The organism is Paenibacillus sp. MT86 (assembly GCF_058792535.1).
The window spans coordinates 1,336,763-1,567,448 of sequence record NZ_CM179499.1 but is presented as its reverse complement, the minus strand read 5'-3'; the positions used below and the strand labels follow the sequence as shown (position 1 = coordinate 1,567,448).

Annotated in this window: 182 protein-coding genes, 3 pseudogenes and 1 riboswitch (2 of these 186 cut by a window edge); of the genes and pseudogenes, 48 read left to right on the top strand and 137 right to left on the bottom strand. The window is 53.0% G+C overall.

Going from position 1 to position 230,686, the window contains the following annotated elements; genetic code table 11:
* Positions 1-318: the beginning of a LysR family transcriptional regulator gene (locus tag AC3RCL_RS06675; protein ID WP_213580479.1), read on the bottom strand. The gene continues 594 nt to the left of window position 1, outside the view; 318 of the gene's 912 nt are visible here — the first part of the coding sequence; its start codon is at positions 316-318; the stop codon falls past the left edge of the window.
* Positions 319-437: 119 nt separating this feature from the next.
* On the opposite strand from AC3RCL_RS06675, the gene AC3RCL_RS06670 reads away from it, so the two are divergent.
* Entirely contained in the window at positions 438-1,832 is a 1,395-nt protein-coding gene (locus AC3RCL_RS06670; protein WP_492534992.1) for an MFS transporter, read from the top strand.
* A gap of 309 nt (positions 1,833-2,141) precedes the next feature.
* Here the strand turns inward: AC3RCL_RS06670 and AC3RCL_RS06665 are convergent, their stop codons facing one another.
* From AC3RCL_RS06665 to AC3RCL_RS06630, 8 genes are all read right to left on the bottom strand, one after another.
* A complete protein-coding gene (locus AC3RCL_RS06665) occupies positions 2,142-4,004 on the bottom strand; it encodes an ABC transporter ATP-binding protein (RefSeq protein WP_096775256.1) in 1,863 nt (620 codons plus the stop codon).
* Complete coding sequence (locus AC3RCL_RS06660) at positions 3,985-5,727, bottom strand: ABC transporter ATP-binding protein (RefSeq protein WP_492534990.1); 1,743 nt, start codon at positions 5,725-5,727, stop codon at positions 3,985-3,987. The genes AC3RCL_RS06665 and AC3RCL_RS06660 overlap by 20 nt, the downstream gene beginning before the upstream one ends.
* Positions 5,728-6,011: 284 nt before the next feature.
* Entirely contained in the window at positions 6,012-9,326 is a 3,315-nt protein-coding gene (locus tag AC3RCL_RS06655) for an FtsX-like permease family protein (protein WP_492534989.1), read from the bottom strand.
* A 10-nt stretch (positions 9,327-9,336) separates the two neighbouring features.
* Positions 9,337-10,038 (bottom strand): ABC transporter ATP-binding protein, encoded by a 702-nt coding sequence (locus AC3RCL_RS06650; RefSeq protein ID WP_009591627.1) that lies wholly within the window; start codon positions 10,036-10,038, stop codon positions 9,337-9,339.
* A gap of 359 nt (positions 10,039-10,397) precedes the next feature.
* Positions 10,398-10,988, bottom strand: coding sequence for a hypothetical protein (locus tag AC3RCL_RS06645; protein ID WP_249732874.1), 591 nt, complete (start codon positions 10,986-10,988; stop codon positions 10,398-10,400).
* Positions 10,981-12,012 carry a C45 family autoproteolytic acyltransferase/hydrolase gene (locus tag AC3RCL_RS06640; RefSeq protein WP_213580585.1) on the bottom strand — a complete coding sequence of 344 codons (1,032 nt, stop codon included), beginning with the start codon at positions 12,010-12,012 and terminating at the stop codon, positions 10,981-10,983. Before AC3RCL_RS06640 ends, AC3RCL_RS06645 begins: the two co-directional genes overlap by 8 nt.
* 130 nt (positions 12,013-12,142) lie before the next feature.
* Entirely contained in the window at positions 12,143-12,625 is a 483-nt protein-coding gene (locus tag AC3RCL_RS06635) for an SRPBCC family protein (protein WP_492534987.1), read from the bottom strand.
* A 66-nt stretch (positions 12,626-12,691) separates the two neighbouring features.
* Positions 12,692-13,009, bottom strand: a complete 318-nt coding sequence (locus AC3RCL_RS06630; RefSeq protein WP_015733844.1) for an ArsR/SmtB family transcription factor — start codon at positions 13,007-13,009, stop codon at positions 12,692-12,694.
* Between the two features lie 160 nt (positions 13,010-13,169).
* On the opposite strand from AC3RCL_RS06630, the gene AC3RCL_RS06625 reads away from it, so the two are divergent.
* The 4 genes from AC3RCL_RS06625 (at position 13,170) to AC3RCL_RS06610 (ending at position 20,748) form a co-directional block, all read left to right on the top strand.
* On the top strand, positions 13,170-13,988 hold the full coding sequence (locus tag AC3RCL_RS06625; protein WP_096775250.1) for an AraC family transcriptional regulator: 819 nt from the start codon (positions 13,170-13,172) through the stop codon (positions 13,986-13,988).
* An 81-nt stretch (positions 13,989-14,069) separates the two neighbouring features.
* Entirely contained in the window at positions 14,070-15,035 is a 966-nt protein-coding gene (locus AC3RCL_RS06620; protein ID WP_096775249.1) for a proline dehydrogenase family protein, read from the top strand.
* Positions 15,036-15,208: 173 nt separating this feature from the next.
* Entirely contained in the window at positions 15,209-18,691 is a 3,483-nt protein-coding gene (locus AC3RCL_RS06615) for a stalk domain-containing protein (protein WP_492534984.1), read from the top strand.
* Between the two features lie 344 nt (positions 18,692-19,035).
* Positions 19,036-20,748: a cellulase family glycosylhydrolase gene (locus AC3RCL_RS06610; RefSeq protein WP_492534983.1), complete on the top strand. Its 1,713-nt coding sequence runs from the start codon at positions 19,036-19,038 to the stop codon at positions 20,746-20,748.
* Between the two features lie 57 nt (positions 20,749-20,805).
* Here the strand turns inward: AC3RCL_RS06610 and AC3RCL_RS06605 are convergent, their stop codons facing one another.
* From AC3RCL_RS06605 to erm, 6 genes are all read right to left on the bottom strand, one after another.
* On the bottom strand, positions 20,806-22,734 hold the full coding sequence (locus AC3RCL_RS06605; RefSeq protein ID WP_492534981.1) for a PAS domain S-box protein: 1,929 nt from the start codon (positions 22,732-22,734) through the stop codon (positions 20,806-20,808).
* 149 nt (positions 22,735-22,883) lie between these two features.
* A complete protein-coding gene (locus AC3RCL_RS06600; RefSeq protein ID WP_492534980.1) occupies positions 22,884-23,009 on the bottom strand; it encodes a hypothetical protein in 126 nt (41 codons plus the stop codon).
* A gap of 39 nt (positions 23,010-23,048) precedes the next feature.
* Positions 23,049-23,726, bottom strand: coding sequence for a CPBP family intramembrane glutamic endopeptidase (locus AC3RCL_RS06595; RefSeq protein ID WP_492534979.1), 678 nt, complete (start codon positions 23,724-23,726; stop codon positions 23,049-23,051).
* 141 nt (positions 23,727-23,867) lie between these two features.
* Entirely contained in the window at positions 23,868-24,188 is a 321-nt protein-coding gene (locus AC3RCL_RS06590; protein ID WP_009595391.1) for a thioredoxin family protein, read from the bottom strand.
* Positions 24,185-24,562 carry a MerR family transcriptional regulator gene (locus AC3RCL_RS06585; RefSeq protein ID WP_015733837.1) on the bottom strand — a complete coding sequence of 126 codons (378 nt, stop codon included), beginning with the start codon at positions 24,560-24,562 and terminating at the stop codon, positions 24,185-24,187. Before AC3RCL_RS06585 ends, AC3RCL_RS06590 begins: the two co-directional genes overlap by 4 nt.
* 120 nt (positions 24,563-24,682) lie before the next feature.
* On the bottom strand, positions 24,683-25,555 hold the full coding sequence (gene erm, locus AC3RCL_RS06580) for a 23S ribosomal RNA methyltransferase Erm (protein WP_492534978.1): 873 nt from the start codon (positions 25,553-25,555) through the stop codon (positions 24,683-24,685).
* A 349-nt stretch (positions 25,556-25,904) separates the two neighbouring features.
* On the opposite strand from erm, the pseudogene AC3RCL_RS06575 reads away from it, so the two are divergent.
* Positions 25,905-26,333: pseudogene (locus tag AC3RCL_RS06575) on the top strand (GNAT family N-acetyltransferase).
* 46 nt (positions 26,334-26,379) lie between these two features.
* Here the strand turns inward: AC3RCL_RS06575 and AC3RCL_RS06570 are convergent.
* The 4 genes from AC3RCL_RS06570 to rlmD form a co-directional block, all read right to left on the bottom strand.
* Positions 26,380-26,769: an iron chaperone gene (locus tag AC3RCL_RS06570; RefSeq protein WP_492534977.1), complete on the bottom strand. Its 390-nt coding sequence runs from the start codon at positions 26,767-26,769 to the stop codon at positions 26,380-26,382.
* Between the two features lie 24 nt (positions 26,770-26,793).
* The gene (locus AC3RCL_RS06565; protein WP_492534975.1) at positions 26,794-27,891 is read right to left on the bottom strand and encodes a leucine-rich repeat domain-containing protein; all 1,098 of its coding nucleotides are present in this window, start codon (positions 27,889-27,891) and stop codon (positions 26,794-26,796) included.
* Between the two features lie 254 nt (positions 27,892-28,145).
* Positions 28,146-28,721 carry a 50S ribosomal protein L25 gene (locus tag AC3RCL_RS06560; protein WP_277748215.1) on the bottom strand — a complete coding sequence of 192 codons (576 nt, stop codon included), beginning with the start codon at positions 28,719-28,721 and terminating at the stop codon, positions 28,146-28,148.
* Between the two features lie 276 nt (positions 28,722-28,997).
* The gene (rlmD, locus tag AC3RCL_RS06555) at positions 28,998-30,596 is read right to left on the bottom strand and encodes a 23S rRNA (uracil(1939)-C(5))-methyltransferase RlmD (protein ID WP_492534973.1); all 1,599 of its coding nucleotides are present in this window, start codon (positions 30,594-30,596) and stop codon (positions 28,998-29,000) included.
* A gap of 234 nt (positions 30,597-30,830) precedes the next feature.
* Here rlmD and AC3RCL_RS06550 point away from each other — a divergent pair, with 234 nt between their 5' ends.
* Positions 30,831-31,604 carry a sporulation protein gene (locus AC3RCL_RS06550; RefSeq protein ID WP_015733829.1) on the top strand — a complete coding sequence of 258 codons (774 nt, stop codon included), beginning with the start codon at positions 30,831-30,833 and terminating at the stop codon, positions 31,602-31,604.
* An 88-nt stretch (positions 31,605-31,692) separates the two neighbouring features.
* Here AC3RCL_RS06550 and AC3RCL_RS06545 read toward each other — a convergent pair whose 3' ends face one another.
* The 8 genes from AC3RCL_RS06545 to AC3RCL_RS06510 form a co-directional block, all read right to left on the bottom strand.
* Positions 31,693-32,367 (bottom strand): GntR family transcriptional regulator, encoded by a 675-nt coding sequence (locus AC3RCL_RS06545; protein ID WP_015733828.1) that lies wholly within the window; start codon positions 32,365-32,367, stop codon positions 31,693-31,695.
* 61 nt (positions 32,368-32,428) lie between these two features.
* Positions 32,429-33,229 carry a Nif3-like dinuclear metal center hexameric protein gene (locus tag AC3RCL_RS06540; protein ID WP_492534970.1) on the bottom strand — a complete coding sequence of 267 codons (801 nt, stop codon included), beginning with the start codon at positions 33,227-33,229 and terminating at the stop codon, positions 32,429-32,431.
* A 93-nt stretch (positions 33,230-33,322) separates the two neighbouring features.
* The gene (locus AC3RCL_RS06535) at positions 33,323-34,120 is read right to left on the bottom strand and encodes a type 2 periplasmic-binding domain-containing protein (RefSeq protein WP_492534969.1); all 798 of its coding nucleotides are present in this window, start codon (positions 34,118-34,120) and stop codon (positions 33,323-33,325) included.
* A gap of 348 nt (positions 34,121-34,468) precedes the next feature.
* Positions 34,469-35,470 carry a hypothetical protein gene (locus AC3RCL_RS06530; protein WP_492536280.1) on the bottom strand — a complete coding sequence of 334 codons (1,002 nt, stop codon included), beginning with the start codon at positions 35,468-35,470 and terminating at the stop codon, positions 34,469-34,471.
* Between the two features lie 61 nt (positions 35,471-35,531).
* The gene (locus AC3RCL_RS06525; protein WP_009595393.1) at positions 35,532-36,074 is read right to left on the bottom strand and encodes an RNA polymerase sigma factor; all 543 of its coding nucleotides are present in this window, start codon (positions 36,072-36,074) and stop codon (positions 35,532-35,534) included.
* Between the two features lie 213 nt (positions 36,075-36,287).
* Complete coding sequence (locus AC3RCL_RS06520) at positions 36,288-37,268, bottom strand: DMT family transporter (RefSeq protein WP_090910621.1); 981 nt, start codon at positions 37,266-37,268, stop codon at positions 36,288-36,290.
* A 134-nt stretch (positions 37,269-37,402) separates the two neighbouring features.
* A riboswitch (FMN riboswitch) is annotated at positions 37,403-37,568 on the bottom strand.
* A 629-nt stretch (positions 37,569-38,197) separates the two neighbouring features.
* On the bottom strand, positions 38,198-43,309 hold the full coding sequence (locus tag AC3RCL_RS06515) for a choice-of-anchor I family protein (protein ID WP_492534967.1): 5,112 nt from the start codon (positions 43,307-43,309) through the stop codon (positions 38,198-38,200).
* A gap of 233 nt (positions 43,310-43,542) precedes the next feature.
* Positions 43,543-43,752 (bottom strand): hypothetical protein, encoded by a 210-nt coding sequence (locus tag AC3RCL_RS06510; RefSeq protein WP_036662393.1) that lies wholly within the window; start codon positions 43,750-43,752, stop codon positions 43,543-43,545.
* 303 nt (positions 43,753-44,055) lie between these two features.
* Between AC3RCL_RS06510 and AC3RCL_RS06505 the strand changes: the two genes are divergently transcribed.
* From AC3RCL_RS06505 to AC3RCL_RS06480, 6 genes are all read left to right on the top strand, one after another.
* A complete protein-coding gene (locus AC3RCL_RS06505) occupies positions 44,056-46,287 on the top strand; it encodes a helix-turn-helix domain-containing protein (protein ID WP_492534966.1) in 2,232 nt (743 codons plus the stop codon).
* A 357-nt stretch (positions 46,288-46,644) separates the two neighbouring features.
* The gene (locus tag AC3RCL_RS06500; RefSeq protein ID WP_081746291.1) at positions 46,645-48,012 is read left to right on the top strand and encodes an ABC transporter substrate-binding protein; all 1,368 of its coding nucleotides are present in this window, start codon (positions 46,645-46,647) and stop codon (positions 48,010-48,012) included.
* Between the two features lie 80 nt (positions 48,013-48,092).
* On the top strand, positions 48,093-49,070 hold the full coding sequence (locus tag AC3RCL_RS06495; protein WP_176502481.1) for a carbohydrate ABC transporter permease: 978 nt from the start codon (positions 48,093-48,095) through the stop codon (positions 49,068-49,070).
* Complete coding sequence (locus tag AC3RCL_RS06490) at positions 49,067-49,906, top strand: carbohydrate ABC transporter permease (protein ID WP_096775230.1); 840 nt, start codon at positions 49,067-49,069, stop codon at positions 49,904-49,906. The genes AC3RCL_RS06495 and AC3RCL_RS06490 overlap by 4 nt, the downstream gene beginning before the upstream one ends.
* Before the next feature lie 26 nt (positions 49,907-49,932).
* Positions 49,933-50,937, top strand: a complete 1,005-nt coding sequence (locus AC3RCL_RS06485; RefSeq protein ID WP_492534963.1) for a Gfo/Idh/MocA family protein — start codon at positions 49,933-49,935, stop codon at positions 50,935-50,937.
* A gap of 79 nt (positions 50,938-51,016) precedes the next feature.
* Positions 51,017-51,925, top strand: a complete 909-nt coding sequence (locus AC3RCL_RS06480) for an aldose 1-epimerase (RefSeq protein WP_492534961.1) — start codon at positions 51,017-51,019, stop codon at positions 51,923-51,925.
* A gap of 188 nt (positions 51,926-52,113) precedes the next feature.
* Here the strand turns inward: AC3RCL_RS06480 and AC3RCL_RS06475 are convergent, their stop codons facing one another.
* Genes AC3RCL_RS06475 through AC3RCL_RS06465 form a run of 3 tightly spaced genes read right to left on the bottom strand, consistent with a single transcriptional unit; the run spans position 52,114 to position 55,555 of the window.
* The gene (locus tag AC3RCL_RS06475; protein WP_041621937.1) at positions 52,114-53,733 is read right to left on the bottom strand and encodes an extracellular solute-binding protein; all 1,620 of its coding nucleotides are present in this window, start codon (positions 53,731-53,733) and stop codon (positions 52,114-52,116) included.
* Between the two features lie 33 nt (positions 53,734-53,766).
* Entirely contained in the window at positions 53,767-54,648 is an 882-nt protein-coding gene (locus AC3RCL_RS06470) for a carbohydrate ABC transporter permease (protein WP_009595368.1), read from the bottom strand.
* A 16-nt stretch (positions 54,649-54,664) separates the two neighbouring features.
* Positions 54,665-55,555: an ABC transporter permease gene (locus AC3RCL_RS06465; protein ID WP_254778116.1), complete on the bottom strand. Its 891-nt coding sequence runs from the start codon at positions 55,553-55,555 to the stop codon at positions 54,665-54,667.
* Positions 55,556-55,919: 364 nt separating this feature from the next.
* Between AC3RCL_RS06465 and AC3RCL_RS06460 the strand changes: the two genes are divergently transcribed.
* Complete coding sequence (locus AC3RCL_RS06460; RefSeq protein WP_492534958.1) at positions 55,920-58,187, top strand: helix-turn-helix domain-containing protein; 2,268 nt, start codon at positions 55,920-55,922, stop codon at positions 58,185-58,187.
* Between the two features lie 133 nt (positions 58,188-58,320).
* On the opposite strand, the gene AC3RCL_RS06455 is transcribed toward AC3RCL_RS06460, so the two are convergent.
* Entirely contained in the window at positions 58,321-59,514 is a 1,194-nt protein-coding gene (locus AC3RCL_RS06455) for an acyltransferase family protein (RefSeq protein ID WP_492536278.1), read from the bottom strand.
* A 180-nt stretch (positions 59,515-59,694) separates the two neighbouring features.
* Between AC3RCL_RS06455 and AC3RCL_RS06450 the strand changes: the two genes are divergently transcribed.
* The 5 genes from AC3RCL_RS06450 to AC3RCL_RS06430 all read left to right on the top strand — a co-directional run bounded on the left by AC3RCL_RS06450 (position 59,695) and on the right by AC3RCL_RS06430 (position 64,681).
* Positions 59,695-60,627, top strand: a complete 933-nt coding sequence (locus AC3RCL_RS06450) for an AraC family transcriptional regulator (protein ID WP_340964462.1) — start codon at positions 59,695-59,697, stop codon at positions 60,625-60,627.
* 204 nt (positions 60,628-60,831) lie between these two features.
* Positions 60,832-62,139 (top strand): ABC transporter substrate-binding protein, encoded by a 1,308-nt coding sequence (locus AC3RCL_RS06445; protein ID WP_492534956.1) that lies wholly within the window; start codon positions 60,832-60,834, stop codon positions 62,137-62,139.
* An 86-nt stretch (positions 62,140-62,225) separates the two neighbouring features.
* The gene (locus AC3RCL_RS06440; protein WP_492534954.1) at positions 62,226-63,176 is read left to right on the top strand and encodes a carbohydrate ABC transporter permease; all 951 of its coding nucleotides are present in this window, start codon (positions 62,226-62,228) and stop codon (positions 63,174-63,176) included.
* A 1-nt stretch (position 63,177) separates the two neighbouring features.
* Complete coding sequence (locus AC3RCL_RS06435) at positions 63,178-64,002, top strand: carbohydrate ABC transporter permease (protein WP_090910644.1); 825 nt, start codon at positions 63,178-63,180, stop codon at positions 64,000-64,002.
* A gap of 139 nt (positions 64,003-64,141) precedes the next feature.
* A complete protein-coding gene (locus AC3RCL_RS06430) occupies positions 64,142-64,681 on the top strand; it encodes a GNAT family N-acetyltransferase (protein ID WP_492534952.1) in 540 nt (179 codons plus the stop codon).
* A 170-nt stretch (positions 64,682-64,851) separates the two neighbouring features.
* On the opposite strand, the pseudogene AC3RCL_RS06425 reads toward AC3RCL_RS06430, so the two are convergent.
* Positions 64,852-65,229 (bottom strand): annotated as a pseudogene (locus AC3RCL_RS06425) (GyrI-like domain-containing protein); the annotation flags it as partial.
* Positions 65,230-65,342: 113 nt separating this feature from the next.
* Positions 65,343-66,293 (bottom strand): helix-turn-helix transcriptional regulator, encoded by a 951-nt coding sequence (locus AC3RCL_RS06420; protein ID WP_492534950.1) that lies wholly within the window; start codon positions 66,291-66,293, stop codon positions 65,343-65,345.
* Positions 66,294-66,531: 238 nt separating this feature from the next.
* On the opposite strand from AC3RCL_RS06420, the gene AC3RCL_RS06415 reads away from it, so the two are divergent.
* Together AC3RCL_RS06415 and AC3RCL_RS06410 are read left to right on the top strand one after the other, a co-directional pair.
* The gene (locus AC3RCL_RS06415; RefSeq protein ID WP_009595380.1) at positions 66,532-67,014 is read left to right on the top strand and encodes a PH domain-containing protein; all 483 of its coding nucleotides are present in this window, start codon (positions 66,532-66,534) and stop codon (positions 67,012-67,014) included.
* A complete protein-coding gene (locus AC3RCL_RS06410) occupies positions 67,007-68,686 on the top strand; it encodes a PH domain-containing protein (RefSeq protein WP_492536276.1) in 1,680 nt (559 codons plus the stop codon). The genes AC3RCL_RS06415 and AC3RCL_RS06410 overlap by 8 nt, the downstream gene beginning before the upstream one ends.
* Here AC3RCL_RS06410 and AC3RCL_RS06405 read toward each other — a convergent pair.
* The 6 genes from AC3RCL_RS06405 to AC3RCL_RS06380 all read right to left on the bottom strand — a co-directional run bounded on the left by AC3RCL_RS06405 (position 68,681) and on the right by AC3RCL_RS06380 (position 82,464).
* A complete protein-coding gene (locus AC3RCL_RS06405) occupies positions 68,681-69,319 on the bottom strand; it encodes a TVP38/TMEM64 family protein (RefSeq protein WP_492534947.1) in 639 nt (212 codons plus the stop codon). The genes AC3RCL_RS06410 and AC3RCL_RS06405 overlap by 6 nt on opposite strands.
* Positions 69,320-69,435: 116 nt before the next feature.
* Entirely contained in the window at positions 69,436-73,014 is a 3,579-nt protein-coding gene (locus AC3RCL_RS06400) for a family 10 glycosylhydrolase (RefSeq protein WP_492534945.1), read from the bottom strand.
* Between the two features lie 332 nt (positions 73,015-73,346).
* Positions 73,347-74,342 (bottom strand): Gfo/Idh/MocA family protein, encoded by a 996-nt coding sequence (locus AC3RCL_RS06395; RefSeq protein ID WP_492534943.1) that lies wholly within the window; start codon positions 74,340-74,342, stop codon positions 73,347-73,349.
* 37 nt (positions 74,343-74,379) lie between these two features.
* Entirely contained in the window at positions 74,380-74,706 is a 327-nt protein-coding gene (locus tag AC3RCL_RS06390; RefSeq protein ID WP_096775216.1) for an antibiotic biosynthesis monooxygenase family protein, read from the bottom strand.
* Between the two features lie 163 nt (positions 74,707-74,869).
* The gene (locus tag AC3RCL_RS06385; RefSeq protein ID WP_492534941.1) at positions 74,870-80,944 is read right to left on the bottom strand and encodes a phosphodiester glycosidase family protein; all 6,075 of its coding nucleotides are present in this window, start codon (positions 80,942-80,944) and stop codon (positions 74,870-74,872) included.
* A gap of 479 nt (positions 80,945-81,423) precedes the next feature.
* Positions 81,424-82,464, bottom strand: a complete 1,041-nt coding sequence (locus AC3RCL_RS06380) for a CapA family protein (protein WP_213580452.1) — start codon at positions 82,462-82,464, stop codon at positions 81,424-81,426.
* Positions 82,465-82,966: 502 nt separating this feature from the next.
* Here AC3RCL_RS06380 and chrS point away from each other — a divergent pair.
* From chrS to chrA, 3 genes are read left to right on the top strand one after another with little or no spacing between them, the layout of a single operon-like run.
* Positions 82,967-83,449, top strand: coding sequence for a chromate efflux transcriptional regulator ChrS (chrS, locus tag AC3RCL_RS06375; protein WP_213580451.1), 483 nt, complete (start codon positions 82,967-82,969; stop codon positions 83,447-83,449).
* Positions 83,450-83,501: 52 nt separating this feature from the next.
* Positions 83,502-84,071, top strand: a complete 570-nt coding sequence (gene chrB, locus AC3RCL_RS06370; protein WP_277749007.1) for a chromate efflux transporter ChrB — start codon at positions 83,502-83,504, stop codon at positions 84,069-84,071.
* Positions 84,071-84,613, top strand: a complete 543-nt coding sequence (gene chrA, locus AC3RCL_RS06365) for a chromate efflux transporter ChrA (protein WP_492534938.1) — start codon at positions 84,071-84,073, stop codon at positions 84,611-84,613. Before chrB ends, chrA begins: the two co-directional genes overlap by 1 nt.
* Positions 84,614-85,154: 541 nt before the next feature.
* Here chrA and AC3RCL_RS06360 read toward each other — a convergent pair.
* The 13 genes from AC3RCL_RS06360 to AC3RCL_RS06300 form a co-directional block, all read right to left on the bottom strand.
* Positions 85,155-85,514 (bottom strand): Rieske (2Fe-2S) protein, encoded by a 360-nt coding sequence (locus tag AC3RCL_RS06360; RefSeq protein WP_492534936.1) that lies wholly within the window; start codon positions 85,512-85,514, stop codon positions 85,155-85,157.
* A gap of 326 nt (positions 85,515-85,840) precedes the next feature.
* Positions 85,841-86,896, bottom strand: a complete 1,056-nt coding sequence (locus tag AC3RCL_RS06355) for an amidohydrolase family protein (protein WP_036662337.1) — start codon at positions 86,894-86,896, stop codon at positions 85,841-85,843.
* A gap of 29 nt (positions 86,897-86,925) precedes the next feature.
* The gene (locus AC3RCL_RS06350) at positions 86,926-88,476 is read right to left on the bottom strand and encodes an ABC transporter substrate-binding protein (protein WP_492534934.1); all 1,551 of its coding nucleotides are present in this window, start codon (positions 88,474-88,476) and stop codon (positions 86,926-86,928) included.
* Between the two features lie 61 nt (positions 88,477-88,537).
* Positions 88,538-89,398 (bottom strand): carbohydrate ABC transporter permease, encoded by an 861-nt coding sequence (locus AC3RCL_RS06345; protein WP_036662331.1) that lies wholly within the window; start codon positions 89,396-89,398, stop codon positions 88,538-88,540.
* Positions 89,399-89,410: 12 nt separating this feature from the next.
* Positions 89,411-90,331 (bottom strand): ABC transporter permease, encoded by a 921-nt coding sequence (locus tag AC3RCL_RS06340; RefSeq protein ID WP_090910674.1) that lies wholly within the window; start codon positions 90,329-90,331, stop codon positions 89,411-89,413.
* Between the two features lie 190 nt (positions 90,332-90,521).
* On the bottom strand, positions 90,522-92,834 hold the full coding sequence (locus AC3RCL_RS06335; RefSeq protein WP_492534931.1) for a helix-turn-helix domain-containing protein: 2,313 nt from the start codon (positions 92,832-92,834) through the stop codon (positions 90,522-90,524).
* A 224-nt stretch (positions 92,835-93,058) separates the two neighbouring features.
* The gene (locus AC3RCL_RS06330; protein ID WP_492534929.1) at positions 93,059-95,017 is read right to left on the bottom strand and encodes a copper amine oxidase N-terminal domain-containing protein; all 1,959 of its coding nucleotides are present in this window, start codon (positions 95,015-95,017) and stop codon (positions 93,059-93,061) included.
* A gap of 179 nt (positions 95,018-95,196) precedes the next feature.
* Positions 95,197-95,538 (bottom strand): hypothetical protein, encoded by a 342-nt coding sequence (locus tag AC3RCL_RS06325; protein ID WP_213580445.1) that lies wholly within the window; start codon positions 95,536-95,538, stop codon positions 95,197-95,199.
* 56 nt (positions 95,539-95,594) lie between these two features.
* On the bottom strand, positions 95,595-97,853 hold the full coding sequence (locus AC3RCL_RS06320) for an outer membrane protein assembly factor BamB family protein (protein WP_492534926.1): 2,259 nt from the start codon (positions 97,851-97,853) through the stop codon (positions 95,595-95,597).
* Between the two features lie 186 nt (positions 97,854-98,039).
* On the bottom strand, positions 98,040-98,360 hold the full coding sequence (locus tag AC3RCL_RS06315; protein ID WP_096775203.1) for a hypothetical protein: 321 nt from the start codon (positions 98,358-98,360) through the stop codon (positions 98,040-98,042).
* A 242-nt stretch (positions 98,361-98,602) separates the two neighbouring features.
* A complete protein-coding gene (locus AC3RCL_RS06310) occupies positions 98,603-99,820 on the bottom strand; it encodes a sensor histidine kinase (RefSeq protein WP_192569482.1) in 1,218 nt (405 codons plus the stop codon).
* 21 nt (positions 99,821-99,841) lie between these two features.
* Positions 99,842-100,534, bottom strand: a complete 693-nt coding sequence (locus tag AC3RCL_RS06305) for a response regulator transcription factor (RefSeq protein ID WP_012819373.1) — start codon at positions 100,532-100,534, stop codon at positions 99,842-99,844.
* Positions 100,535-100,686: 152 nt separating this feature from the next.
* Positions 100,687-101,871: an acyltransferase gene (locus tag AC3RCL_RS06300; RefSeq protein ID WP_192569483.1), complete on the bottom strand. Its 1,185-nt coding sequence runs from the start codon at positions 101,869-101,871 to the stop codon at positions 100,687-100,689.
* 471 nt (positions 101,872-102,342) lie between these two features.
* Here AC3RCL_RS06300 and AC3RCL_RS06295 point away from each other — a divergent pair, with 471 nt between their 5' ends.
* Positions 102,343-103,089 (top strand): class I SAM-dependent methyltransferase, encoded by a 747-nt coding sequence (locus AC3RCL_RS06295; protein ID WP_492534923.1) that lies wholly within the window; start codon positions 102,343-102,345, stop codon positions 103,087-103,089.
* A gap of 106 nt (positions 103,090-103,195) precedes the next feature.
* Here AC3RCL_RS06295 and AC3RCL_RS06290 read toward each other — a convergent pair whose 3' ends face one another.
* From AC3RCL_RS06290 to AC3RCL_RS06230, 13 genes are all read right to left on the bottom strand, one after another.
* Positions 103,196-103,945: an SDR family NAD(P)-dependent oxidoreductase gene (locus AC3RCL_RS06290; RefSeq protein ID WP_213580440.1), complete on the bottom strand. Its 750-nt coding sequence runs from the start codon at positions 103,943-103,945 to the stop codon at positions 103,196-103,198.
* A gap of 177 nt (positions 103,946-104,122) precedes the next feature.
* Positions 104,123-104,611 (bottom strand): cation:proton antiporter regulatory subunit, encoded by a 489-nt coding sequence (locus AC3RCL_RS06285; protein WP_009589718.1) that lies wholly within the window; start codon positions 104,609-104,611, stop codon positions 104,123-104,125.
* A gap of 82 nt (positions 104,612-104,693) precedes the next feature.
* Positions 104,694-105,914, bottom strand: a complete 1,221-nt coding sequence (locus tag AC3RCL_RS06280) for a cation:proton antiporter (protein ID WP_009589754.1) — start codon at positions 105,912-105,914, stop codon at positions 104,694-104,696.
* Positions 105,915-106,280: 366 nt separating this feature from the next.
* Complete coding sequence (locus tag AC3RCL_RS06275; protein ID WP_012819369.1) at positions 106,281-106,883, bottom strand: response regulator transcription factor; 603 nt, start codon at positions 106,881-106,883, stop codon at positions 106,281-106,283.
* Entirely contained in the window at positions 106,880-108,013 is a 1,134-nt protein-coding gene (locus AC3RCL_RS06270) for a sensor histidine kinase (RefSeq protein ID WP_192569486.1), read from the bottom strand. The genes AC3RCL_RS06275 and AC3RCL_RS06270 overlap by 4 nt, the downstream gene beginning before the upstream one ends.
* A gap of 87 nt (positions 108,014-108,100) precedes the next feature.
* Positions 108,101-109,177, bottom strand: coding sequence for a Delta(5) desaturase DesA (gene desA / locus AC3RCL_RS06265; protein ID WP_492534919.1), 1,077 nt, complete (start codon positions 109,175-109,177; stop codon positions 108,101-108,103).
* Positions 109,178-109,305: 128 nt separating this feature from the next.
* Positions 109,306-110,304, bottom strand: a complete 999-nt coding sequence (locus AC3RCL_RS06260; RefSeq protein ID WP_192569488.1) for a Gfo/Idh/MocA family protein — start codon at positions 110,302-110,304, stop codon at positions 109,306-109,308.
* A 50-nt stretch (positions 110,305-110,354) separates the two neighbouring features.
* Complete coding sequence (locus tag AC3RCL_RS06255; protein WP_036662299.1) at positions 110,355-110,810, bottom strand: acyl-CoA thioesterase; 456 nt, start codon at positions 110,808-110,810, stop codon at positions 110,355-110,357.
* Positions 110,811-111,097: 287 nt separating this feature from the next.
* Positions 111,098-112,093: an ABC transporter permease gene (locus AC3RCL_RS06250; RefSeq protein WP_492534916.1), complete on the bottom strand. Its 996-nt coding sequence runs from the start codon at positions 112,091-112,093 to the stop codon at positions 111,098-111,100.
* The gene (locus AC3RCL_RS06245; RefSeq protein ID WP_492536273.1) at positions 112,090-113,580 is read right to left on the bottom strand and encodes a sugar ABC transporter ATP-binding protein; all 1,491 of its coding nucleotides are present in this window, start codon (positions 113,578-113,580) and stop codon (positions 112,090-112,092) included. Before AC3RCL_RS06245 ends, AC3RCL_RS06250 begins: the two co-directional genes overlap by 4 nt.
* A 144-nt stretch (positions 113,581-113,724) precedes the next feature.
* Positions 113,725-114,846: a sugar ABC transporter substrate-binding protein gene (locus AC3RCL_RS06240; protein ID WP_492534914.1), complete on the bottom strand. Its 1,122-nt coding sequence runs from the start codon at positions 114,844-114,846 to the stop codon at positions 113,725-113,727.
* 321 nt (positions 114,847-115,167) lie between these two features.
* Positions 115,168-115,803 (bottom strand): SGNH/GDSL hydrolase family protein, encoded by a 636-nt coding sequence (locus tag AC3RCL_RS06235; RefSeq protein ID WP_009589707.1) that lies wholly within the window; start codon positions 115,801-115,803, stop codon positions 115,168-115,170.
* Positions 115,804-116,013: 210 nt separating this feature from the next.
* Positions 116,014-117,756, bottom strand: coding sequence for an ABC transporter ATP-binding protein (locus AC3RCL_RS06230; protein ID WP_096775194.1), 1,743 nt, complete (start codon positions 117,754-117,756; stop codon positions 116,014-116,016).
* A 145-nt stretch (positions 117,757-117,901) separates the two neighbouring features.
* Between AC3RCL_RS06230 and AC3RCL_RS06225 the strand changes: the two genes are divergently transcribed.
* The 3 genes from AC3RCL_RS06225 to AC3RCL_RS06215 all read left to right on the top strand — a co-directional run bounded on the left by AC3RCL_RS06225 (position 117,902) and on the right by AC3RCL_RS06215 (position 122,765).
* Complete coding sequence (locus AC3RCL_RS06225) at positions 117,902-119,344, top strand: ABC transporter permease (RefSeq protein WP_492534911.1); 1,443 nt, start codon at positions 117,902-117,904, stop codon at positions 119,342-119,344.
* 13 nt (positions 119,345-119,357) lie between these two features.
* Positions 119,358-120,866: an ABC transporter permease gene (locus tag AC3RCL_RS06220; RefSeq protein WP_492534909.1), complete on the top strand. Its 1,509-nt coding sequence runs from the start codon at positions 119,358-119,360 to the stop codon at positions 120,864-120,866.
* Between the two features lie 78 nt (positions 120,867-120,944).
* Positions 120,945-122,765, top strand: a complete 1,821-nt coding sequence (locus tag AC3RCL_RS06215) for an ABC transporter substrate-binding protein (protein ID WP_492534907.1) — start codon at positions 120,945-120,947, stop codon at positions 122,763-122,765.
* Positions 122,766-123,140: 375 nt separating this feature from the next.
* Here AC3RCL_RS06215 and AC3RCL_RS06210 read toward each other — a convergent pair whose 3' ends face one another.
* The 14 genes from AC3RCL_RS06210 to AC3RCL_RS06145 form a co-directional block, all read right to left on the bottom strand.
* On the bottom strand, positions 123,141-123,683 hold the full coding sequence (locus AC3RCL_RS06210) for an RBBP9/YdeN family alpha/beta hydrolase (protein ID WP_492534905.1): 543 nt from the start codon (positions 123,681-123,683) through the stop codon (positions 123,141-123,143).
* Positions 123,684-124,029: 346 nt separating this feature from the next.
* Positions 124,030-126,588: a glycoside hydrolase family 2 protein gene (locus tag AC3RCL_RS06205; protein WP_492534903.1), complete on the bottom strand. Its 2,559-nt coding sequence runs from the start codon at positions 126,586-126,588 to the stop codon at positions 124,030-124,032.
* A gap of 160 nt (positions 126,589-126,748) precedes the next feature.
* Positions 126,749-127,762 carry a glycosyl hydrolase gene (locus AC3RCL_RS06200; RefSeq protein WP_375120729.1) on the bottom strand — a complete coding sequence of 338 codons (1,014 nt, stop codon included), beginning with the start codon at positions 127,760-127,762 and terminating at the stop codon, positions 126,749-126,751.
* A gap of 176 nt (positions 127,763-127,938) precedes the next feature.
* Positions 127,939-128,934, bottom strand: a complete 996-nt coding sequence (locus AC3RCL_RS06195) for a carbohydrate ABC transporter permease (protein ID WP_096775188.1) — start codon at positions 128,932-128,934, stop codon at positions 127,939-127,941.
* A gap of 49 nt (positions 128,935-128,983) precedes the next feature.
* On the bottom strand, positions 128,984-129,883 hold the full coding sequence (locus AC3RCL_RS06190; protein WP_009589745.1) for a carbohydrate ABC transporter permease: 900 nt from the start codon (positions 129,881-129,883) through the stop codon (positions 128,984-128,986).
* Positions 129,880-132,456 (bottom strand): DUF5696 domain-containing protein, encoded by a 2,577-nt coding sequence (locus tag AC3RCL_RS06185; protein WP_492534900.1) that lies wholly within the window; start codon positions 132,454-132,456, stop codon positions 129,880-129,882. Before AC3RCL_RS06185 ends, AC3RCL_RS06190 begins: the two co-directional genes overlap by 4 nt.
* 14 nt (positions 132,457-132,470) lie before the next feature.
* A complete protein-coding gene (locus tag AC3RCL_RS06180; protein WP_492534898.1) occupies positions 132,471-133,091 on the bottom strand; it encodes a YIP1 family protein in 621 nt (206 codons plus the stop codon).
* The gene (locus AC3RCL_RS06175; RefSeq protein ID WP_192569499.1) at positions 133,072-134,535 is read right to left on the bottom strand and encodes a gluconolactonase; all 1,464 of its coding nucleotides are present in this window, start codon (positions 134,533-134,535) and stop codon (positions 133,072-133,074) included. Before AC3RCL_RS06175 ends, AC3RCL_RS06180 begins: the two co-directional genes overlap by 20 nt.
* Before the next feature lie 12 nt (positions 134,536-134,547).
* On the bottom strand, positions 134,548-135,459 hold the full coding sequence (locus tag AC3RCL_RS06170) for a carbohydrate ABC transporter permease (protein WP_492534896.1): 912 nt from the start codon (positions 135,457-135,459) through the stop codon (positions 134,548-134,550).
* 4 nt (positions 135,460-135,463) lie between these two features.
* Positions 135,464-136,432, bottom strand: coding sequence for a carbohydrate ABC transporter permease (locus AC3RCL_RS06165; protein WP_096775183.1), 969 nt, complete (start codon positions 136,430-136,432; stop codon positions 135,464-135,466).
* A gap of 12 nt (positions 136,433-136,444) precedes the next feature.
* Complete coding sequence (locus AC3RCL_RS06160; RefSeq protein ID WP_492534894.1) at positions 136,445-139,402, bottom strand: extracellular solute-binding protein; 2,958 nt, start codon at positions 139,400-139,402, stop codon at positions 136,445-136,447.
* Between the two features lie 61 nt (positions 139,403-139,463).
* Entirely contained in the window at positions 139,464-140,831 is a 1,368-nt protein-coding gene (locus AC3RCL_RS06155; RefSeq protein ID WP_492534892.1) for an ABC transporter substrate-binding protein, read from the bottom strand.
* Between the two features lie 420 nt (positions 140,832-141,251).
* Positions 141,252-142,295, bottom strand: a complete 1,044-nt coding sequence (locus AC3RCL_RS06150; RefSeq protein WP_036662263.1) for a LacI family DNA-binding transcriptional regulator — start codon at positions 142,293-142,295, stop codon at positions 141,252-141,254.
* A 222-nt stretch (positions 142,296-142,517) separates the two neighbouring features.
* Positions 142,518-143,432, bottom strand: coding sequence for a coiled-coil domain-containing protein (locus AC3RCL_RS06145; protein ID WP_492534889.1), 915 nt, complete (start codon positions 143,430-143,432; stop codon positions 142,518-142,520).
* Positions 143,433-143,812: 380 nt separating this feature from the next.
* Here AC3RCL_RS06145 and AC3RCL_RS06140 point away from each other — a divergent pair, with 380 nt between their 5' ends.
* On the top strand, positions 143,813-144,862 hold the full coding sequence (locus AC3RCL_RS06140) for an S-layer homology domain-containing protein (protein ID WP_492534887.1): 1,050 nt from the start codon (positions 143,813-143,815) through the stop codon (positions 144,860-144,862).
* 85 nt (positions 144,863-144,947) lie between these two features.
* On the opposite strand, the gene AC3RCL_RS06135 is transcribed toward AC3RCL_RS06140, so the two are convergent.
* Together AC3RCL_RS06135 and AC3RCL_RS06130 are read right to left on the bottom strand one after the other, a co-directional pair.
* Positions 144,948-145,373, bottom strand: a complete 426-nt coding sequence (locus AC3RCL_RS06135; protein ID WP_213580429.1) for a VOC family protein — start codon at positions 145,371-145,373, stop codon at positions 144,948-144,950.
* A 108-nt stretch (positions 145,374-145,481) separates the two neighbouring features.
* Positions 145,482-146,375, bottom strand: a complete 894-nt coding sequence (locus tag AC3RCL_RS06130) for a putative RNA methyltransferase (RefSeq protein ID WP_492534885.1) — start codon at positions 146,373-146,375, stop codon at positions 145,482-145,484.
* A 438-nt stretch (positions 146,376-146,813) separates the two neighbouring features.
* Between AC3RCL_RS06130 and AC3RCL_RS06125 the strand changes: the two genes are divergently transcribed.
* From AC3RCL_RS06125 to AC3RCL_RS06115, 3 genes are all read left to right on the top strand, one after another.
* A complete protein-coding gene (locus tag AC3RCL_RS06125) occupies positions 146,814-147,329 on the top strand; it encodes a DUF6773 family protein (protein ID WP_096775176.1) in 516 nt (171 codons plus the stop codon).
* 25 nt (positions 147,330-147,354) lie between these two features.
* On the top strand, positions 147,355-147,552 hold the full coding sequence (locus AC3RCL_RS06120; protein WP_009594955.1) for a helix-turn-helix transcriptional regulator: 198 nt from the start codon (positions 147,355-147,357) through the stop codon (positions 147,550-147,552).
* Between the two features lie 128 nt (positions 147,553-147,680).
* A complete protein-coding gene (locus AC3RCL_RS06115) occupies positions 147,681-149,132 on the top strand; it encodes an erythromycin esterase family protein (RefSeq protein WP_192569505.1) in 1,452 nt (483 codons plus the stop codon).
* Positions 149,133-149,283: 151 nt separating this feature from the next.
* On the opposite strand, the gene AC3RCL_RS06110 is transcribed toward AC3RCL_RS06115, so the two are convergent.
* From AC3RCL_RS06110 to AC3RCL_RS06100, 3 genes are all read right to left on the bottom strand, one after another.
* Complete coding sequence (locus AC3RCL_RS06110; protein ID WP_492534881.1) at positions 149,284-149,955, bottom strand: DUF4097 family beta strand repeat-containing protein; 672 nt, start codon at positions 149,953-149,955, stop codon at positions 149,284-149,286.
* Between the two features lie 146 nt (positions 149,956-150,101).
* The gene (locus tag AC3RCL_RS06105; protein ID WP_492534879.1) at positions 150,102-150,590 is read right to left on the bottom strand and encodes a helix-hairpin-helix domain-containing protein; all 489 of its coding nucleotides are present in this window, start codon (positions 150,588-150,590) and stop codon (positions 150,102-150,104) included.
* A gap of 39 nt (positions 150,591-150,629) precedes the next feature.
* Positions 150,630-151,118, bottom strand: coding sequence for a DinB family protein (locus tag AC3RCL_RS06100; RefSeq protein ID WP_492534878.1), 489 nt, complete (start codon positions 151,116-151,118; stop codon positions 150,630-150,632).
* A 111-nt stretch (positions 151,119-151,229) separates the two neighbouring features.
* On the opposite strand from AC3RCL_RS06100, the gene AC3RCL_RS06095 reads away from it, so the two are divergent.
* Together AC3RCL_RS06095 and AC3RCL_RS06090 are read left to right on the top strand one after the other, a co-directional pair.
* Complete coding sequence (locus AC3RCL_RS06095) at positions 151,230-152,177, top strand: helix-turn-helix transcriptional regulator (protein WP_096775171.1); 948 nt, start codon at positions 151,230-151,232, stop codon at positions 152,175-152,177.
* Between the two features lie 219 nt (positions 152,178-152,396).
* On the top strand, positions 152,397-153,059 hold the full coding sequence (locus AC3RCL_RS06090) for a CatB-related O-acetyltransferase (protein ID WP_096775170.1): 663 nt from the start codon (positions 152,397-152,399) through the stop codon (positions 153,057-153,059).
* A 118-nt stretch (positions 153,060-153,177) separates the two neighbouring features.
* On the opposite strand, the gene AC3RCL_RS06085 is transcribed toward AC3RCL_RS06090, so the two are convergent.
* From AC3RCL_RS06085 to AC3RCL_RS06050, 8 genes are all read right to left on the bottom strand, one after another.
* Positions 153,178-154,353 carry an N-acetylglucosamine-6-phosphate deacetylase gene (locus AC3RCL_RS06085; protein ID WP_492534876.1) on the bottom strand — a complete coding sequence of 392 codons (1,176 nt, stop codon included), beginning with the start codon at positions 154,351-154,353 and terminating at the stop codon, positions 153,178-153,180.
* The gene (locus tag AC3RCL_RS06080) at positions 154,346-155,137 is read right to left on the bottom strand and encodes a glucosamine-6-phosphate deaminase (protein ID WP_492534874.1); all 792 of its coding nucleotides are present in this window, start codon (positions 155,135-155,137) and stop codon (positions 154,346-154,348) included. The genes AC3RCL_RS06085 and AC3RCL_RS06080 overlap by 8 nt, the downstream gene beginning before the upstream one ends.
* A 17-nt stretch (positions 155,138-155,154) precedes the next feature.
* Complete coding sequence (locus AC3RCL_RS06075) at positions 155,155-156,183, bottom strand: Gfo/Idh/MocA family protein (protein WP_492534872.1); 1,029 nt, start codon at positions 156,181-156,183, stop codon at positions 155,155-155,157.
* Between the two features lie 53 nt (positions 156,184-156,236).
* The gene (locus AC3RCL_RS06070; RefSeq protein WP_192569511.1) at positions 156,237-157,247 is read right to left on the bottom strand and encodes a Gfo/Idh/MocA family protein; all 1,011 of its coding nucleotides are present in this window, start codon (positions 157,245-157,247) and stop codon (positions 156,237-156,239) included.
* On the bottom strand, positions 157,244-158,110 hold the full coding sequence (locus AC3RCL_RS06065; RefSeq protein ID WP_096775165.1) for a sugar phosphate isomerase/epimerase family protein: 867 nt from the start codon (positions 158,108-158,110) through the stop codon (positions 157,244-157,246). Before AC3RCL_RS06065 ends, AC3RCL_RS06070 begins: the two co-directional genes overlap by 4 nt.
* A gap of 55 nt (positions 158,111-158,165) precedes the next feature.
* On the bottom strand, positions 158,166-158,990 hold the full coding sequence (locus tag AC3RCL_RS06060) for a carbohydrate ABC transporter permease (RefSeq protein WP_492534869.1): 825 nt from the start codon (positions 158,988-158,990) through the stop codon (positions 158,166-158,168).
* A gap of 63 nt (positions 158,991-159,053) precedes the next feature.
* Positions 159,054-160,019, bottom strand: coding sequence for a carbohydrate ABC transporter permease (locus AC3RCL_RS06055; protein ID WP_492534867.1), 966 nt, complete (start codon positions 160,017-160,019; stop codon positions 159,054-159,056).
* 29 nt (positions 160,020-160,048) lie between these two features.
* Positions 160,049-161,413 carry an ABC transporter substrate-binding protein gene (locus AC3RCL_RS06050; RefSeq protein WP_492534865.1) on the bottom strand — a complete coding sequence of 455 codons (1,365 nt, stop codon included), beginning with the start codon at positions 161,411-161,413 and terminating at the stop codon, positions 160,049-160,051.
* 194 nt (positions 161,414-161,607) lie between these two features.
* On the opposite strand from AC3RCL_RS06050, the gene AC3RCL_RS06045 reads away from it, so the two are divergent.
* Complete coding sequence (locus AC3RCL_RS06045) at positions 161,608-162,408, top strand: cache domain-containing protein (RefSeq protein ID WP_492534862.1); 801 nt, start codon at positions 161,608-161,610, stop codon at positions 162,406-162,408.
* 57 nt (positions 162,409-162,465) lie between these two features.
* Here the strand turns inward: AC3RCL_RS06045 and AC3RCL_RS06040 are convergent, their stop codons facing one another.
* The 15 genes from AC3RCL_RS06040 to AC3RCL_RS05970 form a co-directional block, all read right to left on the bottom strand.
* A complete protein-coding gene (locus tag AC3RCL_RS06040; protein WP_492534860.1) occupies positions 162,466-162,657 on the bottom strand; it encodes a hypothetical protein in 192 nt (63 codons plus the stop codon).
* Between the two features lie 54 nt (positions 162,658-162,711).
* The gene (locus tag AC3RCL_RS06035) at positions 162,712-165,810 is read right to left on the bottom strand and encodes a glycoside hydrolase family 2 TIM barrel-domain containing protein (RefSeq protein WP_492536271.1); all 3,099 of its coding nucleotides are present in this window, start codon (positions 165,808-165,810) and stop codon (positions 162,712-162,714) included.
* 150 nt (positions 165,811-165,960) lie between these two features.
* The gene (locus AC3RCL_RS06030; protein ID WP_012819319.1) at positions 165,961-166,773 is read right to left on the bottom strand and encodes a carbohydrate ABC transporter permease; all 813 of its coding nucleotides are present in this window, start codon (positions 166,771-166,773) and stop codon (positions 165,961-165,963) included.
* Entirely contained in the window at positions 166,770-167,783 is a 1,014-nt protein-coding gene (locus AC3RCL_RS06025) for a carbohydrate ABC transporter permease (RefSeq protein ID WP_452517483.1), read from the bottom strand. The genes AC3RCL_RS06030 and AC3RCL_RS06025 overlap by 4 nt, the downstream gene beginning before the upstream one ends.
* 23 nt (positions 167,784-167,806) lie before the next feature.
* Complete coding sequence (locus AC3RCL_RS06020; RefSeq protein WP_492534857.1) at positions 167,807-169,084, bottom strand: ABC transporter substrate-binding protein; 1,278 nt, start codon at positions 169,082-169,084, stop codon at positions 167,807-167,809.
* 141 nt (positions 169,085-169,225) lie between these two features.
* On the bottom strand, positions 169,226-170,401 hold the full coding sequence (locus tag AC3RCL_RS06015) for a response regulator transcription factor (protein WP_176502478.1): 1,176 nt from the start codon (positions 170,399-170,401) through the stop codon (positions 169,226-169,228).
* Positions 170,379-172,124: a cache domain-containing sensor histidine kinase gene (locus AC3RCL_RS06010; RefSeq protein ID WP_492534854.1), complete on the bottom strand. Its 1,746-nt coding sequence runs from the start codon at positions 172,122-172,124 to the stop codon at positions 170,379-170,381. The genes AC3RCL_RS06015 and AC3RCL_RS06010 overlap by 23 nt, the downstream gene beginning before the upstream one ends.
* A 217-nt stretch (positions 172,125-172,341) precedes the next feature.
* Positions 172,342-174,048: an amylo-alpha-1,6-glucosidase gene (locus AC3RCL_RS06005; protein WP_492534852.1), complete on the bottom strand. Its 1,707-nt coding sequence runs from the start codon at positions 174,046-174,048 to the stop codon at positions 172,342-172,344.
* Between the two features lie 273 nt (positions 174,049-174,321).
* Complete coding sequence (locus AC3RCL_RS06000) at positions 174,322-175,020, bottom strand: YqeB family protein (protein WP_492534850.1); 699 nt, start codon at positions 175,018-175,020, stop codon at positions 174,322-174,324.
* Entirely contained in the window at positions 175,007-175,606 is a 600-nt protein-coding gene (locus tag AC3RCL_RS05995; protein WP_492534848.1) for a TetR/AcrR family transcriptional regulator, read from the bottom strand. Before AC3RCL_RS05995 ends, AC3RCL_RS06000 begins: the two co-directional genes overlap by 14 nt.
* Positions 175,607-175,777: 171 nt before the next feature.
* Positions 175,778-175,975, bottom strand: a complete 198-nt coding sequence (locus AC3RCL_RS05990) for a hypothetical protein (protein ID WP_009594397.1) — start codon at positions 175,973-175,975, stop codon at positions 175,778-175,780.
* 20 nt (positions 175,976-175,995) lie between these two features.
* Positions 175,996-177,204, bottom strand: a complete 1,209-nt coding sequence (locus AC3RCL_RS05985) for a hypothetical protein (protein ID WP_492534846.1) — start codon at positions 177,202-177,204, stop codon at positions 175,996-175,998.
* Positions 177,201-177,668: an RNA polymerase sigma factor gene (locus tag AC3RCL_RS05980; protein ID WP_096775145.1), complete on the bottom strand. Its 468-nt coding sequence runs from the start codon at positions 177,666-177,668 to the stop codon at positions 177,201-177,203. The genes AC3RCL_RS05985 and AC3RCL_RS05980 overlap by 4 nt, the downstream gene beginning before the upstream one ends.
* A 511-nt stretch (positions 177,669-178,179) precedes the next feature.
* Positions 178,180-179,136 carry an NAD-dependent epimerase/dehydratase family protein gene (locus tag AC3RCL_RS05975; RefSeq protein ID WP_492536269.1) on the bottom strand — a complete coding sequence of 319 codons (957 nt, stop codon included), beginning with the start codon at positions 179,134-179,136 and terminating at the stop codon, positions 178,180-178,182.
* A 122-nt stretch (positions 179,137-179,258) separates the two neighbouring features.
* A complete protein-coding gene (locus AC3RCL_RS05970) occupies positions 179,259-179,777 on the bottom strand; it encodes a TetR/AcrR family transcriptional regulator (protein ID WP_096775143.1) in 519 nt (172 codons plus the stop codon).
* A gap of 246 nt (positions 179,778-180,023) precedes the next feature.
* Here AC3RCL_RS05970 and AC3RCL_RS05965 point away from each other — a divergent pair, with 246 nt between their 5' ends.
* On the top strand, positions 180,024-180,494 hold the full coding sequence (locus AC3RCL_RS05965) for a DinB family protein (RefSeq protein WP_096775142.1): 471 nt from the start codon (positions 180,024-180,026) through the stop codon (positions 180,492-180,494).
* A 121-nt stretch (positions 180,495-180,615) separates the two neighbouring features.
* Here the strand turns inward: AC3RCL_RS05965 and AC3RCL_RS05960 are convergent, their stop codons facing one another.
* The 6 genes from AC3RCL_RS05960 to AC3RCL_RS05935 form a co-directional block, all read right to left on the bottom strand.
* A complete protein-coding gene (locus AC3RCL_RS05960) occupies positions 180,616-181,347 on the bottom strand; it encodes a nucleoside phosphorylase (protein WP_492534843.1) in 732 nt (243 codons plus the stop codon).
* A gap of 1 nt (position 181,348) precedes the next feature.
* A complete protein-coding gene (locus AC3RCL_RS05955; protein WP_492536267.1) occupies positions 181,349-182,023 on the bottom strand; it encodes a sulfite oxidase-like oxidoreductase in 675 nt (224 codons plus the stop codon).
* A gap of 91 nt (positions 182,024-182,114) precedes the next feature.
* The gene (locus tag AC3RCL_RS05950; RefSeq protein ID WP_012819304.1) at positions 182,115-183,038 is read right to left on the bottom strand and encodes an ABC transporter permease; all 924 of its coding nucleotides are present in this window, start codon (positions 183,036-183,038) and stop codon (positions 182,115-182,117) included.
* Complete coding sequence (locus AC3RCL_RS05945; protein ID WP_492534840.1) at positions 183,022-184,089, bottom strand: ABC transporter permease; 1,068 nt, start codon at positions 184,087-184,089, stop codon at positions 183,022-183,024. The genes AC3RCL_RS05950 and AC3RCL_RS05945 overlap by 17 nt, the downstream gene beginning before the upstream one ends.
* On the bottom strand, positions 184,089-185,582 hold the full coding sequence (locus AC3RCL_RS05940; protein ID WP_012819302.1) for an ABC transporter ATP-binding protein: 1,494 nt from the start codon (positions 185,580-185,582) through the stop codon (positions 184,089-184,091). Before AC3RCL_RS05940 ends, AC3RCL_RS05945 begins: the two co-directional genes overlap by 1 nt.
* Before the next feature lie 69 nt (positions 185,583-185,651).
* The gene (locus tag AC3RCL_RS05935; protein WP_009594391.1) at positions 185,652-186,689 is read right to left on the bottom strand and encodes a BMP family protein; all 1,038 of its coding nucleotides are present in this window, start codon (positions 186,687-186,689) and stop codon (positions 185,652-185,654) included.
* Positions 186,690-187,104: 415 nt separating this feature from the next.
* Here AC3RCL_RS05935 and AC3RCL_RS05930 point away from each other — a divergent pair, with 415 nt between their 5' ends.
* Positions 187,105-188,298 (top strand): transposase, encoded by a 1,194-nt coding sequence (locus AC3RCL_RS05930; protein ID WP_487717185.1) that lies wholly within the window; start codon positions 187,105-187,107, stop codon positions 188,296-188,298.
* Between the two features lie 228 nt (positions 188,299-188,526).
* Here the strand turns inward: AC3RCL_RS05930 and AC3RCL_RS05925 are convergent, their stop codons facing one another.
* Positions 188,527-190,995: an S-layer homology domain-containing protein gene (locus AC3RCL_RS05925; RefSeq protein ID WP_492534837.1), complete on the bottom strand. Its 2,469-nt coding sequence runs from the start codon at positions 190,993-190,995 to the stop codon at positions 188,527-188,529.
* Positions 190,986-192,359, bottom strand: a complete 1,374-nt coding sequence (locus AC3RCL_RS05920) for an RCC1 domain-containing protein (protein WP_492534835.1) — start codon at positions 192,357-192,359, stop codon at positions 190,986-190,988. Before AC3RCL_RS05920 ends, AC3RCL_RS05925 begins: the two co-directional genes overlap by 10 nt.
* 192 nt (positions 192,360-192,551) lie before the next feature.
* On the opposite strand from AC3RCL_RS05920, the gene AC3RCL_RS05915 reads away from it, so the two are divergent.
* A complete protein-coding gene (locus tag AC3RCL_RS05915; protein ID WP_492534833.1) occupies positions 192,552-195,173 on the top strand; it encodes a winged helix-turn-helix domain-containing protein in 2,622 nt (873 codons plus the stop codon).
* A gap of 90 nt (positions 195,174-195,263) precedes the next feature.
* On the opposite strand, the gene AC3RCL_RS05910 is transcribed toward AC3RCL_RS05915, so the two are convergent.
* Positions 195,264-196,616 carry an MATE family efflux transporter gene (locus AC3RCL_RS05910; RefSeq protein ID WP_012819299.1) on the bottom strand — a complete coding sequence of 451 codons (1,353 nt, stop codon included), beginning with the start codon at positions 196,614-196,616 and terminating at the stop codon, positions 195,264-195,266.
* A gap of 397 nt (positions 196,617-197,013) precedes the next feature.
* Here AC3RCL_RS05910 and AC3RCL_RS05905 point away from each other — a divergent pair, with 397 nt between their 5' ends.
* Positions 197,014-198,288 (top strand): chitinase, encoded by a 1,275-nt coding sequence (locus AC3RCL_RS05905; RefSeq protein ID WP_492534831.1) that lies wholly within the window; start codon positions 197,014-197,016, stop codon positions 198,286-198,288.
* A 121-nt stretch (positions 198,289-198,409) separates the two neighbouring features.
* Here AC3RCL_RS05905 and AC3RCL_RS05900 read toward each other — a convergent pair whose 3' ends face one another.
* Positions 198,410-198,775, bottom strand: a complete 366-nt coding sequence (locus tag AC3RCL_RS05900) for an MmcQ/YjbR family DNA-binding protein (RefSeq protein WP_145038895.1) — start codon at positions 198,773-198,775, stop codon at positions 198,410-198,412.
* A 147-nt stretch (positions 198,776-198,922) separates the two neighbouring features.
* Between AC3RCL_RS05900 and AC3RCL_RS05895 the strand changes: the two genes are divergently transcribed.
* Positions 198,923-199,315 (top strand): hypothetical protein, encoded by a 393-nt coding sequence (locus AC3RCL_RS05895; RefSeq protein WP_012819296.1) that lies wholly within the window; start codon positions 198,923-198,925, stop codon positions 199,313-199,315.
* An 81-nt stretch (positions 199,316-199,396) separates the two neighbouring features.
* Entirely contained in the window at positions 199,397-200,152 is a 756-nt protein-coding gene (locus AC3RCL_RS05890) for a YheC/YheD family protein (protein ID WP_012819295.1), read from the top strand.
* Between the two features lie 113 nt (positions 200,153-200,265).
* On the opposite strand, the gene AC3RCL_RS05885 is transcribed toward AC3RCL_RS05890, so the two are convergent.
* The 7 genes from AC3RCL_RS05885 to AC3RCL_RS05855 form a co-directional block, all read right to left on the bottom strand.
* Positions 200,266-200,652 (bottom strand): RidA family protein, encoded by a 387-nt coding sequence (locus AC3RCL_RS05885; RefSeq protein WP_492534827.1) that lies wholly within the window; start codon positions 200,650-200,652, stop codon positions 200,266-200,268.
* Between the two features lie 82 nt (positions 200,653-200,734).
* Positions 200,735-202,249, bottom strand: a complete 1,515-nt coding sequence (gene nhaC, locus AC3RCL_RS05880) for a Na+/H+ antiporter NhaC (RefSeq protein ID WP_492534825.1) — start codon at positions 202,247-202,249, stop codon at positions 200,735-200,737.
* A gap of 149 nt (positions 202,250-202,398) precedes the next feature.
* Positions 202,399-203,571 (bottom strand): MalY/PatB family protein, encoded by a 1,173-nt coding sequence (locus AC3RCL_RS05875; protein ID WP_492534823.1) that lies wholly within the window; start codon positions 203,569-203,571, stop codon positions 202,399-202,401.
* 57 nt (positions 203,572-203,628) lie between these two features.
* Positions 203,629-204,300 (bottom strand): helix-turn-helix transcriptional regulator, encoded by a 672-nt coding sequence (locus AC3RCL_RS05870; protein WP_096775132.1) that lies wholly within the window; start codon positions 204,298-204,300, stop codon positions 203,629-203,631.
* Positions 204,301-204,642: 342 nt separating this feature from the next.
* On the bottom strand, positions 204,643-205,152 hold the full coding sequence (locus AC3RCL_RS05865; protein ID WP_213580401.1) for a CYTH domain-containing protein: 510 nt from the start codon (positions 205,150-205,152) through the stop codon (positions 204,643-204,645).
* Between the two features lie 129 nt (positions 205,153-205,281).
* The gene (locus AC3RCL_RS05860) at positions 205,282-205,746 is read right to left on the bottom strand and encodes a DinB family protein (protein WP_452517513.1); all 465 of its coding nucleotides are present in this window, start codon (positions 205,744-205,746) and stop codon (positions 205,282-205,284) included.
* Between the two features lie 199 nt (positions 205,747-205,945).
* On the bottom strand, positions 205,946-206,260 hold the full coding sequence (locus AC3RCL_RS05855) for a hypothetical protein (RefSeq protein WP_096775129.1): 315 nt from the start codon (positions 206,258-206,260) through the stop codon (positions 205,946-205,948).
* Between the two features lie 272 nt (positions 206,261-206,532).
* Here AC3RCL_RS05855 and AC3RCL_RS05850 point away from each other — a divergent pair, with 272 nt between their 5' ends.
* Complete coding sequence (locus AC3RCL_RS05850; RefSeq protein ID WP_486050532.1) at positions 206,533-207,507, top strand: aldo/keto reductase; 975 nt, start codon at positions 206,533-206,535, stop codon at positions 207,505-207,507.
* A gap of 85 nt (positions 207,508-207,592) precedes the next feature.
* On the opposite strand, the gene AC3RCL_RS05845 is transcribed toward AC3RCL_RS05850, so the two are convergent.
* The 3 genes from AC3RCL_RS05845 to AC3RCL_RS05835 all read right to left on the bottom strand — a co-directional run bounded on the left by AC3RCL_RS05845 (position 207,593) and on the right by AC3RCL_RS05835 (position 212,501).
* Complete coding sequence (locus AC3RCL_RS05845) at positions 207,593-209,140, bottom strand: S-layer homology domain-containing protein (RefSeq protein WP_492534819.1); 1,548 nt, start codon at positions 209,138-209,140, stop codon at positions 207,593-207,595.
* Positions 209,124-211,259 (bottom strand): tail fiber protein, encoded by a 2,136-nt coding sequence (locus AC3RCL_RS05840; RefSeq protein WP_492534817.1) that lies wholly within the window; start codon positions 211,257-211,259, stop codon positions 209,124-209,126. The genes AC3RCL_RS05845 and AC3RCL_RS05840 overlap by 17 nt, the downstream gene beginning before the upstream one ends.
* Positions 211,260-211,562: 303 nt before the next feature.
* Entirely contained in the window at positions 211,563-212,501 is a 939-nt protein-coding gene (locus AC3RCL_RS05835) for an aldo/keto reductase family protein (protein ID WP_096775126.1), read from the bottom strand.
* 160 nt (positions 212,502-212,661) lie between these two features.
* On the opposite strand from AC3RCL_RS05835, the gene AC3RCL_RS05830 reads away from it, so the two are divergent.
* Positions 212,662-213,000, top strand: coding sequence for a winged helix-turn-helix transcriptional regulator (locus AC3RCL_RS05830; protein ID WP_009594357.1), 339 nt, complete (start codon positions 212,662-212,664; stop codon positions 212,998-213,000).
* A gap of 140 nt (positions 213,001-213,140) precedes the next feature.
* Here AC3RCL_RS05830 and AC3RCL_RS05825 read toward each other — a convergent pair.
* Both AC3RCL_RS05825 and AC3RCL_RS05820 read right to left on the bottom strand, forming a co-directional pair.
* Positions 213,141-213,347 (bottom strand): annotated as a pseudogene (locus tag AC3RCL_RS05825) (KGG domain-containing protein); the annotation flags it as partial.
* Positions 213,348-213,688: 341 nt separating this feature from the next.
* A complete protein-coding gene (locus AC3RCL_RS05820; RefSeq protein WP_492534814.1) occupies positions 213,689-214,438 on the bottom strand; it encodes a MerR family transcriptional regulator in 750 nt (249 codons plus the stop codon).
* Between the two features lie 184 nt (positions 214,439-214,622).
* Here AC3RCL_RS05820 and AC3RCL_RS05815 point away from each other — a divergent pair, with 184 nt between their 5' ends.
* Entirely contained in the window at positions 214,623-215,579 is a 957-nt protein-coding gene (locus AC3RCL_RS05815; RefSeq protein WP_090910793.1) for an LCP family protein, read from the top strand.
* Positions 215,580-215,625: 46 nt separating this feature from the next.
* Here AC3RCL_RS05815 and AC3RCL_RS05810 read toward each other — a convergent pair whose 3' ends face one another.
* Positions 215,626-216,405, bottom strand: coding sequence for a helix-turn-helix transcriptional regulator (locus tag AC3RCL_RS05810; RefSeq protein ID WP_492534811.1), 780 nt, complete (start codon positions 216,403-216,405; stop codon positions 215,626-215,628).
* 175 nt (positions 216,406-216,580) lie between these two features.
* Here AC3RCL_RS05810 and pyk point away from each other — a divergent pair, with 175 nt between their 5' ends.
* The gene (gene pyk, locus AC3RCL_RS05805) at positions 216,581-217,996 is read left to right on the top strand and encodes a pyruvate kinase (RefSeq protein ID WP_492534809.1); all 1,416 of its coding nucleotides are present in this window, start codon (positions 216,581-216,583) and stop codon (positions 217,994-217,996) included.
* A gap of 145 nt (positions 217,997-218,141) precedes the next feature.
* Complete coding sequence (locus tag AC3RCL_RS05800; protein WP_492534807.1) at positions 218,142-219,356, top strand: L-dopachrome tautomerase-related protein; 1,215 nt, start codon at positions 218,142-218,144, stop codon at positions 219,354-219,356.
* 62 nt (positions 219,357-219,418) lie between these two features.
* Here AC3RCL_RS05800 and AC3RCL_RS05795 read toward each other — a convergent pair whose 3' ends face one another.
* The 5 genes from AC3RCL_RS05795 to msrA all read right to left on the bottom strand — a co-directional run bounded on the left by AC3RCL_RS05795 (position 219,419) and on the right by msrA (position 224,630).
* Entirely contained in the window at positions 219,419-221,299 is a 1,881-nt protein-coding gene (locus AC3RCL_RS05795; RefSeq protein WP_492534805.1) for a cyclic nucleotide-binding domain-containing protein, read from the bottom strand.
* A 72-nt stretch (positions 221,300-221,371) separates the two neighbouring features.
* Positions 221,372-221,986 (bottom strand): hypothetical protein, encoded by a 615-nt coding sequence (locus AC3RCL_RS05790; RefSeq protein ID WP_096775120.1) that lies wholly within the window; start codon positions 221,984-221,986, stop codon positions 221,372-221,374.
* A gap of 306 nt (positions 221,987-222,292) precedes the next feature.
* Positions 222,293-223,255, bottom strand: coding sequence for a phosphotransferase enzyme family protein (locus tag AC3RCL_RS05785; protein ID WP_492534803.1), 963 nt, complete (start codon positions 223,253-223,255; stop codon positions 222,293-222,295).
* Positions 223,256-223,475: 220 nt separating this feature from the next.
* Positions 223,476-223,643: a hypothetical protein gene (locus tag AC3RCL_RS05780; RefSeq protein ID WP_213580391.1), complete on the bottom strand. Its 168-nt coding sequence runs from the start codon at positions 223,641-223,643 to the stop codon at positions 223,476-223,478.
* Positions 223,644-223,664: 21 nt separating this feature from the next.
* Positions 223,665-224,630 (bottom strand): peptide-methionine (S)-S-oxide reductase MsrA, encoded by a 966-nt coding sequence (gene msrA, locus AC3RCL_RS05775; protein ID WP_492534800.1) that lies wholly within the window; start codon positions 224,628-224,630, stop codon positions 223,665-223,667.
* 316 nt (positions 224,631-224,946) lie between these two features.
* Here msrA and AC3RCL_RS05770 point away from each other — a divergent pair, with 316 nt between their 5' ends.
* Together AC3RCL_RS05770 and AC3RCL_RS05765 are read left to right on the top strand one after the other, a co-directional pair.
* The gene (locus tag AC3RCL_RS05770; RefSeq protein ID WP_096775107.1) at positions 224,947-225,519 is read left to right on the top strand and encodes a PadR family transcriptional regulator; all 573 of its coding nucleotides are present in this window, start codon (positions 224,947-224,949) and stop codon (positions 225,517-225,519) included.
* A complete protein-coding gene (locus AC3RCL_RS05765) occupies positions 225,503-226,483 on the top strand; it encodes a BtrH N-terminal domain-containing protein (protein ID WP_492534798.1) in 981 nt (326 codons plus the stop codon). The genes AC3RCL_RS05770 and AC3RCL_RS05765 overlap by 17 nt, the downstream gene beginning before the upstream one ends.
* A 131-nt stretch (positions 226,484-226,614) precedes the next feature.
* Here the strand turns inward: AC3RCL_RS05765 and AC3RCL_RS05760 are convergent, their stop codons facing one another.
* Both AC3RCL_RS05760 and AC3RCL_RS05755 read right to left on the bottom strand, forming a co-directional pair.
* Positions 226,615-228,633, bottom strand: a complete 2,019-nt coding sequence (locus AC3RCL_RS05760) for a fructose-specific PTS transporter subunit EIIC (RefSeq protein ID WP_492534796.1) — start codon at positions 228,631-228,633, stop codon at positions 226,615-226,617.
* 618 nt (positions 228,634-229,251) lie between these two features.
* Positions 229,252-230,686, bottom strand: the 3' portion of a protein-coding gene (locus AC3RCL_RS05755) for a BglG family transcription antiterminator (protein WP_492534794.1). The gene runs 518 nt beyond the window's last position; only the last 1,435 of its 1,953 coding nucleotides appear in the window; its start codon lies beyond the right edge, outside the window — the gene reads right to left on this strand; the stop codon is at positions 229,252-229,254.

Below are 230,686 nucleotides of genomic sequence, written 5' to 3'. Positions count from 1 at the left end.
GGCTTTGGACAGCCGGGGCAATGCCGTCGTTGCTATGCGGATGCTCCCCCGCTCCATGCCTGCCAAATCGGACACTTCCCTCCTGCCTTCCTCTAGGGCCGATAACGCCGTATCGACGCTTTTCAGAAAAGCCTTCCCGAATGAATTGAGCTTAATTTGCCGGCTCTGCCGATCAAACAGAGGCACCCCCAAATCTTCCTCCAAGCGGGCAATCGTCTTGCTGAGCGCAGGCTGGGCAATGCGAAGTTCCTTCGCGGCCTTGGTCATATGCTCCATTCGGGCCACCGTCTGAAAATAATGCAGCTGAAGCAGTTCCATGGGGTTCTTCCTCCTTTATTGATATCCTTGAGTATATGAATGCATGTCATAATATATATTTTAATTTATTAACTATCGATTGTAGAATAAATCGTAACCAAAGGAAAGGGGGAAATCACATGAACGAACATCAACAACCGCAACAGCCGCCGGCTGAAAAATTAATACGCATTCTGGCGTTTACGATGATTCTCTCGTCGATGAGCGCAACCATGTTTAATATCGTGCTTCCGGAAATCAGCCAGGAATTCCGACTTTCCTTCGCCCAGGTCAGCTGGGTATCGTCGATTTACATGCTCATCTATGCCATAGGCTCCGTCCTGTACGGAAAATTGGCCGACACCTATAAACTCAAAAATCTGGTCACCTTCGGATTGCTTCTCTTCTTTGTCGGTTCCATCACGGGCTTGGCCGCACAGGCCTACTGGATGGTGCTGCTGGGACGGATCCTTCAGGCAGCGGGGGCAGCCGTCATTCCGGCAATCGCCATGATCATTTCGGTCCGTTACTTCCCTGCGGAAAACCGGGGCCGCGCACTCGGCATAACGGCGACCGGGCTCGCTATCGGCAACGCGGTCGGGCCAGTGGTTTCCGCATTGGTCGTTAGCACGTTCCATTGGAGATGGCTCTTTTTCATTCCGCTGCTCATCCTGGTCACCCTCCCTCTCTATCGCAAATATCTGGGCAATGAACAGGGCGAGGGCGCACGGATCGATTGGCTCGGCGGCGGCCTTCTGGCCGGAACGGTCGCGCTGCTGCTCCTCTCGGTGACCCAAGGCGGCTGGATATTCGGTTTAGGCAGCCTGATCCTGTTCCTTGCGTTCCTTCTGCGCATTCGTTCGGCTAAAGCGCCTTTCGTCCAGCCCCGTTTATTCCGCAACCCAAGCTATACGGTCGGACTTATCCTCGGCATGTTCATCATGAGCGTCGGGTATGCGCTGCCCTTTCTTACTCCGCAGCTGCTGTCGGATTTGAACGGTCTGGCTCCGGGATGGATCGGATTTGTCATGGTGCCCGGTGCCGTCGTCACGGCCATGCTGGGCGGAAGAGGCGGCAAGCTCGCGGATACCAAGGGAACCCGCTATTTATTCTATGCGGCTTCCACCCTGCTGCTGCTGTGCTTTGCCCTGTTGTCCACCTTTGCTGGCGTATCGCCGCTCCTGATTGCACTGTTCCTGATCTTCGGCAATGTCGGTATCATGTTTATGCAAATCTCGCTCTCCAAGACGATCTCCTTATCGCTGCCCAAAGAGCAAACCGGCGTCGGCATGGGACTGTTCTCCCTGCTTAACTTCCTGTCCGGCGCGATTGCCACCGGGGTTTACGGCAAAGCCGTCGACCTTGGCGCCGCCACCCGCTGGAACCCGCTGAACATGGTACAGGGAGCTTCGACCTACAGCAACATCTATATCGTCTTGGTGGCGTTGCAAGCAGGAATCCTTCTGCTGTTTATGCTGCAATTTGGCAGGACTGCACAGCATAAGCTGCAGGTTCAAACCACCGGATCCAAATAAGGAACGGCAGCCAATGCGGGGGCGTTTGATGAAAACATGCGTGCCCATCCGACTATGATCGGGGCTATTCGCATACAGGCTGCGCAGATCTGAATCCGCGCATGCCGACAAAAAAACCACCGGAGCAACGCTTGGCTGTAAGCCGCTCCGGTGGTTTTGATGATGTCCTGATGCTTTTAATTTGTTAAATGCGATGGCGATGCTGTGGATACTATGGTGCCTGCCCATACCTGGTAACCCTTATACGTCCAAACGCGGCTGCGGGCAGAGAAGAACATGCGCTTCTTCCTCTTGGTGCCGACTCTAAGGTTACATGGCGGCGCGCTTCAGCTGTCCATGATATAAGTCGCTGTAGAACCCTCCCTGCTTCAGCAGCTCATCATGGGAGCCCTGCTCCAGCAGGCGTCCGTCTTTCAGCACCAGGATGCGGTCGGCGGAGCGGATGGTATTCAGACGATGGGCTATCACGAAGCTCGTCCTGCCTTTCATCAATCGCTGCAGCCCTTCCTGGATCTTGATCTCCGTTACGGTATCGATGCTGCTTGTCGCTTCATCCAGCACCAGCATGGAGGGGTTGGCCAGAATCGCCCTTGCGATCGCAAGCAGCTGCTTCTGCCCTTGGCTGATGCCGCTGCCGTCAGGCTTGAGCATTTTGTCGTAACCGTCCTTCATGCGCACGATGAACGAGTGGGCGTTAGCCAATTTTGCGGCTTCCTCCACTTCTTCGTCGGTCGCATCCAGCCGGCCGAAACGGATATTCTCACGGATGGTGCCCTGAAACAGGAACGAATCCTGAAGCACGAAAGCCATCTGCGAACGCAGGCTTTCCCTGCGGATCGAAGAAATGTCCCGGCCGTCCAGGGTAATGCTTCCGCTGTCCGGATCGTAGAACCTGGAGAGAAGCTGGATCAAGGTGGTTTTTCCCGCACCGGTCGGACCGACCAGCGCAATCATCTCGCCGGGCTTTGCTTCAAAGCTGATGCCTTCCAGGGTGTCCCCGTCTTTATCGTAAGAGAACGAGACTTTGTCGAACTTGACCGCCCCCTCCACGCTCTTCAGCGTGACGGCCGCTCCTTCATCCTTCGCTTCCACCTCTTCGTCCAGCACTTCGAATACGCGTTCCGCACCTGCAATGGCGGAGAGCAGCGTATTCCATTGGTTCGCCAGATCGTTCAGCGGTCTCGTAAACTGCCGCGCGTAACTTTCGAATATAATGATGACGCCGATCGTAATATGGCCCTGAATCGCCAGAATGCCGCCAATGCCTGCTACGATCGCAAAGCTCAAGTTGTTGAGCCCGTTCATCAGCTTCGGAATGAAGCCCGATATGCTCTGCGCCCAGAAGCCCGATAGACGAATCCGTTGATTGCGCTCATCGAATTCGCGGACCACCCGTTCCTCCTGGGAAAAAGCCTTGATGATTCGCTGCCCGGACAGCGTTTCTTCAATGTAACCGTTCAGATCCCCCAGATTGCGCTGACGCTCTTTAAACAGCGGGCCGGTTCGGCGGGTAATCCAGCGCATCCCCATCATCATCAGGGGCACGACCAGGAACGTCAGCAGCGTAAGCAGCGGGCTAAGCCATAACATGACGGTTAACGTGCCGATTAAGGTCAGCACGCTCGAGAAGATTTGAATGGCCGAGCTGTTGAGCGTCGAGCTCACGTTCTCGATGTCATTCGTCAGACGGCTCATGATTTCTCCCTGCTGGCGCTTCCCGTAGAACGGAATCGGCAGCCGGTGCAGGTGCGTGAACAGATCCATTCGCATCCGGTACACGGTCTCTTGGGCGATGCCGATCATCCAGACGTTGTGCAGCCAGGTGGTTAAGGCCTGAAGGACATATACGACGGCTAGTCCAACCAGAAAGTACAGCCAGGCGGAATCGATGGAACTGTCGGGATTTCTTACATCATCCAGAAATTTGTCCACCCCGACGCCGAGCAGATAGGGACCCAGCAGCGCCAGGCCCGAGCTGAACATCACCATCAGCAGCACGAGCGCGAGTTTCCCTTTGCGCCGGGCAAGATAGGTCCATATCCTGGAGAGGGTGCCCGACCAGTTTTTCGCCTTGGCTTTCGGCTTGCCGCCACGGCTGCCGCCATCCTTGTTCTTGTCAAGATCCAGCTTCGGTTTCGGGTGACGAAACGGTTCAGTGAATGCCTTGAGCATGATGCTGCGCCTCCTCTCCATACTGGGATTCATAGATGCGTCGATACAGAGCGGAGCTTTTCATCAAAGCGTCATGATTCCCTTTTCCGATCAAACGCCCGTCATCCAGCAGCAAAATCAAATCCGCCGAAGTGGTCGAGCTGATCTTCTGCGTAATCAAAAACGTCGTGCAGGATAAATCCTTGAGGGCATCCAGCAGGGCGCCTTCCGTTCGGACGTCAAGAGCACTGGTGCTGTCGTCCAGAATGAGGATGGCGGGCTTTCGCACGAGCGCCCGCGCAATCGACAGGCGCTGCTTCTGTCCGCCGGACAAATTGACCCCGCGCTGGCCCAGCATCGTGTCATACCCGTTAGGCAGATGCTCAATGGTCTCATGAATCTGAGCTCGGCGAGCCGCCTCCTGAATTTCTTCCATCGTTGCATCCTCGCGTCCCCAAGCAATATTCTCCCGCACCGTCCCGGAGAAGAGCAGCACTTCCTGAGGCACATAGCCGATGCTGCTGCGCAGGTTCACCTCATCGATCGACGCGGCGTCCACGCCGTCTACGAGCACAGTCCCCTTCTCTTCCTCGTAAAGCCGCGGAATCAGCTGGACCAGCGAGGATTTGCCGGAACCCGTGGCTCCCATGATGGCGATGCGCTCACCGGGCTTCGCTTCAAAGGAAATATCCGTCAGGACGTCGATGTCGCTGCCCGGATAACTGAAGCTCACTTGCTCGAATTTGACGCCCCCCTGAATATCCACTTTTCCGGTTATGTCCTTGTTTGCGCCTGCCGCCGTATCCTCCGTGCCCAGCACCTCCTGCGCACGCTGGGCGGAAGCCCGTCCGCGGGAAAAGGCAACGACAACCCAAGACAGGGCTGACATGGCGCCGATGCAGCGCAGGGAATAGTTGACGACGGCGACCACCTCGCCGACGCTGGCACTGCCGGACGCAATATCTTTGCGGCCGAACCACAGGACCGCCATGATCCCGGCGTTCATGACGAGGAGAATAAACGGCATCGTTGTCTCCGTTAATCGCAAGGTCGAGACGGTGGTGCTCATCAGCTTGCCGGAGGTACGGGCAAAGCGCTCAATTTCATGGCCCATGCGCACGAATACGCGGATCAAGCGAATCCCGGTGAGATTCTCCTGGATGACGCCGTTCACCGCATCCAGCCGCTGCTGGACGCTGCGGAACGCATCGGCAGCCCGCTTCATGATCCAAGCGATGAAAATAAACAATACGGGCACGGTCAGCACAAGCAGCAAGCCCAGCTTCACATTCACGACCAGTGCCATGATAATGCTGCCGAGCACCACCAGCGGAACGCGCGTCATGAACCGCAAGCCCATGAACACCGTGTCCTGAATCTGGGTGACGTCGCCCGTAAGCCTGGTAATCAACGATGAAGTGGCGAACCGGTTAAATATCGAATAAGAGAAAGACTGCACCTTGTCATACAATTGATCGCGAAGATCATAACCGAGCCCCTGACTCGTATGCGCCGCAAAAAAAGAGCTGGATATCCCGGCGATGAAGGCTATAATAGCGCTTCCAGTCAAAACGGCTCCCCACATCCATACGACGGACATGTCCTGCTTCTGTATGCCGTCGTCGATGATTTTGGAGATAAGCAGCGGCTGAATCAGCTCGACGGTGAGCTCGATCAGCATCATGGCAAGTGCCGCAATCGCTGCAACGCGGTACTTTTTCAAGATCGAGAAGACAATTCCCATATGCATTCCTCCGAGTGTCGAAGACCCTTATCCTATTTCTTACATCATTTACCCACAGGTCTTCATGTAGTAGCAATATTAGTTCGTACAATGGCTGGATATGTCTATTATAATATATTTTCTCCTAGATCTTGCCGGCGGATGAAAATTATCACCGGAAATCGCATTCCATTACCTCTTCACGCATGGCGCAACATAAAAACCAGGATGAACAGGCAGCGAAAAAGAGAGCCCGTTCACAAGGATCGTCTCCCGCGAAAATGGCTCTCTTGCCGAACTATAGGTTATTCCACGGACTTCAGCGCTTCGATCATGTCGATCCGCTTCAGCTTGTAATGCATGGAAGCCATGACGATGGCCGAGAACAGCAGCGTCAGCAGCGCCGCGTAGCCATAACTGATTTCATGGATGGTGGGACTGAACATCATCGCGTCCACTTCTGCGGTCAGTAGCACGAAGCGGTGCAGGAATATGCCTGCCAGATTGCCCGCTATGATCCCGAGCACGGTCAGGATCATGTTTTCGCGATAAATGTACATGGTTACTTCCTTGTCGTAGAAGCCAAGCACCTTAATCGTCGACAGCTCGCGTATCCGTTCGGATACGTTGATATTCGTCAGATTGTACAGCACGACAAACGCTAGGGCCGCAGCGGACACAATGAGGACGACCACCACGACGTTCATGCTGCCCATCGTATCGCTGAAGGCGTCGCTCACGCCGCTCGTGAAACTCACCATGGCGACCCGTTCGCTTGCGGTTAGCGATTCCCCAAGCCGATCCTCCCACCCCGGATCCTTACGGTCATAAGTCAGCAGCTGGCTGTTCGCTTCGGGCGCTGCGTCAAAAATGTCTTCGTAGTATTTCGGCGTCATGTACACGTAGTGCAAGGCATAGTTCTCCGTAATCCCCGCCACGCGCATTTCAAAGGGTTCATTATCGCTGTTCTGAACCGTGAATGTGCTGCCAATGCCGAGATCGAACAGCTTGGCCAGCTTCTCGGTAATGATCGCGCCGTCATCCGTCAGCGACAGCGTCTGCTCCTGTTCGCGGGGCTTCAGCACGATAAACGAATCGATCTTCTCCGGCGATTGCGGCACGAACAAATTCACATCCTGGCCGTTCACGCCGGGGGCCGCCGCGGTCATCGCCTCCTGGGTCACGTTCAGGATTCCCGTAATCTCCGGAACTCCCGCTAGGCGCTTGTTATAGTCCTCCAGCCCGCCGCTCTCGCCGTTATCTTCTTGGAATACCACGGTCGCCTGGTGCTGCATGATTTTGCCGTATTGCATCGGCGCGATATCCCCGATGGAGTCCTTAAGACCGAAACCGGTCAGAATGAGGGCCGTGCACCCGGCCACGCCGCAGACCGTCATGAACATCCGCTGCTTGTAGCGGAAGAGATTTCGCGCGGTTACTTTTCCAATAAAGCCGAGCCGGTTCCACACCCATGGCACTCGCTCCAGCCATATGCGGGATCCGTTTTTGGGCGCCCTTGGACGCATCAGGACCGAGGCGTTGCTTCGAAGCTCCACCCGCACGGCCACATAAGCCGTCATCGTGGTACAGAGCACAGCCACGACAACCGAGACGATGCTATAGCTGAGATAGAAGCTGGTTCTTACATCGGGCAGATTATACAAAGCGCCGTAAGCATCATAGATGATGGCGGGAAACAGGGTAAAGCCGACGGCCAGTCCGGCAGCCGATGCGGCAACGCTCGCCAGCGTCGAATAGACCAGAAACTTTTTCATCACGTCCCGGTTGCTGTAACCGAGGGCTTTCAGGGTTCCGATCTGCAGCCGCTGCTCCTCAACCATCCGGGTCATCGTCGTCAGACTGACGAGGGCCGCGATCAGGAAAAAGAAAACCGGGAACGCGGTCGCAATGGAAGATAAGCGGTCCGCGTTATCGCTGTACTCGGTATATCCCGGGTTGACGCTGCGGTCCATGACATAGACCTTGGGAAGCTCAAGCTGATCCAGCTCCTTCCGGCCCTCGGCCACTTCCTTCTCGCCGTCGGCGATCTCCCGCATAGCCTTTGCTTTTTCCTCTTTGAATTTCTCCTGACCTTCCCGGTAGTCCGCCTGTCCTTGGGCAAGCTCCGCTTTCGCATTCGCGAGCTTGGCTTCCCCCTCCCGTCTGGCGGCTGCAAGCTCTTCGGTTCCTTGCTTCAACGAAGCCTCGCCCTGCGCGAGCTGACGCTCGGCTTCCCGAAGCTTAGCCTGCCCGTCCTTCAGCTCTGCTTCGCTTGCATCCAGCTTCTGCTCAGCCTGATCCAGCTGCAGCGAAGCCTCGCCCAGGCCACGCTGGAACGCGGAAGCCGCCTGTCGCAAAGCAGCTCCGTCCAATGCGCCGTCCATGAAGCCGGCGACGGCGACCGCTAGTTTCGGATCGGCTGACTGAGCTGCCGAGAGCAGCTCTTGCCTCTGCTCGTCAGGAATGACCTCCGAGTCCAAGCCGGAGATTTGCTGCAGCGCCTTCGCCAATTGCTGTCCTTGTGCCAGCTTCGGCGCAAGCTCCGCCTTTTGCTGATCCAATTGGCTCTGACCCGTCTTGAGCTGATTCCGGCCCTGTTCCAGCTTCTGCTGATTGCGTTTCAGTTCCGCTCTGCCTTGCGAAAGTTCTTGTTCCGCCGCATCGAGTTTAGCCTGCCCTTGGGCCAGCTCGGCCTGAAGCTTGTTCACCCCATCGCGGTACGCTTGCTCGCCTTCATTCAGCTTGAGCCTCGCATCCGTTAACTCCTGCTCCGCATCGGCAAGCTGCCTCTTGGCATCCTCGATTTTGTGCGTCGCCTCGTCCAGCTTCTTCTGACCTTCTGCACGGATTTCCGCCAGCCGCTCCTGCGGCATGGCCTCCAGCGCCAGTTCAACCGCTTCTTTGTGCCGGCTGATTTTCTCGTCATACTCGGCTGTATAAGGAGCAGGTTCCGCCGTGTCATGAAAGGTCAAGTAGACTTCCGTATAAACAGGCAGTTTAAAATCCTTCTCCGGAATAACGGCAAATACATCCGCCGTTCCTTTGCCGATACCGCTCGTTCCCCGGCTCATGCTGCTTATGAACAGCGGGCTTTTCGCTCTTCCAACGACTGTATACGTCAGATGATCAAACGTTTCCCCCAAATCCACTTCCTGATCCGGATTGGTAAAGGTGACCTGATCCCCTATTTTAAATTCGTTTCCTCTCTCTCCTGCATCGATGACGATTTCGCCTGCTGCCTCTGGCATTCGCCCCTCTGTAAGCACATATTGATTCAGATTATTTCCTGGGTCATAGGAGAGCACCTTCGCGATCCGCCCGCTGTCGCCGAGAAATACGTCCGCGCCGTAGCCCGGTTGAACCGCATCCACGCCGGCAACCCGTTTCAGCTTTTCAATATCGCTTGGTTCGAGACCCAAGGTCGATTGAACCTTAAGGTCCATCAGTTTTAAATCCTTATAGTAGTGATCCGCCGTATCCAGCATATCAGGCCCGGTGGCCTTGATCCCCGCGAAAAAGCCAACGCCGAGCATAATAATCGCAAAAATGGACAGAAACCGTGCCTTTGTCCGCGATATTTCCCGGAAAATATCAGTCCATAACGCTTTCTTCTTCATCATCGATGTCTCCCTACCACTCAATGCTGTCTACGGAAACGGGATTCGGATTCACCACCGTCTTCCGAACCTTGGCATTGTTGATCTCGATGATTCGATCGGCCATCGGTGCCAGGGCAGAATTATGCGTAATGACGATAACGGTCGTTCCCGTGTGGCGGCAGGTATCCTGGAGCAGCTTGAGCACCTGCTTCCCGGTATGGTAATCAAGCGCACCCGTGGGTTCATCGCAGAGAAGCAGCTTCGGCTGCTTGGCAAGCGCCCTGGCAATCGCCACCCGCTGCTGTTCGCCGCCGGACAGCTGTGCCGGAAAATTGTTCAGGCGCTGCTCCAGGCCGACATCCCGCAGCACTTGCTCGGCATCCAGAGCTCGGGGCGAAATCTGCGAGGCTAATTCCACGTTTTCTTTTGTCGTCAGATTGGGAACCAGGTTGTAAAATTGGAACACAAATCCGACGTCATTGCGCCGATATCCCGTCAGCTCCTTGCTGTTGAACTTGGCTATGTCCGTTCCATCCACCAGCACTTGCCCCTCATCGGCGGTGTCCATGCCGCCCAATATGTTCAGCACCGTGGATTTTCCTGCCCCGCTGGGACCGACGATAATCGCGAACTCGCCCTTTTCGATCTCCAGGTTGATTCCGTCGTTGGCTACAATGGTGGTCTCGCCCATCCGATAGCGCTTATATCCATCCTTAATGCTCACAAAAGCCATGTCACTCCACTCCCAACTCATCGTTGCCTTTTCGGCCTGGAACGTTATGTAGAAAATTAGGTAACCCAAGCGGTCTATAAGCGCGTCAGCTGCAGGATGGTCAATCGGCGTTTGCCTAAACCTGTGCAGCGGACTATTCTATTTGCGTGTTCTTCGTTGTTAGATTCACTTGTTTGGCTTGTCCTGATCCGTGAATCCATCTTTAAAACCAGTGTAGCATAAACAAATCCGCCAATGAAAACGCTGAACCGCCCCAGACGGCTAAGTCACAGAATGTTCCAAATTCGGCATGCACGAACGGCACAAAAAACGCTCCTTCACCCGGAAGAAGCGCTCATAATAAAGCCATGATAAACATCCTATGATTTCCAGAAGATCGCCCGGTCCTCCGCACGAAGCTTCGTTACGAAACCGGAAGGGTCCTGAGCCGTGTACTCGATCGAATCCACGATCCATCTGCCCCCTGCGTGCTTGTATTGAATCGTGGCCAATCCGGTATCTCGGAGACGATGCTCGCTGGTTCCCGTCTCATGGCTCGCGTCGGTCATGAGCTTAAAATAGGGATCGATCCGTTTGACTTCTTGAGCAAGGGCTTCTCCTGGAACCAAAACATCAAACTCGCTCCGCTCCGGGAGGCGGCTAAGCCGCCATTGATCCGTGAGATGTCCACCTCTGGGATAAAAGAACGAAACCAGCTTGCTGCCATCCGCCATTTCGTGAATTTCATACGTATAGTCCCGTTCTTTTCTTACGATATCCGGTTTGCCGTATTGGCTTTCTACTGTATATGAATCCGGGGCATACGACATTAGCAATCGATATAAAAAAGGAATGTTGATCTCGTTCTGAAGCGTAATATCCTCATCGGCTTTTCCGGCACAAAGCAGCAGGAGGACTAACAATGCCGCGATTGCACCCAAGCGCAATCCTGCTGCCCGAGCTTTAAACACGCTGTCCGTCCTCATATCCATCGATATGTCCCGTCAACGCCGCTTCGGGGATATCTTGGCCCCGGATCCACTCCCTGAACGAAAAATCAAGCACGCCGCCCTGAGCAAGCGAGGTCATGACCCTTCCATCTTCGAAGGCGTACGAAAAGGTATGCAGCGTTCCGAACAAATCGTCGTAATCCGTAAAAAACAACGGGGACTTTGGATCCTTAAACAAACCGAAAGCCTCGGTTTGGGTTAACCGTTCCGCATCCAGGCTGTCGAGGTAACGTTTACGCCGCAGGGAATGCTCGATGGCAGGCCTGTTTTTGCCCGTCAACGCCTCATAATGGTTAACGCAGGCAATTGCCGCCTCCCCGCCCGCACGGGGAATCACTTGGTCCGGGCTTGCCTCGACAACGGCCATGTTGCCCCGTGCATCTCCTATTGAAAAGTTATAACAAGCCGCATGGGGAATATGGCGCAGCATATAAGACGCTTCTTCTGCCGTACTGCACGATTCCAGTATCATCCGAACGCCGACCCAAGGCGACAGTCCCGTCCGGTATCCGTCAAAGCTGACAAAATGCAGCCCGGCGGCAAGCCCTTGCTCATTCACCCCGTCATGCCTGCCTATGGCCTGCAAATTATAGCCCGCGGTTGCCAGGCCTTGATCGGCTTGAGCCACAGTAAAATAACCATCGTAAAACGCAGGCGTAAAATCGTAATTTCTTACGTAATACGAGGCCGTGATCATCGCCGAGCAGCCCATGGCCGCGATTTTCGGGACGTCGTATCCGCCCAAAAGCGCCGCGGCTTTGGGAAAGGACATTTCCAAACCTTCCGCCAGTCCTTCAAGCTCCGTTAGCAGCTGCGGGGCAAACTCGTTATAGATGCTCTTCAACTGTTCCGTGTCGATCTCCGGTTTGGTGGCCGCTTCGAAAGCTTTCAATATGGGCTGATTTCGCAGGCTGCGGCCCAGCTTAAGCCCGTTATGATAGTTATCTTCTCTAAGCTGCAAGATGTTTACCTTGTAATCCGGCATTTTGATCCCTCCACCCAGACGGTATTACATATGGGAATATATCCCTCACCCGATTATAGATGGAATTCACCCTCCTTCCAATAAAAAAAGCTCCAACCCCGCATGTTTGCATGCTGGGAAGGAGCAAAATTTATGCTCGGGGCAATTGTTCAAATACGTGAACGTATTGCTCGTATTTTTCGGACCAGGCGTCTTTGCGCGATTCAAGCGTCCTGCCATCCAGCAGTGCCTCAATGACGTCCAGGCATACGTCCCAACCGGCAATATCCTTCGGCGTATGATCCGTGATGTTCGTTATCGTCTCGATCAACACCAGACGGCAGCCTTCGGCCTCGAGATGCAGCTCAAAACGCACCCGGTCCTCTCCCCACGTATACTCCAGTACCGATAACTCCCGATAGTCCGTAATCTCAAACTCCTCGAACGTTCCGTCCTGCATGTCAAAGGTAATTCTTCCGCCTTGGCGCAAATCCTCCACCTTCAGCTCCGAAAACCACTGCTTCAGCTTGTCATTATCCGTTAAATAGGACCACACCTTCTCAACCGAATGCTTCAGGCGGCGTTCAAATCGGACGGTCGTTCCGAACTCGTCTTGCCGTACAACAGCCAGCATCACTCATCCTCCTCATGGAATGTTTGATTCAAAAATGGTTCTTCCAATCCGGCGGCCTTAGGATGATTACGGAGCTTCATCCTCATCCAGCAGCCTCTCCAGATCATCCAGCTTGTTCGTCCAGAACTGCCGATAGGGCTCCAGCCAGTCGTGGATCTCCTCCAGAGGCTTGGCATTCAGGCTGTACACATGCCTCTGTGCTTCTTTCCGCAGCGAGACAAGGCCAGCATCCCGCAAAATGCGCAGATGTTTGGACACGCCGGGTTGGCTGAGCTGCATGAGATCTACAATCTCCCCCACCGTACACTCTTTCACGCGCAGGTAGTCCAATATCGTCCTGCGGTTCGGCTCTGCCAATACTTCAAAAAGGTTGTCGTTCAACATGTTTATTATATTACTACACAGTTATATTTCCGTAAAGTTATATAATAGACTCACGCCGTCTTTGAACAAACATAACGCCTTCTTTATAATGTAGCTATTGATGTCCGGTTTTAACACGGTAATACGGGATTGCCCCAGTCAAGAAGGAGGAGTGACGAAAATGCCCGATATTATATTTTTGCGCGACCCTGCTCTGCCGTTTTTGGAAATCAAACAATGCGATGCTTTGGATCATCTGGCCTACAAAAAGCATTTTCACGAAGAAATCTCCATTGGTCTCATTGAGCAAGGGGCTACCCGCATATGGTCTGCCGGGAAACGGTATGAGGCTGCTCAGGGACATATTGTGCATTTCCCGCCGCTGCTCCCTCATGCTTGCCATCCCCAGAATCCCGCCGACTGGAAATATACGATGGTTTTTATCCATCCCCGGTGGCTCGACCCTGCGCCTGCCCGCTATCATCCCTCCCAATCCGATATGCCCATCCTGCTGCCGAAATATCAAAACGATCGCTGCCGAAATCTGGTTCATTCCTGCAGAATTGGGCTTCAGCAAAAAGCCACTCCATTGGAGATTGAATCCATGCTGATGGCATTAATGCGGGAAACGGGCCTGCTTCAGGAGGAAAGCGCCTCGGTGCCTGGCGGCAATGTGCCTGAATCCCCGGCTATGCTTCGAGCGAAGAAGTATTTGGATCATCATTACAAAGACCGCATTACACTCGATACCCTGCAGGACATATCCGGGATCAGCAAATTCCACCTCATTCGGATGTTTACGGAAACCTATCATCTTGCTCCGCATGCCTACCAAAATTTATTGCGCATCAATTATGCGAAAGAGCAGCTGTTACAGGGGAAGACCATCGCCGACGTTGCTGCCGAGTCCGGGTTTTACGATCAGAGCCATTTCACGAGAGCTTTTGCCGGGTGCGTGGGGACAACGCCTCTTCGGTATGCGAAAGCAGCGTCATCTTAAACTAACCGCAATTTTATACAATACCGCCTCGCGCAGACGCTGATAGAATCATGAAGATCCCAATGTTGCGAGGTGTTTAACTTGAACGATTCTTTATCTGAACAGGCTTTTGCCGACGCTCTGAAGTCAGTTGCCCGTAACCTGCAGCTCAAACAATACGTCCGGCAATCCGCCGAATGGTATCCGATCCTGCTGCGTGCAGCGGAGCGTTTTGTCGCGGGAGACGTGCTGGAGCGAGGTTTGTTCTGCCGAGATGCACTGGATGCACGAGGTTATCGGACTTCGCTGGAATATATCGGGGAGAACACCCTGACCGAAGCCGAATGTACACAGGCTTTCCTGGAGTTCTCCCGGTTAATCGAAGCCTGTTCGAAAGGCCGGCCAGGCACCCGTATTTCGCTCGACCTGTCCCATATCGGATTATCGGTAGACGGGGATTTGGCTTACCGGCATCTTGAAGGGCTTGCCAGCCAAGCGGAGGAAGCCGGTTTGGAGCTGGTCATCAGCATGGAGGAGTCCGCCAAAACGGATGCCATCCTTGCGCTGCATCGCAAAATATCGGCCCGATTCGCGAATGTCGGCATCACGCTGCAAGCCCAGCTCCCCCGAACCCTGGAAGATCTCGAACAAGTCCTTACCTACGGTTCCGGCACGATCCGCATCGTAAAAGGCGCCTATCAGGAACAAGAGGGACGCTATATTCCTCGTTCCGAGACGCTTAGCTCTAGGTATATTCAAATGGTGGATTTATGCGTTCAGGCAGGCAGGCCGGTATCGGTCGCCACTCATGATGAACCTATCCTGCGGCATATGACCCGCAACGAAGTGTATCGCGGCGCAGCCGTCGAAATTGAAATGCTGTATGGCATACGAACGGATTTTGCCAAGCAACTGAAGGAGGAAGGCTTCCCCGTCCGAATCTACCTGACATACGGCGAGGAGTGGTTCCTGTACTTGTGCCACCGAATCGCCGAGCACCCGCCGAATATCTATGATGCGGTAACCCGGTCGATCGCAGGCGGCACCGAACCCATTACCCAATATTGATCAACAATAACGAGGGAAGAAACGGCGAATATGCACCGTTTCTTCCCTTATTTATGATCTGGTACTAAAAAATATTTTCGGAATGCCGATGTAATAGTTGAAACTTTATTCTGAACGAATGCGTCATATTGTAGAGGAAAATAATAACAAAGCGAATTCAGGAGGTTGAGTGTGTGAAAAGAATATGGACTGCCTTGCTAGCAGCTATACTGTTAATCCCCATGACATTCCAATCGCAGGCCCAGGCGGCAGTGAACATCAGCGTATTGATTGACGGCGTCAAGCTGTATACGCCTCAAGCGCCTGTCATGATCCAGGGGCGCGTCATGCTTCCGATGCGATCCATCTTCGAAGCCTTGGATGCATCGGTCAAGTGGAATCAAAAAACGAAAACCGTCACGGCGGTCAAGGATGGCACAACCGTCATCCTAAAAATCAACTCCAAGACAGCCACCATCAATAGCAAGACGGTGGCGCTGGATGTACCGGCGAAGAACTTAAAAGGCAACACCATGGTGCCGGTCCGCTTCGTAAGCGAAGCCCTCGGCCAAAAAATCGGCTGGAATTCCAAAACGAAAACCGTTACCGTCACCACGACGAACAATTCCGGCAGCGGTGGAAATACTACCGGCATCGTGCCGGTGAATTACGTAACCCTTCGGGATATCGGCAATGCCGGCGACGGCCGTGATTTGCAGGTCAGCTTCTCCAAATCGTCGACCGAACCTTTAATCTCGCATTACCGCGTCATGATTGTGAAGCAGTCCAAGACGTTAAACCAAACCGAGGCACAGCGCGTATCCTCCGCTGCTTACGCCACGGTATATCCGTCCGGCTCGGATCCTACGCTGACCCTTACATCCGGCTCAAAGGATGTGGACGGTGACCTTATCCGCGATAATCAAGCTTATAAAGCTTATGTATTGGCAGTCAGCAAAACTGGCGGCACGTATGCCCTTTCCTCGGCTTCCCCGTCGTTGACGCTGACCAACACCAATTCGGTGAACGGAGCAACCAACGTAAAAGCGAGCGATGTGAGCGACTACGGCGATGGCCGTGATCTTCAGGTCAACTTCACGCGCGCTCAGAGCGAGAGCAATGTAAGCAACTACCGCGTGTTTGTCGTAAAAACGAAGGATGCAGCTAACTTCAACCTGGCCGCAGCCAAGTCTGTATCCAGCCAAAATTACTCAACGGTAAGCAAAACTAGCACGACGAACACAACGCTGACCACGACGCTGAGCTCTTCCGCCCGCGATACTTCAGGCGAGCTCATTCGCAGCGGAGTCGCTTACACCGTATTCGTTCAGTCTGTCAGCAGCAACGAGAGCGTGCTTGCAAGCAACCTCTCGTCCGGTTCGGCCAGCATCACCCTCAGCACGGGGAATACAACGGTTCCTTTCATCACGCAGGTAACGGATATCGGCGATGCCGGTGATGGCCGCGATCTTCGCGTAAGCTTCAACAAGGTATCCAACGAATCCAGTATTCATTCTTATCGCGTGTTTGTCGTAAAGGACAGCAATTATAGCAGCTTTAACCTAAGCAGAGCCAACACGGCTTCCAGCTACAACTACTATACCCATGTCAACAAAACCGGCAATAACATCACGAACCTGACGCTGTCATCGGGCGCCAGAGACGTCGATGGAGCAACGATTCGCAACGGCGTGTACTATCGCGTATTCGTCATGGCGGTGGACAACAATAACGCCAATAACAACGTGCTGTCCGCTCCATCGAGCTCCATCATCTTGAGTTCCAGCTACAATGTGGGCGCGGTTACCAGCCTGTCCGTCACCGACGTGAACAACTACAATGACGGTCGCGACCTGCAGGTGTCATTCTATCGCCCGTCCGATCAATCGAATATTAGCCATTACCAGGTCTTCGTTGTCAAATCATCGAATAGTTATTTTGATCTGTACAGGGCAAACAATTTAAGCAGCTATTATTATACGCAAATCAGCAAGAACAACAGCAGCAGCAACTACATGTCGCAAGTACTGAATTCAGGCAGCCGCGATATTGACGGAGATCTGATTCGCAATGGCGTCAGCTATCGCGTTTATGTCCTGTCCGTAGGATATTCGACCAGTAACAATGCATTATCTGACTATGCTTCCATTACGCTTGGGAACGCCAATCAGAACGTTAACCCTGTTTCCACGCCGTCCCTGACGCTAAACGGCAATAACGGAAACGGAAGCGACCTGAGAGTCACCTTCAGTCCTGCTTATGGCGAAAGCTACATCGACCATTACCGGGTTATCGTCGTGAAGTCAAACAAAAGCCTGAACGTGTCGCAAGCTTACAGCAACGGGTATTACACGTTGGTTAACAAAACCGGCGGTACCATCACTCGGGATTTGGCTAACACGACCAAGGATAGCGATGGAGACCTCATTCAAAGAGGTTCAAGCTACCGCGTGTATGTCTTGTCTGTAGGCAACAGCTATTCGAATTACAGCAACGCGCTTTCGGCGGTCTCTAATGCGGTTACGATTCAAGGCGTGACCCAGGTAGCTGCAGCAACGAACGTTACAGCAGCTGATAATGGCGACAACAATAACGCAAGCGACCTGAAAGTATCATTCGCCAAAGCCGCAAATGAAGCCAATATCAAAGAGTACCGAATCATGGTCGTAAAACAAACCAACGCTGGCAGCTTTACTGTAGCTCAAGCTAACCAAGTAGGTTCTGGTAAATTCGATCCTGTACCGGTCGGCTACAATTTTGATAATGTTCTGAGACCTGCCACAAACGATGTTGACGGTCAGCCGATTCGCAATTCGGTGGATTATCAAGTATTCGTACTGTCCGTAAGCAATAATGGTTCCATAAGCAATGCCCTGTCTGCACCATCGGCGCCTATCAAGCTTACGGGTACGGCCGTCACGGTTCCTTCGGACGTGTATGCCGGGATTGAAAGCACCAACGGGAATGCCAGTGATATTGTTGTTAAGTTCTCGTCCGCAACAGGAAGCGTTGAAGAATACCGGATCATGGTGGTACCAGAAACCAAAAAATTTGGTGATTATGAAGCAGATAAAGTACTTCCCGGAAACTACACTGTAGTCGATGTCGATACAAGACTGAATCAATATGTGAAAAACTTGGAGGCTACAGCAAAAGACGTCAATGGTGCAGCCATTGCCTCTGGTCATAAGTACAGAGTCTACATTCTGGTAGTTGCCGACGGCACAACCTCTACCACCAACGCACTGTCCGATTCATCTGGTTTGTTTACGATTCCGAACCCGCTCCAAACCACGGCCGTCACAGCCAAGCTGGATGCAAGCGGGAAGCTTCAAGTCGATTTCAAGAGGGCGATCGATGAGCGAGGTATTACGGCTTACCGCCTGTTGTTTGTAGAGGAAGACAACATCAAGACCTTCAATCTTAAAGCAGCAACGGACGCCGCTGCCAAAGAAGATAAGAATGCAACAATAAAACCGGATGGCAAAGATGTCTCGACCCTCATCGATATCCCTGCCAAGGATGCCCTGGGTAAAGACATTAAAGACAATGCGAAGTACGCCGTTTATGTCCTGTCCGTGCAATCCCAGGATAAGAAACTTGCTTCGAGCGCACAATCCGCAACGCCTTTATCCGAAGCGTCCAAAACGCTTGTTGTATTAAAGAAAACGCCTTAATCCAAGGCGCATCAAAATAAGCTTTAATATAGGGAGCCGTACCTCATCACTAAGACGATGAGGTACGGCTCTTTTTTATCCGCTTCTTCCATCAACCCCCCATTTTCAGAACTCCTTGCATCTCATAACTAATTTCCACATGATTTTAAGATGAATTATCCGGGTACTTCCCCATGGAAAAATATGATAATTTATTATCAGAAAGCGCTTTCAAAAATATCGTTTGGAGGTGAAGCCTGACCTTAATAGCCAATGTTGCAGCTAGGTCCTCAACAACGGATAACGGTTATTGAATGAATCTAGTGAAAATACCGCTTCACAACTTCATGACAAAGGAGATGCTAATGATAAACCTCAATAAGAAATCCATCTGTTCCTTGGCTCTCATCGTTTCTCTGGTCATCTCATTGTTCCCTGCTTACGCATCCGCAGCGAAACACGAACACCCGAAGCATCCAAAGAAAAATCCCCAAGCCTACGTCAATGATATGCAGCCCGGCTGGAACCTGGGCAATTCGCTGGATGCCGTGGGAGCTGACGAGACGGCATGGGGAAATCCGCGCATCACCAAAGCGCTGATCGACCAAATCGCGGCACAGGGATATAAGAGCATCCGCATTCCGGTAACCTGGAGCCATCACATCGGCAGTGCACCGAGTTATGCCATCGACGGCTCTTACATGGACCGGGTCGAGGAGGTTGTCGATTGGGCGCTGGACGCCGATCTGTACGTCATGATCAATGTCCATCACGATTCGTGGCTGTGGATCAGCCATATGGAGAACAACCGCAACGAGGTCGTTGCCAAGTACAACGCCGTATGGACTCAAGTTGCCCAACGCTTCCGTACCCATTCGAACAAGCTGATGTTTGAAAGCGTCAATGAACCCCGCTTCTCGGATGGTGGGACCACCGACGAGTCCAAAGCCTTTCAGATGCTGGATGAGCTTCAAACGTCGTTCCATCGGATCGTCCGCGGATCTGGAGCACGCAACGCAACCCGGCCGCTTGTGCTCTCTACCCTTGAGGCATCCCCGACTCAAGCTAGAATGAAAGAGCTGTACAACACCATGACCAAGCTGAATGATGCCAATCTCATCGCCACCGTCCATTATTATGGATTTTGGCCGTTCAGCGTGAACATCGCGGGGTATACCCGTTTTGAGACGGATACCCGAAACGATATCGATCAGACGTTCAACCATGTATATGACACTTTTATCGCCAGAGGGATTCCCGTTATCCTTGGCGAATACGGGCTGCTTGGCTTCGATCAAAGCACAGGGGTCATTGAGCAGGGCGAGAAACTGAAATTCTTCGAATACCTAACCTATTATCTCAAACAGAAGAACATTACCCATATGTTATGGGACAACGGCCAGCACTTTAAGCGAACCGCCTTCACCTGGTCCGATCCGGAGCTGTACAACATCATGAAGGCAGGTTGGAGCGGACGTTCTTCCACGGCTGATACCGATCTGATTTTTGTGAAAAAAGGAGCGGCTGTCCAGGATCAAAGCATCCCATTGAACTTGAACGGCAACGCACTGACCGAAATCCGCTCAAACGGACAACGGTTAGTCGCCGGGCAGGATTATACGCTGAACGGAAATACGATTACGTTTACATCCAGCCTGCTGTCCAGGCTGACCTCATCCGGACAATTCGGAGTGAATGCCGTACTGACGGCCAAGTTCAATCGAGGCGCGGACTGGAACTTCAGGGTTGTCTATCATGATACGCCTGTGCTGCGCAGCACGCAGGGAACCACCGACTCGTTCAGCATTCCCGCGACGTTCAATGGGGATCAGCTGGCCACGATGGAGGCTGTTTACGCATCGGGAGGCAATGCAGGGCCGCAGGACTGGACCTCCTTTAAGGAGTTTGAATACACGTTTTCCCCATCCTACGCGAGCCATGAAATCAAGCTTAAACCTGTCTTTTTTAACGAAGTCAGAGACGGAGAAGTCATCCTCAAGTTTCATTTCTGGAGCGGCGAGGTCATTACCTACAACCTAACGAAGAACGGCAGCAGCGTGACCGGCAGCACCTCCTAGGTTATGCTGCATGGGAATAACAAAAGCTCAAGTGAAATCACTTGAGCTTTTGTGTATTTAGGCCTGCGCAATATTTCGTTCAGCCAGAAACTGATCGATAATGGCCGAGATGACATTCAAGCTGACAGGCTTGCTGACATACTCATCCATGCCCATTCCTAAATATTTCTCCCGATCCCCCTTGATCGCATGGGCCGTCACGGCCACGATATAAGGTTGATGATCGGGCGGGGCCGATTCCTTAATGAGCTGGACCGCTTCCATGCCATCCATGAAAGGCATCTGTATATCCATGAACACCATGTCATACGGATATCGCATAAAGGCCTCGACCGCCTCGAGCCCATTAAGAACGGTAGTCGAATTGTACCCCAGCTTCTCAATCATCTTCTTGAGGACTAATTGGTTGACCTCATTATCCTCAGCAATCAAAATTTTCAGATCGCTGCCGTTGGAGTGATTCTCGTGAACCGTCCCGGCCTCCGGCATGTTGCCCGCGTTTGCACTAAACGAAAAATCGACCGTAAACGTAAAGACGGACCCCTGCTGATTCGGATTTCGCTCATACCAGATATCCCCGCCCATCAACTGAACGAGTTTTTTGCATATAGCCAGTCCGAGTCCCGTCCCTTCCACCTGCCGTGTCATATAATGATCCACCTGATAGAAGGGTTCGAACAGCTGCGCAATTTTCTCGCTTGGCACCCCTATTCCCGTATCCGTAACGGAGAATTGTATGAGCTCCGAGTTAGCTTGGTCCCTGACACACTGAACGGAGATCGAAACGGAACCGTTCGGCGTAAATTTAATGGCATTGCTGAGCAGGTTCATTAATACCTGCCGCAGCTTCGTCACATCCCCATAGACTTGATTCGGCACGTCGGACGCTACAGAGGTGGTCACCTCAATATTTTTGTCCAGCGCCTTCGGAAGAATCATATTCAATGTCTCGGACAGGGCCGTTCTTAGGCTGAATGTTTCCTCCACCAGCTCCGTTCTGCCCGATTCGATCTTCGAGAAATCCAAAATATCATTTATGATGTTCAGCAGGGTTGTCCCGCTCTTCTTGATGATCTGCACGTACTCCCGCTGCTCCTCATCCAGCTCGGTTTCCAGTATCAAATCCGTCATTCCGATTACGCCGTTCATCGGCGTACGGATCTCATGGCTCATCATCGCCAGAAACTCGCTTTTGGCTTTATTCGTCTTCTCGGCTGCTTCCTTCTCGATGATTAGCCTTTTCTGCTCCGTCATATCCTTGGCTATAATGTAGAAGCCCACATTTTTGCCATGAATGACAATGGGAGCAAGCGTCGCGAGCACTTCAACCTGATGCCCGTCCTTGTGATGGATCCAGTTAATCCCCTTCTCGGCGGCAACATAATCGGCCGCAGAAGAGAGCACTCGGGCGAGATTGCGTTCGCCGATCAAATTCGAGATTTTGGTTCCGATTAACTCCGGAATCTTAAAACCCGTCAGCTGCTCCGCCATCTGGTTCCCGTTAATAATCCTGCCCTCCAGATTGAAGGAAATAATCGCATCATGGTTATACTTCTTCAGCGAGGTGTATCGCTCAATACTCTCCTGGAGCTTCTGCTCGGCTACCTTGCTGTCGGTAATATCAACAATTTGCGAAATGAAGAACAAGGGAGTTTGATCCTGATCGTCGCGAACGAGAGAAACATGTATCGACGCCCAGATGACATTGCCATCTCTATGTACGAATTGTTTCTCCACCGAAATGGTTGAGGACGCTTCATCCAGAGATTGTAACAGCTTGTCTTTATTGTTAATACATTCAGAGTAAATATAATCGGTTGCCGGCTGTGCCATCAATTCTTCGTCCGTGTAGCCAAACATCTTGCACGCCGCAGGATTTACGCTGATCCAGCTTCCTTCTATCGTAACCAGGGCAATGCCAATTGGAGCACTTTTGTAGACATGTTCAAACAGAGCCTGATGGCCGAAAATGTTGATATCACTCATACTCTGCACCTCCTGATACCGCTTATTATACATCAGCGTCTTCAAAATAGGAGTTTTTTCAGAGTAATTTTATATTGCTAATCATTAGTAGAGTCATCGGTATACCATAAGATAGATTTAATCCCTTGTTAGCTGAATTATGTTCCGCATTACCAAGCGATCCGTTGCCGTTCACGAAAAAAACTCCCGCTGGGTCCATCATCCTCCAACGTCGCCAGCCATACCGCCGTATCGGCCCCTTCGGCAACGGTTAACGGAGCGTCTGCTCCTCCCATATCGGTCTGAACCCGGCCCGGGAGCCCGACGCCCTACACTCAAATCATCCCGAATAGCATCAAACCGATCGCATTGATCGCAAAATTGGCAAACATATGCACCATCCAGGACGCGTAAATATTGCCGTTTCGCTCATTCAGCCAGTTAAACAGCAGTCCCGCCACAACCAGTCCCGCGATTAACAAGAGGAACAGTCCTGCCGAGAACCAGCTGGACATCATCGCAACATGATACATGGCAAAAGCCCCGGCACTGAATACATATGCAAACCTGCGCCCGACCTGCTCCTTCAGCGTGAAAAAAGCAAATCCGCGGAAAAAGAACTCTTCCAGCAATGAATTCACGATGGATATGTAAAGGGCGACCAATACGAAATTGCCTGCATTGACACCCATATTATCCTCCAGTGCCCCTGTCACCTGAGTAAAGTCGAATAAAGGCCCCAGCCCAAAATAGGCGCCGAGTATGAAGGCGAATACGCCGAGTCCCAGCAGCAGGGAGGTTAGGAGCCCCCTTCTCTCGAACGCGAACAGCCTGCGAAACGGAACCCCGCCCGCGAAGATGGCGTAGCCAATCGGCAATGTCAGAAAGAGGATGATTTTGATGGCGGATTTGACGGCGTAATCCGGACGGATCACCGCGTCGACCAAGCTCATGGCTAGACAGCTAAACATGATGATGGCCATAAGAGAAACGATTTTCCTTCTTGATCTCATTTAAAGTATCTCCTTTAAACAGGTTACATCCCTTCATCTTCCATATATTAGAGTTCGATACGCCGGGCGTAATGCCCTCTACTCCAAAAGAAAACGCCCCTGACATCATGACATCAGAGGCGTTTTCGCTATTCATTCATTTTATGATACATAACGGCCCAGCGCCGCTTGGTATACACTCTTCGGCCGGAGCCCTATCAGTTTATCTGCCGGTTCTCCGTTATGAAACACAATCACCGTCGGCATGGACATGATGCCGAATTGGGCGGCAAGCTCGGGGGATTCGTCACAATCCACCTGATAGATGTCCAGGCGACCCGCCTCCTCCCGGCTCAGCTCTTCCAGAATGGGAAGCAGCACTTTGCAGGGCGGACACCATGCCGCTCCGAATTCAACAAGCGTGACCCCGTTCTGGTTGATCGAGCTTTGAAAGCTCCCTGCGTCTAATCGTGGTAAACTCATTTGCATTCCTCCGCTTCCTCCGATTCCCGTTCATCCAGAATCGATTGCATGCGTTCCTCCAGATTCATCTTGATATGATTCAGCTGGTGAATCTGCGCTTCGATCTCTGCGATTTTTTGACGAAAAATCGGGAACACCTCCGCACAAAACGCCTCTTTGTTTTTCAGGACGCAATGCAGGAAACCGGCGATCTGCTCGGTGGTCAATCCAAGGTTTAGATATAACTGGATGGTACGCACCTGCTCTTCCGCAAGCATCGAATATTCCCGATAACCGTTCTCGTTTCGGACCGGCGTCAGCAATCCTTGCTGCTCGTAGTACCGCAGCGAACGAATGCTGACGCCGGTACGGGCCGCGAGTTCTCCGATTTTCATGCTTTCACACCTCCTGGACGAACGATTCGATTTCATTGTAAACCCTGACACTAGTGTCAGGGTCAAGAGGATTTCGCGATTTTTTTCAAAAAGCGAGAATTCGAAGTGTTGGCTAACGCTTCAAAGTCGCTTTCTTTTCTTGGACTTGCTGCCGGCGCCCTTGCGAAGCTTCGGCCAGCGATTCGCCGGCACATGCTGGAGCATCGCATGAAAAACGGTCCCCCACTGCTCTTCGTTCAGCCGACCGATGGGGAGCTCTCGGTCCACTCTAAGCACTTTAACGAGCTTCGCCATCTGGGGAGGCGTAAACACGCCGGATAGAGCCGCAAATAACGGCAGCCAGGCATCCCGCAGCCCATAGGCGGCCAGCGCCGTAAGCTTGGGCTGATGCGATGCGGCAATGAGCGGCTTCTTCCTCCGATGAATGGTCAGAATGGCTGAATCCACTTGGGGAGGCGGCGCAAAATGACGGGGCGAAACGGTCCGCACGAGCCGAATGTCGTACTGCATCCTCCAGCTGAGAATTCGCGGATCTTGAATAGGAACGGCCGTAAAACGTTTGGCTGCCCCCATCTCCACAAGCAGTACGGCCCGCTGCAGAGGGAGGCCGGGGCACTCCAAAAGCTTCCCCATGATCGGCGTGGTGATCGAATACGGAATATTGGCCACGACGGCAAATGGATTTCTCGGCAGCGGGATTTCCAGAAAATCCGACTGCTTGACGAGAATGTTGCTGCTATCCTTCATCTTGCCCAGCAGTTTAGCCACAAATGCCGGATCCGTCTCGATTGCGAGCACGCGTGCCGCTTTCTCTGCAAGCGGAAAGGTTAACGCCCCTGTACCCGCGCCGATATCAAGAACGGTGTCGGTGGAGCGAATCCGGGCCAAGTCGATCATATCATGAATCAGCCTTTTGCTGATTAATAGATGCTGCGCGGAAAAGTTGGATGGTTTCTTCAGCTTTTCACGATGGGTTTTATGATATTTGGACACAAAAAAGCACCTCATTCATTCGTATAGTAATGAAAAAGGCACAGCACAAATAATCCTTCGCATTTTTACATGAAAATGGATGGATGTAGATGTTCTGTACCCTCATTAACGAATACGTATGAATGCGATGCAGCACATGTCAGGACAATCCTCCTTAGATGAAACGGATAAAATAACACTGACAGTATAACATAGCTCCCCCGCGGGCTCACGGGTACATTCTGTTAAAAGGATTTTTTACCGCCGGTACATGCAACACATATGGTATGTTGAGGAGGAGAGCTAGCATAACCCGTATCCGAATCCGGCAAACACCTCGCATCCGGCATACCAGAAGGAGTAAAACGATATGAATATCTATTTCACGAATGAATCAAACGAAACCGATAGCGTGGACAAACATTACGTAAGAAACCAAATGATTGCGTATAATCTGAAGCATTTCCCTGACGATTTAAAAGGCCGTTACCAGGAAATCAACTTGTTGCTAAGGAAGGAGGACGGTCAGATTTTGGGCGGAGTCGTTGGGGAAATATGCTGGAACTGGCTGGAGATCCACTATTAGTTCGTGGATGAACCCTTCCGTCAATCGGGGTACGGCGCCAAACTGTTAAACAAGGCCGAAGACATCGCGAAGGAGAAGCAATGCGAGTTCGTTAAATTGGATACGCTGAGCTTTCAAGCCTTGGATTTTTACCTTAAGCAGGGTTACGAAGTGTATGGCAAAATCGAGAACGCCGGGCGGCATACCCACTACTATATGAAGAAAACTCTATAAGATAAAAGAAGGCAGCAAGGCTGCCTTCCCCTCCCGAGCACTTCGCCTACCTCTTCTTTTTCGCTTTGCTTTCTGCCTTCTCCAGGTTTTGCTGAACCCGATATTGGACGATTCGGCGTATCAGGTCATAAGGCAGCGGCTGATCGATCGGAAATTGCAAGGTTCCCTTGGACGCATGATATACCTTCAGCTCATCTTGGAACGCCTCGATCCCGCTGGGCGCGGGGTAAAAGCCGATATGTTTCTTGAATGCCGCAAAATGCACGAGGTTCCCGTGGAGGTCGAAGGTTGGCATCTGGTAGCTGATTTTTTCCTTGGCTTCCGGGGCTGTTTCCTGAATCACATGCCTTAATGTCTGCAGGATATCCTGGACCTCCGGAGCAAAGCCGGAAATGTAATCGTCGATCGACCCGTATACGATTTTATCGTCTTTCATCAGATATAACAGCCCTTTCGCAGGTTAATACGTTTCATAAACGAGATCCCCGTTCATTTCAAGCTTGTCGTTAAACAGGACGTATATGTATAGTTGTCCGGCCGGCGTATCGCCTGCATCATACCCTAGCCGAAACGTGCCGTCCTTGTCGAAGGCAAGCTCGGATAGAACCAACTCGTTCACGTCTTCGTCGGGGTGCATCCCGGCAATCAGATCCAGCGCCCGATCGTTCAGCTCCCCAAAATTCGCCCAGGCATTCCGGATGACCGGGGACAGCCGGTTCATATCCGCTTCGGCAGAGGCCTCCGTGCTGACGGAGAGCTCCGTCTCCTTCCATTGAAGCCTGGCCCCGTAGAAAGACAGCGAGACATCGTATTCGAAGGTCCCAACGTCCTTAACGGTATGGTCCGGCTCCATGATGAGATTGTTGGAATGGTTCAGCCGCTCCAGCTTGGGATTACGATGCGTATCCAGTTTGGAGATTTTGTTCTCCGAGCAATAGAGCTCCGTTAATAGCACATTGCGAGTGAGATCCAATTCGGTGATGTGATTATTGAAGCATCTCAAGCTTTGCAGCGAAGGATTTCCGGTTACGTCCAGCTTCGTCAGATGATTGTGGTTGCAGCGGATTTCGATCAAGTCCGGACAGTCCTCCAGGTGTAAGCTCATTAAATAATTGTTTGCGCAATGGAGATAGGTTATCCGGGGGTTCTGATGCAGCTCCAAAGCAAACAGGGAGTTGTAGCTGCAATCCAGCTCCGTTAAATCCACGTTCTGCTCGAGCCGCAGCTCGGATAGAATATTCCAGTAACAGACCAGCTTCGTCAGCTTGGCGTTGTGACTGACTTCCAAATTTCGAATTCGGTTAAATCCGCAATTCAGCGTTTTCAAGTTGCTATTCTTGCTGAGATCAAGCTCCGTCAAGCTATTGGACGAGCAATCCAGCTCTTCCAGCGACGCGAAATGCTCGATCCCATTCAGGCTTGAGTATCCATGATTTGAAAGCTGCAGCGATATAATATGTTCTACATCGCCCGCTTGAATCCGTTCACGGTTCCCGCAATAGGTTTCGAGCACATAAGCTTTGAAACATTCATCTATGAAATCCTGGGTTATATCCATCGCGTCCTCCTTAGGGCAAGCTCCTGATCGATTCATGCTTAACCGGGATTCCGATGTCCGACTTCCCGCAATTCCATTATAGGGTTCCGCCTTGAAAAGGTCAGGGGTCTTTCTACCTACTTCCCAGGGGAATTATGGAAGAAATCGATGGGTAAAGAGCTTTCCTCTGCCAGCGCGGATTCCTATCAAGGGCTTTAACGAAAAAAACGGCAATTGCTTCCCGATATTCGGGAAGCAATTGCCGGCAGCAGAAGCTACATAGCCTCCGGTTGTTCCGACTGGACTTTCGGCGTTACCACCGATACAAGCAGCTCGTTGGCCGAAGAAATCGGCACGACGCCGTCGGGCAGCTTGAGATCCCCGACATGCAGCGAATTCCCGATCTCTAGTCTGCTGATTTCAACGGGAATCGTGGCAGGAATTTGGTCCGGGAGGGACTCGATCTCGATGAACGTGCTTTGGATTTGGACGACTCCTCCCAATTTGGCTCCTTTTGCGGTGCCGATGTAATCGAGATTCACTCTCGTCCGCACAACTTCATTTATATTGATACGTAAAAAGTCGACATGAATGTATTCACGAGTTACCGGATCACGCTGAACGGACTCCAGCAAAACCGGAATCGGCTCCCGATCTTCAAAATGAAGCTCAAGGATCCCTCCTTTACCGTTCCGTGCCCATTTGCCGAACTCTTTGGCGGACAGTTGAATCATCATATTGTTTTCCCCTGTGCCAAATACAACCGCCGGAATTCGTCCCGAAAGACGAAGCTGCTTCAGTCCGGTTTTGTTCATCGCAGCGCGCGTTTCTGCTCGTAAATTTACTCTCATCTCAACAACACTCCTCAGATTATCGTTATTTGGGTGCACTCTCCATCGATCGTCCGTTATGAACTACGGATTTCTCCCCCCGTAGCGGGGAAATCAGGAGCACCATTGCATCACCTCCAGATAGACATTTAATGTAAAAACCTTTTATATATGCGAGAAGGCACCTCGTTCCATGGGAACGAAATGCCTAATTACTTGCTACCATATCATAGAAAGGGGGCGTTGTCGACCAAAGCGAAAATGGAAACTCGCTTACATGAAGCCATCATATGGCTTCTATGATTTCAGCTTCATCAATAGGACTGCCTCCACATGGCTGGTTTGCGGGAACATATCGACCGGCTGCGCCCATTCAAGCTCGTAGCCGCCGTCCAGAAGCACCTTGCAATCTTTGGCTAAGGTCGAAGGGTTGCAGGATACGTATACAAACCGCTTCGGCTTGGTGCGGAGCACCGTTTCCAGGAAGCGCGGGTCCAGGCCGGTGCGCGGCGGGTCGGCAATGATGACGTCCGGCTTCATGCCTTCCTTGACCCAGCGCGGCAGCAGCTCTTCGGCTTGGCCGACGTGGAAGCTGGCGTTAGCCCTTCCGTACCGCTGTGCATTCGCCTTGGCGTCCTCGACGGCTTCGGGAATCGTCTCGATTCCGCGCACCTCCTTGGCATACGGCGCAAGCCACAAGCCGATCGTGCCGGTGCCGCAGTAGGCGTCGATGACGGTTTCCTTCCCGGTCAGCCCCGCTGCCGCCCGGACCGACTCGTACAGCTTGACGGTCTGCTGCGGATTCAGCTGGAAGAACGCTCTCGGCGACAGCGAGAACTGCAGGTCGCTCAGCGATTCCTGCATGCTCTCGGTGCCCCATAGCGAGATTGTCCGGTCTCCGAAGATGAGCGAGGTTTTCTTCGGATTGATATTGAGTGAAATTCCGCTTACCTCCGGAATGGTAAGGCGCAGCATACGAACGAGATCGTCCTGCCTTGGCAGCTTGCTTCCAGCCGTGATCAGCGTCACCTGCAATTCCCCGGATTGGAAGCCGTGACGGACTACGATCGTCCGTACGCCATCCTTGGCACCATTCTCCTTATAAAGCGGTATCCGCAATTCCTCGAGTACGGATTTGACCTTCTCCACCGCTTCATTGACCTTCGGATGCTGAATCGGGCAGCCGCTGATATCCACAATCGTATGGCTGTCCGCTTCATAGAGCCCTGCGATCACTTCATGGCCCTTCCGTTTCAGCTGCAGCTGCGCTTTGTTCCGGTAGTCCCATGGATGCTCCATCCCGAGAATCGGCTTAAACTTGACATCGTCCAATCCTGCATAGCGGCTGAACGCTTCGCGCACGATATCCGTCTTCGCCTGCAGCTGTCCCTCATAGGAAATATGCTGAATTTGGCATCCGCCGCAGATGCCGAATACCGGGCAAGGGGGCTCTATCCGGTGAGGCGAACGCTTCTCCACTTCCAGCAGCTGCGCCTTGATAAATCTAGGCTGAACCTCCCTCACCTCGGCTTTGACCACCTCATTCGTGATCGCTCCATCGATAAACACCGCCTTGCGGCGGTAGTAACCCACTCCCTCGCCGTTAATGCCGAGGCGTTTGATCGTAACGACAATCACGTCCCCGGCCTGCAGCTCATCCGCATGCTCGCGCCCGGATGACGGCTTCGGTCCGCGTACCCCTTGCTTATATTGATCCGCTCGTCTCCCCTTCGCATGCGGGGATGCCGACGACGAATTGCTGTTCTTCATACGGTCACGTTGAAAAATCGGCTTTGCCCCTGCTTTGTTCGCTGCAGTCCGCTCACCAGGCTTCTTCCCGTATGCCGCTGATTTGCTGTTGTTGGTTCCTTGTCCGGAACGCCGTTGTTCACTCATGCCTTGATTGCTCCATCCTTAATGGTATCGTGTCCAATATACCATGCCGGACCCGCGAATGCGAACGAGCCATGTACTTTTTCCCGGTGTCGTACGGGGATTCTTTCGCTTCATTGACGCCAACATCTTGGCTCCGCAAAAAACCGCAAAAAATATTTTTTCGATATGGAAACCAGAGACGATCCTCCAGCGTATAATTCCATTATCATACATTCTCTTATGGAGGTATCTTTTATGTCGTTTTTTAACAAAATGCTAGCCAGTGTAGGAATTGGAGCCGCCCAGATCGATACGCACCTCGAAAAATCCTCCTATTATCCGGGTGAAGAAGTACGCGGAATCATTCACATTAAGGGAGGCAACGTAGAGCAGACGGTCGACCGCATCTATTTGAAATTGATGACGGAATATACCAGGGAAAGCGACGACAAGAAATACATAGAATCCTATACCATTGCAAAAGTCAACGTCTCAAGCCGCCTCACGTTGAAGCCTGGCGATCAGCAGGAAATTCCGTTCGCCTTTCCTTTGCCGCTGGAAACGCCGCTCACCATTTCGCGGCAGCCGGTCTGGATCCACACCGGACTCGATATCGATAATGCCATCGATCCGAAGGACCGCGATTTCATCGACGTCGAACCGAACGAGGACGCATCCATTGTGTTCGATGCCGTCGAATCGCTTGGCTTCAGCTTCAAAATAGCAACATGCGAATATCATCCGCGGCTCGGCCAAGGTGTTCCATTCGTGCAGGAAATTGAATTTTATCCCGGCTCATCCTATGCCGGTCATATCAAAGAGCTTGAATTGATTCTCTATCCGGAGCAGGAGGGGATTTCCATCCTGGTCGAAGTCGACCGGAGAGGCAGAGGCGTTTCAGGCTGGCTCCAGCGTTCGCTCGATATGGATGAACAGCACTCCTGGGTAACCCTCGACAAGCAGGATCTGGCCCAGGGGCCATCCCACGTGGCCCAAATTCTGGACCGTGTCATCCGCAGATCGATTTAATGAAAAATGGCCCGCAAGGCAGGTCGCTTGATTCCCGGGCGACTCTCCTGCGGGCCATTATTTTTGAATGATGAATGTATATCGATGGTTAGATGAAATAATGCGGATACTTCTCTCGCAAAATATCCTGCTCCACAACGACGAGGCGCAGATGACGCTCCATCACATTCATGGCTTGCTCCGCCTGCCGATTGACGATCAACTGATACATTTCTTTATGCTGCGAGATGATATTCTCCCAGTTGGAGTCCTTGGACAGGCGAAGCAGCCGCAGACGGTTGAAATGAATGTTCAATTGCTGCAGCATCTTCCAGGTCCGTTCTTTGCCCGTCCCCTCAAACAGAATTTGGTGGAACTCCTCGTCCAGCTCAAACAGCTTATAGAAGTTATGGTTGCCCGCGCACACGTCCTGCAGCGCAATATTGGTTTCCAGGCGGAAGCGGAACTCTTCGGGAAAAGAACCGCAGGCGAGGGCCACGATTTCCTTCTCGATCTTCTCCCTGATAAATCGGCCTTCCTCAACATGCCGAAGATTAATACGGGATACGATCGTCCCGCTTTGCGGAATGATGTCCAGCAGTTCTTCCTCCGCAAGCTTCATGAACGCTTCCCGGACCGGTGTCCGGCTGACGTTCAATTCATCCGCAATTTCTTTTTCCGAGATTTTCGTACCCGGCTCCAGCTCCAGATGAAATATCCGATCCTTCAATAGCTGATAAGAATACTCTCTGGTAGAGCCTTTAATCTTTTGCTCTGTTGACATATATATCGCTACCTCTTTCTTAAATGCTCTATGTTCTCTTTGCTTAAAGTTACCCTTCCCTCTATATTACCCGAATCAAAGGCCCGGACGGTATATAATGTATAGGAATCCCCGGAAAAAACTCCCGCAGCCTATCGGCCACGCAGGCCATGCCGGGCTCCTCGCTGGCAGCATGGCCGAGCAGAAGCAGGGACGGGCCCCTGCCCTGCGCCGCCGCATCGCCCATGTATTCAGGCGTCTCCCATTCCGGACCTTCCCCTGCGATGAGAAGATCCAGCGACTCCTTCAGGCAGAGGGGAATGGCATGCGCGCCGCCGCCGCGATAGCCCACGGTTATGCCGATTCTGGAGCATATGCTGCTTCGATTACCGACATAACGAAGGTAAGGAAGATTCAGCTTTCTTTTTACATGCTCCGCAATATCCGGCAGGCTCATCTCTTCCGGCAGCGTGACAATGGCCGCTGCCTTAAGATGCTTATCGACATAAACTTCCCAATCCAGCGCCTGAACCAGTCCTTGCGTCATGATATCGGGAACGTATCGGTGAGGCGCATCATGGAACCGGTAAATCGTCAGATCCCCGGACTCCATCAAGCGGAGTTTATCCTGAAAGACAGGACTCGCCTCCACCCCCTCATATCCCTCCTCCTGATGGCTGTAAAACGCTCCTTCATGGGTAATGACAAGGTTGGCCCCAACTTCGATCGCTCTCTGCAGAACCGAATACGATGCCGCAAACGTGACGGCAATGCCGTGGACCACCGCTTCGGCGCTTCCTGCCGTAACCCTGTCCACCTTGGATTCAAGAAATGCTGCGGGCTCTGTTAAGCGGTTGATGATGTCTTGAACGGTGACTCGCAATCTGGAATGCCCTCCTTGGGAACCAACGCAAACGGCCGAACCGAAAAACAGGCTGCCCTTCCATCAAGAAACGGCAGCCTGTCGATCCGTTGGTTATGGTTGCTCTTTATATTTTTTATACGTTTTATTCGCAATCTCCAGGTATTGCCCCACGCCCTGGCTATCCAGCTCTTGCACGAACTTGTCGTACTCGGCGAGATCGCGGTCGCCTAGAATGAACTTCAGCGTGTTCTGATCCGTGTAGTCCTTCAGCGGCGTGCTCAAAAGCGTCACTCGCTCGCGCTCTTCTACCGAGTATGGAATCGGCGGCTCCGGCTTCACAACCGTTTTTGTTTCGCTCATGCTCTTCTGGAACTGCTGCTCTTCCTCGCTAAACATGGATTGCAGCAGCTCGGTCGTGCCGCCGTAAGCGAACACGCCGCCCGAGAAGCCGTGCTCGATCCGCAGATCCTTCGTGCCCTTCGGATTCAGTCCGTTGTAGTTGATGTCGTCCATCAGCTTGCGTACGCCGCCTTCCTTCGTATACGTTACGCCTTCGACGCCCCACTTCGCGAATTCCTGTCCTTCGTCGCTGTAATAGAGCCAGTCGATAAACTGCAGAATGGCTTTGAAATGCTCGCTCTCCTTCACTTTGGATGAGATCATGACCCCGTTCTCGAGTCGGCTGCCGGACATCGGCTGGCCGGCCGGTCCGCCGGGAACCGTGATTTTGCTGATGGCATACTTGCCTTCGCCCAGCGTTTTGTCCATATCGGTGCGGTGCTGGACCACGGTCTGGGAGTTGCCGTTGATGATGAAGGATTTGCCGGTCACGAATTTTTGCACGGCCTGATCGTCATCCTGGGTAAAGCTCTCTTTGTCCAGCAGTCCTTCGTCCACCAGCTTGTGCAATTAAGCGCTTACATATTTGGCTTAAAGAATAGACTCCCTCATTTGGAGCGTTAGATTCAATAGGTCCCGCTGCTGCTTTCACTTATGTAGAGAGTCGTAATTTTGTATACTAGTATAACTAGTATGGTAATTGGTTTCATTGTAATGGACGTTTTCTTCAATTTCAATACATTTTTTTCTCATGTATAAAATTCGGATCCCAAGCTGCAAAAAAACCGTGAGCATTCAGGCTATGGCCTGCTGCTTCACGGTTTTCGGGTTCCATTGCTGCCCGAGGTATTCATCATGGATAAGGGGCAGAAGCCTTCGCTTCTGCCCCTTTATGGTTTCCCCATGCCGGCTTTATATTTATTTCAGCTCCGTCACGTTGCCGTCAATGCTGACGCTTTTGATGTCCATATCCCCCAGAAATACGAGGTTATTCTTGCTGTCCAGATTATACAGCCACTGAAATCCGCTCTTCGTGGTGCTTGTCGAGCTGGCGTGAAGCTTCAATTCCGATCCGTCCGCGGCGATGACCTTAACCTCCGGCGTATAGTCCGGCAGTTTATCCAGCTCACCGTCGGTACGCTTGCCTTCGATGGCTACACCGATGGATGAAACACTAATGGTGTGGAGAGACAGTGCTTCCTTACCCTCATCAATTGCCAGATTCAAACTCTGTTCTCTTTGCTTGCCCGGAGAAATGGTGAATTGCACATTCCAAGGGCCTTCAACGGCTTGGGCGTTGTCCGCTGACATGATTCGATCGGCTGTGATCCGTGCCTTCAGTCCCTCGAGGTCATTCATCGCATCCAACTCAAACACGCCGACAAGCTTTTTGTTGTCGTCAAGAAGCTGCTGCCCCACCATATAATTCACACTCTGCTCCGTTTTCAGTTCAAGTAGGGGGATCGAAGCACCCTCGGGGAATGGCATGCCGTCCTCTTTCGTGAAACTGACCACCAAATAACCGCTGTTGCCGACATAAACCCCTTCTTCAACATTCATGGTTACCCCGGATGCTGTATCCGTCCCTTGTATAGGTGACCGTTCGTCTTCCGCAATCGACGCGGATTGACCGAAGAACTGCTTCAAGCTATCCATGTATTGGCTCGCAAAAGCGGTCGTGCTAAGTATCATAATCATCGCGGCAGCGATAACGATACTGGCTTTATATTTTTTCACTTTCCTGTTTTTAAACACCATCGTTTCCTCCTCTTGAATACGGTTCATCGCTCGGTTCTTGATCCGTTCCATACTGATCTGCTGCGTCAACTCGCGTTCCTCTTCCTCCGTAAGGAGGAGGTCCTCCAGCTCCTGATTGTCGATATTGGCCATGATATCTACAATTCGCCGCTTCACATGCATCCATCCCCTTTCGCAATCGATTTGAAGCTTCACTCCTATAGACACGGTCTTTATAGAAATCCTACGGATTCTCGGTTTCATAATGGATGCGCAGTTTGTCCCTTGCCCGGCGGATCCGGGCGGTGACGGCTTTCTCCTGCATATTCAGCCGGCTTGCAATATCGCGGACTTTCTCTAAATAGAAGTACCTGCGGATGAATATTTCGCGATCCGGTTCGCCCATCCCCTGTACCATGCCGCTTATCGTTTCCTTCTCCTGCCGTAGAATAGCCAGTGCCTCCGCAGAGGGACAAGAAACGGCGTCATCTTCCAATTCGGATTCAATGACCCGCTGCCTCTTTCGCAAGGCATTCAAGGTATGATTACGCGCGGCTATGGCCAGATAAGGCTTGAGACTATCTCCGCGCAGCATGATTTTGGGCCCGTCTGTCCACAGCTTGACCAGCACGTCCCCGGTGATCTCCTCCACATCGAAGGAATTAAACCGCCCTCCTGCCACCTTAGCAACCACCGCGGCTATGTAGCGTGAATAGCGGTCAACCAATGTTTCAAAACATCGCGGATCTTTCCTCGCCAGCCCATCCAGCAATGTCTGATCCTCCATGGGATCCTCCCCCTCTTATATAATCATCTCTGTTGGTAGAACCAAGCCACAAATCCCGTGCTACTATATAAGACACCTTTAATTCCGGAAACCCTACACATCTTTTGAAAAAATAATCGTTTCGCCATGCAAACGGATTGGAGTAGCTTTGCTTGGAGTAACGGCAAAAAAAGCCGACCCCATCGGATCGGCTTTTTCTACAAACGTATGATTTTATTGCAATTGCGGAGAAGCCTCGGATTGCTGTCTCGATATGATGAACAGCACGATCCAAATCAGCAGGAATCCTAGGAGCTGAGGCCCTGTCACGATTTGCTGGAATACAATCCAGTTGATGAGCACGCCCACCATGGGAAAACTCAATTCAGCCAGCGTTGCGACAGAGGCTTTGGTCGTGGTCAGCCCTTTATAGTACACCAGCAAGCTCAGCAGACCCGGCAGCAGTGCCTGCCCGATCAGGTTCAGCGATACCAAGGCAAAGGCGCCTGTGCCCCATGCCGGCATATTCCAAGCTGCCCCTTCGCTCCAAGTAATGACGGTCAGGAGCGGCAGCGCGAGCACGAAACGAAGCGAGGTTACCGTCTCATACTTCAGTTTGCCTACCATCAAGCGTCCCATGACCGTTGAGCCGCCCCATAAGGCTGCTGCGCCTAAGGACAGGAGGCTGCCGACTTGAACAAACTCGTTCCAATGGCCGATCGGCAGGGTTAAGCCGAAGGTGAGCAAATACGTGCCTGCCAAAGCGATGATAAGCAGGATTCCAAAATGGCGCGGAAGCTTCTCTTTCAGAAGCAGGCTGGCCAGAATGATGGCAAACAGCGGCTGCAGCTTCTGCAGCAGCAGGACGGCATTCAGATTGCCGCTCGACAGCCCCATCGTGAACAATACGGTAGCCAATGCCGAACCGCCCCAGGATATAAACAGCAGTGCGCCGACATGATTCCAGCCCAGGCTCTTAAGTTCCTCCCGGTTCTTCCACAATACAGGAATCGCAATCAAGGAAATAATGATATGTTCGAGCAAAACGATCTGAGCCGAAGTCAGATTCTTGAGCAGAATGACCCGAAATAACGGGTCAACGCCCCACAGGGCGGCCCCCAAAACAACGAGCCAGAACCCTCCTTTAAAACGTCGACTTGCCTGTGTGTCGGAACCATAAGGTTTCACCTTGATCCCGGTATTCATATTACTCATCTTGCCCTCTCCTGTCTTGAATACGGAGGTCTTACTAGCAGAAAGCCCCCGTCATCGGCATGGCCGACGTATACGGGGGCTGATCAAATAAGCCTGCGCCAAAATGGAATATTCGCATTCACGGCAAACTCATCTTTGATCTTCTCCCATCCGGACTTTACCGTCGGCCTTGGAATTGCACCAAGTCAGTCGCTGCATTCATGTTGGCTACAGAACGCAGAGAGTCGCGGGCTTGGTTCATTCGCGAAGGAACGAACCATCACCGCCGGTCAGGAATTTCACCTTACCCCGAAGATCCATATTCATGTTTTATTTTGGTCGTGCCATCAAACTGATTGACCGATAATTCCTATAAACTTAGTTGTTATATTGAAATTATAACATGAACCCTTTCATGTAAATACATCTATTTTCAAAATAAACGAAATTAGACTTGAATACAATGAAAAATCTCACGTTCATCCAATACTTACTGAGAATTATACAGCAAGTATCAATTTGTTACCAGCGTGATTTTTTACCATCTTCTCGCGTTTATCTCGAATACCTTCTGCCTTGAACAGCAGCCGCTCCTGCCCGAAGATTCAGCAGCTCCAGCGCTTCCTCGGTATTAAGGCTCACTCCGTTCCCATAAGGCTTAGATACCAGCCGAGAACACTCTCCGCAGCTGCTTCCTCCGATTGCTTCGTCTCACTCAGCAATGCTTTGCTTCCACTTCCAAATATGTATGTTCAGATTCAATGCGCATGAACTCACATCCTTGTCAGATCGTTAACAGGTCGTTATTTCTAACCCTTATTAAATGCATGGATGCCTGATCGCTTGGCTTTAACCGATCGTCATCTGCCTGAGTATGCAAAAAGACCGCCCTCAAGGTTTCAATCCACCTTAAGAACGGTCTAATCGCATGAAATGCTATCCCGCTTCGATTAGCTCATAAACTCCAACGCTGCCAAAGTACGCTTCAGCACGAGTGCTGCTTGCGCACGCGTGACCGCATCGAGTGCTCCGAAATTGCCGTTGTTGTCACCCTGTACGATGCCTTGCTTAGTAAGACTGGCCACATGGGCCGCCGCCCATGCCGGGATGGATGCCTGATCCTTGAATCCGGCAGCGGCATTCGCACCCTGATTCGATAGATCTGCCGGATTCACCGCCTCCATGGCCCGGGTGATCATTACAGCCATCTCCGCTCGGGTCATGCTGGCATTCGGCGAGAAGGCACCGCCGTTGCCGCCCTCGATCAAGCCGTAGCGCGAGGCTGCGCCAATCTCGCCGGCATACGCGGAATGATCCTGAACATCCTTGAATGCACCGCTCTCGATGACCGGGCTGAGCCCCATCGCACGGACGAGCATGGCCGTAAATTCAGCTCGCGTGATCGCCTTGCCCGGTGCATAGGAGTCCGCGTTGACTCCGTTCACGAGCAGCTTGGAAGCCATGGATTCGATTTCCGATTGCGCCCAGTGGCCGTCAAGATCCGCAAACGTCTTCTTGTATTGCAGCAGCGCATAAACGCCGTTTCCGGCATGCTTGACTTCGATCGCCGCTTTACCGTTCCATGTCGTCCTTACGGCCGGTACAAACCGGAAAGTCCCCGCCGCTTCGTCATAAATGACGGCAGCAAGCGAATCCGGATTCATCCCTGCCGGCAGCGGCATGATACGGCTGATGACGCGCTTCCCGAAATCCTTCAGTTCCTGTTCTGCGCCAGGCGCTCCAACCGCTGCGCCGAACCGCAGTCCTCCATTCGCTGCCAACGAGGCGCCCATGGAAGAGGCCTTGCTTGTCATAGCGTCCGCTACCTTGCCTGCTGCCGGAGCCACCGACACCTTCACCTCGATGCCGCCGGACCCTTGTGCCGTCTCCAGAGCCTCATCCAGAGGCAGAGCCGTTATCGGAAGACGGAAGGCTCCAAGTGCGGTCTCCAGCACCAGGGTTGCCTTCGGATTCCGTTCCATGGCCTGCTTCAGGCCTGCTGCCGGAAGGGACAGCTCCGCGGCACGGTTCAGTTCAGGAGCCCGAATAATCAGTTCCTGCTGCCCGTTCGCGGATAATTCGGTCAAGGCCTTTTTCCACGCCTCTTCCTTTACCGTAATGCGGTCCATCGTTCCGCCCGCAGCGGCGCTAATATTCAAACTATTGCCTGTCATCACGTTCGGCTCGGAGGTATTACCGCCCGTGGAAGGAGGATTAGGCTGCGTTGTCGGCAGCGTTACCGAACCGCCTCCCGAACCGCCTGATCCCGATCCAGGAGAAGAGCCGTCGCCAGGATTTGCCGGCTTCTTCTGCTCCGTAATTCGGCCCTCGACCTTCGGCGACACCTTACCGCCCAGCTTGTTCACATATTCCATGAAAATTTCATAATCCGGGTAACCCAGATCCTCGTTGTATTTCCCTTCGGCAATCGCATCGGCAAAGGATTTGTATCCATCTCCGCCCTTGGCTACAAAACTGTTCGTTGCCATCCGGTACGTTTCGGTCAATACCAGAGGTTTGTAGCTTCCGTCTTTCATGATCTGTACGTCGAACACTTTATCTCCTGCCGGTGCGCTAGGATCCCACTTGAATTTCATCCCGGCGATTTGCGGGAACTTCCCTGGCAGATCCGCCAGTTTGGCACCGCTTATTCCGTTTTCCAGCCCGTCTTTCAGCTGCTGTCCGGTGACGTCCATAACAAACAGCGTATTTCCGAAAGGCATCACCGTACGCAGCTCGCCCATCGTAATATCGCCTTCATCAATCGCGGCGCGGATGCCTCCGCCATTCGTGAGGGCAATATCGGCGTTTTTCAGCTCTTTGGCTTTAACCAGCATGCCGTCGGCAATCAGATTGCCCAGGTTCGTCTCCTTGGAGCGGACATTCTCGCGTTTGCCGTCAAGCTCGACTCCGGCAATGCCGATAACCTGCTTCATCAGTTCTTCCAATTCCGCTTTGTAAGGAGCCAGCATATCCTTCGCTTGCGTGTCTTCCTGGACCGTGTTGTCTACCGGGATCAGCTTCCCGCCAAGTTCGCCGTCTCCCACGAGAACGACGCCGTTTTTATCAAACTGCAGATCTACCCGGCCGAGGAACTTGCCCCATTCATTCGCTTGAACGATGACGGTAGGGGTATGATGCTGACTGTCCGTCACCACTTCCGGCGCGTTTAGCGTCGTATGGGTATGACCTCCGACGATGAGGTCGATGCCTTCGACGGCTTCGGCCAGCGCCAGATCTTTGGCGTACCCTAGATGGGACAGGGCGATGATCTTGTCCAGCCCCTCCTTCTCCATCGCCTCAACGGTAGCCTGAGCCGAGTTCACCGCGTCACGGAAGACCACGTCTTTACCCGGGCTGGAGGTTTCCGCGGTATCTTCGGTCGTTAAACCGAACACCCCGACCTTCTGGCCGTCAACCAGCAGTATCACGTATGGGTATACCCCGCTATTTGCCATCGTCTTGGGCTGATCGGTATCGATAACCGCCGGCTTGTTAATCAAATGTGAAATGTTAGCGTCGCGGCTAAGATCCACGTTCGCGCTGACGAGCGGGAAATGCGCCTTGCTCACGAAATCCGCAAGCGTCTTGGTGCCTTGATCGAATTCATGATTACCGAACGTCATCGCGTCATACCCCATATAGTTCATGAAGGCCAGATCAGCCAGCCCAAACCATTTGGTGAAATACAGATCGCCGGAAAAGACGTCCCCAGCATCCAGCAGCAGGCTGTTTCCGCCTTCGCTGCGGATCTCCTGAACCAGCGTAGCCCGTCTGGCCACTTCCGCCAGATGCGCATGGGTATCGTTGGTATGCATCACCGTTAACTTCCACGGTTCTCCATCCGGCGAACCGTCCGTTACGTTAACCGATACTTCCGCCGAACCGTAGCCATCCTTGCTCAGGACGGTGATCACGGCTTCTCCTGCGGATACCGGCGTAACCAGGCCGTTTTGGTCCACGGCGGCTACCGTTTCGTCGGAGGAACGCCAAGCCAGCTCGGCCGATCCGCCCTGAACGGGCTCAACGCTTGCTTGCAACGGTTCCGGGGACCCGCCCGTTTTCAACGTGAGCGATGGCTTATCCACCGTAATTTTGGTCACCTGAAGCTCCAGCAGCACCACCGTTCCGCTAACTTCATTCGCAACCAGCAGCAGCGGGCGTCCTGTTTTGCTGTCCGAAGCCGGAATAAAGTCCAGTCCCTCCGGTCCGGAATCCGATTGGATGCCTCCGTTGAAATCCCGCGAGTTGAAGTAGTTCAGGAACGCCGGCGCGGCCGGATCCGTTACGTCATAGGTCATGACGCCGCCAATGCGCTCCAGTCCGACAAAAGCCAGCGTCTTCTGTCCGACCTTGCCCACGGCAACATATTCCGGCTCCGGGCCTTTCTTGGCGCTGCGGCTGTCCAGATCGGTTTTGTCATTGCTTGCATTGAAATGATTCGGCAAGCGCTCCGCCGTAATCTTCTCAAAATCACTGCCGCTGTCGTATGTCTGGGACAAATCCGCCGCATTCCAGATGGAGAAGGAACGCCCCCCATACAGATACAGCCCTTCATTGCCCATATCGCTCGCAACTTCAACCTTGTCATAGGTTGTCCCTTTGCCAGCCAGGAATTGGGCTGCCGGCGACGATGGATCCAGATTGGATTTCATTTTGCCGATGTCGCTTTCATTGCTTCGGTCATCCCAGCCGGTAGCGTCCCCTTCGTTCGCGGACAGAATATACTGCTGCCCGTTCACGCTGTAGGTCGCAATTCCGTCCGGCATATACATGCCGTAAAAAGGAACATTCTCAAACTTGATTTGTCCATCCTTCAGGAGGTCGAGCTGATTTTCCGGTTGATTGAAATCCTTATATCCGAGTCCCCGGACCGATTGAACCCGCTTCGAGGCGATATCGACCACGGCTATCGCATTGTTTTCCTGCAGGGCCACGTACGCTGTCAGCTCGTCCTCCGACAATGCGATGTATTCGGGCTCCAGATCATGGACGGCATCGTTTTTCGTTCCGGTGCTGCGAATTTGGCCGTCCGCTTCTACATTCCCGCGAATATGCACCCGATCGTCAATGATCGACGGGTCATCGAACTTCAAATGGCTTACTTCGCCAGCCAAAGTATCGATAATCGTGATGCTTCCTTCCGGATCCGGTGCGGTCTCCGTGCGGGGCTCGCCTTCATCCGCCGTCAGGATATAACGGCCATCGGACGTGTACTTGACCATATCCGGCTGAACGCCTGTTTCATAAGATCCGATCAAACCGCCGTCATAGTCGAGCACCAGGACCTTGCCGGCTTTCGTATGATCCTGCTCCTGAACGGCAACCACGACCTGCTTCGTCTTGGTGTTGATATCCACGCTGGTCAAGTCTCCATACAGGAAACCGCCCGTGTTCGCCAAATCTTCTACATGGATCTGCTTGTCCTTAACCAAGCTGCCATCGGCGCCTAGAGACACGATTTCGAGACTGGCCGGCTGGGTCGATCCGTTAACCAAATAGAGCTTCCCGTTATCTTTGTTGTATTTTACAATCTCCGCTACGCCGCCATCCTTGTTGGAAGTACCTACGGAATAATGTCCGATCATCTTCATGGCCAGCTTGTCGGCCACAGGTGCGGGACGCTTGCCCAATATTTGCAATTTCACAACCGACTGGGCCGTAGCAGGTAAGGCTGCACTATCCTGTACCGTTACCTCAACCGTATGCTCGCCCTCTTGGCCAGCCGCAGGCGTACCTGAAATGGCTCCCGTATCGGACGCAAGGGTCAAGCCTGCCGGTAAACCTGTCGCGGAGAACGTATACGGCGCTTGTCCACCATATACCTCTACGGTGACCGCATACGGCTCATCCGCATATGCATCCGGAAAGATCATATCGGTAATGCCCAAATCCACGGCAGCTATAGCTGCATCTTGTGATGTCGTCTCCATGCTGGCGGTCTGGAGCAATTCCTGCCCCTCGCCAGCATTCACGCTGCCCCCCGAAAATAGAGAGGCCATCGTGATTTCCGCTGCCATCAACAGCGAGACTACTTTCATGCTTTTATGCTTCAACTCCATATCCCCTCTTCTACCTTATTTACATTCAAGTGTAAGGAGGAAGTGTTAACGGATGCTCAACATCAGTCGCGGTTTATGTAAAATGGCTCCGAGCAGCAAAAAAAAGCCTCGACCTCCAAGTCGGGCTTCCCAGAGCAGCAGCTGCATTCGAGCTGGCGGCTTCCTTATTCTTTTCTTCCATATGTATTTCGGTCTGCTTATAACATGCGCCAGCCTCGGATCATCTCACCCCTTCAATCAAAAACCCCGAAATGCCGCAATGTTGCAATCGTGATCAGGATGAACCACCGAATGAGAATGATCCCCCAAACGATAAGAAGACCTTGGAACAGCCGCTCAACCATCCATTCGATCTTCTTGTTTGACGTATATCTGCGCCTCTGCTTAAAAAACCACGCCGCGAATCCTTTGGGAATATCGCTGAAAGTTGTCTTTGGCTCCATTGGCTGCGTCCTCCTCCATTTTCTATCGATTAGCATGTCGGATATACAACGCAAGTCTTCGGTTGAACCGTTTCTTGAATTTTATCATGTTTAATGGAAAAATCTACCATACATCATGTTTCTTTGTCACATTTCCGACAATATTGTAGTCAAATCGACATGATGTCTGATAAACTAACATAAAGAATTGCTATTTGTAACACAAACACTTCACAAGAATAACAGCCGAAGATCTATTCATGACTATTCGAAGGCCATAACGTGTGCATATCATTTATGTTTGCCTAGGAAAGAGGAACCAACATGAATCGTAACTGGTTTACGCGGATGCTTATGCTGTATATCCCTGCTTTTCTGATCGTCCCCGCCTTTTTATTTTTCGTCTTTTTTCAATCATTGAGCGAAAGCAACCGAAAGGATGCCGAGCGTTCCAATGCTTTCGTAACCCAGCAAGCGATGCTGATGATCGATACGTCGTTGTCTTCCCTGGATCAGAAAATTTCGCTTGAGATGCTGCGCAATCGAAAGGTCATCTCCTTTTTCTCCAGAAGCACGGAAAAGAATCTGCCCCTTCAGGTGGACGTGATGAATCTATTGCGCGATTTAAAAATGACCAATCCTCTGATTCATTCCATTTACATGGTTCAAGCGGATCATAATCAAGTCCTCAATGAAAGCACAAGCTATTCCTTGGATCAATATGCCGATAACGCCTTCATCCGCTCCAAGCTGGAAGCACCCAACAGCCATTGGTCGGATACCAGGCTGTATAAGGAGCTTCCGTCCGACAAAGGGGTCCCCGTCGTCTCATTGACGCGCAGCGTTTCCATCTTCTCCAAGCATCATGGGTTAATCGTCGTTAATGTAAGCGCTGACGCCCTGCAGGGAATGCTTCTTCAAATGCACGACCCGTCTTCCCGCATACTAAGCCTATATGATACACAAGGGAACAGCGTGTTCGATATGGCAAAATCGGAGACTTCCGTCAGCAGGAGCGGAACCAGCAACGGCGCCCTTCAGTCGGAAGCGAATTCCGACTATACGGGCTGGCGCATCGTTAGCAGCGTTCAAGGAGCGGATACCTTCAATTTCATCATCAGCCTATCGAATATTTGGTTTATTGCCGGTTTGCTTCTCTGTGCCGTTTCGGTCGCCTGGATCGTCTACGTGACGCTGCAAAATTACAGGCCCATTCAGCGCCTGGTCAACCAGCTGCAGCAGCTATCCTCCAAGGAGGACGCCCCGGAGGAAATCCATAAAAACGAATTTACGTTCATCAATTCTAAATTGCAAAACATGATTGATCAGAACGCAAGATTCCAGCTTCAGTTCGAGGAGGATTTGAAGGCCCAGCAAAATTTTTTCGTGTATGAGTTGCTGGAAGGGACGCGTTCCTTCGATTTGAAGGAATGGGAGAAGGAATCGGCCAAGCATGGCCTGCCCGTGCTGTTTGGCAAGCAGCTGGTTTTTGTCCTGGAAGTGGATCACCGTTCCGAGTGGAGCGCAAATTACGGTCAGATGCAGCATGGCACTCAGCAAAAAGCCATCGAAACCATCATCCTGGAAGCGGCGTCGGATCATGCCTGCGAGGTGAAGCTGCTCTGGGTATCCTTGCACCAGCTTGCTTGCATTCTGGTCATATCGCCAGAAGCGGAGAAGCTGGCATTCGAGGCACTCTCCTTCGCGGAAGAATGCCAGCGCCGATTTGCCGATGCCTTATCGTTCACCTTATCCGTCGGCCTCGGGGAGCCGGTCGAGCATCCGGACAATCTGCATGATTCATACCATGAGGCATTGGATGCCCTGCAAACGAAGCCCGTCAATCGAAGTGCCATGATCATTCCTTATTCGTCCGATCCCTTATCGAAGGATCATAGTTTTCATTATTTTCAAAAGGTTGACCGGATCGTTGACGCCTTCCGACTCCAAGAAGCCAAGTGGAAGACGGATATGCAGGCGCTCTTTCAGAACATGCTGGAAGAAGGCATATCGCGCCGGGGCGCAAGCAGCGTGCTGCATTACCTGACCTATCATCTGAACAAAACGGCTTCCGGAATGAACGACGAATACTACCTGCTCTGGAAAACAGAAACGATGCCGGCACTCGACCAGGTTCAAAAAGAAATCGACCTGCCGGAGGATTGGACGCAGATGGTGCTTCAGCTTCTGGAGCAATTTGCCGAACGGCTGGATACGCAGCGGAATCTGCGAAGCCAGGGAAACCTCGTCCAAGAGGTTAAGGCCTATATTGAAAAGCATTATACGAAGGCGGAACTATCCCTTGATTACCTGCAGGACAAGTTCGGGATCAGCGGCAAATATTTGAGCAGATTGTTCAAGGAAGAGTACGGCTTGAAATTCGTGGACTTTTTGATTGATTTACGAATTCAGGAAGCGAAACGGCTCCTCACGGAAAGCGCATTGTCTGTACAGGAAATTACGGAGAGGGTCGGTTACAGCAGCCCGATTTCATTTGCCAGGACTTTCAAAAAAATTACCGGCGTCCCCCCGATGGATTACCGCAAAGGCAAATAAAACGGCGCAGAACCTAAACATCAAACGAAGGTCGAGAAGGACATAATATGGTCCCTCGGCCTTTTCCCGTTTATCCGTAGTGGCTCCTGCCCGCGCAGCCATTCCCATCGGGCGCAAAGTAGAAAATAGTTCCGGGTAGAGAAAAGTTTTTTGTGATTTATATTACATACATTTTCCAGTGTTATTTAAATTGCCATCGCGGTAACGTTTACACTAACACTAGATTCGCCTTTCGGTTTGTTAAGTGAAAAGTGTTTGTTGTCTGGCCTGGCAGCAGGTGTTTTTATTAAGGGCAAGGAACGGCGCCTCACCGCGCTTTCCACCATAACCAAAAAACCAGAAGGGGATGAACTAGCAATGGTAGACAGAAACAGAAAGAAAAAGGGATGGACGGCGCTGATCGCTGCAGCCGTTACGTTATCAACCGTATTAAGCGCCTGCTCGGGTGGCAAGGAACCGGCCTCCGCAAGCAACGCCCCGTCCGACGGCGATCCAATTACGATCTCGTTCGAGACGTCGGTATACGCCGAAGAACCTCATAAGAAGGCAATCGATGCACTCATTGCCAAATACAATGAAACCCACCCAAACGTCACCATCAAAGTTCATGGAACAGACTACGAGAATTACTGGGATAAACTGACCACCGAGATTCTGGCAGGTACGCAGGGCGACATCGTTCAGGTATACCCGGAGAATATCGCCACTTATAATGCGCTGCAGAGCGGGGGCACCTTCGTGAATCTCGACGAGAAGATTCAAGCGAGCGGACTTGAGGACAAGCTTGTCGGACAGGAACTGAGCAAGGTGGACGGCTCTTATTATGCCTTATCCAATTACGCATGGGGATCAACCGGCATTTTCTACAGCAAATCGATGTTTGAAGCCGCCGGAATCGATCCGGCCTCCATTCAAACGATGGATGATTTCAAAGAAGCCGCCATACAGCTTGGCGGTGTTAAAGACGGACAATACGGGTTCTCCAGCGTCATCGGCACCCATCCCTTTATCGCCTCGGAATGGTACCGGCTGCTCGCTCGTCCCGTATCGGGAGGCATTTACTTCCCGGACGGCGAAGCTGGCCCTTACGAGGCCGACCGGATTAACGTCAATTCCGCACCAAACGTTTGGGCAGCGGAGTGGTGGCAGGATCTGATCAAGAACCCGCAGGCCACGCCTCCGGGAACCCGCGACAAGAAGGTCAGCCGCGAGATGTTCTGGAACGGCCAGGCCGGCATGATGATGGATGGTCCCTGGTTTATCGGCATGACCAAAGAACGCGATGAAGCTTTAATGAACGACCTGGGGCTCATGCCGCAGCCTTCCGTCGTATACGAAGGCCAAACCTATAAACCGAACCCGCACAATTATCCGATCGTGTCGATGATTTCCAAAGACAGCAAGCATCCTGACGAAGCTTGGGAGTTCCTTGAATGGATGACCTCCCGGGAAGCGCAGCAAATTATTGCCGGTTCCGGCATGATCCCGAGCAGCAAGGAATACGCCGAATCCGAAGAATACAAAACGGAGAATCCGCTGGCTGCCCAATTCTTCGATTTCCAGGAGAATGTATACGCCCCGGCCGTGATGGACCCGCCCATCCCTGAACTCGGCTCCCTGTCCCAAATTCTGATCAATGCCGCGCAGGAGATGTTCGTCGGCATGAAAGACGCCAAGACGGCGCTGGATAGCGCGGCTGAGCAGATGAAAGACACGATGCATTAAGAGGCATTCGAATACATCAAACGATTGAAGCTGCCCGGCTCCACTGCCGGGTAGCACTTACATCATAAGGAGGTGGGGGAATGAATCCAACGCGAACGGATGTGACAAGCAGGCAAACTCCCTTGCCGTTGAAGAGAGCTTCGAAGGCCAAGCGATTATGGCTGGAGGAAAAACGGCATTTCAAAAAAAATACAGCCGCCTATTTATTTATTGCACCGCTGGCCATTACCGTTGCTCTTGTACTCCTCTATCCGATTTTGAAATCGGCGCTCATGAGCGTGCAGTACTGGAAGGTTGCGAAGCCGATTGCCGAAGGCAATCCCTTCGTAGGCTTGGACAACTATGCAGCCGCCATCCAGTCGGGGCATTTCCTGAAATCGTTGGGCATTACCTTTCTATACATTATCGTGACGGTGGTTCTGCGTTTCCTGCTGGGAATCGGTACGGCCGTCCTGCTGAACATTCCCTTTAAGGGCCGAGGACTCGTAAGAGCGCTGGTGATCATCCCATGGGCCGTCCCTGAAGTCGTTGCTTGTCTCGTATTTATTCTGATGTATGATTACCAATTCGGCGTGATCAACGATCTCCTGCTGAAGCTCAACCTGTTGTCCAATCCGGTCGCTTTCCTCGGGGAAGCCGACACCGCGCTCTGGGCAGCCATGTTCGTCAATGTATGGAAGGGCTTCCCGTTCGCCGCCATCATGCTGCTCGCCGGTCTGCAGAGCATATCCAAAAGCTTGTACGAAGCGGCGGAAATCGACGGTGCCTCGAAATGGCGCCAGTTTCTCAGCATTACCTTCCCGATGTTAAAGCCCGTATCCGTCATCGTCTTCCTGCTGCTGATCATCTGGACCATCAAGGATTTCGGCATCGTCTACGTCCTCACCGGGGGCGGACCGAGCCGGGTAACCGAAATACTGACCATTTTTATCTACAGGGCAGGGTTCAAATCGTTTGACTTCGGTTTGGCTTCCGCTGCGGGGATGATCCTGCTGGCCATCTCCATCGTATTCACCGTGATGTACATGAAAGCAACGAAGGCAGGTGAGATGTCATGAGTAAAGGGATCAGCAAAATCATCGTATATGCATGCGCCGTTCTCATTTCGTTGTTTGCCGTATCCCCTTTCCTATGGATGATCCTGACTTCGTTGAAGCCTCAGGCCGAAATCTACAGTACGCCGCTGACGTATCTTCCTCAAGAGCTTCATTGGGAGGGGTACAAGGGCATGCTGAATCCCCATGCGGACGACAGCGCCAACTTTATGAAATGGTTCGGCAATACGGCGTTTGTCTCGCTGCTAACGACGGTATTCTCTCTTATCATCTCCGCCTTTGGCGGCTATGCGATGTCCCGGTTCGGTTTCCGGGGACGGATGTCGCTCGGATATATCATCTTGTTGACGCAGATGCTCCCCGGCTCGCTGCTCATTATTCCGCTGTACCTGATCATGAAGGATTACAATCTGCTGAACTCCCATCTGGGTCTCGTCATTGCCTATACCACTTTTGCGGTACCGTTCTGTACCTGGATGCTGAAGGGCTACTTCGACAGCGTATCCCAGTCCATCGATGAAGCTGCGAGCGTTGACGGTGCCAACCGCTTCACAACCTTTATCCGGATTTTGCTCCCGCTCACGCTTCCCGGACTCGTGGTAACCGGCATCTTCTCTTTCTTAACCAGCTGGAACGAGTTTATGTTTGCCCAGACGTTCATCAGCGATTACGACAAATGGACGCTGTCAGTCGGCATCGCCAGCTTTCAGGGACAGTATGTCGTCAACTGGGATTACCTCATGGCGGGCTCCGTCATAACCACGCTTCCGATCGTGATTGCGTTCTGGCTGCTGCAAAAGCATCTGGTCAGCGGAATGACCGCCGGAGCCGTTAAATAAAGCTAACCATTCAAGGAGGGGTTACAATGATCAAATTCGGAATCGTAGGCATGGGGATTCGCGGCAGCATGTTCGCCGATACCCTCAGCCAAAATCCTTATGCGTCGCTGGCCGCGGTCAGCGACGCTTATGAAACTACCCTGAACGCGAGCATAGAGAAATACGGGGTTCCCGGCTATTTGCAAGTTGAGGATATGCTCGAAAGCGAGGCTTTGGATGCCATCGTGATTGCCACGCCGGATTTCCTGCATAAAAAGCCCGTTATGCTCGCGGCTAAGCAAGGCATCCATATCATGGTCGAAAAACCCTTCTCCACCTCCGTAGAGGAGGCCGAGGAAATGTACGCCGCGGTAGAGAAAACGGGCATCAAATGCCTCGTCGCATTCGAGAATCGCTGGAATTCTCCTTTCGTTGCGGTTAAGGAAGCCGTCCGGAATGGGGACATTGGCCATATTCTGACCATCAACACCCGCTTGAATGACACCATCTACGTGCCTACCAAAATGCTGAAATGGGCCGGGGAATCCACGCCGGGCTGGTTCCTATTCCCGCATGCGACGGATATTGCCTTATGGCTGAAGAGCGGGGTTCTGCCGGTCAGCGTCTACGCGGTAGGGACGAAGAAGAAATTGGCCGGGATGGGGATCGACACCTACGATTCCATGCAAACGATCGTATCCTTCGACGATGGCACGCATGCAACATTCACGACCAGCTGGGTGCTGCCCGAATCGATGCCGCTGATCTATGACTTCAAAGTCGAGATCATCGGCGAGGACGGGGCATTGTATGTCGACTTATCCGATCAAATGGTCCGTAAGGGCGGCAGCGTCTACAGTCATGTCCATACGCTCGGCACGCCCATCAACGGCCAATATACCGCGGCGCCCCATTATATGCTCCATTCCTTTGTCGATCATATCCGCCTGGATACGATGCCCGAATCGGGCGCAGCTGCCGGCCTGCTGAATACCAAGCTGGTACATGCCATCCATCGCTCCGTCTTAAGCGGACAGGTTGAGCAGGTGTGACATGGAGGCATGCCCAGCGCTTGAATCATGCACTTTTCTTGACATGCCTGCAGTGAGGGCCGAAAATGATCGCTTATCCATGACGGTGGTTCCGGGATGGGGGAGCAGAGTCATCTCGCTGCGCTGGAAACCATCGGACACCGAATTGCTGCGCACGCCGCCTTCCATGACGGAATATGAGCGGACACCCTTCTTATACGGCATGCCTGTCTTATTTCCGCCCAACCGGATCGAGAACGGCAGCTTTACCTTTGAAGGCCGCCCCTATCAATTCCGCATCAATGAGCCGCAGCATCACAATCATGCGCACGGACTTGTTCATGACGAAGCATGGGAAGTCGGACGCTGCTGGACCAAGGGGAATCGGGCCGTGATCGAAACCGTGTTCTCTTCGAGAGGCCGCCCTGCGGTCATGTCGCAATTTCCGCATGAGTTCTCGATCCTTCTGCGCATGAGCATTGACGGCGCTTCGTTCAGGCAGACGGCAGAAATCCGCAACAAAAGCAAACACTCTTTTCCATGGGGATTGGGGTATCATACCACCTTCCGCTTTCCCTTCGGGGATGCGGAAGCTCAGGAGCGCTGCACGCTGCGGGCGCCTGTCTGGAAACGATGGGTTCTTAACGACCGGGTGCTGCCGACCGGGGAGCTCGCTCATGACTTCCGCAGCAGAGGCCTGCGGGACGGCATTTCCGTCAGTCAGTTCCCGCTCGATGATCTGTTCCTTGCCATGCCGGAAGACCGTAACGAAGCCGTATTAACCGATCCGGGGGCTGGCCTCAGGGTTACCTACCGCGCGGATGACGCCTTCAAGCATTGGGTGCTGCACAATGGCGATGGGGCGAGCGGTTATCTATGTCCCGAGCCTTATACTTGCGCTACCAATGCCTTCAACCTGGGGATGGATCCGGAAATCACCGGCATGCAGGTGCTGGGGCCTGGCAGGAGCGCCCTGCTGTTCTGTACCATCCATGTGGAAGAACTCTGATTCACCTCGACTAAAACCATGACAAAAGCGGTCCGCTAGCAAGGATGTTTCCTTGAACGGGCCGCTTTCCCAGTTTGTTATACGCTTGCTACGACCTTATCACCCCTTTCGGGATATTTCACCAATTGAATAAAAAACGCGATCCGGGTTTCTCCCCGAATCGCGCCCTGGATTTATATATTTTTCGTTTACTCCGCCTGATAGCGCTCATATGCGGCCTGGTAAACTTCCATGTATCGGTCCAATCCCATCTTGTTGAGCGTGTTCACATACTCTTCCCATTGGCTGAACGAGGCCGAGCCGTTCACGAATTTGGCTTCCATTTCCTTCACGTAATCCTCGATATCTTTACCGATCGAGGTCATGACGTCCGTTTCCTCCAATGTAAAGTTAAAATTGTACAGGATCTCCTTCACCGCATACGGCTCTGCTTTTTCGGCAGCGGCCATTGCGTTAGGACGCGTCTCCGAAGCTTTGAACCATTTCTCCCGCACAAAGCCCGGATAGCTGCCCCCGAGCCAAGTGAAATTCTTGGCCAATGCCTGATCCTGCGTTAATCCGTTAGGATTCTCCGTAATCTCTTTTACATATTCCAGCTGACCGTCCGCATTCTTCGTGTAAGTCTCGCCTTCTTTACCCATAAAATAGAATTGCGCTCCCTCGTCCCCGTAGAAATAATCCATCCAGCGGATCGTGGCTTCCGGATTCGGGTTCTTATCGGTAATCGCAAATGCACCCACGTGAACCATCGGCACTTTGACGTGGGAATAGAGCTGGTCACCGTGCGGTCCCTTAAGCGCCCCGAGCCCGATGTATTCTTTGCGTCCCATGACCATTTCCGGATTCGGCACGATCGTGGCACCGAGCAGGCCCTCCTGCCCTTTCGCATTCAACGCGCCGCCTTCAATCGTGAAGATCTCTTTATCGAGCAGCCCTTCCTGGTGCAGCTTGTTGACGAATTGAAGCATTTCCTTGTACTCCGGCAAGGCCTTGGTAAAGCGCAATTTCCCAGTGTCCGGATCGACATCCACCAATTTATGGCCAAGTCCGCTCGTGCCAAGTCCCCAAGAACCTTTCAAATGATCGATGATCCCGGTAATGCCTGTGGAAGAGAATGGAATCTCGTCATGCTGTCCGTTACCGTTCAGATCGGTTTCCTTGACCGCCTTCAAATAGGCATAGAATTCTTCGGTCGTTTGCGGTTCTTTCATCCCGAGCTGATCGAGCCATTCCTGATTAATCCATATCGGGGTGCCGATCAACATGGAGAGCAGTTCAGGATCATAGAAAGAAGGCAGGGAATAGATGTTGCCGTCCGGCATCGTCAATCCTTTCCGAATATCCGGGTACTGCTCCATCAGCTTTTTGAAATTCGGAGCATATTGATCGATCAGATCGTTCAGCGGTATAAATACTCCTTGTTCCCCATAGCGGGTCAATTCGGCGGAGCTGACCCTTGCGGAATAGAACACATCCGGATAATCCCCGCCTGCAAGCGCCAGGTTCCGCTTCTCGGTCAGCGTATCGAATGGAATGAGGTTCCAGGTCACATTTACATTCGACATTTCCTGGTAGGTTTTCCATACAAGGGTTTCCTCGAATTTGCTTCCGTTCGTTGGCGACTTCCCTGTGAAAAACGTAAGGTCGAGGGGCTCGTTCACGATCGGCATTCCGGTCTCGTTAAAATTAGCCTGCGGCGTTTCGCCCTTATCGGCTGCGCCCTCCCCGCTCTTGCTTCCACAACCGGCCAGCAATCCGGCGGCCAGCACGGCAGCCAATGTAAGCGAAGTCCATTTTTTCATCACCATAAATTTCATATCCCCCTCATCGATTGTCCGTAATCAACCTTTAATTGCACCAATCATAACACCCTTCACAAAATACTTTTGCAGGAACGGATACAGCAGCAGCATCGGCAGATTCGTCACGATGACCGCCGCATATTTGATCGCCTCCGCATCCATCAGGCTGCGAGCCAGCGAATCGTCGCTGATATCCACCATCTCCTGCATTTGCCCCTGAACCAGAATTTCGCGCAGGAACAGCTGCATCGGATAATTCGCGCGGTCGGACAAGTAGATCAGCGCGCTGAAATACGAATTCCAGTGGCCCACGGCATAGAACAGCACCATCACGGCCAGAATCGGACCGGATAACGGCAGGACGATGCGCCATAGCACCCGCATGTTGGAAGCTCCATCGATAAACGCCGCCTCCTGCATCTCCTTCGGAATGGAACTCTGGAAGAAGGTCCGCATAATAATGATGTTCCACACGGATACGGCCGAAGGGATAATGATCGCCCAAATCGTATCGAGCATCCCCAGTTCCTTCACCAGCAAGTAATTCGGGATCATTCCCCCGCTGAAAAACATGGTGAATACGATGATCGCCGTAAAAATGCCGCGGCCGTTAAAATCGGCTCTGGACAACGGATAAGCAGCTGCGATCGTCATCAGTACATTCAAGGCCGTTCCCGTCGTCGTATACAGCAGCGTGTTCATGAATCCCCGCATGAGATCCGAATTGGCGAATAACCGCTCGTAACCGACAAACGACAATTCCTTCGGCCATAACCATACTTCCCCCCGCATCACCGTTTCCGGGGCGCTGATGGAAGCAATCAGAACAAAAAATAAAGGATAGAGCACAAGGAGCGTAATAAATGATAGTATAATGTAAATAAATACTCCGGCTATTCGTTCACTGCGGCTTTGCGGCATATGCCATCACTCCTCCTTACCATAGGCTGTTCTCGCTGACTTTTCGGGCAATCCGGTTTACGGTAATCAGCATGATAAAGTTGACGATGGAGTTAAACAGGCCGACCGCAGCCGAGAAGCTGTACTGGGCACCCAGTATACCGCTCCGGTATACGTTCGTGGCGATGACGTCGGACGCTTCCATATTCAGCGAATTTTGCATCAGGAAGATCTTCTCGAAGCCGACGCCAAGAACGGAGCCGATGTTCAGAATGAGCAGAATGGTCATCGTGGGCGCGATCCCCGGCAGATTGATATGCCAGATTCGCCGGAGCCAGCCCGCGCCATCAACCTTGGCCGCCTCATGCAGCTGCGGGTCGATCCCGGCGAGTGCCGCCAAATAGATGATGGAGCTCCAGCCCATGCCCTGCCACACGCCGGACCACACATAGATGCTCTTGAACCAGGAGGGCTCCGTCATGAATGCAATCGGCTCTCCGCCGAAGGAGGTGATAATCAAATTGACGAGGCCGCTTACCGGCGACAGGAACATCATGATCATTCCGACAACAACGACCGTGGACAAGAAATGAGGTGCATAAGTTACCGTTTGTACGAATCGGCGGAACCGGCCCGATCTGGCTTCGTTGATCATCAAGGCCAGAATGATCGGAATCGGAAATCCGACCGCCAGCTCATATAACCCGATACCCATCGTATTTTTAATAATGCGCCAGAAATAAAAGCTGTCAAAAAAGCGTTCAAAATGTTTGAAGCCCACCCATGGGCTATCCATGATCCCTTTGTTGGCCATAAAATCCTTGAATGCAATCTGGACGCCATACATGGGTACATAATGAAATACAATGAAGTACAACAGAACCGGTGCAAATAAAGCGTATAGCTGCCAGTTTCTGCGCATCTGCATCATGGTTCTTCGCCAGACACTTTTCCTTTGAATTCTTGAATGCGCTTCCACGTTGCTTAGCTGACGTTGCAAAATCGGCAATCCCCTCTCTTTCGTCTATGCGTCTCCTTGTGTGTCCCAAGGTCCACGTCTGCATCATAAACGACCCGAACGCATGAGGGATATTGACCATTTTAATGATGTCTTGCCTTTCATTGGATGGAAGGGCGGAAGCCGCGTTTTCCTAAAGCAATGCTTAAAATCTAAAATATTGACTATCCCATTTTTACGAAAGATTAACACGATTCGGGCACATTCCTTAATACTTGTCCTATATAATGTTATGAAACCTGGAACGTCAGAAAAATACAAAGGGGGGAAGACTGTGAATTGGATCCGGCATAAAAGCCACAGTGTATTCTTTAAAATTTTTCTGAGCTTTCTGGCCATCATCGTGTTATTCGGATTGTTCTATGCGGTGATCTTCCAGCTCTTCAAGACCAGCCTGCAAAAAGAAATCATCGATAACAGCCAACGGTCGGTTCACGATACGGCAGAACGGTTCAACAACCAATTCAGCAGGCTGCAGGTATTAATGTTCGATATATATAACCAGTCCGAATTAATCGGCTTCAATAATCAGCTTCGCCACCAGACCGGAAACGAAGTCAATTACTTGAAGGCCCGAGATGTGATGATGCAGATGCGGAGCGATATCTATAACCCGCTGTTCTTTCTGGAGGACACCCTGATTTATCTTCGCGAGTTTGATTTTGTGCTCAGCAAATCCGGGAGCGGCGATGCTGCCTATATGTTCAATCGTTCCTATACGAGTCCGATGTACCCTTATTCGTTCTGGAACGGTTATACGGGCGATCCGGAATCCTTCAAGCTCCTCCCTGCGTCAACCTATCGGATCAACAACGATTTGTCCGAGAAAACGCTGATGCCTTTTGTTTACAAGCAGCCGGACAGTCCATATGAGGTCATTGCCCTCATCGATATCGATAAGGCCGCCCAATCCTTCTTCGGCGAGTCGAACGATCGCGCGCTTGCCATTCTGAATGCCGAAGGGCAAGTGCTGTACACGCTGGGCTCCATGGACCAGGATCAGCTGCCGCCGTTCGAGGCCGGTCAAAAAGCCGTGCTGAAGGATGGAACCTACTATTTTGCGGAAGCCGGATCCGACGGATTGACCTATGTTTCGGCCGTACCTTACAGCCATGTCTCTTCCCAGCTGAGCCGGTTAACCGGCGGTTTGCTGCTTATTTTCTGCCTATCGCTCGGGGTAGCACTTGCTGCATCCTATTTCCTCAGCCGACGGCTGCATAAGCCGGTGAAGCAGATCCTGACAACCGTGCTGAACAGAGCCAGCAGCTCTGCGATGCCGGAAACAGGCAGCGTCACGGAATACGACCTGATCCAGAACCGCATTCAGGAGCTGTTCCGGGAGAAGGAAGAGATTCGGGACCGCATGAACAAACACAAGTCCGTCCTGACCAGTTACTCTTATATTAGTCAGTTGAAAAGCATTAATACCGATATCAGCGAATGGGAGGATTTCCTGTCGGATGACGGAAGCTTCATCGTGGTTCTGTACCATATCCGGTTCCGGATGAATCCGGTCTATGAGCTTCCCCTCCAAACCGATCAGGCCGTCCGCCATATGCTGGAGCATATTCATCTGATCACGGCCGAACGCTATCCGGGCTCCCATACGTTCCAGATCGAGAAGAACGAGATCGTCTCCATCTTCAAACGGGAGGAAGCCGCCCGCCTGGAGGAATTGCTGCTGGAGATCAAGGAAATGCTGAACGAGGAGAAGGAATTGTTCCTGGTCACGATTGCGGTCAGCTCCCAGGTAAGCGATTCGTCCGAATTCAATCAAGCCTACCATCAGGTCAAAGGATTGACTGCCCAGGCTCCGCTGCTCGAGGAATCGCAGATCGTGACCATGCAGCGGGTACTCCCTACCACCGTCAACCTGAGCCCACCGCAGGAAAAAGGACTGCTCGACGCGCTGCAATCCGGCAGCCATGGCCGCTCCCTGCAGATCATCGACCAAGCGCTTGAAGCCATGCAGCGCAAGGAGGCCGGCATCGCGCAATTCCGTTTCTTCGCCGATTCCGTGGCTTCCAAAATTCTAAGTTATATGGAGATGGCCCAGATTGACAAAACATCTGTCCAATCCTTAAAGCAGTGGAGCGCAAGATTGGCAGAATGCCATTGTTTAACCGATTACCAGGGGGTATTCCGTCAGCTCGTCGAAGCCTCCTGTGCCCTCATCCGCAAGAAAAAGGATACCGGGGAAGAGCCGCTTATCGCCATGTTCATGAACATTGTCCATAACCAGTATGCCGATGATCTGTCCCTGGACTATCTGTCAGCCAAGCTGAACCTGTCGAGCGCCTACCTCTCCGTTTATATCAAGGAGAAGACCGGTCTCAACTTCAGCGATCACCTCCTCGGCATCCGCATGAACAAAGCGAAGGAGCTGCTGGCGTGCACCGACCTGACCGTCAATGAGATCAGCCAGCGCGTCGGCTATCTCAACATCACCTCCTTCAACCGGACGTTCAAGAAGGCCGTCGGCATGACGCCGGGCGCCTATCGCAGGCAGCATGTGGTGCAGACCCATGCGAGCGGATCCTAAAGGATACGTTGACAAAAAGAAAACCTTCTCTTTCTCGGCATGGACCGGGCGTAAGCCCGGCCGGTAACCCGGAAGAGAAGGTTTTTTTGCGTTTCATTGTTCGCTCACAAGATGGAGGTAACCGAATCTGTATCTAGTCGGCCTTTATGGTCTGTTCCGTCTGTATTTGGCCCTTGCGTCCTCTCAGCTTCCCAGACGCGAATAACGCTTTGTTCCACCTGGATAACCAGAGCAGAATCCGGGCATCCACGAGCCGGTAAAACCAATGGGCCACCGCGGCGATAACCGCAAACGTGAGAATCGTGGTAAGCAGCACGCGGAGACCATAGCCCAGAAACGGGCTGAGTTGCAGAAAGACATAGCTTCCGAACGAGCAAATCACCGTAAAGTGCACGAGGTACAGCGAGAACGAGATTTTACCCAAATAAGCAAAAAAACGATGGCTGAATATCGACTGCATTCGGCTCGAATGCAGCAGCACCGTTAGGATCAGGAATGATCCGATTACATGATAAAACACAAAAAAATCGAAATTGGGAGCCCCCCATTGGAGGACCGAATATACCGTTCCTTGCGGTGCAATGTAAGGATAGGAGCCTAAGTAAATACCGGCGCAGAGCAGCAGAAGCTGGATCCAGGACCGATGGATAAGTGCCGGCCGCTCCCTCCCGTTGTTCTTTACATCGCTTAACAGCATGCCCAGGACGAATCCCAAATAGTAGGAATCGATGAATAAACAGATGAGGATTGCATACACGGCATAACGAATCCGATGGCGGCCGCAAACAATCAGAAAAACAAAGATCATGAACGAACCGAACAGCTCGTACGTCATCGTCCACAGCACGGGATTGTACTGTGAGCCATAGGTGAAAAAGGTATGGAACAAGCTTTCCTTCAGCATAACCAGCAGATTGGCGTCCGCGGCAAACGGATCGGGCATCGAAGATAACGTCATCCCGCGTATATTGTCGTAAGCTCCGAGATCCAATACGAGGATCAGATAAGCAAGGAAAACGGATGCCAAGGCCGGCACGGCCAGACGGAAATAGCGGCGGATCGCGGAAGAATAAACGATGAACCTGTCCCCGGTTCCAAAAAAACGATAGCTGAGCACATATCCGCTGAGCACAAAAAACAGACAGACGGAGAAGTTGCCGTTAAACAGCAGATTGAACGGCGTTCGCGCGGCGATCCCCTCGAAAGCGAAATGCTCGATCTCCTTCCTCCCCTCAAAAACCGACGGTGCAAACACTTGAAAAAAATGAGATACCACCACGATCAAGGCAGCAAACCCTCTCAAGCCGTCCAAATATACGATTTTCATAAACAACCCCACGTTCCCCTATGAAATAGGCTGATAATGTAACCTATATTTCTTAGGGAGGAAGAGGAATTCTGTACACGATCCGGATGTTTTAGGGATAATCATGTTTAAGAAAATGGCTGCCACTTAAAATGAAAGCGTTTTCTTAAACTAAGGAAAATCATAGGGGAGGGGAAAAATTTGAGTATTTATTGGAGTCAGGTCGATATTGAAGAACTAACGGGATCAGGTGTCGTTTATTTTAACTCAAAGATGGAGATGTTGGAAGGTCTTCCATGCAAAATGTATAAATTGACCTATCAGCAGAGCCTATGGACGCATTGCCATGATTATTTTCAGATATGGTACGTGGCAAAAGGCGCTTTCCTGCACACCGTCCAACAACAGGTATACGAGATACGCAAAGGCGATATTTTTGTTATTCCTCCATTTACCCTGCACAGCGTAAGCATTTCACCCGAAGAGGACATCGAAATTTACGGATGCGAATTCATGCCCTCCTTCGTGAACGAGAGATTTCAGGAACAGCCGACAGACCATGCCTTTTTCGATGTGGCCTTTCTGGAATACTTTCTGCGCAAGGAAACGAATGCCCAATCCCAAATCACGCTGGACAGCGTTACCGACGTAACGGTCCGAAATGTCCTGAAGGATATGCTGATCGAATACGAGAGACGCACCCCTTTTTTTCAAATCTCGCTCAAAGCCAAGCTGCTTGTGCTTCTCTCGATTCTGGCACGGCAGGTTAACGGCGAGCTGCTGCGTGAAGGATTCGAGAAATCGGAGAAATACCGGGAAATCATGACAAGAGTCGTTGATCACATCCATAACCACTACCAGGAAGATATGAATTTGAATGATCTATGCAGCCTATCGAATTTATCAAGGTCCACGTTCTGCATCCTCTTCAAAGAATGGACAGGCAAAACATTCAACCGTTATCTCACCGACCTGCGGATTCTGCAGGCCATGATGATGCTGAAGCAGCCGGAGTTATCCGTAACGGATGTTTGCTACTCCACCGGATTTAATGAACTCTCCTATTTTTGCAGAATCTTCAAAAAGTATACGGGCATCTCTCCCACCGACTTTCGTAAGCAAGCGATGAAATAGAGTGTTCAATGCCATACGATAATCCTATTTTTGAACACGATAGTGAAATGAAATGATTTTTTTACATGCTACGATATCCATAATTCTTACAAATAACTGGATCAGGGCCGGTTGTTTAGTCAACTGTGTTGGGGAGGGAATTGATAGAACTTCAATGAATGACGTTGCACGATTGTACACGATTGCTCAAGGGGAGGAAGAGGAATGAAGAAGAAATCATGGATCTGGAGCCTTATTCTATTATTCTCTATCGTAACAGGATGCTCGGGCGGTAATGCGCCCCAAGCAGGCAGTGATGCTGGTGACGAGCCATCCGATAATCCGCCTGCCCAGGATGCCGTAACGCTCGACTTCTGGTACGGATGGACCGGACCCGAAGCGGAGGCGTTGGAAGCGTTGATTGCCAAGTGGAACAGCGCCAATCCCGACATTCAAGTGAAGGGCTTATCCCAAAGCGATTACCAGAAACAGCTTACCGCGATCACCGGGGGCAATCCTCCGGACATCGCATCCCAATTCGGACAAAATGTCGTGCCGTGGGGACTCCGTGGCGCCATGATGCCGCTGGATGATTATATAGCGAAGGACGGCGTCGATCTTAAGGACTTCGTGCCGGCTGCCCTAAGCACTTCCCAGCATGAAGGCAAGACGTATGCAATCCCGACGGCCATGCACGTGTCCATGCTGTTCTACAACAAGGATATTTTGCAGGAAGCCGGTTATGACGGTCCGCCGGAAACGATAAGCGATTTGAAAGAGTATATCAAGAAGCTGAGCGTCGCTCAGGATGACGGCCGCCTCCAGCGGCTTGGATTGTGGCCGGGCATGGATGCGTATACGTTCAGTTATGCCTTTAACGGATCGTTTTATGATGAAGCAACGCAGCAGGTGACGCCGGATCATCCAGGGATCCAATCGGCCATCAAGCTCTCGAAGGAGATCTGGGATCAATACGGTTCCGATAATCTGGACCGATTCTCCTCCGGGCTCGGCCAATACATGTCGGCACAGAATCCGTTCTTCTCGGGCAAATATGCGATGACGATTGACGGAGAATGGCTGCCCACCTTCATCAAGCAATACTCGCCTGATCTGAACTACGGCATAGCTCCCATTCCTTATGATGAGAGCAACCCGGAACTTAAAAACTCCGGAAATGTAACCACCAGCGTATTCTATATTCCGAAAGGCGTCAAAAACCCGGACGCTTCCTGGAAATTCATCAAATGGATGACCGAGCCGGAGCAAATGGCCGAGTTTACGGCTGCCCTCGGGAATCTCCCGACGCGAAATTCGGCCTTCTCCAACCCGCTCTACGAGGATGTGCCAGGGTTTAAGGAATTCCTCGACTATTCGGGGAGCGAAAACCTGAAGTCCTTCCCGGCTTCTTCCTACGCGAACGAGTACATGACGGAGTTCAGCGCGCAATATGACGCTATTCTCCGAGGCACCGTCAGCATGGAGGAAGGCTTGGAGAAGGTGAAGGCCAAGATTCAGCCGCTGGTGAAATGACGAACCAAGCAGGCTCTGTCCAATGCAGCGTTGGTTTGGGCAGGGCTGCGTTACTAAATACTTAAAGCGGAAGGAGAATCGCGAAGATGAGAGTCTCCACAGCAAATCAACGAAAGCCCGTATCAGGCTGGTCCAGGAAGGAGCGTCATTATGTGTATCTTGGCCTGGCGTTCGCCTCTCCTTGGATCATCGGGTTTCTGGCTTTTACCGTCTATCCGTTCTTCGGTTCGCTCTATCTGAGTCTGACCGAATACGATTTATTCAGCCCTCCCCAGTGGGTGGGGCTGCAGAATTACGAGTTAATCCTCGCGGATGACCGCTTCTATAAGTCGCTCGGTAACACCTTTTTCATGGCGTTCATATCCGTGCCGATCACGCTGGCCGTCTCACTGCTGATTGCCGTGATGCTCAATTTCAAAGTAAAGGGGATCAATTATTACCGCACCATCTTCTACCTTCCGTCCGTCATACCGATCGTTGCAAGCGCTCTATTGTGGACATGGATGCTGAACCCCGACTTCGGGTTGGTTAACTTGGCACTTCGCACCCTGGGTTTAGCAGACCCGGCGTGGCTGCTGGATCCCCGTTATACGAAGCCGTCTCTTATCCTGATGAGCCTGTGGGGCTCTGGTGCGGGCGCTTTAATCTTCCTGGCCGCCCTTCAGGGCGTGCCGAGGCAATATTATGAAGCGGCTCAGGTGGACGGAGCGAACTGGTGGTACCGCTTCTGGAAGATCACGGTCCCTGCCCTGTCCCCCATCATTCTTTTTCAGCTCATCATGGGGCTGATCGGCGCCTTTCAAATCTTTACGGAATCGTATATTTTGGCTGGCGGCAAGGTGGATGGAAGCGGCTCATTGGGCGGGCCGGAGCAATCGCTGCTGTTCTATGCGGTCAATTTGTATCAGGAAGCCTTTGTCTTTCTGAAGATGGGTTATGCCTCGGCGCTCGCCTGGATTCTGTTCATCATCGTGCTGCTGATTACGTTCATCCTGTTAAAAACGTCGGGCCGCTGGGTCTATTACGGAGGTGAGTAACATGGCTGTCAGGTTGCGGGTTATCTTGCCGCATGTAGTCCTTCTTCTATTCGCTGTGATCTTCCTGTTTCCATTTGTATGGCTGGTGATGACCTCGCTGAAAACGCCGGAGGAGATACTCGAGTTCCCGCCGAGCATTTTCCCGGAGACGTTCCAGTGGTCCAATTATAAAGAGGCGCTTTCTGCCATTCCGTTTACCCGCTACATGATGAACACGTTTCTGATTTGTATGGTGAATATCATCGGCCAGCTATTCTCTGCACCGCTGGTAGCCTACTCGATTTCCCGCATCCCCTGGAGGGGCCGGAACATCATCTTTACCATCGTCGTGGCGACCATGATTCTGCCGGCTCAAGTGCAGATGATTCCGCAGTACATCATCTTCACCAAGCTCGGCTGGGTCAATACGATCATGCCGCTTACCATCGGCGCATTCTTCGGGGCGCCGTTCTTCATCTTTTTGCTTCGGCAGTTTCTGCTTGGCGTGCCGACCGAATTGTCCGAGGCAGCAAAGATCGACGGGGCTTCGGAGCTGCGGATCTATATCAAGATCATTATGCCGATCCTGAAGCCGGCACTGGCCACCGTTGCTTTATTCTCTTTTGTGTGGTCGTACGTGGATTTCATGGGACCGCTCATCTATCTGAACGATTCGGCCAAATGGACCATCACCGTCGGCCTGCAAAGCTTTCAGCAGGACCACGGGGCACAGTGGGAGAAACTGATGGCGGCATCCACCATCATGGCGATTCCCATGATCCTGATCTATTTCTTCGGACAGAAGTATTTCATGAAATCGGGATCGGCGTTGACCGGGTTTAAATAATGGGTTGAATGAAACCTTCTCTTCCATGGCAGTTAGGCCGATCAGGCCCGCTGCGAATATGGAAGAGGAGGTTTTTGTGCTGATCGTGCAGAAATAAACGATGAAGAAACGATATCAATAGACATAAAGGATGAGATTAATGACTTATCATATCACTGCCATGACGGAGGCGTTTGCCGATCAAATCATGTCTTGGAACTATGAGCCTCCCTATGACTTCTACGACAGCGGACAGGATGAGGAGTTTCGAAGAGAGCTTCTGGAATGTTCGTATTACGCCATACTGGACGATGAGCAGCAATTGATCGGTTTTTGCTGCACGGGTTCATCAGCCCAAATACCGATTGCGATCCCGTTAGGGGCATACGATGAGGATCTGCTCGATATCGGACTCGGCATGAAACCGGAGCTGACGGGAAAAGGCTTGGGACACAAGTTCCTCTCCTGCGTGCTGGCATCCATGGGAGAACTTCACCAACGCAAATCGTTTCGGCTGACTGTAGCCCGATTCAACGAACGAGCCATTCGCCTGTATGCCAAGCTTGGCTTCTCGGAGGCTGCATCGTTCGATAAGGGCGGCACCTCCTTCATGACGATGGTCAAAAAACGCGGGGTATCTTCAAACAGCAAGAAGGGCATCTCGCAAGATCCAGGATCTTTTGAGACACCCTCTATTTGATGTTGACAACCATCGGTTGTCCCGGATCGGATCGTAGTCCCTTTGGATCGTCTTATCAGCTCCAGGCACCCGAACCGGTCTTCCGCTGCTTCGCGGCTATTCAATTGCGATATATAGTTCACCACAGTATTCGCAGGATCAAACTGCTGCATGTCATAGCGTTCGTAATCGCCCGTATAGGTTCTTTTTTCCGCCGCTTGGTCGAAGTAGCTCCAAATTTCATGCCATACCTCAGGCACGATCTCCATTAAGGGGCCGCGTCTTGTCCGGAATACCAAATACCTGGATGCAGGGACGGAGGCTTGCTGAAGTTCACTGGAGGTTTCGGCAGCCACGTCTTCATCTATCCTGTTGCCGATTATTAAGGTGTACGACCCGGATGCGTCGCTTTCGTAATCCGTGTACAACGCATAGATGGCTTGATCCTTATCAGATAGTCGTGCCTGCAAGCCGCTTTGGAAATACCGATCCCATAACTGCGGTATTTTGCCTTGCGGTCCTGCCTCCGCTTCGTTTGTCGTTCGGACGCCTACGCCCTGAATGGACATGGCGGGTCTAGTTTCGATCCATCGTTCACTTTGATTCTGCTGTTGACTATGACTCATAGTTGTTTCCTCCTTGAGATGAATATATCTCTATTCTAAAGAGGTAACGTGGACATCTATCTGTCCGGGTTATCGTAACGCAGCAGCATCCGTTTCGCCCTTCGCTTCACTTCCTCGGCTGCTTCGCCCGGAAGCTCAACCAGCACTTGATCTCCGAAGCTCAGAATCATGCCGTAAAACCACTCGTCCAGCTTGTATAACACATGAACGCGCAAAGATCCGTCCGGGTTGACGGTCACTTGTTCCGGCGGAAACATATCCGCCACCCGCTGACGCGCGGCAGCCTCGAATAGCAGCACGGTCTCCTGCTCCCGAGCATTGGACCAGGAGGAATCCCATTCCAAACGTTCCTTGCCGGGCCATGGCCTTGGCTCATACGCTTCGCTCAGCATCTTGATATCCTGCATGCGCGACAACCGGAAGAGGCGAAAATCTTCCCGCTCCAGGCAAAAGGCCTGCACATACCAGACATTGCCCTTCAGAAACAAGGATGCCGGTTCAATGATTCTTCGCTCCGCGCTGCCTTCCGCATCGATATATTCCATCTGCACCCTGCGCTTGTCATGAATGGCTTGTTTGAGCAAGCCCACGGCGGGTTTCAGTCCCTGACGCTGTCCCCAAGGCTGAAAGTCCATGACTACGGGCTCCTTCCGATATTCATCGCCAAGTCCCTGCTCTACCCTGCGCAGCAGCGCTTTGATCTTCTCCAGCAGCATGCCCATCTGCGGATCCTCCAGTGCGCTGCTCAGCCCCTTAACGGCTGTAACCAAGGTGCTCATCTCCTCGGCGGACAGCCAGTACTTATCGATCATATAATGCTCCATGATCTCAAATCCGCCGGTGATCCCCTGGTGGGCAACAATCGGAATGCCGGCTTGGCACAGCGTATCCATATCTCGGTATATTGTCTTGCTGGATACCTCGAACCGATCCGCCAGCTCTTTGGCGCTCAGTCTCCCACGGTTAAGAAGCAGGACGGTTATGGCTAACAGCCGGTCTATTTTCATGATCAGCCATCCTTTCGTTCTCGATCATTTCATCAGCTTTCTTAACTCAAGCTTAACAGAATCGGGATGTGTTCATGCAACCGTTAGGTCGGGTTCAGATGATCGTTAATCTGTTATGCTACAATGATAAGCACGGCAAGCAAACAGGGGCGGAATGAAACGCGGTTTTCCCAAGCAACGTAGACATACATATAGGTAAGGAATGATCGAATCTTTAACATCAAGGAGGAACCTACATATGGACCATCGGCTTGACGCCATGCGCAAGTGCCACCCGGACTCCGTCACGATCTCCCGCATAACGGGCTTCATCACGGACGGAATTATTATGCTCGCTGCAGCAGCTTATCTGATCATCGCGGCTATACTCGGATGGACCCTCATTCCCGGGTGGATCACCATCGGACTCCTGGTTCTCGGAGCCTGGTTTACTTGGGCCGTGCCCTCTTTCACTTACAAACAATTCGGCTTTAAAGTCAGCGAGGAGGAATTGGAGCTTCGCTCCGGCTGGATCTGGCTCAGCGACACCCTCGTTCCCATGACGCGGGTCCAGCATGTCGAGCTGGAACGGGGGCCGCTTCTTCGCAAATACGGCTTAGCCAAGGTCAAGGTGGTCACGGCGGCAACGACCCATGTCATTCAAGCGCTCAAGCTGGAAGAAGCGGAGGAACTAAAGAAACAGATCGGCGAGCTGGCCAGAGTGGTGGATCATGATGAATGAACCGACAAGGCTGCACCGGCTGTTCATCCTGTTTCCGCTCGTAGGCAGCGTAAAATCGCTCATTCCGATCGCAGCCCTGGTATCCATCAAATTCCTTAACGGAAAATCGCTGCGCGACATCCCTTGGTATTGGCTGTCCGCCGCCATCGTCATCCTGGTCTCCCTTCTGCTCCTGTACGGGTATCTGAAGTGGAAACGCTTCGTCTATACGCTGGAAGAAGACAAAATCCTCATCCGCCGCGGCGTGCTGTTCCGGGAGGAATTGTCCATCTATACGGGCCGCATCCATTCCATGAATATGGAGCAGCCCTTGCTGCAGCGTTTATTGGGGCTTACCCAGGTCCGCATCGAAACGCCGGGCAAAAAGGAAGGCGGCGGCGGCATCCTTCCGGCCGTCACCAATAGCGAAGGCGAACGGCTGCAGCGCTGGCTGCGCGAGCAAACCCAAACCAGGCAGGCGGATCGGGAGGTTCACCCAGCTGCGGAAAACTCCGGCCGATCCGGTCAGAGCCTTTTCTCAGAGACGGAGAGACCGTCCCTTCCTTCTCCGGGGACCCCGGAGGCTTATGAATCCGTTCACCACCCGTCGTATCATAACCGGGACTTCGAGAGCGTTCAGTTGATGGATTCCGAATCCACCGCCGCCGGCGGAGAGAAGGCAAGCCCTCCCATCCCGGCCGAGGAAGAACGCAGCACGCTGCTCCAGCTATCCTCGGGCCGTCTGCTCATTGCCGCTCTATCCTCGCCCAATCTGTCATTGGCTTTAGCCTTTGTGGGCGGTATCGTGTCTTTTGCCGATGACCTGCTTCCGGATCGGATGTACCAATCGCTGTTTCAATCGGCTGGGAAGCTGCTGCCCGGTAGCTGGATCAGCATCGCGGCATTGGCGCTCATCGTGTCCTGGCTGCTCTCGGCCGTGCTCTACACGATCAAATATGCCGGATTTACCGTCGAGCGTTTCGGGAAACAAATCTCGGTCAGCTGCGGCCTGCTGGAGAGAAAAAGACTGCTCTTCTCCCCGGAACGCGTATTGGCCATAACCGTAAAGGAAGGCGTATTCCGGCGATGGTTCGGTTACGCCGAAGTGAAGGTTCATGTGCTTACGTCAGAGTCCGAGAAGCATTTCATGCTGCATCCTCTGCTGAAGACCGGGGATATCCCGGCGCTGCTGAAGCGGGTTACGCCTCAATTCAGCGCTCAGGCCATTTCGGCTTCGCCGCCGCCCCGCGCCAGATGGATGTACGTCCGCTGGAAGCTGGCTTTTGCCGCAGCGGTCAGCGCCGCAGGCATTTGGTATTTTGACAGGCTCGGTTTATTATCGCTCCTGCTGCTTCCGCTCTCGTTGGCCTGGGGACTTCTGTCGCACCGGGATTCCGGACTGAACGTCACGGGTAAACAGCTTACGATCCGCAGCCGCTTCATAGCAATGTCCACCAGGTACATACGCCGGCCGCAGATCATTGCCATGGAGGTCAGCGGTACCCGCAGGCAGCGTAGAAAGGGGCTTCTGTCCCTTCAAGTGAAGATGATATTCAGCGAAATCAACGAGAGTTTAAGCGGAATGGAACAGCAAGAGATCGAGGCCGTACGGGCATGGTTCCAACAGAAAAAAGGCGAGACCTTAGCACCTCCGGAGCGAAGCGGTCCCACCTCATCGATCGAACGCCTATAAGCGTTTGGCCTCCGTTCTTCCCGAACGGCCAAAGCCCGACAAGCGGTAAACCAGAAGGGTTACGGCAAGAAATACGCCATATACGCCTACGGTTATTAGGATATGGGAAGGATTGGACATCAAATTGTCTCCTACCATCGAGAACAGCAGCATGGCGGGAATTTTGCCCAATGCGGACGCCAAGCTGTACGATACGAACGTTACCTTGCTGAGCGCTGCGTACACATTGATGACAATGGAAGGAATAAACGGGATCAACCGGGTAAACAGGATGGTCAAAAAGGCGTTCCGTTCAAACATCGTGGTCACTTTTCCCAGGCTGTTGTAACGGTGAAGCGCCCGGTTGCCCCATTCCTGATAACCGTAGCGGATGAACATGAACATCAGGATGGAAGCAGCTGTGGAGCCGACCCAAGTAACCATCCCGCCGATAACCGGACCCAGGGCCGCCCCGATTACGCCGCCGACAACGGGATAAGGGATCACCGGGAACAGAGCCATGGCGACAGCTACGAGCATGATCAGCATGATGCTGTCTGTCGATCGAATCCATGCCAATATGAACTCGCCTTGATAGTAAATAAGACCACCCACGGCAACGTAGACAAGTGCCATTCCTAATTTTTTGACCATGCACCACACTCCAAGACATAATGCCTCTATTGTACCATGGAGCATGTCGATTGGAACAAGCAGCAAAAGGGACGTCCTAAGGCATTATGCCTAAGGATGTCCCTTTTTTACAGGTTCTACAATTTCAACAGGTTGTGGATGATGACCGCTGCCTGAGCGCGATTGGCGATTCCTTTCGGCATAAACCGGTCATTGCCGGTGCCTTGTATCACGCCCTTCTCGGCCAAGAGGGCAACCGCGTTCCTTGCATAGCCTGCAATGCTGCTGCCGTCTTTAAACTTCGCCAAGGTGCCGTTCTCATCCTCTGCCTTCATATCGGTGAATAATGTCAGCGCGTTGGCGCTCATGATCGCCATTTCCTGGCGGGTGATCGGCCGGTTCGGATCGAATTTGCCGCCACCGATTCCTTGAGCTAGGCCGGCATCTACCGCAGATGCAATGACGGTATAATGCCAATCGGTCGGCTTCACGTCGGTAAATTCCAGGTCGGCCGCCCCCGTCAGCTGGAAAGCCCGGACAAGCATGGCCAGGAATTCGGCTCTTGTCACCGATTTCATCGGCCGGAACGAATCCTGTCCCACCCCCTCTACGATGCCAAGCGCCGCCAGTTCCTCAATCGCCGCTTTCGCCCAGCCAACGCCGTCCACATCGCGGAACACCGGAGGTTTCGGCGGCGACGGCGGGTTGACCGGCGGTGTCACCGGAGGCGTTACGGGTGGAGTCACCGGCGGTGTTACCGGTGGATTCGGTTTCCCAGGCGGAGTGACCGGCGGGTTCGGATTCCCCGGCGGGTCAACCGGCGGCTGGCCGTGGTCCCCCGCTTTAATCGTTACGGAAGGGCTCGGGGCGCTCTCGTTATGCAAACGATCGACAGCCGTCACCACATACGTGTAGGTTTGTCCCTTTACAACGGTACGATCAACAAAGAACTGCGTCATTCCGGCGTTTTTCCTGAAAGTCCCTATTAAATTCGCCGGTTCCTGAACGCTGCCGGTTTCCCGACCGTTAAAGCGATAAACCGCGTAATACGTCTCGTCGTCAGACGAAGACCAGCTGAGCTTCACGCCTTCCTGTACTTGGTCGGCCTTTGGCTTCTTGGTCGCAGCCGGTGCCTCCGATTCAATCCAAGGCATGGCCGGGATGAGCGCCGGGTATCGGTACAAATCGTTTTTCAGTCTGTCCGTAAATCCAAGCGCGTTGTCCTTAAACCATTTGGAGCTGAAATACATGCTGCCCCGAACTTCCTCGAAGTTTCGATTGTATTGGATCTGGTTCGGCATTTCGTCGGGATTGGACCAGTCGGCATTCGACCCGATTCTATATACGGCTTGTCCGCTGTACAGATGAACGTTCTTGCCGGACACGATCCCGCTCCACCAATCGATCAGCTTATCGTAAGCCGCTGCGGAGTACCCGATGTTCCAATAAATCTGCGGCGTAATATAGTCGATCCACTCTTCTTCGACCCATTTCTTCGAATCCGCGTAAATCGCATGATAACTCTCGAGTCCCGTCGTTTCGGAGCCGGACGGATCGCTGGATTTGTTTTTCCAAATACCAAACGGGCTGATGCCGAATTTCACGTAGCTCTTCTCCGCCTTGATGGCTTCCTTCACGTTTTGAATGAAGGTATTGACGTTATTTCTTCTCCAATCGCTCTTGTTCGTAAAGGAGCCCTTGTACTGATTAAACGTATCCGTATCCGGGAAATCCACGCCCGTTACGGGATACGGGTAGAAATAATCGTCAAAATGCACGGCGTCGATATCGTAATTCCGAACGACCTCCATGATGCCGTCAATGATGAACTGCTGCGCCTCCGGCACCCCTGGATTGAAATACAGCTTGCCGCCGTATTCCTCGACCCATTCGGGATGCTGTCTGGCCGGGTGATCCGCCACCAGTTTGTTGATGTCTCCCTGCAGGCTGATGCGATACGGATTGAACCAGGCGTGGAACTCCATGTTTCGCTTATGCACTTCCTCGAGCAGGAATGCCAGCGGATCGTAACCCGGATCCTTGCCTTGTTCACCTGTCAGCCACTCGGACCAAGGTCCGTATTGGGACGAGTAAAAAGCATCCGCCGTCGGTTTGATCTGCATGATGACCGCGTTCATTCCGGCATCCTCCAGCTGATCGAGCAGCTGAATGAATTGCTGCTTCTGCTGCTCCGGATCGGTAACCCCTTTAGCCGGCCAGTCGATATTATCGACGGTGGCGATCCATGCCGCCCGCATCTCGCTTTTCGGATGCCGGGAAGCTTCATTCACGGTGATATAGAGCGAATCGGTCTTTCCTTGGAACGCGGCTGTTATTCTAGCGGAGCCTACCTTCAAACCGCTCACCACCCCTTGATCAGAAACCGAAGCGACGTCCGGGTTGCTGCTGGTAAACGTAACGCCTTCCTCTATGGTTAGCGGTTCAGCCATCCATGAGTATGTGGCGGATACTACCGTTTCAAAAGAATCTCCAACCGTCACGGACGTAAGCCCCTGAAGTTTAATGCTTTGCAAAACAGGAACCGGATCCGTCACGGTAATGGTATGATGGGCGGATGCTCCCCGGTAAGACGCCGTAATGGCAGCCGTCCCTTCGGAAACCGCGGTCAGTCGACCCGCTTGATCGACCGATACAACGCCAGGCTGATCGCTTGTATAGCTAATGCCTTCGGTCATCCACACCGGATCCGTCTGGTTTCCGTAGACGGAGTAAACCACGCTGGTTCTCATGTTGTCGGTAACGCTAGTCTCCATATGAAGCGGCCCGGACAACAGCAATTCATGGGGAGCCGGGGCATCCGCCGCCACATGCAGCTCCAGCTGGGCTTTTGGCGCATCGCCGTACTCGGCCGTGATGGTCACCGTTCCCGGTGCCAATGCTTCAATGGTGTCGTATGTAGCGCCTGTCACGGTGGCAACGGATTCGTCGCTGCTGGTCAGTTTCACGCCGGATGTCAGCAACGTTGGCTCCGACTGTCCTTCATAGGTTGCATACACTTGCGGTTTGACCGCTTCACCGACGCCCATAGGCGTCAGTCCGCCGATGTCGAGCCCATATACCGGAGAAGCCGTATAGAAGGCGGACAGCCTGTCGAAGTATAAGGCACCTTTGTTTTTATTCGTGTCTTTTAATTCGGCTACGTAGATTTGATTCACTTTGAGAGGAGCCTGAATGGTAGAGGGAATGTTTAATTTGACGTATTTCCAGCCCTTCCAGTTAAGCCCGGAGGTGGCTGTAAAATCAACGGTATGCTTGCCGCCGGAAGAATCCTGAAGCTGTGCACGGAGCCAGTGGTTGCCGCCGTCGCCGTAAACCCACAAGCCGAGTGCCTTCGGTGATCCGGGAACGCTCCTGCCTGTTGATCCATCCGGGTCTCTGAAATTGAGATAAGCCGCCGAGGTGCCGGATTCGCTGCCCACAAAATCATAGCTTAAGGCTGCAGCGTGATGTCCGTAATAAATCGGCTCCGGCCTCCCCGCCAAATCCAGCTGGGCCTTCCCCCTAACGGAAGACGCAAATAAATTCGTTACCGATTCGAAATCCTCCAGCACCACAGCTTCCGGCTGTCCTGCGCTTGCGTTCGTTTCAACGGAACTGCCCCAAACAGACACGGCCGAGCTGAGCATCACGGCGAATGCCAGCGTCATGGACAGAATGGACTTACTGCTTCGATAGACACGCCTTTTGGTTATCATTCATCAATTCACTCCCTTTGGTATGAGTGCTTGCTATCCGAACCGAAGCCCGATTTCCAGCGAAATCGCTGCCGCTCACCTCCGATCATGCGACTGAAGTAGATGACGTCATGCTGTTGTACCTGTGTTCATCTCTATCACTATCATATTGAAATTTTATTTCAAATTTCAATAGTTTTTGTAAAATATAATTTTAAATCTCCGGCAGGAATTTTAGTCCGCATGACGTACAATGACCAAAAAAAGCCAATACGAGGCAAAGCCCGTATTGGCTGCTTCAAACCATTCTTTTATTTCGTATACTCAAGAAGCCCGATCATAAGCGTCACGGCTTAACCTTCCGAAGGATACTTCAATCCCCACTGCCCCCGGATCCGATCCAGCAGCCTCATAATCGCAAGCGATTCGTCCAGCGTCATCACATCGCTCTCGAGCCGCCCTTCCAGCAGGCAGCGTCCCACTTCGTAAGCCTCGAAGCTATATCCCTTCTCTTGTCGGTCATCCGTCACAACCACCGGTTCCTCGCCATCGACATGAAGCGCAGCGGATGTCGCGTTCAAGAAGGACGGAATGTGGATATGCCCGTTGGTGCCATAAATATAAGCTTCATTCGTCAATCCCAGCCGGATCGCCCCGTTTAACGATGCCGTCTTGCCTGATTCATAGGATAGAATAACGGAGAACTGCTCATCTACGCCCGTCTCGCCGATATGCGCCGTGCTCCAAATCTTCTCGGGCTCGGCTCCAAAGATCATGGCCGCAAACGACACCGGATAAATGCCCGCATCCAGCAGCGCGCCCCCGCCGAGCTCCAAATTCAGCAAACGGCCCTGCGGATTCCAGCCGCTCCGGAAACCGAAATCGGCCTTCACCAGCCGGACGTCGCCGATAAGACCGTCCTTCAGCCATTCGCGCACCTGCCGGATCGGCGGAAGGAAACGCGTCCACATGGCCTCCATCAGGAACAGCTTATGCTCCCGTGCTGCTGCGACTAACTCCTCCAGCTCATCCCCGTTGATCGTAAAGGGCTTTTCGCACAGAACGGATTTGCCTGCTTGGAGACACATCAGCGCATGGTCCCTGTGCATCGGATGCGGAGTCGCTATGTACACAACGTCGACATCCGGATCCGACACGAGCTCCTCGTAGCTGCCATACGCCCGCGGTATATCGTATTTCGACGCAAACTCGCCTGCACTGCTGGCCGTACGGGAACCGACCGCCAGAAACTGAGCGTTGTCCACATATGCCAAATCGGCTGCAAACTGCTCCGCAATCCATCCCGTCCCCATAATTCCCCATTTGACCTTGCCCGGATTCTGCACCATAAAACTCCTCCTCTTCCTCTCTATGATCTGGCCTTGCCTAAAGCTTATAGAAGCTGTCCCGCTCCACCTTGCAAATTCGCAAGCCAAAGCTTTCATACCACTCGTTCTTGCCCCGTTCCTGGGCTACCTGATGAGCCGCGTTCTCCTTCCATAAACGTATGGACTCCAGGGAGTCCCAATACGAAACCGTGATCCCGAGACCCTCGTCCCGAGCGGATTCCACCCCGAGATAGCCGGGCTGCTGCGCAGCGAGCTCCGCCATTTTATCGGACATCGCTCCGTAACCCCGGTCGCCCTCCGTTCGTTTGGACACAAAAATGCAGGCATAATAAGGCGGCTTCGGCGTATTCGCGTATTCCGTCATCCTCTTCCCCCTTTCCGGTTACTCAATAGGTGTAACTTCGGCTGACGTTCGTTCATTGACCTTGTATATCATTATATCGGAACTTCCGCCATACTTTAACCTAAAAAAAGCCTCTCTCCTCTGCGAAGTTCTACAGTGGAGAGAGGCGATATTCGCCTAAGCTTTACTTCAGCTTATTCAACAGATTATGGATGACCTGCGCGCTTTCCGCACGCGTGGTCAAACCTTCCGGTGCAAAACGGCTCGGCGCATGGCCCTGAACAAATCCGAGGGCATGCGCGGTTTCTACCGCTTCGCGAACCCAGTCCGGAGACTCGGCGAGATCGGCAAATCCGCTTCCCGCGCTGATGTTCTCCTGCTGTTGTTTCATCGCGTGGGCATAAGCGCGCACCAGCATCGCCGCCATTTCTTGGCGTTTGATCGGGGCGTCCGGTGCAAAACGGTCTTTGGCCGTTCCGTTCACGATGCCGGACTGGGCGGCCGCCGACACGGCCTCGGCGTACCATTTGCCTGAAGCTACATCGGCGAACGGCGCAGGTCCTTCTGCCTTAAGATCCAGCAGACGAACCAGCATCGCGGCAAACTCGGCCCGGGTCACCTGCTGCGCCGGTGCGAAGCGGTCCGCGCTGACGCCTTCGATGAGCTGCTTCGCAGCCAAATCTCCGATCACCTCCGCTGCCCAGAACGAGGATGGCACATCCGCAAAGGTTTTCTCGTAATCCAGCAAACCGTAAGCACTGAAATGGCGGATTCCCGCGGCCATGCGGCCGTCTTTGTTTACACCGCCTATATACTCCAGCTCTCCGCTGCCGGATACATAGTACATGGAAATTCTTTTGCCATGAGCATCTGAAGATACCGGCAGTTCCAGCATGATCGGATGATCGAATTCGGTTAAGCCGTGGACTTTGCCGTCCGCTGTCGTCAGTTTAAGCTCGAACTCCAGCATGGCTCCGGCTGCTGTCAGCTTAGCGCCGGAGACGCGGGCAGCTTGCGCGATCCGCTGCTTCATCTCGGCCTCCGTTAATGTGGCGGCACTCAGTTTTATCGTGCCCTTCTCAAGCTGGCCGGCATCTGCAAGGCCGCCAAGCTGGCGAAGCACTTCGGCCGGGATCGTTAGGGACAAATTCTTCCCTTCAAGATGGATCGAACCATCCTTGAGGATGTCTGCTGCATTCCCTGGCAGCGTGATATCCGTAAAGTTTCCATCTACCGACAAGGTCACTTGCCCGTTCGACAGTTTAGCTGCAAGCTCGTTGGCGGATAAGGTGATGCTGCCTGATGACGGCTGTGTCACGGGAGGCGTAACCGGTGGCGTTACCGGCGGCTGCACGGGCGGGTCTACCGGCGGCTCCGGTCCCGGATCGGGATTCCCTCCACCACGGGTGATCACCTTCAAATCATATTCCGACTTAAACCCTTCATAGGTTGCCGAAATAACGGTTGCCCCTTCTGCCAAAGCCCGCACCGAGCCCTGTTCATCAATGGAAGCTACGTCCGGCTTACTGCTCGCATAGGTGATGCCTTCGATTAAACGGATACGGCTGCCGTCGGTATATACCGCCTCGGTTACCGTCTTATCGGTATCCCCGACCTTCAGCTCGGATTTGCCGCTTAAGAGGATCGATTCGATGCTGCCGTTCGGGATTCGGTCTACCGTAATACTCACGTCTGTATAAACGTCCGGTGCCGCCGTGCTGGTCGCTCTGACGACGGCATTGCCCAGCCCTTGAGCCGTCACGATGCCGTCTGCGGATAGGCTGATGACGTCATCCGACGGTTCGGAATGGTAGACGGACCATACAACGGTTTGTTCAGCCCTGCGTGGTTTCACTTGAGCCAGCAACTTTTGGCTCTCGCCTACAGCTAGCGTCAGCTGGTTTGGAGTTACTTCAATCCGCTGCGGCTCCGGCTTCGTATCCGATTTCGCCAACGTAAACTCGTCTACGACGCGTCCGCTAACCGTTTTGGTTACGTAATAAAGCTCGTCTCCCTCCACTTCGATAGAAGCATACATCTGTGTTGGTTCATCGTCGACCACCTCATGCCAGCCCCGCTCCGTGTGGGAGTAGAATTTAGGACCTGACGATCCCGCCACGACGTAGGTCGTGCCCTTCCCGTCCGCGGCGATCTGGTTGTTCATCATCGGGTAGGAACGAATATAAATATGATCATGTCCGTTTAACACGAGATCCACGCCGAATTCCTCAAGCACCGGCGCCCACAGGCTGCGTACCTCGGCGGAATCGTAGATGCTGCCGTATGGACCGCGGTGGAACATCGCGATGGTCCAATCCTTGTCATTGCTAGCCAGATCCTGCTGGAGCCACTTCTTCTGCTCCTCCAGCTGATACTCGCTGTTCAGCATAATGAAATGAACGTCCTTGTAATCAAAAGAGAAGTTCGTTCCCTTCAGGCTGTCCAAGCCATTGCCCGGCTGGTTAAAGTGAGCCAGGAAGTCTCCGTTTTCCTTCGTCCCCATCACTTCATGGTTGCCGATGGCCGACACTAACGTCGTATTCAGGAAATGCTTCTGGGCTTCGTCGAACCAATAGTTCCACTGCTCCTCCAGGAAGCCCTTGTCCACCATATCCCCGGCATGGACCATGAATTCGGCGTCCGGATGCTCGGCTGCCGCCTTGTCGATCGTATTCCCCCACAGCTCGAACTCTTTGGCGGTGGATGCCTGGGAATCCGCAAAGTATAAGAATTTCGTTGTATCTCCCGCAGGCTCTGTCGTTTTAAACGAGCCTTGTACACTGTAATGGCCTTGGCCGTCACCGACACGGTACACATACTCTGTCCCTGGGTCAAGACCGGCCGCCGTCGCTTTATGGACGCGGACCGTCCCGAGATCCAAGGTATGGTACAGCTCGCTGGCACCATTGAACTTCTGGACGTTCGGCGCATCGAAATCCGTGAATTCGGATTGCTTCGCTAGTTCCACGACGGTCCCCTCCGTCGCCGGGTCCGTGTGCCAGTTCAACATCCGCGACGTGGCCGGATCTTCTCCCATGCCCACGCTGATGTTGAAAGGAGTAGGGCTTCCGGCCAGTGGCGAAACCTTGAACTCCAATGCCGGACTGTATTGATTGCCTTTGACGGCCTGCACGGTATACGTCTTGACCTGGGACGTCAGCGCCCCGGTCTTCAGGATACCCGCTGCATCCGTTGTTCCCACCGCTGCCGAGTCTGCCAAGATCTGTACGCCTTCCACAGGCTGCCCTTGGGCATCGGCAACTTCGAACACCGTTTCGTATCCCTCTACGATTCCTTCCTCATTCCAGCTCAGCGCATAATGCGTTGCGATCTGCGATTCGATCGGAAGACCATAGAACGAAAATTCGGTATTGCCCGTATCGGTGAAGGATACCGCCCCGGAAGTGAGCGCTATGATGCTGCTGCCGGTTGCGTTCTTTTTCACGTCATACCGGATTTGGCCGATCCAATCCGTATCCTGCAGGGATGCGGTATGGATGTCCTTCCAGGTCACTCTTACCTTTCCTGTTGTACCGTCGATGCTTGCGCTAACCTGGGATGCACTCAGCTTGTCCCCCGGTATGAGCTCCAAATTCTCTACTTTGGTGGGATCGAATTGGAAATCGACATGGCCGCTGCGGATTTGGGATGTCTTCACACCGCCGATATCCAGCGTATAACTGCCGCCAACATAGATCGTATCCGGCGTATCGTACACCACCTTGGCTGCACCGGTATTTACGGTGAAGTTCCATTCCTCGGTCGTTTGGTTGCCCGACAGATCACGGACGGTGACTTTGGCTTGATGAACGCCATCGGCGAGCGGGACGCTCGGCGTGTAATGGATTCTTCCTTCCGGCGGATACAGGGTATGCTGCACCAGACTGCCATCCAGATAGAATCGGATTTTGTCCGGATCGATCAGCGTCGTTCCCGGATGTGCGACCGGATCATAGCCGGCATCCTCGGCATACACGGTAATGGTCGGCGTGTTCTCTGTAATCTCCGCACCGTCGGCCGGGGAGAATTTCTTCAGAACCGGCGGGTCGATATCGTCGTTGGCAGGACCGTACAATGCCCGAATTTCGTCCACGTAGATGGCACCGGCGTCTTTTTTCGCGGCCTGTGTTTCCATATATCGAACCGGCATGTCCATCACCAGCGGAAGGGTTCTTCCTTTGGGCACGGACGCTTCGAGATACTTCCATCCCTTGAAATCGACGCCGACCGTCTGATCGGTGAAATTGAGCGGGATCGCACCCTTGCTGTCACGAATTTGGGCACGGAGCCAGTGCGCGTTGCCGTCTCCGTATACCCACATGCTGATTTTCTCCGGATAGCCCGGAATTTCGATATTGTCCGCGGTGCCGTTCGTCTGCAGATAAGCACCGGAGGTACCGGTCATTCCGGTAAAATCGTACTCCAGCTTCAAGGCGCCATTCCCGGAACGAATATAGGTCTCGTCGGTTTCAATGGATACCTGGGTCGACTTGAACTGCGCACCGGCGCTTGGTTTATAACGGCTGAGGCCGTTCTCGAAATCCTCGAGCATCACCGGCGGAAGACCGACGTTCACTTCGATTGAGGTCTCGATTTGACCGTACTTCACGAAGATTTTGCCGCTGACGTCCTGCTTGTCCGTAGCGGTAAACGTTCCGTTGCCGTCAATCGTCCCGATATCGCCTTCGGTACGCCACTCCAAACGGCTATTGTCGGCCTGTACCACTTGACCGTTGCGAAGCGCCGTGACCTTGAGCGTCTCGGTCGAGCCGGAGGAGAAGGTCTTCACGGCGTCGGAGAACTTGAGCTCAGTCAGCTCATCGACGACTTCCAATGCGGCTTTCCCTGTCAGATTACCGGATTGTACGGATACCTCGGTCAATCCAGGTTGGTTGCCTGCCGTAAACGTCCCGCTGGCGTCGATCGTCCCATAGGCTGGGTCAACGCCCCAAACCGCGGCCTCCGTCATTTTCGCCGGATGCAGATTCTGGTCCACGGCCGCCGTTTTGAAGGTAGCGGATGAACCGGTCAGCACTCTTTCCAGCGTCGGTGCAACGACAAGTTTATCCGCCGCTCCTTCAGGCGCTTTGTTCACCAGCAAAATGCCGTTGGCCGTTTTGCGTTCCCCGCCGTCAGAAGGCGAGTTGAGCACCTTGCGCTCCGTTTCTCCCGGCAGGCGGGCAACGAAGGTAGCTGAACCGCCTCCGTCCAGATTCAGTGCGTTAACCACGCCAAGCTCCTGCAGCATTTCGCCAAGCTCGATGTAGTTAAGCCCTTCACTGAACCCCGGCTGGCGGCCATCAACCTCGAACAGCACGACGGAGCCGTCCGCTTTGGTTCCCACCACCGTTCTGGGGTGTACAGCCGGATCGGTATGCTGCTGCACGACCCCATCCTTGACCAGCATCACGGTACCGCCAATCGCCATCGTGACGTCCTGCCACTCGTTATCCAGCTGAAAACCCGCCGTCACTTCATCCCCTGCCTTCAGCCCGGCAAGCTTGCTCCGCTGCGAGCCCGATGCGGACAAAACCACTTGACCTTGGCCGATCGGCGAATTTCCCTGATCCTTAACAACCGAGACCACCTTCATCGTCAAGGTCTCTCCGCTGGCGGCCCTGCCGCTCACAATATCCAGAATCACTTCGTCTCCCAAATTATTGGTCATCGTGGTGGCATTGAATTTTTCGGTATAAAGCACAAGTGCGTCCGTCCCTCTTAGACGGTTGATAGAGGACAGGCTGCTGACCGTTCCGCCTATCGTCACGTTTTTCGTTAATTTCGGACTGCCGTAGAGGCTCGTTCCGTCCTGTTTAATGCCAAAGGCGTTCCGGCCGCTGGGCGGATCCGTCAACAGCTCTCCGTCCCCCATGAACAATCCGAGCGGAATTCCGGTGGACATATCGTAGAAATCTCCGTTCACCGCCGCGATGACGCGATTGCCTGCCTTATCGGCATCCGACGCCATTTTGCTGACTCCCTGCATGCCGTATACCTTGCCATCGGTGAGACCCGGCTGAAGCTCCAGATTTCCTTGCGATGGATCAAATTCCACCATATGGACCTTCTGCTCGCCGCTGCCTTTTTGCATATTCGCCCACGTGTATGTAGCCCCCGGGCCGATCTCCATCTGCCGCATATCAATGACCGATGCAGCGGCGGCTGCTGTGCCGGCAGCAGCTTGTCCTGCGGGAAACAGCAGCGATAGAAACATCACACCGCTGAGCAGCGATGATATTCTCTTTTTGCTCCTTAACATGTACATGAATTCCTCCTTCTCTATGCTTGGACTCTGGTTCCTCTCGGTTGTAAGTCCGCTCATGAACGTAAGACCTACTCGGGAGTATAGCGCTCGCTTGTTAATTCCACCTCCAATCTGTGTTAAGACGAGGTTAACTCTGCCGGTATCGGCTTTACATTCAGTCATTAGCTGGAAGGGCTGCAAAAAAGTATGCTGCCGATTCGTATTTACCGCTTCCGACGAACGAAATTAACCCGTCTTCTTCCCTTCATCATATTGAAATTTTATTTTAAAATACAATACATTTTGTAAAATTTTATTTTATTTTTTCGGCAGGAATTTCCGGATGGGCGGCGTAAGCGCAGCTTTTGTCGAATGCGGGGAATGAAAACATACGCCTCGTCGCCAGTTTCCGACTTATTTTTACGGTGAGCCTCCAAAAGCGCACAAAAAAAACAACCGCAGCTAACAGCCGCAGTTGTTTTCAAGCTTCCCTATTATTTTTTGCTGACATTGCCGTTGGCATCAATTTTTGCATTGTAGGAGAGTTTGTTCAGTTTCGCGATGATCTCTTTATTATACTTCTTGTCCATCAGATTCGGCTGGCCCTGAAGTATCTTCACCGGCGTAATCCGGCTGGTGATCTTGGAGCCCTGAATCTCAACATGCACCATCATCGACAGCAGGGTTTTGTCCCCGCCCCGGGTGGAGCGGTTGAACACGAAGTTGCCGAGCGAATAATAAATCGGCTTGTTCTTGTAATATTCGATGCCCATCAACGTATGGCTGTGCGATCCGATAATGATGTCGGCCCCGGCGTCAATCATCTTCTTGGCCATCGTGCGCGCATATTCTTCCGGATAGTCGGCGAATTCCTGGTTCCAATGGATGTATACGATCGTATAATCGTTGGTTTTGGCCGATTTTTTGATATGGGTCAGCATCGGCTCCATCGTGTAGGCGGAGGCAGCACCCGGGTGGTTCTTGCCCGCAATCCAGGAATTGTCCGACAGCACCCGGCTGACGCCCAGCACCGCGACTTTCTTCCCGTTAATGTTCTGCACGTAAGGCTTGAAGGCCTCGTCTATATTTCGCCCGGCACCCGTATACCCGATCTTCTGGCGTTTCAGATGCGTGATCGTGTCCAGCATGGCCTGCTGGCCATAGTCCAGGATGTGGTTGTTCGCCAGCGTGACGCCGTCGATTCCCGCGTATACCAGGCCCTTGAGCGTGTCCGGCTTCGAACGGAAAGCAAAGGTTTTATCCGCAGCCTTGCCGCGAATGGAAACCGGCGTCTCCAGGTTGGCAAACGCCATATCCGCCTTTTTCAAGATGGGGGCTACCTTCTTAAAAGGATATAGGTTACCGAATCTATCAATCTGGTTTCCCACGTATCCGTCTAATAGAATGTCACCTGCAAAAACAAGATTTATCGGTTTGTCCTTCGACTTGGCTTGAGTGGTTGTGCCCGCCGCCGAGACGATGCTCGCCGGGATCAGCATAACGATAACCAGAATGAGGCAAAATAATTTCTTCATATCCATGCCGCCTTTCCAAATGAAAATCCTGAGAAGCTAGTTATTTACCTCGTTTATCCTATCATAAATTGATATAAAAGGGGAATTATATAAAATGAACCATTTAATAGAATTGTGAAATGGATTCTAACCAGTAGCCCTTTCAGCACTACGCATGCGGATTATTCTTCCGATCCCTGTTGCCCCCCAGATTATTTTCCAACGGATTACAAGTGGTGAAAATCCATGGTCAAAGGGGACCGCTTCGCTTCTCCGGAATCATTCCGCCTTCTCCATTGAGGCATGTCAACATCCAAATCATTCAAATCTATCTTTTTCTATCCATAGTCTTAGACTTGAAATGCGGAGAAAAAGTTTCAAATTATGCAAATCATATTGAAAACAATGTAAAGAACTTATATATTTAAACGTATCGTAAGTGTAACTTTAATTTTAATTACGTTTTGTAATATCCACACGCGGTTAGTCTTACATATAATTAAAACTAAAGGAGCTGCATTCCATGAATATTCACGCTGCCGGCGAGAACTCATCTCCCCTGATTGATGATACGGACCGTAAAATCATTGCGATTCTCGGAAAAAACGGACGAATCTCGTACACGGATTTGGCTAAGGAGATCGGTTTGTCCCGCGTGGCCGCGCAGGCCAGGGTCAATGCCCTGATCGATGACGGCGTCATTGAGCGCTTCGCGGCCGTCATTAATCCGGAGAAAGTGGGGATTTCGGTGTCCGCTTTTTTCAATGTGGAGGTTGAGCCCAAATATTTGCAGCAGGTGGCGGACACTCTCGAGAACGAGCCATATGTGACCAGCCTGTATCATATGACCGGTCCCAGCAAACTGCATATGCACGGCTTGTTTGCCGATCATAAGGAAATGGAAATGTTTCTAAACGAGAAGCTTTACCCGCTTCCGGGCATAACCAGCGTGGACACGCAGATCTTAATCAAGCGCTATAAAAGCCGAATGGGCATCAGGCTCTGATTTTCGACAGAAAGGACTCCTACCCTTGGATGATAAAAACAGCAATCCATACATGGAATTAACGTTCGGCATGTTCCGAACCGGCATACTCGGTTATGGCGGCGGTCCCTCCGTCATTCCGCTGATCCGGCATGAGGCCGTCGTTCGTTACGGCTGGCTCAGCGACGATGAATTCGGAGAGGTGCTGGCTCTGGCCAATGCGCTCCCGGGTCCGATCGCCACGAAGATGGCCGCCTATCTCGGTTACCGGGAAAAAGGGGTGCTAGGCGCGGTGGTTGCGGTTCTTGCGCATATCCTCCCGACCTGCATCGCGATGATCGCCCTGCTGTCGGCGGTGACGTTCCTCAGCAGCTCCAAAGTCGTGGCGGGCATGATTGCCGGCGTTACGCCGGTCATTGCGGTCATGCTGGGCACGATGGCTTACGAATTCGGCGAGAAGGCCGTGAAGGGACTTGGCATTTACGCCGGCATCGGATTTTTTGTGGTGTCGTTTCTCCTGCTGGAAAGCATACAGATCCATCCGGCTCTCGTCATTATGCTGTTCCTTGCCTATGGCACCGTGCATTTTAGAACCGTAGCCAAACTCAAAAAACAAAGACGGGATAAGGAGGGGTCCGCCTGATGGAAGAATGGCTTCAGCTGCTGATCAGCTTTTTTGTCTCCAACGTGCTCGGCTATGGCGGCGGTCCTGCTTCGATCCCGCTCATGTATAAGGAAATCGTCACGAATCACGGCTGGCTGACCGACCCGGAATTCTCCAACATGCTTGCGCTTGGCAACGCGCTTCCCGGGCCGATTGCCACCAAAATCGCGGCTTTTGTCGGGTACGACGTATCCGGCTGGATGGGCATGACGCTCGCCCTCGCGGCGACGGTCATCCCTTCCGCGATAGCGCTCATCTGGCTCCTGAATCTGCTGCAGAAATACCGCACGTCGCCCGTGGTCAAAGGCATGACTCTGCTGGTTCAGCCGGTCATCGCGATCATGATGCTGACCCTGACCTGGCAGATCGGCAAAAGCTCCGTCATCTCCATCGGCCTCCTGCAATCCCTCGGCATTGCCGCCGTCGCCTTCTGGGCCATGAACATCCGCAAGATCCACCCGGCACTGGTGATCCTGGCCGCGTTCGCTTACGGGGGCTTGGTGCTGTCGCAGGTGGTATAAGGGATTATAGTAGAAAACACTATACCTGCCGGAAATACCGGGACGACCAAAAAAGCGAGTATGAGGGGCTCACTCCCACCATACTCGCTCTTTTTTCAATCGAGAGCCATCCAAGCCGTTACCGGACTACGCACCGTACCTATGCCCCCGCTTAGACGAACAGTGCAGTGAGCAGCAATTCACTGTGGACCGGACGTCCAAAAATATGATCGCCATATCATTCCATATGTCCCGAAGTCCTCTTGCTCTATGGTCGTGAGGGCTTTCGGCTTTCTTACGGACTCAGAATACCTTATTTCGTACAAAATAGCCCTTTTGGTATCTTTAGCGGACATAGAGGACCTTATTTGCTGTTTTTATTGGTGTTGGCATCCATAATTCGCACATAAGCGGATCTGGAGTCCGATACATTGTAAAAAATCGAGTTTTGATCTTAAATAACGGATCTAGGGTCCGTTAAAAGCTGACACAAGTAACTTGAGTTCCCATGGCTAGTAATGATACCAGAAGCCCCAATAATCACATTCCTTCAATTCCCCGCCTATTTCCTCCCCATCACCACCCCGATCTTGCCCTCTTGGACCTCCACCTTATACTTCTTCACCCGGATCCGGTCGCTGAACAGCGACTTGCCGGTCTGCAAGTCGAATTCCCAGCCGTGCCAGGGACAGCGGACAATTTCGCCTGCCCGGCCGTATTCGTAGTCGTATACCTCCGAAGGAAGCGTCGTACCGGAGACCAGCCCTGCGCAGATTGGCGCCCCCTGATGCGGGCAGTAGTTCAGAATCGCATGATACTCGCCGTTGACCCGATAGATGCCGATTTCGCGTCCCTCTATGTTCACGACCGCGTGCCCGCCCTCCGGAATGTCCTCCTCCGCCAGCACGTAATGTACCGCCATACATGCCACCTCCTTGCCTATGCGCCCAGCTTTGTAGGGTTTGGCTTTGAGTTTGGTTCAACTTGGGTCCAACCTTGTTTTTGCCTTTCTTTTCGACCCTCTTCTTTCGCCTTTGATTTCGACTTTCTTTCAACTTTGTTTTCGACTTTCTCTCGCCTTTGGTTCGTCTTTCGTTTGTCTTTGGTTTGTCTTTGGTTTGTCTTTGGTTTGCCCATAGCCCCAGCTTCAATTATTCATGCTAGGTTCATACGGATACCGTTCATCCGTTCATCCGTTCATCCGTTCATCCGTTCGTCCATTTATCCATCATCCATTCATCCAATCCCTCAATCCAGCCGATACAGCTGCTTCGCATTCTCATAAAAGATCTTCCGCCGCGCTTCCGGCTTCAGGCCCCGCAGGACATGGCCCGGCGAGTCGAAGTCCCAATGCGGATAATCGCTGGAATAGAGCAGCATGTTCTCGGCATCGATCATATTGAAGAGATCGATGAGATGCTGCGGATTATCCGGCTCCTCGATCGGCTGCGTCGATAAGTAGCAGTGATCCCGGATGTACTCGCTCGGCATTCTCGTCAGCCAGGGCACGGTTGCGCGCAGTGCCTTGTAATTTTTGTCCAGCCGCCACATCAAGCCCGGCAGCCAGGCTACACCGCCTTCAACCAGAACGACCTTGAGGTTCGGATACTTCACGAACACGCCTTCGCAGACCATGCTCACCAGATGCGCCATGAACATCTGGGAGAGACAGGTGTGCCATTCGATGTACCGGGTCGGGTAGCCGGCCGCGGTGGGAGCCGTCGAGCTCCCGCCGCCTTCCGCTCCCGGGTGGATCGCGACCGGTAGGCCGTTACGCGCCGCTGCTTCGTAGATCGGGTGATAGTGGCGCTGTCCCAGCGGCGACCTCGCCGCACTGGAGATCATCACCTCTACGATATCCGGATGGCCGCCGATCCTATCGATCTCGCGTGCCGCCAGCAGCGGGTCCTGGGTAGCTACCGCCATGGCTCCCTTAAAAGCTTTATGCTTGCCAAGCCACTCGGCGATCAGATAATCGTTATAAGCCGAGCATATCGCCGCTGCATAATCCGGATCATGCGTGGAGGAGATGTTATAGACGACTCCCGTCAATACGGCATAGTCCAGATTGTAGCCTTCGATCAGCTGCTTGATCATATAATCGGGATCGGAGCCGGCCTTGCCTCCCCCCGGAGGGATCGAGTCTTTTTTCATCACGCCGATCGGCGAGTAATACCCTGAGCCTGCATACCCGATGCCGGATGCCGCTACCCGGGAGCGCCAAGGCTCCTGCAGATATGGCAGCAGCGCCCTGTCGTCCTGCTCGTTATGAACGTCGACATCGATGATTTTGGTATCGTCCATTGCCTGATTCCCCCCATCTCCATTAAGAATTACTTGCCGCCGTATGTGCGCGTATATGCGGTGTTATACATGGCAAGAAGTTCGTCGGAGCCGAGTTTCTTCGCTTGGTCGATGAATTGCTGATACGTGGAATCGTTGATCGGCGTTTTGCCGGTTACGAACTCCGTTACCTTCTGTTCAAGGAATTTATTCAGATTGTTCAGCTTCGATTTCTCGAGCTCCAGCTCCTCTTCCGTCTTGACGATCTGCTTCGGTGCAGGGACGATATACTGCTCATACCTTGCATTGATATCCTTGCTCTTCTCGCTTAACCCGCGCTCCCACACTTCCCGCGACTTGGCGTTATTCAGCGTGATCAGGTCATACCATACGCCCCAATCCTTGCGCAGCGCATTAAACGGAGATTCGCCGAACTCCTTGTTATATACCGCTTTACCGTCCTCCATCGTATACGTTTTGCCTTCGATTCCTAAGGACAGATAATTCGTCCCCTCTTCGCTGACCAAATAATCGAGGAATTGGACGGCGCGCTCCTTATCCTTCACTTTGGCCGATATCGCTCGGCCGACGGTGCCAACGACCGGGCGGGAGAACTGATAGTTCTTGATCCCTTCGGCAGCAAAGGATGGAATTGCGTCCAGCTCATATTCCGCCGTGCCGGCCCCCCTCGCCTTGGCAACCAAGGATTCAAGATCGGCCTTCCAGAAAAACGTCACCAAGGATTTGCCCGTCAGGATGCGCTCCTCCCACTGCGCTTGCGTCAGCAGCGAGAATTCCGGATCCAGCAATTTTTCCGCATACAGCTTATTCAGGTATACCAGCATATCCTGATAATTCTCATGATACGGCGCGAATGCGTATTGATCCGTGGTTGGATCCAGGTTGTAATAACCGCTGATGCCGGTAAAGATACGCCCGAAGGTCGTATACAGCCCCGTGTCGCCTACGATCGCGTTCGATATGAGCGGGTAGGAGTCCGGCACCTTTTCTTTCAACTTTTTCAGATATTGATAAAATTCATCCACGGTGGTCGGCGCCTGTATCCCGTGCTGATCCATAATGTCCTTGCGGGCATACCAGATAAAGTTAAAGCCCTTGCCTTCCGCATCCCCTTCCAGGACAGGTACGGTATACAAACCTCCGTCCGTGCCCGTTGCCAGCGCCTTGGCTTCAGGATATTTCTCGTAAAAGGCTTTCAGATTCGGAGCCCGATCCAAATAATCATTGAGGTTCAGGAACACCTTCTCCGGCCCATGCTCCCGGCCGTCCTGCGTCGGCACCTGGATAAAATCGGTAGCGGTATTCGTGGCAATCATGATCTGCCTTTTCTCCTCAAGCCCTTCCTGGCTGACGATCTGGAACTTCACTTTGACGCCCGTCTTGGCCTCGATCTCTTTGAAAATCTCCCAGTCATCCCGAACCTTGCCCTCCACCCGGTCGTATACGAGCCATGAAAAAGTAACCGGTTTGTCAGGGCTTAACGTCCCCGAATCGTCCTTGCCCCCGCCGGTGCAGCCCGTAACCAGCATCGCGCAGAGCAGGATCATGGCAAGCGCCGTTCTGAACCCCTTTTGCCGCATTCCATAACCTCCTTTTTTTATCATCACATCGTATAGAAATGGATTCCCGTTAAATCCATGACTACCCCTTAATACCGCCAATCATCGTGCCCTGTACAAAATATTTTTGGATAAACGGATAGACGCACAGGATCGGCAGCGTCCCGATCATGATCATGGCGTATTTCAGCGTTTCCAGATGCGTCAGGTCGCCTTCGCCCTGCACGTTCGTGCCGGCGATCAGGATGTTGCGCATCATGATTTGCAGCGGGTACATTTCCCTGTCATTCAGGTAGATCAAAGCGCTGAAGAAGGAATTCCATTGATTCACCGCCGTGAACAGGCCGATCGTGACCATCACCGGCACGGATAGCGGCAGCACGATCCGCACCAGAATCTGCATGGATCCGCATCCGTCGATGGCAGCCGCGTCCTCAAGCTCCTCCGGCAGCGCCTCGAAAAATGTCCGCATAATGAACAGGTACCATGTGCTGATCAGCGACGGAAGGACGATCGCCCAGATCGTGTCCAGCATTCCCAGCTTCTGAACGATCAGGAAGGTTGGAATCATGCCGCCGCTGAAGAGAAGCGTGAACGCTGCCATGAGCAGAATCACTCTTCGGCCGGGGAGCCACCGCTTTGCCAGCGGATACGCCATCGCCGAGGTTGCAATCAGCGTCAGCAACGTATGCAGGAACGTGTACCGGATCGTATTCCAGTAACTCACCCAGAGATCGGGGTTGTAGATGAGCTGTTCGTAAGCGATCAGCGTAATCTTTTTCGGCCACAGCAGCACCGCGCCGCTCGCGACCATGGCATTGTTGCTGATGGAAGCCGAGAATACGTACACCATCGGGTAGGCCATTACCATGATCAGCACAATCATGAACAATATATTGAATACGTCAAACAGCTTCGAAGCGAAGCTTTCCTGCTTTTTCATCGCGCACCTCCCTTACCACAGGCTGGTCTCCGAGTATTTGCGTACGACCCGATTGGCCGCAACGACCAGTATGAAGCCAATCGCCGACTGGAACAGGCCTACTGCGGTCGCGAAGCTGAAATCGGCATCCAGGATGCCCCGCCGGTACACAAAGGTATTAATGACATCCGCGGTTTCGTAATTCATCGTGTTGTAAATCAAGAGGATTTTTTCGAAGCTGGCCTCCATGAAATTGCCGAGCGACAGCACGAACAGAATAATCATGACAGGCACCATGCCGATGAACGTAATATGCCGGATCTGCTGCCACCGGTTGGCTCCATCCATCTTGGCCGCCTCGTACAGCGTCGGATCGATGCCGGCAATCGCAGCCAGGTAGAGAATGGTCCCCCACCCGACCTTCTGCCATATTTCGGAGCCCACGTACACCGTCCGGAACCACTCCGGCATGCCGAGAAACATGATCGGCTCGATGCCGAACAGCTTGACGAGCAGATGGTTCACCACGCCCGTGGTCGGAGACAGGAAGGTGACGAGGATGCCCGCGATCACGACGGTCGACAGGAAATGCGGCATGTAGCTGATGTTTTGCACGAACCGTTTGAACCATTTGCTCTTCAGCTCATGGAACAGGATCGCCAGAATGATCGGCGCCGGAAAATGAAACAGCAGATCGTACACGTTCAGCATGATCGTGTTGCGTATCAGCTTCCATGCATCGGGGGTGACATAGAAAAATTCAATGAAATGCTTCAGTCCCACAAATTTGCTTCCCAAAATGCCCCGGCCGATCGAATAGTCCTGGAAGGCAATGATGATGCCGTACATCGGCGCGTACTTGAATATCAAGTAGTACAAGATGCCGGGCAGCATCAGCAAGTACAACGCTTTATGCTTTTTCAGAACATAGCCGATCCGTGATAGCTGCGCCAATAATCCCCACCTCCGATTGAAAGCATTTACGTTTGTTTGTTGTTGTCCCCACTATACGAGCCGTGCTTCCTTCGCGTAAAGCAAACATCTTTTCCTTATGACGCATGTTTTGTTATGCCCGCGCCGCAAGGCTTTCGGCCTGTTCCATGCAAAAAAAGAGACTTCAGAAAATAATGCAGTCTCTTCTTTCTTATTGATGGGAACTCCGGTATTTGGCAGGCGTTATGCCTTCATATCGGCGGAAAGCCCGAATCAAGGAATTCCTCCCCCAATACCCCACCTTTTCGGCGATTTCGTCTATTTTCAAATCCGTTTCAAGCAAAAATTGCTTCGCCTTCATCAGCCGGTACTTCGCGATATATTCCACGTACTTCTCGCCGACCTCCTCCTTGAAGGTTCGACTGAAATGCCCGATGGACATATTCATCATGCCGGCAAAATGCTCGATCGACAGCTCTTGATCGTAGTGCTCGTGAATGTACTCCAAAATCTCCATAAATTGTTGGCTGCGGCTGCTGGAGGCCGGTTTCCGGAACAGAAAGCCATGAATGTCCTGGAAGCATTGCGTCAGCTCGTCCCATGTCATGCAGCGATTCATTCGCTCGAACAGACCGGAATAATAGGGAACGTTCAATTCATTGCGCTCCGACTCCACCGCCCGAATCCAGGTGTTGAGCACATCGGCGAGCAGATATTTCATCTGCACGGCTGCCGCATCCTTGCGCCTCCCTTCCTCCAGCAGATCCAGCACGGATTGGAGCAGCTTGTCATACTCCCGGGTTTTGCACTGGTTGTGGATCCGCTGGACCTCCTGCACGGACAGGAAAGAGTCCCATTGCTGCAGCTCCCTTGAAGGCGGACTGCCGCAAATCTCCACCGTGGAATGCAGCCCCCGGTAATTCAGCATAGCCAGCGCATGCTCATAGGACTGATGCAGCTCTTCGATGGCATGAACGGTTCTGCCGATGCCGATCGTCGCTTTATAATAGACACCGTATTCCAGAAACACGTGCCTGATCTGCTCCGCTGTTCGTTCCGGATACCCCTCCGTGATGTGATCATGCTGGACGACGCAAGCCATCAAATCCGGCCTTGTCTGGCAGATCCAGACCATGCCGGGCGGCGCCAGCCGGTGGATCTTGTCCTTCAGCTCCGTCAGCAAAAAGATCTTGGCGGATTCCGAAGTCGAATCATAGAACGACCGGTCATAGTGAAAAGAGATGTTTAGGACGGTTCTCACCGCCTTATGGCTGTAAGCAAACTCAATCTCCTTGGCGTAGTACTCAATCGATAAGGCATCCCGGTATTGCCCCAGCAGGATTTTCGTGAAAAACTGCTCCTGTACGATCGGCAGCATCCCGTTCACCATCTGGTACAGCTCTTTATTCTCGGTCATGATGAACTGGGAGTAGCGCTTGATGACGTCAAACTCGTTGCCTTCGTAACGGCCCTCTTCATTCGGAGCATGATGCAGCTTCAAGCCATCCTTGATCTCCCGAATCGGCCGGTACAAGCGCCGGCTTAAATAATACGAGGCGAGCGCGCCGACAATGAGGAAGAACAGGAGGAACAACCAGCAGATTAAGCGGGTAATATGGACCGGCTTCATCAATGTGCCTAGATCAACCATGCTGATATAATGCCAGGACTCGTTGAAGCCGGACGCCATGAAGGACAGCCCCATCTTGTCCGATATCGTAAATTGCGAAGCGAAACCATCCGTGCGTATTCGCTGCTGCAGGGCATGCTGGTCCTGCTCGGTCAAACCGGTCCGGGCGATCACTTGGGCAGTATCATCCACAATGGCCGTGCCCGTGACCCAGCTCTCCGGAATATGAATCCTCTCCTCAAGCTTGTCTCGCTTCACTTCGACCAGGAGGTAAACTTCAGGGGCGGCGGTATTGAACGGGTAACTCATGGAAGCCGTCACGGAAGCGGGGGAATCCATGAAATCCATCATTTTCTTGCCGGATAATTCGGCTTCCAGCTGGTGGCGGCGGTTCAGATCCAATGGATAGCGGGAACTGAAATAATACGCTTTGTTCGTATAGGTCTCGGCATCGATCATTAAATCCTGATGGACAAAATAATAATAAGCCTTCTCGACCAATTCATCCGATTCCAGCTGCTGCAGCTGCTCCCGCAGGGAATGAAGCAGCTCCGGAAGGAGCTGGCTTTCCGGCGACGAAGACATGGGAGCGAGCAGCACGCTCCGCAATCTGGATGTGCTCAGGATATTAATCATGCTTGTCTTTAGCGATTGAAGCTCGGCATCCGTCTGCTCGGAGAACCGGTTCATCACCACTTGGTTAAAACGCTCGGCATCCTTTTCGATGATGCGAACGACAAGCACCTGAGCAAGAACCGAAGCAACAATGACGGGGATGAGAATAAGGAGAAAATAGTTCGCGAACATTCTCCAAAACAGGGTGTGCCTTCTGGGAGGCGGAGTATCGGCCGCCCCCGGCTCAGACAATCGGTCAGGCGGTATCCTTCGCTTCATGAATGTCCCCCCTTTGTATTTAAAATTGCAAGTAACAGGGCTTGCATTTACGTTTACTATATTTTGATGTAAGTTATAATATTCGCCGCATAAGGGAGACGGATGGAGCTTGCAGTGGGATGGTATTCGTCCACGAGAAAGGATTGCTTCCATAGCAAAAAGGGCCAGGAATCTCCTGGCCCTTTTCCGAAACGAGAATATCTTTTTTGCTTGCTCGCATTCGCTTACTCGTATTCGAATACCGCATCCGGCGTAAGGGTTACATTGGGTGCATAACTCGGCATCTGACCGGTCTCCTGCAAATACTGCTCAACAATCCGAGCGGCATCTACCAAGGAGCTAAGCAGCCAGTCCTCATAAAGTCTTCCGAACTTTTTGTGAAGCCATTCTGAGGTGTACTCATTCGAAAGGGTGAACAGGGAGTAGATTTCACGGACGGTGTTGGTATGCTTGCGACCGTAATCATCCGTCCAAGTCACTTTTTTATTCAAATCCACTTTGCGGATATCTTCCGTTTTGGTCGACAGAATGCCATTCTTGTATTGGTAATAAATGCGCAAGGATTTTTCAAATTCATGGCCTTTTAGCAGCCTCCAACCAGCCATGCTTCCGGTCGCAGGAACCGATGACATTTTGCTTTTCCCGGCGTTTCCGGTGTTGCTGCTGCTCGTTGCCTTCTTCGGCTCGCCCTTTACGACGAATTGTGCCGCGCCCAGCGTCACGGTCATTTGCTGTTTGGATGCATCCCATTTCAGTTTTGCACCCAGTGCTGCGGTCAGCAGATCCGCGGATACGAGCGTCTCCCCTTTGTTCTGGATCGGGGCGCCTTTCATGTTCACGGTTTTGCCGTTGATCTTCGCCTGCTTGCTTCCTGCCTTAACGGAAAGCTTGGTTTCTCCTACGGTAATGTCGAAGGTCTTGGAAGCAGCCTGATATTGGACCGAGCCTCCCACGGCTTGGAATACCGGCTTCAACGGCAGGTAAGTAATCCCCTTTTCCTGCTTGGCGTTCTCCAACGGCTTGCCAAGTCCTGAAACGATTTTCACGGACTGCTTCTTGCCCGCGACCTCCACCGTCAGCGTGGCTTCGCCTACGCCCATGATTTTGTAAGTTCCTTTATCTCCAGCTTTAATTAAATGCGGCTTGTCTACGGACAAAGCGATCATATTCGCCGGAATCTTGTGCTTCTCTCCGCTGCTGTACTGAAATTCGACCGTTGGCGTGATGGAGCTCCCCACCTTCGGCTTGCTGTTCGCTACCTTTAGCGTAACGCCCGTAATGCTCGGAACCGTCACATCATATAATTGTCCATGATCATATTCGGTCCAAGTCCCATCCGATAGCCGGGCGAAAAAGCTCTTGGAACCTTCGATTCCCACAATCTCTTTCACTCCGCTGATCCCGTTCAACGGGCTCATTTCGAAGGTTTGCGTGAATACATCCAATCTCGCATTCCACACCGTTCCGTCCTTTTTGACGAAAATCAGTTTCTGTTCTTTACCGAAAGAAATATCAGCCCCGTCGCTAATCAAGTTTTGGGACAGGTAAGTCGTGCTGCCGTTGATTCGAAGGGTACTGAACAGCACCAGTCTTCCGTCATTGTATAAAATAGCGGCGTAGTCTCCGGCAACCTTGATTTTGCGGATCGCGCCCACGTCCGCTGCTTGACCCAGAGCCACGGGCTCCGGCGTATAAGCACGATTATGGTATAAGACCGTCCCCGACTGGGTAACGCCGCCGATAATCCCGTTGTTCTCGTCAAAAACGGAAACTCCCTCAAACCCCTTTACAGTCTGCGGCTTGGAATCAACCATGCGATGGACGATGCCGTCGGTGGTCAACCAGTAACCTTGTCCAACCTGTTTCACATGATTAGCACCCGCTACAGCCTGATAACCCGATTCCCCCCACATGACTAGTCCGCCCGCGTTATTGACGCCGAATCCGTATCCGCTGGAGCCCGCGACGAACTTCAGATCTCCGCCCATCGGAATCGGGATTCGGTTGATGGGAAGACGGCTGTACGTAATCCAGACCGTGCCGTCCTCCATCAAGGGCGTGCCATCGGGCAGCAGCATTGCAATCTTGGCGCTTGCCTTGCCCGACTCCCCATATGCTGCACCGGCCACGCTGGGAACCATCACGCAAACCGCCAATAGCAGAACCAACATTTTCTTGAACATGAATGAACCTCATCTCTTATCAGAATGTAAGTCTTTCAAATCTAGTCAATTTGAACCAGGAATATTATACCATTCAATAGAAACGAAACAATATCAAAATTCGCAAGATAACATAAGACCAAAAAAACGCCCCCAGCATCTGTTTCCAGACACCAGGGACGCTTATCGTTCATCTGCATTTATTCCATGCGCTCAAACACCCTGAATCTTCGGCCTTCCTGCAAAGCCACCAACGTATGTTCATCGACGACATAGATTTCCGTGCCTTCGGGGAGCTCGTTCGAGGATAAATGCGTATCCGGATATTGATCAGGCTCGAGCCGCTTCTGGATCGTGCCCGCCAAGGTCAAATCCGCCTCAGCAAAAGCCTCGGCACCCTCAGTGCCTTTTCCGATATACTCTTGGTCATCGTATTTTACCAAAGACGCATAACTGGCCGACTGCTTGCTGCCGCAGCCCAAACATAGGATCAACAATAGGCTGATGATCGGAATCCATGCTATCTTAAGCCTCTTGCCCATAAGTCTTCCTCCTTTGCGGACGTCTCCCTACGGTGTTAGTCATCTATCGATACAAGCTATAACAGCTCATCCAAGCGTTCCTTTAACGCTCGGGCATCATAACGAACAAAAGCTCCGTTGACCGTGCCGACGAGCACATCCTGATCCGTTACGTTCAGCGCGCCGTTTTTGGCATAGGTCTCTCGCAAATCGACGTTGCCGGTGATCACGTCATGCAATCTGCCCAAGCTTCTGCCGTCTTCCTTGTTCAACACCACAAGATCGCTTCCCAAACTTATCAGCAGGTACGAATCCAGGATTCCGTAGCTGCTGCCAACCAGATGGGACAGATCGTCACCCGCTTTGGAAGTGGTCTCCATCTTCCATAGGATGCTGCCGCTCTCTATATCTACCGCAGCCGGAATGCCGTTCAAGGCAAGATAGACTCGCGCTCCCTTGATGACGCCACGGGTGGCCTTCCCTTTAATTGTCCATAGTTCCTTATCTTCAAGGCGGTCATACAGTACACTTTCGTAAGCGGCGGCCCCGCTGAAATACTCCCCGCCAAGCGCACGCTGCACCAGCAGATACCGCTCATTCAACACCTCGAACCTTTCCATCTCAAGTGCCTGATACGTGTCTTCGCGCTCGCCGGTTTCCGTATTGAGCAGAACCCATTCCTTGCCAAGCAGCATCCATCGTGTTGTCATATCCGCTGGCGCAGTTGGATCGTAACGATAACCTCCGGTAAAATACGGATCTCGGGACGGATCGTCCATCACCCTCTTGCCGACCTTCACATGCCATGCCGCTTTGCCGGTGACCGGATCGTAAGCGGTAAGCTGTCCGTTCTGCTCGATGAGCACGTACGGATCGTCCGTTCCTGCATTCAGCAAGCGGTGTTCGCCGGACAAGGTCTTTTTCCAACGCTGCTTACCGGTATCCTGATCCAGGACGCTCAGCACGCTTTTGGTTTCGTTCATGTTCAAAGCTTCGACCAGTACGATCGCATCGGCCGCAGCCGTCATCGTCAAACCGAATTCGTTCTTGGGCTTAACCTCCCATAACACCTTGCCATCCGACAACCGGATATGCCGCACGCGGGCCACGTAATCCTTAACCTCAGGGTTATATGCCGAGTACATCGTGACATGCTGCCGCTCCCGATCTGTAATGGCCGTATACCATCCGAATCCCGCATCCTCCTGCCACAGCTTCTTGCCGGTGCCCCGGTCAATTGCGTACAAGGAAGAGTTATCGTGCATCCCGCTGAACCCGCCGTCATCTCCCTTGAGAAGCAGGACATCCTCGTTGGCCTCCAGCAGGAAGGTGAAATTCAGATTACCCTGATTTCGCCAATCGGGATCGGCTGTTATGGTCTTGCGCAGCGGCAGGACGTCCAAACGATAGGTAAACTCGTAATCATCGCCTGGATTGTAACTCCGCTCGAAGGATCCCGCCGAAGGGATTACCCATTCGCTGGAACTCAGCTTTCCGGATGGGGAGAACGTCACGGTATAATGGGCATCCCGCTGCTCGTATCTCAAGGTCTCCCCGAGTATCATCGGTTGATTGGAGCTCGATTCCTGATTCCGCGATGTCTCCCTCGCCTGCGGTTCGCCGAGCAGCTTTTTCACGTACGAAGAAGGGGTCCCTTTCTTAAAAAGAAACTCCGTCAAGTTGCGCACCACATCCGTCGCTACTTCCGAATTGCCACCGAGAAGCGCTTCAGGCATCGCCTTCTTGGCTGTCGTGTCCTTCCCTTGTACCCACATCATCGCCGGGCGGTAGATCCGGTAATCTTCCTTCCACTTGGAGGGAGCGACCATAACGCCGTACCAGTCCTTCCACTGGGCTACGGCGATGAGGGACGTTCCCGTCTGGGATACCGGCCATTTCACCGCGCTTCCGGGAGCCAGGTATATGCTGCCGCTGCTGCGCAGTTGAAGCGAGAGCGGGGAAATATCGTTCACTTTGGCAGCTTCCTTGGAAACATACCATGTCGGGAGCCACAGGTCCCCACGGGAATCGGACTTGATTAATGCCATTTCCCCCTTCACGGAGTGAAGCCGGAGCGATTCTCCATCGGCCCCGTAATAGCTGGCCTTGAGATTCCTCAGATGGCTGTTCTTGCTAAGCGCATTAGGGAAAAAAGCAGTCCTCTGCTGAAGCGTGACGCGTTGACCGGATGTAAAGCTCCCGGTTCCTGCAGCATCGGCGAATACGGGACGAGTGCCCTCCTGCGCCTGCTGAGCCGGAAGTCCGACGAGTGAAATGCAGGCGGCTGCCGTTATTCCGATGAATAGTCGCTTACGGATCGAAACGCGTGTACTCACAAGAAACCATCCTCTCCCATACAAGCATATATATTGTAAACGCTATTATAAGACAATATGTTCCAAAATCAAAACAAAAAAAAGCTCCCTTTCAGAAAAGGAGCTCTTTCTAACGCGTGTATGAACGGGCTATTCCTGTTGTGATGCTTCCGCGGCTGATCCGACGCAGGCTCGCTCTCTTCAGCATCATCGGACATTCATTCGCCAGGCTGAATCAGGTACGCTGCGGCTCTGCGTTTGCCTGCCTGTCATGATTCTGGCGCGATTAGACACGCCGTCCGATAATTCCCCCCACACTTGACCGATAAAGGATGCGGGGGCAATAGACGAGTCTCGATTGCCTTCTGATGCCGCCCCGCCGATGGATCGCTCCTCAATCTGCATATTAGCACGGAATGCACTGAACTCTGCGCATCCCGATAATAAAATGACACCAACCATCACAATCATAATCTGCCACGCCACCACGAGCCTGGCGTTCCGTTTCGAATAATCCAAGGATTCCATCCGACTTCCTCCTTATGTACGTTCTGAAGGAAAGTATAAGGAACATATCTTATCAATCAGCGGGGCAAGTTCTTAACGAATGCTTAAATAAAACTGAACAATTCCATAGGGATCCTTGCAGCAGCGATCGGGGAGCCCTTCTCAGGATCATATAAAAACGCTCCCTCGAAGGGAGCGTTCGCTTTGGCTGCCTCAATTGCTTCGCAATGCAGAACGACCACCGTGCGGCAAGCGAACTGCTGCTATACGACTTGGGGAAAGCGGGTTTCAAAGGTCGTCCGCTGCCGGTCGCTCCGAACCCGGATTTCGCCGCCCTGGACCTCCACGATGCTCTTCGTGATCGCCAGTCCCAGTCCCGTGCCCCCGGTCTGCTTCGAACGGGAAGCCTCCACGCGGTAGAAGCGATCGAAGATGAAAGGCAAATCCCGCTCCGGAATCGGATCGCCGTAGTTGGTGAAGCTGATGCTCACCTGACCGCCCACGCTGCGGACGGCGATGTCGATCCTGTGTCCCGACTCTCCGTACCGGATCGCATTGGATATCAGATTCTCGTAAGCCCGGACAAGCTGGGCGCCGTCTGCCCGAATAACGAGGCCTTCCTCCGCCGCAAGCTTGCATTCCATCCCGGCTTTCTCCAAGGACGGCACGAATTCCTCGATCAGCTGTCTCATGAACTGAGCCATATCGATCTCCCTAATATCCAGCGGAAGCCCGTTATTGATCCTCGTGTATTCGAACAGGTCATCGATCAGCTTCTTCAGATTCTGCGCTTTCTCATAAGCGATATTCACGTAATACCGCAGCTCTACTTCATCCTGGTACCGGTCTTCCTCGATAACCTCCAGGAACCCCAGTATCGATGTCAGCGGCGTCCGGAGATCATGGGATACCCCCGTGATCAGATCGTTCTTCGTTTTCTCCGCATGGCGCTCCTCCAGAATGGATTGGTGAAGCTGCCTGCTCATCTGGTTGATGCTCTCGGCGACCTCGCCCAGCTGGCTGCCTGAGCGAACAGGAATCTCGGTATCGAAATTCCCCTTGGCAATCTCGCGAAGGCCATGCGTGATTTCCTCCAGGTACGCGTTCAGCTGCTCGGTCATGCGGTTAATGCTAGCAGCGACGGCGCCTACTTCGTCCCGGGTGTCGAGCTCGATTCTGGAATCGAATCGTCCGGCCGTGATGTCCTGAAGACCGGTCTCTACCTTCCGCAGATCCAGGGCAAACCACCTCGTGCTCATGTAATAGCTTGCCAAAAAAAGAATGACGCCCGTGACCAACATAACCGGCTTCGAACCGAGGTTATTGACGATCCAGGCAAGCGGCGGGTTGATGGCCGGAATGGAGAGGACCAGCGTGCTTAACGCATAGAGTATGATAAGCAGGGCGGCCGCGATGCCGATGCTGGCGAGCAGCATAAGCAGCATCTTCAGGCGGATGCTATGAAGCTTCAATCCTTTCAAGTCAGTCACCTCTGGTTAAGTTTACTCTATTTTGTAACCGATCCCCCATACCGTCTTAATGTATTCCGGTTGCTGCGGATCCTTCTCGATCTTCTCGCGCAGCTTGCGAATATGGACCATGACCGTATTCTTCGATTCCATGAACGGCTCGTTCCATACCTCGGTATAAATCTTGTCCATGCTCAGCACGAGTCCGCGGTTGATGGCCAGCGTATGAAGCAGGGAGAATTCGCGCGGCGTCAGCTTAATCTCCCTACCGGCCACCGTTACCCGGTGGGACGCGACATTGAGGATCAGCTCATCGATCTGGATTTCGTTCTCGTCCCGTACCGATTGATTGTTCAGCTGTTTGTACCGGCGGAGCTGCGATTTGATCCTTGCGACCAGTTCCAGCGGACTGAACGGTTTGGTCACGTAATCATCCGCGCCGATGCTGAGTCCAGCGATCTTGTCAATCTCCTGGCTCTTGGCGGACAGCATGATAATGGGCGTGTTGTTCTCCTCCCGAATCTTCATGCATGCCTGGATGCCATCCATCTGCGGCATCATGACATCGAGAATGATCAAATCCACTTTATGGTTTTTTAGAATCTCCAGCGCTTCCAGGCCATGAGATGCGGTGAGCAGCGTATAGCCCTCATTCCTGACGTAAATCTCCATCAATTTCAAAATTTCGGTTTCATCGTCAACCATCAGTATCGTAACTCCAGACATGGCTCCTCCTTGATCATAAAGCGGCAGTCAGCATAACGCCTTTTACGTTCTCTTCTCCATGGATGTTGTCAGGCCGGGCAATGCTGCTGTTTTGGTTTCCTTTCGCCATGGCCATGCCTCGTCGGGTATACGTCCTATTCTTGCGAAACAGGCTAGGAACCGGAAAGCGGCACAGCCGGCGCATCGGTTGGTTTACCCGATCTCTTCGCCTTCGGAATATTACCGAAAATCACCCATGAGCCCGGTATATATCGAACCGTCAATTCCACGACGATCCATGAACAGCCTAAGGCTGCCGCAAAACCGCCCGCATACCACAGATGGGTTAGGATCGAGTTCCCCGTGGTTAGCGGGAATTGACGGTAGACGAGCAGAAAGAACGGATGAATGAGATAAATCCCGAAGGATACGGCCCCCAGTCTCTCCAGCGCGGGCGTCCATCCGCGTACCCCGGCCCGGTAGAACAGAATGGCGAACTGGAGCAGGACAAGCGCCCCAAAGTAAGTATGCATATTCCACAGCAGCTCGTACAGCGTTGAATTATATCCGGTTCCGTGAAGACGGTTGTTGTAATAAATGTACACATGGCCGAGACCGGCAGCTGCCCATGCGATCCACAGCATCGTCCAAGCCGCTATGCGGTAAGGCTGTGCGTTGGCACGGCTGATCACAAGCCAGGCCTTCAGTTTCGGATAATAGATGCCGATAAAAGCGCCCAGCATGAAGTAAGCTATATAGGACAGGGCCCAGCTTCCCTTATTCGGCACCTGCCAATAATACTTATTCATCAGTATAAACGTCCACTGGATCACCAGTCCAATCGGTATCGCCCATTTTGCAAGCTGCGGCATCTTCTTGAACAACCACAGCACCAGCGGAAACAGCACATAAAACTGAATGCTGATAAACACGAAGTACAGATGCGTATACGCTTTGCCGGTCAACAGCTTTTGAATAAAACTCTCCATCGTCTCGCCAAACGGCCTGCCTTGATAATGCAGATAGTGCAGCAGCCCGAAGTAAAACACGGAAAAGAGTGTATACGGGATGATGATGTACAGCAATCTTTTTTTGTAGAATCCGCCGATCAGCTTCTTGGTCGTAGGGCGGTCATAATAATTGTAGAAGAGTACCAGGCTGCTCAAAAATATAAACGTCGGCGTTCCGTATTTCATGAAGATGTTCATAAAATTGTAGATGAAAAAGTATTTGGAGTCCGTCATGGCCGATACGGCATACGATGTCGAGTGAACGGACAGCACGCCGATAATGGCGAATGCGCGGACCAATTGCAGCTCGGGAAGACGCTCCCTTGGCAGAGAATTCATTTTGTTCATGGCAGTACCCTCTCATTTCAAAGTCCGAATTTTTCTCGTTCCTAACCGAAACGAATTCAACCAGTATAGTAGACATTTCTTAACGTCTTACTTCCAAATTCTTAACAATTGCTTAAGATTCTGGTTCATCCTCCTAATAAAATTCTCCTTGATCCCGAAGAATCCTTGGTCTTACAATAAGAAAAATATCTATCGACGTACTTTCTCAGAAGACAGACCGCGTATAGCGGAAGTTTTTCTTGCGAGATAAGGATAGTAAGACTCTGAAGCTTATACTCTCTTATCTCTTAAAATAATCTTTAATTGGGGTGAATTGGATGCTGATAAGGATCCTTGCCGTTCGAAGTAGCTGGGCCCGGTCTGTCATACTGGACCGGGCCTAGCCAGAATCACAGTAACTGAGCGAACGAATATGAGACGATCTGTTTTCAGCATCCCATTTTATCTCAATTGAAAAGGTGAACCATATATATGAAATCACAGGAATACAAATCATTTTATGATATCGTAGGAGCCTTAAACGGCTGGGATTTCAGCAAGGTCAGATGGATCTCGGAAGGCGTGGAGTGGAATTTTTACGATGAGGTTAGCAAGCGGTGCACATCATCGGGCGTTCTGCTGGATATCGGCACGGGAGGCGGAGAGAACTTGTTGTCCATCGCCTCGAAGGCGGCATTGCTGATTGGAATCGATCTTTCCCATGCGATGATAGAGACTGCCCGGAGTAATAAACGGAAGGCTGCGGCTTCCAACGTACGCTTTGTCCAGATGGATGCAGGGGTGCTTCAATTCCCGGAGGCGTTTTTCGATTTGATTTCATGCCGGCACTCCCCTTTCCGTGCTTCGGAGGTTGCCAGGGTATTAACCGATGATGGCGTGTTTCTAACGCAGCAGGTTCGCGAATGCGATAAAGCTAATCTGGCCCAAGCCTTCGGCAGAGGACAATCCTCCCGCGAAGACGGCGCTTTAATGGAGGAATACAAGATAGAACTTCAGCTGGCAGGGTTTCGCGATATCCAATGCGCCGAATATGATGCCGTCGAGTACTATGAGCGTGAGGAGGATCTTATCTTCCTGCTTAAGCACACGCCCATCATTCCCGGATTCGGACAGGAGGAATCGGATTTCCGCATCCTGCAGCAATTCATCGAGGAGCATCGCACAGATCTCGGAATCCGGACGAATTCCGCACGGTTTATGATCGTGGCGCGGAAATAGCCGGTCCTCCATGGTTATCCATAACCCGTAGCTTACGGCTATTAAACAGAAAAAGCGCACAAGGGGCAGCCCTTGGCGCTTTTTTTTTAGAAATCAGCATCGTATATTATCTCAGCATGATGGAACCGCCGTCCACCATCAGCGTTTGGCCGGTCATGTAATCGGAATCGGAGCTAGCCAAGAACACGGCCACGCGTCCGATATCCTGCTCGGGATCGCCCATTTTTTTGAGTGGAATCTTATCGACCATTTCTTGATACGCTTCCGGAAATGCCTGCTTCCACTGCTCTACGCCCGGCGTCAGCGCGATCGGACTGATCAGATTGACATTGATGCCGTCTGCTCCCCACTCGTTGGCAGCCACGCGTGACAATCCCCGGATCGCTTCTTTCGCTGCGGCATAGGAGGCCTGGTTCACCATGCCGGACAGTCCCGCACCGGATGCAAAGTTGATCACCTTGCCCTTGGCTGCTTTCAGATGAGGATAACATTCCTGCATGAAATAAAACGTCGGATAGAATCCTGTATTGAACGACAATGCCATCACTTCATCGGTTGTTTCCACAATGGGTACCTGCTTGGACACATGCGCGTTATTAACGAGAATATCCAGTCTGCCGTAGGTGCTCACAACGTCATCCACGATTCCTTTAATCGAGGCTTTATTCGTAATATCGCCGTTAATAAACATCGAATCGCTATATGCCCTCAGCGCTTTCTCCGTTTCGCGACCCTTATCCTCATTCACGTCCACGATGACGACCTTGGCGCCTTCCTTGGCCATGGCCAGAGCCATGCCGCTGCCGATTCCGCCGGCACCGCCCGTAATTATAGCTACTTTGTCTTTCAATTTCATGCTGTACACGCCTTCTTTCCCAAAAATGATAGCCTCACTATCAAAGATAGATCATTTCGCGAAAAATTTCAAATTTAAAGGATCCGCGCAAAAAAAAGCAAGCCCCTCACCCATGGAGGAGCTTGCTGCTTACGTGTTACGACAGGATCAACTAAAGACCTGTGAAGCTATTCGTTATTAGCCGTTGACCAGCAGTTCTTTCAGCTGCTTGATCTGCTTGCGCTCGCCCGCAAGCACCAGCGTCGATCCTGCTGTCAGGATGTCGTCCGGACCCGGATTGATTTTCTGCTCTTTCTTGTTCACAATCGCTAATACATTAGCGCCAGTACGTTGACGAACCTGAAGCCCTGCAATGGATTGTCCCACGCATTTGTAATGCGGCTCGATTCGCGCCCATTCGATGATCAAATCTTCGAGCGTCACTTCGATGGTCTCCAGCGCTTTCGGTTTATACGTCATGCCGCCGATAATGCCTGCGATTTGTCTTGCCTCGTCATCCTCTAATGTAATCTGGGAGATGGTCTCCTCAGGATCGTCATCTTCAAAGTGGTACAACTCTCTACGGCCATCGTCATGAATAACAACAACCAGCTTATCCCCTGATCTCGCCTGAATAAGGAACTTCTTCCCGATACCCGGCAGATCAGATTCGCGAATAATACTCATGTGTAAATCCTCCGTTCTGGGGTTAATTCAATCTCTAGATTATATAGATTAGTTGGAAGAAAGTAAATCATCCCGGGCTTCCCTATGCATTCCTTTTTTTCACTTTCTCCACTGGATCGCTCCATTTGAATATTTTATTCATTCCACGGTACACGCGCTTCGACTCCTTGGCCAATAAGGGCCCAAGAATCGCGAGAATCAGGACATAGAGTGCCGAGAATGGTTTCAGCATCGCGGACAGTCCGCCGGCAAGTCCCAGATTCGCAACGATAATCGTGAACTCCCCGCGCGCCATAATAGTCAAGCCGATGTTAAGCGACGATTTATGCGATAGTCCGGCCTTGCGTCCCGCTATCATGCCTGCGACCAGGTTGCCGATTATGGTCAGTACCACGGCGCCAAGAGCCAGCCATAACGCATTCCCCAGCGTGGTCGGATCGATGCCGAGACCGAAGCTGAAGAAGAAGATCGCTCCAAAGAAATCACGGAAAGGTATGACCAGCTGCTCGATCCGTTCGCTATGATCCGTCTCCGATAAAGCCAGTCCGAACAGCAGCGCGCCGATCGCTTCGGCTACGTGCAGCGTCTCCGAAAACCCGGCAATAAAGAACATCGACGAGAACACTACGATAATGAAAATCTCGCTGGACGTAATATTCAGCAATTTGTTAAGTATGGGTGGACCTTTTCTCGCAATAACAAAGAACAACAGCATGTAACCTATGGAAATGCAAACCGAGAGGATCGTTGCCCCTATCGATGTAGCCCCGCCTAACAGCAGTCCCGACATAATCGATAAGAACACGGCAAGGAAAATATCATCGAACAAAATCATGCCGAGTATGAGTTCCGTCTCCGCATTCCCCGTGCGCCGCAGATCCACAAGCACCTTAGCGACGATGGCGCTGGAGGAAACCGACAGCATCCCTGCAATGATCAGCGTCTCGTACAGAGGCATGTTGATCACGAAACCGTAAGCCACACCCAGCACGAAGTTCAATACTACATATACGGTTCCGCCTACCACAATGTTTCGTCCGGACTTGATCAATTTTTGAACCGAAAATTCAAGACCAAGGTAAAAGAGCAGGAATAGAATACCGATCTGTCCCAGAAAATCGATGATCCCCTGGCTCTCAATGAACTTAAAGTCAAGAATCCCTATCGTTGGTGCATGCGGACCGACAAGCATCCCGAGCACAATCAAGAACGGTATGATCGAGAACTTGAGCTTTCCAGCAATTACGGAGGCTATAGCAACCAGAATCAGAGCAGTTCCAACCTCAAACATCATATGGTCCATAGAAGACCTCCTCCTCCTCAAATTTGACTTCTGGCAATCATTACTATTATACATAAAAATGCATACATTTACAAAGGAACTGCAATATATTTGCTTGATTGCCTTTTATGCAGGAAATGGCATCATTTAAAAACAGGCTTATTTTTATTAGCGATTTCATTATTTCCAAAAAATATAAAATCTATCCACAATCGCATTCAAGCTTCATTAAATGAATAAATATGCACTTTAATGCATACAATACCAGGTAAAAAAATCCATTATTTTTAAGCGGCATATTCACCTTCTTCCTGTTTTTCGTTTTTCTTCTGCGCACGCAAAAAAAGCCCCGCGGCTGCAACCGCGGGGTTTTGCTTCTTCTTTGTACTATTTAAACCAGCCTTTTTCCTTGAAACGCGTGATCGCTTCGATCCGGTTGCTGACGCCAAGCTTATCGAGAATAACGGAAATGTAATTACGCACGGTTCCCGTGGTAATGAACAGCTGATTGGCAATTTCCTTCGTATTCTTGCCGTCCGCGATGAGGCCCAGCACTTCCTTTTCCCGCTCCGTCAGCGGATTCTCTTCACCGGAATACGCTTCATCCACCAGCTCGGAGGCGTAGATTCGCCTGCCTGCCATAATGCTGCGAATGGACGCGGCCAGCTCCTCGCTCGGGCTGTCCTTAAGCAGGTAAGCGTTGGCGCCCGCTTTCACGGCACGTTCGAAATACCCGGGCCGGGCAAAGGTCGTTAAGATCATCACCTTGCAGCCATAACCCTTGATCTCCTCGGCGGCTTCAAGCCCGTTCATGATCGGCATCTCAATATCCATGATGCAGATATCCGGCATATGAAGTTTGACAAGCTGTACGGCATCCTTGCCGTTGCCCGCCGTCCCGACCACCTGCATATCCTCTTCCAGATCCAGCAGTGAGGCCAAGGCTCCAAGCAGCAGCCGCTGATCTTCGGCAATGACGATTCGGATCATATTCCCGCCTCCTTATCCGGCATTCTGAGCACATTAGGGACTCGAAGGACAAGCGTAGTCCCCTCGCCTGAAGCAAACTCCATGCTTCCGTTCACGAATTCAAGCCGCTCTCTCATTCCCCGCAGCCCGTTGCCGCGGTTTTTCGCGTCCGTCACGAACCCGGTCCCATTGTCCTTCACCCTGGCAATCAGATCCGTTTCCGTGGATTCGATCACAATGGAGCAGGCCGTGGCATTGCTGTGCTTCACGATGTTATTCACTGCCTCTTTCAGGCACATGCTGATCACATTTTCGTTCATCAACGATAGATTCTCCGGCTCCTGCGTCCCCTCAAAGGTCAACTCGATCTGCGCCGCCTTCAGGATTTGCCGAATACGGAAGATTTCATCCGCAAGCCGGGTCCCCCGCATCCGCGTTACCATCTCGCGCACTTCCTTCAGTGCGGTTCGGGCCGTCTGACGGACATCGTTGATCTCGGCTTGGGCCCTTTCCATATCCTGCTTCATCAGTTTGCCGGCCAAATCGCTTTTGAGGCCGATAAGAGACAGCTTTTGCCCCAGCGTATCATGCAAATCCCGGGCAATGCGCTGGCGTTCCTCCAGCTTCACCAATTCCGAAATCCGTTTGTTGGCATCCTCCAGCTGGCCCTGCAGCTGATCGTTCTTATTCCGGTTATAGTTTGTCACAGGGAGCAGTATAACCCCTACCACACTCACAAGCACGAATGGCAGCTGCGTGATGAAGAACGGATTCCGCGTTAACAATCCATAGTTCACCGTAATAATGGTCGTAACCAAATGGATGGAGTACAGCGTAATAAATCCGGCCTTATTCTTGATGTTCCCGATGAAGAAGGCGAGGAACAGCGAGAAATAGATATATCCGAATACCACGGACATCGCAATCGATATCAGAATTTGCAGACTCGTCCAGAAATAGACGAGCCAGCCTTTGGACAGAAATGACAACACATAAAAAGCGAAGAACATCACGATCATCAGAACGCCGATCACGATCTGATAGGTCGAGGTCGACCGGAAGATGAAATAGAACGGAAGGATGTAGAAGACGACCCATACGTAAGGGCTCAGTCCCGTGCTTTTATGAAAGATCTGATACCATTTCTGCATGGAGTCCCACCTTCTGTCGGTTCAAGCTTAATCCATTTACTAGCCTTAGCGAATCCGTGCTCTAATATAGCATCATGACTCAGCGGCCTATTCGCCCTGCACCCTGGGTCTCGGGCTCGCCAGGTTCTTCTCGGCCTTCGGCAATGCCGGCTCCTGCGGCTTACGAAGCGACTGACGCGCTTCCTTAAAGGTGACGAACACCTTTTTCTCTTCATCCCACAGACGGAAACGAATGGATTTCAAACTGGTCTTCAGCGTAATCGTTGTTGCCTTCTGCAGCGGAGGAGCGGCTTCATGCGCCTTCTCCAGGTTATAGTTAGGCACCTTCGGGCTTAAATGGTGGACATGATGGAAGCCGATGTTGCCCGTGATCCATTGCAGAAGCTTCGGAAGTTTGTAATAAGAGCTGCCTTCTACGGCTGCATTGATATAACTCCACTCTTCATCATGCTCGTAATACGTTTCCTCGAATTGGTGCTGCACATAGAACAACCAAATGCCAAGCATCCCGGAAACCATGAAGATCGGAGCCTGAACGAGCAAAAATGCCTGCCATCCGATCGCCCAGCACAGCAAGGCATACAGCGCTACAATCGAAATATTGGTTATATAGTTACTGATTTTCTCCTTGCGTCTCGCACCTTTGCGGTTGAAACGATAGGATATCAGAAATATGGCGATGGGACCCAGACCGAACATCACGATCGGGTTACGGTACACGCGGTAGTACAGACGCTCCCAAAAGGAGGCCGCACCATATTCTTCAACGGTCAATACCCACATATCGCCGATTCCCCGCTTATCGAGATTGCTGCTCGTCGCGTGATGGATCGCGTGGGTGTTCTTCCACTGCTCGTAAGGGCACAGCGTAAGCACGCCCGTAATCGTGCCGAGAATTTGATTCGCCTTGCGGCTTTTGAAGAAAGATCCATGACAGCAATCATGGAATATGATAAACGTCCGGACAACAAACCCCGAAGCAATCACGGCTATGGGAATGGTAAGCCAGTACGATACCGATAAGCTTAAATAGGCTGCATACCATAGCAGTATCAAGGGAACCAGTGTATTGAAAAGCTGACCTATACTCGCCTTTGTGTCAATTTCTTCATAAGGGGCAACGTTCTTTTTCAAGCTGGACAATTTGTTATCGGGTTTAGCCATAGTTGTCTTCCTCCTCGAAATGAAGCGCAAGGACGTCATCAAGCTATCACGCACTTGTCTAACTTAAGTATAGATAGAATGTCATGCGCGTCGTAGTCATAAACGTCATTTCGGGAGTATGACAAATATCATATATCGGTGCGGGAATCCGCCGGGAACCGCAGTCCGATCTGGCTTCTGGCTTCCTGCATAATTTCGGCCGTAATGAGCGAGTTGGCATGGGTGTTGATTGAACTTTCCCGTTCGCCGCACCGGATCAAATCGATAAATTCCCGGGCTTCGTAATACATCGATTCATGCGTTTGCAGCTGGGTCACGTTCTCGATGGTGCCGTCTCTGTAACGGATCTTCACATCGTACGGCTGATTGATTTTGTCGATGATCATCGTGCCGTTCTCGCCCTGAATTTCGGTTGGAGCGTAGGAATCGCTGATTTTGGAATGCATGATGACGGCATCCATCTCGGGATAGGACAACAGAAGACTGCCTTCGCCGTCCACCCCGGAAGACAGCATGTAGCCGGAAGCCTTCACCGTGTCCGGTTTTCCGAACAGGGTCACCATCGGGTACAGGCAATAGATCCCCAAATCCATCAAAGAACCGTTGGAATATTCAGGGTTGAACGCATTCAGCACCGTCCCCTGCTTGAACGCGTCATAACGGGAGGAATATTGGCAATAGCTCGCAAAATAACGCCGTATCGGGCCCAGCTTGTACAGGTTGTCCCGGACGGTCTTGAAGTTCGGCATCAGCGTCGACTTCAACGCTTCCATCAACAGAACGTCATTGTTCTTCGCAGCTTCGATCATTGCGGCCACTTCAACCGCGTTGGAAGCCATCGGCTTCTCGCAGAGGACGTGTTTCCCATGGTTCATGCATAATATCGCCTGGTCCACGTGATAGGAATTCGGACTCGCAATGTATACCGCATCAATTTCGTCATCCTGCACCATCGCCTCAAGATCGGTGTAGACCTTGGGATCCGCGTACTTAGCCGCAAAAGCCCTGCCCTTCTCTTCCGTACGGGAGTATACGGCAGCCAGAATAAATTCTTCCGTCTCCAGTGCCGACTGGAGAAACCTCTCGGTGATCCAGTTTGTGCCGATAATGGCAAAACGGATGTTCATCCCTTATCCCTTCCCTTCATGGTTTATCCTGATTGATCTTTATCGTTGGCTTACATCCATCCTTCAAAAGCCGAAATACGTTCGCGTGCCGAATCCGGAATCGGCGTGCTCTTGCCTGAAGCGGTCTCGATGAGCACGATGGTTCCGCGGCCGGCTGCCTTCAAGGCGCCGTCCACCACGATCGCATATTGAATGTCCATGGAGGAGCGTCCGATCTCAGCCACCCGCACATGAAGCCTAAGCGGGTCCTTCAGATACATTTGCGCCAAATACTGGCACTCCAGATCCGCAACAACCGACACCTTTTGATCGCCGAACAGCTCGTCGGTCAATCCCAGATTCTCGAAATATTCAATGCGTCCCTGCTCAAAATACATGAAATAACTGACGTTATTGACATGACCCAGCATATCCGTTTCGCAATACCTAATCTTTATCGGAATTTCAAAGTGAAACGTGTCCAGCCAGGACTTGGGATCCGGTTGTATGAAGGTTGTTTTTTTCATGATGAGTCCCCTTTCTCTTTATAGGAGGGAAATGTATGTACAATGCTAAACCAGTCTTCTACAGGATAATGAATACCCGCTGCGTCCGTCAACTAAATAACCAAATGATGGATATCTTGCCGGATTCGCCCTTAGAATAAGTCTTTGAATTCATTTCCCTCCCATAGGTTGCCACCCATAGAACCGATCCATGAAAAAAACCATCCGCCCCCGATCAGGATCACGGGAGGGATGGTCTCGATAGTATGAATGGAACTAGCTGGGTCAATGCACGTGACGCTTCGTCATCAATGTCTTTTCTTATAGTAGGTTAAGGCCAGCGCCAACGCCAGCACCGAGCCCTTGACGATATCCATCGCATAATACGGCACGGACAGCATGATCAGTCCGTTTTGCAATATACCGATCAACACAGCGCCGACAAAGGTCCCGAGCGCGTTCGGCTTGCCGGCTCCGAATACGGAGTATCCGATGAATGTCGCGGCAACGGCATCCATAAGATAGGGCCCGCCGGAGTTGACCTCGGCCGTCATGACGCGAGCCCCAAGGATAATCCCGCCGATGGCGGCAAACAATGCGGAGACCAGATAAGCGATCAGACGGTATTTACTCACCGGGATCCCGGATAAAGCCGCCGCTTCGCGGTTGCCCCCGATCATGTACATGTACCGTCCGTGTTTCGTATAGGTCAGGAACAGATGGACCACGAGGACCACGAGAACCATAATGATAATGATCCATGGCACCTGCCCGATCTTCTCGAACAGCGCCGGAATTTTACCGGTGGCAAAGTCCCCGCTCGGCATGATCATATTCTGGGAGATGGTAGCGCCCCGGGTATACGTCAGGGCAACGCCCTGGAAGATAAACATCGTCGCCAGGGTCATCAGCATGTCGTCGATCTTGAAATTGATGACCAGAAACGCGTTGATCAGCCCGACGGCCAGGCAGAACAGCAGCGTGAGGCCGATGCCGACGCCGATGTTTTGCCCGTGCCAGACGAACATGGATATGACCAGCGCGTTTGCCAGGGAGGCCGTCGAGCCGACGGACAGGTCAAAGCCGCCAACGGCGAGCGATACGGTCAGTCCTACGGCAATGATCGTCACGATCGAGATCGAACGGAGAATGTTAATAATGTTGCTTGTATTCAAAAAGTTGTCGGCAACGGTCCCGAATACGAGAATAAGAACGAATACCGTAATCAACGTGCCGTATTTGTATAGAAAATCGAATGCGAAGCTAGCCGCCGGCTTCTCCTTAACAGGTCTTGCTGTATTCATGTCAACCCGCCTCCTGTGCAGTAAAGCAATAATTCCTCTTCATTCGTTGACCGCGTTGTCAGCTCCTTCGTGATGCGGCCGTCATACATCACATACACCCGGTCGGTGATGCCCACGATCTCGGACAGCTCACTCGTAGCGTACAGAACGCATTTCCCCCGCTTGGCCAGCTCGGCCACCAGCTTAAAAATATCCCGCTTCGCGCCAACGTCTACGCCCTTGGTCGGCTCATCGAAAATATACACGTCCGCGTCGGCCAGCAGCCATTTGCCGATCGCCACCTTCTGCTGGTTGCCCCCGGACAGGTTTCTCACCCGCGCTCTCTCGCTCGGAGTTTTGATCCCGAGCGACTCGATCATCTCTCTGGCCGCCTGTTTCTCCCTGCCAAAGCTTAGCCAGGAACCCCATTTGGAAAATTGGGACAGCACCGCGGCCGTTAAATTGACGGACACCGGCTCTTCCACGAACACGCCTTCCCGGCGGCGCTCCTCGGGTACGAGCGCAATGCCGTTCCGCACGGCATCATGCGGTGAGCGGATGCGCAGCTTTTTTCCATCCAGTATCATCTCGCCGGTTGACGTGCCGGAAGCCCCGAATACCGCCCGGCACAGCTCGGTTTTCCCGGCCCCGACAAGGCCTGCCAAACCGACGATCTCCCCTTGGCGGAGGCTCAGATCAACGCCGTTGATTTTGCCCGGGTCGTACATGCCTTTTACCTCTAACCGCGCAGGACCGATGTCTCGCTCGATGTGGGGAAACTGCTGGTCCATCTTGGAGCCCAGCATGTATTCCACCACTTTCGGCTGATCGATATTCGCGATGCGGTCGCTCTTCACCAGCAAACCGTCCCGCATGATCGTAATGTCATCGCAGATTTCGTACAGCTCCGGCAGCCGGTGCGATATGAAAATAATGCCGACTCCGTCCTGCTTCAGCTTGCGCACCAGCTTGAACAGATGCTCCGTCTCGCTATGGCTGAGCGGCGCGGTCGGCTCGTCCAGCACCAGAATGCGGCACTGTTTGGAAACGGCTCTGGCGATCAGCACCATCTGCTTCTCCGCCAGCGTCAGCTCCGAAATCAGCTTTTTGACCGGGACCCGGATATTCATCCGCGCAAGAATCGATTCGGCTTCCCGATGGAGCTCCTTCCAACGGATCAAGTGCCGTTTGCCCATATCGTGAACCGTCCGGTCGAGCATGATGTTCTCGCCGACCGTCAGGTTCGGAATGAGCGCGGTATCCACCTCTTGATAGACGATCTGAATGCCCAGGTCCTTTGCTTCCTTCGGTGAACGGATGTCCGCCCTGCTTCCGTCGATCCAGATCTCGCCCTCGTAATGGGTATACGCTCCCGATAGAATCTTCATTAAGGTAGACTTTCCCGCGCCATTCGCACCGATCAACGCATGAGCCGTTCCCGCAGTCGTCTGAAAGTCAACATCGGTCAACGCCTTAACGCCTGGAAAAGAGATCGATATGCGCTTCATTTGAAGTAAGGGTGCCGCTCCCGAAATGTCGGTCGAGCTGGCAGTTGTTGGCTCCATCACGCTTCGCAAGTGTATTCTTCCCTTCAAATAGGATAGGGCGCCCCTATCGATGACCGACAAGAGCGCCTGTATGAATATTGCTGTTTATTTGCCGCCTGCTTCTTTCAATGCCTTCATCCAGTCCTCTTCGAATTCCGTGCTTGTTCCCCAGTTCGGGATAATATCGGCCAAATTAACCATGTTGACCGCTTCCGTAGCACCCTCAAGGCCGGAGCGCTCGATCAATACAGGCTCCAGATTATACGTAGCAGGCGTTTCCTCGCCTGCAATCTTCTTAGCCAGCAAACGAACGTTGATGGCGCCGATCATCTTCGGATCTACGGCTGCGGTAGCCACCCAAGGGCTGTCCGGTTTCTGGATCAGCTCCAGGTCCGCGTTGGATACGTCGATGCCGTAAATCTTAACCTCGCTGCGTCCCGCTTCCTCCAGCGCTCTGGCCGCGCCGATGGCGAATGCATCCCAGGTTGCGAAGATTGCATCGATTTCGCCCTTCGGATATTTCGTCAGGATAGCGGATACCGCATTTTGCGTTTCCAAGGAAGTCTGGTCACTCGCTACGCCGAAACGCTCCACTTCCTTGATGCCCGGGTTGTTCTTCAGCGTTTCCTGGTATACGGCATTACGACGCACCATCGGCGGGAATCCATCTACCCAGAGGTAAACGATGTTGGCCTCCGGCCCTTGCTCTTCAATCAGCTTGTCCAACGCCAGCTTTGCGAGCTGCTCGTCATCCTGCGATGTCTGGGTTACCCCTGCAATGTCACCGATCTCCGGCAAGGAGTCGAAGGTGACGACCGGAATTCCCTTTTCGGTAATCTTCTTCACGTCCTGAACCGATGCAGGATCGTCGCCATGCGATATGATAAATCCATCGTAGTCGCTGTCAATGGCTTGTGCGATCGCGTCATGGAATTTAGCGGAGTCTCCATTCGCCGAGAAGGTATCCACCTTAAACCCGAGAGCCTCGCCTTCCTGCTTCGCCCCTGCCAAAAATTGAGCCGTGTGGTCATCGCCCCCGATTTTCCGAACGACCATCAATTTCACCGGATCCTTCTCGGCAATGCCTGCCGGCAGGTTCTCGACCTTGTCCGCCAGATTGCCCGACGCGCTGCCGCCGCCGCTGCCCGATTCGGCGCATCCGGTCAATACGATCACAAACGCCAGCGCCAGTGCCGATAATTTCCTTACATGTTTCATGGCTTTCATGTTCTCTCTCCCCCTGTTTTCCGTAAAAAAGACGAATATTAATTAATACAAGTAATCCTATAGGATTTAAAAGGAGGCGTCAACCATTATTTTTTCGCTTTAATGCATTACACCACATACGCAAAAAAAATGAAAGTGATTTCTAACATTTCTAATTGTATCGGCAGCTATGAACCCATATTTCATACCTATTGCCATTCTCATTGAAAAAAAGAGATCGGGCACGACATTCGCGCCCGATCTCTTTCCATTAGGAGCACGGATTCCGTGCATCCAGCGTTTGTTGCTTCCAGCTTCAGCTCTAAGACCAACCGTTAAGCGTTACCCTAGAGAAACGCCCATCGTTTCGAGCCATGCCTTCGCGATCAGGCCGTGTCCGGCCGGTGACGGATGCACGCCGTCCGGCGCCCAGAAGGCAGCCTCGCGTCGCACCGACGCCGCAGCGAACAATCCGTCCAGCGGCACCAGGAGGGCTCCGTATTCCACCGCCAATTCGCGGACCGCCGTGATTTTCGGATCCAGATCCTCGCGCCAGGCTCTCCGATCCTCCGGATGAGGCAGCACGAACGGTTCGACCAGAATCAGCTTGGCGTCCAGCGCTTCTTTCGTCCGTTCGATCAATTTGCGGTACCCGGCTTTATAATCCTCGGTGCTTGTCGGGTCCCCGCTATCATATCGGCGCCAAGTGTCGTTGATTCCGATATAGATGGATACCCAGTCCGGCTTCAGGTCCAGGCAATCCTCCTGCCATCTGTTATTCAAGTCGACGACCCGGTTTCCGCTGATCCCTCTATTCAAAAAGGTAACGTTCAACTCAGGAAATTTCATGCCGAACAACGAGTCGATCAATAGCGGGTAGCCGTTCCCCAAGCTGCCGGAAAAGTTGCGGTCGCGACCGCAATCCGTAATGCTGTCCCCTTGAAATAATACGACATCCCCTTGCTGCAAACGATTCATTCCACTTCCTCCTCATCGGTATGTTGCTATTGTGCGTATACTTGGAAATTCGTAGGCTCATGTATCGTGAGAACGCTTCCTAACATTTAAATATTTGCCGTGCAGGGCTCAATTCCTTTTTATGAGCACTGCAAATCGCCGATTCGGATCGATTTTTTTTGGATAAAAAAACCTGCCCCGACTCCGGTCGGGACAGGTTCTATTATTCGATTAGGCTCCGGTCGGCATGGCCACCCAGTGGCCTTCCGATACTTCCACAAGCTCGGAATGCTCCAGATTATATTTATCCTCTCCGGTGCGTTCTTCCAGCAGGACCCGTTTCTTCTTGGATTCGATCTTCGGATCGGGCACCGGAATCGCCGCGAGCAAGGACTTCGTATAATCATGCTGCGGATTGGAGTAGAGCTCCTCGCTTTCCGCGAGTTCGACGATCTTGCCCATATACATAACGGCAACGCGGTCGCTGATATGCTTCACCATCGACAGGTCGTGCGCAATGAACAGATAGGTCAAGCCCAGACGGTGCTGCAGCTCCTCCAGCAGCTTCACGATCTGCGATTGGATCGACACGTCGAGCGCGGAGAGCGGCTCGTCGCACACGATGAATTTCGGCTCTACCGCCAGCGCCCGCGCAATCCCGATCCGCTGGCGCTGGCCGCCGGAGAACTCGTGCGGGTAGCGCGTCGCATAAGCCGGATCCAGTCCGACCATATCCAGCAGCTCCTCGACCCGCTTCTTCCGCTCCTGCTTGCTGCCGGTTAACTTATGGACATCCAGCGCTTCGCCGATAATGTCCACGACCTTCAATCTGGGATTCAGCGAAGCATACGGATCCTGGAAGATCATCTGCATATGGCGCCGCATGGCCTTCATTTCCGAAGGGGAGAGGCGATTCACGGACATCCCCTGATACAGCACTTCTCCGCCCGTCGGCTGATGAAGTCGAAGGATGGCTCGTCCCGTCGTTGATTTTCCGCTGCCGGATTCGCCGACGACCCCGAGGGTCTCCCCCGCCTGAATATGAAAGCTGATATCATTCACCGCTTTAAGCACATTCCCTTTGCCCATATCAAAATACTGCTTCAGGGATTTCACCTCTAACAGCGGTCCTTTGTAATCCGTGCTTGGCACGATGATCGGCGCCGGCTTCGCTTTCTTCTTCTCGTCGAGGCGCGGTAGCGCGTTTAACAGCTTCAAGGTATAGGGATGCTGAGGATTCTCGAAGATCTCCTCCGTCGTTCCCGTCTCCACGATCACGCCGTCTTTCATCACGGCCACGCGGTCGCACATGCCCGCCACAACGCCGAGATCGTGCGTGATCAATATAATGGAGGAACCGAAGCGCTCCTGCATATTTTTCATCAGATTGAGGATTTGGGCCTGAATCGTTACGTCAAGCGCCGTCGTCGGCTCGTCCGCAATCAGCAGCGCAGGTCGGCACGCCAGGGCGATGGCGATCATCACCCGCTGCCGCATGCCGCCCGAGAACTCGTGCGGGTATTGATTATAACGCGCTTCGCTGTTCGGGATGCCGACCAGCTTGAGCATGTCAAGCGCCTGCTGCTTCGCTTCCTGCTTGGACAGCTTCTGGTGTTTGACCAGACTTTCCGATATTTGTTCCCCGATGCGGATGGTCGGGTTCAGCGAGGTCATCGGGTCTTGAAAAATCATCCCGATATCGCGTCCCCGGATGCTCTCCATCTCCTTCTCGGTTTTCTCGGCCAGGTTCTGGCCAAGGAACAGGATCTCTCCATCCTTCATATAAGAAGGCGGGGAAGGCAGCAGCCGCATGATCGAGCGTGCCGTGACGCTTTTGCCGCTCCCGGATTCTCCGACGATACCGAGAGTCTCCCCTTTCTTCACTTCAAAGCTGACCCCACGCACCGCGTGAAATTCTGAATCACGGGATTGAAAGGCCACGCTCAAATTTTTAACCTGCAATATCGGTTCCAACTCTGCTCACCTGCCATTATGCTTATGTCATTAAAGTAATATACTCTACAACTCTTATAATCTATTGACTTTTAAAATAGGCTAAAATAAAATATACTATATCACTCGGAATAATGCAATTTGAAACAAGGAGGAAAGGCACCTTATGTGGGGGACAGAAGCAGCAAGACCAAACAGACTCATAAGTTCGATAAGCAGCACATACAGTAAGATCCTTCTGAATCCTTCTTATAGATACTTACTATTATTATTGGGAGCGCCCGTGAATCTCGTGGTCTTCCTATTTTATTTGGTCCAGAGAAAGAAGGATGACTACGCGGCGGCTGAGAACCGCATACGCAGCGAGATGCTGGCCGCCGGATATCTGGAGGCCCTTCGCTCCGAGATGATGGAGCAGCAGAAACGCAAGCATGAGTTCTTCAAGCAAAAAATCAGCGAGGCTCAGCTCCGGCAGGAAGTCGATAAGATCGCAGAGGCAAGGTTCCGTGAAGTCCTCAAGGATCGGACCGCCAAAGACCTGAAGCTGAACAATCGCAAACGGCTGACTCTGGCCGATACGTTCGGTTCTCTCATCGAGAACCCGTTGTTCTTCATTATATCACTTATTCCGGGCTTGCTGATGTACATCCTTATTTTTTTGTACAGCAATCCCTATCTGAAATATATTTTGGAGAGACTCGTGATGACGGTATTCGTTATCTTTGGCGTAGCGGTTCTCGTCTTTACGATTCTTCACTTGTCGCCGTTTAACCCCGCGGCCAACATATTGGGCGAGACGGCAACGCCGGAACAGATCGCGGCTTTCAACAAAATGCACGGACTCGATCAGGGCTATCTGACGCAGCTGTGGAACAACATTAAAGGCATCGCCTATTTCGATCTCGGCAAATCCTTCTCGGGCAACGAAGAGATTACCTCCAGCATCGCCAGAAAGTTTCCGATCACGCTGACGCTTACGGTCATTTCGTTGATCATCGCGATTGCGATCGCATTGCCGATCGGGATTATCTCGGCCACGAGACCGAATTCGTTCTTTGACTATACGTTTATGTTCATCGCGCTGATCGGGCTGTCCATTCCGAACTTCTGGCAGGGACTGATCTTCATCCTGAATTTCTCGATCAAGCTGCAGTGGCTGCCCGCCACCTTCAATCCGGAGAACTGGCTGTCCATGATCATGCCGGTGATCGTGCTCGGGACGGGACTTACCGCTTCGGTTGCCCGAATGACGCGCTCCTCCACGCTGGAAGTCATTAATGAAGATTATATGATCACAGCCAGAGCGAAAGGGCTCGGCAAGCGTACCATTCTGATGAAGCATGCTGTCCGCAATGCCATCATTCCGATCATTACCGTCATCGGACTTCAGTTCGGCGGGATGCTTGGCGGTTCCGCCGTTACGGAGAAGGTGTTCAACATCAGCGGTATCGGCAGCTACATCGTGGATAAACAATTTATCCCTGACATCCCGGCCATCATGGGCGGCGTGGTTTACACCGCCATCACCATATCGCTGGTGAACGTCATCATCGATATCTTGTACGCATTCTTCGATCCACGGATCAGGTCCAAGATGAAACAATACTAAAGCAGGTGTACTCATGATTAAGAAGCTTCTTTCCAAACCAGAAACCAAACACCAGCTGAAATCCTCACACGAGTACAGTCAAGCCAGCTTCACATGGGTTATCTCTCTGACCTTAACGGTGATCCTGCTTCTGAACAGCTTTGATTTCACTGGGGGAACCATCAAACCGTGGGTGTTCACCGCCTTTGCGGCATATGCACTGTTTACGATCATACAGATCATCATTACGCTGCTGATCCGAAGGGATCTTCAAAGGGACGGAGAAATCCGGCGCTCGACCAGGATCCTGGGTTACGTTCAGCTGCTGAGCATCGTTACGGGGAATCTGTTTACCGTCACGTTCGGTTTCAATCTGATCAAAAAACAGAAGCCTCCCGAATATACGATTGCCGTTTACATGCTGCTAACCCAGCTGTTCGCCATCGCGATATCGGCGCTGAATCTGTTCAAGCCTTACGTCTCGAATACGTTCCTGCCGGCCATGGCCGTGCTTCTGGTTATAGCCGTCGTTCAGCTGATCGCGCTTATCCTCGTTGCCAGGTACGTAAAATCGAATTATGCGCATCCGGCATTGACCTGGCTTGCTTTTCCGATCATTCTGACTGCGGCAACGGGCAATATTTTTGCTCTGGTGCTCGGCATCAACCTGCTTGCGAAGATCCGCAAGAACGGCAATCCCGCGATGACCCGCTGGGGCGACGTATGGGTAAAGCTTACTGCCAATTCGACGGCCATGTCCGGACTGTTCTTCGTAATCTTCCTGTTCTGCCTGTCGGTGACCAGTCTGTTTACCTTCGATTACAGCATTGCGATCGATAACAACTACAGCGCCATCCTGCAGCCGCCAAGCCTGGCATACCCCTTCGGTACGGACAACTTCGGCCGGGATTTGTTCTCCCGGATCGTATTCGGGGCCCGCATCTCGCTGATCGTCGGATTCGCTTCTACGGCGATTCCGGTTGTCATCGGCGGCATTCTCGGTGCCGTCTCCGGCTACTATGGCCGCCATACCGACAACGTCATCATGCGATTGCTGGACGTGCTGTACGCCATTCCGGGCATCCTGCTCGCCATTGCGATCATTGCCGCATTCGGAGCCAATACCGTCAACCTCATTCTGGCGCTCAGCGTAGGAGCTATACCGACTTATGCAAGAACCATGAGGGCGAATGTGCTCCTGATCTCCACCTTTGAGTACGTCGATGCGGCCAGAGCTTTCGGCTCGAGCAATTTTTCGATCATTTTCAAGCATATCGTTCCCAACTCGCTCGCGCCCATGATCGTCAAATCGACGTTAACCATTGGTGCAGCCGTCATTTCGACGAGCAGCTTGAGTTATCTGGGTCTCGGCGTCGAGCCGCATATCCCGGAATGGGGGAATATCCTGAAGATCGGAAGCACGTATCTTGAGACGCATTCCTACTTGGCGATTTATCCGGGTCTAGCCATCATCGCGCTTGTCCTGTCCTTCAACTTTCTGGGCGACGGATTGCGGGATGCGCTCGATCCGAAGCTGGATTAAAGCTTTTCGTGCCCTGGGCACACTAACGTTGGTTTCAAAAAATATTTTATATATATACAACTCAGGAGGGTATCACCAATGAAAAAGAGTTCCTTGCTGTTATTGTTCCTCTCGCTAGTCATCGTACTGGCCGGATGCAACGTAACAACCAAAGATGATGCACAGCAAAATCAGCAAGAACCAGCGGATACAGCTACAGACACATCCGCTGTTAATATTGAATTGCTTGGCATGAGCTCTAACGAATCCGATGTCAACATCATTCGCGACCAGCTCACCAAGAACGGCTTCAACGTGAAGCTGAATCTGCAGCCGGACTACGGCAGCTTCAAGGCACAGCAGGATGCCGGCAATTACGACATCGCGCTGTCCAGCTGGACAACCGTAACGGGTAACCCTGACTATGCCGTTCGTTCCCTGTTCAAAACCGGCGGCGACTACAGCATCATGTCCGACGAAGAAGTGGACAAGCTGATCGACCAAGCGGCCACGCAAACGCCGGAAGACGCCGCTCAGACTTACAAGCAGCTGGAACAACGTCTGGTAACGGACAAAGCTTACATCGCTCCATTGTACATCTCCCTGAAGAGCCAAGCGTTCAACAAGGATGTGCTGGACGAGAATTCCGTTCGTCTTTCGAAATCCCGTTCCCTGCCTTGGGAAGCCGTCGATTTCAAAGACCAATCCAAGCGTGCGACGCAGCCGCTGATTCTGTCCCAATCGATCTCTGAACTGACTTCGCTTGACCCGATCAAGGGCAACGACGGTTCCATTAACATCATCAACACCAACATGAACGTACGTCTGATCAACCTGACCGATGATGACAAGATCACGTCCGAAGGCTCGCTGTCTTATAACCATGCCATCGGCGAAGGCAACTCGGAGTACTACTTCATTCTTAGAGACGACATTAACTTTGCAAAAATCACGAACAAAAAAGCGGAAGATTCCGGCGAACGCGTAGGCGCGGACGATGTCATCTTCTCCATGAACAGAGCGAAAGACAAAAATTCGGTGCCTGATCATCGTACCTACACGCTTCACGAGCACATCAACACCGTTGAAGCCGTAACCGACCTGAGCGTACTGGAAAACACCAAGGTTTCCGGCGGCAGCGAAAGCGTCAAGGAAGCGCTGGAAGCCGGCTTGGATACCAAGATCGCTTCTCTCGTGGGCGACAAGAATCAAGCAAGCACGAAAGACGGCAAATACCAAGTCATCAAATTGACGACAACCGAGCCGTTCCCGCAAGTATTGAACTACCTGGCTCACCAATCGGCCGGTATCGTATCAAAGAAGCAAGTTGAATCCATCAACACGTATGACGTTGAGAAATTCGACGTGAACAAAGACATCCCTTACGGCGACCAGAACACCGTAACCGAAGGCGATAAATACAACAACACACTGTATGCGAGCGGTCCGTATATCCTGTCTTCCAAGAATGACTATGAAGCCACCTTCTTCAAAAACCCTGGCTACATGAAGGGCACGGAGCACGAACCGAAAATCGAGCAAGTGAAAGTACGCTTTATCAAAGATGCGGACAGCACGCTCTCCGCACTGCGCAGCGGCGAAATCCACCTGTACTACGGCGTGCCGGAAACGAAATACGACGTAGTGAAAGGCGACGGCAAGCTGAAGCTGCAAACGATCGAAAGCAACGCCGTATCCTACTTGCTGTTCAACACGAAGAACCGCGATGTGGCAACAAGCGACGATCTGAGAAGAGCGGTGCTTTACTCGATCAACCAGGATGAAATCCTGGCCTACTACAACAACAACAAAATCAAAGCCTACTCCACCGTCAGCCCGATCGTCAAAACGGGCAACGAGCTGGTAGCCGATCCGGCGAAGGTGAAGGAATTCTTGAGCGCATACAAAGCGAGCAAGTAAAAAAAGAGGACGACATTAGCGAAAAGCTGATGTCGTCTTTTTTATGCGAGATTTATATGGACGGCCGCTTTACTTCTGGGTGGCTCCCATAGCATCGCAATGGGAGTGAGAAATTCTTCTGCATCGCTCTGGTTATTTGCATCGCTCCGCATGCGGATGATTCTTCCGATCTCTGTTGCCCCCAGATTTCCATGAATGGATTTTCTAAATGTAGAAATCCGGTGGCAAAGGAGCCCGCTTCGCTTCTCCAGAATCATTCCGCCTTCTCCGCTGAAGTCTGGCATGGACGGGCTGACTTTGGAAGCATATTCGAAGTTGCTTTTTAAGATCAAAAGGACCGATGATTAGCCACGCGCAGCAAATGTCGTCCCTTTTTTATATCCGCTTGATATCGTCCACAAGCTCGGGCAAGCCCTCGCGGAAGTAGTGATCGTCGCCCTCGTATGCCCGGGTGACGGCCTGGGGAAGCTGCTTCGCGTAGTGCTGAGCATGCGCGAACGGTACTACTGGATCGTGACGGCTGTGATATAGATATAGGTTCGGGAGATGCGGCAGCTTGGAAACAAATGAATCGGACAATGCATATTCTTCGTTTTGCCAATCGTCGTCTTTGCCCCAATAAGGGGCGGCGATCAAAAACAGTCCAGAGACGGTTAGCTGCCCGTCTTCTTCCGAGAGGTATTTCAACAGTATGGAACCGCCGAGGGAATGACCTACCAGCAGCACATCCCCATCCACCGCCTTGATTTCATTGGCAATCTGCGCTTTCCACAGAGCGTAATCCGGATCCGGCATGCCGGGAGATAAGACATGATAAGCTTCACCGAGCCGTTCTTGTAAATGGTCGATCAAGCCGCTGCTTCCTTGGCGGTTGCCTTGCGGGCCGGCACTATGGATGAACAAAACTTGTTTTTTCACGATCCGTCTCCTTCCCGAGCTTTGTTAATGGGTATCAGCATGTCCAACAGGATGTGTACCAACCTAGATTAACCGATAGCAGCATGCCGGACTTCTTTTCGTTTGCTGACATCTGACCCCATCCGACCTGTATCAGAAACCCTTGGCATACCCTTTACCGCATAATAAAGGTATATCAAGATCAAGGTGTCGAACCCCCGGAATCCCCGCTTATGATGACGCCAACAAAGAAATGGTTTGCCGTTTCAGCATCAAATTCATGGCTCCATTAAAGACAAACAAAGCCGCCCCTGCACCGGAATCGGTTATAGGGGCGGCTTTGTTAGCGGATCGATTGCAGGATGAATTACACGGTCAGCACCATTGACGGATCGATGCAATCAGCCATGGACCGAACCTCGGCCCGGCCCGGCTTGCCTGGTACAAATGCCTGCTCTCCGTTATCTCGGCGGCTGAAGGATACGGTCACCGGGATGCCCGGAATCAGGTCGAAGAAGTTATCGCTGTAGAAGCCTTCCGCTTCGGCGGACAGCCATACGTGGCGGGCAAGCACGTTGCTCTCCAGCACAAACGCCGTACCATCGCTTCCTTCGACTTCTTTTACGCTGATGGTCGGACTGTGCAGACGAAGATGCTTGTCATTCACGAAATAGAATGTTTTGCTATCAACCACGACTCCATCCTGAAGCCATTGCGCCAACAGCACGACCTCGGATGAATCATGCCCGCGGAGCAGCTCATCGGCCGCAGCCCGGAATACGACGAGCGACGCTTGCTCTTCCGCACGGATCGGCTGCTCGGATCCATAGAGCTCTTTTCCGTTAAAATCGAATAACTGAACCTTCAGCGTGCCCTGGACCGCTTCTGAAATATCGGATACGAGATGAACCCGAATCTCCTGTTCCTTGGATTCGACCGAGAGACTGACATCCCGGAAGCAGCGCTTGGCCACGTACTGCAGCGCCTTCCATCTGCCGAGGTAATCCATGCCTGCCCACGAAGCGACCGGCCAGCAGTCGTTCATCTGCCAATACAGCGTGCCCATGCAATACGGCTTGTTGCGGCGGTGGGCTTCGATCGCCGTCTTCATCGCTTCGGCCTGCTGGATCTGGCTCATGTACAGGAAAGCCTCGAAATCCTTCGGCTCGTTATAATATTGATCCATGTAACTCTTGATCAAGCGGTTGCCGGCACCGTTCTTCTGATGAGCCAGCATGACCTTCGACTCCAGCTCCATATCGCGATCTTCCGCATATGTCCGCACCGTTTTCGGTTCCGGGAAGGACTGGAACCCGTATTCGCTCATAAATCGGCCGACGTAAACGTTGTAGTTGTCAAACGGCTCCGTGTTATGCCACACGCCCCAGTAATGAATATCCCCGCTCGTTGTGGAAGGATTGGCATGCTGCTCCTTGTCATGGCTGAGCGATACCAGCGGGGAGGAAGGCCAATACTCCGCTCCCGGAGCATAACCGGTTACGGCCTCAGGAAGAATTTCGTGGAATATCTTTTCGTAGTCGCTCCAGATCTTTTCGCGGAGCTCCTCGGTATAGTCCTGCTTCCAGCCCCAGCCGCCCTTCTCTTCATAGTGCGCCCAAGCGGAATCAATCTCGTTGTTGCCGCACCAGAGCACGATGCTCGGGTGATTCCGCAGACGGACCAGGTTCTCCTCCGCTTCCAGCCGAACGTTCTCCAGAAAAGCCTCGTCGCCTGGATACATGCTGCAAGCAAACATGAAATCCTGCCATACCATGAGCCCGTATTCATCACACAGATCGTAAAAGACGTCCTCTTCATAAATACCGCCGCCCCATACGCGCAGCATATTCATGTTCGATTCCGCTGCGGACGCGATTTCATGGCGATAGCGTTCCGCCGTCACTTCCGTTATGAAGCTGTCGTTCGGAATATGGTTCGCTCCCTTGGCAAACACAGGCGTGCCGTTGAGCTCGATGTAAAAGGACGTGCCGCGGCTATCCTGTTCACGTACCAGCTTGACGCTGCGCAGGCCGGTTCGAACCTTTTTCTCCGCAACGGTCCGTTCCGCTTCCGCCAGCTCGGCATGGAACGAATACAGATGGGCCTCGCCCAGGCCGCGGCACCACCACAGCTTCGGCTCGGCAAGTTCAAGGCTCAATTCAACCGAATGACGGCCTTCTTTCAGCAGAACATCCTGTTCCCATGTCTGGCCGCCCGCACTTACCCGAAGCACGCCTTGCCAAGCTTGCTCCGCTGCAATGGTGGCAACGGCCGTAACCCTGGCCATTTCTGCCGTAACCTCATCCTGGCGAATAAACAAATCATCCAGCCTGACTTCGGACCAAGCCTCGAGCCTGGCCTCCCGCCAGATCCCGCTGGTCACGAAACGCGGCCCCCAATCCCAGCCGTAATGATAAGGCGCTTTGCGGGCAAAAATACTCACTTTCTGGTCGCCCATCCCGCCAACCTCGGACTGGTCATTCGAAGCAGGCAGCGGATATCCGAGCTTCTCAAGCTTCGGCAGATCCTCCTGGATAGGGGAACGGAAGCGGATCTTCATCACATTTCCCGAATCCTTGAGCTGTGATTTCACATCGATCCGCCATGAACGAAACATATTATCGGCGGAAAGCACCTTGGCCCCGTTCACGAACACGTCCGCGTAGGTATCCAATCCGTCGAATACGAGTTCGATGCGGGATTGTGCGCTCAGATTCGAATCCAAATCAAATGACGTCTCATATTCCCAATCCTTCTTATCGATCCACTGCAGGTCATGCTCATTCGTCCCGTAGAAGGGATCGGGGATGATGCCATTCTTCAGCAGGTCGGTATGAACGCAGCCCGGCACCTGGGCCGGAAGCCACTCGGATTCGTCGCAAGCCTTGAATTTCCATTGATTTAAAGTCATAACGTTAAAATTCATGATCGTCTCTCTCCATCTCTATATATTGATTTTGATGCGGTTCGGGTCATACCTCATACAGACGTGACTTTTTTCGCACTTCAGCTCGTTCTCCACGCTACGATCAGCTTCCCGGCGAGCGGCAGCGGCCTATAATTGGCATGCCTTACAGATCAAGCCGTCAGCCTTTCAGATCCGGAAGTTCATCCAGCGTGACCGTAAACGGATGATGATAGGTACGGATCAGCTGCAACTCATCCGTATACTCTTCTGAATACCTCCGGTTATTTCCTTCCCCTGTGAACACAAAGTTTCCATACCATGTGCAATTCCATGCCCACGGGCATCCGTCCTCCTGCATGAGATCGGGGTCGGGTATGACACCGTTCTCGGTCAGGGCAATGATTTTTGCCGCATCCGTATACGATGCAGCGGTGCGGAACCGCTCGGATTGCGAGCCGTAATCCCGGGCAGGCGGATAAATGTCCTCCCCGATGATATCGACGTAGGAATCGCCCGGATACCAATCCTTGTGCTGCCCGTTCCATACCCAGATCAGGTTGTTCAATTCGTGGTGATGCGTCATGCGCTCGTACATCAGCTTCCAAAGCGCGATGCAAGGCTCGGGGCCTTTGGCCCCCCACCAGAACCATCCGCCCGATGCCTCGTGAAGCGGTCTCCACAGCACCGGAATGCCGGCATCCTGCAGACGCTTGAGCTCGGCAGCGATCGCATCGATATCCCGGATGATAAGGCCGTACTCTTCCGACGAAGGCTCCAACATCGCCCGTGCGATATCAAAGGTTGTCGCATTGGTATAAAAACCTCGGCCCCAAGTCCGGTCCGGCGGCAAATCGATCAGATCCTTCGGGGCATTCCAATGCCAGCAAAAGGTGACGATCCCGCCGCGGTCCCACCACTTCATCGCCAGATCCGTATCTTGACGCTCGGCTCCGCGCTCCACCCGGGATGGGGAGTAATTCATGAAATCGAACCCGCCGACGGCCGGGTATTTTCCCGTGACCTCGCGGATCATCTCGAATTCCGGCGTTGACACAACCCCAATCTGCTGCCCGGTCAGCATCCGCTTGCCGTAAATGCTGCACAGATAACCCATTAACCGTTTCGCTTCATTCGAAGCGGCCGGATTGATCAAGTCCGGCCGGACCTCATAGCTGCTGCTTGCTTTTGTCATGCGATTCACTCCTATCCTGTAATTGCCGTATGGATGAAAGATCCCACACATTTCCTCCATCCGTCACACCCAATGGCACAGCCCGATTCCTGCGGCATACCTAATCAGGCAAGCACAACATCTGTCCTGCGGCATGTTACGCATTCTTCGGGATTGCACCTGCCCTGCAGCAGCCTCTACCCGACAACCCCCGTACGCTCCACGCTCTCCACAAAATGGCGCTGCACGAACAGATACAATCCGATCAGCGGCAGAATGGCCAGCAAAATCCCCGTATCCACCACAAGCGCCACATAGTTCGGATCGGCCTTGGCCGATGAGCCGAGCCCCATCAGAGCCGGGAGAAACTGGTTGGCGTCCGCCGGCAGCGAAGCGATTTTCAGCGGCATGAGGGACTGTTCGCTCATAAAGAGCGAGGTATAGAAGGTGTCGTTATACTGCCAGACGAACGAGAACAGCGTCACCGTAATGAGCGGCGGAATCGCATTGGGAAGCATGATCGCAAAAAACGTCTTAATCCCGCCTGCCCCGTCAATCAGCGCCGCCTCCTCAATCTCCTTCGGCAGCCCCCGGAAAAATTGGCGGAAGATATAAATGAACAGTCCGGCCTTAAGCCCGGTGGCCGTGGCCGATGTAATGATCGATGGCCAGTAGCTGTTCAGCAGGTTGATGCCCTCTTTTCCGGAAAACAAGTGAACCAGTCCCAGAATGTCAAAGCTGCGGAAATGCAAATACATCGGCACCATCAGCGTGCTCATCGGGATCAGGATCGTCAGCACCACCAGGCCGAACAGCAGATTGCTTCCCGGAAAGGTGAACCTTGCAAAGCCATACCCGGCAAGCGCCGTCGACATCGTGGTCAGCAGCATCGTGATGAATACGTAAATCATCGTGTTCAGCAGCAGCGGCCAATAATCCAGCAGGTCGAGCACGATCTTGAAATTATCCAATGTGAAATGCACCGGAATCATGTAAATCGTCGGGTTATAAATATCCTGTTTGTCTTTGAACGCGACGGAGAATTTGGTGATGATCGGATAGATAATGATGAATGTGATGCCGATGATCAGCAGATAGCGGAACACTGACCACAGAATCGGCAGCGCCTTGTTCTTGAACCGGTTCAGTCGTTCCTGAGCCGTTTCGTCCGAGCGATCCCGAATCGATGCCATAAGGACCTCCTTTTTTTCCTGCACCCGTCAGTCAGGAATCTCTTTGCCATTAGTTTTGATAAAAGGTTTTCCTTGAGACGATGATTCCCATCAACACCAGCAGCAAGCTGATAACGATGGTATACAGCCACGCCATCGCGGCACTGAGCCCGAAATTCTGCGTTTTGAAGGCCGTCTCATAAATCGTTCGGGTCACGGTGCTGTCCGCGAACGAATCGATGATGGTATAAATCATGTTCGTCAGGATGAGCGGGCTCACCATCGGAAAGGTGATTTTCCAGAACGATTCATAAGCGGTAGCCCCTTCTATCTTCGCGACCTCGTACATCGAGCCAGGGACGGCCTGCAGGGCGGCAAGAAAGATCAGAATCTGCACGCCCGAGCTGCTGATAATATCGTAGATCCTCATGACCGCCCCGATAATGTACTCGGTTACGGTAATGGGAAATCCGGCTTCGGACAAGATGCGCACCATCGATAGCACGTTGAACTGCCCGGAGGCTTGCCCAAGCTCCTCCGCCACCGTCGCATTTCCGACCAGATTGATCAGACCCGAGGTTTCCGCTGCCGAAATCGCGCCTGACGCCAGGATGACCGGCAGGAAGAAGATCGCTCTCGCAAGGGCTCTCCCCCGGAATTTCTGATTCAGCAGAACGGCCGAGAACAGACTGAAAAACAAGATCAGCGGAACGTCCACCACCATGCCCAGTATCGATTCCGTCAGGATCCGGTTGAAGTTCGCGTCCACGAACAGCGCGGTGTTGAAATTGCTCCAACCTACCGGCTCCAGCTCATAGCCCGTGGGAGAGATGTTCAATTTACTGAAGCTGAACAAAATGGACTGAAACAGAGGCCCGGCAAACAAAAAGATAAAGCCGATCAGCCATGGCGCGATGAAGAGGAGGCCGAGCATGGATCTTTTCTGAGTCAGGGACAATCTCATTTTCATGCCCGGTCACCACCTACAGCGTAATTTTGCGGTTCCACCAGGACCCCGTTAACATCAACCGCTTGATCGGTATAATTGATCAGAATCGAGGCGCCGTTCTCGTACCTTACTTCCACCACGCCGTCTTCATGCCGCTTATGCTCCACCATTCGCTGCGTCCGGATCGGCGCCAGCACCTCGTTCAGCTCGTGGTACAAGGAAACCGCTTCTTCGAACCAATCCTTGTAATGCGTGGAGTACATGTCATCGAAACGCGTATACTTCAGCTTCGAGCTTAGTTCATAAGACCATAGGAAATGCGGAGCCGTTCCCAATTCCAGCGACTGCAGGAGCGCTTTGCGCAAATGTTGTTCATTCAGGTTATTGACCGCTGCTCCCGCATAATCCAGGTAGCCGTGAATGACCATTTGATAAAACGGCACGGCTTCATCCGTCAGCCCAAATCCGCTGCTCGACGTCGGGACATCGAGCACGTGGCCTGCATATGGCCAGCTGTAAGCATTGGCACCGGAAACCATCGTATCCGGGTATGCCTCGTGCAGCGCCTTCAACTGATCGGTCACGATAAACTTCGCGGTTTCTCGGAAAACCACCCGTTGCACCCGGTAATCGGAGCTCAGGACATCGCCCAGGTCCCGCAATGACACGGCCCCCATGCCAAACCGTTCATATTGCCCTGTGAATCGGTCCACGTAATAGGGAAGCTTCGCCGGCGACATCAGGTTGTACGTGCCGTAATACGAGTTCATCCGGTTCGTGTTCCGGTCATACGGATGCAGCGCTGCCGTTTCCCTGGTTACGAAACGGGAGGCATCGGATGACGGCGTAAACGCCCCATCGTCATGGTAGACATGCTGGAAGGCAACATCCGGATACAGCCCGCCGCCGGCGTCCTGCAATTGCTTGGATAGTGCCTTAAGCTCGGCGGCGTTTCCGACAACGCTGTCCGTCTTTACCTTCACCGGGGTTTTGTGATGGACGCCTTGGCCAAACCAGCCGAGATAACGCATTCGGAGATTGGCGATGCCCTCGCCGTTCAGAAGAGCGGCGATCTCGCCTGCCTGCTCGAAGGTGGTCATCGAGACGACGGCATCATACGGTACGCCCAGAAAAGATCTCCGTTTATCCACGCTTCCCAGCATATCGAGATAGAACGGAATGCCCTCCGCTTCTTCCAGGGGAACCAGCTTGTTTTCCTTCGCAAGCGTTTCCTGATACAAGCGGGCCATGCCGGAGTAGCTGGCCTCTTCGCCGGACAGGAAACGGTATTTGACGGACAGCTTCCCGTTGTACAGCTTGTCATTCAACAGCTGGATTTCCTGCACCGTACTTCCGGTGTAAAGCTCCAGCATATCCTCGCCGCGCACGGCAAAGCTGCTGAATACATGATTGTACGAATTCTGCTTCCCGCCAATGTCCGCGGACACACTCGCGATGGCGTCGCCTTCTTCAATCACGGCAAACCAGCCGCCGTCCCCGTTCTTCATGCCGAATACGGGCATCCGCGCCTGCTCGGCCACCTGTCCGCGGCTGCTGCTGTTATGATTCGGATCGGTGCCGTATATGCGCTGCACGTACTGTTCTTCCTTCACTTTGCCGTTATTCAGGTGGATCAGGCTGCCGCTGCCGTCCGGCACCAGCATATAACCCTCGGCCTTCGTTCCCGCCGCGCCGAAATAGCGAAGCAGCTCCACGCTGCGCAGGCGGTGACTCTCGCTTTCCGTTACCTGGTCAAGCGGTATCGTAACGACAAGCGAATCCTCCTCCAGCCGGTATTCGAGCGGAATCTTGAACTGCGGCTTCGAAGAGGCGCTTGCGGCGGCTCCTCCGCCCGCTTCGTTATCATAGGCAAGATCCTCCGCGGTGTAGCCCGCCTGCTCGAAAGCGCCCAGCATTTTTTTCAGAACCAGCTCTTTCTTGATCTGGTCGTCCAGGCGCTCCAGCATCGCAGGGTTATCCTTCATGGGGTAATACCGGGCCTGCACGTATCTGGCCAATGACGCATCCAGCTTGCTGACCACCTTCTCCTGCAGCCGGTCCTGCGAGATGTATTTCGGCAAGGCGTCGATCCCGAGCGAGACATCTCCCAGCGTATACGTGACGCGAACGCCGTTGTCCAAGGCTTCCGCCGTATAGTTCCCGTTCATCACGCTCCACGTATAATTCGGATAAGTCTCAAGCGTGCCGATCCCATCCCGGAACGTCAGCGTCAATTGCGAAGACAGCACTTCTTTCTCGAAAGGCGAAGCAATTCCATCCTCCATCCGGTCTGGCGGATTGCTGTACCATACCGTATCGCTCCGCTTATCCCGCACCGCGACCTCGGTCGTGTCCGGATGGTAGTACAGCGCAAGCGCCTCCGTTTCCGCTACCAGATCCATCCCGGGCACGCCGCCTGTCAAATCGTTCAGGGCGGAGAGCTCCCTGCCCTGCGCCGTCTCGGTCGCCGCAGCACTGTACGCAGCGACGTCGACCGCCGGCGCTCCCCGGTTCACGTAGATCAGAAAGCCCGCAGCCATGCACGTTATAACGGTACATGCAAGCACCGTGTACAGCCATTTTCTTTTTTTCACGGCCTACGGCCTCCTTATTGCCTGAAAATGATCTCTCGGTAAACGTTGACAACGAACGTGTAAATCTGCTGCAGCATGCTCAGGACGAGCGTGCCCAGAAATACGATAATGCCCATGACGATCAGGCTCAGTAACATCGTGACGACCGTTTTGCCGGCCGAGTATTGGTGGACCGTCATCGTGCCGACAAAGAGCAGCCCGATAAACCAGATCGCTGCTACCGTCGTTAGCAGATAATAGAACACGGTCTCTTCCTGGACCATGAACCGGCTCGCCAGCGTCATGGGCGGATAGATCAGAATCATCGGAATGAGGGCATATGCGCTGGCCATCACGATCTCCTTAAACTTCCCTTCACCGCCCATGAGCGTGGTGACCGACCAGTTGGAGACGCACCACAGGAAGAACGGGAGGACGATAAATATCAATTCGTCGATGCTGCTCAGCGTCCGCGGATCATTGTAGTTGACCAGAAATCCCGCATACTGCCGCTGCAGAATCATGGCAATGACCACGAGCGCCAATACGAGATAAGCGACCCCGAGCCGCCCCCGGTTTTCGTACTTCAGGTCCCAATATCCGTCGAAGGGGTGAACGATCAAATGAAGGGGGAATTTAAGATAGTCCTGCTTCATGCTTTCCTGCCCTCCTCTGCTTTCGGGTTCTTACCGTTCTATAGACCGCGTAGAGCAGCAGGCCCCCGGTCCCTGCCGATAAAAAGGTGCCGAAATGCTCCTTCATGACCTCCCTGCGATATCGTTTATACGCCACGGAATAATTCTTGCGGTCCATGCCCAGCTCAAAATACTTAAGGGCTTCCTTGTTCTCCCCCTTCATGAGCTTCGCTTTCCCGATGCCGATATAAGCGATGTCATAGTTCGCATTGAGCTGAAGAACCCGTTCCCAATAGCTCTCCGCCTCCGCGTCTTCTCCCCGGTAATGATGGCGGACGGCAAGGTTAACCTGCTTCCCGAACTCGGTCGGCTCGAATATGACGATGCTTGCCTTTCCCCGGTCCAGCACAAGCTGACGGTCCCCAAGCCGTTCAATCGCCGCCGGCGTCTTAAATAGGCCCAGCTGATTCCCGATGCCGCCGTATACGAACAGCAGATTGCCGGTCTCGTCGTATGTGAAGACGCGACCTTGGGTAGAGTCCAGCGCGCTGTACATCCCGTCGCCGAGCACCTTAATATCAACGAACTTGGATGGCCCCACCGTTCTTCGATAATAAATATCTCCTGCAACCGGAAAGTAGCCGAAGCGCTTTAACACATCCTCTCCCGACGGATTGAGGCGTTTCATCGGTTCCCTGGATCCGACGTCAATATTCGTGGCATAGACGAACCCCTTGCCGTCCATATCCAGATTGGAGAACTCGGTCGGGATGAACAGTCTCATCTGGGCTTTCTGCGCGTTCGTCGATACCAATCTCCAGAAATAATCGCCATAATCGCGCTTTACCTTAATCGTTCCGACGTACCCGAGAAAGGTACCGTCCTCCTCGAACTGCATAATGCCTTCGTAAACGCCGCGGGCGACAACGAATACCCGTTTGGCTTCATCCACCGCTACTTTCAGGGGAATGAATTGAAAGCCTTGTGGCAGCACATCCGACTCCGGCTGCTCCATGATGCGGACAAGCGACCCTTCCGTCGTCAACACGACAACCCGTTGATGGTCCGTATCCGCAACATAGATTTGCTCATCCCCGTCAATGAAGATGCCGGCAGGATTTGCAAAACCGTCCTCTTTCCCTTCGTTCATGAAAGAATCAATCACACGGATCACGTTCCACGTGTCGTCCAGGACAACGATCCGTTTGTTGCCGCTGTCCAGCACGTAGACGTTTCCGGCTTCCGACACATGCATATCGCTCGGATCCAAAAAATCCCCAATGCCCAGCTCCTTCCCCGTAACGGCGCGTTCCGGCAAATAAGCCGCAGGCACGGCAACCGTTTCCTCCCAATAATTGTAGATATAGCTCTCGTACGGAGCACTGGCGGAGACGCTCCCCGGCATTAGGCCGGTAAGCAGCAGGGAGGCCGCCGCGAGAGTTAGCAACCATTTTTTCGCTGACATCTGATCCCCTCCCTAATCCTTCATCCCGGAGGTCGCCATCGTCTCGATGATCCGGCTCTGCGAGAACAGAAAGAGCACAATCGGCACACTCATCAGGATGACTGCCACGGCCGCGCCCGCGCCGGCCCGGGAAATACCGCCCAGAATGATCTGATTGGATGCATAATGCAGGGTCTTAAGCTGTTCGCTGTAAATAAAGCCGTTGCCGTCGGTTCCCCACAGGATCTGGAACAGCAATATGATCAGCGTGAGCCACGCCGGCTTCACGTTCGGCATCACGATGGACCAGAAGATCCGGTATTCGCTCGCTCCGTCGATTTTGGCCGCTTCCAATAGGGCATCCGGTATCTGTTCCATGAACTGCTTCATCAGATATAACCCTAGCGAATAGCCGAAAGCCGGTATAATGACGGCCCAATAGGTGTCGATGAGCCCCAGCCACGACAGGATCATATAATTCGGCGTTGCCGTAACAACCGGCGTGAACATCAGCGAGAGCACGACGACCTGGAAGAGGAACACCTTGCCCGGAAACTTGTGTTTGGCCAGCGGATAAGCCGCTGCGGATGCAAAGATCACATGACCGACAATGCCGACCCCGGTTATGAAAACCGTATTGAAGATATACCGCGAGAACGGTACCCAGGACTGGCCGAGCAGATTGATCAAATCGGAAAAGTTATTCCATGTCGGATTGCGGACAAACAGCGTCGGCGGGAACAGGAAAATTTCGTCCAGCGGTTTGAAGGAGTTGTTGATGGCGTACACCAGGGGCAGCGCCATGAAAGCGCCGAACACCGCCAGCAGCGCAAACAGGGAGAAGGTCCCCATGAACGAGCGGTTTACCCGTTTGCTGCGAGTTTTAAGCCTGACGTTCAGCAGGCGGCCGTCCCGTTTTTTCGGAAGTTCGTATGTAACCCTCACGCGTCTACTCACCTACCTTGCGCAGCAATTTTTGGACGATCAGGTTGGTCCCCACCATCAGGATGAACAGCACGGTCGCAATCGCCGACGCAAAACCCATCTCAAAGCGCGTAGTCCCGAAATCGATGAGATGCGTGACGATGGTTTCCGCCGCGTAGTTCACGCTCGGGAAACCGGCCAGCGCAATCGATACGTCGGCCACGGCAAACGATGTCGTAAGCTGGATGACCGCGCCGAACATAAGCTGCGGCCGCATCGAAGGCAGCGTTATGAACCACAGCTCCTGCCAGCGGTTGCGGACCCCGTCCACGGCACCCGCTTCGTAGAGTGTTTTATCCACGGTTTGAAGTCCGGCGATGAAGGCCAGGAAGCCGGTTCCGAGGCTGAGCCACAGCTGGACCAAAATGATAATCGGCATGATCATCGCTTCGGTTTTCAGCCATTGGATCGGCTCTAGGATGATGCCCAGCTTAATCAGCATGCCGTTCGCTATGCCGTAGCGGTCTCCCGAGAAGATCATCAGCCAGATGAAGTAAATGTTCCCCGAGATCGAAGGCGCATAGAAGATCAGGGTCATGAACGCCCGCAGCCGCGGACCCAGCTCATTGATGACCCAAGCAAACAGGAAGCAGGCCAAGTAACTGATGGGTCCCGTTATGGCGGCAAAGAGCAGCGTGTTCTTCAGCGCGACCAGAAAGATATCGTCCTCCAGGAACAGGCGCGTATAATTATCCCAGCCGACAAACCGCGGAAACTCCAGCATATTGAAGTACGTAAAGCTGAGAATCATCGAAATGACGACCGGAAAAACGGTAAACAGCGTGAACAGGATCATATAAGGCGCAAGCAAAATATAGGAATGCTTGCTGGCCTTCATCTCCGCCAGCTTCCGCCTCCACCAGGATTGCGGCTTGACGGGGCGGATTGCGGCTGACATCGTAACTTCAGGATCCTGAAGGCTGGCATTATGCAAATTGGACTCCCCCTATTCCTGCAGCTCGCCGAATTCTGCTTGCTTGGTTCGGATTTCGTCGTGAATATACTGCACCGAATCCATCAAGGCCTCCCGCGGCTCGATGCCGCTGATGACCGCACGATAGAAGGCATTGAACAAATGCCTGCCCGTCGAATAACCGCCCGGCACCTCGGGTATTCCCTGAACCCATTCGAATTGGGATTTCAAATTCTCGTAGTCGGCTACCGGCCACGGCAGACTGTCCAGCGCCTTGATGTTGGCGGTCGGATAGCGGGCCGCCGCGCCCATCAGCCCTTCCATTTCGCGGCCGAAATTCGTCTGCGTCGCATCGCTGGTCCACCATTTCAAGAATTCCCAGGCCGCATCCTTGTCCTTCGCATCGTCCAGCATCAGCACGGCGCTGCCGCCGCTCGGTACGGTGCGGTCAATCGTGCCGTCCGCCTGAACGGTTCCCGGAACGGGGGCGAACCCCCATACGCCGCGGATTTCCGGCGCGAACACCGACAGCTGGTTATAAGTGGTGTAATCGGAAATGCCGATCGGCATCTGTCCGGTACGGAACCGGTTCGCAAAATCGTATTCCCGTTCCAGCTTGTAGTCGGTGTAATACTCCGTCCACTGTTTAAATGCTTCCAGTCCGATCTTGGAATCCAGATCCGACTCCCGGCCGTTGTTGCGGTAGAATTGTCCGCCGGATTGCATCAGGAGCGCCGCATACATCGAATTCGGCGGCAGCGTGGTCCACTGATCCGGTGCCTGCGCCACGACGGGAAGACCGAATTGCATATGATTTTTGTTCAATACGGCAAGCAGGCTGGCCACATCGTCCCAAGTCTTCGGAACTTCAAGACCCAGCTCCTCCAGCACGTCCTTCCGATAGAACATCATGTTGAAGGTTTGCGTCTCCGGCAGCGCATATACGCCGCTGCGGTATCGGTATGGCACCAAGGCGCTGTCCCGGAATCTGGCCGCTACCGATTCGAAGTCAGGGAATTGCGTCAGGTCCGCTGCGGCATTTCGCATGGCAAAGTTCACGGGGAGGTCATTGCCGATCTGCATCGCGACCTCCGGTCCCTGTCCCGACAAAGTGGCGGGGAGCAGCGTCCCCATGTTCACCAGCTTCAGATTCACGTTGATACCGGTCTCCGGCGTAAAGGTCTCGTCGATCATCGCCTTGATGGTATTGGCCTGATCACGGCCGCTGCCGATCCATACGGTGATCGAACGCTGGTTCTTCTCATCCGTGACGTTACCGATATTGTTGTAATCGATGAAGAAGGAGCTAAAGAACGTCGACGCCTCATGCTTCACCTTATCGGCAGCCCCCATTCCGCTCTTCGGCAGCTTGGCATCGGCTGATGCAACATAGAGGGCATCGATCTCCAGCGGCTGCTCCCTTGCCTGCTGCAGCCATGTTCCGAGTCCGCCGGTATTCGTCTTGTAGGCCTCCAGCCTGCGCGGAATCGTATCCGGCTTCTCGATCATCTCATCCAGCTGAAGCGCCATGGTCTTCAGCAGCGCCTCCTGGTCGCCGGATTGACCCGACAGCTCAACCAATCTGGCCGCGACCGCTTTCAGTCTGCCGCTTTCGTACCGGAAGGCTTCCAGCAGTTCCGGTATCCGCTGCTCTACGCGGTAATCCCTGAATTCATCCGGATTCGTGCCGGTGATCATCAATATTTTGCGGTACATGGCATTCAGGTTGAGCAGACTGTCCTCCACCTCATGAATGAGGGGAGCGAATTCACCCAGACTCGCCTCGAGGCGTAACACATGCTTGCCTTGCTCCAACCGGAACAGATAAGGTTCATCGCCCCCAAGCACGTCCATGCGATATCCGTTCTTGAAGCGGAAAGCGACGTGGTTCATTTCTTCAAACGGAACCTTCCCGTCGATCGTCAGCTTTCGCGTCGAGTACATTCCCCTCACAAAATTTTGCTGCGATTTGAACGCTATCTTATAGAGCCCGCTCTCCGGGACGTCCAGTTCCCATTCGATCCACTGTCCGGGCAGCCGCCAGTTGAAGCCGCCGATGGTGTTGATTCGGACTTTCGACGCACTGTAAGGGCTGACGCTCGGACTCGAACGCTCGCTTAGCGGATACAGGGTCGGCGAGGATTTGGCGACTGCGTCTTCTCCCTGAATCGCCAGCAAGGCGCCTTCGGTTCTTCGAATCCCTTCAGCCTCATACTGCCGGTACAGCTCGGCATACGTCGGCGGACTCTCCTGCTGGAACAGCTTGAGTTCCCCGATAACCATCGGTTCCCGCGCGGCCGTTAAAGATACGGTATGCTCCCCCTCCTCAAAGTAAAAAAGAAGCGGCTCCGTGATGTAACCATCCGCATCCTTCAGCACCGCCGTGGTCCAAGCGGGGCGTTCGATTTGCTTCGGCCTCAGGTCATTGCCCTGGTTATCCTGATCGATGCCGTCCTTGGCGTTACCCCATATGCGGTCGAATTGCAAATAAGCGGCCTCCTGGAATGGGACCTCCCCGTCGATGCGGATGGAACGCTCAATGGAAGAACTCTTTCCTTCCACCGGATAATAGAGCAGGGACAGATTGTACAATCCCTCCTCCTCTACATGAACCTTCCATTCCACCTCACCCTTCTCCCCCGTGAACAACGAGGTTCCGGGATGACCCTCATAAGCTTCCAGCCTGCGGAATTCCCCGCCGTCGGCACGGCTGTAATCCGCCGCGGGAATCATGATCTCATGATCAGGTCGATCTTTTCCGTCATGTTCCGACAAATATTGGACATAGGAAATGATTTTCCCCGGCTGCGTGCTGAGATTGACCAGCGATGCGGGACGTTCCAATGTAAGCCCTGTCCCGCCGTGTTCCGGCCTCCCCCCGGCTCCGGACTCATTTCCCCCTCTATTAAAGAACAACGTCAAAGCGGCCAAGATTGCCGCAAGAACCAATAACCGGGTCATCCATTTTTTTAGCTGCGTTTGAAGTGTCAATGTTCATCCCCCTGTTCAGGAGAAGGGGGCGCGGCTTTAAGCTTTAACGCCCCCGTCCATCTTATTTGCCCATTTTATCGACAGCAGCCTGTGCCTGTTGTTTATATTTCTCGGCCGTAGCGGTTACCGATTGATTGTTCACGATAATGTCCTCAATGAAAGCGCCCGTAGGGTAATCCGTGTAGGCTTCGTCGACCGTGATGACGCCGGTTCCGGCAATATGCTCGCGAATCATGTCGATGTCTTCCTGATTGGTATAGATGCTCTCCAGGTAATCCTGTCCCGGGTATTCCTCGGTCGGCGGTATATCGAACGTCTCTTCGTAAATTTGGTAGACGATGGCCGGATCTTTCACGCCCTTGGCAATGAACTTCGCGGACGCGGCGGTATTGGCATACGTTGTTTCTGCCGATCCCTGCGGGCCGGCAGGAATCGGAACCACGCCAACCTCGAACGTAATGTCGCCCAGCATCCATTCCGCCGCCGTAAACATGGCTACGTCGCCGTCTTTGAAGGTGTTGGTTTCTTCCCAATTCGTTTTGTTGCCGCTCTTGACTTTCACAACCTTCTCCACGTTGTAGAGGCGGTTCACGAACTCGGCTGCTTCTAATGTCTTCGGATCGGACAAGCCTTCTTTGCCGTTGGAATCGTCTACGATTTTGCCCCCGTTAGCGGCGGTGAAATGCTTTACCGCATCAATGGCCCAACCGGAGAAGCCCCATACGTCCGTTTTCCCGTTGTTATTCGTATCTTTGGTTGCCTGTTTGGCAAGCTCCATGAATTTATCCCAGTTCCATTCTCCCTTGGCATACAGCTCCTGAAGATCCGGAAGCCCGTTCTTCTTAAACAGGTCGCGGTTGTAATGAAGTCCGAGCCCGATGGAAGTCGGATTATCGAAGCCGTATTCCCCTCCGCCAATGGATGGATATTTCGTCTGCAGATCCGCTTCGTTATTGATGTTGTTTTTGTCCGTGGTAAATTCGCTGATCGGCAGGATCTGTCCCTTCATAATCGCCGGCAATGCCGACTCGTACTCCAACTGCACGATATCGGCGAACGGCTCGCCTGCCAGCACGCTTGTCGTGAATTTATTCATGTACTCCTCAAAGGGAACGTTGACGAATTCGATTTTGCAATTGTATTTCTTCTCGATTTCGGCGATCTTCTCCAGGCGTGCCTTCTCACCGGCCGTTGTGCCTGCCGGCTTCAGGTCCCACCAAGCGGCTACCTTAATCACGCGGCCGCCCAGATCAACAGGTTCTGCTTCAGGTTCGGCGGGTTCTTCTTTAGGAGTCTCTGCCGCGGTTTCCATGCTGGGAGCCGGGGTCGCCGGCGGCGCCTCCGCCTGCTTGGCCCCTCCGCCGCTGCAGGCGGTAATCAAAAATAACAAACAGATAAGCAATAAAGAAAGCCCTTTCATTTTTCTCACGCTAAAAACCTCCCCTATTTGTTTAACGCCCTGTTAACGTCATGCAAGTACCCCCAAGATGATGTCGATGCTTCATTCCCGGCAATCCTGTTGTTCCCCCGCCCCCAATCCGTTTTCCCTGTTTGCCAAAAAATATAACACCAGGATCGTAATTGCGTCAATATATTTTATGATAAAAATAACAACTAACCTAAATATTATTTTATAAACAACCTAAATAATTAGCGACAGCGTTTACATTTTAATTCAGCAAAAATCGGACTTGTTCGCTATAAATCCCTATATATCAACTGAAATTACTGTTATTCTATCTTAATTGACTATCATAGAATCCGTATAATTGTTATTTGTTTGTTATGAATACAAAAAGGCCCCGATGTCTTTAAGACATCGGGGCTAACTTAACATTACATGTACAGCTTATGGTTCGTCCGTATCCCGCGCAGCGTTATTCAATTCCCTAACAATGACATCGGCTTGAATAAGGAGACGCTCATAATTGGAATCCGGGTTCACGATCCGCCAGAGCAATTGATCGACGGCACGCATCCCCAGCAATTCCTTGTCGATGTTCACCGTTGCCATAATCGGCAGGCTGTCGTACGTATTATCGAACCCTGTCACCTGTACGTGACCCGGTACGTCGATACCCTGATTCCCGAGCGCCTCCATGGCAAACATGGCGGTGATATCATTAGCGCAAACGAACACTTCCGGAAGCTCGTTTCCGGCAAGAGCCTTGCCTAACGTTTCGTGTATGTTCTCTATCTCCGGGCTGATCAGAGAAGGCAGCTGCCGATGCTCGATTTTGTAATCGGCCAGCGCGGACGAGAAACCGATCCAACGCTCGTAAAAGCTCTGGGCATCTTCGATGTTGCCGATGAACTGATATTTTTTATATCCTTTGCTGATCAGTTTGGTCATGATTTGTTTCATGCTGTGCATATTGTCGGTGAACACCGTGTCCGATTGGAACGCGGGGTCCATGTGGTCTACCATGACCACGGGAATGTTCAGCTTCTTGATATCCATTAAATTTTGCGTGGACACGGCTCCCACCGTTACGATCCCGAGAATGCCCTGGGGATTCAGGAGGGAGAACATGTGGTCATTCGAAGGCTCCGTCAGCGTCAGGATGTCGAGCCCTTTCTGATTAAGGCGGGTCGATATTCCGTCAAAAACCGGCCCCCAATAGAGCGATTCGCGATTCTGATATCGGACATTCGGGAACAGGACCAGTACCGCCCCCGCCCATTTTCGGTTCTCCGGCTCCTGGAGCTGCTGGTTTCTTCCTGCCGCTTGGCCTGGCTGATCCTTGAAATACCCAAGCTGTCCGGCAGCCTTCAGGATCATGTCCCTGGTCTGCGGGCTGACGCCGGATTTCCCCGACAAGGCCCGGGATACAGCGAATTTAGACACGCCTGTGAAATCGGCGATTTCCTGAATCGTCACTTTCGTTTTCATCGTTATCAACCTACTTAAGTGCGAATTTGTCGTTCAGCTTCCGTGTTATTTATGTTAGTTTTTGTTAGGTTACTGACATAATATTATGTGAAATAATCGTTAAAGTCAAAGAATATCCTGCATTTTCTTGTTTTCATTTTTACAAAAACAAAAGCTGCCCCTATGGTCATGTTAGGACCATCTGGGGCAGCTCTTTTCTTGCAGGCTTAAAAATATAGATAATTACGGTTTCTCCACGAGCAGCGCTTCCCATTTCAAGCCTTCTCCGGCAATTTCGATCCGCAGGTCGGAGATGCTCTTCAACGCCTCCTCGCGACGTGTCTCAAGTATAACCACCGTTTCCTTATATAGCTCGTCTATCTTCTTCTGCGTACCGCTTGCCATTTTCGTTATTTCGGATTTTCTTGCAGCATTGCCTTTGGAGATCGCGGTTGTCTGTTCCTTAAACAGCTTGCCGTATTGGCTCTTAGCTGTTGCTTTGCTGATTTTCCCTTGTTTGTACTTCCACATCGGACTGTTCAGGTACGACGTACTGGATCCGTTACGGAGCTTCCACATCGGGCTGTTCAAATAGCTTTCACTGACCGTTTTGCTGAATTTCCATGCGGAACTGTTCAAATAGCTCGGGGTGATCGTCTTCTTGTATGTCCACATCCAGCTGTTCAAATAATCCTCGTTCATTTCTTTGCTTAGTTTCCATAGGGTACTGTTCAAATAATTGCGGTTAGCGGCATTCGCATACTTCCACATCGGACCGTTTAAATAACTTGGATTGATGAACCGTTCATATTGTGCCAGCTTATCCTTTAGGTCGCGGTTTCCCTCATACTTCAGCTTCAGCTGCTCCAAATCGGCTCGAAGCTTCTCGTCCCACTGCTTTTGATCCTCCAGCACTTTTTTCTCGAGCTGGTCCAGGGAGGCATGGCTGGCATTATAAAACGCCTTATATTTCTTGTCTGCTTGTTTCTGGTAATTGTTATACGCATTTACCGTCTTCTTGTTATAGGATTTATACTCGCTCCATACTTGATTGATCCATTTCTGATCCGCTCCATGAACCGTTGTTAGCGGCACCAAAACTGAGACGGCAAGCAAAAGGCTGCATAAGGTTAATAACGATTTTCGCATCAATCTCATCGATTTTCGCCTCTCTTCTGTAGATAGTAAACAAGGGATATTTTACCTAATAGGAAGACATCTTCCAATAGGAACTCCGAACCCCTAACTTTTAGACTAGAGCCGATTTCTGGAACCTCCGGATATTTTCGCACGGCAGCGTGTCTCACTCCCTGGATGCTTCATGAAAAACATGTCTTCCCTTCGTATATCCCACATCAAAAACGGAAGATTTATGCACTTCCTTGGTCCTGTAGTCCCTTAGTATCGCTAAAGTTAGTTAGCTAGTTATAACAGCCCATCTTTGTTCGGAACCGCTTTCTGATGCTTGACCGCCCGAAAAATAGGCCTATACAATGTATTTTGTAGTATTTTAGCAAATTATAGATGGAGGATTGCAGATGTTGAAGTTCAGGACACTATGTGCGCCTATACTCCTGGCTGTCTCTTTGTTCGTAGGAGCTGGCAGCGCTTTTGCCGGGGTTACTTTTCGGGATATTGATAACCACTGGGCAAAAACGACCATCGAATGGGGCGTCGACAAGGGGATTGTCAACGGCTATGCGAACGGAATGTTCATGCCTAATCAGAATGTGACCGAGGCCGAATTCATCCGCATGCTGGTTGTCGGCATTACGGGCAAGGACCTGCAGGAGAACTATTTGACCGAACTATGGTCGGATAAATATTATCATTTTCTGCACTTCAAGAACTATCCTGTACACGGATTCGCTGACAAAACCAAGCGCAGCCAATACATAACGCGGGCCCATGTGGCCGAGCTGATATCCAGCGCCGACGGCGTGAACTACGGCGGGAATCAGGCCATTCAATACGTTCTGGGGAAAAAGTACGCGCAGGGCCGGATCAAAGGTGAAAATACGATTGAAGGCTATGTAGGCAGCGGCACCATCACGCGGGCCGAAGTGCTTCAGCTGATCAAAAACCTGACCGATCGCGGAATGTCGAACCTGTACGACCGCCCTACCGCGCCAAGCGCGGAGGCCATGCTGCCGAAGCTGCCAACCCCTTGGGACGTTTACCGGGACGAGATGTACCTCGTGATCCGCCAGAAGGTATTTCCGAAGTACAGCGGCTACCGCATTTATGACGACGGATCGAATAAAATCGTGATGACCAGCACGAAGCAAACCGGTGAGACGGATTACGCCGTGTCCGTTCAATTCGAGCCGCAGATTATGCAGTTCAGCGGAATCGCGCTTTCCAATGCCGCCGATAAAACCCAGCGCGGCATGCTGATCGAACTCCTCCAGCTGTATGGCTTCGAGGTCGATTCCGCCTTCCTCGCGAAAATAGACTCCGCGGAGAAGAACAAGAAGGTGATTGAGCTAAAGGTGAGCGGCAAAACACTCGTTATCGATCCGCTCGTGGCAAGCCCCGCCGGGCATGTCCATATCTACTATAAGTGGTGGGACGGATCTCGGGCATAATTCAGGAAACTCGACTGCGCTGCAACCGAACAAAAAGCCCTGACGGCAAATCGTCAGGGCTTTTTGTTCATTTATATATCAGCTTCTACGCTTCCGCTTCCGTGGAGATATTCCAGTTCACGCCGAATTTGTCAGCCACGATGCCGTACGCCGGGCTCCAGAACGTCTCCTGAAGGGGCATAACCACTTGACCGTCCTCCCGCAGCGCTTCATATATCCGCTTGGCCTGTTCGGCCTGATCGGTCATGATACAGATCTGAACCTGATTGCTGGATTGAACCGGTTGACCGGGAAACGTATCGGAGAACATCAAATCCGTCTCTCCTACCTTCAGCAAAGCGTGGGAAATGCGATCTCTCGCGCTATCCGGCAGCGGAAAATCAGGGTTCGCCGGCATCTCGCCGAAGGTCTGAACCATGACGACCTGGGCATCCAACGCCTTCTCATAGAATTGAATAGCTTCCTTAGCATTCCCGTCCATCACGAGATATGGATTCATTCGAAGTGCCATATGATCGTCAACCACCTTATTTTCATATTTACAACGTTACTCCTATTATCTCCCAACTGGATCACTTTAGCAAAATATGAGGCATTTTCGGCTGAAGGACCGTTATGGTTATCCCTCATTCCATCCATACAGGATTTTGAAGTCCGCCGTGACCTCCATCGCTTCATCCAGCATTTGTCCGATGGCCTCGGGCGAAGCGCTCCAGGATAAAGGCGTCATGCGAATCAATTGTTTCATCTGATCGTTATCCAGGATGACTCGATACTGCACCCGCTCGGCTTCGATTTGCTCAAAGTGGCGGCTGAATAGCTCTATTGTGCTGTCATTGGAGTAATTCTCCTTGCCTGTGCCTGTATAGAACAAGGTTCTAAGCTCCTGCAAATACAGGCTGTCCGGGATTACCTTCACCAATGATCCGCCACTCGCAAGCAGCCGCCTGAACTCCGAATAATTGGACGGGGACAGAATGTTCAGGATGTAATCGAACTGTTGGTCGGCAAACGGGCTCCGGGATAAATCGGCCACGCACCATATAGAGTCAGGGGATGTCTTGGCGGCCATAACGATGCCCTCTTTGGCAATATCCATGCCTACGCCGAGAACATCCGGCACCAAAGGGTGCTCCCGAAGCTTATGTCCGATGGCGGATAGATGGGAGCCCTCCCCGCAGCCTGCATCAAGCAGTTTTACAGGCTTCACGGATTCCCGGGACTTCAGCTCCTGGATCAGGCGATTCGTTACCGCTTCTACCATGGGGCCGAAGAAGCCGCTGCCGCTGATCGTGTTTCGGGCCTCAAACAAAGCCTTATCATATTTGGTTTTGGATGAATGGTTCAGCAGGTTTACGTATCCCTGTCTGGATATATCATAGCAATGCCTGTTCTCGCATTCCAGGCTGGCCATGCGTTCTACCTTCATGGCACCGCCGCAGATCGGGCATTGAAACATCTTCTCGTGTATCGAAAGTTTTTGTGCTTTTTTTAATTTTTCGTTGTTGGACACAGCAAATCATCCTTTCATTCGATTGATCGCAATAAAAAAGGCACAGATAAATAAACTCAAGCCGCAGTTGTCAAAAAAAAGGGCCGAGCCTACTTGGATCTGTACCTCACATTAGCGTAAACGAATGAAATGGATCATGAGAAAAAACACGCTCCCGACATCAATTTGGGCAAGAGAGATGCCCTAATTCAATTCTAACACGCGAGCACAGAATGTAAACCTCCAGGGCAAGCGTCCGGTTCAGCAAAATATATCAAGAATAAGTTCCTCCTATAGACTATGATGAGTGTTTGAGACTCTTTTATCCACCTTCTCACCTTAAAAGACAAATATTAAATTCAAAATGACATATATATATTGCAAAAAGACGTAAATACTATTACAATGCATGTATCCAGAAAATCTCAGGAACGTATCTCTAACCAAAAGGAAGGAATGATGAGCTTGAATTGGTTTAAGAAAAACTCGGTTGAGGATGAGCGTATCGTCAATTTGAAGAACAAGTTATATAAAGAGGTGTATACCTTGATCATGGTCATTTGCAGCATTTCTGTCATCATCAAATCTTTTGTGCTGCCGCGAACGGAACCCGTCTGGCTGGAAATGCTGATCATTCTGGGAGGAAGCTTATATTTCGGGATACGCAGCGTGGCGCTGGGGATTTACTCGGATGAAGTGGAGGTCCATGACCAGCGGAGCAAAATTTCGTTCAGCATGCGTACGGCGATATGGGGGCTTGTTATCGGTGTCGCACTTGCTCTTTTTTTCGGTATCCGCAGCGCGGTTCTGTTTGGCAATGACAACAGTGCGACCGAGCTCAAATATTTCTTTAGCGTTTTCCTCGTCTCACTGATCATCTACATCCCGCTCTTTGTCGGGGGGAATTGGTTGATCCACTACGGCGCCAACAAGGTAAGCCAAAAAATGTCGCAGAACGATCCATTCGACTCGTAGAAAGGGATATTAGGGGGACTGCCGCATGAAAAACATCAAATTGAAGATGGCCCGCGTCGAGAAGGATTTATCGCAGGAAGAACTGGCCCAGATCGTCGGTGTCTCCAGGCAGACCATCGGCCTGATTGAGCTGGGGAAATATAATCCGTCCCTCAGCCTGTGCGTTGCCATATGCAAGGCATTATCGCGTACGCTGAACGATCTGTTCTGGGAAGAAGACTAGGGCAGGGCTGCATTTCAATTCACTAACGCCGCCAGACAGCAATTGCCGACAAGGTTAAGGAGGTGACGCCAACGCTTCAAGGCAAGAACTAATAACCAATCATCATATAAGGAGTGACCTAATCTATCATGCCATTACATAAAGCTAGAAAAGCATTCACCGTGTTTTTGCTCACCGCTTCCCTATTGGGAACCACCTTCATCCCTGAAGGAAAAACATATGCTTCTGCCGCCGATCCCATCCAAGGGCAGGTTACCGAGGTTACGACTGCACGAACGTCGGATGAAAAAATTGCCGAGTGGGAGAATTGGGCCAAAGACCATGTATATCGACTGGATACGATTCACCCGGCCAACACAGCCAACGGCACTAACCAGTATAGGGATCTGGCTATGCTGAAGCCCTTGCTGCATGACAAACGTTTCGTGTTTCTAGGGGAGAGCTCCCACGGGGTTGGCGAGTTCAATCTGGCGAAGACCCGCTTGATCCAGTTCCTGCATCAGGAGATGGGGTACAACGTTCTGGCCTTTGAGAGCGGCCTTGGCAACAGCTCCTTGGCTTACGGTAGGGCCGGGCAGCGGAGCGCGGAACAAACGATGAAGGATTCCATCTTCGGCGTCTGGTGGTCCAAAGAGATTTTGCCGTTGTTCGACTACATTAAAACAGCACAACAGAGCAAGCAGCCGCTCGTGCTGACCGGTTTTGACATGCAGCTGCAGCATCCGCTGTTGGACGGACAATGGCTGCAGGATCAGGCCATGGCTAAGCGTCTATCGGAAGCTGAGAAGAAACTGTCTGACTACTCTCTTGGTACGGATCTAGACGCTTACCGCAAAGAGAAACATCAGCTGATTCAAGTGTACAAGGATGCTCTGGAATCATTAAAGACGGAGGCAAACGAAGCTCATCTGAAACGGCTGTACCCGGATAACCCCAAACTGTCCATGCTGCTCGAGCGGACCCTGAACGACCGGATTCGGGTAGCCCGGGAATATGTGGAGCTCTCCATTCAATCAACGCTTGGTATGGAAAGCGGGGATTATGTCCCGTTCCTGGAATCGATGGAATGGCGGGACCAGGCGATGCATGACAATCTCATGTGGCTGGCAACCGAAGTATACCCGATGGAAAAATTCATCGTGTGGGGACATAACGACCACATCCGCAAAGCTCAAACCGAGGTGATGGGTACGCCATATCCGGTGACTTTAATGGGAGAGAAACTCTCGGATGAAATGAAGAAATACAGTTACGTGCTTGGCCTGTATCCGGCCAGTGGCCAAACCGCGGATAATATGGGGAATGTGCATGACGTCCTGCCGGCAGAGCCGGGCTCCATTGAATCGATCCTCTCGGCCGCAGGCTCGCCGTATACCTTCGTTGACCTGCGTTACCAAAAACGCGAGGCAGGCAACTCGTGGATGTTCGAGCCGCGTTTTGCCTATAGCTGGGGGATGATTCCGGAAAGCTTAATCGCCCGCGACCAGTACGACGGTATTCTGCTGATCGATGACGTAAACCCGCCCCAATATATGAGATCCTCCGCTTCATCCAAGGCTTCTGTGCCTGCTGAGGAATAAGGTGCTATCATTCCTTGCTGTCATATAAGAATTTTTCATAGGTTAAGATGACAAGCATCCTCTGACGATCTGCTCCAAGAGTCCGGAAGCAATGAACTCTTGGAAAGGACCGAACGGGGATGCTTCTTTTCTTACGCTCAGTTCCGCATGGTTATTTTATCGAGATGTTCCCCGAGGAGGTTTTGAGCTTCACCTCAAACTCCCCGTCACCGGTGCGCCCTTCCGTCTTCCGGTTGCTCTCGTTCCTGTCCTGGATCGGAACGGCAATGGACCTCCGTCCGCTCCCGGACTGGAGCACCCATGTCGCATCAGGCGTCTCTTCATCGAGCTGTATGTTCACGTTTCCGCTTGTCGCCGATACATCCACATCGTTGTTCAAACGGGCGAACGCAAGGGAGATATTCCCGCTTTTACCCTTCACCTGAAGGCTGTGATTCTGCAAGCCGGTTCCCGTTACCTTGCCGGAAGAACCGTCAATTTCGACCTTCCCTGCATAGTCCGCGGGAATTTTCACGCGAAGCTGCGGCATCCGGCCGATATTCAACACCCGAGTGATATCGTTATCTAAAGAAATCTTCACCCGATTATCTTTTTGATCGACAACGGCTCCTGCGGAACTGCCGCTTCGGAGCAGCGAAACCTCCAATGCTTCCACATCCGCTGTCTCCACGAACAAGGTCGTGCTGCCATGGTCGATCTCCAATACTTCAACATCCTCCAGCGTTACGCGTTGGAGTTCCTCTTCTTCATCCCTTGAACCGCATGCGCTGAGCAAGAACATGCTTAGGATCCATAGGATTGCAGCTGGTGCATATCGTTTCATAGCTTTACCTCCACCCCTTTTCAACATTGAAGTCATTGTACAGGATGACGCAGCGTCATTTTCAAGCGATTTTTCAAGTTTGGTAAACAACAGGAAAAAAGACACCGCCATGTGGCAGTGCCTCCTGCTAGGTCAAGGTAGGGACCCTATGGTTGTCCATCTATTTTGTCGTACCACGATAAAGTTGGACGGGTTGGAGGGTATCCGTGCTGCTCCCTGAATTGCTTACGCACTTCGGTAAAGTCATGCCAGCTCTTCCCGCTCCCCGGATGATTGGCATGATGTACGATGCAGCGAAACGCATCCTCCACGCAAGGATCCACCCAGAAACCGCTGCTCGCTTCCATCCGGTCCGTTAAAGAGGCAGCGTCTTCATCCTTGATATCTTCCAATGCGTAATACCCTAACTGGACTACGCGTTCAGCCACTTTCGGTCCGATTGAAGGAACCGTCTGAAACTGTGCCAGTCCCCGGATATATTGGGCACGGCTATCCGAAACACCAAGCACGCCGGACAATAACTCGATATCCATTTGCGCAATATCGATAAGCTTCATTTTGTTTGACCGCAGCTTCGCCAGCTCCTCGCCGGTTAACGGCAGCTTCGGCGATTTTCTCGGTACATGCCGCTGCATCCTTCTCACCCCTGTTCTCTCACTCTGCATACCTGACGTTTAATATAAATCGAACATATTTACTTCATAGCCTTGGGCTTTCAGGTAATTGAACATTTGCGCCCGATGATGCTGGGCATGCGTGACGATTTCAATCAGCCACTTGGCTTGGGTTGAACCGTGCTCCAAATAGAAGGGTCTCGTAGTATTCTGCATAAATTCTTCATCTGTCAGCCCATTCATGTAGGATTTTACATCGGCAAGTCCCTTTGTCATCCAAGAGATCAGCTTGTCCTTGTCCGTGCCGTCAGCGGCGATGCTTGCCTCCAGTTCCCGGATCTCCGCTTCGCTCTTCTCTTGCAGAATCAACAGGTCCGTCGCAGGCACCGAAACCAGATGATGCACGAGTTCCTGAAGCGATCTCATATTATGGGCAGGCCTGTAATCCCAATGCGCTTCTGAAATTTTGCCGATCAGATTCGAACTGGTTCTAACGTTAAGCTCCAGCTCCTCGAACAACAGCTGCTTCATTTCATGCAATTGACTCACGTTCCATCACTCCATTTATTAGTTATGTGGGGGCTCTGGGTTCTACGGCAAGTATAGCGTATAATAGTGACAACTATTGTCATAGTCATTCCACGATTCGGAGCTGATCCTATGTCCAAATCCAAACGTCTCATCGAGCTGATGATGACCGTTAACCGAATGCGAAAATTCACGGTACGAGAACTGGCCGATCAATTCGGCGTGTCGTCCCGCACGATTTTGCGGGACCTGCAGGAGCTCAGCGAACTGGGAGTCCCCCTCTATTCCGAGGTAGGACCGCACGGCGGCTACCAGGTGCTGAAGGAACGGGTTCTTCCGCCGATCGCCTTCAGCGAGGAAGAAGCCGTGGCGATGTTTTTTGCCAGCCACGCCCTGCGTCACTATCTATTTCTTCCCTTTGAAGCCGAGTCCTCTACCGCACTTCAGAAATTTTATTATTACATGCCCGGGGATGTGCGCGACCGGATTGACCAGATGAAGAACCGGGTGGATTTTCTGACGCATACCAGACAGCAGAAGGCTGAATCTCTCGGGGCTCTGCTGGATGCCGCCGTCGACCAGCGGGTCGTTACGGTGTTATACGAGAGCAGGGACGGCTATGCCGCGCGAAGCATCCAGCCCGTGGGCATCTATGCAAGCAACGGTTTCTGGTATTGTCCCGCTTATTGTTTTCTGCGCGATGATTTCCGTCTGTTCCGCTGCGACCGCATGCAGTCCGTGGCTGAGGATGCAACCGGCATCGAGCCGCGGGATCACCGGCACATCCATCTGGGGAACTGGAGGGAATACGGGACGGAGAAATCGGTCTATGTCCGGATGGTCGTGGATTTGAGCCGGGAAGGCGTTCAGCGCTGCGAATCTGAGTTATGTCCTGTCCCCCATATCGCTATGCGGCCGGATGGAAGCGGACGGCTTGATCAGAACGTCCCTGCCAGCGAACTTTTGTATTTTGCTAAATTTTTTATCGGATTAGGGAATGAAGCCACCGTGAAGGCGCCGCAGGAGCTGGTGGTTCGCATCAAGGGGATGCTCGCGGAGATGATGGCGAAGTATGGTTAGAGGTAGCTGACTCTCCTTTGGGCTAAGAGTATGGATTATTTTATCGGAACCTTGCACCCGCGTACGTTGACGAAAAGAACACGCCTTGCTACAATTTCATCAACAATTAGGAAAAGGATGAGGACGATGGTTCGTCGTTTGATCAGGTTTAAGAATGTAGCTACTGTATTCAGCTTCTAAGTAAAATTGATCTATTCTACTTAGAAGCGAGGAAATAGAATGAAACAACATCGATTTGAACACTGGTCCGAGATTAAGTATCTGAAGGATATCGTCACAAACCCGATGATAAGCGTAGGAGAATACTCATACTATTCCGGTTATTACGATCATCATGATTTTGAAGATGGCTGCGTTAGGTATCTATGGGGGGATGCAAAATCCAGAAGGTTGTTTAATCCCATTGAAGACTATGGTTGGCATATCGATAAATTGATTATCGGAAATTACGTATGCATAGCAAGCGGCGTCATTATTTTAATGGGTGGAAATCACAACCATCATCCTGAATGGGTAACCGTGTACCCGTTTGTCGATCAGATTGAGGCTTCTTTCGCGCCAAAAGGCGATACCGTCATCGAAAGCGATGCTTGGATTGGAATGAATGCCATGATTATGCCAGGTGTGACCATAGGCGAAGGCGCCATTGTTGCGGCTGGTTCGGTTGTTACTAGAGATGTCCCGCCCTACAGTATCGTAGGCGGTAACCCTGCCAAAGAGATAAAGAAACGCTTTGCGGACGAAGACATCGAAAAGTTAATGGAAATGCGATGGTACGATTGGGAACGCGAGCAAATTGAACGAGCCGCACATATCTTGTCCAGTTCTTCCGTCCATCGATTATATGACTATTATCAAAAAGAAATAAAACCCTGCGTTTAAATTTCTGATGCCTCCCTATAAATAGGAATGCAAATATCCCTTCTTGAATTCAAGAAGGGATATTTGTTGTCTTGGCCTCAAGCTTGTCGTTCATCGTTCAAAACTCATAACATCCTGTTTATGATTTCAACATCGATCGATCCGCACGGTAAACCGAACGCCCTCCCTTGACGGTCTCCACGATGAGAAGGCCCTCCTCGCGCTTCTCCAGAAGCACGAGGTCGGCCTGGGCTCCTTTCTTCAGCCCATAGCGTTCCCCTTCCATGGCCTGGGCGGGCAGCACCGAAGCCATGTCCCAAGCTTCGGAAAACGTGCACAGTCCCGACCGAGCCAGCCGCCAAACCGCATCGGCAAGCATCATGGCCGAGCCGGCCAGCAGCTCGGGCTTGCGGGCGAGATGCAGTCGGCCTTCGGGAGTCAAGACGACATGACCGCCGATATGGGTCTCGTATTCGCCTGGCGGCATTCCGCTTAAGTAGACGGCATCGCTGACCAGCACCGCTTTGGATTGCTTGGCGCGGAGCATCACCTTGATGACCGAATCCGGCAGATGGTACCCGTCCGCGATCATGCCTGCCCACAGCTGATCTTGCGCAAGCTGCTCCCATATATAATTCGGATGCCGCGGCAGCGTCAGATGCGCGCCATTGCCCAGATGGGTGGACATCGTCGCTCCTGCTTCCACGGCTTCCCGGATTTGCACGGGTGTAGCGGCGGTGTGCCCGATCGATACGATGATTCCCGATTCGACGCACGCCCGGATAAAACCCGCAGCTTCCGGCCACTCCGGCGATAGGGTGACGATCCGAATCCGGTTCCCCGATGCCGCCTGCCATCTCGTAAACAATGCCCAGTCCGGTGCCTTGATGTGCCGGGAATCATGGGCTCCCCTGGGCCCCTCCTCCGGAGAAAGAAAGGGGCCTTCCAAATGAATCCCGCCTATGGTTGAACCGACCGCTTCATCCTCCAGGCAAGCCGCGTCGATAACCCTCAGCAGTTGTTCGACCTCTTCGTCTCCGTTGGTAATGACGGTGGGGTAGAACAGGGTTAGACCCTTCTCCCATAACCGCCGGGTTGCCTGGATGACCGTATCCGTTGTAAGCGGCAGCGAATTGAAGTCATATCCGTAACCGCCGTTAATCTGAAGATCGATCAATCCGGGAGCAACCCATATTTCCTCATCCGCGCCGCGTGGAAGGACTCGCTCGATCCGGCCGTCCGGATTCCATGCCAGCTCCATTGGCTCGCCTGTTGCATAATGGCGGCCTGCCCGAACCCGATCGTGGCTATCCATTCCGAATTTCTCCGTACGACTCCAGGTCGACGTACAGCGTGCAATCCGGATGCCGCCGAAGAATGCTGGCAGGACAAGCCTCGCTTATCTCGCCTTGCAGCGTCCGCTGCACCGCTGCCCTCTTGCTTGCGCCCGGCACGACGCAGAACAGATGGGCACCCGACATTAACGCCGGAACGGTGAGCGTAAGCGCGTATGCCGGAACCTCCTGCAAGCTCGCAAAACAGCCGTCATTCACCTGCTGAAGGCGACAAGCCTCGTCCAGCTTGACCCGCTTCACCCATAAAGGGTCGGCAAAATCGGCAACAGGCGGATCGTTGAAGGCGATATGCCCGTTCTCGCCAATGCCCAGGACCACCATATCGATCGGCGCGGCGGCGACCAGTCGGCTATATCTATCGCACTCAACTTCAGGATCATTCAAACCGTCGATCAGATGCACCTCTCCCGGAGATACCCGATCAAACAGCCGCCGGGATAAAAAGTTCCCGAACCGCTGCGGGGCCAACGGGGGGAGGCCGATGTATTCATCCATATGAAATGCAATTACCCGGCTCCAGTCCAGTCCTTCCGCTTGAACCAGCGCCGCCAGGCACTCATTCTGGGACGGGGCGGCCGCAAAGACGATGCGAATGCGCTCTTTCTCGGCCAGCAGGCGCAGCATGGTCTCGAGGATATCGGCGGCCGCCGCTTTCCCCATCGCTTCGCGCTGGTCATAAACGCGGACCTTCAGTTGATCTTGAGCTTTTTCAAGAACAGGCTTGATGTTTCCCTCAGTCCTCATAAAGTCACCTCCATCCCTTACAACGCCGGCGTTCCGGTCAACAGTTGAATTTCCTTGCGCTGCCTGGAAGCCTCGTAGGTACCGAGAATGATCTCCAGGGAATGCCGGCCGTCCTCCCCGGTGACGATAGGCTCGCGGCCTTCGCGAACGGCAAGCGCCATATCTTGAATTTGCAGGCGGTGGCCGTCAGGTATAACTTTGAACGCATCGAATTCAGGCAGCTGAACTTGTTCACCATCGATTTCAAAGGATACGATCGTATCTTCTTCCATGACAAGCACGCCCTTCTCTCCATGAATGACCAGCCGCTGCCCTTTGCCGTCGCAGGCCGTCGTCGTGATCTCCATGACCCCGAGCGCGCCGTTCGCAAATTCAAGGGCGGCGATAACGGTATCTTCGACTTCGATATTTCGCAGCACGGCTTTGGCCTTCGCCGACAAGGATGCTACGGGCCCAACGAGCCATTGGAGCATATCCACCGTGTGTATTCCCTGATTCATCATCGCCCCGCCGCCGTCCATCGCCCAGGTCCCGCGCCAGCCCGCACTGTCATAATAGGCTTGATCGCGGTAGAGCATGACATACGCCGAGCATAAACTGAGCTTCCCGAGGCGTCCTTCTTGAATGACCCGGCGGGCATACCCGGCCTGCGGGGACATGCGCCTCGGAAAGACGGTGGCGAGCAGCACCCCGTTCTCCGCACATACCTCGATCATGCGCTCGATATCGTCAAGCTTGATCGCCATCGGCTTTTCCACCAGCACATGCTTGCCCGCCCGGGCAACCATCGCCGTTTGCTCTGCATGCATGCCGCTTGGCGTGCAAATGCAGACCACTTCCACATCCTCGCGCGCCAGCAGCTCCTCCAATGTGTCGCAGACATCTCCTCCATACGTTTCAGTCAGCTTGACCGCCGATTCCCGTTTCGTATCGAACACGGCGGCAAGCACGGCTTCCTCCGTGTTCATGATGCCCTTGGCATGGATATCCGCAATAATTCCGCAGCCGATGATCCCGAATCGAACCGGCAGCTTTTCCTTCGTCATGTTCCCTAGCCCCCTCATTCCCGTTCTGTTTGCATCGAAGCCCGTGCTTTCTTCTATTCCCTAATCAGGATCCGTGCTCCCTCATCGGCCATCACCGTAGCCTCCGAGGCTTTGTAAATATCGTCATGCGTGATCAGGCCCGCTTCTCCCGCCACCCGGTTCAGAAAATCCTGCGAGAGGGAGAACGCCGGAGCCGTTAAAGGCAAAGAACGCAGCTCCTGATCGGTGATTACAAGCGCTACCTCATCGCTGGACAGCAAGGGATCGCCTTCCAGCCGAATTTCGGCAATGCCGCGCGTCCCCGTAATGAATATCCGGCCGTCTCCCCAAGTCCAGCTGCCGGCGGGCGTGTGCCAGTCCGCGTATAGCTGTGCCGTGATCCCGCCAGCCATGAATACCTGCACGCCGGCCGCATCGTAAAAGGTCGGGTATTCAGGCAGAATATGCTTCGCCAGATAACCGGATGACGTCTCCACTTCCCGGCCGGTCAGCCACCTTAACAGGTCGAAGTCATGCACGAAGAGATCGTTGATGATGCCGCCGGACTGCCCTCTGTCAAAATGCCAGGCCGGACGGGTTTCCGGATTCAGCCGATGCGGCTTACGCATCGAGATATGGATGATGTCCCCCAATTCACCAGCTCGAATCATCCCGTGGACGGTATGGATAGAAGGACGGAAACGTTCGGTCAGCATCATGCCTACCTCGATTCTTCCTCGATCCAACAAGCCGCGCAGCCGGATGAGTCCGGCCCGATCCGTTACGGCAGGCTTATCGATCATGACAGGCTTGCCGTGCAGCTCGCACAGCTCCATGACATCCATCTTCTCATCGTTGATGGCCGCGCAGCCGATGATTCCTACGCCTTCGTCTGCCAGCATCGACTCCCGATCCCCCGTCAGCTCCAGGCCGTACCGGTCGGCGAGGGTGCGGGCTAACGTCTGATTGTCCGGTTCGTACACTCCTGCACATTCGTAGCCCAGAGCCAGCATCTCCTCGATAAACATGCCGATGTGGGCATGCTGGCAGCCGATGATTCCAAATTTCCGTGCGTTCCCCGTCATCCGGTCGACACCTCCACAGCCTGCAGCCACTCCTTAATGACGAGCAGATCATAAGCGAGCCGTTCCTTCGGCGGATAGGGAGCTGCGCATTCCAGCGTAAGCCAACCCGCGTACCGCTGTTCCCGTAATCCCCTAAGCAGCCCGCCGTGATCCACTTCTCCTTCGCCAAGGCGGCACTGCAGGAAGAACTCTTCCCCGTGACGGGTCAAATTCTTGAACGTTCCCGGGGCGCCTCCTTGCCCGATCCGCCGTTCATCCTTGATATGCACATGGAACAAACGGCTTCCTAGCTGCCTTACCGACTCTTCCCCAAATTCCGTGTCCGTGATGTACATATTTCCTGCATCATGAATCAGGCCAACCTGATCATCGCCGATCAATTCCAAGAGCCGCAGTGCGCTGTCCGTCGTCTCCACCAGGCTCTGGTTGTGAATCTCCAGGACGATCCGTTTTCCTGCAGCGCGGGCTTCCTCCGCGCATTTCCGAATCCAGAAAGCCGCCTTGGCATAATGATAATCCTCCGCCAGGAAGGCATTCGGGCCTCCCTGAAAGATCCGGATCATGCCGGCTTCAAGCATCACCGCGCGTTCAAGCAGGCCCATGAACTGATCATAGGCCCCGGCACATTCGGCATCCCCGCTTGTCGAGAAATGCCCCATGTAACCCGCCAATGCCGGAATCTCCAAACCGTGCCCATCCGCAAGTGCCTTCATTTCGCGAACCCGGGGAAGCGATGCCTCCGGGCTCAAATGCGGTTCGCGGCAGGCGATTTCGATGCCGTCAAAACCGAGTTCGGCCGTGATCGACATCGCTTCATGGATGCTGTAATCGATGAGTGATCCGCTGAATGCCGCTATTTTCATCTCGTCTTTCATCCTTTCGTCTGCATTTTCGCCTTCTCAAGCGCTGAATACGCCGTTATTTAATACCGGCCATATTATGGTTCTGCACAAAATATTTCTCGGCGAACAGGAATACCAGCAGGATCGGAACGAGACTGACCAAGGCCGCCGCAATCATGAGCTGTTCATTGCCGGTCCACTGTCCGGACAAGGAGAGTATGCCGATAGGCAGCGTATACTTCTCGTTCGAGGTCAAATAAATGACAGGCGTCAGAATCTCGTTCCACTTGCCCATGAACGTAAAGATCGCCAGCGTCGCCAGCGTGGGCCTGGCCATCGGAATGAAGATCCGCAGATAAATCTGGAACGGATTGCAGCCCTCCATCTTGGCCGCTTCCTCATACTCTTTAGGTATATTCATAAAAGCTTGCCTCATGAGGAAAATGCCAAACGGTTGAGCCAGCCATTCGATGATCCACAGCGGCGTGAGCGTATCCAGCATGTTCAGTTTGTTAAAAATGATGAAATGCGGGATGATGATGACCACCGCCGGAATCATCATCGTCCCCAGCACCATCACGAACAGCGCGCCTTTCAGCGGAAAGCGCAGTCTCGCGAACGCATAGCCGACCATCGAGCAAGAGATTAGTGCGCCGATGACGGACAACGCGGCCACGATGATGCTGTTTAGCGTGTAGCCGCCAATATTCCCAAGCTGGAACACCTGGGCGTAATTGGACCATTGGAATACTTCGGGAATCCAACGGGGCGGAACCGTTGTATATTCCCTGTAGGTTTTCAATGAATTCATAAGCGCCGACAGAAACGGCACGATCATGATGAGCGAGCTGATCCCGATCAGTACGTATCCGATACTTTTTCCCAGCAGTCTTCTTCTCATTTGAGGCTCCTCCTTCCCCCGATGCCGTTCCGCACTTGCAGTAGTTCCATCTTGAACGCCGGATCAGTCATAATGCACCCATTTCTTTTGAGCGCGAAGCTGGATGAGCGTCAGCAGGAACAGGATCATGAACAGCACCCAGGCAATGGCGGAAGCATAGCCCATCCTCATAAACGTGAACCCTTCGCGATATAAATACAGCATCATGACCAGGCTCGAGTTATTCGGGCCTCCCGCCGAGCTGATGTCGCCCCTGCCGGTCAGCACGTAGATCTGTTCGAATGCCTGGAAGGTAGAAATCGTGCTCATGATGACAACCAGGAAGGTCGTCGGCGAGATCAATGGAACCGTAATGTACCGGAATTTACGCAGGGCTCCTGCGCCGTCGATCTCCGCGGCTTCGTACAAATCCCCTGGAACGCTCTGAAGTCCCGCCAGATAAATGACCATGATATAACCGATCCCTTTCCAAACCGCAATGAAGACGAGCAGCGGGATGGCCAGCTTCGGGTCCTGCAGCCAGCTTTGCCCTTCCAGCCCCAGTTTGGCGAGCAGCGTATTGGCCAGGCCGAAGCGAGGATTGAATACGGCGTCGGCGACGTAGAGGATGACGGTCCATGAGGAGATCACCGGGATGAAGTGAGCCATCCGAAACCATTTAAGCCCTTTCAATCGCTGGTTTAACGCGACGGCCAGCACGAGCGCGAGAAAAGTCTGGAGCGGTACGAACAGAACCGCAAAATACAGGGTGTTCCACAGGGAACGCCAGAACATCGAATCCTCGGCCATGCGCCGAAAATTATCCAATCCGCTCCACTCGGGCGGATTCAGCATATCGTAATCGGAAAAGCTGAAGTACAGGGATGCGGCGAGGGGACCCGCCACAAAAATGATAAAGTGGAGAAGATAAGGGGAGGCCATGAGCAGCCCCCATCTCCCCTCATGATCCCATTTCCGTTTTCGGGCGGGCTTTCCATGCGGCATCGGATCGGCTTTGAGTGCTGCATTGTCGTTTAGCGTATTGTCCATTTCACTCCCGCCTTTCTTCCACCCTTGATTTATTTTTTATAAAAATCATCGAGGACCGCCTGAACGGCTGCGTCCGCTTCGCTTAACGCCTGATCGACGGTTGCATCGCCCAGGAAGGCTCGCTCCGCATGTTCGTTGAATTTGCCCACCCATTCTTCCCATACCGCGTTGTTGTCGAGCGTTTGGGCGAACTCCAGACTGTCCAGGAAGGCCTGGCGGTTAGCCGGCTGCTCTCCCGCCTTGAGGAACACTTCGGATTCCGCTACGGATTTTTTCACGGGCACGGCTTCGCCAAGCTCCGTCCACTGCTTCTGCACATCGTCTTCCGTAGCCCAGTATTTAATCCACTCCCAGGCAGCTTGCGCCTTCTCGTCGCTCGACTTCTGGTTAATCACCCATGAATTGGCGATGACCGGGGACACCCGCTTGCCGTCAGGTCCCTTCGGCAGCAGCGTCACGTCGTAATTCAGGCCGGCTTCATTCGCTGCCTGCACCCGGGCATAAATGCCGATCCGCATGGCGGCCGATCCGCTTGGGAACACGGCGGTATTGCTCTGGAAGCTCTTCAGGTCGACCGGATCCGTAATAATGCCGCGCTGCATGCCGTCGACCATCCATTCGAACGCCTGCTTGTTCTCCGGGGAATTGATGATCGAGTTCTCCGCCTTCTCGTCAAGGGCACCGCCGCCGTAGGATTTCATCACGGAGAACCAGCCCTCGGTAATGCTGAAGAAGGTAAGCCCGAACTGATTCACGCTGGCTGCATCAAATCCGGTGTCCTCGGCTGTTTTTCCGCCGGCGTCCACCGTCAGCTTGGCTGCCGACGCTTTCAGGTCTTCCCAGGTCCATTCGTCCGTAGGATACGCTACGCCTGCTTTATCGAACAGATCCTTGTTGTAAAACAGCACGCCGACCTGAATGCCCTGCGGCACGCCCCAATAGCGTCCGTCCGCGTCCTTGTTGAAATCGAGGCCGTAGTACTCGTCGGCTTTCAGATCCTTGGCAATCCAATCGGTCAGATCCTTGGCGGCACCGCGCTGGGCATATTTCATGACGTAGACGCCGTCGGACAGCCATACGTCCGGCGCCTGGCCGGCCGCGATCTGCGTATCCAGCTTCTGATAGAACTGCCCGTAAGGAGCGCTCTGCGTCTTCACCGTAATGTTCGGATGCTTTTCCTCGAACTGCTCGATCAGCTCCTTCATCTTCGCATCGGAGCTGTCGCTCGAATAATATCCGAGCAGGATTTCTACCTTCTTATCTTCCTCGCCGCCTCCGGTGCCGGGAGATGCGGTGCCGGTCTTACCATCGCTGGCATCACCGCATCCGCTTACAATGATGGATATCAGCAATAAGGCCGTTACCCAGCTGTAGAACCCTTTTCTCTTTTTCACTAATCGTCGCCCCCTATTAATGTTGAAATGGATTAATGAGATTGTAGTTGATAACGACCGTCAGCGCCCATGTACTTTCTTATCCCACTTGTGATTTCTTGCCGCGGCATCATGGTTTTTTATTTACAACTTGTGTTTTTTTGCTACAATGTTCCTTACATTCCCTACTTCAAAGCCAGGAAGGCGGAAGAGCGATGAACATCCAAGGCGTTTCCATCGGTAATCTGACCATTAACCAACGATTGTTCGTGCTGATCATCCTATTCATTGGCCTCCCCTTCTTTCTGCTCGGCAGCTTCTGGTACCAGTCCTCCACCGAAGCGATTGAACAGTTTGCCGCAGGCGCCAACAAGCGTATCATCGAGCAAACCAACGTCTCGCTGGATTCTTACATATCCAATCTGGAGAATTCCACCTATCCCTTTATCCATAACCCGCAGATCCAGCAATTTCTCTCGACCACGGAGCTCACTCCCTATGCCTATTTTCAGCTTGCCAAAAAAGTGGAGGACGACTTGTTCGCCCAGATGATCTACGGAAGATCGGATATCATCGGGATCTCGCTCGTCGCCGAGAACAAGCGGCAAATTACCGATTACGAAAGCGCGCCGGGACTGCTCGATATGAGCGAAATCCGCAAACGCAACCGCTCCTTTCAAGCGCAGCTGGACCAATACAACGATTTTCAGATCATCGGCCTCAGCCGGGTAGGAAACACGCCTTCCCTCACCGTCGCCCGGAAGCTCTATGACAATTCATCCTTTCTCTATAAAGGCTTATTGATCGTCGACCTCAATCTGAAGCAGATTGGCGCCATCTGCTCCAACGATTCGCTGGGCGGCTTTGACGTCTGGATTATGGGCGGCGACGGGCATATGATCTACCATCCGAATCCGAAACAGATCGGGGCCGAAGTCGAGCGCGGAGGCCGGAAGGTATGCGCGGCAGGTTCTAGCACCTGCCGTTGTGGAAAGTCGATATTAAGGCATGCTTGACCATAAACCATAGCACACTGGCTCTTGTCGATTAAAACCATATAGGGCATGATGGAGTCATACGTGGATAATCAGAATGCCCGTCGACACCAACGCGCCGATCTCGTCTTCCCTTAGCCCCCGGAAGAGCAGATGCAGATTCAGGACGAGTGTATAGAGGCCGATGCCGATGCCGTAGAAGGCCTCGCTTATCAGGAACCGGCGCACCCCCGTAGACAGCTGCAGCAGGTCTTTGATGTAAAAGGACATGTTATTCCCCTTCTCCAGAAAATCCGAAAACGATATGAGATGAACATCACCGGGTTACTCGTATAATCCCGCTTCCGAGCGCATCCGCCTGCTCAGCCGTACCGGATCGGTATCCTCGGCAGCGTAAGGCTTCAGCAGCATGCGGAACGAGAAAGGCTCCGGCTTGATCGAGTGCTCGGGTGCCTGTGCCGGACCGCAGCTGTTGCTGCCAAGCCCGTTCTGCCGGTAATCCAGATTCAGCGTAATGAAACGCTGCGGAACCAGATCGCTGGCATGCGCGGCAGACTCCACGTCCTGATCGGCGTAGCGGCTCGCACTGAAATTAAGGGAGGGGTCGCCTACGGCAAGAAGCCCCAACCCCGCACCATCCGCCAGCGAGACCCAGCGGACATCCGAGCGGTTCCCGTTTTCCTGCGGATAGATATAGGGCGTAAACAATCCGTCCACGGTGCTGCGGTATTCCCCGAACCGTCCCGCTTCCAGGCTGTCCGGGTAGCTTTCCCCAGGTCCTCTGCCGTACCACCGGACATGTTCCATGTCACCCGCGACTTGCATTTGCAATCCGATTTTGGGCAGCATGCCGGGCGGCGTGCCGATCGGCTCACCCTTCACGTCCATGATGATCAGGCCGCTGGAAGTGATCGTATAGGTCGTTTCGCAGCGGAAGCCCCAGTCGTATACCGGCGGAGCGATGCGGGAAACCCGCTTTACCTCAACGCATTCCCGGTCCAATCGCTTCCATTCGAAATGATCGACCCGCTCGGAGAGCCGGTCCAGATGGGCCTTGCGCCAATCCGGAAGCACGTACATGTCGTTATCGATCGGCGGACGCCAGAAATTCAGCGCCGGTCCGCCAAGTGCAATTCTTTTGCCATGCATGGACAAGGTTTCGAAGCCGGCATGAAGGGCGCTGAGGGACAGCTGAAAGCTTCCATTCTCCACTTGAAGGCTATGCTTATCCTCGCTAATCTGTAATGGGCCCCGCCGCAGGGAAGCAGCCGACTCGAATTCGGGCTTGAACGATTCCCGCATCAGAAGCTGGGACCACGCCACCTCATGCCCCCGTTCCGCCCAGCGGCAGTCCGCGGCCAGCGAGAGGGATACTTCAAGCCACAGCTCGGCGTAAGGACTCGCGCCTATTGTCGCGTCCCCCAAAACCTCCAGGAGGCTTAGCTCCGCGCCTGTGCCTGCTTCGATGCGGGGAAGCTGCAGGACTCCGCTACGGACAAGCTGTCCATCGGCCAACACCCGGTAATGGGCCTGCAGATGATCCAGCGAAATGAAATCATAGCGGTTCATGATATGAAGCACACCGTGCCTTGGCATCGACATGCGGACCGGTTCAATGACCTTTTTGTATTCCAGAAGTCCGGGTGAAGGCGTCCGGTCCGGACGGACCAAACCATCGATGACGAAATTGCTGTTGTTCGGCACATCGCCATAATCGCCGCCGTACGCATAATCCTTCCTGCCGTCCGGGGTCCTTCTGCTCAGCCCGTGATCGATCCATTCCCATACGAAACCGCCCGCAAGGCGGGGATGGGCTTCAAAGGTATCGAAGTAGGGACGCAAGCCTCCGGGTCCATTGCCCATCGCGTGCGCGAATTCGCACAGAATATGCGGCTTGGGATGATCGGCCATTTTGCCGAAGCCTTCCATCTTCTCGACGGAGGAATACATCGTGCTCACCACGTCGCACACCTCGGCTTCGCGGTCCTCCTCATAATGGATCAGCCTCGTTGGATCATGCTCCCGGCACCACTCCGCCATCGCGCGGAAATTGCAGCCGAAGCCGGATTCGTTGCCGAGGGACCAGAACAGTACGGACGGATGGTTTTTATCCCGTTCCACCATCCGGCGGACACGGTCCACGTACGCTTCCTTCCAATCCGGATCGTCGCTCAGGCGGGAAATGTTGCCGAGCGGCTCAAAGCCGTGGGTCTCCAGATCCGTCTCTTCCATCACGTACAGCCCGTACACGTCGCACAGCTCGTAGAACCGGGGATCATTCGGGTAATGAGCGGTCCGTACGGCATTGATGTTGTGCTGTTTCATCAACCGGATGTCCTCCAGCATCGTGGACAGGGTGACGGTTCGGCCCGTATCCGGATGATGGTCATGGCGGTTGACGCCTTTCAGCAGGATTGCCTTGCCATTTACCAGTAGCTGTCCGTCCTTCACTTCGATGGAGCGGAAGCCGACGCGCTGCGCCACCGTCTCCAGCGTCTCCCCCTGATTATCCCGCAGGGTGATCACCAGGTGGTACAGCGCCGGTGACTCGGCACTCCATAAATCCGGGCCCGCCACCTCGATCTCAAAATTCTCCACGGAAGAGTGCCCGACGTCTTTGCCGGTTGACCCCGCTTCCGCTCCGGCGCCATTCAACAGCTGCAACTGGACGAAGCCGCGCTCCGTACCTTCCAGCTCCAATTGCACCTGCAGCTTCGCGTTCAGATACTCCGCATCCAGCTCGGTCGTTACGCGGAAGTCGTTGACGCGAAGAGCCGATGGCTCCGCGATCAGGTATACGTCCCGGAAAATGCCGCTCATCCACCACATGTCCTGGTCTTCCAGGTAGCTTCCATCGGACCATTGGTATACCCGGACGGACATCTTGTTTACGCCGGGCTTCACATAAGGCGTCATATCGAACTCCGAAGTCAGCCGGCTCCCCTGGCTGTAGCCGATAAACGTCCCGTTCAGCCACACATGGAACGCGCTGTCCACCCCGTCGAATTTGACGCAAATTTTTCTGCCGTCCCAATGCTGCGGAAGCTCGAACTCGCGGACATAGCTGCCGGTCGGATTCGCATTTGGCACATGCGGCGGGTCCACGGGGAACGGATAGTACAAGTCCGTGTAATGCGGATGCCCGTAGCCCTGCAGCTGCCAGTGTCCCGGAACCGGGAGGTTATCCCAGGCCGATACATCGTAATCCTCCTCATAAAATGCTCCCGGAGCGCTCTCCGGCTCCTCGGCATAGTGGAATTTCCACACCCCGTTCAGCGATTGGTACCAGGCCGAACTGCCTCTGTCATAACTAAGCGCTCCGTCCGCATCCGCGAACGGAATGAAATAGGCCCGGCTTTTTGCCCGATTTCGTTCCAGCACGCTCAGGTCATCCCAGTCGCGGCCGATACGATGGTCTTTCATCATGTCTCTCCATCCTTTCCCAAGCGGTCTAAGCTTCTAGAGGTCGTTCAAAAAGCCATCTTTCCATGACTTTTTGAACACGCACTTCTATGTTCTGATGCTGCTTCAAGCTCCATATCCATTGTGGATGCCGCTTATCGCCGGCACCGTTTACCCCTTGATCCCCGTTGTGGCGATGCCGCCAACGATATAACGCTGCGCGAAGAAAAAGACGGCCAGCGGCGGAATCGAGATCAGGCAGGTGATGGCCATAATGGATTGCATGTCGACGCCGTGCATGCCCTTGAATTGGGATAACCCCAGCGTCAGCGTATATTTCGTCTGGTCGTTCAGGAAGATGAGCGGGCCCAGGTAATCGTTCCAGCAGCTCATCATATGGAACACGGCCACCAGGATGAGCGACGGACCCATCAGCGGCACGATGATCCGCAGCAGAACCGTCATTTTGCCCGCCCCGTCAATCGTTGCCGCTTCATCCAGCTCCTTCGGCAAGGTCATGATGAACTGGCGCAGCAGAAAAATGAAATAAGCGGAGCCGAACCAGGACGGAACGATGAGCGGTTTGAGCGTATTGATCCAGCCCAGGTAATTGAACTCCATATACTGCGGAATCATGGTCACTTCCCAAGGAATCATCATGGTGGCAAGCACGATCAGGAACAGCGCGTCCCGCCCCTTGAATTGAAACCGGGCAAACCCGTAAGCCACCAGCGTGCACGAGACGAGCTGCCCGAGCGTCGACAGCAGCGTAACGATCAGCGTATTTTTCAAAAACAGGTTAAACGGCTGAATGCTCCAGGCCTCCGCGAAATTGCTGAACCTCCACACGGAAGGAAACCATTTCGGAGGAAACAGATAAAGCTCCTGCTGCGACTTCAGCGCCGTCGTGACGGCCCAGAAGAGCGGAGCAATGAACAGCAGCGAGCACAGAATGAGCAGTGCGTACGTGATCACCTTTTTCATACGGAACTTCCCTCCCTGCTGGCTTGAACCCCTTGCTTGGCACGCTTCGGCTTCGCCTTCTCCTTCTTTGTCTTCATCTCGCCCTCATAGAACACCCAGGCCTCCGAAGACTTGAACACGAGGAACGTCAGCGTCAGCACGATCAGGAACATGAACCAGGCGTTGGCTGCGGAATACCCCATCTTGAAATATTTGAACGCATTCTCGTACATGTACATCGCATAGAAAAACGTCGACTTCAGCGGGCCTCCGCCCGTGAGCAGAAGCGCCAGCGTCAGCTGCTGGAACGCGGCGATGATGGACGTAATCAGGTTGAACAGCAGCGTCGGCGTGATCATCGGAATGGTCACATTGAAGAACTGCCGAATCTTGCCCGCCCCGTCCATCGAGGCCGACTCATACAGGTCCTTCGGAATTCCCTTGAGACCCGCCAGAAAAATAAGCATCATCGAACCCTGTCCCCATAGGCTTGCAATGACCATGGCGACCAGGGACCACTTCGTATCGTTCAGCCAGTCCGGCCCTTCGATGCCGACCAGCGATAAGAAATAGTTCAGGATTCCGTAATCTCCGCTGTATACCCAGGACCAGATCATGGCGAGGGCGACGCCGGAAATGACCGACGGCAGGTAGAAGGCGGTGCGGAAGAACGCGCTCCCTTTTACCTTCTGATTCAGCAGCATGGCAAGCCCCAAAGCCACGATGATGTTCAACGGCACGAACAAAGCCGCGAATTTCAGCGTAACCAGCAGCGATTTCCAGAACAGCGGATCGTTCGAGAACATCTCCACATAGTTGTCGATGCCGACAAAGGTCACTTGGCCTACGATCGGCCAATCAAAAAACGAAATGACGAGGGAGAACAGCAGCGGGCCAAGCGTGAAAACCAGGAATCCGAATATCCATGGAAAAATGAAGAGGTAGGGCACGGCCCCACCCCAACGTTTTGGTCCAAGTCGCTTCGGGGCCGCTGTCTGCTGTTGTGGGTAAGGCACTTGCGTTTGGGCCATTTTCGCGAACCTTCTTTCTTCGATTATTTCAAATAGCGTTCGCTATCCTTCACCGCCTGGTTCAGAACCTCCTGCGCATCGCTGCCGAACATGACGGATTCCACGGCTGCCGACAGCTGGCGGTTCACTTCGTTCCATTTTGGATTCAGCAGAAAGGCCGGCGTATTGTCCGAGCGCTCCAGCATCGTGTAATACGGCTTGTAGAGCGGATCCTGGTCCTTCTTCAGCTCGTTGACCACGCTGACCCGGACCGGCAGGTCGGCCACGCGCATTTTGATCGCTTCATCCGATACGTAGAATTTGATGAACTCCCACGCCAGATCCTTGTTCTTGGAATCCTTCGCTATGGATAACGCGGATTCGGCCAATACGCCCTTCACTGGCTTGCCCTCGAAGGCCGGCATCTCTACCGTGCCCACATCGATTCCGGCTTCCCTGAAGGATTCCAGCGGCCAGATGCCGCTCTCCCACATGGCAATCTTGCCGGCTTTGAAAATATCCTCGCCGCTCTGCTGCCCTTTGCCTCCGGTCAGGACCGCCGAGCCGTTCTTGAGCATATCGCCCAGCATCTGAATGGCTCCCGCCGTTTCCTTGCTGTTCATGTAGCCTTCGATCGTTTTGCCGTCCTCCGAGATGAAGGATCCGCCGTTGCTCCATACGAACCCTTGAAGGTCATACGTATCGTTCTCGGCCCGCACGCCGAAGCCGTACTGCTTCTTCGATTTATCCGTCAGCTTCTGGGCGATTTCCTGGAATTCCGCCCATGTCCATCCATCGCTCGGGTAAGCAATGCCCGCATCGTCGAACATCTTCTTGTTGTAGTACACCACCCGGGTCGTAAAGCCCGCCGGGATTCCGTACAGCTGATTGTCGATTTTGCCGTAGTTGAACAATCCTTGGTAAAAATCATCGATGTTCAAATCCTCGTCCTTGGACGCGTAACCGTCCAGCGGCTCCAAGGACTGGTGATACGTCGGAAAATCCCACATGTACATCACGTCCGGCGGATTGGCTGCGCCGAATCCGGCGGCCAGCTTCTGATCGAATCCGTCGGCATAGGCCTCGACCTGCACCTTCGTGCCGGGATGCGACTCTTCGAACTTCTTGGCGATCTCCTGCTCGATCTTCAGCGCATCTCCCGTATCCCATGTCGCGAAACGAAGCGTGGTTGCCGCCTTCGATGAGCTGCCGTCCGGCTGCTTCGCGCTGCCGGTCCCGCCGCTGCCGCCGCATGCGGCCAGCAGCGATGCCATTAACGTCATAACCGAAACCATTGCGATCCATGACATTTTCTTTTTCATATTGTCAGCTCCCCTAAAGTATTGAGTTGATATGAATTGAACCGCTTTCATCATAACTCGGATGAAAGCGGTTCAAAACGTGCGCTGATTCGCAGATGATCGTATTTTTGTTCGAACTTTAGCCCGCGGGTGTTCATTTGTTTACGATGATTCCCCTTTTTGTTCGGCACGGTATTGGCTTGGCGTCTGACCCGTGCAGCGCTTGAACCATTTGCTGAAATATTTGCTGTCTCCGAGTCCCGTCTTCTCGGCGATCTCCTGCATCGTTAAGGAGGTTTCGCGCAGTAGGCCGTAAGCAAGGCGGAGCTTGCGCTTATATTGGAACGCGATGAAGCTGTCGCCGACCGTTTTCTTGAACAGGATCGAAAAATGGCTGCGGCTCAGCCCCACCTGCTGGGCCAGCTCCGCTGCCGACCACTCGTCCGCGGGATGTTCGTGCAGCAGATGAACCGCCTGCAGGATCGGCTCCGGCCACTGCTCTCCGTTCAGACCGTACACCCGCTCCAGCTCGGCTTCCTTGTGCAAGGATTGAAAGGCTTTCTGCACATCCACCGAGTCCTGAAGACCTCCCCGCCAATTCCAGGCAAGCTTCCCGCATCGGCTCTTAATCTCCACCAGCAGCCCGTCCGCCGCTTCCTTATATTCCTCCGGCACGGCCCAATAGCAGCTGTCCGCGCCGTACGGGACCCGCTTGCTGCTGCGCAATCCCGGCTCCTCGGAGCCCTGCTCCTTCAGCAGGTGCTCCCAACTGCCGCTGCAGCCCGCCGTTTTGATCAGATACAGCGAAATGCGCTTGCCCTCTCCCAGCCCGGCGCGGCTGCAAAGCTCCCGAAGTTCTCCGGGGAAACGGTCGCTGTGCCCGTTAAGCCAAGCAAACAAATGGGCGGAAACCTGTTCTTCCAGCCCGTACACGTTGGCCGGCGCATCAGACAGCTCGCGTTGAAATTTACCCAGCATCGCTTCGAGCTCTTCGTCCTCGAAGGCGGTTTTCAGCAGATATCCGGACGCGCCAAGCCGCATCCCTTCCTGGGCATATTCGAAATCCCGGTGGCAGCTGAGCAGAATGATCCGGGTTTCCGGCGCAGCCTCCTTCACCTTCCGGGAGAGCTCGATCCCATCCATCTCCGGCATGACGATATCCGTAATGACGACCTGCGGCCGAAACTCCAGAAAAGCCTCCCAGGCTGCCTGGCCGTTGGGGCTGTCCGCCACAACCTCCATCCCGAACCGTTCCCAGGGCACCGTGGAGCGGAGTCCCTTGCGCACAATGCTTTCGTCGTCGGCAATCATCACTTTAATGTTCCCTGTATTCATCATCGAAAGACTCCTCCCTTTTCGGCCAGCGTATGATGATGGTTGTTCCTTCTCCCTTAACCGAATGCACCTTCAGTCCGTAGAGAGGACCGAAATGCAGCTTGAATTTCTGGTCGGCGTTCCGCACGCCAAGCCCGCCGCGGCCCTTCCGCTTCGTCTCCGGCGAAAACAACCGCGCCAGTTTGTCCTCCCTGATGCCGGCTCCGTTATCGCGGAGCGTGAGCACAAGCTCGTCATGATCCTCCTCGACCTTGACATGGATCTCTCCCTGCCCGTCCGTAAAGGCATGGAAAAATATATTCTCGAACAGCGGCTGAAGCGTCATCCGCGGAATCAAATACGGCAGAAGCGAATCATCGCAATCCAGGCGATAACGAAATACTTCACCGTACCGGATTTCCTGAATCTTCAGGAAGTGGCCGATCATGCGCAGCTCCCTGTTTAGGGTAACGAGCTCCTGGGAAATATCCAGATTTCCCTCCAGCACCATCGTCAGATGGTACAGCATCTGGCGAATGTCCTCCGCGCCTTGCAGCCGCGCCTTCCACTGGATGGAATTCAGGGTGTTGAACAGCAGATGGGGGTTGATCTGATAATGGAATGCGCGCAGCTCGGCCTCTTTTTTCAGCCGCTCGCTCTGCTCCACCTCGCCAATCAGGGTCTGCACGCCCGTTACCATCCGGTTAAAACTCATGTCGAGGCTGCCCAGCTCATCCCTCCCCTCGATCGGCGTACGGGTATCCAGCTTGCCGAAGCTTACCTTCTGCATCGAGTCCTTCAAGGTCCGGATCCGCGAAGTGAACCGGGAGGAGAACAGATAGGCGATGCCAAAAGCGAGCAGGCAGGAGACGATGGCAACAACCATCGTGTTCGCCCGGATCACGTCCGAGGATTGATAGAACGCCTTGGCGGGAATTCTGGCTTCCATGGTCCATTGGTTGGCGTCAATCCTCCGGGTCCAGGCCACATCGCTGTCATGGGGCGTATACGGAGCGTCCGTCTCATACACGACCGTGCCATCCGGCGATGTAATAAGCAGGTGGGCATGCGTATCGGCCTCGAACTTGGCATAACTTCGCAGCAGCTCCTCGGCGTTCTCCTCGATCAGGATGACGCTGCCGTCCTGAGCCTTGTCCGGGTGATGGATCGGCACCGCCAATCCCAGGACAGGCACGTTGTCGCTATCGCTGTTATTAATGGAATGATCCTGCGGATAGAAGCCCAGCCAATAGGTGCCGGCATAGGCTTTCGGCCTGGCGTTCCACGCCGGGATATTGCCGAGTTTGTTCACGTCCAGGTTGTTCTCCCCATAGTAATAACCGGAGCTCGTTATGATGTAGATTCCGGCTGTCAGCTGCGTCCGCAGGGATTTCAACAACGATTCGAAATCGTTCTTCTCCATGATGTCGCCATAGGTGGACGGCGTCCCGTTTCCGATTCCCGAATGGCTCGGGTCCAGCAGGTAGGAATAAATCGTCTCCGCCGTCTGCTTCATCCGCCCCAAAGCCGAACTGGTCTGCTGCTCCAGCTGCGCCACGGCATTATCGCCGTATTTGCCGAACTGGGAGTTAATCACTTTAGCGGATTGCACATAGGAAAGTCCGCCAAGCGAGAACAGCGGAATCAGGGTGACGACTAAAAAACAGGTAAGCAGCTTGGTTCTTATGCTGTGATAGGTGCCGGTGAACATCCGTCCGGCTCGGTCTTTGATTCCCTGAAAATTCATGGTTACTCTCCCCATTGTCGTATCGAATCGTATCGTGAACATCCATCCGATCGTTCGCCATGCGGCTGTACTGCTTACGAGATCCCGTGATACCGCTTTCATTATAAACCTGAACAAAGGGCTTGTAATTAGGCGGCAACTGGAAAATGAGAGGAAACGGAAAAAGCACCTCCTCCGCAAGGCCAAAAGCCCGGGAAGAAGTGTCATTCCGTGACAGTTATAACGTGTATTCATGTCCCAAAATCAAAAATACGCTGGAGGTCCAGGTGAACGCCCGATCGCGCAGCCCGGCTCCGGTCAGGGCATCAAAATTCTCGGCCATGCCGCTGAGACTGACCATTCGGCAGTACCGCTGCGCAATTTCCATGGCCAGCTCCTTATCGCCGGCCGCCGCCACCCCTTCGACCAGCAGCATCGTGGAAGGAGCCCAGATCGGTCCGCGCCAATATCCGTCCGGCTTATAGTATGGGCTGCTTACGCTTTCGGTCGCCCAGCCGTTGCTCGTCAGAAATCGGCTTTCATCCCGAAGCCCTTCCAGCAGAGCCGTGCGGATATACTCGGGAAGGCGTTTACCCAGCAGGATAGGAACGAACAGCAGCAGGCTGTCCCCTTCGGACGGCTCATGCGTTCCCGAACGGCAGGCCGTAAACCGGCCGTCCTTCCAGAAGTGCCGAATCATGCGGTCCAGCGTATCGTCCGCTCTCCGTCTCCATCCGGCCGACTCCTCCGACAGGCCCAGCAAGCCCGCGATTTCGGCCAGCGTCTCCATCTGGATAATCAGATAAGCGGCAAGGTCGGGACTCTCGACGGGAATGCCGTTATTGAACGCCGTGCTGTTGTCCCAGCCCGAGTCGTTGCCGTGGTTATACTGGGGAATGCCGTCGCCGTCATGATCCCGGTGCGTGAACCACCACTGCGTCCATTTCGCTAGAGGGCCATAGACCTCGCGCAGCTGGGCCTCCTTGATGTAATCCGTCCGACGCATCATCCAGGCCAGCGTCCAGCCGTGAATCGGCGGTTTGTTGCAATTCCAAAGCTCGTATTTATCGTTCACGAAGTCCGGGATCAGGCCGCTCTCATCCTGCCGGTCAAAAAAGATCATGAACTGGTCCCAAGCCAGCTCCGGCTGATGCCGCACGAGAGCCATCGCGTTAAAGCAGTTGTCCCAGCTCCAGATGTTGGTCATCCAATTCTTGGACATGTACATGGCCGGGCGAGTCAGGCAGCCTTCGGCGGGAACCACGCAGGACCAGGTAATATAGGCGGCCAGCTCCCTGGCTTCCTGCCACTGCTCAGAGACGGCAAGGGTATTGTTCAGCCATCTGGCGTAATCCTCGCGAGCGCTTACAACCGCATCGTCGAATGACTCCCATTCGCCGCGCGGCTTCAAGACGGTCATGAACTCTTCGACCGCAAATTCGGCCACATTGGATGCAGGATCCACGGAAAAGTCGGCGGTCACACGCGAGCTCTTGATCTCGTTCCATTCAACCTCCATGCCCATCTGGCCCGCAAGCCGGGTCAGCATGAAGCGGCAACCATGCGTGAAGCTGTTCACCTCCCAGCCGTCCGGATGGGTCTCATAGGCATAATCATACGCGGCGGGGAAAAAAGTAAGCCGGATGCCGCAGCCTTCCGAGCGGAATCGCACGGTCCGGGAGTCCGATATGCAAATATCCGCATGGCCTAACGAATCGGATGCCGTTAGCCTGATGTTGTCGGGTGATGCAATAGGTTCAAACGGAACCGGCTCGTTCTGCCGGTTTAGCAGTTCTATCAGAAACGCCTCGCCAAACTTGTCATCCCCTCCGCGGACGGTTCGCAGGTAAAGACCTTGTCTGCGATCCTTGGCCGCTGGCAGGAGGGATATCGCCAAGAAGGACGCTCTTCGGCTGAAAGGTACGATATTCAGATCAAAATTCATAGGACATCTCCTTCGCTGAGGTATCGCTTTCATTTTAAAACTTCTCAAGGAAGGAGAGGACTGACGGATGTCTTGCCGATAGAGGGATATTGTTCGGGGCACGCTTGCTTTAGCGAGGGAGGTGTCATTTTGTTCGATATGAGGGGATACAAATGTGCGGGCGAATGTCTAGGGTGACCGCAGCCGATGACGGTCATCCCGGTCGGAGGATTCAATCTCCGTCCGGGATCGTCCGTTTATCGGACCAGCCAGCCCTCATGGTTGCTATGCCTGTTATGGCTTCTGCCCGTGCTGACGCCAATATTGTCTTTTTCCGTCATCGCGCACGGTAATGCCCAGCTTCGATAGTTCCCGGCGCAGATCAGCCGCGTCCTCTCGATCCTCGTTCTCGATGGCCTTCTCCCGTGCCAGGAAGAGCGCGTTCATGCTGGGCGTCAGTTCCGGCGAATCGGCAACCCATTTGACGTAATCATGGGCAAACGGATCGCGGTCTCTCCAGGAGTAACCGTGCCGTTTGAAGGCTTCGGCCACCGTTTCCCGCTTGGTTTCGGGTTTCTCGCGATAGAGCTCCTCCCCCATGTTGCCTAGCAGGACCAGCTGCTTGCCGTCCATAAAGGCAGCGGAAACTTCTTCTCTCGTAAAGATTTGTTCAGCCTCATGAATGCGGAGTGTAATCTCCTTGTCCGACAGGCGAACCGCAAGGCTTTCTTTAATGGCTAAGTGAGAGAGCACCGTACCGGCAAGCAACCCCACAACAGCGGTTACGATAACAACCCATGGGCCCTGGATCGATGCGATCAACTCCAAGGGTCCTTGAAATGGCACCCAAGCCAGGCCCGTGGCCCAATCCGCAATCGTAGGCAGAAACCAGCCGACCACCGCGCCTAATAAAGGCGGCACCGCCCATACCAGCATCCGGTCTGCCCATGATAATCCGAGATCACTGTATTCCATTCCGTTATTCAATGGCATCCGCACCTTTCCTGAGAACGCTGTTCACCGCTTCTTTCCAGACCGCTTGATAGTCCAGCGGAATCTCCATCATGATATAACTCGTGATATTATCGATGACCAGAGCCAGAACATAGGCCTTGGAATCCGCATGCTGACGATCGACGAGCCCGAAGTCGACCCCCAGCTTCATGAATTCCCGAAAGCCGCCCAGGAACGATTGCTGCATGGCAGCTACCCGCTGGCCGTAATTGGCATTCCGGTTTGCGGTCAGCATGAACTCGCTCAATAGGCGCATCACCGGCACGAAGGCTTCTTCCTCCTCGGGAAACATGCGCAGCCCGCCCTGGTACAGCTGCTCTGCAAAGTTAAACTCATTTAGCCCGGTCAGGGAGAAATAATGATCGAAATGATAATCGCTGAACATGTATTCAAAGACCCGCTCCACCAATTCATCCTTGGACGCAAAGTGATAGTAAATCGACGGTTTCGTAATGCCCACTTCGCCGGCAATCATCGCCAGACTGGTCTTCTCGATGCCATGGGACGCAAACAATCCGATGGCAGCCTCAACGATTTGCTGCGAGGTTAAATCCTTCTTTTTCACGCTGTCACCCGCTCCTTTTTTTTACCTACCGATAGGTAGAATTTTAAGATGGATGACGAAAGATGTCAATATTTTTTAACTACCGGTAGGCAAAAAAACTAAAAATCGCCGATGCTTATCGCATCGACGATTCATAAGAATTAGGATTTGTCGCTTAACCGGCTCAACCGATTAAAGCATTCTTCTTCCCATCATGATGATGGTTTCAAGCAGCGCCTTCCACTTTCCTTCGACCGTGCGTGCGGTCTTTGCGGCGTGGGCCGCTGCATTGCGTTTCGAGCGCAATTTCGTTGCCATCCGGCATCGTTCCAGTTCCTGACGGAGATCGCGAACATGCTGTTTGGCAATATCTTCATTATTGATATTCATGTTTCATTCCTCATTTCTTTTTATAGCGACAACATTCCGACATTACCAATACCTGCAAGCTCCTCTTCCGTCCCCTTCACTATAATACTTCCATTGTTTGCCCGAAGGTAAGGGTACAAAATGCCTTTAATTCTTTTTTCCCCTACAACGACTTCGCCGAAGAGATCCAGGGAGGACATCGAAGCCTTAATATCTTCCTCGGTGACGTCATCGTCAAAGGTCAGCGTCCCGTCAACAATGAAGCTCGCCGGCTGGCCCAAAGCCGCCAGCTGATCCCTCGACCAGGTCTCCTCGCCGCTGATGAACACAAACAGCCGCTCATAACTTACGATTTCCGTATTCAGGTTGGGGCAGCGCTCCCAGACCAGATCTTCGATCTCTTCGCCGCAAATGATGAACGAAGTTGACTGTATCTCCGACACGGCCTGGCTGAAGGCGTCCCGGGTCACGTCCGCCTCGAGAATGAGCGGCTTATTCGTGTAGAGCTTATGGCCTTTAAAGCGCCGTACGCTTCTTGCGTTTAGCCGTAACGGTTTGGTTACATACTCGAATCCTGCCGGGATCACCTCGACCAAGCCGTTGATCTTTTTCAATTTATCGTAGAAATACGGGGATTGATGTTCATGGATAATCGCCTTGCCGTTGACTTGGATCTTTTCAATCCGGGCCGAGAACTGCTCCATATCCAGCTCCTTATCCAGATGAACCATGCCGTTCAGGACCAGCTCCATAGGCTCGCTGTTGGAGGCCAGATATGCATTGTTCAGCTGCACTTTCCCGGACTCGAACCGGGGTTCGTATTCGTAAGCGTGAATCTCCGCGCTGGCGCCTCCTACTCTGAGGAGTGCAGAGGTAACGGCAGCGGCCAGATGCCGTGGAGCATAGACCTCGCCGTTAACCACCAAGTGCAGCGTGCCGCTCTGGAATGCTTCAAGGGATACTCCTTTATCGATGATGACCGTGCCGTTAACGAATACGCGGTCCGGCTGCTCCAAGAGCTGAAAATATTCCTCGTTCAGCCGCAGCGTGCCGCTGTAATAACGGTGTCCCTCGGGGATTTCAATCGTCTTGCCGATATTGCCTGCGTTTTTCAACAGCGTGAGGAGGTGTGCCGTCTCTGCCCGGTATATTACGAGACCTACGTTTCCGATCCGTTCGATGCTTGTTACGGTTTCCTCCGTAGCCTGCGTAAGATCCAACATCCCTACATTCTCGATGATTCTGCTCATTTCATATCTTCCTCCCATAGTTTTCTCAATTTTTTGATGGCGGTTTGCAATTTGTAACGAACCGTGGCTGCCGGCATACCCAGCTGCTCGCCGATTTCCTGGCTGGACATCCCGAGCCAAAAGCGCTTAAACACGATATCGCTCTGCGATTGCGGCAAACGGGCGAGCCATTCCGTCATTTCTATATTGCGGCTTGAAACGGGGAGCTCGGCGAAGACCAGATCATCCTCCCACGATACGAGCCGCTTCTCCCGGCGGCTAATATCGATCATGCGATTTTTGACGACTCTGAAGAACCAGGCCTTTTGCTTGTGAAGGGGCAGCGCTGCCAGGTTCGGCTCCTTGATGGCTTTCATAAAGGCATCCTGGACCAGATCATCCGCTTCGTAAGCATGCTTGGCGATGGATCTGGCATAACGCTGGACATCGTCCTTCAGGTTTTCATAGAGATCACATACTTGCATTAGCCAACCTCTCACTTTTCGTTTTGTCTTTTCTGTTAATATAACGTTTGGGAAAAAGAAACTGATGGATATTCTCGAAAATTATTTTTCAACCAATCAAAAACACGCCGACCGTCTTCGCGGTCAGCGTGTTAACGAACATTAATCCCACATGGAGAACAGCACCAGCAGTACGGCTACTGCGTCCAGCAAGAGCGAGTGCCTGGAAAACCATATCGAACGCATCTCTTCCTTCATGCTTGCATCCTCCTTCTATTTTCATTCAGCCGCTAACAACTCCTCTTCCCTGATGCCTTAATCCCACCAGCTAAGCATGCACACCAGCATAACCGCCGCAAAGAAACCGTCCATAAACTTGAGCTGAAGTTTAGCCATATTGGATTCACCTCCTTCGAAGAGACAACAACTCGAGAGAGAAACCCTCGATTTATTATTGATTGATCAATTACTAATATCTAAAAAATAATCCCTTCGCATATCATGATATCGCTGTCTTCATGGCTTCCGCTGCTCATGCGCGTTTTTTCATTAAACCCCTCATGGTCGCCGCAATCGCCTGCTCATGAGGCGTCCATTGAATCGGACCGATCAGGCGCTCGTATTTCTCGCCGCTCAGCACCAAAGGCTCCTCGGTCAAATACAGCATCTCAACCACCTCTTTCATCACCGGATTGAATAACCCGATCAGGGAGAGCCCGATTCGTCCGAGCGGCATTACCGCCTTGCGCTTTCCGGCGGTCTGCTGCGCAATCCGCACCAGCTCATGGCCTGAAATCACGCCCGGTCCGGGGATATGCCAGTTCTGCCCGTAGGACTCCTCTCTCTCGGCAATCTCTACGATCATGCGGGCGGCATCCGGCAAATAGACGTATTCGCGGGGAACGCTCATGTTGCCGATGAAGGCGGTTGGCTTCCCGGCCGCAATGGCTTCCATCGTGACGGATAAATAGGATGCCTGCTCGGAAGGGCCATAGTAGTCGGGCAGCCTTACGATAAGAGGGTTTGCTTTATGCCAGCGCGACGAGAAGATCAGCTGCTCGTAGGCCAATCTTATTTTGCCCTTACGGGTATGCGGTTTTTTGGGATGATCCTCCGTTGCCTTTTCCATTAAGCGTCTGCCATAAGGATAGATTCCATCTACCACCACAACCCTGGTCCCCAGCTTCTCCGCAGCCGTCATGACCGATTCCCCCAGCGGCAGCAGCCTGGATTCCATCTCGTGGTAAGGAATATTGGCACTTTGAAAAATAACGTCGGCCCCATCCGCGGCTCTTCGGATATCCTCCGGATTAAAGGCATCTCCCGTTTCCAGCATAAGCAGAGGAGAATAGTCCAGCTGCTCAGCCAGCTCATTCAGCTTCTTAACGGAACGGCCGAAGGCTACCGTTTGAATTCCGCGCTTCACCAGCTCCGCCGTCAATGGGGCCCCTACGCCGCCTGTCGCACCCAAAACAATCGCTTTTTTCATCATCAATCTCTCCTCATAATAAAATAATTGATTGATCAATCACAATTGATTAAAAAAGAAATGCCCTTTCTCCACCGCGCACAACCTGATGCAGTACGCGGTGCGGCACATCGACGCGCGCCTTATCTTTTGGGCATCATATTCGGCATATCCATCGCCATGGCTACATTACACAGCATCCCCCGGGCCAGAAAATCGGAGGTTTTCTTGTCGGCATCCTCGAATCCCGCTTTCACGAAAGCATGCTGAACCAGGTCCTTCACCTCGTTCATTCCCTGCTGCATCGCTTCGCGAATGGGCGCTTCCTGGATCGTCTGCGCCTGCATCTGAAGCAAGATTTCGCTGCGATGGGATTGCACGATCCCTTCGTACGCCCGGATCAGGCCCGTCTCCAATTCCTCCGGAGCAGCGGACTCGATGACCCCCTGAAATGCCTGCACGATGCGCTTCCAGGAGACCGTCAGCGATTCCACGAGCAGCGATTCCTTGGTAAAGAACCGATAGACGTAAGGCTGGGATATCGCTGCCCGTTCGGCAACCTGAGCCGTGGTCGCGCGATAGTATCCGATCTCTGCAAACACTTCGATTGCTGCTGCTACAATCTCATTTCGCCGATTCGCAGAGGTTGAAGCTCTAGCCATTCAACCACCCTCCTCTCACTCGTTATGATTTATTATTGATTGACCAATCACTAATTGAACTCAGTATATACGGTCCGTTTTCCTTTTGCAACTGTTTTCTTCCAATATTATTGAATTCAACACCTGGGATAGCTTGAGCATAGGGGAGGAATCCGCTATTTCTTATCGAATTGTGTTTATGAACCGCAAATAAGACGGGAGCCTATTCCAAGACTTTATCCTGTAATCGATCAAGGAGGATCAACCATGAGTCATGAAGGTCAACAGCAATTCGAACGATGGCATAGACACCGTACGGTCTTGCTTCAGCTGCTGCAGGACGTACAGAGCGAGCATTTGGATTATAAACCGTGGGAAAATGCCTATACCTTGGGCGGATTAGCTGTTCATATTGCGGCAGCCTCGGATATGTTCCTGCGTTCCATCCAAAACGGCTCGTTTACTCCACCCTCGATTTCCACCCAATTCGAGACCATCGATGACATTCGAAATATCGTGCAAGCGTCGACCGAATCGACCACGGCCCTTTTTGCCGAATTGTCCGACAGCCAGCTTGAGCAGCCGCTCGACTTCAATGGGTTCACAGCGCCCGGCAACGTGTGGTTAAACAATATGGTCGACCATGAAATCCACCATAAAGGACAGTTGTTTACTTACGTGCGGGCTGTCGGAATCGAGAAGGTTCCCTTCTTCACGCTTCAGCCGGCCAAGCAGTAAAAACAAGACACGGCTGGATTTGCTGTTTTAAGTTATCAAAAGGAAGTGCATCTTACTCAAAATAGAAAGCCGGATTTCCTGCAGCTTACGCTGAGGTAAATCCGGCTTTCTTCATCCCTGGCTAGCCTTGCTTCGCCAGCCTCACCACGGCCTGCAAAGCGGTGTTAATCTCGCGCTCCACCGCGTCGGCAACCACGTTTGTGTTCGGGTCGTACTCGGCCGCAAGGTCGGCGTCGGCAAAGCCGTCCATGGCCACAATCGCGCCGGCGCGAACGCCGCGGATAGCCGCAACGACGTACAGCGCCGCAATTTCCATCTCGACGCCGAGCGCGCCCGCCGCTTTATATTTCTGGTGCGGCACTTCCTCGACTCCGTTAAAGAACACGTCCAGCGTGACGGTTATGCCCTTGCGCACGACGCCTTCGCCGATCGCGAGCGCGGATTCGTACAACGCCTCCGCCACCTGGCTGTCCGCAACCGCCGGAAAGCCGTCCGGCACCAGCTGCTTCGTCAGACCGTCCGTACGGATCGCCGCGGTGCTGACCACAAGGCTTCCTGCAGGAGTGTCCGCCCGATAAGACCCGGCGGTGCCCACGCGAATCAAGGTCTTCGCGCCCGCGCGGATCAGCTCCTCGAAGCAAACGGCCGCTCCCGGGCAGCCGACGCCATGGCTGGTTACCGCCAGCTCAACGCCTTCATGCGTCCCCACGAAAGTCCGGTACTCGCGGCTGAACGCCAGCTCGCGCGCATTTTCGAGCTTACGGGATATCGTCTCCGCGCGTTTCGGATCGCCGCAGACGATCACAAATTCAGGTATATCCTCTGAGTTCACTTGCAAAATAGGCATCAACATATTAGTCAAACTCCTTACGTGTCCATTCGTCTTCGGGTATATCCAGCGCCTCGCCGCTAAACCGCTCTTCCTTGAACGGGTCCGCTTCGTTGTGGAAGCCGTTGCGTTCCCAGAAGCCCGGGCGGTCTTCCTTCATAAACTCGATGCCGCGCAGCCACTTGGCGCTCTTCCAGAAATAGCGGTGCGGCACGACCGTGCGCAGCGGCCAGCCGTGCTTGTCCGTCAGCGGCTCGCCGTTGAAACGATAGGCCAGCAGCACATCGTCACGGAGCAAATCCTCGATCGGCACATTCGTGTCATAATCGGGATCGGCATGAAACATGACGTATTTGGCATCCGGCTTGATCCGAAGCCCTGCTATGAAATCCCGGAACAGGATGCCCTCCCATACCGTATCGAACTTGGACCAGCGCGTGACGCAGTGAATGTCGGTGTTCACCGTTACCGTTGGCAGCGCCAGAATATCTTCATACGTAAAGGTCCGTTCCTCTTCCACTTCGCCGAAAACCCGGAGGGTCCATTCCGACATGTCGTAATGGGGAATCTCCCCTTCATGCAAAATCGGGAACTTCTCGGTCAGCGTCTGCCCCGGCGGCAGCTTGGCCCGCTGCTCTTCGGTCAGGTTGCCCACCGCCACCGGCTTCATTTTTTTCAAACGTTCTGCTTTTTTATGCACCATGTTCATCTCCTTTACGCTTGATCGCTTTCGCATCCGCTTATCGACGGGATGACTTCAATCACAGGTTGTCGCGTAGCGGACTACGCGCTTATCTGGAGCTGGATCCCTGCTTCAGCGCGTCCTGCTGGAAGCTTTTATCCTTAAAGAAGAACATCGCCAGAATCGTTACGACATAAGGCAGCATCTGCGTAAAATGCGTAGGCAGCGCCAGCCCCTGGAACCGGATGCTGAGTGCATCCATAAAGCCGAACAGCAGGCTTGCCGCCGTTACCCCAAGCGGACCCGATTGGCCCAGCATCGTGGCGACGAGCGCGATAAAGCCGCGGCCGGCCGTCATGCCTTCCGTAAACATCGTCACCTGTCCAAGCGACAGCTGCGCGCCTGCAAGCGCACATAACACGCCGCTCGCGAGCACGGCTCCATACTGATACCGTCTTACACGGATGCCCACGCTTTTGGCAGCGAGCGGATTCTCGCCGGCAGCCAGAAAACGGAAGCCGTTCTTCGTGCGATAGAAATAATACCACATGAGGCCCGCAATCAAAAACGACAGATACACAAGCGGCGTCAGGCCCGCCAAAATGGGACCGATCACCGGAATATCCTCGATAATCGGAATGTTCCATTTCGGCAGCCCGACCATCGTATTATCATAAAATGCACCTTTCACATCAAAAATAGCCCGCAAGCTGAATGTGGTCAACCCTGCCGCCAGCGCATTCATCGCGATACCGACCACGATGACGTTGGCCTGCAGATTAATGCTGAGGTAAGCAAAGATAAAGGAGAAGATCGACACGATCGCAATCGCGAACAAAATCGCGTAAAACACGTTGCCGAAAAAGTGGTTCCCCACCACGGCTGAGAAAGCCCCCAGCAGCATAAAGCCTTCCAAACCGACGTTGAACAATCCGACGCGCGAACACAGGGCACCGCCGAGAGCCGCAAGCAGGATCGGAGTGAGCACGCGGAGGGCCGAGTTGATTAAAGCAAGGTCAAACAGCTGTTCCATCGGATTTGTTCCCCTTTCTGCGCTTCAGGAAGCTGTATGTGAATCGGGCGGAGATAAACAGAATCAGCACGGCTTGGATGATCGCTCCAACCTCAAGCGGCACTTCCGTATTCCGTTCCACGCCCATGCCGCCCGTCTGCAGCGCGGCCAAGAAAATCGATGCAATCAGCGTGCCGATCGGATGCGACCCTGCCAGCAATGCTGCCATGATGCCCGTCCAGGCATAGTCGGCCGTAGATAACGCACCATCGATATAACGATACTGGGAGCCTAGGATTTCAACGGCCCCGCCAAGTCCGGCCAAGCCGCCGCTGAAGAACATCGCGCCAAGCATCATCGGCCCGCGCTTAACCCCGCCGAACAGGGCAAACAGCGGATTGCCGCCAAGCATCCGTACTTCGTAGCCGATCACGGAGCGCTTCAACAAGACGAATATAATCAACGCGGCCAGCACCGCGAGCACAAAGCCGACATGCAGCGGCATGCCGGAGATCAGCTTCGGCAGCCAGACGCTGTTATCGAGCATTTCGGATTGCGCCATCGCGGCAGAACCCGAGCGGTCCTTCAGCGGATAGGCGACCAGATACCCCGCAAACAATACGGCCACATAGTTCAGAAGCAGCGTGGAGATCAGCAGGTTCACCCGGAACCGGGCATCAAAATATCCGGCCATTACCGACCATAATCCCCCTGCGACAACGCCGGCAAGAATCGCAACGATGCACACCAGCCAGCCCGGACCCGGCATATACAATCCGACCAACGCGGCGGAAAGCGCGCCAAACACCATTTGTCCTTCCGCGCCAAGGTTAAAGAAGCCTGCACGGAAGGCAAACGCCGCGCCCAGACCGATCAGAATGATCGGGGTCGCGCGGGACAGCGTATTCGTAAAGAAATACATCCCGCCGAAGGCACCCTTCCACATCTCCGCGTAGGTCTGCAGGATATCGCCGCCGGCAATCAGGATCGCGATGGCTCCGGCAAGCAGCCCCACGATGATTGCGGCAATCGGCTGAAGCAGCGGAAGCGTAAATTTAGTCCATTTGTTCATTACAGAGTTCCTCCCGCCATCAGCAGTCCCAATTTCTCTTCTGTCGCTTCCTTCGCCGACAGTTCGCCCGCGATCCGGCCTTCATACATGACCAGAACACGGTCGGACAGCTTCAAGATTTCCGTTAATTCCGACGATACCAGCAAAATTCCCGTGCCCTCTTCGCGCCGCTTGAGCAGTTCGCCATGAATCGTCTCCATGGCACCGATATCGACGCCTCGCGTCGGTTCCGCCGCGATCAGGAACGGAGTTCCCTGCTCCAGTTCCCGTGCCACGATTAGCTTCTGCAGATTGCCGCCGGACAAATACTGCGTGCTGGTCTCCAGAGAGCCCGTCTTGATGGAGAATTTCTGAACCCATCCGGATACGAGCGAACGAATGTCCTTGAGTTTGAGGAAGCCGCCCTGCTGCAAGCGACGTTGGTGCCCCATAAGCCCGGTATCCATCACGGTTGCCGTTCGATTGGCACCCCATACGTAGCGATCCTCCGGAATATGGGCTAACCCGTGTTCCCGTATTTCTCTTGTCGACATGCCGGTTACGTCCTTGCCCGACACGGCAATCCGGCCGCTGTCCGGCTGTGCCAGGCCCGAGATCACTTGAAGCAGCTCGGATTGCCCGTTGCCTGAAATACCGGCGATCCCGACAACCTCGCCGGCCCGTACCTCCAGGTTTACGCCGTCCAGAACCGGCTTGCCTTTCGTTCCGCGGATCGAGACGTCCGATACTTCCAGCACCTTCTCGCCCGGCGTGATCGGCTTGCGGTCCAGTTCCATCAGCTCGCGGCCGACCATGAGACGGGAGAGCTGGTGGGCATCGGTGTTCCCCTTCTCCACCACGCCCGTGACGGCACCGTCACGGAGCACCGTAATGCGGTCGGCCACGTCAAGGACCTCGTTCAGCTTATGACTGATCAGGATAAAGCTTTTTCCCTGTTTGGAGAGCTGTTTAATGGCATCCAGGAGCTCCTGCACCTCGAGCGGCGTCAGCACGCCCGTCGGCTCATCCAGAATGATGATTTCGGCTCCCTGATACAGCACCTTCAATATTTCAACCCGCTGCTGCACGCCGGGGGCGCTGCTGCTTACGGTGGCGCGCGGGTCCACCTTCATGCCGTATTTTTCGCAGAGTCCTTCCACGATCTTCACGGCTTGCTTGCGGTCAAACCCGGCACCTGAGCCCGGCTCATTGCCGATCACGATATTCTCGGCGATCGTAAACGTAGGAAACAGCATGAAGTGCTGATGCACCATGCCGATTCCGCCTTGAATCGCGTCAAGCGGGCTTGCAAACGAAACTTCCTTGCCATTCAGCCGAATCGTACCCGAGGTTGGCTGCTCCATCCCGTACAATATCCGCATCAGCGTCGTTTTGCCTGCACCGTTTTCCCCGACTATCGCATGAACCTCACCCGCGCGCAGCGAAAAATCAATGCCGCGGTTTGCGCTGAACTCGCCATACTTCTTCGTAATATTGTCCATCTGGAGTAGCATCGAGTCATGCCTTCCTTTCGTTTCTGAATGAAAGACCGACTGCCCATGTGCAGCCGGTCCAGGTAAGAACTAATTTTGTTCCAATGCGTTCGTTACTTTAATCTTTCCGGCGATGATATCGTCGGAAATCACCTTAAGCTGATCCACGATGTCTTGTCCAATGAATGGGTTAAGCGGCGTTTTGCTCTCATGCGTAACGTAAGTGAGACCTACGGCGCCTTCTTTCAGGCCGTAGTCGCGAATATCGAAAGTATAGTTGCCCTCTGCAAAATCCTTCACCGTTTCGTATACGACAGCGTCGGTACCTTTCAACTGCGCAAGCACCACATGCTCAGGCTCGGTGTTGTCCGTATCTTGTCCGGAAGTGTAGAAGCCCTTCTCTTTCGCTGCTTCGAACACGCCCAGATCGCCAACGGCGGACATGCCGGCTACGAAATCCGCGCCCTTGGAGTTCTGCAGGAGCGCAAGCTCCTTCGCTTTTGCCGGATCGTCGAATCCGCCTACGAAGTTAACGAAAATTTCGATGTTCGGATTGACCGATTTCGCGCCTTCCTCAAAGCCGGTCATATATTTATGCATAATCGGAATGTCGTTGGCCACAACGTTGCCGACCTTGTTCGTTTTCGTTGCCAATCCTGCAGCCGCCCCCAGAAGATAAGCAGCCTCATGCTCGCGGAAACCGACGCTGCGGACGTTCGGCAAATCCACGACCGTGTCAATGATCGCAAACGGCACGTCCGGATTCTCCGGTGCAACCTTCTTCAATGCATCCTCCATCTGGAAGGTGGATGTGATGATCAGATCATACTTCTCGGCTACCGCCGTGCGGAGGTTCTGCTCGATCGAAGCAGGGTCTGTCGATTCAATCGTTTTGACTTCAACGTTGAAATCGGCAGCAGCCTTTTGCAATCCTTCGTCCATCAAGGCAAAGAATGGATTCACGCCGATCTTCTCAGGAAGAACTAGTGCAATGCGTTTCTTATCTTGAGATCCTTCGGAACCGCCATTAGCTGCACCACTGTCAGTAGACTTATCATCGTTGCCGCAACCTGCAAGCAATCCAACGGATAATACGAGTGTTAATAGAATTGACCATGTCTTTTTCATTTCCTGACCTTATCCTCCTAAGTGAGCACTTTTTATACTATTATCCTATGGTATAGACAAGCAGATGTCAAAACAAAAATTTTAGCGTTTTATGTAGTTTAATGTGTTTTTTAGCAAAAATTTGGTGGAAAACTGCGTATATCACAGAACATTACCTTATCAAAATGTCGATAATGTTCGGAAATTGCCAACATTTGATCAAACGCTTCCAGCATGGGTCCGGGTTGAAAACGCATTATTTTCAAATTCCTGGCCATCACGCAAACCTGGATTCTCTCTATTTATATTGAGCATTTTGCATTAATCTGAGCCCTTGATACACAAGGATTTTCAAACATAAAAAAGGGACTTCACCCCAATTTGGAGAAGTTTTCAAGTGACCAAACCCAAAAACTCCGAGAGGAAGTGAAGTCACTTGTATATTCTCCAAGAAAGTCTATTTTCCTTTGAGGATCTGTTAAAAATGCAATCAAAAGATCGATTGCCCATTTTTTTTAGCGTCTTGGATCTTCGCCCTTATGCCAAGCAATTGAGAAGTCGTTCACCCCGTGGCGCTGACGGGCACTGTAGAGAAGGAATTCTTCGTGCACTTTTGGCTGCGCCGCTTGAGCATATTCAAACGTTTACTGGCTTGCATCATCGATTGGAAACAGATCTTCGATTTCGCTATCAGTGTGGACTTTCATTAGATCGCAAAGCACCGTCTATTTCTACGCTAAGCCGGGTCTTCGCCGAACTGACAAAGAAAAAATTGGCACAGCAGCTATTCGAGAATCTGGTCAACCTCTGTCAGCAAGAGGGCATCATCGACGGCAGCCACATTGCGATCGACAGCGCCGCCATCCATGCTTATGAGAAGAAGCAACCCAAGCGCAAAAGTGAGCAGACCGGCGATGCCAACTGGGGCGCAAAGTTCGATTCATTCGGCCACAAAGTCACTTGGTTCGGATACAAACTCCACCTAGCTGTTGACACGAAAAGCGAACTTCCGCTAGCACTAGAAGTCACGCCCGCACATGTCAATGACGGAGAAATGGCACCTGGTCTGATTGCGAAGGTAGCTGCCAAAACGAGCGCGAAATTCTTTATGCTCGATGCGGGCTACGATCAAATGAAAGTTTACGAAGCCGCTCGAAACGTGAAAGCGCAAGCCATCATCCCTCTGAACCCCCGAGGAGAGAAAGAACCTCCTGCCGGGATGACAGCAACCGGAACGCCATGTTGCTCGATGGGGTTCGCCATGACTTACTGGGGTGCTGACGGCGATTACTTGAAGTTCCGTTGTCCTCATGCCACGGGCAAAGTCGACTGCCCATTAGGCATGGCGGCTTGCTCGACTTCCAACTATGGTATGGTCGTCAAGGTGGATGCGAAGGACGATCTTCGGCGATACTGCAGCCCTCATCGAGATACAAAACGCTGGAAGGAGCTTTACAACAAGCGTACAAGTGTGGAACGATGCAACTCCAGAATGAAAACCTATCTTTCGGCTGATGGCATGCATGTCTGGGGCATCCAGAAAGTAACGACTCACCAGTATTTGAATGCCATCGTGCTGCTCGTATCCGCTCTTTCCATTGTTTCTAGAAAACAACAAACGGCAGCTTAAAAATTGAAACTGATGAAATTCTGCTGGTCTGCCCATTTTTAGAATCGAGTCACTTAGTAGTCTGGGGCTATTGATTTCTGCTGTCTGTTACACAAAAACGGAATTATGCAAAATGCTCATATTAAAAAGGATGCCGTTAGGCATCCTCGCTCTTGCATGATTTCTATTTAGATGAAGCAGCATACGAAATGTTAAATTTCTTCAGCCCAGCCTGCTTCGACCGCCGATTCAATCGATCAGCTCTGAACCTTTCAATAATCGCTGCAGCATGACTGCCGCTTCGCCGCGGGATAACTTCTGGAGCGGATTAAGCCCTGCGCCCGATCCCAGGACAATTCCTTGCTTCACTAGGGCGGCCGCAGCCGGTCTGGCCCAGTCGGACAGGTCTTCACGGTCCTGGTAAGGGGAGAGGATGGCTGCCGCCTCCATCTCATTCACTGCACTCGTTGTTCCCGCCAGCTTCATCACTCTCGCCATAACCGCTATGGCCTCTTGACGCGTGATGCCTTGGTTCGGCCTGAAACGGCCGTCCTCATACCCCTGAAGAAGACCATACTGCACAGCTTGCGTTATGACGCCGCCATGCCAGTCTTCTGCGTCGACATCCCGGAAAGCAGGAGCTCCGTCCTGCACCTCATCCAAACCGAGCGCCCTCACGATCATGGCGGCAAACTCGGCACGGCTCACTTGGGCATTCGGCTCGAAATGAATCACCGCCGGCTGATTCGCGTTTGTATCTGTTCCACCCTCGACAAGTCCGGTTCCGTTCAGAATCATTCGCGAAGCAAGATCGTCCACCGCATCCTTGGACCAGTGGAACGATGCATCAGCAACTCGCACTTGATGAGAGATAAAAGCAATCGTACCTGCCGATAAGGAATGCAGAATCGCCTCGCGGCTTCCGTCCTCCTTCAGCTCGAAGCGCGTCGGGATCGGGTAAAAGCTGCCGTTCCGATCCAGCAAGACAGCCGTTGTCATGCGGCCCGGCATTCCCTGCGGCCAAATGATTCGCTGCTTCATATATTGCGGGAACGGATCTAACAGCAGTGCCGTGTCCTGAGCTTTAGCCGTGATTTCAAACTCGATAGGCAAACCGATAAGCGTACTGCCGGATTGCGATGCTTCCTTCTTAACGGCCTCTACCTTGGCAGCGTCGCTGCCAGCCATCGTCAGGGTTATCGATATTTGATCCGCGGCCGGCAAATCCGTGCTTCCTGGCGCGTGCCAGCGCGAAGATGCCATCACGGCCGCAGGAACGTGGAAATGACCAAGCGCCGATCGGATTTCAATGGCGCCCTGCTTGGCGTTAAGGAGGTCAAGAGCAGCTCCGCTGGTTTCCAGGGAGACCTGATCGGCGGGCCGTGCCAGCGCGATGACGATTACCGGATTGTAGTCCACTGTCTCTAAACGGGCTTCCAGCTTAGCCGTATCCAATTTCATCGATACGACGGTATGTCCATTGGCCTCATGGAACAAACCTGTAACCATCCCTTCCTGAGATTCATCGTTTATCGTAACTTTGACGTCTACTCTATTCGAAGGTGCGGCATTGCCTGATGGGCCCGGTATAGCCGATCCTTGGCCGGAACCTCCTGGCGACGAACCTTCCGGTTCTTCAGGCGTTCCGCCACCGCCTCCGGATGAAGCTCTAATTACCGTCGTTCTGTATTTCATATGCTGGCCGTCAGGCGCCGTCACCACGACCTCGATGGCCTGGCTGCCTACGGCGACGGGGAAGGACGGGCTCTCCTGGCCGGAGAGGAGAGCCATCGGCCCCCATACCAAATTACCGGCCTCGCCGTACACGCTGGCCGTTACCGACGCCCTCGCATCATATACCTGTGCCGTTACCGTGAGGCGGTCCGTATCGCTGGCGACCTGCGCTTTGTAATCATAGTGATCTCTGGCGAACACAGGGCTCAGCGCTACTTCTCCGCTCGATGATCGCAGCGCCAATGCTTGCAAATCAGCGTCGTAGGCCGGAGCCTCATGTTCCCTGACCGTAAAGCTCCAAGCATCCGCCCCCTGAATGCCGGCAAAGCCGGTACCCGAATGGTTACCGATAAAAGCACCCGGCTCGATCTCGACGTAATAGGCTGCTCCCGCATCAAAATCATTCAGCGGATCTATGCTCGCCGCGTTCCCGAGAATCGTGACGCTCCCTGCATCGACGGTCTCGACGACGCGATGATCCGAGGCCAGCCTAATCGCAATCGATTTACCGGACATCGCCGTCACTTCTTCATTAAAGACAACCTGCAAGGTTACATCTTTTTCCACGCCGACAGACTGGTGGGATGGCGTGTAAGATACGGCCTTAAGCTCGGTCGGGGCCTGGATCGCCTTCCATTGGGCATACAGCGTGACGTCCTGCGTACCGAATATAAGCTTGCCACCGGCAGGATAATCGATTCCGCTTCCGTCGGCCTCCGTATTCCAGCCGTCGAAGACATGTCCATCCTTGCCCAGCTGCCCCGTATTGCCCGCCACGACCGCTTCGTCGCCTCTGGCAAACAAACCGCTGCTTACCGGAACATTCCCTGCGGTGTGTCCGTTGCCGTCATAGGTTAACGAGTAGATTTGCGGCCATAGGGTTGTCACCTTCAGCATGCGGTATGCGCTTTTCCTGCCTACGGCATCTTTGACCATGACGTTAAAATAATGATCCGTGCCTGCGGCAAGCCCGTTCACCACCATCCCGGCGCGTAGCTTCCGAGGGGCTTCCCGTTCCTCTCCATTTGGCTGACGTCCCCGATATTCGGGCTGCCGGACGAATATAACAAATACTGCAATTCGTGCTGCTCCGTCATATTGTCTGAGGCTTTCGGCCATTCCAATGCAACGGTGTCTGACGTGATGCTGTGCGGATTCAGGCTACCGCTGCCCGTATCCGGAGACGTCGTATCCAGCACGGCTTTGGTCAGGGTAGGTATTCCCCTCGTATTGTTGTACGTCCCGTCTCCGATCTGTCCTCCGGAGTTATAGCCCCATCCCCAGACGGTCCCATCCTTTTTCATGGCCACGCTATGAAAGCCGCCGGCGGAAATTTCGCGTACATGCTCGATCCCCGGCACAGGGACCGGAATGAGGCTGGAAGCATTCGAGTTTAGGCCCAGCTGCTGTTGACTGTTATCCCCCCAGCTCCATACGTTTCCTGCCCGGTCCACTGCAAGGCTGTGATAACCTCCACCCGCAACGGCAACGATATGCTGCAGGTTTCGAACCTGCACGGGTCTCGTCCGGTGCGTTCTCGTACCGTCGCCAAGCGTACCGTACGTATTGTTTCCCCATGCCCACACGGTGCCGTCTTGTTTAATGGCCAAACTATGGGAACCGCCGGCGGCGATCGCCATGACGTCCGTCAGCCCGGCAACCTGTACCGGAACGTGCCGGTCCGTCGTTGTCCCGTCTCCAAGCTCCCCGCTTCCGTTCACGCCCCAGGCCCATACGGTGCCGTCCGATTTTAAGGCAAGACTGTAGTATCCTCCAGCCGCAATCGCCGTCACATCGCTTAGACCGGCCACCAGAACCGGGGTGTTTTGTTGTATCGTCGTTCCATTTCCCAGCTCGCCGTTGTCATTCTTCCCCCAAGTCCAAACGGTGCCGTTCTCTGAAAGCGCCATGCCGTGATAGGCCAATCCGCCCGATATTGCCTTGATCCCGCTCAGACCCGGAACTTGCGCGGGCGCGTTCACATTCGTTATCGTTCCAATCCCTAACTGTCCGTTCTCGTTTGCCCCCCAGGTCCATACCGTTCCATCCTGCCTTAGCGCCATCGAACTGCGGACGCCGGCGTGAATGTCAATGACATGGTTCAAATTCTTCGCCATGACCGGAGTCGTCCGGGTATTCCAGGTGCCGTCACCCAGCTGCCCCCTGTCTCCGTATCCCCATGAGTAAACTTCACCGCTGCTTACGAGCGAAGCGGTATGATAGTACCCGGCTACAAGCTTTGGTGCAACGGCCGCAGCCGCAAAGGCTTGGCGATATCCCAATAACCCATCCAGCTGCAGCAGCAGCAAAGCCGCACACAGCAGGATTTTTCCTGAACGCCTTAGCATAATCTCCTCCTTCGTTTCATCAGCGTTATGATAGCTGCGGCCCGGTTAGGACCGCGGCACCAAGGATGCTATCAAATTTATGGGAGGAAAACGATTGACAAACGTTAACTTTTCATCTTTTTTTTCATATAATCTAGTTATCGCGACTCAATTTCCGTAAAAATAACGTTTCGTATATTGCGAGGGTATCCTATGAAACTACTGACCGACTCACCCATTCTGAAAATGAAAATAAGCCTTCCCGGTCTGAAGGAGCATCTGATTCGCCGGGACCGGCTGCTGCAGGATATGGCAGCAGGCCATAAGGGTCAGCTGACAACCGTCATCGCGCCTGCCGGATACGGCAAGTCGACGCTGCTCGCCCAATGGGCTCATGAGACCGACGAACGAAGCGCCTGGGTTTCGCTGGACGAGCGGGATAACGATCCCGTCCGCTTTTGGAGATACGTGGCGGCCTCGCTGGCCTCGATTCTTCCCGAGCCGCAAGGAGCTCGTCTCATGCACCATACGCAGCTGCTGCCAAGCGCCTCGATTGAAACCTTTCTGGATACGCTGATCAGTGAATTATACGAGGATTCCGAGCCCCTCAATCTCATTCTTGAGGACCTGCACAGTATTCACTCTTCAACCATCCATGGAGGGATTTCCTACTTGGTCGACTACCTCCCCGAACATATTCATCTTCTCATCTCGTCCCGGACCGAGCTTCCATTCTCCACGATCAAGGGCGTGGTAAACCATGAGGTCCATCTTATCGGCATGAAGCAGTTGGAATTTACCTATGAGGAGACGGAGCGTTTGTTCCGCCATGCGTCAAACGGCGGCCATTCCAATCTGACCTCGATGGAGCTCGATACGTTACGGAACCAAACGGAAGGCTGGGTTACCGGGCTCCAGCTTGCCGTGATTACCATGCGAACCGGCAGCGGTCTGGAAGGATTCGTGGAGGATATGAAGGGGAATCCGCTTCTCGTATCCAAATATCTGTTTCAGGAAGTCGTAAGCAAGCTGTCGCCCGACGTGTTCTCCTTTTTGCTCCAGACCGCCGTCCTTTCAGAGCTGCATCCGCAGGTTTGCGATGCCGTAACGGATCTCAGCGACAGCCGTCCGATGCTGGAGGAGCTGCAGAAGCTGAATCTGTTTCTGGTTCCGCTGGACGAACATCAAACCTTCTTTCGTTATCATCATTTATTCTCGCAGTTTCTGCTCGACCTGCTTCAGCGCGAGTTTGACGGGGAATATACCAAGCGCCAGCGGCTCGCCGGGCAGTATTATGCCTCCGTCGGCTCCATGGATGAAGCGATTGACCATATGTTGGCAGCGCAGGACTTCGGGCATGCCCTGAACTTGCTCGAGCAGCATATGCAATCCGTGCTCGAACTTGGAGAGATTGCCACCTTGCTGAAATGGTTTGACCGCATCCCCCCCAGCTATCCGATGACACCCGAAATGTCGCTGGCGCATGCTTTTGTCTTGGTACTGACAGGAGATCTCGAACGTTCCGAGCGCATGCTGTCCCTTATTGAGGAAGCCTGCGCTGCGCTAGAATCATCGGACCGAAGGGAGCAGCTTATGAGTTCCATCCTGTTCGTGCGGTCCAATCTTGTTTTCCTGAACGGTGACTTCGGCAAATGGTTCGCCTTCAGCGAAGGTATCCTCGACAACCTGATGCCCGACAATCCGATGTACTACCAGTTCGATTACAATCGGCGGGAGCCTTATGTCAGGCGTACCTCGCTCGGCATGAAGGGAACTCTCTCCGCCGATACGGAAAGAATCGCGCATCTGTTTACCGGTGTGCTGGAATCCCACGGGTGGGCGCATTCGCTCATGAACTTATATGTTAAACAATCCTTGTGCGAGGGATATTATGAATGGAACCGGCTGGCGGAATGCCGGCAGCTGCTGGTGCAGATCCGTAATGCGCCGCCCGCCAAAGAAACGATGGGGCTGTTCGTGCCGCTGCATATCACCGAAGCCAGGCTGTTCGCTGCCGAGGGCAAATTCCATCTAGCCCATTATGCTTTGGATGAAGCGTGCTCCGCTGCGCTTGCCAGGAAATCGAGCCTTTGGCTCGCCCCGTTAAAGGCCGTCAGAAGCTTGATCTATATCCGGGAAGGGCGCATAGCCGAAGCACGGAAGGAAGTGGCCGAGCTCCCCGTTTCCGTCAAGGACAAGCCCGCCTATAGCCGGGAAACGGAATACCTGGCGTTGGTCCGCATGTTAGGCAGACAGCGCAGAGAAACCGAGGCGCTGCGCCTCCTGGACCTGTTGAAACCTCAGGCGGAGCGCGAACAGCAGCGATCCAGCATCATTGAAATCACAAGCCTGCAGGCGCTGCTGGAACATCAGCGCGGCCAGCGGCAGCAGTCGCTTCATCTTCTTGGCGAAGCCTTGCGTGTCGGGGCACAGAACGGTTATGTCCGCACCTTCCTCGACGAAGGGGAGGACATGTGCCAGCTGCTGCAGCTGTATTCGAGCCGACTCGGACAGGAAGACGGCTTAAGCCCGGAGGAGCTTCGGACGCTTGAATATGCACGCACGCTCGTGAAGCGTTTCCCGGATTATCCCGAAGCGGATATTCCTTCCGCCGAGACATCCCAGTCAACTCTTCCCGAACGGCTGAATCGGAACGAAATGAATTTGCTGCATCTGATTCGCCAGGGCGCCGCGAATAAACAGATGGCCGCAGCACTCGGCCTGTCCGAAGGAACGATCCGGGTGTATTTGTCCAGACTGTACGGCAAGCTCGGCGTGACGACACGCACGCAGGCTCTGGTTAAAGCCCAATCGCTGAACCTGCTGGAGGATTAATCGATAAACCTACAAAAGAACCCCGGGACACGCGTTCCCGAGGTTCTTTTTTTACGCTATAGATTTACCTTATAATACCCGTCCGCACCATCATGAGCTGAAGGATCGGATCCATTTGAACCGGTTCACCTTCACGATCGCCACAAAACATTTCAGGATTTGATCCGATTTCAGGCAGATGAACACGGCGAGCGGCGATAAATGGAACACAAATGCGCATAAGGCGGATGATGGCAGCACGATCAGCCACATAAATATCAAATCGTTGTACAGCACAAAGCGGGTGTCTCCGCCGCTCCGCACGATGCCCGTCAAAGCCGGCATCTGGTAGGCCGTTCCGACCACGGTGATCGACAGCACCGTCATGAAATGCAGGGCAAGCGTTTTGGCCTCATCGGATATCGAATAGAAGCCCAGCACGAAATCCTTGATCACAAACAGCACGGCCCCCGTCAATAAACCGAGCAGGATATACAGAATCTGCAGCGTTTTGGCATACGATATGATTTTATCCATCATGCCCTCGCCGATGGTCTTCCCGATCAGCACGGCCGTTGCGCTGGCGGAAGCGTACACGATGACCGTCACCATCTGGAAAATCGTTGTAGCAATGCTGTTGGCGGCGATCGCGGATTCCCCCATATGCCCCAGGATGGCGGTTTGTGCCGCCATGGCGAGCCCCCATATCGTATTGGACATCAGAATCGGGGAGCCTACGCGAATGTACTGCTTGAAGAGCTCCATATCGAACTTCAGGAAATCCTGCAACTTTAACAGGATCTTGCGATCGAACCGCTTAACATACACGATGACGATCACGCATTCAATGATCCTCGCCGTCAGGGTAGCGATAGCCGATCCGGACACGCCCAGCTCCGGGAAGCCCATATACCCGTAAATCAGGATGTAGTTCAAGCAGATGTTGATAACCAAGGTGGACAGCGATACCACGAAGCCGATTTTTACCGTTTCCACGCTTCTTAAGGAAGCCAGCAAGGAGCTGGTGACCGCAAAGAAGATATAAGAGAAGCAGATGATGCGCAAATATTCCACGCCGGCAGCTATGACGTTCTCTTCCTTGGTAAACAAGGACAATACCTCGTGCGGGAAAAAGAACACGATGACCCATAACACGATACTGAGAAGGATGGCCATTCGCATGCCGATGCTTGCCGCTTTTTTGATCAAGCCTAAATCCTTGGCTCCCCAGAATCTGGACGACATGATGACCAAGCCTTCGCATACGCCCAGAACCAGCATGTGCAGCAGGAATTGGATCTGGTTCGCCAGCGCGACGCCCGACAGCGCCGATTCGCTGTATCCTCCCAGCATGACGTTGTCCGACAAATTCACGCCGACCGATATCAGGTTCTGCATCCCGATCACAAGCGTCAGCCAGAAAAAACTTTTGTAGAATCCTTTTTCCCGAACAAATAAACTCATGTCAGCTAACCTTCTTCGACTATAAGATGATGAATCTCTAATATATACGAAATTATGCAAATGAACAGAACCAAATGAAGTGAAGCATCCTTCCCGCCGTATAGTAGATTCATAGAATCAAAAACATAATAACATTATAATGTTTTTACGGTAAAAAACTAGTCGTCTGGTTGCACTACGTTACGAAAGCCGGTTATCGAACTTCGACGGCATCCTGGAGGATTCCGCAGCAAATCCCCTGCCCCTTGTCTCATCTCTCCCCGCTTGATCGCCCTAAAGCTCATGTAACGTGCTAAATTCGCGTGATGCCGTGGGATTTCCTGACTATGTACAAAAGGACATGCCGTATATATGATGGCAATGTAATTCCATCCCAACGATATAGAGGAGAATGTGTATGACCGTGTGGAAATATCCGTTATCCCGCAACATGGTTCAGCGCAGCATGATTGCAGCCCTCAGCGCTGCCCTCCTTATGACCCCGCTTCAAGCCCTTGCTGCCGATGAGGCGCCCCAAGCCGAGGCATCGCCAATGAAAACGCCGTCCAGCATCCCGACCGACACCACGGCTTTCGCACAATTCACGGGGAATCCAGCCGATTCCCTGGCGATTGGGGAGCACCGTTTGATCAGCCGCAAGGAGATAGACCGGCACTGGGAAGGCCTTGATCCGGATTACACGCCGGAAAAGTCGATCGAAGCGGTTAAAGCGCTGCTGTCGGAGGAAGACTTCGAGGCTTTATTTCCTTACAGGCTAGGTTCGGCCGCATGGTTTAACGTCGCCAAGGGAAAAGAATACTATAAAGCCGATCAGACGGACTATTTCTCTTACGACAACCTGATTCACGCGGTGGCCGAGGTGTCCAATCTGAAGATCAAGATCCGCACGCGGCAAGGAGCCCCTTCTGCCCAAGAGATTTACCGATTTGACAAAGATGCCCGGGTCGAAACACTCGTCGTGCGTTCGGCGGATTTCCATTCGGCCGAGAACCTTAACCAAGCGATTGAAACCGTTATCATTGACGGCGGCACCTTTCTCAAGGAAGGGTTCAAGAAGGACCGCAAGCGCGAACTGGCCGCCTTCCTGGCCAATCTCTCCCATGAAACCGGCGGGGGCTGGGCTGCCGCTCCCGGCGGTCCGCTTCGCTGGGGATTGTTCTGGAACGAAAACATCGCCGGCCGGACAGGGGCCAACATGGATGCCTTCGTTGATCCGGCAAGCGCAGAGCTGTATCCCGGATCGCCGGACAAGCGCTATTATGGGCGGGGACCGATCATGCTCAGCTGGAACTTTAACTACGGACTCTTCAGCTCCATTATCTATGGGGATAAAAGCGTGCTGCTGGACCATCCCGAGATCGTTGCCGCCGACGGCAAGATCGGCTACATGACCGCCATCCTCTTCTGGATGACGCCGCAGGACCCGAAACCTTCCGCCCATGACGTGATGGTCGGCAGATGGAAGCCTTCCCCGCTCGAGAAGTTCAGGGGACTGGGCAGTCCCGGCTTCGGCACAACGGTGATGGTCTTGAACGGCCTGGAAGCGAACCTCGGGGAAACCGAGGGCAGTCCCGTGCAGCGGCGCGCCGGGCATTTCCGCGATATCACGGGCCGTATGGGCGTCGATATTACCGGAGAGAAGGTCGATACGTTAGGGATGAAACCGTTCTGATGCGGAACCCGCCTGAAGCTCGGATCCATCACGTTTGATGGATCATGCAAAATCGCCCTTGGCGGATGGATGGCTTGCGGCCACCACGCTGCCATAGGGCGATTATGTTTTGGAGCAGCGTTCATACCAGCCGCTGGGAGATGGCAACGCGCTGCGCTTTCGGCAAACTCTTCAGCACCAAATCGTAGGAATGGTCGATCATATCGCGCAGGTCTGCTTCCGTTAGGGAGCCATCGACGGTCACCGTGTTCCAGTGCTTCTTATTGAGATGGTATCCGGGCTGCACGGCGTCATGCTGCTCGCGCAAATTCTCCGCGATGACCGGATCGCATTTCAGGGAAATATGGCTGACCTTCTCCCCTGCCGTAGTGGTAATCAGGGCAAACATTTTGCCGCCGACCTTCATGACGATCGGAAGCGGTCCGAACGGATAATCCTCGGCTGCGGCTTTCTTCGAAAGACAATAAGCAATGAGTGGGCTTCGCACCTGGAAATTCTCTCCTTCAAGATCAGATCTATTTGATTATAGTAGATGATGTTTCCCTGTTCAATTCCGTTTGATATGTTGTTCATGCTCCGTTCATACAACTCTTGTATATTGGGACTGATTCAAGATGCAAGGGGGAATTTATCCATGTTGAAATACAGCAAATGGCTGATGCGCATCGCGGCCATTTATATGCTCATCGGCGCATTGATCGGAGCGGACATGGCAGGCAGAAGCAGCTACAGCATGGTTGCAGGCCACGCCCATATCCTGGTGGTAGGCTGGCTGACCTTGTTTGCCTATGGCATGTTCTACTACGTCTTTCGGGACAAGCTCAGCATGAAAAGAACCGCCGCGATGCACTTCTGGACGAGTTTGCTCGGGGGCGGGATCATGCCGCTGGGCATGCTGATGTATTACCAAATGCAGAATACGGCAACCCTGCTGGCCTTTATCATTCCAGCGTCGATTTTGCTTGTCGCAGCAGTTTTATTTATCACCTTATTGTTTTTCGATAAAAAATTGTTTTCGAGCACATAGCTTGGCTCAAGGCCATCGTGGAGGCTTGCTCTACTTTATCGGCATATGCTGAACAAAAAAAGAGAGGTGAGCCTCTTAACTATGAGCTATAAAAGCAGTACCATCAAAAGCAAGTGGAAGAAAACGAAATGGTTGAACGAAGATGCTTACTTCAGGCAGTACGTGCCCCACACGCTGCCGTTCAGCAAAAAAAACCTGAATGCTATGCTGGCGGACTACACCACGGTTTTCTTCAAACCTACGGATGGCTCTGGCGGCAATAACATTATCCGGATCCGCAAAACCGGCGGAGGCTACCAAAGCCAGCTGAACACGACGAAAACGTCGTACTCGAGCTCATCTCAGCTGTACCGCGACCTGAATCGCTTTGCAGGGAGCAGACCTTATCTGCTGCAAAAAGGAATTCGCTTGGCTAAAAGCAATGGCAAGCCTTTCGATATCCGGGTGATGGTCCAGAAAACCCGGGAAGGCGCCTGGGTCGGCACCGCCCTGTTCACGAAGGTCGGCAACCCGAACAAAGTGGCCACCAATTATAATCAAGGCGGCTCCATCGGCACGTTCAAGAAAACGATGAGCGGCGCCAATTTCGACTCGGCCTTCATCCAGCAGCTCGAGTCTGAACTCAAGGGACTCGGCGTTGCCGTAGGCAAAAACTTTGACCGCCATTATAAAGGATTCAAGGAACTCGGCCTGGACGTGGCTGTCGATTCCAAAGGCAGACCGTGGATTCTCGAGGTCAACACCCGACCGCAAATTTATCCGCTCAAAAATCTAAAGGACCGCAGCCTCTACCATAGAGTGCTGTCTTACGGTAAGCATTATGGGCGTACGAAATAAATGAGGATACTTCAGCCGCTTAAACCAAACGGCCGGGCATCATGCCCGGCCGTTTTTGGCTGTAATCTCATTTTAAAAGCTTATTATCAGGATACCTGGAAGAGCGCTTATTATTACGGCTTGCTGGCTACCACTTCAATCTCAACTAAGCCATCCTTCGGCAATCGGGCTACCTCTACGGCGCTCCGTGCCGGATACGGTTCTGCAAAGAAAGAAGCGTACACCTCGTTGACCGCTTGGAAATCGTTCATGTCCTTCAGGAACACGGTCGTCTTGACGATGTGCTCCATGCCGAAGCCGGCAGCCTCCAGGATCGCTTTCACGTTGAGCAGGGAGCGCTTCGCCTGCTCTTCTACCGTCGCCGCGAAATGCCCCGACGCATCCATGCCGAGCTGGCCGGAGGTAAACAGCAGATTTCCGTATTGCACGGCTTGGGAATAAGGGCCGATTGCTCCTGGAGCCTGCTGGGTTGCGATGGTTTTTCTTTCTTGTTGCGTCATGGTGTTCTCTCCTCTGTAGCGCATAGTATTACGCATTTATATTTATGGTTGGTTACCATCTTCCAAAACATCATCATCTGTATTAATGGGCCGATGCAGCTTCTGCAGCGTCTTTTCGGCTTCCGTGATGCGGATCATCGTATTCCTTCAGCATTTCCTTTTGCTGCTCAGGCGTAAGTTTGGCAATGCCGAACCCGGTAAAGCCCCAAATCGTTGCAAAAATAATGCCTGTCCAGCACAGCACCGCCCAAGGCAAATAGGATAGCGTTGCTACGCCAAGCGTTCCGGCCATATAGGCACCGGCTGCCGTCCATGGCAGAATCGGTTCGGTAATGGCGGCGGAATCCTCCACCGTCCGTCCCAGATTCTTCGGATGCAGACCGCGGCGGATGTAAGCCTCGCGGAGCATCTCGCCCGGCATCAGGATGGAGACTTGTCCGTTGCTGGTTACGCCGATCATGGTTAGCCCCGTTGCAATCGTCGCCAGGATCAAGAAGCCTGTGGAACGCACATGCTTCAAGAGCCTGTCCACGATCAGCTCCAGCGACTTGGTCAGCGATATCGTGCCGGCGAATGTGATCGCGCTGAAACAGATAAGCAAGGTTCCCATCATGGAACTCATGCCGCCCCGATTAATAAGGCGAGGTATGTCCGCAATGACGGTATTCGGATCAAATTCGCTGACATGAACCATCGCGATATCGAATCCGCTGACAACCGAGGTTACCACGTCATGCAGCGTGAAGCCGTGAAAGATCATGCCGTTCGCCATCGCCACGATCGACGACAGCAGCATGACGGGAATCGTAGGTTTCTTGGTGATCGAGCCGTACAGCACAATCAGCACAGGCAGGATCAGGAGCAGGTTCCAGTCGTATATCGTTGCCAAGGTGTTCATGATGTCGGTTACCTTCTCGGGAACTCCTGTACTGGACACATGCGTGTTCAAGCCCGTGACCACGTAGACGATCCCCGCCACGAAGAAGGACGGCAGCGTCGTGTACAGCAAATGGCCGATATGCTCATACAGGTTAACGCCGGTCGACAAGGCCGCGATGTTGGTTGTATCCGAAAGCGGCGAAAGCTTGTCCCCGAAGTAAGCCCCTGCTACAACCGCGCCGGCCACAGCCGCGAGATTGGCGTCCATGCCGGCGCCAACGCCCATGAAGGCGACCCCGATCGTACCCGCGGATCCCCAGGAAGTGCCCGTACATACGGAGACCACGGACGTAACGAGAAAAGCGGTGATCAGCAAAAACTGCGGATCGATGATTTTCAGGCCGTAGTAAATCATCATCGGGATGGTTCCGCCGACCATCCACGCGCCGATCATAAATCCGACCACAATCAGGATGAGGATGGCGGGCATGGTTTTCGCTATTTTCTGCGAAATGGATTCCAATATATCGTTGTAGCTGTACCCCAGCTTAATCGCGATCAAACCTGCGACGATGGCGGATACAATAATCAGCGGCTCGGGCGGCAGCTCGAACAATACGTAACCAAGGCACAGCAAGATTACCATGGTGAAAATCGGAAGCAGCGCCAGAAACATGGTCGGCTGCTTAATCATTCGTTCCTCTGTTGGCTTAGCCATTATGAATTCCCCCTGGATGTAAATAAGAAAACGTCAATCGACGTAACCTTCTGTAGAAGACATACCGCATATAGCGGAAGTTTTTCTTGCGTGATAAGGTTGGTAAGCCTTTGAAGTATATTCCTTCTGAATCTCTTAGACTTTGATTGTTAACGCTTTAGTGGATAAGCCGCGGCAAGCCGCTTCAGGCCTTCCTGCAACACAGGGCGCGGCGCAGCCACGTTGACCCTGATATAGCCTTCACCGCCGGGACCGAAGGATGAGCCGAAGCTGACGCTGACGCGCGCCTTTTCCTGGATCCACTCCACCAGATCCTTTTCATGACGGCTCACTGCCTTACAGTCGATCCATAGCAGGTACGTCCCTTCAGGATCGATGACGTTCAGCTCAGGCATATGATCGGCAATGAAGGTTCGAGCATAAGCAATATTGTCTTTGATATAAGCGCGCAGCGCCGTCAGCCATTCATCGCACGAAGTATACGCAATTTCCAGCGCGGGCACGGCGAAGAATGTGGGATTATGAATCCCCGCCTGCAGCAAACCTTGTTGAAACTGCTCCCGCAGCGCAGCATTGGGAATGACGATGTTGGCGATTTCGAGACTCGCCAGGTTAAAGGTTTTGCCCGGCGACGTGCAGATTATGGAACGGTTCGCAACCTCTTCGGACAGCTTGGCGATGACGGTATGCTCGTGACCTTCATGAATGAAATCGGCATGGATGTCATCGGACACAATCAGTGCGTCATACCGGATGCAAAGCTCCGCCATGCGTTCAAGCTCCTCCCTCGTCCATACGCGGCCCACCGGATTGTGGGGGGATATGAGCAGGACCATCTTGATCCCTTCCTGCATCCGTCGTTCCATATCGTCAAAATCGATCTCGTATCGCCCGTCCGCAAGCACAAGCGGACTTTCAACCAATATCCGGCCGTTTAGCGTAACCGCTTTCGCAACAGGCTGATAAACAGGCGTGTGGACAAGAATCCTGTCTCCGGCTTCCGCGAATTTCTGAACAATGACCGAAACGGCCTGCACAATGCGCGGACAAAACACGATCCAGTCGGGCTCGACCTGCCAGTCGTAGGCCTTATCGAGCCAAGCACGGACCGCTTCGAAGTAAGGCGGAAACGGGTCGGTATATCCGTAAATGCCGTGACGCGCCGCCTCCGCTACCTTGTCCACCACCATGGGCGGTGCCGGCAGATCCATATCCGCCACGGAGAGAGCGATCATGTCGTTCCCCATGCTCTGCGCCATGCCGTCCCATTTGGCGCTGTTCGTTCCATACCGGCTGACGACCTTGTCAAAGTTATATGTCATGATGTCACCTTCCATTGTCTCAGGATGCAATGCATGTTTAACAGGATAAAAGGCCGCTTATTTCAGCTTCTGCAAATAACGATACACGGTAGGCTCCGATATGGATAAAGCAGCGGCAACCTTGGAAACCCCGCCCTTTAGCAGGAATACGCCCTGTTCGTTCAATTCCTTCACAATCTCGATCTTCTCGTTCGAAGATAAACGGTCCGCCGGAATGCTGATTTTGCCTAGGACGGTCTGGATGATGTGCTGAAGCAAATCGTCCACGTTCCCCTGCAGGTATTCGGTGGAAGGTTTGTCCTCCTTGGGTGCATCCAGGGCGGCCGGCGGCGTAAGCGAGCCTCCCCGCAAAATGCTGTTGATCCAATCAGCGGCAACCTCCATATGCGTGATGTCGATGTTCAGGCACATAAGACCGACCAGCTCGCCGCTTCCGTTCTTAATAAAGTACGTAGACGACCGGAAGGTTTGCCCCCGAGCGCCGGAAGCTTTGTAGTTCGCGATGAACTGCTCTTCGCGGTAGGCCTCCGCCTTCAAAATCTTCAACACGAGGTCGGTGGAGGCATCGCCGACCCGGCGTCCGCTAATATGGCCGTTCTCGATAAAGATGATAGAGCGTTCCGGATCGCTGATATCGTGCACGACCACCTCGCATTGAGGTCCGATGATCGCCGCGATAAACGAAGCGATTGGAAAATAGCTTTCAAGCAGCTGCTGGTTTTCATTCATAAAGAGCCTCTCCCTTCTCTGATACGCCATCATTTTTATGAATATCGTCCATTGAAGAATAATAATTAATTATCATGATAATATTATATTATAATAATAAACCGTTTACAATATTTTTGTCAAAAAAAGTCGATGACTGTCCGAATGCTCGAATAAGCAGGCATCCGGCGAAGGTGTATCTCGATAGCTGCGCGCTCTGTTTGCTGCATGCCATAGTAAAAGGCTCTTGCGAACCTGCCGCAAGAGCCTTTGTTCCAACCGTATGGTGAGGGCGTTGCCCCCTCATCTGAACTGACCGCGCTTGTCCCAAGCGCCTGCCGCCCTATTCGAGCCTTATTCCGCTCAGGCTTCCCTGCCTGCTTGAAGCTGCAGATCCCGCCATACCTTTTTGTTGCTGTATTGTTTGTCAGTGCTGATATCTCGTCCGAACCATGCCGGCGGCACAAAGCCGTCAGCGGCTTCCAGGGAAGGAAATTCGACTTCCAGCACTAGCAAGCTTATCTGCGCATAATCGTCGATTTCGATGATCGTGCTGCCCCAACGGGCGGTTACCCGTCTCTTGGTCAACGGAATCGCCCCATGCGCCTTGACTACCTGATCGTAGAGACCTTCGGAAATCGCATATTCAACTTCTTCCCGGGCAATTCCCCACCCTTTTTTGAACGTATGGGTGAATTCGAGCCGACCCGATGTCAGATCCGTTATTTTCCGGACCCGCAGCTCCTGGTCCCCATCCAATGCCAAATACGTCTGCTCGATGAACTGCTCCTTCTCGACCACGATGCTTCCTTCCTGAATCAACTCATCGGGATAAGCCTCCAGAAGGTATTTGCGTTCGATTTCAATCGCCATGAGTGTGATGTCCTCCATTCGTCATTCCCAGTCTGCTGATTCCATTATAAGGACCCGCAGCCCCAGCGACAAATCAAAAGCGATAGAAGGTATACGCTGGGCATACTTCTATCGCTTCGAGTTCATGCATTACTTTATCAATTTTCTATAAGCCTTGATCGTCTGCGTGTGCATGCCTTCGTGGTACAAGCTGAACGTAAGAAACTCGCCGACGGTTTGGAACGTCACGGGACCGATCGTCAGCGGGTGGGCAGAGGCCTGGTCCAGGCGATTCGAGAAGGTTTCGCGGATTCGGGCGGTTTGCTCCTGCAAAAGCTCTGCCAGCTCGGACAGCGCAGGCGGCTTCGACGTCCAATCGGCCGGCTTGGTTCCGGTTGCAAACCATGCCTCGAATCCTTCCGGAAGACGCGGCTGCTCGCCCGCGGTCGCAAAAGCGAACTGCTCGGTTACGGTGTAGATGTGCCCGAGATTCCAGCGAATGCTATTCGCGAATCCTTCCGGGATGATATCCGCTTCCTGTTCCGTTACGTGTTCCACCGATTTCAAGGTTGCTCCTCTGGCAAAATCCAATTGGTTGAAAATCGCTTCATTCATATCATAATCCCCCTTCCAATTCGTACGTAACTATCCTATCGTACTATTCAGCCTATCGCAAGGAGTCCTAAGACAATTCGCGTTACCTTTAGAATTTAGTCACGAATCGCTTCATCGTTAGCTAAAGAAGAATATAGTAAAGCCTGGAGCTATGAATGAAAGATTCACTCAGTTCCAGGCTTTATGCATGCAAATAGAATTATGCCGCTCTAGCGATGATGTGGTTGTTTTCAAGAACGGCTCTAGCTTCCTCCGTGGCAGGACGGTAGCCTTTCTCCAACAGCTCCTTAATATATATCTTGTTATACACGAACGAGAATATGATTCCGCTGATCCAAGCCCCGATTCCCAATGTAAAAGGACCGACTACGGCAGAGATAATAAACATGATGACTGCCCACTTCAGATCGCCTCGGAACAATGCCGGGAAGAATGCAAAGAATAGCGTCGTCCAGCTAAAACCTACCTTCACTTGTTTCGTTACCCCAGCATCATTTTTCAGATAAATCTTCATGATTCACACTCCAACCATTAGTGAAAAAAGAAGTCGTACTCCAACATCCGAAGTAGTTCTTAAGCAGTAAATCTCATGGTTAATCCGAATCTTTTCTCCTACGACTATATTACCATTTCATGGTATGGAAGTTAATCACTTTTTTAGATATTGTCGAAAAAAGATGTAGAATCTTACATCTTCATACCTTTTATGCGTTCGATCCATTTGAAGCGCCTCTTGGATCATGTTTATACTATAGGAAATCTATACATAGAGGAGTGTGATTAAGCATGAATTATCGCCGTCTTGGCAGCAGCGGCCTCAAGGTTTCGGAGCTGGGGCTCGGCACGAACGCTTTTGGCAAAAGAGCCGATCAAGAAACATCCACCCGGATCCTGGATCACGCGCTGGACCGTGGCATCAATTTCATCGATACCGCCAATATTTACGCCGGATCGGAATCCGAGCGCATCATCGGTGAGGCGCTGGCCGGCAAACGCCATAACGTCGTATTAGCCACGAAAGCCGGACTCGTGAACGGCCAAGGACCGAACGAACGGGGCTCCTCCCGCTATCATCTGCAGCAAGAGCTGGAGAACAGCTTGAAGCGGCTGAAGACCGACTATGTAGACCTATATCAGATCCATACGTTTGATCCGGACACTCCCCTTGAGGAGACCCTGCGCACGCTGGACGACATGGTAACATCGGGCAAGGTCAGATATATCGGCGCCTCCAACTATGCCGCTTGGGAAATCATGAAGGCGCTCGGAATCAGCGAATTGCGCGGATATGCCCGTTATGTATCGACCCAAACGAGTTATTCCCTGGCAGACCGTACGCCGGAGCTGGAGCTTGTCCCCCTCTGTCTCGATCAGGGCGTTGGCATCATTCCGTATTTCCCGCTGGCCGGCGGCATTCTCACCGGCAAATACGGTCAGGGCGCAAGCAAGCCTGCCGGCTCCCGCGCGGAAACGGACCCGAACTTCAATCGCTTCCTTGAAGAACACAATCTGAAGCTCGGTCAACAAGTAAACCAGCTCGCAGCAGAGCACGGCCATTCTCCCAGCGCGCTATCCATTGCCTGGCTGATGGACCGCCCTGCCGTCTCGACCGTCATCGTCGGGGCTACGAAGACCGAACAGCTGGACGATAACCTGAAAAGCCTCGAGATTAAGCTGGACGAGTCCCTGCGTTCGAGCCTGGATGAAATCAGCGACGGCTTTGTTCATGCCAAGCCGTTTGCGACGTATCGGCTGGGGTAAGCTGCGATGTTCCGCTAATACAAAGAGCTGCTCCGGGACCAACGGCCCTTCGGTGCAGCTCTTTTTCTTCTATACTCGAAAACCACTATTTAGACGGCATATCTCCGATCATCCCCGAAGCTGATAGCATCCGTAGAAGAATCGTTGCCGTTTCCGCCCTGGTCATATCACTCCGTGGTCTCAGCTTGGCATCGTAACCGCTCATGAGTCCGCTGTGAACCACTTCGGCTGCAGCCGCCTTCGCCCAGCTTGCCAATTCGGCACGGTCTTGGAAAGCAGCCAGCACAGCCTCCGAATCCATGGCCTCTACCATTGGGGAACCCTCAGCGAACTTTAACGCTCTTGCGAAAATAACCATCGCCTCCTGTCTGGAGATCAAGCCATTCGGCAAAAAAGTCCCGTCGGCATAACCGTGTATGAGTCCGCTCCCGCTTGCTGCCGAAACGGCCCCCACATACCAGTCCCGGGAAGTTACATCTTGAAACGTGCTTGTATTGCTTTGCTCCGTTAAACCGAGCGAGCGTACCATCATGGTGACGAATTCCGCACGGGTTACCGGTTCATTCGGATGGAATCCGGCGGCGCCTCTGCCGCCAACGAGAAGGCGTGACGCCATCTCGTTCACCGCCGCCTCGGCCCAATGGCCTTTCATATCCGATAATTCTTCGTCGTGGCTGATTAAAGCATACGTCCCGCTGTATAAACCTTTTATTATGGCGTAAGTACGGCCTTCCCGCGTAACCAGCCGGGTTGGTGCGTGATGAACCTTCCCTTGATCATCCAGCAGGACGGCCGTTGTCACGATGGCAGCTGACCCCTCTGCCACGGGAACTTCCAGCTCCACATAAGAGGAATAGGTATTTCCGCTCAGCCGTTTTCCTTGATCATAGGCTGCGACGCTAACGTCTATGGAGCCATAATGTTCACCAAAATACTTCCCGTTCCCGACCCGCTTCAGCTTTGCGCTGATCGCGGCGTTGCCATCGGCTAGCCCAAGTTGAATCGTGCCTTCCTTCGTTCCGGCAAGACTGCCGATCTGTTCGGAAATGGCCTGAACCGGAATACGGACGCTGCCTGCCAAGGTCTCGAAGGCAATTATCGCTCCGCTTGCTTCAAGCGCTTTGGCTGACTTGCCATCCAGAACCGCCACGGCTTGATCAAGCCCCTCCGTGGCGCGCAGCCGGACGATCGGTCGGCTGTTCTTCTCCTGTGCCAGCAGCGGTTGGAGCCTGTCTCCGTTCATCTTGACGGTCAGCACGGTCTGTCCATTCTCTTTCGTTATCTCCGATGATATCAAGCCGGTCTGCAATACATCATTGAAATACGACGTGACGTGGCTGCTGCCTGACGGGCTCTGCCCTGAGCCTTCCCCTTGACCTGCTTGAGAACTCCCGCTTGCGCCAGGTCCTTGACCTTCCGAAGATCCTGATCCGCCGCCCGGCGTCCCCGGATTGGAAGGATTTCCGGGTTCAGGTTCAGGAGAAGCGGCTGCCTCTCTGGTCACATCCACCGTGTAAGTTTTCGCAGCTCCGTTCTGAGCCGAAACCACAAGATGAATGGTGTTGCTTCCTACCGCTAGGCTGATCGGATCTGATGCCTGTCCGGCGGAGACAGCCTTACCGTTTATCGTCACCGTTGCCTGAGGATCGGAAACGCTCGGCGTTATGCGGATCTAACGGTGCTGCGACAGGCCCAGCCTCCGTTGTAAAGCTCCAATCTCCAGGGCCCTTCATGCCTGCATAGAGGTTGCCTGCTGCATCCTGAAATGCACCCTCCTCTATTTCGATGTAATAACGCGTAAGATACGACAGCTGTCGCGTCAGACTTACCGCAACCCTCTCGTCGATCACGCTGACGCGGGAGCTATCGGTTATGTCGATCGACTCGATCTTTTGATGGTCCGCCGCTCTCATAATCGATATGTATTTGCCGCTGCTTGCGGTTACGGGTTCATCGAACGTGAATTCAAGTTTCGTCCCGATCGGCACGTCATCCGCCAGATGCAGAGGAGCCCGATCCACCACGACAGGCGCATCCGCATCGTTCCATTTGGCATACAGCGTCAGGTTAGCCAGAATGGGTGTCTTAAAATCAAATGGAAGCTGAAAGATTCGATCCATATACCACCCCCCGAAGGCATAACCGGGTTTTACCGGATCAACGGGCTTCGTTGCCGTTGTATGATGAGGGACGACCTCATCTGCCACGGGAGCCCCCCCGTTGCTGTCGAACGTCACGGTTTTAGGGAAATAGATCGAGAAATGAACCTCAGCCTTATTCCCTGCACGGTCGGTTACGACGAGATCGAATTCCCCTTCCGTGTTAACCCTGTCTCCGCTTCGAAACGCTTGCTGATTGAGCGTTGCGCTCCCCTCATTGAAGAAGATTTGCAGCTCCCGATCGTATTGGCCTCCATCTGCCACGCCTGAAACCAAAGGCGCCGTTTGGTCGATCTCAAAATCGGCCTTGACCGTTTTTCCGCGAGGCGACTCGACGATCAGTCTATACTGGCCATCTTTGCGGATGGTCGTACCGCTGGCAAAGGGCTGCCCGTCCAGCGTTCCCGTGCCATGGGTATAAACAGGCGTCACTTCGTGATTATAAATTCCTCCATCGGTTACACCGCTTATCCGGGGTTCAGGCTCTGCCACGTGGATGGTAACGCTGGTTACGCTGCCGCTCTTGTTATTGTTGCTAGCGATATATGTAAAAGAATCTGTGCCAACAAAATCGGCATCCGGCGTATAGGTAAAGGAGCCATTCTTATGAAATGTTATCTTTCCATGAGCAGGCAGATCCACGATGTTGGCGATCATGGCATCGGAATCATTTTTCAGAACACCCGGTGCAGGAACGCTTAATACGGTGGACTCCGCCGTCGTGTATTGATCCGGCACGCTAACGGGCTGAACCTGCTGCAAGACAGGAACAATTCCCGTTTGGAATACATAATACGTTGTCAGCGGATCGACTCCAAGATCGGGAATCGCAAACGTTTGATCCGGCGATCCCCCGAAAGCGTTGCCGATTAAGCCGTACAGCGCCATGTTCGAGGCAACATTCAGCAGTTTACCGTCCGCCTTAAAGGAAGCGAGGGCAGGGATATCGAGAGGAAACAGACGTGTCTCGCCCATGTATATGGCACCGGCCGTGCTGGGTTGGATCCCGGCCTTGGCGGCGAAATATCTTACTTTGGGCTCCACGGGGTCTATCTGCGGCAATTTAAAGCTGCCCTGCCAGTCTTGGCCGAATGTAGTGCCGTAAACACCGTACAGAGGTTCAGAATTACTTAAATCAGTCCCATCGGCCGCGACCCAGTTATCATTGAACTCCATGTTGTAGGGAAAGAGCCGAAGCTCTCCAAGCATCGTATTGGTGGTCAAGCCATTGTTCCTAGGGTTTAATCCCTCAACCGCTATATAGTACCCCATACCCGGCACGGGTTCTTCTCCCCGTAAATCAGGCACTGCAAACGTCTTGCTGCCATCTCCTCCGAATTGGTCCCCCAAAAATGAATACAAACCCACATATTCGAGACCTAACGGCAGCTCCTGCCCTGCACAGTATATCCACCCTTCGGGGCCGTTATGGTATGGAAACAGTCGGATCTCCCCGAGATAGTGAGAGTTTGGAGGATTCGCCTTAACCGTCTTCGGAGATGCGAGCACACCCAGTACAACCTCTAAACCTATTAGCATGGACAACATCACCTTCAACCATTTCGTGGATGCCATCGGCCTTCGTTTTTGCATATTGCAACTTCTCCCCCTAATGCATTTGTCCTATTTCAGTAATATAATACTAGAAAGTATTATAACATTACTAGGGAGTATTATAACATTACTAGGGAGTATTATAAATGATGGAACGTATAATTCAACAAGAAAATGTCTTCTAATTGAGGGAGGCTCCATTAGCCAAAGAGACACGCAAAAAAAGATGGCCCCTGAACCAAGTCAGAAGCCATCTTATATAAATCTTTCATACTGCCCTCGGATTCTCTTATTCCCAAGGGTCCATGCGATAACGTTTTAGTTCTTAGTCGATTTACTTCCCTATTTCAGAATCTCCTCGATGCGAGTCTGAACATCTTCGCTAAGCTCGATACCGGATGCCTTCGCATTCTCGGTTACCTGCTCCGGACGGCTTGCGCCGACCAGTGCGCTGGCTACGTTCGGCTGACGCAGAATCCACGCAAGCGCCAGATTGCCCACGGACACGTCAAGCTCTGCCGCAATCTTCTCCAGCTCGCGAACCTTCGCGATTTTCTCCTCGGTAATGCCTTTGCGCATCCATTCCAGCTTCGCGGCACGGCTGTCAGCCGGAATATCGGAGGCAGAGGTATATTTCCCTGTCAGCAGGCCTTGTGCCAGCGGGGAGAATACGACCTGCCCAATGCCGGAGCGCTCGCTGAGCGGAATGATTTCCTTTTCAATATAACGTTCAAACATATTGTAGATGGGTTGATTGACCACGATGCGGTCGAGGAGGTAACGATCCGCTACCGTCAATGCCTCCGCAATTTGCGATGCCTGCCACTCGCTGACGCCGACATAGAGCACCTTGCCCTGGCGAACAAGGTCGTCGATCGCGCGAAGCGTCTCGTCCAGCGGCGTTTCCGGATCATGACGGTGGCAGTAGAAAATATCCACGTAATCATGGCCAAGGCGCTTCAAGCTGGCATGCGCCTGCTCCATAATATGCTTGCGGGACAAGCCCCGGTCGTTCGGGCCGTCACCCATCGGCCAGAAGGCCTTCGTGGCCAGCACGTACGATTCGCGCGGATACGCTTTCAAGGTTTCGCCTACCAATACTTCGGCTGCGCCCTTCTCGTAAACATTCGCCGTATCAAAGAAGTTAATGCCCAGATCATAAGCCGTTTTAATCGCGTTAACCGCATTCTCGCGTTCAACGTAACCTCCGTATGTAAGCCAGCTTCCCAAGCTGACCTCACTGACTTTGAGACCTGTGCGTCCTAATCTTCTGTATTTCATGGCAAATCCTCCTTCAATAGATTAACTTGGATGCTACATGAACTATTCTAAAGTAGTTCCTATTCCCACGGAAGAAGTGAAAAGTTCTTCACTATATTATAGGAAGGATAGCTGATATACTGGAGTATAGTTAATAGAATACCGGAAGGAGCCTATGGTTATGGGAAATAAAGCGAGCAGTTACATACCGAAAACTCCCGAACATATCGAATGCAATATCGAAAAAACGCTGCTGGTCCTAGGGGGAAAGTGGGCTTTTCTCGTCATTCGGGAGCTCTTTGGAGGCACGAAACGATTTGGCGAACTGCAGCGGCAAATCCCGAATGTCAGCCCGCGGGCGCTGACCACGACGCTTCGCCACTTGGAAGAACAGGGCGTGCTGGAGCGCGAAGTATTCCCTACCGTTCCGGTTACGGTGGAATACACCCTAACGCCGAAGGGCATGGACCTGCATGTCATCTGCAAGGAAATGAAGCTGTGGGCAGCACGGTGGACTTAAATTCAAGATAGCTGACAGCGTCCGGCAAACGATCCGAACCCGACGGTTAGCTCAAAAAAAAGCAGCGGCGGATTCCGTTTAACGGGAACCGCCGCTGCTTTGTTAAAAGCTTGCTATTTTTAGATTGTAGATTTCATTTAATCGTTATTGTTTTGATTGCCGCGGGATTCTCCGCCTTTGCGGCCGATTTCCTCGTAGAACTCCTTATCGTGGGAATCCGATGTGGCCTCTCCGCCCTTACGGCCGATTTCTTGGTAAAACTCCTTGTCGTGATTCTTGGCCGTTGCTTCGCCGCCTTTGCGTCCGGCTTCTTCTCTGCTCATTTTGTTGCCGTTGTTGTTAGCCATTGTTCATCACTCCTAAGTTGTTTTTTGTTGCTGCTACGTCATCTATTTAACCCTTCGGAAAAAAATTAAACATTACTTTTCGATTCCTTCGCTCACCACATAGGGACCTGTTCCCAGCGTAAAGTGCTGGTTTGGAGGGAGGATTTAATACGGGAACGTCGCCATAAGCCGCCGGATTCGCCACGTATTCGAAATTGCCGGTACCGTCTGGCAACAGGCCGTTCGCCCAGCGCCATTCGCGGCTCTCCTCGCCGCTGAAACCATACCCGCCGGTTCATGCGGAATCCATGTATGCGTCAGAAATGACAAAAGCCGCGGCTCGCGCGGCTTCATCATAGGATTTACGTCAGATTCGCATACGCCTCTGCAGCCGCATGCAGATAATAAGCCAGCCCCGTCTGCTGCTCTTCCAGCATCCGAAGATGGAATTCATCGTGCAGGAAAAACTTCGTTTGCCCGGCAAAATCGGCGGCGGTAAAAGCGTGGCCATGCTCGTTCATAAATCGCAAATGTTCGTGGATCGCATCTTGAACACGCTCATCATCGTGCCTGATTCCCGTTTTCAAAGCATTGGCCATGCCGGCCATGAAGCCTGCCGCTTCCTTCGCTTGCTCGTTCATATTGGGAACATCCATCGGTGCACCGCCAAGCAAATCCACCTCGTACCGCTCCTTCAAATGTTGATTCTGCTCAGCCAAGGCATCCTTCCACTCTTCTTCGCTATCAAACCCTTTGAACATTTCTTCCGGCTCCATGCGTCTTCCCTCCCCAACGTATTCTATGGACTGCCTCAACGTCTGCAGAACGCACTCCAGCCGATTCCACCGGCCACGGAGCAGTTTCTCCTGCTCCGTGAGAATGGAGAGCCGATCCGGCGTTTCCTCCATCAGCTCTTTAATTTGTTCCAGCGGAAAATCCATCTCCCTGTAAAACCGGATTTGCTGCAAGCGCTCCAGTTCCGCCGCGCCGTACAAGCGATACCCCGCATCGCTGATCTCGGCAGGCTGCAGCAGTCCGATTTTGTGATAATGATGCAGCGCCTTGATGGTTACCCCGGACAGTTCCGAAACCTCTTTTACCGTGTACAGCATGCTGTTCCCTCCTTCGATCTACAGTCTAAGGCCTCCCCTTGGAGGAGAGTCAACATGATCATGGATCCCGGATCTTTCGAATCTCCGGAATCGCTTTTCTCAAGAAAATATGATTTTTGCTCATTATTTTGCTAGAATGGTCCATTATGCACTCAGTTCAACAGAAAGGATGTTATAGGAAACGATGAAAAGGAAATGGTTCAAATACGCCATGCTCTTATTATCCGTTGGAATCTTGGGGATTATCTCGTACTATACCTACGCTATCATACAATTCTCAAACCAAATCTCGACCGCTTCGAATCCGGTGAAGCCAACGGGCAGCACGGGGGCCGCACAGGAAGAGGTCATTGAAATTCCGAAGTGGGAGGGCAAAGAACGCGTCAATATTCTCCTGATCGGGGGAGACTCCCGGGGAGACGATGCCGGAAGATCCGATACCATGCTGGTGGCCTCCATCGATCCCGTTACGAAAAGCGCCCATTTGTTCTCGATTTTGCGGGACACTTACGTGGACATCCCCGGTCATGGCAAAGGAAGGCTGAATTCGGCTTTTGCTTACGGCGGCATCGAGCTGACCAGACAGACCATCAGCGATTTGTTGGACCTGCCCATACATAAATATGTTTACACCGATTTTGTTGGATTCATCGCCCTGGTCGATGCCATCGGCGGGGTCGACATTGAAGTAGAGAAAGACATGTATTACACAAGCAAAGCAGACAAGCATATGTACGACATCGATTTAAAACAAGGACTGCAGCACCTCGACGGCAAAATGGCGCTGCAGTATGTCCGGTTCCGGCACGATGCGAGGTCCGACTTTGCCCGTACCGAAAGACAACGGATTCTCATGACGGAAGTCGCCAAGAAAATGCAGACCACGAGCTCGCTCATCAAGCTGCCCGGCATCCTGGATTCGATCGCGCCTTATATCGAGACGGACTTAAGCCCGAAGGAAATGCTGAAGCTGATGGCGCTCGGGTTTGACGTGAACCTGGACAAAGTCGATCAGCAGCAGATCCCGCCGTTCTCGCTGTTGACCAACGAGAAGGTCGGACGGGCCCAGGTGCTCGGCGTGGATAAAAACAAATTGCGGCAGTACGTGAAGGAATTGTTCGAAAGCGATGCCGCTGAATAAAGCCAGCAAGCAAACGAAAGAGGGCGTATGCCCTCTTTTTTTTCGGCTAGACCGTCCGCGGACGCTCATGCAGCAGCTCCGACGGAGCACTGCCTGTGAACCGCTTATAGATTCTGTAGAAGTAGGAGAGGTCCTGATAGCCGAGAAATACCGCAATCTCCTGTACCGTCAGCTGCGATTCCGTCAACAGATAGGCTGCCCGTTTCATCCGCTGGGCGTGCACGTACTGGCTGATCGTCTGTCCCGTGACGCTCTTGAAGAGCGCCGCAGCGTAATTGGGCGTTTTGCCGATGGCATCGCCGAGCTCCTCTTTCGTTATTCTCTCCCGGTAATGCCGCTCAATGTAAGATTTCATCCGTTCCGCATGCAAGTGCTTCTCAGGCGTGATAACACCCCGATCCAGCTCTCGGCTGATATTAATCAACACTTCTGTCAATAATGCTTCTATCATCATTGCATAATAAGACGGGCGCTCCCGCCACTGCTGGTGGATCGCCTTCAAACGTTCGTGGATCAATTCGTAACAGCCCGGTTTATGCTTCAACGCTTCTTCCCGTTCAAGCGCGGATAAAGCCGTGGACGGCTCTCCCGTCCATTGTACGACCATTTGCGTGTGCGTCACGGTAGGGATGCTTTTGCCGTAATAGGGAACGCCGGCCGGAATAAGCAGCAGTTGCCCCTTCTCCATAATCTGCTTATCTCCATTCACCCAATATACGCATTTTCCATAGGTCGTCACGCTTAGCCGCCATGCGCTCTTTCTATGGTCTGCTTCTTCATACCAATCGACGCCGCTAATTTGCCGAACTTCAACCGGAGTGACCATAATTTCACCTCAAATGCATTACTATAATCCATTCATTGTACTATAGTTCATATCATGATTCGACAAGACAGGCTACAATGTGATCATTAGGGTACTTCATGAGCTTTACATTTCTAGAAGCCCGAGTGCTGCAACATTGCCGCAGGGTGCAAATACAAAGGAGGAACAACCAACCATGCTTAAGACAAAAATCATCTGTACGATGGGGCCGGCATGCGATTCCATCGAGCTGTTGAAAAATATGATTCAGGAGGGGATGACGGTCGCCCGATTGAATATGGCACATGGCGAGCCGGAGGATCACGTGGCCCGGATTCGGAATGTTCGCCAGGCCGCATCCGAATTAAACACGTACGTCCCGATCATGATGGACATTAAAGGTCCCGAAGTCCGGATCGGCAAACTGAAAGAGGCTTCCTGCCTTCTGAAACCCGGTGAGGAACTGATCCTGACGACCGAAGAAATTCTGGGAGACGCCCAGCGCATCTCGGTCAATTATGCCGAGCTGAATCTAGTCGTGAAACCGGGAGACCGCATCTTGATCGATGACGGCCTCGTGGACCTGAACGTCATTCGCTTCGACGGACCGGACATTTTTTGCAAAATCGTCAGCGGCGGCGTGCTCAAACCGCGCAAAGGCGTCAACCTGCCCGGCATCAAAACGACGCTGCCCGGCGTCACCGAGCGTGACGTCATGCATATCGGCTTCGGACTGGACAACGACATCGAGATCATTGCCGCATCTTTCGTGCGCCATGGCGACAACATCCGCGAAATCCGCAGCATCCTGAAGGAACGCGGCGCGGAGCATGTGCAGATCATCTCCAAGATCGAAAACGGAGAGGGCATGGAGAACCTGGACGACATCATTGAAGCCTCCGACGGAATCATGGTTGCCCGCGGCGACCTTGGCGTCGAAGTGCCGATCGAAGAAGTGCCGATGATGCAGAAAGAAATGATCGATAAATGCAATCTGGCAGGCAAGCCGGTTATCGTGGCAACGCATATGCTGGAATCGATGCAGGTCAATCCCCGCCCTACCCGCTCCGAGGTGAGCGACGTGGCTAACGCCGTGATCCAGGGCGCAGACGTGGTCATGCTGTCCGGAGAATCCGCCGCTGGCAAATATCCGGTGGAATCCGTGCGTACGATGGCGGCAGTCGCCCGCCGCGCCGAGACCATGATCGATTATAAGGACCAGTTCGCTTTCAAATCCAGACAACAAGTAGCCGATATTACCGAGGTCATCAGCCAAGGCGCGGTCAGCTCTTCCCTCGTGCTGAATGCCAAAGCCATCATTACGTCAACGGAGAGCGGATTTACGGCGCGGATGATTTCGAAATATCGTCCGGAAGCACCGATCATCGCCGTCACGCAGCATGAAGAAGTGCTGGCCAAAATCTGCCTGCTCTCCGGCGTCATCCCGGTAAAAGGCGACAAGGTTACCACAACGGACGAAATGTTCGAGTCCGCGACTCGCAACGCCATCAAGACAGGCTACATCGAAAAAGGCGACATTATCGTATTGTCTGCCGGCGTGCCGATCGGTCAATCCGGCAACACGAATCTGATTAAGGTTCTGCAAGTGTAACGAAACACACAACAAGACCTCTCCGATGATTTAAGCAGCGCCAATCCGACCCTCCGGGCATATAACGAACTCAGAGGAATAAGCTCGTAAGGAAGGCGCTGCCCGTTTCGGGTGAACCGAACACGTTACCGGAGGTCTTGCCAGAATGTATATACCTTATCATCCTATGGGGATGCAGCAGCAGACTGCCCTTCCCCATGCGAGGAAAGCTCATCACCCAACAAGTCCTTACCAAATGCTGTTCCACTGGAACCGCTTGGACTGGAACTTTCCGAATGCTGCGATGAAGCAGCGGTTCGAGCTGCATCAATACTGGAAGCACTGCATGCCTGCAGGCGTCAAAGTGGACCGACAGGGGCGTTTCTATGTTTCGGTTCCGCGCTGGGCGGAAGGCGTTCCCGCTACGCTCAACACCATCGTGATGGTGAACGGCAAGCCGGTGCTGAATGCTTTTCCAAGCTGGGAGTGGAATACGCCGGGAGATGTGCGAGTGCTGCAATCCGTCCTGGGTTACGAGATCGATGAACATAACCGGATGTGGATTCTGGATCAAGGAAAAATCGCATATAACACCTCGCCCGAAGGCTCCCAAAAGCTGGTCATCTGGGACCTGAGCGCAAACCGCCTGATCGACTCCATCGTCATCCCGGATGATATTGCACCGCCCCGGACGTCGTTCCTGAACGATATCGTGGTGGATAACCGGAACGGTTACGCCTATATCACCGATTCGGGCTCCGGCTGGCCCGATCACGAGGTATACGGCGGCATCATCGTCTACAATATGAGAACGAAGAGATTCCGCCGGGTCCTGGACAGCCATTACAGCACGCAGGACGTGCCAAGGTTCCGGTTCGAGATCGATACGGAGCCGGTCTACCGCAACAAGCCGGTCCGGATCGGCGCAGACGGCATCGCCCTGACGGCAGATCGCGAAACGCTCTTCTACTGCCAGGTAACCGGACGCAATCTGTATGCGGTCGATACGGGGCTGCTGCGTAATTTCGATACCCCCGATCCGCTCATTCGGAATTCCGTTCAAGCTCTGGGCAGCAAAGGAACGACGACCGACGGCATGCATGCCGACAATCAAGGCCATGTCTTTTACACCATGCTGGAAGGCAAAGGCATCGGCTATTATTCGCCCTGCACGCGCTCATTTCACAAGCTGCTGTCCGATGACCGAATGCTGTGGGTGGACGGGGTGGCTTTCGATCAGCGCGGCTCGATCATCTTCAACAACAACCGCCTGCACCGCATGTTCGAGGAGCCGCAGAACATCGACTGGGACGATCCTTACAATCTGATTATATGGAGAGCCTACATCGGCCGGGATGTGAAGTCGTATTTATATGGTTGACGGTTATGAAAAAAGGGTTAGGCAGTTCGGGCTATCAAGCCCTCTGCCTAACCCTTTTCGTATTATAACTGCAATGCCTGACCGCAGCGGCCGCAGTAGCGCGTCCCTGCAGGCGACACGGTGCCGCAACCCTCGCAGGTTAAAGACGGCGGGGCTGTGCCCGGTCCTTCGGAACCGCCGCGCTTCGAATCGGAGCCGACCGCTTGCCGGAGCCGTTCCTCTACCTGCTGGGCCGGATTGACGGCCCGATGCATCGCCCTTTCCTCGTTCGTGCCTTGCCGAATGAGCGAAAAGAGCAGCGCAATGCCGATGCCCCCGACCATGACCATGCCGACCATTTTCCACAAGCCCGCCGCATAAGGATAGTCCCAAGCCGCATGCAGCAGAATGCTGATCAGCAGCAGGGCAGCCATCCTCAGGAGCCGATGCGCGGTCGAGCCCCGTTTAGCGGATCTCCCCAGGCCATACCACAGTCCGGCTGCGGCAATGGCCGTCCAGGTGCCGTGCCCGAACGGGGACAGCAGCGCCCGGACCCACAGCACAGCCAGCATCCCCGAAGTCGCATGCTGCTGCAGATACATGAAGCCGTACAGAATGCTCTCAACAGCGGCAAAGCCCATGCCTGCCGCAGCTCCGAATACTACGGCATCCATCAGGAATCGCTGCTTGCGGCCGCGGAGGAAGAAGAAGCATACGAGCAGCTTGGCCATTTCTTCGATAACGCCGATCAGAAGCGATGCCTGCACATGCTCAATGGTCGTTGTCTCCAGGCCGCTGCCGACGGACCAGTAGCGTTCCAGCACCCACGCAACCGGCACGGCGATGATGCCGGAAGCCGCGAATACGGCTGCCAGCCGAATGGGCTTGAATCCGAGCAGCTGGGAGCTGCGCATATAAGCAACAAACGAAACCGGTCCAACGAATCCGCCGGATATCAAAGCGGCATATATCCAAACCGGCTGTTTCAGCCAAATGGCTAGCCCTGTGAACGCAACGAAAATGCCGCCGAGCGCCAGCAGCACATCCATCCAGCGATCTTTTTTGGGAGCGGCCGGAATAACGTCTTCCAGGGTCGAGGCAGCCTCGACTGCAGCTTCCGGCACCTGCTCCGCCTCCGTGAATTGCAGCTTCGCCGACACCTCTTCATTGAGAAGCTCGGGCCTGCGAATCCGCAGCACCTCATGAAATTGCCGCCTGACCGGTTCGTACTGTTGCAGGACAAAATGAAACTCATCTCGTCCCATCACCATCAGCTCGCCGTTCTCAAGCGCCGTCACCGTGCCCGTATGGGCTTCGCCGCTGAGCAGGTCCATCTCGCCGAAATAATCCCCGGGTTTATAGACCGCCTTCTTCCGGCGCCCGCTGCGCACTTCGAACCGTCCTTCGGCAATCATATAGAAACGGTCCGCCATGGTGCCTTCCGCGACAATGACGTCCCCTTTGTATACTTTCCGCCTGACTGTGACCTCGGCAAGACCGCGCAGCTCCGCGTTCGGAATCGCGGCCCAGATCGTCGCCTTGCTCAGCATCGCATGCATCGTGCGGATTCGGGCCGAGAACGACAGGCTCTCGTGGAACATCGGGCTTGCCGCGGCAAGCCGGCTGAACGCGTTCTGCTCCAGCCGCAATGCCGTTACTTCGCCGATCGCCTGGGCACCCGAAGTCCTTTTTTCCTCTAGAAACAGGGAGACCTCCCCGATCAACGCGCCTTCGCCCAGAACGTCCAGCGTCACCGTGTGGCCGATCAGATTCCTCGAAACGATCTGAACCTGCCCGCTCATGATGAAATAACAGGAATTGCCGTAGCTTCCCTCTACGATCAACGGATCCCCGTCATGAAACAGCTCCTCATGCATGGACTGGACGGCACCTTCCAATTCATGCAGCGGCACCCCGCGAAACAGCGTATGATTACGCAAAAACTCCATCGCCTTCGTCGTCATCTGCATTCTCTCCATAGACGAAAAGAATCCGCCCGACGGCAGATTCCTCTCTATTCATTATGTACGACTCTATTATCGCATATTTCCGATGATGCTGCTGCGTGATTCTTCCATTTTCTTAATAAAATTCGTCATGACGTCAAAGGCTTCATTGCGCTTGTTGGTCATCGACTGCAGGCGAAGCATGTCCATTTGCTGGGAGTTCGATAGACTATCGATCGATCCCTTCAGCTTCTCCGTGGCTTGATTGAGCTCTTCGGCCGTATATTCCTTCTTGGATGCATCTGCGATGCCTTCCGCTGCCAGCTTGCCGGCAAGATCGTCCGGTATCGAATATTTGCCGTCCACCGCTTCTCCGGTCAAGGCGCTGTTAATGCCTGCCATGGCGTCGTTCTTCTTGGCGATTTCCTCGTTCCGCTTCTGCACGTCCTGAATCTGGTTGTTAAGCTGCGCATCCAGCATCTGGGTCCGCTGCTGCTGCACGACCATCAATGCGCTCTCAATATCCATGCTGGACAGATCGATCTGTGCGACGTTGCCGATCCCGCCAATGGCATTGTTCGTTGCGCTTCCTCCTACGGCCTGCTTGACCGACTGGTAAGCCTGGTCGTTCATCATGATGCCCGTGCCTGCCACTACCCCGACCAGAAGAGACGCGGCCGTGGATAAAATCATTTTTCGATTCATCGTTTCAACTCCATTCCTCTGATTCTTTGTGCCTAGTACGAAAATCATAGCAAATGCCTGAACGGCGAACAAAGCAATATTTACCATTTCTCGACAATTCATATAAAATTGAAGGGATATTTTTCGCTTCCGCCCGCTCGCTGCTTGCCCGATGCGATCCATGGGGATGATTTCGGCTGATGCCGCCTTGAAGCCGCGACAAAAAACCACATCGTGCCCGATGTGGTTTTCCTGGTTCGATTAGCCCACTAAAGCCGTCCGGCTGCTAGCAGCCAGCATCCAAGCTGCGCGTCATGGCTCGTGCGGTTACCACGGTTCCCTGAACCCCTGTCTATCCTTCTCGCAATCGCGCAGCAGCTTCGTGCGAAGCCCCTCATACCAAGAGTGGACATCGGCCAACTCGCTGTCCTCCAGGGAACGCAGCACGCTGGCAAAACGGTACAAACGGCTGAATCTTTGAAATCTTGAAAACTCTGCCTCCAGCTCGTGATCCAGGCTTCGGATCGAGCGATACCCTTTCAGAAATGCCTGCTTGTCATGCTCCGACTCGGCATCGGCAAGAGCCGTGACGATATCCGCCGCATACCAATGGTACATGGCATCGTCGAAATCGATCACGTGGAATGAACGTTCCTTCGCTTCATAAAAGATGTTATCCAGCTGGAAGTCATAGTGGATCAAGCCGTACGTCTGTCTCGACGCGGGCAGGAACTGCAGCCATAGACTAACCCGATGAAGCTCATCCATAGCATCCTGCTCCCCGGGATGCCGCCGCAGCACCTGATCGATCAAACGCAGGATGTCCTCCACGCTTCTTCGCCTTACGGCTCCAGGTTCATATCGGCTGGACAGCGTATGCAGCCTTGCGAGCGATTTCCCCCAGTCCCTGCATTGGCGCGCGGTGGGAGTGCCATGGAATGCAATCCCTCCGGCGGCGCTAAAGACGACGCCGTGATACTGCCCCTCCGGTACCTGAATCGTCTCGATCCATTTCCCGTTCACCGAAGGAATCGGCGCGACGCAAGGGTACTCGTGCTTAAGCAAATACTGCATGAATTCCAGCTCGGCCGCCAGCTGCTGGGCCGTGCTTTCTTCCTCAAAATTAAACCGGAGGAAATAACGCTCTCCATCGCGGTTAAACACATATACGAAGTTGGAGCTGGCCCGCCAAAACTTCAGCGTTCCCTCGTCAAACTCCCAGTTGCGGATCAGCTCGCGGGCCGCCTTGTCGCCAGCAAGTCCGCGAACCATCGTCGTTAACTTCATCATTTGCTCTTTTTCCTCCCGCTACAGCGTGAGAGGACTTAAACCTCGACTTATCCTAAGTAACAAGCCCTCTCATCTGTATCCCATTGTGAATATGAATCGTATTCAACAACGTCACCCCTTTCCGCACATGGACGCAAGAATTGGTCTTGCCCAATCCTATTCTAACGGAGGCGCCAGCCATGCGGGTGGGAGAGAACGGGTATAGGTGAAGTTTACGGCACTATCCTTCTCCCCCACCTTCTTCCTTAGATAATCTTTTGAATGCGAACGCCAGAATCAGGCTCATGACGATATACATCAACACTTTGGAAGCTGTGCTATACGGGGAGAGCAGTATCCCTGCCAGAAAAAACAAATTCGCTACAAGGTACAGCAGTTTGATTATCATAAGACGGCCTCCATCCGTTCCCTACTCAAACAGCCCGGCGAATCCACCGTAGCCTTCCCGGACCAGCGCTTCCTCCGGTATAAACCGCAGCGCCGCGGAGTTTACCTGATAATGCAGGCCGCCCGGCTGAGGCCCGTCATGATACAGATGTCCCAGGTAAGAGCCGGACAATCTGCCGTAGAGCGCGGTGCGTACCTTGCCGCCGCGGAGATCCCCCTTTTTGCTGATATATCCTTCGTGCAGCGGCTTCCTAAAAGCTGGCAATCCCGTACCCGCATCATATTGATCGGTCGAGCTGAACAGAGGGTCGCCGTTCACCACGTCCGCGTAAATTCCCCGGCTTGCGTGATTCCAATACGGATTATCGTAGGCAGGCTCGTCCAAGCCTTCTTGCGTCACCGCGTATTGGATTGCGGTAAGACGCCTGCGCAGCTCATCCTGATCCTCTTTGCGGCTCCAATGCCGCTTCGCAAAAGAATACCGGCCGGAACCCTCATAATACCGGTTATAGTCATACCGGTGGGTATTATAGTAGTTCTGATGGACATCCTCCGCGGGATAAAAGGGAGCCGCCGGCAGGATCGGCGTCACGATCTTCCCCTTGAACCGGCCGCTAAGCTGCAGGCTGCGCTTGGAGGCTTCCGCCTGCTCGCGCTGCGCTTCGTCATGCACGAAAATCGCCGACCGGTAAGACGCCCCGCGGTCCATGAACTGGCCTTCCGCATCCGTTGGATCAATCAAGCGCCAATAGATGTCCAGCAGCCGTGAGTACGGAAACACATCCGGATTAAACCGGATTTGCACGGCTTCGTAATGCCCCGTCGTTTCCGTTCCTACTTCTTCGTAGGTCGGATTCTCCATATGGCCGCCCGTGTAGCCGGAAACCAGGGAAAGGATGCCAGGCAGCTCGTCAAACGGCTTCACCATGCACCAAAAACAACCGCCCGCAAATGTCGCCAATGAGGTCTTGCCGCTTCCATGCTTCAAGGCTATCCGCTCCTTTCATCCATCGTTGTCTGTTTCATGATGATATTAGTGTAGCCTTGAGGGCGCAATGGCAGCAAGCATCATAAGGTATAATTGGTGTGTTAATCGGCGATTCTCCTCCAAGATCGAGTCAGGAATGAGAAAGCAACACACTTGGGCGTTCTTCGGGAGCACTGACCTTGAACTCGACATGCGACATAAAAAACCAACCGTCTCCTGGCTGGCCATACGAGCCTGTCATGAACCCGTTGTTGATCTTATATTCCACTGGTGTTATATTACATATGTGAAATATTAAAAGACAAGGGGGTTCTTCATGCACCCTATTTCAAACGTCGAATTCATGCTGCTGCAAATGATCGCAGAATGTCGTCAAGCTTCGGGGTACGATATCAAGAAGTTAGTCGATCAACGAGGCTATCGGGAATGGGCCAACATCGGCACGACTTCAATCTACGTAGGACTGAGGAAACTGAGCGATAAAGGATGGATTGCATCCGAGGAATCCGACGAAAAATCCGGCAAGGGACCCATGCCGACCCGGTTTGTCCTCACCGAAGCCGGTATGGTCAAGCTGAAAGATGAAGTCCTTGACAGTCTTTCGTCAGCACGGGAGCGCGACAACCGCTTCGATCTCGGTTTGGCCGCTTTGCCTCTTATCGGGAACGACATGGCCATAGCTGCCTTGCGGAAACGGTTGGATTTTCTTCGTGAGGCTTCAGAAGGCATAAAGCAAAAATTCGAATCCCAGGGCGGTGTTCGATTGCCGCTGAACGTAAGAGCGCTGTTCTTGCATCCGATCAGCCTAATGGAGAGTGAGCAAGCGTTCGTTGCCAGTCTAATTAACGAATTGTCGAAGGAGACCAGGGAAGATGACCATAATCATTGAAGGTTTTGTTCCTTACCAAGGCGACCATTGCGAAACGACCACCATGGGCAATTTAATGCAATTTGCGGGAGTCCGGCTATCGGAGCCGATGCTGTTCGGACTCGGACAAGGGCTCGGATTCATTTATTGGGACTCGAAGGGAATGGATTTTCCGTTCATCGGAGGAAGGGTGAAAGTGGATAAATTGACGGCGAACCTCGCCGACAGGCTGGGATTGACCGTCAGAGTCCAAGAAACGTCGTCCGTCGACAAAGCGTGGCGGAACGTACGAAGCTGCATCGAACGCGGAATTCCGGTTGGGCTGAAATTGGATTCCTATTACTTGGACTATTTCACGAGCAAAGTGCACTTTGCCGGTCACTATGCGGTCCTATACGGCGTGGATGACGAATATGCCTACATGGCAGATACCAGGCAACAGGGCGGGCTGGTGAAGACGCGTTTGACAAGCTTGGCATCAGCCAGGAACGCAAAGGGTGCCATGAGTTCCCGAAATCGCTCTTTTACGCTCGAGCCCATCGACGCCTTACCGCCGCTTGTTCCCGCATTACGCGAATCCTTGACCAAGAATGCACATGACTATTTGAACCCGCCCATTCGCAATATCGGGAATAAAGGCATTGTAAAAATGAGCAAAGAGATCCTGAAGTGGCCTTCCCGCAGCAACCATTTCGAACATGATTTATGCCTGACCGCATTGCTGATGGAGCGTGCGGGAACCGGCGGTGCTTTGTTTCGGAATCTGTATCGGGATTACTTGAAGGAATGCGCCGATCGGTTGAAAGACCCGAGAATCGAACAAGCCTACCTTTTGTTTACGGAGATCGCGCCAATGTGGGCCAGTGTCTCCGCAGCGATCGACCGTGCGGGAAGATCAGGTAACACCCAGGAGCTACAGCAGGCGTCCAACCTATTGCTCGAGATTGCGGATAAAGAACGCGCAGCCATGGAGTTATTGCTCTGAAAGCGATTAGCATGGCGCCGGCTGACAAGCAAATCCGTGGATTTTGCGGAAGCAAGCCGAGAAACGTATAAAACCAGCCCCGCTCATTTCTGTGCGGGGCTGGTCTAGATGAATTCACTCAGTCTCTTGAATTAATGCACCTGATCGAGCAATCGATATGCCTCTTCTTTGGTTGTCACCGCCAAGAGCGCTTCCCTGAAATCATCGTCCATCAGCTTGCGGGACAACATTTGCAGCACTTTCAAATGCGCATTCTGTTTACTATTACGCGGCACGGCAATCATAAAGATCAGTTTGGCTTCGCTTCCGTCCAGACTCTTCCAGTCGACGCCATCCTGCTGGATGCCAAAAACCACGCTTGGTTTCAGGACAGCATCCGATTTACCGTGAGGAATCGCAATATTCATGCCGATGCCGGTGGAGCTTTCTTGCTCCCGGGCTAATATGGCCTGTTTAAAATCTCCGTCGGCTCTGATCGCCCCATTCCGCTCCAATACACCGATCATTTCGTCGATGACAGCATCCTGTGTTGTTCCGACCAGATTCAGGTTAATGAGATCCGGTGTCACAATATCCGTCAATTTCTCAACGCGGATAGCAGAAACTTCCGTTGCTGTACCATTATGGATCACGGTTGAATCCACTTCAGCTGAATCCGCAGCCACGGGTGCAGCCGCGTCTACTGTCGACGATTCACCTGCTACGGCAGGATTCTCTATCGCTTCTGCTCCTTCTCCAACAACTGCCGGAGTCACAGCTGCAACATCTTTCTTGAGCAGGCTCACCATGATAACCGATACGGCTGAACCGGCCATGACCGCTATGAAGAACATCAACACATGATCCACGGCACCGAGCACGGCTACAATCGGGCCGCCATGGGCTACGCTGTCACCGACACTGCCCAGCATGGCAATCACCGAACCCGTCATGGAACCGACCATGATACTCGGAATGACGCGTAGAGGATCTTGCGCCGCGAATGGAATCGCTCCTTCGGTAATACCGAACAATCCCATCGTAAATGTCGCTTTTCCAGCTTCGCGTTCCGCAGGCGTAAACTTCCTTTTGTTCATCATGGCCGCCAGTCCCATGGCAATCGGAGGAACACAGATGGCAACGGCAATTTGGCCCATAATTTCATAGTTGCCTTCACCGATCATGGCCGAGCCGAACAGGAACGCAACCTTATTCACGGGCCCCCCCATGTCAAAAGAAATCATCGCGCCCAGAATAAGCGCGAGCAGAATCGAACTAGTACCCTGCATTCCCGCGAGCCAGACGGTTAACGCTTCAAACAGATCCGCAACCGGAGCGCCAATCACAAAGACGAAGATTAATCCTACAACCAGTGAAGCCAGTACCGGGATAACGATAATGGGCATAATCGGCTGCAGCGACCGAGGAACCTTGATCCTTTTAATAGCAAGTGCGACATATCCCGCCAGGAAACCGGCAATAATCCCCCCGATGAATCCAGCTCCTGCTTCACTTCCATAAAAGCTGCCGTTCGCAGCAATGAACCCGCCGACCATACCTGGTGCAAGCCCCGGCCTGTCCGCAATACTCATGGCGATAAATCCGGCAAGGATCGGAACCATGAAGGTAAACGCAGCCGCGCCGATACTCTCAATCGTTTTCCAGATGGAATCTTCCGGTATAACCAGACCACCCGGCGTTTTCACGCCGCCCATCGTCAGGGCGATTGCGATGAGCAGCCCACCGATCACGATAAACGGCACCATATAGGATACACCGTTCATCAAGTGGCGATAGATCGGATTTTGTTTAGGTTTGTTCTCTCCCGTCATAGCTTCAGCCGACTTGGATTGTGCCTGATAGACGGGCACATCCCCTTCCATCATCCGTTGGATCAGCTCTTCTGGACGACGGATACCATCCTGCACCCCAACGACAAGCAGTTTTTTACCCACAAACCGGTCCTTCACCACCGTCTTATCCGCTGCGATAATAATGCCATCGGCTTCGCGGATATCCTGCTCCGTGAATTGGTTCTCCACGCCGATGGAGCCTTGGGTCTCCACTTTCATCTCAACGCCAAGCTTCGCGCCTGCCTTCTGCAGATTCTCAGCGGCCATATACGTATGTGCAATTCCGTTAGGACATGAAGTAATCGCTAATATTTTCATGTTCGTCATTCTCCTTCGCTGTCATGTTCCCGCTTACATTTATAGTGTACATGCTGAAAACGCTGTTATCGGATGAACTTTTTACCGGAACTTCCGGAAAAACAGGTTTATTTCGCAAACAAATATCCCCACAAAGTGGAGCCTATATGCTTAATCCAAATACTTTACGCGGGACCCCAAAAAAATGTAAAAAGCAGGACGGTATACCGTCCTGCTTCATCATCACAGTTTGAAATAGTGCGTGTTCAAAAAGGTCGATTTTCAGCACCGAGGCTTATGCTTCCGATGTGCGTTTTTTCAAAACGCTTCAGTTGGATGAAGCTAGGGACGTCAGGAGCGGAGCGTACGTTTTGGGTACGTGAGCACCTGAAATGTTTCCGCAGGAAACATGCTTCGAAAGCATCTGCTTAGGCCCGGCTGAATTCAAGATTCGATGCCGAGCTGCTTCCTGATTCGCTTCGTGTTAGATATAGAATTTATGAGTTATCAGTGGAACTGATGAAATTCTATATCGCAAGAAAACCTACCTATGCATCGCGGTCGCTCATCCTTGAAGTGGCCTCGATAAGAGGTTTTCTTATCAAAAGCGGACTTTTTGAACAACCTCTACTACTAATTTTACCCTTTTAACGTATTCAGCAATCGTATCGCGTCCGTCTCCTTAGACAATGCACTGACCAATGCCGGCTGCTCACTGATCCGTGACAATTCCCTGAACAGCTGCCGCATCTCTTTCCGCTCATCATGCTTGATAGCAAGTAAGAACACAAGCTCTACCTTCTCGGTTCCCCAGGTAATCGGCTGCTTTAAAGTAATAACAACGATGCAGGACTGTGTAACCCGCTCCGAGCTGCCATGAGGGATGGCAATGCCTCCTCCAATCGTCGTAGCAGACATATTCTCACGATCCAGCACACTTTCCGTATATCCTGCCTGGACATATCCTTTGTCCACCAGCATCTGCGCAAACTTGGAGATCAACTGTTCTGGACGCTCGACCTCCTGCTGAGGAAAGATGAGAAAAGGCGTCGTATATTTCAAAAAGACCGATTCCTCAGCCGCCCTGCCGTCCGGCTCATCGAGCCCCCGGATCGCTTGCTCCAGCTTCCGCTCGTCACTGGCCTCGAGCAGAGGGGAAACGAGGATATGAGGTGTTTTTAACTCGGGCAGATCAACGGTCGTAATGACAAGATCCACCTCATGAGCTGCCAGATAATCCTCAACTTCCGCTTTGGACATCGTTGTCTCTACATGCACGGACGGGAATCTTCGTTCCACCTTCGCGAGAAGCAATTGGGACATCCCAACGCCCATATGACACACGATTATGACCTTCTGAGGGTGGCTTTCGTTCTGGTGAAGCCGTTCTACGGACGCCTGAAAATGCAAAGTCAAATACGCGGCCTCCTCTTCTGGAAAGTACAGTTGGAGCGCTCCCCCTACCTCCTCCAGGGCCATGATGACGCGATCGAACATATAGGGATACATCTTTTTGATCTCGGCCAGCATCGGATTGGACACAGCCAGACCATAATGAAGACGGTTCATGGTCGTGTACAAATGCACTTTCAACCCGTTCAATAATACCGGGTCCTTGGAAAATGGGATCATATTCAGCTCCGACATCCGCCGAATCAGTTGCTCAACCAACTGTGGCAGCAGGGGGTGGCTGTCTGCCAGATCGCCCCGCCGGGCACTTCCATCCTCCTGCGTGTATCGGAACTTCCCGCCAAGCAGGTGCAGGGTTAGATAAGCGGTTTCTTCCTTGGAAAAAGGGACGGCGAACAATTTTTGCAGCTGCTTCAAAAAGTCTATCGCCCATGCAAATTCCGCTTTATTCTCCAGAAACGCTATGTCCTTAGCAGAGAGCGAAATCGGCTGTCCCAGCTTGGTCCGTTTGACCATAAGCAGTATATGCAGCATCAGGCTTTCAAAGGCTTCATCGGTGAAACGGAGCTGGTGCCGCTTTTGCAGCGCCTTCAACTCATTGTATACGGCTGCGATCTCGTGCGGTTCATACTGGTTACGCATCATCTGTCCCGTCAATTCCGGA

What these genes read in the sequence shown, in the direction of transcription:
- AC3RCL_RS05765 (WP_492534798.1), top strand. Translation starts at nt 225,503, where the DNA reads ATGACCATAATCATTGAAGGTTTTGTTCCTTACCAAGGCGACCATTGC.
- AC3RCL_RS06545 (WP_015733828.1), bottom strand. Translation starts at nt 32,367, where the DNA reads ATGTCAACAGAGCAAAAGATTAAAGGCTCTACCAGAGAGTATTCTTAT.
- AC3RCL_RS05990 (WP_009594397.1), bottom strand. Translation starts at nt 175,975, where the DNA reads ATGAATATCAATAATGAAGATATTGCCAAACAGCATGTTCGCGATCTC.
- AC3RCL_RS06115 (WP_192569505.1), top strand. Translation starts at nt 147,681, where the DNA reads ATGCCATTACATAAAGCTAGAAAAGCATTCACCGTGTTTTTGCTCACC.
- AC3RCL_RS05940 (WP_012819302.1), bottom strand. Translation starts at nt 185,582, where the DNA reads ATGCTACTCCAGATGGACAATATTACGAAGAAGTATGGCGAGTTCAGC.
- AC3RCL_RS06000 (WP_492534850.1), bottom strand. Translation starts at nt 175,020, where the DNA reads ATGCCATTGAATAACGGAATGGAATACAGTGATCTCGGATTATCATGG.
- AC3RCL_RS06135 (WP_213580429.1), bottom strand. Translation starts at nt 145,373, where the DNA reads ATGGCACTTCGAATGAATCCATATCTCGTGATGGACGGGAATGCTAAG.
- AC3RCL_RS06510 (WP_036662393.1), bottom strand. Translation starts at nt 43,752, where the DNA reads ATGGAGCCAAAGACAACTTTCAGCGATATTCCCAAAGGATTCGCGGCG.
- chrA (WP_492534938.1), top strand. Translation starts at nt 84,071, where the DNA reads ATGGAAGAATGGCTTCAGCTGCTGATCAGCTTTTTTGTCTCCAACGTG.
- AC3RCL_RS06305 (WP_012819373.1), bottom strand. Translation starts at nt 100,534, where the DNA reads ATGTCTGGAGTTACGATACTGATGGTTGACGATGAAACCGAAATTTTG.
- AC3RCL_RS06060 (WP_492534869.1), bottom strand. Translation starts at nt 158,990, where the DNA reads ATGAGAAGAAGACTGCTGGGAAAAAGTATCGGATACGTACTGATCGGG.
- pyk (WP_492534809.1), top strand. Translation starts at nt 216,581, where the DNA reads ATGCTTAAGACAAAAATCATCTGTACGATGGGGCCGGCATGCGATTCC.
- AC3RCL_RS06345 (WP_036662331.1), bottom strand. Translation starts at nt 89,398, where the DNA reads ATGAAAAAGCAGGAAAGCTTCGCTTCGAAGCTGTTTGACGTATTCAAT.
- AC3RCL_RS06560 (WP_277748215.1), bottom strand. Translation starts at nt 28,721, where the DNA reads ATGAGAGTAAATTTACGAGCAGAAACGCGCGCTGCGATGAACAAAACC.
- AC3RCL_RS06665 (WP_096775256.1), bottom strand. Translation starts at nt 4,004, where the DNA reads ATGCTCAAGGCATTCACTGAACCGTTTCGTCACCCGAAACCGAAGCTG.
- AC3RCL_RS06035 (WP_492536271.1), bottom strand. Translation starts at nt 165,810, where the DNA reads ATGAAAGACCATCGTATCGGCCGCGACTGGGATGACCTGAGCGTGCTG.
- AC3RCL_RS05820 (WP_492534814.1), bottom strand. Translation starts at nt 214,438, where the DNA reads ATGCTGTACACGGTAAAAGAGGTTTCGGAACTGTCCGGGGTAACCATC.
- AC3RCL_RS05895 (WP_012819296.1), top strand. Translation starts at nt 198,923, where the DNA reads ATGTTGAAATACAGCAAATGGCTGATGCGCATCGCGGCCATTTATATG.
- AC3RCL_RS05965 (WP_096775142.1), top strand. Translation starts at nt 180,024, where the DNA reads ATGAGTCATGAAGGTCAACAGCAATTCGAACGATGGCATAGACACCGT.
- AC3RCL_RS06235 (WP_009589707.1), bottom strand. Translation starts at nt 115,803, where the DNA reads ATGAATCGTTTGCAGCAAGGGGATGTCGTATTATTTCAAGGGGACAGC.
- AC3RCL_RS06040 (WP_492534860.1), bottom strand. Translation starts at nt 162,657, where the DNA reads ATGTCCTTTTACATCAAAGACCTGCTGCAGCTGTCTACGGGGGTGCGC.
- AC3RCL_RS06335 (WP_492534931.1), bottom strand. Translation starts at nt 92,834, where the DNA reads ATGAAGCGAAGGATACCGCCTGACCGATTGTCTGAGCCGGGGGCGGCC.
- AC3RCL_RS05885 (WP_492534827.1), bottom strand. Translation starts at nt 200,652, where the DNA reads ATGACGCAACAAGAAAGAAAAACCATCGCAACCCAGCAGGCTCCAGGA.
- AC3RCL_RS05855 (WP_096775129.1), bottom strand. Translation starts at nt 206,260, where the DNA reads ATGAAGATTTATCTGAAAAATGATGCTGGGGTAACGAAACAAGTGAAG.
- AC3RCL_RS05915 (WP_492534833.1), top strand. Translation starts at nt 192,552, where the DNA reads ATGAAACTACTGACCGACTCACCCATTCTGAAAATGAAAATAAGCCTT.
- rlmD (WP_492534973.1), bottom strand. Translation starts at nt 30,596, where the DNA reads ATGAGTGAACAACGGCGTTCCGGACAAGGAACCAACAACAGCAAATCA.
- AC3RCL_RS06565 (WP_492534975.1), bottom strand. Translation starts at nt 27,891, where the DNA reads ATGGATATAACCCAGGATTTCATAGATGAATGTTTCAAAGCTTATGTG.
- AC3RCL_RS06625 (WP_096775250.1), top strand. Translation starts at nt 13,170, where the DNA reads ATGCCCGATATTATATTTTTGCGCGACCCTGCTCTGCCGTTTTTGGAA.
- AC3RCL_RS05780 (WP_213580391.1), bottom strand. Translation starts at nt 223,643, where the DNA reads ATGATAATCAAACTGCTGTACCTTGTAGCGAATTTGTTTTTTCTGGCA.
- desA (WP_492534919.1), bottom strand. Translation starts at nt 109,177, where the DNA reads ATGGCTAAACCCGATAACAAATTGTCCAGCTTGAAAAAGAACGTTGCC.
- AC3RCL_RS06285 (WP_009589718.1), bottom strand. Translation starts at nt 104,611, where the DNA reads ATGAGTATTATTCGCGAATCTGATCTGCCGGGTATCGGGAAGAAGTTC.
- AC3RCL_RS06255 (WP_036662299.1), bottom strand. Translation starts at nt 110,810, where the DNA reads ATGAAAAAAACAACCTTCATACAACCGGATCCCAAGTCCTGGCTGGAC.
- AC3RCL_RS06030 (WP_012819319.1), bottom strand. Translation starts at nt 166,773, where the DNA reads ATGAAAAAGGTGATCACGTACGCACTGCTCATTCTGTGCTCGCTGCTG.
- AC3RCL_RS06360 (WP_492534936.1), bottom strand. Translation starts at nt 85,514, where the DNA reads ATGGCGGTACATTACGTGCTGGCGGAGGAGGACATTCCGGAGGGCGGG.
- AC3RCL_RS06650 (WP_009591627.1), bottom strand. Translation starts at nt 10,038, where the DNA reads ATGGCTTTTGTGAGCATTAAGGATGGATATAAGCGCTATCGGATGGGC.
- AC3RCL_RS06630 (WP_015733844.1), bottom strand. Translation starts at nt 13,009, where the DNA reads ATGTTGAACGACAACCTTTTTGAAGTATTGGCAGAGCCGAACCGCAGG.
- AC3RCL_RS06390 (WP_096775216.1), bottom strand. Translation starts at nt 74,706, where the DNA reads ATGACGGAATACGCGAATACGCCGAAGCCGCCTTATTATGCCTGCATT.
- AC3RCL_RS06045 (WP_492534862.1), top strand. Translation starts at nt 161,608, where the DNA reads ATGAACATCCAAGGCGTTTCCATCGGTAATCTGACCATTAACCAACGA.
- AC3RCL_RS06330 (WP_492534929.1), bottom strand. Translation starts at nt 95,017, where the DNA reads ATGTTCAAGAAAATGTTGGTTCTGCTATTGGCGGTTTGCGTGATGGTT.
- AC3RCL_RS06470 (WP_009595368.1), bottom strand. Translation starts at nt 54,648, where the DNA reads ATGCCGCAAAGCCGCAGTGAACGAATAGCCGGAGTATTTATTTACATT.
- AC3RCL_RS06315 (WP_096775203.1), bottom strand. Translation starts at nt 98,360, where the DNA reads ATGGAATCCTTGGATTATTCGAAACGGAACGCCAGGCTCGTGGTGGCG.
- AC3RCL_RS05875 (WP_492534823.1), bottom strand. Translation starts at nt 203,571, where the DNA reads ATGACATATAACTTTGACAAGGTCGTCAGCCGGTATGGAACGAACAGC.
- AC3RCL_RS06405 (WP_492534947.1), bottom strand. Translation starts at nt 69,319, where the DNA reads ATGGTCAAAAAATTAGGAATGGCACTTGTCTACGTTGCCGTGGGTGGT.
- AC3RCL_RS06350 (WP_492534934.1), bottom strand. Translation starts at nt 88,476, where the DNA reads ATGCGGCAAAAGGGGTTCAGAACGGCGCTTGCCATGATCCTGCTCTGC.
- chrB (WP_277749007.1), top strand. Translation starts at nt 83,502, where the DNA reads ATGGAATTAACGTTCGGCATGTTCCGAACCGGCATACTCGGTTATGGC.
- AC3RCL_RS05975 (WP_492536269.1), bottom strand. Translation starts at nt 179,136, where the DNA reads ATGAAAAAAGCGATTGTTTTGGGTGCGACAGGCGGCGTAGGGGCCCCA.
- AC3RCL_RS06550 (WP_015733829.1), top strand. Translation starts at nt 30,831, where the DNA reads ATGTCGTTTTTTAACAAAATGCTAGCCAGTGTAGGAATTGGAGCCGCC.
- AC3RCL_RS06095 (WP_096775171.1), top strand. Translation starts at nt 151,230, where the DNA reads ATGTCCAAATCCAAACGTCTCATCGAGCTGATGATGACCGTTAACCGA.
- AC3RCL_RS06520 (WP_090910621.1), bottom strand. Translation starts at nt 37,268, where the DNA reads ATGAGTAATATGAATACCGGGATCAAGGTGAAACCTTATGGTTCCGAC.
- AC3RCL_RS06355 (WP_036662337.1), bottom strand. Translation starts at nt 86,896, where the DNA reads ATGGACGATACCAAAATCATCGATGTCGACGTTCATAACGAGCAGGAC.
- AC3RCL_RS06420 (WP_492534950.1), bottom strand. Translation starts at nt 66,293, where the DNA reads ATGAAAATAGACCGGCTGTTAGCCATAACCGTCCTGCTTCTTAACCGT.
- AC3RCL_RS05840 (WP_492534817.1), bottom strand. Translation starts at nt 211,259, where the DNA reads ATGCAAAAACGAAGGCCGATGGCATCCACGAAATGGTTGAAGGTGATG.
- AC3RCL_RS06200 (WP_375120729.1), bottom strand. Translation starts at nt 127,762, where the DNA reads ATGACAAAAGCAAGCAGCAGCTATGAGGTCCGGCCGGACTTGATCAAT.
- AC3RCL_RS06300 (WP_192569483.1), bottom strand. Translation starts at nt 101,871, where the DNA reads ATGAACAAAATGAATTCTCTGCCAAGGGAGCGTCTTCCCGAGCTGCAA.
- AC3RCL_RS06640 (WP_213580585.1), bottom strand. Translation starts at nt 12,012, where the DNA reads ATGCCGGATTACAAGGTAAACATCTTGCAGCTTAGAGAAGATAACTAT.
- AC3RCL_RS06500 (WP_081746291.1), top strand. Translation starts at nt 46,645, where the DNA reads ATGGTAGACAGAAACAGAAAGAAAAAGGGATGGACGGCGCTGATCGCT.
- AC3RCL_RS05980 (WP_096775145.1), bottom strand. Translation starts at nt 177,668, where the DNA reads ATGCAAGTATGTGATCTCTATGAAAACCTGAAGGACGATGTCCAGCGT.
- AC3RCL_RS05800 (WP_492534807.1), top strand. Translation starts at nt 218,142, where the DNA reads ATGTATATACCTTATCATCCTATGGGGATGCAGCAGCAGACTGCCCTT.
- AC3RCL_RS06670 (WP_492534992.1), top strand. Translation starts at nt 438, where the DNA reads ATGAACGAACATCAACAACCGCAACAGCCGCCGGCTGAAAAATTAATA.
- AC3RCL_RS06455 (WP_492536278.1), bottom strand. Translation starts at nt 59,514, where the DNA reads ATGAAAATCGTATATTTGGACGGCTTGAGAGGGTTTGCTGCCTTGATC.
- AC3RCL_RS06260 (WP_192569488.1), bottom strand. Translation starts at nt 110,304, where the DNA reads ATGAACATCCGTTTTGCCATTATCGGCACAAACTGGATCACCGAGAGG.
- AC3RCL_RS06055 (WP_492534867.1), bottom strand. Translation starts at nt 160,019, where the DNA reads ATGGACAATACGCTAAACGACAATGCAGCACTCAAAGCCGATCCGATG.
- AC3RCL_RS06215 (WP_492534907.1), top strand. Translation starts at nt 120,945, where the DNA reads ATGAAAAAGAGTTCCTTGCTGTTATTGTTCCTCTCGCTAGTCATCGTA.
- AC3RCL_RS06270 (WP_192569486.1), bottom strand. Translation starts at nt 108,013, where the DNA reads ATGCAGAAATGGTATCAGATCTTTCATAAAAGCACGGGACTGAGCCCT.
- AC3RCL_RS05815 (WP_090910793.1), top strand. Translation starts at nt 214,623, where the DNA reads ATGAAAAGGAAATGGTTCAAATACGCCATGCTCTTATTATCCGTTGGA.
- AC3RCL_RS06525 (WP_009595393.1), bottom strand. Translation starts at nt 36,074, where the DNA reads ATGGAGGATCAGACATTGCTGGATGGGCTGGCGAGGAAAGATCCGCGA.
- AC3RCL_RS06530 (WP_492536280.1), bottom strand. Translation starts at nt 35,470, where the DNA reads ATGCATGTGAAGCGGCGAATTGTAGATATCATGGCCAATATCGACAAT.
- AC3RCL_RS06440 (WP_492534954.1), top strand. Translation starts at nt 62,226, where the DNA reads ATGAGAGTCTCCACAGCAAATCAACGAAAGCCCGTATCAGGCTGGTCC.
- AC3RCL_RS05905 (WP_492534831.1), top strand. Translation starts at nt 197,014, where the DNA reads ATGACCGTGTGGAAATATCCGTTATCCCGCAACATGGTTCAGCGCAGC.
- AC3RCL_RS06190 (WP_009589745.1), bottom strand. Translation starts at nt 129,883, where the DNA reads ATGAAAATGAGATTGTCCCTGACTCAGAAAAGATCCATGCTCGGCCTC.
- AC3RCL_RS06025 (WP_452517483.1), bottom strand. Translation starts at nt 167,783, where the DNA reads ATGGCCCAAACGCAAGTGCCTTACCCACAACAGCAGACAGCGGCCCCG.
- AC3RCL_RS05760 (WP_492534796.1), bottom strand. Translation starts at nt 228,633, where the DNA reads ATGAAAATATTAGCGATTACTTCATGTCCTAACGGAATTGCACATACG.
- AC3RCL_RS06280 (WP_009589754.1), bottom strand. Translation starts at nt 105,914, where the DNA reads ATGGACCATATGATGTTTGAGGTTGGAACTGCTCTGATTCTGGTTGCT.
- AC3RCL_RS05835 (WP_096775126.1), bottom strand. Translation starts at nt 212,501, where the DNA reads ATGAAATACAGAAGATTAGGACGCACAGGTCTCAAAGTCAGTGAGGTC.
- AC3RCL_RS06635 (WP_492534987.1), bottom strand. Translation starts at nt 12,625, where the DNA reads ATGCTGGCTGTTGTACGGCAAGACGAGTTCGGAACGACCGTCCGATTT.
- AC3RCL_RS06205 (WP_492534903.1), bottom strand. Translation starts at nt 126,588, where the DNA reads ATGAATTTTAACGTTATGACTTTAAATCAATGGAAATTCAAGGCTTGC.
- AC3RCL_RS06385 (WP_492534941.1), bottom strand. Translation starts at nt 80,944, where the DNA reads ATGTTAAGGAGCAAAAAGAGAATATCATCGCTGCTCAGCGGTGTGATG.
- AC3RCL_RS06610 (WP_492534983.1), top strand. Translation starts at nt 19,036, where the DNA reads ATGATAAACCTCAATAAGAAATCCATCTGTTCCTTGGCTCTCATCGTT.
- AC3RCL_RS06660 (WP_492534990.1), bottom strand. Translation starts at nt 5,727, where the DNA reads ATGGGAATTGTCTTCTCGATCTTGAAAAAGTACCGCGTTGCAGCGATT.
- AC3RCL_RS06090 (WP_096775170.1), top strand. Translation starts at nt 152,397, where the DNA reads ATGAAACAACATCGATTTGAACACTGGTCCGAGATTAAGTATCTGAAG.
- AC3RCL_RS06250 (WP_492534916.1), bottom strand. Translation starts at nt 112,093, where the DNA reads ATGAATACAGCAAGACCTGTTAAGGAGAAGCCGGCGGCTAGCTTCGCA.
- AC3RCL_RS06505 (WP_492534966.1), top strand. Translation starts at nt 44,056, where the DNA reads ATGAATCGTAACTGGTTTACGCGGATGCTTATGCTGTATATCCCTGCT.
- AC3RCL_RS06495 (WP_176502481.1), top strand. Translation starts at nt 48,093, where the DNA reads ATGAATCCAACGCGAACGGATGTGACAAGCAGGCAAACTCCCTTGCCG.
- AC3RCL_RS06600 (WP_492534980.1), bottom strand. Translation starts at nt 23,009, where the DNA reads ATGGGAGGAGCAGACGCTCCGTTAACCGTTGCCGAAGGGGCCGATACG.
- AC3RCL_RS06110 (WP_492534881.1), bottom strand. Translation starts at nt 149,955, where the DNA reads ATGAAACGATATGCACCAGCTGCAATCCTATGGATCCTAAGCATGTTC.
- AC3RCL_RS06570 (WP_492534977.1), bottom strand. Translation starts at nt 26,769, where the DNA reads ATGAAAGACGATAAAATCGTATACGGGTCGATCGACGATTACATTTCC.
- AC3RCL_RS06175 (WP_192569499.1), bottom strand. Translation starts at nt 134,535, where the DNA reads ATGTCAGCGAAAAAATGGTTGCTAACTCTCGCGGCGGCCTCCCTGCTG.
- AC3RCL_RS06410 (WP_492536276.1), top strand. Translation starts at nt 67,007, where the DNA reads ATGAATGAACCGACAAGGCTGCACCGGCTGTTCATCCTGTTTCCGCTC.
- AC3RCL_RS06080 (WP_492534874.1), bottom strand. Translation starts at nt 155,137, where the DNA reads ATGAGGACTGAGGGAAACATCAAGCCTGTTCTTGAAAAAGCTCAAGAT.
- AC3RCL_RS05890 (WP_012819295.1), top strand. Translation starts at nt 199,397, where the DNA reads ATGAGCTATAAAAGCAGTACCATCAAAAGCAAGTGGAAGAAAACGAAA.
- AC3RCL_RS05970 (WP_096775143.1), bottom strand. Translation starts at nt 179,777, where the DNA reads ATGGCTAGAGCTTCAACCTCTGCGAATCGGCGAAATGAGATTGTAGCA.
- AC3RCL_RS06140 (WP_492534887.1), top strand. Translation starts at nt 143,813, where the DNA reads ATGTTGAAGTTCAGGACACTATGTGCGCCTATACTCCTGGCTGTCTCT.
- AC3RCL_RS05945 (WP_492534840.1), bottom strand. Translation starts at nt 184,089, where the DNA reads ATGAACAAATGGACTAAATTTACGCTTCCGCTGCTTCAGCCGATTGCC.
- AC3RCL_RS05860 (WP_452517513.1), bottom strand. Translation starts at nt 205,746, where the DNA reads ATGAATGAAGCGATTTTCAACCAATTGGATTTTGCCAGAGGAGCAACC.
- AC3RCL_RS06180 (WP_492534898.1), bottom strand. Translation starts at nt 133,091, where the DNA reads ATGAAGCAGGACTATCTTAAATTCCCCCTTCATTTGATCGTTCACCCC.
- AC3RCL_RS05795 (WP_492534805.1), bottom strand. Translation starts at nt 221,299, where the DNA reads ATGACGACGAAGGCGATGGAGTTTTTGCGTAATCATACGCTGTTTCGC.
- AC3RCL_RS05910 (WP_012819299.1), bottom strand. Translation starts at nt 196,616, where the DNA reads ATGAGTTTATTTGTTCGGGAAAAAGGATTCTACAAAAGTTTTTTCTGG.
- AC3RCL_RS05850 (WP_486050532.1), top strand. Translation starts at nt 206,533, where the DNA reads ATGAATTATCGCCGTCTTGGCAGCAGCGGCCTCAAGGTTTCGGAGCTG.
- AC3RCL_RS06395 (WP_492534943.1), bottom strand. Translation starts at nt 74,342, where the DNA reads ATGGTGCAGAATCCGGGCAAGGTCAAATGGGGAATTATGGGGACGGGA.
- AC3RCL_RS05935 (WP_009594391.1), bottom strand. Translation starts at nt 186,689, where the DNA reads ATGAAAAAGACATGGTCAATTCTATTAACACTCGTATTATCCGTTGGA.
- AC3RCL_RS06005 (WP_492534852.1), bottom strand. Translation starts at nt 174,048, where the DNA reads ATGAATTTTGATCTGAATATCGTACCTTTCAGCCGAAGAGCGTCCTTC.
- AC3RCL_RS06195 (WP_096775188.1), bottom strand. Translation starts at nt 128,934, where the DNA reads ATGGCATCGATTCGGGATCGCTCGGACGAAACGGCTCAGGAACGACTG.
- AC3RCL_RS06125 (WP_096775176.1), top strand. Translation starts at nt 146,814, where the DNA reads ATGAGCTTGAATTGGTTTAAGAAAAACTCGGTTGAGGATGAGCGTATC.
- AC3RCL_RS05790 (WP_096775120.1), bottom strand. Translation starts at nt 221,986, where the DNA reads ATGAATCGAAAAATGATTTTATCCACGGCCGCGTCTCTTCTGGTCGGG.
- AC3RCL_RS06065 (WP_096775165.1), bottom strand. Translation starts at nt 158,110, where the DNA reads ATGAAAATAGCGGCATTCAGCGGATCACTCATCGATTACAGCATCCAT.
- AC3RCL_RS06465 (WP_254778116.1), bottom strand. Translation starts at nt 55,555, where the DNA reads ATGCAGATGCGCAGAAACTGGCAGCTATACGCTTTATTTGCACCGGTT.
- AC3RCL_RS06245 (WP_492536273.1), bottom strand. Translation starts at nt 113,580, where the DNA reads ATGAAGCGCATATCGATCTCTTTTCCAGGCGTTAAGGCGTTGACCGAT.
- AC3RCL_RS06435 (WP_090910644.1), top strand. Translation starts at nt 63,178, where the DNA reads ATGGCTGTCAGGTTGCGGGTTATCTTGCCGCATGTAGTCCTTCTTCTA.
- AC3RCL_RS06070 (WP_192569511.1), bottom strand. Translation starts at nt 157,247, where the DNA reads ATGACGGGGAACGCACGGAAATTTGGAATCATCGGCTGCCAGCATGCC.
- AC3RCL_RS06240 (WP_492534914.1), bottom strand. Translation starts at nt 114,846, where the DNA reads ATGAAAGCCATGAAACATGTAAGGAAATTATCGGCACTGGCGCTGGCG.
- AC3RCL_RS06010 (WP_492534854.1), bottom strand. Translation starts at nt 172,124, where the DNA reads ATGAATTTTCAGGGAATCAAAGACCGAGCCGGACGGATGTTCACCGGC.
- AC3RCL_RS05830 (WP_009594357.1), top strand. Translation starts at nt 212,662, where the DNA reads ATGGGAAATAAAGCGAGCAGTTACATACCGAAAACTCCCGAACATATC.
- AC3RCL_RS06655 (WP_492534989.1), bottom strand. Translation starts at nt 9,326, where the DNA reads ATGATGAAGAAGAAAGCGTTATGGACTGATATTTTCCGGGAAATATCG.
- AC3RCL_RS06595 (WP_492534979.1), bottom strand. Translation starts at nt 23,726, where the DNA reads ATGAGATCAAGAAGGAAAATCGTTTCTCTTATGGCCATCATCATGTTT.
- AC3RCL_RS06085 (WP_492534876.1), bottom strand. Translation starts at nt 154,353, where the DNA reads ATGGATAGCCACGATCGGGTTCGGGCAGGCCGCCATTATGCAACAGGC.
- AC3RCL_RS05870 (WP_096775132.1), bottom strand. Translation starts at nt 204,300, where the DNA reads ATGAATGAAAACCAGCAGCTGCTTGAAAGCTATTTTCCAATCGCTTCG.
- AC3RCL_RS06020 (WP_492534857.1), bottom strand. Translation starts at nt 169,084, where the DNA reads ATGAAAAAGAAAATGTCATGGATCGCAATGGTTTCGGTTATGACGTTA.
- AC3RCL_RS06400 (WP_492534945.1), bottom strand. Translation starts at nt 73,014, where the DNA reads ATGATAACCAAAAGGCGTGTCTATCGAAGCAGTAAGTCCATTCTGTCC.
- AC3RCL_RS06145 (WP_492534889.1), bottom strand. Translation starts at nt 143,432, where the DNA reads ATGAGATTGATGCGAAAATCGTTATTAACCTTATGCAGCCTTTTGCTT.
- AC3RCL_RS06605 (WP_492534981.1), bottom strand. Translation starts at nt 22,734, where the DNA reads ATGAGTGATATCAACATTTTCGGCCATCAGGCTCTGTTTGAACATGTC.
- AC3RCL_RS05960 (WP_492534843.1), bottom strand. Translation starts at nt 181,347, where the DNA reads ATGTTGATGCCTATTTTGCAAGTGAACTCAGAGGATATACCTGAATTT.
- AC3RCL_RS06290 (WP_213580440.1), bottom strand. Translation starts at nt 103,945, where the DNA reads ATGAAATTGAAAGACAAAGTAGCTATAATTACGGGCGGTGCCGGCGGA.
- AC3RCL_RS05925 (WP_492534837.1), bottom strand. Translation starts at nt 190,995, where the DNA reads ATGGTGGTGAACGGGCTTGCCGCAGGCACGGATCATTATTTTAACGTC.
- AC3RCL_RS06220 (WP_492534909.1), top strand. Translation starts at nt 119,358, where the DNA reads ATGATTAAGAAGCTTCTTTCCAAACCAGAAACCAAACACCAGCTGAAA.
- AC3RCL_RS06225 (WP_492534911.1), top strand. Translation starts at nt 117,902, where the DNA reads ATGTGGGGGACAGAAGCAGCAAGACCAAACAGACTCATAAGTTCGATA.
- AC3RCL_RS06585 (WP_015733837.1), bottom strand. Translation starts at nt 24,562, where the DNA reads ATGAAAATCGGAGAACTCGCGGCCCGTACCGGCGTCAGCATTCGTTCG.
- AC3RCL_RS05865 (WP_213580401.1), bottom strand. Translation starts at nt 205,152, where the DNA reads ATGGCGATTGAAATCGAACGCAAATACCTTCTGGAGGCTTATCCCGAT.
- AC3RCL_RS05770 (WP_096775107.1), top strand. Translation starts at nt 224,947, where the DNA reads ATGCACCCTATTTCAAACGTCGAATTCATGCTGCTGCAAATGATCGCA.
- AC3RCL_RS06445 (WP_492534956.1), top strand. Translation starts at nt 60,832, where the DNA reads ATGAAGAAGAAATCATGGATCTGGAGCCTTATTCTATTATTCTCTATC.
- AC3RCL_RS06515 (WP_492534967.1), bottom strand. Translation starts at nt 43,309, where the DNA reads ATGGAGTTGAAGCATAAAAGCATGAAAGTAGTCTCGCTGTTGATGGCA.
- AC3RCL_RS05985 (WP_492534846.1), bottom strand. Translation starts at nt 177,204, where the DNA reads ATGAGCAGAATCATCGAGAATGTAGGGATGTTGGATCTTACGCAGGCT.
- AC3RCL_RS06120 (WP_009594955.1), top strand. Translation starts at nt 147,355, where the DNA reads ATGAAAAACATCAAATTGAAGATGGCCCGCGTCGAGAAGGATTTATCG.
- nhaC (WP_492534825.1), bottom strand. Translation starts at nt 202,249, where the DNA reads ATGGCTAAGCCAACAGAGGAACGAATGATTAAGCAGCCGACCATGTTT.
- AC3RCL_RS05785 (WP_492534803.1), bottom strand. Translation starts at nt 223,255, where the DNA reads ATGATGAAGTTAACGACGATGGTTCGCGGACTTGCTGGCGACAAGGCG.
- AC3RCL_RS06380 (WP_213580452.1), bottom strand. Translation starts at nt 82,464, where the DNA reads ATGAAGAAATTATTTTGCCTCATTCTGGTTATCGTTATGCTGATCCCG.
- AC3RCL_RS06325 (WP_213580445.1), bottom strand. Translation starts at nt 95,538, where the DNA reads ATGGGCAAGAGGCTTAAGATAGCATGGATTCCGATCATCAGCCTATTG.
- AC3RCL_RS06150 (WP_036662263.1), bottom strand. Translation starts at nt 142,295, where the DNA reads ATGAAAACGAAAGTGACGATTCAGGAAATCGCCGATTTCACAGGCGTG.
- AC3RCL_RS06475 (WP_041621937.1), bottom strand. Translation starts at nt 53,733, where the DNA reads ATGGTGATGAAAAAATGGACTTCGCTTACATTGGCTGCCGTGCTGGCC.
- AC3RCL_RS06430 (WP_492534952.1), top strand. Translation starts at nt 64,142, where the DNA reads ATGACTTATCATATCACTGCCATGACGGAGGCGTTTGCCGATCAAATC.
- AC3RCL_RS05920 (WP_492534835.1), bottom strand. Translation starts at nt 192,359, where the DNA reads ATGCTAAGGCGTTCAGGAAAAATCCTGCTGTGTGCGGCTTTGCTGCTG.
- AC3RCL_RS06075 (WP_492534872.1), bottom strand. Translation starts at nt 156,183, where the DNA reads ATGACGAAGGAAAAGCTGCCGGTTCGATTCGGGATCATCGGCTGCGGA.
- AC3RCL_RS06490 (WP_096775230.1), top strand. Translation starts at nt 49,067, where the DNA reads ATGAGTAAAGGGATCAGCAAAATCATCGTATATGCATGCGCCGTTCTC.
- AC3RCL_RS05810 (WP_492534811.1), bottom strand. Translation starts at nt 216,405, where the DNA reads ATGGTCACTCCGGTTGAAGTTCGGCAAATTAGCGGCGTCGATTGGTAT.
- AC3RCL_RS06480 (WP_492534961.1), top strand. Translation starts at nt 51,017, where the DNA reads ATGACGGTGGTTCCGGGATGGGGGAGCAGAGTCATCTCGCTGCGCTGG.
- AC3RCL_RS05950 (WP_012819304.1), bottom strand. Translation starts at nt 183,038, where the DNA reads ATGGAACAGCTGTTTGACCTTGCTTTAATCAACTCGGCCCTCCGCGTG.
- AC3RCL_RS06275 (WP_012819369.1), bottom strand. Translation starts at nt 106,883, where the DNA reads ATGATCCGAATCGTCATTGCCGAAGATCAGCGGCTGCTGCTTGGAGCC.
- AC3RCL_RS06415 (WP_009595380.1), top strand. Translation starts at nt 66,532, where the DNA reads ATGGACCATCGGCTTGACGCCATGCGCAAGTGCCACCCGGACTCCGTC.
- AC3RCL_RS06485 (WP_492534963.1), top strand. Translation starts at nt 49,933, where the DNA reads ATGATCAAATTCGGAATCGTAGGCATGGGGATTCGCGGCAGCATGTTC.
- AC3RCL_RS06105 (WP_492534879.1), bottom strand. Translation starts at nt 150,590, where the DNA reads ATGCAGCGGCATGTACCGAGAAAATCGCCGAAGCTGCCGTTAACCGGC.
- AC3RCL_RS06295 (WP_492534923.1), top strand. Translation starts at nt 102,343, where the DNA reads ATGAAATCACAGGAATACAAATCATTTTATGATATCGTAGGAGCCTTA.
- AC3RCL_RS06015 (WP_176502478.1), bottom strand. Translation starts at nt 170,401, where the DNA reads ATGATGAATACAGGGAACATTAAAGTGATGATTGCCGACGACGAAAGC.
- chrS (WP_213580451.1), top strand. Translation starts at nt 82,967, where the DNA reads ATGAATATTCACGCTGCCGGCGAGAACTCATCTCCCCTGATTGATGAT.
- AC3RCL_RS06590 (WP_009595391.1), bottom strand. Translation starts at nt 24,188, where the DNA reads ATGAGTTTACCACGATTAGACGCAGGGAGCTTTCAAAGCTCGATCAAC.